Raw genomic sequence first — 230,686 nt, 5'->3', positions numbered from 1 at the left:
GATTGGTAAGCGTGATTGTATATGTCAGCTCATTTCCTGTCACAACAAGCGTCTTATCTACTTTTTTATTTAAGACTAGGGTCGCATCATTAATCGTTGTTTGCACCGAGTTTGAGGTGCTCGTTTTGGATATAGGTGGTTGTTGCGGATCGACTGTATAGTTGTATGTCGCATTCCCCATGTTCATCAGCGGATTCAGCGGTGGAATCGACGTTACCGTCACCTGAAACGTCACTGTCATATTTGTGCTTGACGGAACGGTCCCAATATCGATGCCAAGCGCTGGATCTGCTCCTGCTACCTGCGAGCCATTTATGAATACGCTATTTGGCACGAACGCGACTCCTACTGGAATACCATCCTGCAGTACGACATTGTTTGCTGCTGTGTTTCCGCTGTTTGTCACGTTCAACGTATACGTAATCACATCCCCTAGGGTAGCGAAAGCACGGTCTGTTGCTTTCGTGACTGTAATATTCGCATTGTTCACCTGTGTGCTGACTGTGTTAGATGTGGCATTTTTACTCAGTGGTGGTTGATTTGGATCAACTGTATATTGATACGTAGCGGATCCACTGTTTGTTGCGACGCCAGTAGACTGGACGGTGACTTGGAATCGTACCGTTTTTGTGCCATTATTTAATACACTACCAATATTAATCCCATTTGCTGGATTTACACCGAACTGTTGCACACCATCAACAAATACACTGTTTGGAACAAATGTTGTACCTGCTGGAGTCGCATCAGTCAAAATCACATTATTAGCCGGTACGTTTCCACTGTTTGTGAAAAGAAGCGTATAGGTTAACACATCTCCAATATCGGCAAAACTACGGTTGACTGTTTTATTAATGGTAACGGTAGCATCATTAATCTGTGTGGAAACATTATTTGTAGCTGTGCTTTCTGTAATCGCAGGTTCGCCTGTAATCGGCGTATATTGAAAAGAAGCATTTGCGGCGTTTACGACCGGGTTGATTGCAGGGACAGAGGGAATATTTACTTGAAACGTGACCGTGGCCACAGCACCGGCTGCAATCGACGGCACATTAATGCCCGTCGCAGGATTAGCAGCAGGTTGCGCTGCTCCATTAACCGTCACGCTGCCCGGTACAAAAACCGTTCCTGATGGAATGGCGTCAGTCAATACAATATTATTGGCGGTAATGTTTCCTGTATTTCTAAGTGTAATGGTATACGTCAAATTATTTCCGATGGTAGCGAACGTCCGATCAACCGACTTGCTTGCTTCAATGATTGCCTTGTTGACAGTTGTTGTCGCAGCATTGCTCGTACCTGTTCCATTTAAGGTTTGACCGGCTATCGGTGTATATTGATAATTAACGTTTGCCTGATTAGCGATAGGATTTGGCGTGGGATAGCTGACGACAGTTACTTGAAACACGATCGTTCGTGTTGCGCCGTTTGCAATCGTTCCTAAGTTAATTCCAGACACCGGATTGGCTGTAGGCTGAGCCGTACCATTGACGGTTACACTACCTGGCACGAACGCCAGACCATTCGGTAGTACATCCGTCAAAATCACATTGTTCGCCGGTAAATTACCTGTGTTAGGAACTGTAATGGTGTATGTCAGAACATCTCCGATTTTTGCGACAGATTTATTGACGCTTTTCGTTGGAAATATATTAGGAGCGTTAATATTGATTTGAATACCAACCGTATTGAGCGCATACGTATCTCCAGACGTACGGAGACGAATGGCGGCCGTTGTTTGGGAATTCGCCAAATATGGTGATACATCCACAGCCGTAATGTCCCAGCTCTGTCTGCCCGCTGAAATATTGGTGCCGCTCTGCGCATTTTGGTTGCGGCTTCCAAACGTACCCGTTGTATCAAGAGTTCCTGCTGAGTTATTAATTTGCGATGCAAAAAAGTTGTTAACAGGATTATTGGGTCCCGACAGAGCTGTTAACGAGCTTAAATTCGGACCGAATAAAGCCTGGTCACCGTTGATAACAGCATCACCCTCGCCCGCACTTAAAAACAGACGACCACTAACCGGCCCTGCTGTAGGAGTCAAAAATCCAGATACAACAATATCAGATGTGCCTGTACTTCCCGAAACAATATTACCTGCCACGTATATATTTAAATTCCGTGCGGGTTCCGCTCCATTTTGATAGGCAACAAGCAGTGTCCATCCAGAATGATTCACCACACCATTTGATGCTTCCAAAGGATCCACAAGTCCCGGTACAGATCCTGCTGTATACGTGCCGGTCCCGCCGTTTTGCACAATGGTTGTGACGTTCGCTGAACGAACATAAAAACCAATTTGTGGACTGCTACCCGTCACAAGGTTACTTGCGGTCGTGGAATCAGGGGTTATATTGAAAAATCCAGCGGGAGAGCGAAAAGTGATTGGATTGTTTAAAACAGCTGATATATTTTGATCGCGCGATAAATAATTCCCGCCCCATACCAGCTCCGCATATAACACCGTACTTCCTGCAGGGAGAGTTAAAATGGCCGACGAACTATTGCTTGTATAATTGAGCGTCGTACCGGCTGGAAACGTCGGTACTTGCTGGGCCGTATTGATTGTAGTAAAAGCACCGATTGCATGAACATCTCCGGCCTGGTTCGCGTTGGCAAGCTTACTAAGCCCCACTGTATTGCCGGTGATAGCGAGTCCACCATTTGTTGTGGTGGAATAGCGATTTACAATTGCCATAAATTCACCTCTATACTTGATATAATCAAAAATTTGGTACATATCTAATATTATTTTCATATAATATGAACCTGCCATATAAATGCATATTCACCTAATAGAGCAATTCACCTAATTCACATATAATAAGAGCTACATGTGATACGAAATGCATTTATATGAACCCATAGCTATAACATATTCAAGTGTCCCTGTCTTTGCTTGTATTTTCATAAAAAATAAGCTTATCCAAAGCTTAAAAATCGCAATATATAAATTAGAATTTTCTAAAAATTATACTATTCTATTACTTCTTCCTCTTGTATAATAGGTTCAACTAAATCAGCTGTTACGGACGTTGCACCTTTTCGTTCACGGTCCGTGCGCATATATCGTAATCATATTAAAGGGGGATCATGCATGAAACGCAACATTATTTCCATTGCCGCCTGCTTGGCATTATTAACGCCGCTTGGGGCGCCTGTCAAAGCCGAAAGCAATGACATTAAGGGAAGTCTCGTTATCGCCGGCGGTGCCGTGGGCGCAACGAACAAAGCAATCTATGAAGCTTTTATCAAGCGAGCCGGTGAAGGTAAAATCGGGATTATTCCGGCAGCCAGTGGTAAGCTTCGCTCTTCTAAAGACTTTAAAAAAGATTTGCAAAGCTACGGCATCAGTGAAAGCAAGATTGATATTTTACAAATTTCTGATCATGATTTTTCCGATACGCCAGAAGATGAATCCACTTGGGAAGCAAATGTGAACAACGCTGCATTTGTGGACAAGCTCAAGAATTATACGGCGATTTGGTTTGTTGGCGGCGATCAGCTTCGCATTACTTCTTCGCTTCGCAACGATGACGGCAGCAATTCTAAAGCACTTGACGCGATTTGGGATATTTACAAAGATGGCGCCGTGCTTGGTGGTACCAGTGCCGGAGCGGCCATCATGAGCGATGTGATGATTACAGGCGGTGACAGCCTTGGGGCATTGCGAGCGGGCTTTGTTACAGAAGAGACAACAACAGATAAGGAATATGCGCCGGTATACATTGAAAAAGGACTTGGCTTCTTTAAACACGGCATTGTCGATCAGCACGTGGACGAGCGTTCTCGCCTGCTGCGCCTTGCCATGACAGCACATGAATACGAAACAAACAAGGCGGCAAACTTTGCATACGGCGTTGATGAAGACACAGCAATGGTCGTTGATAATAAAACAAACACAATCGAAGTTGTCGGACGCAGCGGTTTGGCTGTTGTAGATGTTAGCAAAATGAAAACGAAAAAGTTCACAAAAGGTAAACTGCCTCGCAACGGTATTGCGGATATCGATGTTAGCTATCTAGCACCTGGTGATAAAGTGCACTACGATACAAAAACATTCGAGTTTCCAAACAAGGACGAAACAAAAGGCTATGAATACTATTCCTTCGCACCTCGTCCGGCTACAGGTGTCTTTACACCTTACGGCAAGCTGAAAAATTATCTGTCCTACTCACTTGTTGACAATTCTTCAGCCCAATCTGTAAGCAGCTATTTATATGACAGCAAAGGCATCGGCTATGAAGCCGTATTCCGCAAAACGGAGAAAACAAACGGCTATTGGGGCTACACAGACGGACAAAAAGATGATTATTCCGTTGCACATGTTTCGTTAGATCTCATTCCAACCATTATGGAATTTAAACCGGATGCTTCTGTAACGAAAAACTACAAGCCATCTGACTTTAAAGTACAATCAACAAACCGCACAGATATTAAAGGAAATCTCGTTATCGCAGGCGGCGCACTAGGCAGTACAAACCGGGCTGTGTACGATGCATTTACCTCCCTTGCGAAAGGAAAAATTGGGATTGTCCCAGCTGCAAGTAACCGTCTTTCTTCTTCTAATGCCTTTAAACAAGATTTGATTTCATATGGCTTTAAAGCGGAGGACATTGAAATTTTACCAATCTCCAATCATGACTTTAAAGGTACACCAGAAAATGAATCTGCATGGAAAAGCAATATGAACAGCGACGAGCTTGCAAATAAGATCAAAGGTCTTGGCGGCATCTGGTTCGTGGGTGGTGACCAAACGTTAATTACTGGATCTCTTCGCAACGACGACGGCTCCGACTCCAAAGTGTTAAACGCAATTTGGGATATGTATGCAAACGGCGGGGTGCTTGGCGGCACGAGCGCAGGAGCAGCCATCATGAGCGATGTCATGCTAGCAGGCGGCGACAGCTACGGCGCACTGATGAACGGCTTTACAAATCAATACGACGGCATGACGCAGCAAGAAGGCGGTCCTGCTTACTTAGAACGCGGTCTTGGCTTCTTCCGCTACGGCATTATTGACCAGCATTTTGACAACAAAGCAAGACTAGGCAGACTTATCGCAACAGCTTATGAAAAAGGTAACAAAGCACAGCTTTCTTACGGCGTAGACGAAGATACAGCGATGGTTGTTCGCAATGAAGCAAAAACAATTGAAGTAGTTGGTCGCGGCGGCGTTACACTCATAGATTTAGCAAATGTAAAAGCAAAAAAAGCGAGCAACTACCAAGATATTTCTCTATCTTTCATTAAACCGGGCGATACAGTAAATCCGGAGACAAAAGCAATTGCCATTAACCCGAAAAAATATGAAACAAAGGGCTACGAATACGCTGATACAAAAGTGGCACCAAATGGCGGCGTCTTCTCACCGCACAATACGTTGAAGCAATTCGTCTCCTATGACCTTGTAGACAATGCCGGCACTGACAAAATCACAAGCTACAGCTTTGAAAATGGTAAAGGCTTTGAGTTAACATTCCGCAAGGGCAAAGAAACAAACGGCTACTGGACAAACACAGACGGTCAGCGTGATGACTACTCCTTCACCAAGGTACTACTTGACATCACACCGATTCGTGTGGAAAGTAAATAACACATAGCTTTTCAAGCAATTGAAAACGTATAAAAAACGAGTATAGGATCTTTGCGATGCTGTACTCGTTTTTTATATGCAGGTACATCTTTTTTCATTGTACCCCCATGAAAAGGTAATTTATGTTAAAATATATTAAAAAAGCTTGGTATTGTGTCAAAATAAACCTATAAGGCTAACATAGGGAGGTAAGCGATGCATCCTGTTTTAAATCAAATCGGTACTGTGTTTATCCCGGTACGTAACATTAGAGACGCTCGTGATTGGTACTGTGATCTATTAGGTTTACCAGCAGACGGTGAAATATTATTCGGTCATTTGTACATAGTGCCTATGAAAGGAACAAGCATCGTGTTAGACAGCAAAATATATGCGGAGGAGCATGTTTTCAAAATCCCGCCTTTTCATCTGAACACAGATGATATAGAACAATCCTATACGTATATGAAAAGCAAAAACATTGAAATCACAACCAACATCGAGCATAACCATTGGTTTCAATTTAAAGACCCTGACGGCAACCATTTAATGATTTGCAAATGTTGATTCTGTTGTAATGTATTTCTACATCAACTCCACTATCCTTTTTCTGTCACCTTTGACTTCATAGAAAAAAACAATCTCCCGATTCAAAAGGAGATTGTTTTTACTTAGGCTGTTTTCGCAAACTTTGTTGCTATGTGCGAGTGGTTGATTTCCGCGGGGCATACGTTGAGCCTCCTCGCCTTACAGCCTGTGGACCTGCTGCTCCCGCGGGAGTCTCGCACCTTCCGCTCCAACCAATCTGAACCAAAGAAACCTATCTGAAAACAACAAGCTCTTAGAAAAGAGCCTTTACGTATCTAAAATTGCAAAACTTCCCCATCTTCCGGCACAACCACACGTTGTGACAGCACTTTTTCCGCCATAAAGCTCTTCAGCTCCGCCCTTGTTAACAAACAGTGATTCAGCGCCTCCATGTGCGATACAACAATTGTCGCCTGCGGAGCTGCTTCATATGTTTGATAGATATCTTCTTTTGTCATCGTAATCGGGTCACCTTGCAGGAACTGTGCAGCCCCGCCATTTACCACAATGACCCCAGGATTGTGCGCTTCTAGCGCTTCCTGTACGTCATCGCACCAAATCGTGTCACCTGCTATATATAAAGTTTGTTCATCGGGATGCTTATACACAATACCAGAAACATTACCCATCATCCTACCAATTTCGCCTGTGCCGTGCTGACCATCTGTTTTTGCAATGAGAACATCTCCGATTTGCACACCATGTTCAAAGGACTGTACATGAGCAAAACCATCTTTCCGAATTGCTTCCGCATCCTCTTCATTTTGCGTATAAATAGGCATATCCTTTGGCAATACTTGCTTCGCTACATCATCAAAATGATCAAGGTGCAAATGTGTCACAAACACCGCATCCACCTTCACTAGCTCTTCTGCAGCAACTGGCAGCCCCACCAGCGGATTTTGTTTATCTTGATTTGGCGTATTTGGAAATGCCGGTATGGTTCCCTGTCCCGCAAAAAATGGATCAACCAGAAACCTCTTACCACCGTATTCTAACACAAGCGTCGCATTGCGAATTTGTCGTATTTGCATAAGCACTTCCTCCTTTTCATTTGCTTCTTCTATAAGATAATATAAAGAAGAGGAACAGGTACATAGACAAAATCAAGAGTTTTCCTCCATCTACTTGAATGTTGAAAGGAGTTTCAAAATGCTCGATGCTACTGACAAAAAAATTATCGAAGAATTATCAAACAATGGACGTATAACGATGAAGGAGCTTGGCGCAAAGGTTCATCTTACTGGTCAAGCCGCTTCCACGCGCGTTTTGAAGCTAGAAGACGAAGGCATCATTGAGAACTATACCATTAAAGTGAACCACAAAAAGCTAGGTCTGCCTGTTCATACCTTTCTACATATATACACAAAAAATGTTCATCATCAGCCCTACCTTGCATTTCTTCAAACACAGCCCTACATCGTTAACAATTTTAAAATCAGCGGAGATGGGTGCTATTTGCTGGAATGCCGCTTTCCCTCTCACGAAGAGCTTGACCGTTTTTTAGTTGGGCTCAACGAACATGTAAACTATAAGCTTTCCATTGTTATTAATAGCTAAACAGAAAACAAAGCTAGGGTTACGACATGGACTTATGGTACCCTTGATCTGACTCCTTTGGCAGAACGGACGAAATAACGGCGGAGAAATCACGCCGCTTGGCGATACGTAAACTCATCAATCCCAATAGAAGCACTGGTACGAGTAAAGCGGCATATGAATACTGCACACCGTATCCGTCAGCAATTACACCTAAAACGGGCGCACCAATTGCCACCGAGGTTTGATTGATTGTTTGCCTTGTCGCAGCCATTCTGCCGTAAAAGGCTGGTTCTGTGGCAATCTGCTGGACAGACTGCATTAAAACGCGCAGCCAGGTCGTGCCAAGACCGATTATAAATATGCACCCAAACGCAATCACCGGTTCCTTGAAAATAGCCATCCCAAGCAAGCCCAGTGCTGTTATCAACAATGCGAAAAACGGAACATGATATTTTACTTTATATAAATAGAACGTAGCTGTCACCCCGGCGACAATTGCCCCTAACGAAGCAGCACTTTCCAAGATGCCATACAGTGCCGCATCTCCATGTAAACGAGCGCTAGTATATACGGACAGCATGCCCGCCGTTGTATGTACCACAAGCTGTCCGACAAACATAAGTCCTAGTAAACTGTACATAAGGGGCACGCGGTGAATATAGCGAAAGCCGTCAGTCAAATCACGAAATACCGATGCAGGCTGATAAGCCCGCTCCTTCAATTCATACGACACCATACCAAGACAAAGGAGCGTAATACAAAACGATCCCAATACAATACCAACTGCACCTTCTGCTGAAAACCAATGCAGCGCAAAGCCGCCAAAGCTTGTGCCGATTAAACCGCCCACCGAGACGGCTGAGCCCTGGTGGCTAAAGATTCTTGGAATCTCTTTTTTCTCATATACCTCCGTAATGAATGCCTGCTGTGCCGTCCGAAATAAGGAAGCGAAGGTTTGGACACTCATATGTACAGCAATCAGCATCCAGGGCTGTATTACATCAAGGAGCATCGCACCCCATAAGGCTGTAATAGACAGCAAAATAATACCGGTTGCCAAAATCGTTAACGTTTTCCGATTGGCGCGGTCCGCCCATACGCCAAACACGAGATTCATAAACACGCCTGGCAAAAATCCGAAACCTACCATCAATCCTGTGTAAGTTGCATCGGAGGTTAACTCATATAAAATCCAAGCGACAATGATAAAGTACATCGTGCTCCCGAAGGAAGAAAAAAATGCAGCCGTCAATATGCTTTTATCTTTCACCGCTGTTCACCACCAAATTCGCTCTCGTATGATTTCTTTTTCCTTCACTTTTTCCAATGTGCCGGCACTTGGACCGTGTGTGGCAGCTTCGTAGCTGTATCCCCTTTTGCCGCGTTCACCTGCGCCTGCGTCAGAAAGATGCTTCCGCGCAGATCCGCACCGCACAAGTCAGCATCTCTAAAGTCTGCGCCGATTACATCGGTTTGTCGCAAATCCGCGCCGCGCAGATCGGCTGCGATTAATAGTGCTCCTCGTAAGCTAACTCCTCTTAAGTTCGCACCTTGTAGCTTCGCACCCAGAAAATCTCTTCGTTTCGCAAGCTTCGCATTTGTAGGCTTAGGACGCAGCAGCTCACTCACCTTTAGCAGCAATGCATTGACATATGCGCGATGCCCTGGCACATCAATTTCCAAGATTTCCGCAGGCGCTTTTTTTGTCAGCTGCTCCGTACGTTCAAACGCAATTTGCAATTCATCATGAATCGCTTGCGCTACTTGTGCTTCTAACGCTTCCTTTATATACCAAAGCATCTCATGAAGCTGCTGCACAATAGGAAAGACTTGAAACATTTCGTTCGCAAGCTCGGGATGCTTCACCCAGTCTTTTCCTTCATAAATGTTTTGCGATACGTTTTGACCAGCACCAAAACATTCATACGCTACACAGCCTCGAAACCCCTTGCTTCGTAACTCGTCATGAATACCACATAAAAAATCGGACTGCAAATTCCGGCACGGTGTACCACTATCTTTGTTAAAAGCGAAATCGGCTGATTTTGCGTAGGGCAAAGCCACGCAGCACAAGCCAAAGCAGTTCATACAATCCGAGCGCAATTTTTGTTCTATACTTCGTTGATTAGACAATACAAACACTTCTTTCTATCAGATTCTTCAGAATGGCTTTTCCTTACCAAAGTCGTTTCCGCACACATCCTCACCATTTTCTTTGGTGGAATTTCTATTATTCTAGGCTCCATTCTCTCATTACCTTGGTAATCCATGTCTAACATGCATGTCAATTAACATATTTATAAAAAGATATCATGCATAAGGAGGCAACTATCATGCTTCAACGCCCGCAATCGAACGAATACAATCCATATTTCGCAGGATACCTCGCACACGTTCCCGATGGAGACTTGCTCGAAATTCTAAAGAAGCAACAAGAAGACACACATCGCTTGGTCGAAAACGTATCAAAAGCGCAAGAGGAATACCGATATGCTGTAGGAAAGTGGAGCCTAAAGGAGGCGCTCGGACATATCGCGGATACGGAGCGCGTGATGAGCTACCGTCTTCTTGTCGTGGCCCGTGGCGACCAAATGCCGCTGCCGTCGTTCGATGAGGACGCCTATATAGCGAACGCAGACTTCCACCGGCTCGAGTTGCATCATGTGCTTGCGGAGCTATCGGCGGTCCGTCAATGCACCTGTTCCTTACTGACGTGCCTACCCGATCACGCATGGAAGCGAACCGGCACGGTTTTGGAGTATCCAACTACCGTACGCGCAATCGCATATATCATCGCCGGTCATGCGCTCCATCATCAAAACATCATACAAGAAAGATATATACTGAAATAGTACCACGGACAAAGAGGGAAGAAAACACCGTCTTCCCTCACTTCAATATCTCAGATAGGCTCAGACCAGCTCACACAAGAATCCATATCAGAATAATGGCCTCCTGCGGTCCAATTTTAGGCCCCTTCAGGACTTCCTCACTTTTCATACCTCGTTGTACTGCCGTCTGGTCCTGTCACAGTAACCGCCCGCACGTGTCTCATCTCCAGCTCGAACACATACGTATCATGCACGAAATCGCTTTTGCACACAACCCTTTCTTCAGTGGCTTCAACAGGGAACAAACGGAATTTGTAAGGAACACCGTACATTTTTGGAATGATCGCGTACAACGTGTCATCAAAGCCGATGGACAGCGCCCCATACTCTCCTGTCAAATACAGCATCGGCAGATCGAGCGCGCGGAACGCCCGTAGCGGCCGCACCTCTTCCCCAAGCACAATTTTTTTCAAATCCCTGCCGATGCTGATTACGGGTGTAATGTTAATGTTGCTTAACACGATTACAGTCAACTCGTTTTCCAAATCCAGCAGAAAATAATTTACAAATCCGTTAATGTCACCAAAATGACTCGCTTGCCGCCCCTCGATGAACCAACCAAGCCCATAACCATGAGAAGCCTTGAACATTTCCTCCTGCAGTTCTTTACATAGCAGCTTGTTCGTTTGCAATGCCTCACTCCAAATATATAAATCTTCTATTGTGGAATATACACCATAGGCACCAAGCGGAAAGCTCATGTCGATGAATTCCGTGTGGATGACATCGCCCCATACCGTATGACCGGTCGCCAATGATGGTACAATCTGTCGCCCATTATCCACACCCGTGTTTTTCAGGCCTAATACATCGAAAATCTCTCTCCGCAAATAAGCTTCGTATGACATACCCGACACCCTTTCAATAATGGCTGTCAAAAGGAGGTAGCCGGAATTACTGTAGCTCATGCGGGTACCCGGATCAAACTCCAGCGGCATATGCCAAAACGAACTAAGCACCGCCTCCAAGGTCGTCCGCAATCGCATACTTTGCTCCCAATATGCCGGAAACGATGTAAAATTTGGGATGCCGGATGTGTTTTGAAGCAAATGCCGAATTGTGACAGGCTCATGCGGAAAATCTGGCAATACTGTCTCGACAGCACCATCGATATCAAGCCTTCCCATTTCATGCAGCTGCAAAACTGCCATCGCCGTGAACGCTTTTGTCAAAGACCCGATGCGAAATTTACTTTTCGTTGTATGCGCTACTTCATATTGAAAGGAAGACATGCCATAGCTCTCTTTTAGCAATACATCTTCTTTGTGTGCGACAAGCACAGCACCGTTAAAATAATTGCTCGTGGCAAGCATATCCATATAGGCTTGGACCTTTTTCTTCATATACTCCTCCTTATCAAGCAGTGTGTTCACTTTTTTCCTACATACAAGAGCACCATCTGTTCTGCTTGTATAAAATGACGGCGATACTCATATTCGTCACCAATAACCGAGTAATGCAGCGATAAACCATCAATTATGCCCCAAAACATGCTGGCGATTACAGTCGCATCAACATGCGCCTCGAATTCACCGCTTGCTTTTCCCTCTTCAATGATCTCTTTCAAAAAATCACGATATTGATACTTATAGCGCGACACCATAATGTCGCGGAGATTCTCATGACGAGCAGAATGAATCCAGAATTCCATATGCACCCGAATTAACCCTTGCCACTGCAGACCCACTTTCGCCTCTCGATACATACGAAACAGCTCTTTTATTTTTCCGGTCGCACCTTCAATCGTCGCAAAACGCTCACGAAGCGCAGTAAACGTTCGACTTGTTCTTTCTTCCATCAATGCAATATATAATTCTTCCTTGCTGCTGAAATAGTTGTAAATAAACCCTTTGCTCGTTTTAGAATACGCGGCAATATCATCAATTGTGGTAGCATCATATCCTTTTTCCGAAAAGCATTGCAATGCACTTTCTAGCAGCAACTCTCTCTTTCTTTCCTTATATTCCTCAGAAACCTTTGGCATACGACACATCCTCTTATATTCATTTCAATCTTATTTTTAGCATCATGGCGGCCTTGGAGCCCTTTTTTCTTCTAAACCCTGACCGTAGCCCGTTTCTCTCTTTTATTTAGGCTGTTTTCGCAAACTTTATTGCTATGTAACAAGTAGTGAGGAGTGGTTGATTTCTACTCCAGTTTGCTCGCTTCAACCAACCTAAAGCAAAGAAACCTATCTAAAAACCACAATCTTTTAGAAAAGAGCCTTTATTTAAAACACTTTTTTCTTGTAAGCTTCGTTATTGCTTTCCGTTACGGAGTGCGGGCAATCAGGGAGTTTTCTTATATAATAAACTGACTATTTAGTTTACCAAGATGATAGCATACAAACAAGTACCTCATGTGATATAATTTAAAACATTCTTTTTATTCAGATTTATATAAAATTGAGGTGAATATGATGCACATAGAAGAAGGTCACTTATCAGGGCAGCACCATTCTACTATCCCGTACACTTTTTTCCGTCACGACAATAGCCACAAGCTTTGCATTGTATTTCCTGGACTAGGCTATACGGCGCAAAGGCCGCTACTTCATTACCCGACCGGTTTATGTGCGGAAAACGGTCACGATATACTCCTAGTAAACTATACATATAAAGATAACGCTGCTTTTCGAGAGCTGGACGAAGTAAGTAGAAATGCTTGGTTACAAGCGGATGGGGAAGCTATCCTCTCCTTGCTGGGAGAAACATATACCCGTATCACCATGATCAGCAAATCTATCGGCTCTATTCCCATGGCGCACCTTGCCCTGCATCACTTGCCAGAAGCAACGCGGATTTGGCTGACGCCGCTACTTCCCCAAGACGATGTCCAGCAAGCGATTGCATCCAAGCAATCATTCGCCGTCATCAGTAAGGAAGACCCTTTTTTTCGCGAAGATATTTGGAAAGCAATTGAAAATAGCGCTGCCACAACGCTTTTGTTTGAAGGCGGCGATCACAGTCTCGAAACAGAAAATGTACTCGAAACCATGGATATACACCGCAGCATGATGGTGCATATGCAAGATTTCCTAAAGGAGCAAAACCTATGACTTCCTGGAACTGGTCCGGCAAAAATGGTCTATACTTAGATACCATATTACAAAAGCAAATTGGCGCTGTTTATGTAGGGGTGTGCGGCGGCTGCACGGAAAGTGGTGCTTACAAAAATGAAGACGCCGCCTTTGTTTTAGAAGGAGCAGATTGGGAGCTCGCATGCGTCATGGACGCGCACGCAAGCGCGGAAAGTGTAGAGGTGCTGCTGGATTTACTGCGCGCACACGAAGCACAATTTAACGAGATCCTGTCACAGCCTGTTTCCTTAGCTTTTTCACACATACAGACTGAAGTTGTATCTCTGCTTTCATCTCCTGCTTTTCGCAGCATCTGTAAGCAGACAACAGGAGAAACAGCCCTGCTGCTTGCCGTTCGCAAGGATCAATTTGTATGGTGGCTTTCCATCGGGGATTGTGTGCTGTATATTCTGCACCCAGACCTCGCTCGTCTTGGTCAATATGCGATGAATCAACGTCAATTTTTTGAATGGGTGGGACATGTTAACACGTTTGAGCTCGATATCCCTTGTTATACAACCGGTGTGCGCGAGCTGCGCGAAGGCCGCAACACCATTGTTTTATTAACTGATGGATTACTGGAGTTCGGCTCTCGCCCCTTCGAAAACGGAAAAGCCCTATACGACTTATTTACAAAGCCAGTTCCTGGGGCCGTCCAAGCTGCATTAGAGCAGTTTCTACAGGAAAAAGGAACGGACAGCGCCACCATCGTTGCTTGGAGTTATGAAAATGCAACGCAAGGGCAACTGCCAAGCTCTTTATAAATTATGGTTATAAAAAAGCAGGACGCAATGTCCTGCTTTTTACCAAGCGTCATAGCCGCGATTCGTATGAAAATGGATAAATCCATTTTGCTTCGCAAGCAATGTGCTTTTTTCCTTCTCCGCAGATGAAACCGTCAACACTTCTATTTCGTATTGCTTTCGCAGAGCGTGAAGGTCACGGATGCGGTTTAAAGACCATTCATCACGTGCGACACTCTTATAGTGAAACCCCTCCCACATAATAGCGTCTACATATGGTGCTGTTGTGCTTTTTAATGTGGCAAAGCCCCAGTTTTGAATCAAGGATAGGTTAGGATACTTTTTCTGGATTCCCTGCAAGAAGGTTTTCATCCCTTGTCGCTGCTGAAGCAGCACAGAGCCCGTATGCTCGTTGTCAATATCACCTACTGTATCCAGAAAAATACCGTCAAATCCCTTTTCTACAATGTGCTTTTTAATTTCCTCCATAAGGATACCGCGGTAATGTACAGAAGTGATATCCATCAGATAAGAATCCCATTCCGCATAATGTACTTTTTTGCCACCCCGATAAAAAAAATCCTTTGCGGCAAAACGCTTCATCAGCTCTTGATTCCAGCTTGCAGCCTCCATTGTACTTATGTATCCATACACCTTGGTACCCTTTGCTTGCAGTTGCTGAATTTTTGTAGCATTGTAATGATACGGCTCAATGATGACAAAATCATATGTCGCTAGCTGCGATAACATCCGTTTGTTTGGTGCATTATAAAAAATCTTATACGTCTTCGCGCCCTTCAGCGGATTCACCAAACTAGCTTGCACCTTTCCTATACTTGGCCAAAATGCAGCTAAAGCCACCACCACACAAAACAAAAACTTTACCACCTTCACTACAAATCCCTCCTCAATGGGGGGATGGGAGGTTTCGCAGACTGGCGATCGGTATACCTGAAAAGCGGAGCTGGCCGCTTTGGCACAGAATCTAAGGTTCTCGGCCCTAAAAAGCGCTTATATTGTTTCAGATATCGACGACCCATGTCTTTGCGTCCTTGCTTTTCAACAAGTTTGCCCATCACCATATTTTTATATTAAGTTTAATTTATAATAAGATAATAAACAATAAAATGAAAAATAATACTTTAATAAAAATATTATTTTTCTGTAAATTCATACATGTTTTTTATATTTCTTTATTTAAAGGCTATGTTACAGCCTAATGTTGATAATGGGTACTTGTTGACTGGAGTGAAGGGGGGAGACGCCTGCGGGACAAGCAGACCCCGCAGGCGCATAGCGCTGAGGAGGCTCCCTGACTGCCCGCGGAAAGCGAACCCCCGTAACGGAAATCAACAACGAACTTTAACAGAGCCTATTTAAAAAGCAAAATAATGCTGTTGCTTCTATAGTCCTAAGCGATTGAAGAACCTCCCTAATCTGTGAAAGTACGATGTTTTCCGTTCAGCTGCTCCTTTATCTCCCATAAATGTGTGAAAATCGATGTCTTTCACATACGCAGTCAGTCTAAAGGAGGTATATACAAATGTCAGAATAGAGCTAATAGCAAAGCTAAGGCCATATCCATCAAGACCTAGCGGCATACAAAGCAATGTGAGCAATATGTTGGAAGTAAAGAAAATGATGCTTGTATACATAGCTCCCTTTCGGTCTTCAAAATACAGCAGCAGCAAACTGATTACAAGCACCATAGCATTCGCAAATGCACCAACAATTGTGATACATAACATGCCAAAAAACGGCTGTTGAATCCCGAATCTTTCCGCAAAGTACACAATAGTGGCCATCACAAGAATTGAAAATAAGCCCTGATTTCGCAGCAAGCGCTCCAATTCTTGCCTCAGCACAATTTGCATCGTCTCCTTAGCTCTTTTAATCTGCTGCAAAGAGCCGCCTTCATTGATATAGCCGTAAAAAGTGCGATAGCGCTGATAAAAACGTGTTTCAATTGAAAGTACAAAGAGCATCATTGTTGGAATGATAGATAAATATGCCAAAAAAACGGCCGTATCATATAACGTATGATACCGAAACGAACCTTCTATATAGGACGCGCCTTCTCCAAACCAAATGATCCAGTTACATCCCCAAACACCGGCATTATATAGAAAGCCTGTCCAAAAGAGAGACGGATACCGATCAAAATAAGTAAGATACGTAAATGGATTTGTGGCACTTCGCTTTGGAAAGCTAATCAATAGCGAAAAATATAAAACGAACAACGTTACAACCATACCGAACGTGAATGCAGCCAAGAGAAGAAACGCATTCATTTGTACCGAATATTGACTGAACTCGACCAGATATATCAGAAGTGCCGTCGCACCGAGACTCGCAGCCCCGCCCAGAATAAAGCTGTAGGCGATTGGCTGATAGTATTTAGCAGCAGTCAAAAATAAAAATAATATCCAAATGACATTCATTACACTCAATAAAATCAGCAACAGCAGCTTATACAGAAACGGCAACGGTGAAAATATGGCAAACACGCACCAAAGAATGATTCCCAATCCGATTGCTGTTTGAGAAGCCCCCAGAAAGGTAGGGTATACTTCATCGGAACGCTTTTCATAAAACAAATCCGCAATATAACGTGTCACAATTAAATTTTGTACTCCAAAGATAACCTGAGAAAAAATAAAGCAATACGAGATAGATGCTAAAAACAATTCACGTACCTGCATGGTTACACCGGCCATACCAATTAGCCACTGCACCAAAGCAAGTGTGACTACAACGACAAGCCACGGTCCAGCGGTAATAAGCACCGCAAAGCCGTAAGCGCGAACACGCGCGGAAAAGTAGTCTTCCTTAAATAGCTTTTGCATCTTAAACCCAATTCCCGCCATTACGCTGCACCTCCGTTTCGTAAATCGTTATATATTGTCTAGCAACATCAGACCATTCATACTTAGCCTGCATGCGGCGCTTTCCATTTGCCCCGAGCTTTCTTGCTTCTTCTCGATTGTGATAGACCCATATACATTTCTCCGCAACTGCTTTAGGATTCACAGGAGGTACAATAAAACCGGCCGGCCCAAATCCATCATCTTCTAGAAGCAATTCTGCACAAGAACCAACGTCTGTTGCGATAAATGGAATACCCGCAGCTAACCCTTCCAATATCGCTAATGGCTGTCCCTCTGAGATGCTTGTCAAAAGCAGCACATCCAAATACGGCAGATGATCTACAACTTGCACCTGACCCAAAAACGTTACATGCGATAACACCTCCAGACGCGTAGCGAGTTCTACACATTCCCTCGCATATTCACGATCTTCATCCATGGGACCCATAATGGATAATGCAAAGTCAATTTCCTCATCTAACAAAATACGAGCAGCGTAAATCATCGCCTTAATATCCTTAATTGGCACAACACGGACGATTGCACCTATACAGAGCTTCTTACCAGTATATTTCTTCTTAATCGTGCTTAGCCTTTCACAGTCAATGCCATTGGGAATGATGCGCAGCTTTTTTACAGGTGCTCCAAGTTCTTTTTGATGTTCACTATTACGCCTAAAAAGCGTAATAATTTGATTAGCGCTTTCATAGGCTTGCGCTGATAAATGGGAAAAATAGCGAATCCAGCGATCCTTGTATACATTCGGGATCCAGGATGCTCGCAAAATCTCTTCTTGGCGCTCCCGCGTATAAATCCCATGTTCCGTTAAAATAAACGGAATGCCTTGTGTTTCTTTTATGTGCGCAGCAATCAAGCCAGCATAGCCAGTTGATACAGCATGAATTAAATCTACTTTTGGAAACTCTTGCTGCAGTAAGGAAATAAGACTTTCACACATGGCACGATATATCCAAAAATAATCTATAAAAGAACTGGATTGTTCTTCTGCCAGATAAGCCTGCTGGACAATATCCCAAAAATATGTACTTTGTAAAAAGGACTGCCCGTTGCCTACTCGGTTGGTATCAGAAAGAATCTGCAACGCTTGCGGCACAGCTGTATCAAAAGAAAGCCAATTTGAGACAGTCTCTACCTCACTGGCTAATAGCCTTGTTTCTCCGCCTTCCTTCACAGATTCTCCTAACCGATACAGCCATACCCTACGAACATTAGCTGACAATGAATATGTATAGCCCTGTTCCTGAAAATTGCTTGGCATAATGGAAATAATATCAAATTCTATATGAGAGAGACTTGTCACAAGCATATGCACCCAGCTCGCCACACCCCCTCGTACAAACGGATAGCTCCCCTCTGTTACAATGGCAATTCGCATATCACTTCACTTCCTTTACCTCAATCGTGACGAACGGCTTCGTCAACTGCACATCATATAGTCCTTCAGCCAGCTTTTTCACACGATAACCTGCAAATCTTCCTTCTGCTATCGCTCCGTTTTCCAACCGAATATAAGCATGAGAAGGATTTACAAGATTTCTTCCGGAAATGCTAATTTCCTTCTGTTTATAATGAACATACATCTGTGCCTGCTGATACTGCTGTAGTGTATTTGCAGCATCAAAAGCGCGATACGCGCGCAATGAGGGATATTTAGTGCGAATGCGCTTCATTAAGTCAGACAAGCCTGCCTGCATCTGCTTCCAGCCACCTTTATCGGCGCGGTCAACATCTAGGACATCATCGGGATGAATAAAATGATTAAACATACCGAAGTTTGCGATTGCATCTGTAATGGCCAGCATTTCAAATGCGCCTTGCTTGTATCCGCTGGAAATACGCGGTAAATAAAATACATCCTGATATTGCGCATCCGCCTCAAACTCCTGCTCAAACACCCCTACCCCTTCACCTGCATCATATAAAGATGCAATAACGCGCAGAGATGGCAGCGTATCTTTCAAAGCCTGCAAACCTGTTTGATTTACAATATTGGATGGCGGTACATAAGAATGCACTACTTGACGTGGAAAATAGTGAGAAAATGCCTCCTGCGCCTTGCGGATAGATTTTCTCATATGCTCACTCGATTGCCACGGTGTATATTGCAGGTTAGGATCCATTGGCTCATCAGCAGTTACGAGAGGCTGATGATTATAACCATGAAAGCCAAGCTCATCTCCGCGGCGCAAAGCATCTCTTCCAAAGAAAATCATCGGATGTCGCAGCTCTTGTATCAATTGAGATGCTGTTACACGATCATTATTTTGGTATGTACCGATAAACACATTCGTGTAATGCACCCGCTCTTGATCAGCAATTTTCTTTAAGTCTGGCCACCATATCTGTTCAAAGAATTCCTGTGTGGTTAGCTTATAATCCTTTGTAATCATATCTGTGAATCCTGCCGGAAACGGTGCGGGAAAATCATCAATAAACATTACTTTCATCGCTGCCTGCCCGCTTACAAATTGCGGAGGTGCCAGGCCTATAGATTGCGTAATCAGACCGCGCGTATATTTTGTGACCAAAAAGGTAGCGTTCCAATAAACCACTTTTCCTTTGCCATATTGATGTGTCCACAGCATCGGAATGCCTTCTGCACTTATATACACCTGTGCTTTTTCAGACAGTACTACATCAAGCATGCTGTTAGGGATTGCGCCGTTATCATCCGCAATTGTTTCATATCCGGGAAAAAGGGGCTTTTGCATCTGCAAACCATATGCATCATTTTCCAAATAACCTTGGTTTTCTTCGATACCAACCAACTCATTCCATTCCTCATCCAGAAAACGCTGCGCCACAAACAGACGGCCACCATTTGCAACAAACTGTTTTACTTGCTCATAAGGCAGCACGCGATCGGTTATAACCAAAATATGATAAGGCGATGGTATAAGATTGATTGTTTCTGCCGGCTTCTTATAAGAGAAGGGAATTTTCGCATATGTAAGCGTACGCGCAATATTATCCATAATCGGATCTTGAGCTATTTCCTGCACAAGTGTAACCTGTAGCTCTTCACCAGTGGGTTTGACTTGACTGCTCATTGTTTCTACTTTCCCCGTCTTAACTCCCTTTGCCGGGAATACTTTATAAAAACCATCTACCCTTATCATTTGTATAATGGCTACCAATAGAAGCAGTATGATTGCGGTAACCGCCCACACAATATACGAATGTCGACTCATTTATACACTCCTCACTACATCCAGTACTGGTTTTACAGATGCAGGGATATCCGCTTCTCTCACATTTCTTTGCAAATTTTGATATACGTATTTCATACTGCGAAAGTCATGCTGCTCAAAATACAAGGCAAGCAACCGAATATACCCTTCACTATTTGTAGGAAACTTCTTTACCATCTCTTCCGCCAACTCCAGTGCAGCGGTACGCTCTCCCATTGCTTGATAAACAAACACTAGATAATCTGCAAATACAAGATGATTTGGAAATAACGACAAAGCTTCTTCCAAGACATACTGAAATTCTGCATATAAACGCTTTTCCATAGCCTCATCCATAATTTTGCTGCGGATACACTGATTGTACGTATTACACAATGTCAAGTAACTATGTACATCATCTTCAGAAAGCTGCTTTTCTTGCTCATCAATCATTCTTTCATAGCTTTCTTTCACATGATTCATAGTCGTTGCAGCATAATGAACGGTTTCTGTATCCACACTGTGCAAGGCTTTTGCTAAATAAGCACCTCTGTTTTCAAATTCCATCTCCATCAATCGGACAATTAAATGTTTGCGCAGATTGGCATTTCCACCTTGTAGCCCCACTGAAAATGAAGTGAGTTCTAAGCCCTTTCTTGCTTCAATCGCAACTTCATCATAGTTTAAAAACGAAAAATCAATATAGGTATCGTAGGAATGGAGGGTATCATGCTGAATACGCTTCGCAGCCCTCCAGACAATATAGCCCAAAAGAGGGCTGATAATGGGCAGTATGATACTCATCGCAGCAACCCACTTCCATACACCAAGATCTTCTTGGTTTTTTTTCTTTACCAGCTTCATTAACACAAGGACAACCGCTGCATGAATGATATAAAAAAGGACGATAGGTACTGTATACACCTTAAGTTCCATGAATCGTTCCCACCTCATCCTGTAGCTTAGTAACAATACGCTCACGCAATTGTTCTACGTACGTTTGATTTGTACCCGGCAATAAAAAGAGGAGCTTGCCAGTATCAGCATCAAAACCTACTTTATCTACCTCACGCAGATGCTTATGGATAATATCACTCATCACAACAAGCTGCTCTGCGGTTGGACGTCCTATAAATATGTCAAAACAAGCATAGGGCTGCTTATACATATCAAAGCGTTGCTTTTCAATTTGCATATACTCATCAAAGAATTCTTTTTTATAAAGCAGCGTATGTGGATACACTTTGGCACGGTGCTTAATCAGCGCTTTTGCTGCAGCACGCTCAAGAGCATCTGAAATCATCCGCAACAGCCAGTGCAGCAACTGGATATTATGCTCAGTTAATTGATAGAAGTCCATGCTTTGGATAATCAGTACCTGACGTATTTCACCGTTCACGACAATCGGCCCAGCTATGACAGGTGCAGCAGCTTCATCACTTTCCCGTTTTACAACAAGCTTTTTTTCAGTAAATAAACGCTCGTAAAACCGCTCGGCTTCATCTAAGAAAATGGTTTGTGGGAGCGCTTCTTGAGAACCTTTTCGCACTTTTACTCGCAAAGCACGCCCTGATGTATCTGCATGATAAATACCAAAATCATTCGCTTTAAAATACGATGTTAAAATAGACATCGCTTTATTTGTAACAAATTCAATATTATCTTGATCAAGTGCGCGAATCATACCATACACAGATCCGATACTCATCTCGGATTGCAGCAGTCTCTGCTCTAATACTTCATTGGTCTTTTTCAGCTGTGCTACTGCCCGCTGTGCAGATTGAAGCTCCTTCTTCTGCTCATCATTTACAAAATACAAGTCGTCATATCGTTCCTTCCAGGCTGTTCTCGTTGCGCCCACAAAAATAGCAATAAACAAATATACAAACATCCATTGATTTGACAAAAGCTTATAAAGCATCACAACTACATCGCCTCTTGCCATAACCTCTAAAGCCGTGACATATGCAAGAATGAATCCAAAACTCACAATGCCTGCTCTCCAGCCATAACGAAGACTAAACAACAAAATCAGAAATAAAAATGGGCTCGGCTGCAAGGTAGTCAACTGTAACGAAAACAGCATATCTACCCAAAACACCGCAAGAAATAACAATATCATCTCTGCGTATATACGCATCTTATTACTTTGCTTATAATACATGAGGCGTCTCTCCTGCTGTTCATTTCCATACATATTACAATTATTTGATTTTGGTGTCCCGCTTATCCCTGCTAGTGCTCTAATAGCGTTAAAATAAATAAAAGACGCTGATTAGCGCCTTTTATCAAACCTTAGAAAGTGTAAAAAATGCTTCATATAATGCACATACTGCCTTTTTTTCTTCTTCTTCCTTCACGCCAAACATCATACTAACCTCTGACGAGCCTTGATTGATCATTTCAATATTCACACCGGCATTTGCAAGCGCAATTGCCGCTCGTGCCATCGTTCCAACGTTGCTGCGCATACCTTCGCCAACTAGCATAATCATCGCTAAATTCCGCTCAACTGCTACACTGTCAACCGCAAGCTCATCTGTAATACGCGCAACCACGCGCGCTTCTATTTCTTCATTCAATTGTTGCTGACGCACAATCACCGAAATATCATCAATGCCAGATGGTGTATGCTCATAAGAAATACCTTCATCCTCCAAAATATGAAGAAGTCGTCGTCCAAAACCAACCTCGCGATTCATGAGATATTTGCTAACATTTATACTGCAAAAACCAGTGTCACTTGCAATGCCGATAACAGGACCGTTCGTATGCTGACGTGTGTGCATAATTTTTGTCCCTGGGGCCTGCGGGTTATTTGTATTCTTAATATTAACAGGAATACCCGCACGAAATGCTGGAATTAATGCCTCATCATGAAATACTGCAAAGCCTGCATAGGATAACTCGCGCATTTCTTGGTATGTTAATTCTTTGATCTCAGCCGGTTTGTTAATGAAGTTTGGATTGACCGCATACACCGCATCCACGTCTGTAAAGTTTTCATACATCGTTGCTTTCATACCATTCGCTAAAATCGAACCTGTAATATCAGAACCACCTCTAGAAAACGTTACAACCCTGCCACTTTCCGAGTAGCCAAAAAAACCAGGAACAATTAATATCCCGTCTTCCTCACGAAGCTTATACAAATAATCATAGGATTGCGGCAGAACTTGTGCGTTGCCAGGGTCGTTCGTCACAATAAGACCTGCAACTCCAGGGTTTACGTATTGGGCCTGCACGCCTTGCTTTCTAAAGTACGCAGCCACAATTTTGGCACAGTTATCCTCACCACTTGCTTTTACCGCATCCATATAGGCAGCCGGGTCAGACTTATCTCCCTCCACAACCTCGTATAGGTCTGCACGAATTTGTTCCATCATATCTACATCAAGCTCTTTTGTAATTTCCACGTAGCGCTCCAAGATTTGATGCAAATACCGTTGTCCATCTCCTTGCATATAGCCATTTGCACATGCAATGAGTAAATCCGTCACCTTGCTGTCGTCCTTCGTTCGTTTTCCCGGCGCTGATACAACGACCACTTTTCGCATAGAGTCACTTGTTACAATTTGAAATACCTTTTTGATTTGTTCTGCAGAAGCAAGCGATGTGCCACCAAACTTTACTACCTTCATCATATCCCCACCTATAGAAATAGTCTGACAAATTATATAAATTCAATTATCTACCTACTTGCAAATTGGTGCAAACATTTTTTCCATTCGTGTCCTCTCTTTGTTGTAAAGCGCTTCCAATGGTATAGTAGAGGCAAAAGGAGGATTTTTATGCCCTATACTATAGAAGAATTTATTCATACATACGGACTAACACACCTGCAAAACGAGCTTTTAGCAAGTGTATTCCCTTGCATTAAGGTAACGCCGTCTCCTCGTGCAGATATAGCAATCGGCGCTTCTAAAATGGGAGGCCACCCCGACTTACCTGCAGGCTTTACTTATCCGGTTGTGAACGGAACACCTTTACGTTTCGTGGCACAAATTCGACTGGCCGACGTGCCCCAAACAGCATTCTCTGCCGCTTTTCCTAAAACAGGAAGACTCTATTTTTTTTATCACGAAGATTCCTTTGAGAAGCCTGGCTATGTAATGTTTAGTGAAAGTGATGGTATTACACCTTATGAAGTCGAAACACCTTATCCGCAAAGCGCATTATCCTTTAGCGTGACCTGCAAATTGCCAGAACTATTTATTGAAGATGAAGAAGATAGCGACCGCTTTCTGCAAATGCTAGAGCAGCTGCAGCCCGACCATTATAACAACCATCAGATGTTTGGAGAGCCGTTTTCCATTCATGAAGATGTATTTGAAATAGCCGCTCTTCACACGCGAAAACAAACCGATGACTTTACACTGCTGCTTCAAATTGATTCCGATCCGCAAACTGGTATGCAGTGGGGGGAAATGGGAATGCTGTACTTTGTTATTGCTAATGATGCATTAAACGAACGGCGCTTTAACGAAGCCATGTGCGTGATGCAATGTTTCTAACCATATGATTATTTTCATAGGGACAAGATTTCACTCTTTCATTCCTGTCATATAATACTTCGGAGATATTCTAGAAAGGAGTATTGGTATGGCTCTTCAACTTATGAAAATTTTAGTAAACGCTAGTTCCACAACGGAAACGACTCCGTCGCCATCACGCTTTTTTTATGTAACACCTTCCGGGACAGCTGCAGGTGCAACCTTGACGATTGACGCTGCTAGCTTTTTTAACGATGCAGGCACAGCTGTCACATCTTTACCAACGTTGCCTGCGGGAAATTCTTACTTTAATGTATTTATTAATGGGGTTTTGCAAATGGATGACATTTCAACATACACACCGGGTGCAACAGGTGTAGGTTCTCTTGCTATTAACGTCCCTGCGGGTGGAGATGGCATTTTAACAGGCACACCCGTTATTTTAGAAGTTGTTAGCTTCACGCCTTCTACCACCACAACAGTTGAAACATGATAAAAAAGGATTCCGCACCTGGCGGAATCCTTTTTTTAACCGATAATCACTTTTTCAACTGGATAATGATAAGCTTCTCTAAGTACCTTATTTCGTACTAAAAACAATAATGAGAAAATGCCGATGCGACCAATAAACATGAGAACTGTCAGCAAAAGTTTGCCTGCCGTTGAAAGCTCTCCGGTAATCCCTAATGACAACCCAGTTGTACCGAAAGCTGATGCTACTTCAAATAAAAGCTTTACAATATGAACAGAAGGCTCCAGATAGCTCATGACAAACACCGAACCTGAATAAATGAAGAACGCTGTCGTAATAACAATAAAAGCTCGATGTACATCTTTCGAGTCAATCTCACGCTTAAACACCTTAATCGTATCCCGGCCTTGTGCATAAAAGAAAATACTCAAAACAACAATCGCAAACGTCGTCGTTCGAATACCGCCCCCTACACTGCTCGGAGATGCCCCAAGAAACATTAAAAAAGACAAAAAAACCTGCGTCGATTCTGAAAATTCATTAAGGTCTACCGTAGCCAAGCCTGCACTTCGGGTAGATGTGGAATGAAATAAGGCGTAAAATAACGAAGCATGCCATGTTTTATCCGCTAAAAAGCGATTGTGCTCCAATATATAAATGCCGATGGTACCCGCAAGTGTAAGCAAAAAGTACGTTGCTGTCGTCAGCTTTGAAAATAAAGAAAAACGGTAAGGCTGTTTCCCTTTATGCGTTAGGTATGCTTTTACTTCAATCAACACGGGAAACCCAATTGCACCGGAAATAATTAAAAGAATGTGTACAAATTGAATGAAGTAATCGTATTGATACGGAATCAATGATTCTCCAGTGATATCGAAGCCTGCATTTGTTGTAGCGCTAATTGAGGAAAATATACCATGTAAAATCGCTTGTTTCCAGCTATAGTACTTTAAATAGTACAAGCTCAGCACAAGGGCGCCGACAGCTTGAATCGATAAAATCAACAATAAAATTTGGCGCATGAGTTGGACAAGCCCTGCTAGACCTGATTGGTTTTGATCTGCCCGAATGAGCTGTCTCTCTTTAAAGCCGATGCGCTTACCTAACATAAGCCAAATGGACGTGCCAAGCGTCATAATCCCAATGCCGCCAAGCTGAAACATAACGAGCAAAAAGAAATAGCCTGTATGACTAAACGTATCCACTGTCGATACAACCGTCAAACCCGTCACGCTAATCGCGCTCACCGCTGTAAACAGCGCATCAATTACAGACAATTCAACGCCCGGTTTTAACGAACCCGGCAAACAAAGCAGCAGCGTTCCAATTGCTACAGCAATTAAATAAAACAATACAATTAATTGAACCGCGGAAAGCTTTCTTCCGCGCAATTTATCCGCCATAGCCTAACCTCTTTTATATAAATTTCACACGCTTACTACCGCTGTAATCCCTTACGAATCAATTCATATACAGCGCCGGAAAAGCTGGAAATATAGTTTTCTTTTTGATATTTCTCAATTTCAAGAACAAGCTCAGCAGGAAATTTAATTAATTTAGAAATGCGCTCCATGTTTCTTAGCCTCCAAGTATATACTAAACATATCCTAAATTTTGTCTATTATTAGTATATATCAAAATAGGTGTTAAAACAAATGCCCGTTACCAAGTGGCAACGGGACATATATTAACTCACCCTTTGATCACGCGGCAACAGCCACGACAAAATACCAAGAAGCGGCAAAAAGCTGCAGCATAGCATAATAAATCGAAGACTATATACATCTGCCAATTTCCCGAGTGCCACTGCGCCGAGCGCACCCATCCCGAACGCAAGGCCGACAATCAAGCCGGACACCATTCCTACCTTACCGGGTAAAAGCTCTTGCGCATATACAACAGTTACACTAAAGCTGCTTGACATAATAAATCCGATCGCAATAAATAATGGAATCACCCACCCAAGCGACACATGCGGCAGCAATAGGGCAAGCGGTGCCGAACCAATCATAGAAAGCCAAATCACATTCTTCTTTCCAAATCGGTCAGCAAGTGGTCCGCCAAAAAACGTACCAAACACACCTGCGATCATAAATGAAAATACATAATACTGTGCCTGTTCAATCGTCAGCTTATAATGCTCAATCAAATAAAACTGATAAAAGTTACCAATCCCAGCACTGTACCACGAGCGCGCAAATACAAGAAAGATAAGTAGAATCATAGCAAACTTAACTTCTTTACTCACTTTTTCTGCGGTTTGGGATGCTTTCTTTTTGACACGTTTCGCTCCTGCCAAAAGCTCTCGCCTATACCACGTCGATACATACAAAAGAAGTACAATGCCAATCGCAGCGAGTGCCGTAAAAGAAATGGCACCGCGCTGTCCAAATGGGACAAACACAAGCACTGTAAAAATCGGCGCCAGAGCATTTCCGGTATTGCCGCCTACCTGATAAATCGCTTGTGCCAAACCGCGCTTCGCGCCCGCTGCCATATAAGCAACGCGTGCACCTTCAGGGTGAAAGACAGCCGAACCAAGTCCGACAAACAGCACCGAAAGCAAAACAAAGTAAAAATTCGGTGCAAAGGCCAAACCAATCATCCCGAGCATGCTGGCAAACATACCGAGCGGCAATAAATAAGGGGCTGGCTTTTTATCCGTGTAAAATCCAAAAACTGGCTGCATAATGGACGATGTCATATTGAGTGCAAACGCAATCCATCCCACCTGCATATACGATAAATTCATCTCTCGTTCCAAAATAGGAAAAATCGCTGGAACCACTGCCTGCATCGAATCGTTTAAAAAATGTCCACAGCTGATAGCAAATAAAATACGATACATCGTTGCAGCTGGCAGGACCTGTTGTTTTGCAGCCTCCATATCAAATTCCCCTCTCTCCTTACGTACATCATAACGAGTTTCATTGTATACCTTATTGCCATACTTTTCTATCCAAAATATAAAAAACATTCCTTTTCGCAAAGGAATGCTGAACTGTCAGAATAACTCCATACTCAAGTAACGCTCACCTGTATCAGGTGCCATACATAGTACGCGCTTTCCCTCTCCCAGACGCTTCGCTATCTCAACAGCCGCAAATACGGATGCACCTGACGAAGGCCCCACTAAAATCCCTTCTTCACGCGCAAGACGGCGCATCATGGTGAGCGCATCCTCATCCTCAATTCGCATAATTTCATCGTACACCTTTTGATTTAAAATCGCCGGAATAAAACCAGGACTCGTTCCAACAAGCTTATGCGGACCAGGCTGCCCCCCTGATAACACCGGTGAACCAGCCGGCTCGACAACAGCAATATGGAGGTTGGGTAAATGCGCACGAAGCACCTCTCCTGTACCCGTAATCGTCCCCCCTGTACCAGCCGTTGCTACAAACGCATCGAGATACCCATCCATTTGTTCTAAAATTTCAAGCGCTGTCGTATTGCGGTGCGCATCTGGGTTCGCTTTGTTTTCAAATTGCTGCGGAATAAAGCTGCCCGGCATTTCATCACGAAGTGCAAGCGCTTTTTTAATAGCCCCCGGCATCCGCTCTGCCGCTGGTGTTAAGACAACCTCCGCGCCGTATGCCTTCAGCAAGTTAATCCGCTCTTTTGACATATTATCCGGCATCACAAGAATGGCACGGTAGCCTTTAGCCGAAGCGGTCATCGCCAAACCGATCCCCGTATTACCGCTCGTCGGCTCAATAATCGTATCACCGGGACGAATTTTCCCTTCCTCCTCTGCCCTTGCCAGTAAGTTATACGCTGCACGATCCTTCACGCTGCGAGACGGATTGAACATTTCAAGCTTTACAAACACCTCTGCTGCTCCCTCTGGTACAACACGAGCAAGCTTAACCACAGGTGTGTTTCCAATTAGTTGTGTGATATTCTCATAAACAGACATTACTTTTCTCCCTTTCAACATACTAGAAAATTCTTGAAAATAACGTATCATTGATCGTATAGCACGTCAATTTTTAAGATAAGGGGGATACGCATGATTCAAATTTATAATACTCTTGAAAAGGCAGACTGGGAGCAACTGCAATCCATCTACCAACGAGTGGGCTGGACCAAACATACGCCTGCTATCATTCAACAAATTTTTGAAGCAAGTCACATTATAGCTATTGCGATGTCGGGAGACCGAATTGTAGGATTTGGACGCGCTCTTTCGGATGGTATTTTTAATGGAGCCATTTACGATGTTGTAGTGGACCCAGATTTTCAAGGAAACGGCATCGGTAAACAGATCATAGACAACCTATTATGGCATTTACGCGAAGTGTCATGTGTTCATTTAATTGCAACAACAGGGAATGAAGCGTTTTATCACAAGAGCGGCTTTAGACCAATGAAAACCGCAATGGGGCGCTATCGAAATCCAGCATTGAGTGAAGAATACTTAATATAACAGGAACATTCACGCTGTTTGTTAGATGAGAGACACAGACAACGTTGAGCTGTGTTAAAACCTGATGTGGCTAATTAGAAACAAGCTTCAACAAAATCCATAAAAAAAGCAAGCGCATCAAGCGCCTGCTTTTTTAAGTTGTTGCTGCTTTTGCCACATGATTGTAATCATCAATGTTGCTAACAACAAGACGAACCCAAGCATGAACGGAACCATTATATTTACATCATATAGTACACCTGCTAAGGTAGGACCGAGTACATTACCAATGCTCATATAGGCATTATTCATACCCATCGCAAAGCCTTGCTCGTTACCTGCAAGTTTAGAAATCAATGTATTTAAGACCGGACGAAGAATAGATGTTGCTAAGAAGATTAACAGCGTAATGCCAAAGAATGTCGCATAGCCCTTTGCAAATAGAGAAAGCAAGAAGCCAAGTGCCGCTACAGCAATGAACATATTCAGCACCATTGCCTCACCAAACTTGTTTACAACTCGCTCCACCACAAAAATTTGCACCACTACACTAATGATACCAGTGGCTGTAATCATCACTGCGATTTGCTGCGGCGTTGCACCAAACTGATTTGCAACAAACAAGCCTAAAACAGATTCATACGCCATCAGACCGAAGCTCATTACTAGCGTGATGACCAAAGGAATGAAAAACGGCATATGGACAGAACGAGCTAATTTTGTAAGCATTGGCTCATCTTTTGGCATTTCTGTCATATGCGGACGCTCGCTTTCTTTTAACCATACAACAGAAAAGATAACCGCAAGGAGCGAAACAAGCGCTGAAACTAGAAGCGGCATTTTCAAACCGTAATCAGCAAGAAATCCACCAATTCCCGGTCCTACTACAATGCCAAGCGACATCGCTGCCGACACATAACCGTTCCCTTTCGCACGTTGCTCTAATGTTGTAATATCTGCCACATAAGCAAAAATAGCTGGAATTAATAAAGCTGCTCCAATTCCGCCAATTACCCTTGATATATAGAGTACCCACACTGAGTTTGATAAATAAAAAATGAACATCGAAAGCGTTAAGCCTGCTAGTCCATAAATAATCATCTTTCTACGACCATACTGATCCGCCCATTTCCCTGCAAGCGGTGAAAATAAAAATTGCGCTCCTGCAAAAATGGCGATCATTAATCCTGCAGCCGTTCCCCCCTGCCCAATCGATTCCAAGTACGCAGGTAAAATGGGAATAATAATACCGAAACTCCCGATCGCGATAAACATATTAATCATTAATATGATCATCTTTTTTCTTTGTTCTGCCGCCATGTAATCGCCCCCGATCAAATTTTCTCTCAAAGATTTCATTATAGTAAGGTACCTACATGAAGTCAATGAATAAATCTTGGCATAACGATATAATCATGATATAAACATAAGAAAAGGTCGGCTTTATAAAAGAAACATGATACACTGAAAAAATACATAGTAGAAACTATATGGAGGGGGAAATTTTCGTGCGCAATAGAGGCGCGGTCGTGGTTATTCGCAATAAAGAAGTTGCCTTAATCAAAAGAAATCGAGGCGGCAAAGTTTATTATGTATTTCCGGGAGGAGGCATCGAGGAAGGTGAAACACCCAAGCAAGCTGCACAGCGCGAAGCTTATGAAGAACTCGGTGTGCACGTCATTGTTGGCGACTTGTTAACTGTACTGCACGCGAACGGAAAACATTATTATTTTTATGCCTATATTGTATCGGGAACGTTTGGCACGGGTACAGGAGAAGAATTCAATATGCCGGAACGCGGTACATACGAACCGCTCTGGGTTCCGCTTGCACAGTTATCTACTCTTGATGTAAGACCAAAGCGAGTAGCTGATATGCTTATACGTAAGAAGTGAAGTCGGTCATCTCGACTTCACTTCTCATAGTCCCCTTAATTGTTCATCATGCATATTAATACCATGTAATTGTCCCCATTCTTTACATGCAAACCATAGTTCTCCTGCCGCTTCTGCCGTTTCCTCACAAAGTAGCGTACGCAACAGCTCTTCATAACGTACTGGTACATCAGGCAAACGAAAGCTATCATGCAGCATCGTTTTATTAGAAGGATATTGATGACGATTGGCCAGACCTACACTCATCACTGCCCAGTGCGCAATAGCCACACTTTGCTGTCTTCGTGACAAATCATCCTCACATAAAAACATCTTATACACATGCTCGTACATATCCGCCAGCGCATCGCGCAGCAGCTCTTTAAAATCTGCCGCTGCCTCACCAATTTTCGCTTCCTTCCGCCAGAAATCATACAAATGGTGCGGGTCATACAGCACTTTAGCCGTATGTACCGTATCACCTTTAATCGGCCATTCATAATCAATAAAGCGACCTTTATTTTCAATACGATCTACAGAATTGTAGCTAATTCCAACAAACATCTCTTTATAAAAAAACGCGTGCCAGCGATGATAGTTTTGTCCCTTAAGGACTACACGGAATTCCAGATCTGACTGCGGCTTCGCCAGCCCCTTTGCAGTTGATCCTTCCACTGCAATACTAATCAATTCATCTTCATATGTATCTTTTAGTTTTTCTACAATCTCACTGATAATTTCCCAGCGCTCCTGTTCTGAAAAGCGCTTTGGCTCCCACAATTGCTTTTTCATGTCACTTCCTCCTCTGTCACCTTCATGATATGTTGTAGTAAGAAGTGCCGATCTTCCTCGAAGCACAGCGGCAACGCTTGGAGTTCATCTACGCTTTTCCAAGCAATAGCATATATTAAGCCGTCGGGATCCTGGATACACGCTATCCCCTCCAATACTTTTACATCAAAATAATGCACTTCATAAGGCTCTTTATAAAATCCCGGTTTGGTGCGAAGATGCCCCATTACTTCTACCTTATACCCTGTTTCCTCCCACACTTCTCGAGCGCAGCATACAGGTAACGTTTCTCCAATCTCACACTTTCCGCCCGGCACAGACCAACGCTTTTCTTCCTCTGGCTTTCCTTGTAATACCATAAGTAGCTTTCCTTCTTCGTTTACACATACTGCCGTTCCTATGTGAATCATCCTTCCACCTCCTTTACCTCACTTTTTATTTCGCTATTTGATTGGAAACCCCTTTTATAGCTTCAGCCAATGCGTCGTCTCTGGAAATTTTTCTGAAACTGAAAACCCAACGGAACGATACAACGCATCTGCTGCCGGGTTGTCCGTTCGAAGTGTCATATAAGTAAAATGTCCTTTGGCTGTTTTCATCACCTTATGTAGCAATATCCGCGCCGCACCTTGTTTTCTATAGGCACACATCACGTATAAGTGCCGGACTCGTCCTGCCTCTTCCTGAATATAAGGGTCTTGGTTTAATCCGCATACCCCAACGATATCTCCTTCATGAGAAACAGCGAACAGCGCCTCTCCTTTTTTAGAAAACCTGTTCCTTCCAGACACATACTCCTCAGCTAAACGCCGCACAAAACGGTATCCTTCCTGCTCACTTTCTGCTACTAATGCTTGTAAAGCATTTGTTTCTAATTCGTCTAGTTTGCATATTGAAAAAGTTACACCCAAACCAATTCCTCCCTTTTACTTCTATTATATATTGACGAACTCCTTCGAAAAAAGGTTTAATGGTGATAAAGAAAGGAGCTAAAACATGATAAACGTTACAAATCGCTCGCCGTTTTTCTACGCGCGAATCTTCTTCGGCGTACTTGCGGCACTTTTTATTATATTATTGGTGCTTGAGAAGATACCGGTTTCCTTTGCTTTATTCGCACTGGGACTGATGGACATCATGAACGCAATGGATGCTTGGAAGGAGCAAAATCACAACAAAGCAATGGGCACCGGTTTATTCGGAGCTGTATTTATCGGGCTAGGCTTTTATTTACTATAAGGGGGCTAAGAGATGGCATTCGATCGCCTTATGTCATACACCATGGATATCGGCCAAAAGAATGGAGCCTCTGGTAGCGCACTTGCCATCCTACACCGCGACCATTTCACCTCCTATTACAGCGGGCATCATACCCATGATGCCGGAGCTCCTCCCATTCGGGAAAACTCACAATTTCACATTGCTTCTGCCCGTAAAAGCTATATCGGCTTTGCAGCTGCTTTAGCATTATACGAACATAAAATCCAATCTATAGATGACCCGGTGTCTTTTTATCTACCCGATTGGGACAAAGATTTACTGTCACACACTACCATTCGGCACTTGTTAACACATACACATGGGTTAAGTGAACGTCCTGACGGCCATGTCTACCGCAAGTTTACGCCTGGTACACATTGGTCCTATGAAAACATCAATGTTGTCATGATAGCTGAGATTGTAAGGCGTACGATGGGACAAAGTGTCGGCGAATTGCTTCGTAAGCGCGTGTTTAAACAACTTCATTTCAAAGAAACGCATTGGCGGACAGAACCAAACAAATCTATGGTCTCCGTGATTACAGAAAACGGTTCAGACCTCCCGCTTGCTTTGGGCGATAATGGCGATGAAAAAAACTTATATGTTTCAGCTCGTGAGCTGGCCTATTGGGGATATCTTCATTTACGACGCGGTAATATAGCTGGCAATCAAGTCATTCCGGAAGCTGTTTTTAATTTAGCCACCTCTCTACAAAGTCCAGACCTATCTAACGCAGCATTACCTGAAAACGGCTTCTTCTGGTATGTAAAAACACGCGACACAGCCCTAAGTGAAATAGGCGCACTCGTACCACCGGGTTCCTATCAAATTTTAGGTGTAACAGGTCCCTTATTACTCGTGATCCCCGAGCATGATTTAGTGATCGCACGCATGTATAACAAACGCTACAACTACGGTGGCAATCACTATTTACATTATTTGCGCGAATTTGGCGATGAAGTGATGCGGTGCTTGCAAGCATAGTACGAAACAGTGCTTTGAAAATTTCCATCTGTACAACTTCTTACAAGCAGTAGTTTACTTAAATTGCTTGACGAAAAAAGCCTCGATTATAAATCGAGGCCCTCCATAATCCGCGGAAGAGACATCCCTCCCGCTCACGCTACGCGGAATCTTCCTCCACAAACCAGATCATTTCCTTTCTTCTCATCAACATATTCTTCCTCTCCCTTCCTTCATGATAAAACTGCTTTAGCAGTAGTACGTTTGACGTTCTTTCACTTCTTCCATCATACTTTGTACACGCTCATCGTGACACGCTTGCTTTAACGTTCTCTTTGATATGATCATAAACAACAACAGGTTGAGTGTCATACAGAACCCTCCCTTCTACAGGTAATACGCTTGACGCTCCTTGACTTGTGCCATTAATTCCTTCACACGAAGATCATGTTCCTTCGCCGCACTTGGCTTCACTGTAATCGTAAACAATAATAGGTTTAATGTCATACAAACCTTCTCCTTTTAGCGGTAATAGACTTGACGTTCTTTTAATTCGTTCATCATCTGTTTTACATGTATGTCGTGCTGTACTTGCGCTGGCGTTCGTTTCGGTCTTGTAATTGTCACTGTAATGAGTAAGAGATTAAGTGTCATACAAATCCCTCCTTTCTAGCAATAATAAGCTTGACGTTCCTTCATTTCCGTCATCTTGTGCTGTACCTCTGCATCATGTGCTGTTTTTTGTTCTCGTTTTAATGTAACTGTGAACAAAATGAAATGTAATACCATGTAAATCTCTCCTTTTCTCTTAAAAAATCGCGCAAAAAAGCCGCAGGCATACGCATCCTACGGCAGGGCATAACAAAGCCGCAGGAAACTACTCGCACCTGCGGCTGAACGGTCTACATAAAAACGCAATTTTTTAGCGTACCATCCATTCGGTCGAATAGTTGTTTTCATATGCAATTGTAAACATGATAGCTTTGTTCATAACTAATTTCATCATTTCATTCGACCTCCTTTTGGAATTTTTTTCTTACATTGCTAATTATATGCTCACTACCACACTTTGTAAACCTATTTTTCATAAAATAATGAAAAAATCACACTTCTTACACGGAAGTGTGATTTTTAATCGGTAGCAATACTTCAGCTACTGTACCTTCTCCGACTTCACTCGTAAAGGTAAGCTTGCCACCATGCGCTTCTACAATGCGATAGCTTACCGTTAATCCAAGCCCCGTCCCTTTTTCTTTCACTGAAAAGAATGGCTCCCCCAAATGAGTAAGACGTTCCGGTGGCATACCACAGCCGTTGTCTTGAACCCGAATAGAGATATAACCATCTCGCTCTTTTATCATCACTTTAACCATCGTCGCACTTGCCTCGAAGGCATTTTTAACAAGATTGATAAACAGCTGCTTCAGTTGGTTGCCTTCACAATCAATGGCGGGTAAATGTTCTTCCTGAAACACAAGTTCAATTCCATGAAAGTTTGCTTGCGGCTGTAACAAAGCCAATACATCTTTGACGATTTGCCCTACACGTTCCCGTTCAAATACAAGCTGCTGCGGTTTTGCCAGCACAAGTAGTTCTCCGACAATATTGTTAATACGATCCAATTCATCTAACATAATGGTATAATAATATGCTTGTTGTAAATCGCTCTTTTGTAGTAGCTGGACAAACCCTTTTAAGGAGGTAAGTGGATTGCGTATCTCATGGGCCACACCTGCAGCTAACTCACCAAGAGTAGATAGCAATTCTGATCGACGCAAACGCTCTTCTGTTTGTCGCATTTTTGTAATATCCTGACTGTATCCAATCATGCCGACCACATTTTGCTCAATCATCATCGGTACAAACGTACAGCTCAATGTTCGTGTTGTACCATCTTTATGATGAATATCAATCTCCTGCGTAACATATGCTTCGCCTTTAGCTAATACTTTACGAAATGCCTCCGAAATCGGTTTACGGTATGGTTCATCTATAATTTCAAGCAAATTGCCACCTATAAAGCTTTCACGCGCATAACCTGTTATCATCTCGAATTGCGCATTCAGATTCGTCACCTTACCGTCCACATCAATCATATATACTAAGTTGGGATTATATTCAAATAAGGACTTATAACGCTGTTCACTTTCTGCAAGACGCTTTTCCGCCGTTTTTCGCTCTGTAATATCACGACCGATGACAACGAGAGCTTTCCGTCTGCCATCTTCATGAAATAAAGGCATCTTGGTTGTGTCAAAGGTTCTAAATCCACCTTCAGGTAGAGGAACAATTTCCTCAACTCTGGTCAGTTTGCCGCTTTTCCAAGTTTCTTCATCAGATTGCTCGCAATAGATCAGCGCATCTTTGTAAAACTCCGTGTATGCGCTAAGCTCACGATCCGTTTTTCCTTTATAGTCTACATGTTCTAGTTGAAACAATCGCAAACCAAAATCATTTGTCTGAATCCAGCGACCCTCACCATCCTTAAAGCTAATGAAATCCGTCATGGAATTCATTAATGTGCTCAAGCGATGTTCTTCTTTATCTACTTCGTATGCCCTTTGGCGACGCATAAATATGTATATGAATGCACATGAAAAAACCGCATACAGCACATCAGTCAAACGGCTATTAATTAAAATATTGCGCAGCGTCGGGGGCGATACATTTCGCATTACTTCTGTCATTGCAAACCATACGATACTAAACCCCGCATAATAAGCTACTACTTTCCTTTTCCCCACGTTCCGTTCTCCTTTTATCTCTGACCTATCCCCATTTTAACCCCTTCGGCATAATTCGACAATAGTCTCATCGCATACAGGGTTAATTTTTTCGAAAATTTTGTATTTTTATATGACTATACCATAAATATCTTTACAGTCATTTTACATTTTCGCATCACTACGATAATGAAAATCTATTTAAAGCAGAAAGCTACTATAATAAAAGACGGTAAAAATCACCTATATACGTACAACTAGAAAGGATGAACCTAATGGAAGCATTAGAAATTACAGCATCTGACTATCAGCGTGCTCAAGCAGACTATGAAAACTTATTAAAAAAGCTGGACGCACAAGCTCCTGATATTGTGCGTATTTTATTTCAAGAGGAGCACGAGCAAAAGTTGCAGATTAAAAGAAAATTCAATACATTGTTTATTCATAGCGCCAATGTCGTGGTCTTACTAAGAGAAGGCATGGCAATTTATTTAGAACGAAATGAGGTTGTTGACATGATCCAAACAATTGACGAACTATATAAACACGTACAGCCACAAGAAAAGGAAGTTAACCGCTCATCATATACCAAATCCCTATCTCAATAACAACAAGAAGCACCGCACCGCTAATGAGAATGACTGTTTTTCGCAGCAATTCATTTTCACGATGGGGGATTGCGCAAATATGGGCACCAAGCGTACTCCGAGCAGGACAAGCAATCGTAGAAATGGAAGATGCTGTATTTTGACTGATCGCAACAGATTGCCATGAGACACCAATATGCTGTGCGGTTTGTACCTGTAATTTCATGAACATTGCATTACTGCCGGCATTACTTCCTGTCAAAAAACCGCCAATCGCCCCCACAAGCGGTGCAATAAAGATAAAAGAAACGTCTAACGCATCACCTGCCGTTTGCGCTAATAACGCATGCATCCCTGAGATTGCCATTATTTCCGATAATGAGATGAACATCGTCGTAGTGAGTGCAAATGGCAGCCATTGTTTACATGTATGACGCAATGATTGTTTTACAGAATGAAACGAGAGCCGGAACACAATAATGGTGAACATACAGGTGCAAAATAGCCAAAAACCAGGAGAATACAAGAAAGCCAGTTTATAAGAGTACCGTTCTACCTTCAGAACACCATGAGATTGCAGAAATTGCTGCATGGTTGGAATGACACGCGATAATAAAATACAAATCGTCAAAAACAAATACGGACTAAAAACTTTCAACATACTTTCCCCGGTTTGAAGAGCTGCCGCGTGCTCCGCATATGGTACAACGTTTTTTTCTTTTAATAGTAGCAACCCACAAGCAGTTGTTACAATAGATGCGAGCACGCCCGCAAGCTCCACACTGACATATAAGCTAAACAACACAATGGATCCGGAAAAGCTGCTCAGCATGACAAGGGCCTGTCGCCATAATACACCCCTTACTTTGCCTGCGACCATATACAAGGCAACCATCATGAAATACACAAAAATCGGCATGGACAGAAACGCCGTACCGCTCCCTATGTTCGCTAAAGACAGCCCCGTTAATTCTGATCCGATAATCGTTCCTGTTGCTAACGCCCCCCACGCGCTGGCCAGCAATCCAATAAACGATAAAAGCGCCGCTTGCATCGGCGGAAAACCGAGGGCTAAAAAAATAGGTGCGACAACCATAAAACCTATACCAAAGCCACTTACAGATTCAATGAGCGGACAGAGACCAAAGCATAGCAAAAGGGTTTGTGCGACGCGATTTGATGTAGCATGCGAAATAAAAGATGCGATGGAAGCAATGGCTCCCGCTTCATTCATCAGGTGAAATAAAAACATCCCAAAAAATAATACATAACCAACAATCAAGCAAATGAGTGCACCTTTTGCGGTCATATGTAAAATCGTGCTCGCCGGCAAAGCGAACGGAGCATAGAAATATACAAGACACACTATTACACCATAAGAAGCAACGGATGCCCGAAGCGCCGTTTGCTTCCAAACGAATAGGCATACAAAAATGCTAAGCAGCGGCAAAAGCGCTAATAAGGTTTGCACAGCACCCCTCCTGTTATACAACAGCTTTTCTATATCATAACAAAAAAGCATCGCCTAAGCGATGCTTTTTTACTATAATTACGCCTCTAACGCAGCTGTTAACACAGGCACGATTTGCTTCTTACGAGAAACAACACCTTTTAACAATGCTGTGTTGTTTTCAAGCGTAACATTATACGCCTTCTCAACAGCATGTGCAGCATTGCCTAGTGCTAACGCAACAGAATCGTTGTTTAAAATATCAGTAACAACAAGCAAGAACAAATCAAGCTCTTTTTTCGCAATTACATCTTGTAAAACTGCTTCTAATTCTGCTTGACGCTCCATTACTTGCGCTGTATCCACCGCGTTTACTTGTGCGATTTCTACTTTATGACCGCCCATTTGGAACTCTTTCGCATCAATAGAAATCAGCTGTGGCACTGTTTTATCGCTTAAATCTGCGCCAGCCTTCAGCATTTCCAGACCGTAGCTGTCTGCGTCAACACCTGCGATTTCCGCAAGTTCCTTTGCAGCTGCTACGTCTTGCTCTGTGCAAGTTGGAGATTTAAACAATAAGGAGTCGGAGATGATAGCAGAAAGCATTAAGCCCGCAATCTCCTTACGAATTGTCACACCGTTCTCTTTATACAATTTGTTTAAAATTGTTGCAGTGCAGCCTACAGGCTCCGCACGGTAGTATAACGGATCGCTTGTCTCAAAGTTCGCGATGCGGTGATGATCAATTACCTCAAGTACGCGTACTTGGTCGATATCATCAGCACTTTGTTGACGCTCATTGTGGTCAACCAAAATAACATTGCTTACTTCTGCCGCCACTTTTTCTACCAAACGAGGCGCATCTACGTTAAAGTAGTTCAACGCATATTGCGTTTCACCGTTCACTTCACCAAGACGAATCGGCTCAGCATCCATACCTAATTCTTGCTTTAATGCCGCATATGCGATTGCAGAGCAAATCGTATCTGTATCAGGGTTTTTATGTCCGAAAATAAGTACTTTTTCCATCATGACTCTCCTTACTAAATAAATTCAATCGTTCCTATTTTATCACACTTTATAGACGTGTACATACGGAGTTGCAAGGTTTATGCATAATGATTATGCTATAAGAAGGAGTTGATACATATGATAACGATTCGACAAGAAACATCCGCTGACCATCTACTTACTGAGCAGGTTATTCGTTCTGCTTTTGCAAATGCCCCTTATAGCGACCATAGCGAGCATGCTTTAGTAGCGCGACTCAGAAAATCTCATGCATTCGTACCCGAGCTGTCTCTGGTGGCAACTGATGATGAACAAATCATAGGCCATATTTTATTAACAAAAGCAGCAATTGTAGATGAAGAAAAGCAGACTAAGACATTGGCGCTCGCACCTGTTTCTGTATTGCCGGATTTTCAAGGGCAAGGCGTTGGCAAAAAGCTGATTGCCAAAGCTTTAGAGATTGCGGCTCAGCTCGGCTTCCGCTCCGTCATCGTCCTCGGCCACTCAGAATATTACCCAAAGTTTGGCTTTAGACGCGCCTCTACTTGGAATATCAAGGCCCCTTTTGACGTCCCTGATGAAGTGTTTATGGCACTTGAGCTTGAAAAAGGTGCACTATCAGGCGTTTCAGGAACTGTTTCATACGCATCGGCATTTTTTGAATAAAAAGACGTCCTTGGACGTCTTTTTATTTGATCCGGCTACTTGGGAATATATTTCGGTCACTTTCACCTGCATTCCGGTCACTTTTACATATATTCCGGTCACTTTTCACTTTATTTCAGCTACCAATCAGCTCGCGAATTTCTTCATAACGCTCTTGCTCAAGCAGCTCAATAATGCGGCTGCCGACTACAACACCGTCGCATACATCCCCCATTTCTCGTACCTGTTCCGGCGTAGAAATGCCAAACCCAGCCAACACGGGCAAGTGTGCTACTTCCTTGACGCGGCGCAAATAGTCGAATTGACTTTGTGCGAAATCGCGCCTTGCTCCTGTCACACCTGTTACCGTCACAGCGTAGATAAAGCCCTGTGCTTCTTCTGTGATTTTAGCGATGCGCTCAATCGGGCTCGTCAGCGTTACAAGCGGAATTAACGCAATCCCAACCCGCTCGAGCGCATCCGATACGATGTTCTTTTCCTCATACGGAAGATCCGGCACGATAATACCGCTCACCCCTGCTCCCTGGCAGCGCTCAACAAATCGCTCCACACCGAATGCCAAAACTGGATTCAAATACGTCATGAGTACGAACGGCACCTCCACCTGCGGACGTACCTCCGTCAACGCCTGGAAAATACTCTCAAGTGTCGTTCCGTTATCTAGCGCACGCTTGCCCGCACGCTGGATGGTCGGTCCATCCGCAACCGGATCGGAAAAGGGAATACCAATCTCAAGGATGCTTGCACCTACTTCATCCAAAAAGCGGATGTTTTCCTTCAGCTTTTCCATTCCGCCGTCACCAGCCATGATGTACGGCACAAACGCTTTTTCACCTGCTTCACGCAGCTTGTTCAATACGTCATTAATATTCATCTCATTTCCCCTCCAAATATGCTTTTACGCTTTCAACATCCTTATCACCGCGTCCTGATAAACAAATCACGATGCCTTCCTCTTCCTTCATCGTTGGCGCTAGTTTTAGTGCGTACGCAATCGCATGCGAGCTTTCGAGCGCCGGAATGATTCCCTCCTCACACGCCAGCAGCTTGAATGCTTGTAATGCTTCTTCATCTGTCACTGCATGGTACTCTGCACGCTGCAAATCCTTCAGCAAGCTATGTTCAGGCCCCACACCCGGATAATCTAATCCCGCCGAAATGGAATGCGCTTCTTGAATTTGTCCGTCCTCGTTCTGCAGCAAATACATCATGGACCCGTGCAGCACGCCGACCTTTCCCTTCGTCAAGGTTGCTGCGTGTTTATCTGTATCCACGCCGGCACCTGCCGCTTCTACACCGTACAGCTTTACTTCTTCATCCTTTACAAACGGATAAAACATACCCATCGCATTGCTACCGCCGCCTATGCAGGCGATAACTGCGTCTGGGAGTTTACCTTCTAAGGCTTTGTACTGTGCTTTCGTTTCGTTGCCAATTACACTTTGGAAATCACGCACCATTTGCGGAAACGGATGTGGCCCTAGTACAGAACCCATGATATAGTGCGTATCCCCTACATTTGTCACCCAGTAACGAAGCGCCTCGTTTACCGCATCCTTTAGCGTCGCACTGCCTGATGACACGCCCTCTACTCTCGCTCCGAGCAATTCCATTCGGAATACGTTCAATTTCTGGCGGCGAATGTCTTCCTCTCCCATGAAAATAACGCATTCCAAACCAAGAAGCGCGCATACTGTCGCCGTTGCCACACCATGCTGGCCGGCGCCCGTTTCCGCAACAACCTTCTTTTTCCCCATTCGCACTGCTAGAAGTGCTTGCCCAATTGTGTTGTTGATTTTATGGGCACCTGTATGATTTAAATCCTCGCGCTTCAAATAAATTTTCGGACCGCCGCACAAACGCGTTAAGTTTTCCGCAAAATAAAGTGGCGTCTCCCGTCCTACGTATGTTTTCAAATAATAATCCAGCTGCTTTTGAAACTCCTCATCAGCCATCGCTTCCTTATAAGCCGCCTCTAGCTCCAGTACCGATTGCATCAATGTTTCCGGCACGTAGCGGCCGCCGTATACACCGTAATGTCCTGTTTCATTTGGATATGTGTAATTCATGTTCAACACTCCTTCACCGTTTCAATAAATGTTTTAATTTTTTGTAGATCCTTCTTTCCCTCTGTTTCAAGGCTGCTGCTGGCATCGACCATGTACGGTCTGACGATACGAATGGCGTCTCTCACATTATGAGAACCCAGTCCACCCGCTAAAATGACGCGCCCTCTCTCCTCCTCACCAAGCTCCTGCAGCAACTCCCAAGGAAATGCTGTCCCGTTCCCGCCGCGATAAACGCCTTTCGGGCTGTCAAGCAGCACATATGCCGCCTTGCTGTTCATCGCACGGGTCACGTCCTCTCGAGAAGCGACGCCGAACGCCTTAATAAACGGAATATTCAGTCTCTCCATGTAACACGCATCCTCGTCACCATGAAGCTGGACGTAATTCAGACCACACATGGCCGCAATTTCCTCTACACGCTCAATTGTCTCATTCACAAACACACCAATCTTTTGCACATGCGCCGGCAGCTCCTTAATGATGTCGGCCGCTTCTTCCGGCGTGATTCTTCGCTTGCTCGGGGCGAATACAAACCCAAGCGCATCAGCGCCGTATTCACACGTTCGCTTTGCTGTTTCAACATCCGTAATGCCGCATACCTTTACCTTCATATGCGCAATGCTCCGAACAAGTCGGCTACTGAGTCAGCTCTCATGAACGCCTCACCAACCAAAATTCCTTGTGCCCCAACTCGCTGCACACGCACAACATCTTCTTTTGTAAAAATGCCACTTTCACTAATAAGCAATGCACCCGATGATACAACCCGCTTCGCCAATCGTTCTGTTGTTTCAAGATTTACCTCAAATGTTCTCAAGTTGCGGTTGTTCACACCGATGATCGCCGGCCCAATTGCCAAAGCCGCTTCCAATTCTTCTTCATCATGCACCTCTACGATAACTTCAAGGCCAAGTTCTGTTGCATAGCGATACAGTTCTTGCAAACGCTCGCCAGGTAACGCCGCCACAATCAATAAAATAATATCTGCTCCCGCCTCGTTTGCCTTTTGAATTTGCACTTCATCTATTATAAAGTCCTTACACAAAAGCGGCACTGACACAACACTGCGTGCATCTTTTAAATCTTGAAACGAGCCTTTAAAAAAGTTCGTATCCGTCAAAACGGAAATCGCGCCTGCACCAGATAATTCATATTGCTTTGCTTGTTCCTGCACATCAACCTCTAAATTCAGCGCTCCTTTAGAAGGAGAAGCACGCTTGATTTCAGCAATCACTGTCACACCTGGTTTCTTCAAATTCTCGACTAGAGATACATGCGGTCTTACTTCCTCATACCGAAACCCACTTCGCTGCAAGTCTGCCACTTCTAATTTCTTCTGCGCAATAATCTTATCTAAAATCGTTCCCATTCATCTCACCTCTTCGACAATTTGACTTTCCTGTACAAGAAGCGCAAGCTTTGCAAGCGCGCTGCCTGAATCAATGCTCTGCTTTGCCAGCTCAACACCTTCAGCGATTGTCTCGGCTTTGCCGTTCGCGAACAACGCCAAAGCTGCATTGAGCAATACCGTGTCACGATACACACCGTGTTCTCCTCGCAATACACTTCTCGTAATTTCTGCGTTTTCCTTTGGTTCACCACCCCGAATCGCTTCGTTTGATGCCACCTGTAAACCAAACTCTTCCGGATGCACCTTCATTTCTGTAATCATACCATCCTGTAAAACAGCAATATGATTTTCCCCTTGCAAAGAGGCTTCGTCCAAAAAGCCGTTTCCGTTCACGACAACCGCGCGCTTGCGACCAATTTTTTGCAGTACCTGCGCAATTGGTACAAGCATTTCCCGTTTATAAATACCGACCAGCTGCGTCTCCAGTTCAACCGGATTCGTAAGAGGGCCAATTAAATTGAAAATTGTCGGTACATTCAGCTCTTTTCGCACCTTCATGATTTTTTGCAAGTTTGGATGCACGGATGGCGCAAATAAAAACGCGATACCGACTGCTTCAAGCAGCCTCTCAATTTCATGCGGCGGGCAAGCGATGTTCACACCCAGCAATTCCAGCACATCCGCGCTGCCGGTTTTGCTGGAAACAGCGCGGTTGCCATGCTTCGCGACCTTCACACCCGCTCCGGCCAAAACGAACGCTGTTGTCGTACTGATATTGAACGTTTGCGCACCATCTCCACCCGTTCCACAGTTATCCATCGCACCCTTTACATCCCGAAAGCGCAGCGCCTTCTCTCGTAAGGCACGCACCAAGCCGTATATCTCATCAGGCGTTTCGCCCTTTGTTTTCAGTCCGACCAAAAACGCAGCGATTTCGCTTTCCGTGACCGTCCCGTCCAGCATACCGATTCCTGCCTCATATACCTCTGCCTCACTTAAATTCTTTCGTTCGATCAACTTACGCAGATACTGATTCATACGCCTTCGCCTCCATTATGAATTGTTGAATTAATTTACTTCCTTCTTCCGTCGCAATACTTTCCGGATGAAACTGCATGCCATACAAAGAATGGTAATGATGCTTAATCGCCATGACTTCACCGTCGTCCATCGATGTTGCCAATACTTCAAACATTGATGGCAGTGTATGCTTATCCGCCACAAGCGAGTGATAGCGCATCGCTTGAAACGGCTGCTTTACGTATTGAAAAATACCTGTACCGCTATGACGCAGCATCGATGTTTTACCGTGCTTCACCAGATTCGCACGAATGACATCACCGCCAAACGCGTGGACGATTGCCTGATGGCCGAGACAAATACCAAGGATCGGGATTTGCTTATAAAATCGTTTGATGACCGCCGTACACATACCGGCATCTTCCGGCCTTCCCGGTCCTGGCGACAGGACGATTGCCGTAGGTTTCAGCTCTTCAATTTCCTGCAACGTCAACTTATCGTTCCGCACAACCTCCACCTTTTCATATAAGCTTAATAGTTGATACAGGTTATAGGTAAAGGAATCGTAGTTATCAATTAGTAAAATCATGATAATACCTCCAGCAGCGCTTTCGCTTTATTAATCGTTTCCATATATTCCGCCTCGGGCTCGGAATCGTACACAATCCCTGCTCCTGCCTGAATGTAAGCTTTGTTATCCTTAACCACCATCGTCCGGATCGCGAGCGCCATATCCATATCGCCGTTGAACGAGATATAACCGACCGTACCCGCATACACACCGCGTTTTTTGTTTTCCAGCTCATCGATGATCGTCATCGCCCGAATTTTCGGTGCACCGGACACAGTACCGGCCGGCAAGCAATATTGCAAGGCATCTAAGCACGTCACATCCTCCCGCAATTGCCCGGACACTTCGGAAACAAGATGCATCACATGCGAATAGCGTTCAATCTCCATAAATTTTTCAGGCTTTACTGTACCAATTTCACTAACGAATCCCAAATCATTTCTTCCTAGATCCACCAGCATGAGGTGCTCTGCTTTTTCCTTTTCATTGCCGCGAAGCTCCTTCGCGATTTTTTCATCCTCTTCTTTATCTCTACCGCGTGGTCTTGTGCCGGCAATCGGATTTGTGATAACCTTATCCCCCTTCACCGACAGCAAGCTCTCCGGGGAGGAGCCAAGTACCGTATACGAACCGAAGTCCACATAAAACATGTACGGTGAAGGATTTGTGATACGCAAGCGGCGATACAACCCGAACGGATCGCCATCGAATGTCGTACGCAAGCGCTGTGAAAGTACTACTTGGAAAATATCACCTGCCTTGATATACTCCTTGGCTCGATTCACCATTTCATAAAACTCATCTTCCTTAATATTCGAATGAAACTTTGCCTTCAGCTTTGCTACCGGTGTTGCCGGTGCGCTTTGACGCTGCGCTTTTGTTTTCATATTCGTTAAAATCTCTTGCACTTGTTCATAAGAAGTCTCTTCCTCTGGGCGGTATACGTACACGAAAGATACCTTTTGCAATTTGTGATCGTACACCGTAAAGGTTTGGTAAAACAGAAGGTGTGTTTCTGGCATTTCCAGCTCATCGTTATTTTCCGCACCGATCTCCTCATACTGCCTGATTACATCATAGCCGACGTAGCCAACCGCACCTCCCGCGAATGGAAACGGACTGTCCGCTTTTTGAAAAGCAAGCAGCTCCCTAATTACATCAAGCACTTTTCCTTGCCGCTGCTTCACATCGGTTCCGGAGATTATGTTTATTTCCGTGCCATAGCTGGTGATTTCCATGTACGGATTGCTACCAATGAAGGAGTAGCGTCCTTTGTCTTCATGGGTGAGCGAGCTTTCTAGCAAAAACGTTTTATTTCCCGCAAGCCGCTGGTATAAAACAATCGGCGTTACCTCGTCTCCTTCCATTTCATCTGTTATGAAAAACAATTGCTTCTGTTTCCGCATCATGTCGAACGTTTCTTTTATCATCATTGTGTATTTCCTCCTTTTTTGGGTACAAAAAAATCCCCTGCATATACATGCAGAGGACGATATAGTTACCGCGGTGCCACCTCAGTTCGGGTTCCGCAAAGAACCCCTCTTTTTCGGGTACACATGATACCCTATCCTTGTAACGGAGGAATCCGTGTCTTCCTACTCCATATTTCAAAAGACCTCTCGTAAGCCCATTCGGTATACAATATCGTACCGGCTCTCACCTGCCCCGGCTCTCTGGAACGCTTCTCGTATACGTACTCTTCTTACTCAGCGATTTATACTTTATTTAATTAGGTGTTACATCCATTTTGGTCATACAGGTCGGCTCCACTTTTCTTCTGTCCAGCTACATCGGCTAGCTCCTCCAGTCTGAGAACCCCGTCCCATAAAGGTAAAACGCGCCTTTTTGAGCCCGGAACCTCAGCCCTATGGAGCTGAACGAGCCGATTCCGCTTTTCTATACAAAAAGGGCCCACTCATCCTATAGTAAAGGACGAGAGGACCCGTGGTGCCACCTTCATTGGCTGCAAATGCAACCCGCTTTAACGCATCAAGTTCAATGCGCGTCTCTTGTAACGATGAGACTGTTCGCCAAAGCCTACTGTTAGTTCGGTTTGGAAGCTCCGAAGCCCATTCCCTATTACGCCCATACTGATTCGCACCAACCATCAGCTCTCTGACATGTTTGTAATACGTACTCTTCTTCATCAACGCTTTTCGTTCAGTAAATTTGAACCTATTGTAGTATATGTTCATTTTATCCGTCAAGCACTTTTCGCAAAATTTTTTTCAAATCATACACCCTAAATGAATATTTATAATCATATTATTATACTAGAAAAAATGATATTGAATTTCGCAACATAACTATTTATCGCATATAAATGCAATCTATATAACGATTCTATTATCAATATAATTATTATAAAATAATAAAAAACCCATTTAAATCGCTTACATATTAGAAAATTCTTATTTGTTTGTTTATTTTTTATACAAAAAGTGCTACAGTATAGCAAGAGAGAAATACTTTAAAGGGGGAGTCACAGCATGAATACACAAATCTTAATTTCTATCAGCATTTATATGCTAGGTATGCTTTGCATTGGTTATTATGCGTACAAGCGTACCACAGACTTATCTGATTATATGCTAGGCGGTCGTAATGTAGGACCTGCAGTTACTGCACTGAGTGCCGGGGCTGCGGATATGAGCGGCTGGTTGATGCTCGGCTTACCTGGTGCCATGTATGCATCGGGATTAAGCAGCGGTTGGATCGTCATCGGTCTCACACTCGGCGCTTATGCAAACTGGTTATATGTAGCACCTCGCTTGCGCACATACTCTGAGATTGCAAACAACTCGATTACAATACCGCAATTTCTAGGCAATCGTTTTAACGACACTTCTAATCTCTTGCGTTTAACATCTGGTCTAGTTATTCTTATCTTTTTTACATTTTACGTTGCTTCCGGCTTCGTTTCAGGTGCTGTTTTGTTTGAAAACACCTTCAAACTTGACTATCACCTCGGGATTTGGATTGTAGCCTCTGTTGTTATTGCTTACACATTATTCGGCGGTTTTCTTGCCGTTAGCTTAACGGACTTTGTACAAGGTGTTATTATGGTCCTTGCCTTAATTCTTGTACCACTTGTGACAATTCTTCATGTGGGCGGTATCGGGCCAACATTTTCAGAAATCAAGTCTGTAAACCCAGCTTACTTGGATATTTTTAAAGGCACTTCTTTTATTGGCATTATTTCTTTATTTGCCTGGGGACTTGGTTATTTTGGTCAACCGCACATCATCGTTCGTTTTATGGCTATCACATCTACAAAAGAAATTAAAAGCGCACGCCGCATCGGAATGAGCTGGATGATTTTCTCAGTCGCAGGTGCGATGTTCACGGGCTTGGTTGGTATTGCTTATTTTTCTAAAACAGGAGCACAGCTTACCGACCCGGAAACAGTCTTTATCGAGCTTGGCACCATTTTGTTTCACCCGTTGATTACCGGCTTTTTATTAGCAGCCATCTTAGCGGCTGTGATGAGCACAATTTCTTCTCAGCTTCTTGTAACGTCAAGCGCGTTGACAGAAGACTTGTACCGTACGTACTTCCGTCGCTCCGCAACCGATCGTGAGCTTGTATTCGTGGGTAGAATGGCTGTGCTTCTCGTTGCGCTAATTGGCATCGGACTGGCTTACCAAAAGAATGGTACCATTCTTTCTCTTGTCGGCTACGCTTGGGCAGGATTCGGTTCTTCCTTCGGTCCTGTCATTCTACTGAGCTTATACTGGAAGCGCATGACGAAATGGGGTGCTTTAGCGGGTATGATTGCCGGCGCAACAACGGTTATCACATGGACAAACGTTAAAGTATTCAAGGAAACTGGCTTGTATGAAATGATTCCAGGCTTTGCAGCAAGCTTACTTATGATTGTACTTGTCAGCTTGTTAACAAAACCTTCTAAAACTGCACAAGAAACATTTGAGACATTTGAAAAAACAGCCTAACCAAAAGCGCGGGAGCAATCCCGCGCTTTTTCATGTCCAACTGTATACACATCACAACATTTTCAACTACATACACTCATCTGCTAAAAACTCAAGTTAGCTTTTCACCTTATGTTTCGGGGTCGTATTTTCACACCCCTACAAAAAACGTGTTTTTTCGCCATATTTCTCTATTAATCTTAATATTTTCTTTATTTTTCTTTAATTAAATCCTTACACTTCTTCTGTATGATGGGTATAAAAGAAAAAGGGGGCGGATTTACTTGATTAGAAGACATAAAGAATTAAATGAAGGCGGTCCGGCACCGGTGGTCGCCATGTTTGAAAAAAAAGAAGAACAGCCATATCTTTCTTTGGCCCCAATTAACATCATGAGTGTTCATTTAAACAAAGATAAATTAAAGCTCAAAACCGGACAAACAGAAAAGTTACAAGCTTCATTGCTACCTCATAATGCAACAGATAAAACAGTGACATGGCATATCATTGACCCAACTATTGCAGACATTATCATCCAAGACGATGCAGCTTGGATAAAAGGAAAACGCCCCGGAAGAACCGTTGTCATCGCTACTGCCGGCGCGTTTCGTGATTTATGCGTGGTCATGGTTCACGATTATTTAATTACGAATAAATAGCTACACCTCTACAACTTCCTTATGCACCTTTTGCTGTGATAAAAAGAAAAAGACACCGGCCAATACAAGGATGCCACCAGTTATTTGAATGCCTGTTAAACGCTCACCAAGAAGCAGCACCGCCAAAATGGTGGCTCCTACGGGCTCGCCGAGAATACTCATGGAAATTGTTGTGGCATTTACATATGCCAGTAGCCAGTTATTAATAAGGTGAGATACCGTAGGAACTGTTGCCAATAAGAAAAACATTGTCCAGTCTATCACTGAGTATCCACCAAGCGGCGTTGCTGTCGCCACATTATAGATAGTCAAAAAGAATGCTGCAAATACAAACACACAAAAACTATAAATCCAATGAGACAGCTTTTTAACAACACTTTGCCCAATCAATAGGTAGCCCACTACCGCAATTACACTTAAAAAAGATAAAATATCACCCAAAATAGCTTCCTGACTTAATCCAAAATCTCCCCACCCAATCATTGCTACACCAAATATCGCGATAACCATTGTCATAAGAGCGGATATTGTAGTACGTTCTTTAAACAGCAAAAAGCCACCAGCCAGTGATACAAGCGGCTGCAGCGCCAAAATGATCGTAGAACTAGCAACCGTCGTCAACTTTAATGATTGAAACCAAAGCAAAAAATGCAGTGCCAAAAAGAAGCCGGAAGCTGCTAAAAACAACCAATCTCCACGTGAAATACGACTAAATTCCTCTCGCTTGCTCCATACAACAGGAACAAGCAGCAGACTTGCCAACCAAAGTCGGTACATGCTCAGCACAGACGAAGGCGCATTGGATAGCTTGACAAAAATAGCTGAAAATGAAATGGCAATAATGGATATTGCCAGCGGTAGCGCAATGGATTTCTCTTCTCTCACGATTTTTCTCTCCTCTTTATACTTTTTATTCCTTATCTCACCTTTGTATGTAACACCTAGAAGCATTTGCACCTCATCTCATTATATGTGCATCCTTCCTCGCAATCTAGCAAAATTGACGCTACTGGCTCACAATATGATAAAATACGGGAGTAGCATGTTTGATGGGAGAGATAACGATGACAAAAGGAACATTACAGGAAATCACATTTTTCAGTGAAGCATTACAAGAAGACATGACCTTGCTAATTTATTTACCTTCCGGCTATACCCCCCTGCTCAAGCACACCGTTGTAATTGCGCAGGACGGTAGTGACTATATAAAATTTGGACGTGCCCCTCGCGTTCTGGAAGCACTACTGGAAGAAGGCGAGATTGACCGTACCATCTTTGTTGGCATTCCATATAAAGATGTACATGACCGTAAAGAAAAATATCACCCAAGCGGGGCACAAAATGCGGCTTACATCCGTTTTTTAGCACATGAGCTCGTTCCGTTCTTAGACAGGGAATATCCAACATATCAAGTGGGCAACGGACGTGTACTTGCTGGAGACTCACTTGGCGGTACAGTTTCATTCATGACAGCACTTATGTATCCGCATACATTCGGGAAAGTAATCATGCAATCTCCATTTGTTGATGAAGCCGTTATAAAGCAGGCGCAGCAAGCACTTGCGAGTGGCATTGAAGTGTATCATATCATTGGCACTGAAGAAACAGCTGTCAAAACAACCGATGGGCAAATTCGCGACTTTCTTGCACCAAACCGTGAGCTGCATAGCGTTCTCAAGCCACTCGGAACAGCTTACTATTATGAGGAATTTCAGGGCGATCACACTTGGAAGCACTGGCAAAAAAACCTGCCGCACGCCTTCAACCACACCCTCGCTCAAAAATAACAACTCCATATTTTCGGAATTGTTTGATATAATGTAGAAAAGCGAAGCCGACCGCTTAGGCACAGAATCTAAAGTTCTCGGCTCGAAAAGGCGCTTTTTGCCTTTTTGTGGCCGAGGTTCTTAGATGGTAGTGCCTGGGAAGCGTAGCTGGACACTCGAAAAGCGGAATCGGCTCGTTCAGCTCCATAGGGCTGAGGTTCCCGGCTCAAAAAGGCGCTTTTTTGCCTTTATGAGCTGGGGTTCTCAGACCGGAGGAGCTAGCCGATGCAGCTGGACACTCGAAAAGCGGAATCGGCTCGTTCAGCTCCATAGGGCTGAGGTTCCCGGCTCAAAAAGGCGCTTTTTTGCCTTTATGAGCTGGGGTTCTCAGACCAGAGGAGCTAGCCGATGCAGCTGGACACTCGAAAAGCGGAATCGGCTCGTTCAGCTCCATAGGGCTGAGGTTCCCGGCTCAAAAAGGCGCTTTTTTGCCTTTATGAGCTGGGGTTCTCAGACCGGAGGAGCTAGCCGATGCAGCTGGACACTCGAAAAGCGAAGCCGCTTGTTCCGCAACCACAATATCTTAAAAGGAGGCAACTACGATGAAATTTGGTATTGTCATTTTTCCATCAAAACACCTGCAAGACAGAGCGAACAACCTGCGCAAGCGATATGATACGCATTATGCGATGATCCCGCCCCACGTTACGCTGAAAGCAGCTTTTGAAGCACCTGAAGAAGATATTAAAGGTATTGTAGAAAATCTGCACAATGTGGCGTTTCAGGTACAGCCATTCACATTGAAAACAACAAAAGTCGGTTCGTTTGCACCGGTTAACAACGTGATTTATTTAAAAATCGAAAAAACACCGGAACTCGAAGCACTGAACAACTTATTGCACAGCGGCTATTTTGAGCAAGAGCGTGAGTATGCGTTCGTGCCTCATATTACAATTGGCCAACAGCTGTCAGACGATGAGCTTGCTGATGTATTGGGTCGATTGAAAATGATTGATTTCCAATATGAACAAACTATCGATCGCTTCCATCTTTTATATCAATTAGAAGACGGCCCTTGGACTGTCTACGAAACATTTCATCTTGGAAAGGAATAAACAATTTTGAACGTACAATTTGTTACAACAGAACAACAATTACAAGACGCTTTCACTGTTCGTAAACTCGTCTTCGTTGAGGAGCAAGGTGTTTCCGCCGAAGAAGAATACGATGTGTATGATGAAATAGCTAAGCATGTCGTGCTTTATGATGAAAACACACCTATTGGTGCTGGCCGCATGAGAGAAGTCGAAGATGTAGGGAAATTAGAGCGCATTTGCGTGCTTTCTTCATACCGCGGCAAAGGGGCTGGTCGCCTTATTATGGACGCTCTTGAAGAACTGGCAGCAGCACAGCAGCTTCACAAAGTAAAACTGCATGCACAGACACAGGCGGAAGCATTTTATCAACGGCTTGGCTATCAAACCATTTCGGATGTATTTATGGAAGCAGATATTCCACACGTTGTAATGGTAAAAAGCATATAAGTAACAAAAAGGACGGCTTCAAAACCGTCCTTTTATTCATGCTGAAGCTCATATAGACGCTTCTGTGCCAAAGCAAGCAAAACATCAAAATGATAGCCCTCTGTTGGATATGTGGCTGCTCCGAACTGTAAATCGACCTTAAACAACAGCTCTTCACACTCCTGGCGTACTTGTGCGACCACACGCTCTGCAAGTCGAGACTCTTCATGCCCCTTATCAGAGGCGATGACTACATATTGATTCTCCTCCCACAGCGTGACTACATCACTCTTTCGAATAGCACCTAAAATCCCTTTTTCAACGCTTTGTAATACTGTCTGTACTTGTTCCTCAGAGGCTTGCTCCTGTAGCTCACGCCAGTTTTCAATTGCAAATACATAAAGCGTGATTTGTCCGCCATTGCGCTGTGAAAGAGCCTTTAATTTATCAAAAAATACCAGCGCAAACTCGTTGCTCTTCCATTCCTGTGACGTATTTCGCTTTTTTTTCTTATCGTATTTGTGTCCGGCATATACACCGGCCAAAATTTGTATAAGATATAAACCCGTACCAATATACAAGGCCTGATTATCAAGCTTAGATAACAATTCCTGAAGAGTAATCCATTCCGTTAATGCAACGGTATTTAATAAAAAAAATCCTCCTATTTTCCCCTTATGCTCTTTCATACCAACACCTCCTTTCCCTTCAATATATGCGACAGAGTCAGAAAGGCTTGTACAAATACATAATTACTTAATATTAAGATTTTAGGAAATTAATTAATTCTTCTGGAGGAAGCGGAGGACTGAAAAAGTAGCCTTGTACATATGCACAATTAAGAGATTCCAAAAAAGAAAGCTGTTCTTTTGTTTCCACGCCTTCTGCAATCGTTTGAAGCTGAAGTTCTTCAGCAAGCGCTGTAATTAAGGAGATGATAGATTTATTAGGTTCTTCCTTGTCCATATTCATGACAAACTGCGGAGCAATTTTCACCGCATGCACGGGACATCGTTTTAAATATTGAAAGCTAGCATAGCCTGTACCAAAATCATCAATGGAAAGCTGCATCCCTAATTCTCTAAGCTGCTCTAGCTTGCTGTATACTTCTTCCTCTAAGTAAAGAGATTCCGTGATTTCCAGTTCTATATCGCTCGGATTAAGCTTGGTACGTGTTAGTACTTCTTTCACATACATGACGAAATCATCTTGCATGAACTGTTTGGGAGATATATTGATTGATATCTTCCCATTGTACGAGCCCTGTTCTCTCCACTCTTGATTTTGCCGACAAGCTTCATAGATGATCCACTTACCAATCGGTATAATTAAACCAGTTTCTTCAGCAATAGGAATAAACTCTCCTGGCAATATAAGACCTTTGTGCGGATGATGCCAGCGCACCAATGCCTCCACTCCCCCCACTTCTCCTGTTGCGATATTCACTTGTGGTTGATAGTAAAGAGCAAGCTCATGATTTGGCAACGCTTGCTGCAATTCAAATGCTATTTCTATTTTTGAGTGAAGTTCCTCTCTCATATGAGGACAAAAAAAACAGATATTCTTGCCCTTCTCTTTCGCACACAATAAAGCTGTTTCCCCATCCTTTAACATATCCTGCACTTCTGAACTCTTTCCGATCACCCCGCCAATATAACACTGCAAAGCAATCTTATAATTGCGGACAAAGAATGGATGCTGCAGTGTTCGCATTAATGATTCCACCAAATCTCGAATTTGCTTCTCACCCTTCATATCGGAGAACAAAACAGCAAATTCGTCTCCCCACTGACGAGAAACGATACCATTTGGTGTACTTTTTCTTAAGCGCTCTGCCACAGAACGTAATACTTCATCTCCCACATGATGTCCCATTGTTTTATTGATCCATGCGAAACGCTTTATATTTATCAAAAGGAGCAACACGCTTCTTGTATACCCGCATACTTCCTCCATCTTCCGCTTCATGCCATATCGACTATATACACCTGTTAATTCATCATATAAAAGCCGTTTTCCATTTTGCTTCATATGGATTAATCCTTTCTCCATAATTTACCTGTACACATATATAAAAACTTCATGCATATAGATACAGTCTCATTCTCTTACTATCATATGCAAATAGACTTAATCTGCTTATGCATACTACTAAAAAATAAGATTTTATAGTGAACATGCCTTATCAATCATTACACACTATAGCTTGGCAGACAAAAATAAAAAATGAAAGCGCCCACTTTCTAGTACGTAGCATCAAGTCTTGAGCAGTTACTGTCTGTATATCGAAGCAAAGAAGGATTAGGATTCATTCACACTCTCCGCTCTATCCCATCACAGTAATCTATTAATCTGAATATAATAAAAGGATTCATACAAATTATATTGCTTTGCTTCACTCCATACACGAAGAGGTGAATGAAATGGAAAAACGAAATACGCCTGTTGATTACGATTTATTTGTAAATGCTTTTCACTATGCACCTATTGGAAAAGCATTGGTCGGATTAGACGGCAAATGGCTAAAAGTGAATCCTGCACTTTGTAAGTTGTTAGGCTACAGTGAAACCGAATTATTAGCAGGTTCTTTTCAAGATATCACGCATCCTGACGATTTGGACTTAGATCTTCAATACGTTCAAAAAATGATTCGCGGAGAACTAGACACATATCGAATGGAGAAAAGATATATTCATAAAAATGGCATGTTAATTTGGGTGTTATTAAGTGTTTCTCTCGTATATGATAAAAATGGAACTCCTCTCCATTTCATCTCACAAATTGTTGATATTACCGAACAAAAAAATAGTGAGCGAAAAATGAAGGAAAATGAAGAATGGCTGCGCCTTTTAGCTGAGCACTCTACAGATTTTATTTCTAAACATACACCCAGTGGCCTGTACACATATGTTTCACCTGTATGTAAAAAATTACTAGGTTATGAAGCAGAAGAGATGAGAGGCTGCTCGATGTATTCATTTGTTCATACTGAAGATATAACAGCGCTGAAAAACATGCACAAGCACCTTACGATTCATAACGGTATTAGCAACTTACGATACCGCATGAAAAAACAAGACGGTACCTATATCTGGGTTCAATCAGCAAGCCGACCTATTTATACAGAAGAAGGTACAATGTTAGAGATTTTAGTTGCCTCCCATGACATTTCAGAAAAAATTGAAGCTGAAATGCAGCTCAAAAAAGCGAATGAATTGTCTTCCATAGATAGTCTCACGCAAATCCCCAATCGACGTATTTGTGATGAAACCTTTGCACAAGCTTGGCACCAGGCACTTTCTTTGTCTACCAAACTCGGAATTATTTTAATCGATATTGATTGTTTCAAGCTTTATAATGACACATACGGTCATGTGAAAGGTGATGCTTGTCTGCAAAAAGTCGCCTCGGCCTTACAGAACACCATAAAAAACCAAAATGACTTTATTGCTCGCTATGGCGGGGAAGAATTTCTCGTTATTTTATATGATACAAATGAAACACGTGCCCTTATCATCGCAGCACAACTCCGAGATACTGTTGAGTCTCTGAAAATCCCTCATAAAACATCCGCCACTAGCCCTTATTTGACAATTAGCCTCGGCGTGGCCCTCATGACTCCAACGCTGTCCAGCTCCCCAGAGTCCTTTTTAGATCAAGCAGATAAAGCCTTGTACGAAGCGAAGCGTTCCGGGCGTAATCAAGTCTCCATATATCAATAACTCTTTTTTCATTTTATCCAATGTATGATAAGATGAAAGGTATTGAAAAAAACAAAGGAGACAAGCATGATGAAAATCGCCTCCTATCAAAATAAAGATATCAATTTAACATATTACCCGCGGCAAAGTTTTCAAATGCTGTATGAAGCGAGTCTTCGAGACGAAGTAACATGCGTGTCCTGTCAAAAACCTGTTAAATTGTATTTAGGCATGCAAAAACAACCTCATTTCTACCATCCTGTACAAACCAATTTTTCTTGTGAAGCAGAAGTGCATAGTCGTTTACAAGTAGCTGCGACGATTGCTGAGCAGGACGGTTTTCGGCTGCCAAAAGGTCGAAGCATCGCGCCGCAGGCAGTTTCAGCCTGGAAAGAGGTACAAACTGCAAAAGGAATAACTACATTTATCAAACCGGAAGAATCAACGTCTTATGCAGTTGAAGAAAGCTCCTTGCAATTAGATGCTGCCCAATATGAAGCTGTAACAACAACGGAAGGGCCACTTCTCATCCTAGCGGGGGCAGGCAGCGGAAAAACAAGGGTGTTGACGGCACGAACTGCCTATATGGTGCAGGAAAAAGGAATTGATCCAAAATCCATTATGCTCGTCACCTTTACAGCAAAAGCGGCACGGGAAATGAAAGAGCGATTACAACGCTTTCAGCTGCCGCAAGCAGTATTACACTCCTTATTGGTAGGAACCTTCCATAGTATTTTTTATCGCATCCTGATGCATCATGAGCCGACGCGCTGGTCCTCAGAGTACTTACTGAAATACGATTGGCAAATAGATCGTATATTGAAGGAAGCTGGCGCAGAAATTGGGATTGATGAAAAAGAATTTCCGTATGATCAAGCTATGCAGCAAATCAGTTACTGGAAAAACACATTGACGCATTATGACACTGTACAGCCTGCCACTCCTTGGGAAGATAAGGCACAATACTTATATAAACGCTACGAGCAAATCAAGCAGGAGCGTTCTCTGTTTGATTTTGATGATATGCTATATGGATGTTACGAATTGCTGCGAACTAACGAAGACCTTCTCTCTCGTTATCACAATCGTTTTCGTTACTTTCTCATTGATGAATTTCAGGATGTTAATAAGGTTCAGTATAAAATCATGCAATTGCTTTCTGAGCATACGAACAATATTTGCGCGGTCGGTGATGATGATCAATCCATTTATGCGTTCCGAGGTAGCGATCCATCATTTATTCTACATTTTGATAAAGATTATCCGGACGCAAAAGTGGTGACACTAAGTCAAAACTATCGCTCTTCACATAGCATCGTCACCGTTGCCAACAAAGTCATTCGCTTCAATAAGAATAGACGTCAAAAAAAAATGCAAGCACAGTTTCAATCGCCTTTTGTTCCATCCTTCTTTTTTCCTTACGATGAAGAAGAAGAAGCAACCATGATTGTAACGGATATAAAAGAAAAGATACAAAAAGGTGCCAATCCATCTGACTTTGCCATTTTGTACCGAACCCATGTTGCGTCACGAGCTATTTTTGAACGTTTATCGCAATCAGCTTTACCTTTTATCATGGAGCACGATGCTGATTCCTTTTACCAGCGGCGCGTTACAAAAAGCCTGCTGGCCTATTTACGATTGGCTATGAACGAAGATGATGCCAGTGCGTTACGCGACTTAATGGGAGCGCTGTTCCTTAAGCAATCCACCCTGCAAGATGTAAAGGCCATCAGTATCCTTCAGGATTGCACACTTGTGCGCGCGCTCGGAAAGCTTACAAACATACAGTCGTTTCAGCAAAAAAAGCTCCAGAAAATTGCACCATTGTTCCGTACATTACAACATCTAGAACCGCTTGCCGCCATTGAAATGATTGAGCGTGAAATGGGTTTCTCTGACTATATTAAAAAACGCGGCAATGAAGGCAACGCAATGGAAAAAGGATCTGATGATGTACGTGACTTAAAAGTCGTTGCGCGTAAGTTTACAAGCATACGTGATTTCTTAGCACATGTCGATCATATGATTGCGATGAACAACGAAATGAAACAGCTTAGCAAAACCTATCAAGACGCCATACAGCTTCTTACCATCCATCGTTCTAAGGGATTAGAATATAAGCACGTGTATCTTCTTGGTGCCGTTGACGGATCCTTGCCGCACGATTTTGCGCTCGATGCGTTCCGAGAGGGTGACAGCACACCGCTTGAAGAAGAGCGCCGTCTGGCGTACGTCGCCATTACACGCGCACAAGAAACACTATATGTATCCGTTCCGAACATGCGCAGAGGGCGAACTGCATCCCCTTCGCGCTTCATCAAACACCTATTACAGTAAAAAGCAGAGCTTTTTTATGCTCTGCTTTTTATTGTTGTTCTTCTTGCTGCTGACTTTGTTCAGACAGCTTTTTTTTCTTTGCACAATTACAGCCCTTTTTCTTCGTGTAGCCCTTTTGTTCCATCGCTTGTTGCTGTTGCTGATAGTACTGCCACTGATTTAACGGCAAAGGACGATTTCTCATGAGGTACCTCTCCCTTGTTGTACTATTATTCTATTCACTATATGATTTTGACTGACCTTTCGTTCACCTATTTTATTCATCTGAAACTTTTCCTATTATCGTTTCAATAACTGCCGCCAATCCGGCAATTGCCAATAAAAACAGCAACGGCTCTGTCACTCTTGGTAACCAATAATAGCCTAAAAGCAACAAGGCAGTGACCCATACACCAGTACACCAGTAACAGCTTAACAATTCACCAAACCATCGCTGCATACCCTGTCCTTTTATTTTCGTATAGGTAACAAACGCTCCATCTTCTTGGACCTCAATTTCGTCAATAAAAGGAGCACGAATAAAACGCGTAATTTTATCAAACACAAGCAATCTGGTTAAACGAAACGCGGCAAAAGCAAAAATCACGAGCATAAACCAATTGTTCGGAAACATCTCCTGCCTCCTTTTATGCAAAACATATTCTGGTTAATATGCATTTAGATAAATTTTGATCTATATAAACCTACTTTATTTTTTCAATATATAACAGCAAAGAAAACAAAAGCATCAAACCACTTCGCCGGATGTATATGGTCTTATTCAGCACGGACACTTCTTGGGCACTGACGGCAACTACACATTTCCCATTCTTTTCTCCTATCAAAAAAGAATTTCGTTCTTTATTTCTATTTATATCTGTCTCATTTAATAAAACATCACCTTCTGGCCTCTGCCCATTTCTTTAAAATCAGTAAAAGTACAGTAACCGATTGTGTCCCAATTCAATATCTTATTAATGTAAAACCAAACTTAATGATAAGGAGTGAAATCAATGAGTTGCAACGATAAACACCACTACGATACAAATTGCGTATGCGACGTTGTAAATTTCATTAACGAGCTGCAAGATGTTGCACAAGACACTTGCCCAACAGGCTGCGACAACCCAATTTTGGGCGCAAACTGCGGCGGCACGTCTCCACTTGCCAACACGCGGCCGTTTGTACTTTATAACAAAAAAGGGGAATTGTTCATCCCAGCAAGCTGCTTCCGTATCGCTGGTATCTCTCTTCCACTTCCATCGCCGTTTTTACGTGTTGAAAGCGTAGACGAGTGCTGTGCAGTTCTTCGTGTACTTGTACCAACACTAGAGGGCTTAGATGATGAAATCCGTTCTGCACTTACAGAACAATTAGGATTAGGTGGCGGTGCTGATGTAAACATCAACTTCAACTTTGATGCATTTGATTTAATTGCACGCCTATTAATCTGTCTATATTCCGACGGTATTTCCATCCCTACTGCCGGCGGCCCTATGAACACATTCTTCTCACTAGCACCAACAAATTTCTGCATTACAGTGGACTTAAACTGCTTCTGCGCAATCCAATGCTTGCGCGACACGTTCGTAAGAGGCGTGTAATTGTACAACAAAAAACTATTGAGGTGGCAGAGTATCTGCCACCTTTACTTATAAGCCCACCATCTGGATCGCAATAATTTCATCAAATGAAATAACAATAGGTCTGGCCTTCCCTATAATCTTAATAGCCACTTCATCATGCTCATGCGATACAACATAACCCGTTAAAACAGTTTGGTTTGTTCGAATTTGACATTTAATTTTAGGAATATAATGTGGACGATGAATAACGAAATGCAGCTTTTCTTCGTTGCTCATTTCCTTAAACGGCTTACTTTTCCAAGATCCCGGTGGCGCAGTCGTCTCCTCTGTTATTTCTTCAACAACAGTTTCCGTTGCTGCAGCAACCTCTGTGGATTTATCTTCTAACTCTACGGCTTCAACTTCACTCACATCCCCTATAACTGTTTCAAAATCCTCTACTGCAGACTCTATAACCTCTTCTTGTATCACTTCTTGTTCTAATTCAACCTTTACGATTTCTTCATGAGATAGACTCTGCTCCTGTTGTGCATCCTTTAGTACCTTACTTTTAATAATAAATACATTTTGCATATTAGGTGCGCTCTTTTCAAATCCTGGTTGTGTAATATACATAAGCGGCTTCTCATCTTGATCGCGTTTATTTGTCAAGTTATTCTCCTCCCCTTACTCAACAGCATCAGTCATATAAAAATATATGCGGCGCACCTACTATTTTTTCCTGCAGTTTTTTATAGTGCCTACGTTGCCTTTCTTATTCACCTTACTGTTTTTAAATAATGCTTGAGTTTCTATAGCTGTTTTGACAGATGAACACGAAGAAACGACAGCTTAAAAACACTTCTCAAGTTTTAGTAGTATATTATACAGGCATTTCAACCAATTTTTTGAAAATAGGACCTTGTCTATAGCCAAACTCCCATATATCGCATTACATATTAATGTATTCTAATAAAAGAGGTGAAATTCATATGTGTAATTGTTTCGGAGGAAACGGCAATCTTCCCGTTAAAGCAGTAGCTTGTAACTTACCTACGTTTCCAGAAGGAGGAAGTGAGATTACACCTGTTACAGCATTACAGGATGGCTCATTTCCACAATTATTATCAGGGTTGGATTTAGCAGGCGGCGCAACTTCTTCGCCAGTTCTTTTCACTCGCTTATTGTCTTCTGGAGCAGGCGCAGCGCCAGCTTTTGAATTCGGTGCAGCACCGGCAACAACTTCAGATACAACACCGGCTGCGGCTTTAGGCACAGGCATGTTTGAAATACCAGCTGCAGCTCCTACCATCATTACCGCTCCAAATTCTATGTTAGGTGTACCGGCAGGTTCATTTACAGGACTTCGCATCAATAGATCTAAAACATACAATATCACTGCAGGTATTTCCCTATTAGGAGTAAGCGGCTTCTTTGGTGACCTGCCTACACCTGGAACTGGAGATACTTCATTTGATGCAGGCGATTTCAATGTTCAACTGCTCAGATTTCCAGGCGGTAACCCTGTCACAAGTACAGGACTTCCTGAGGTATTCGGTCTTGTGCCGCTTTCCACTCTGCTTGACACATCCAGTGTTCCTGGCTTATTCGCACCTATCCCAATGGTGCGCGGGACAGCGGTTGTAAGTAAACGTCTATTCGCTGGTGACATCATCGAACTACGTCTTGTTTTGTCTCCTACATCAGATCTTGTAAGCACAGACATGATTGCCGTTGCCTATGCTATGTTAAGATTGGAAGCATAATACCAAAAGCAGACCTTGTAGGGTCTGCTTTTCACATTACAATATTATGGATTTGAGCCAGACGGTGACTGAAGGTATGTTCCTGTATGGTTCGCTTATAGGCCCCTAATGCCATTGTTTCACACTTAGCTGGCTCACGCATGAACATTTCAATCTTTTCTAAACAATCCTGTTCGTTGTAGTAACTTACCATCTCGTTCACAGTAAAAAAAGAAGCTAAATCCATCTTTGCTTCTGTCAATGTAAATGCACGACAGGCAGCAATATCAAACGTACGATTATTAATACTTTCACTGATTACACCCAGACGGTTTTGATTATGAATACAATTATATTGACGATGAGGATTCAAAACAATTTGCGCCTCATTGTAACACTTCATTACTTCTTGCGGAGGTAACCATTGATTTTTTATTGTGAGTCGAGGATCATGCTGCCAGGCTTTCATATGATCATTCCATCCCCGTCCTACGATTGTCAAAGGAAAATTGCTTTTCTCCATTAAAAATTCGGTAAAACGCACACGTGATGGATAGGGAAACCCCAGTAATAATAAAGAATTACTTTTATTAGAATCAATAGGATGAAATACAGCAGGATTTGTTCCTAAAGGAACATGATGTACCTGCTTATGCATGGATTGATAATACTTACAAGCACCTAAATCTACACTACATATATAATCAAACGCCGCAATTTTCCTAACTGTTTTATCCATATAAAAAGGATCTTCTGTTAACCAACACACTGTTTTAATACTTTTTGTTTTTAGATACTGCAAGATAGATGGAGACAAATAATCGCCAAGTAACGTTAACATATATATCGGCTGTAGTGACGAAACAATGCGCTCAACACCTTCAATGGCTTCCTTTGGATGAACGGCTTGCCATACATAGTCATTTTCTTGTAAAGCCGTCATAATACTATCATCCAAGTACTTATAAATCCCTCGATATCCTGATTTGATATACAGTACTCTCAAACATATCACCTCAAGTGAGTATATGTATCTAATACCTTATAAAACACAAATAAAAATATTTGTATATGAAAATAATCAATTGGTACAGTCATTTTCTTTTTTCTTACATACATTATTGTGGACAGGAGGTGTTTTTATGACAGCAATTTTTAGTATTGGTACAAGTACACCCGCAACAGGTAGTAATTCTATCAATCGAACATTAAGTACTACTCCCATCTTACTAGCAGAATTCGGCATCGGTATCCCAAATGGTAGCAATCGCGTCATATTAAATGCAACAATCGGGATATCTGCTCTATTATTGAACCCTACCATTATTATTACAGTAGCGCGAGACCAACAGGTTATCTTCACATCACGGGAGGAGCTACAAATCTCTGTAGGAGAGAATCGAACTGTTTCTGTACAGGCTATTGATGTGAACGTACCAGCAACAGGCAATCAACGCTACGTGTTAACAGCTCAGTTGGCACCCGGCTTATTAAACGGAAGCTCTGTCACTGGACCTGTAACTTTCTCTGCTGTTTCTTACTCCGTTTAATTCCACTCGTAGGCTCGCCTTAGCGAGCTTTTTTTGTTGCAACCACCTATATATTATGTATCCTTCATTAAGCTTGTACATCCAAAAGTTAATATACTCGCCTATAGCAAGAATAGGATACAAGCATACAGTAATAAAGGAAGCGTGCATTTCGAGGATATGCATGAAATGTTAGTAACGTATAGATAGAGAGAACATCGAAAGATAAGGGGTTGAGACTATGAAGATTATGACCATTTTAGGAACGAGACCTGAAATCATCAGATTAAGCCTTATTATAGAGAAGTTAGATACTTATTCAGATCAACATATACTGGTTCACACCAACCAAAATTTCACAGCTTCACTTAGCGATATCTTCTTTACACAGCTAAAGATACGCAAGCCTGACTATATGCTTTTGAATCACCAGCAGTCCTTGGGCGGGCAACTATCCGCCATGTATACACAGCTTGAGAATATTTTTTCAAAAGAACAACCAGACAAAATACTAGTATTGGGAGATACCAACAGCGGACTGAGCGCCATTTTAGCTGAACGTATGGGGATACCTGTTTATCATATGGAAGCTGGAAACCGTTGCTTTGACTTGGAGGTGCCTGAAGAAAAAAATCGCCGCATTATTGATGCAGTAGCAAGCTTTAACCTCCCTTACACACCGCAAAGCCGGCGAAATTTAATTGCTGAAGGTATGCCGTCAAATCGCATTATTGTATCTGGAAATCCGATTTTCGAGGTACTTTCTCATTACAACGTTGAAATTGATAAAAATGATATTTTACAGCAGTTGGCCCTACAAGCCGAAGACTATTTTTTAGTAACAGCACATCGTGCGGAAAATGTAGATCACGAAGATCGACTGCTGGAAATTATAGAAGGCTTAAACCTAGTCGCCCATACCTATGGCAAACGTGTCATTTGCAGTATTCATCCACGTACACGCTCACGAATTACGAACAGCGCAAACATACATCTTCATCCGCTCGTAGAGCTTCATGAGCCTTTTGGCTTTTTTGAGTTTGTAAAGCTTGAAAAGCATGCGCTCTGTGTGTTGACTGACAGCGGAACGGTACAAGAGGAGTGCTGTTTGTTTCGGGTACCAACTGTCACAATCCGCAAGACGACAGAAAGACCTGAGACCATTGAATGTGGTAGCAATATGCTTTCCGGTCTGAACGCCAAACAGATTGCTGCATGCGTACGAATCATGCTGCACGAGCCAAAAACATGGAATTTTCCAGAGGGATACGATGATCGCAATGTATCAGATAAGATCATTAAAATTTTATTAGGAGGGCAACACATTGTTTTATAATCAAACCATTTTAGTCACAGGCGGCACAGGTTCATGGGGATATGAATTAGTTAGGCAGCTCTTAACATATCAGCCAAAGGAGATTCGTATTTTTTCACGAAATGAATCTAATCAATTCATTATGAAACAAGAATTTGATAATAATCCAAAGCTCCACTTTATCATCGGAGATATTAAAGAATCTGATGCATTGCAAGAAGCCTGCACAGGTGTAGATTATGTCTTTCATTTAGCTGCTTTAAAGCATGTTCCCGTATGCGAAGATCAGCCCTTAGAAGCATTGAAATCAAATGTAACAGGTACACAAAACGTTATTAATACTGCCATTCATTGCGGAGTAAAACGAGTGGTATACATTTCCACAGACAAAGCATCCAGCCCTTCCAACTTCTACGGTTTAACAAAAAACATGGGCGAACGTCTCATTATTCACGCTAATACCCTCAATACAAAAACCAAGTTTGTCTGCATTCGCGGCGGGAATGTACTCGGCACAAATGGTAGCGTTATTCATGTGTTTAAAAAGCAAATTCGCGAAAAAGGCAAAATTGGAATTACTGATTTAAATATGACCCGCTTTTTCTTGACGCTTGAAGATGCTATTAAGATGGTTTTTAAAGCTGCATTTGAAAGTATTGGCGGTGAGATTTTTGTCATGAAAATGCCGACCTGTAAAATTATTGATTTAGCGGAAGTACTGATTGAAGCTTCTGGTAGAACTGACGTTACAGTAGAAGAATTAGGAATACGTCCAGGGGAAAAAATTCATGAGCTGTTATTTTCAGAATATGAATCCCCAACCACTATCTCCTATGACGATGAATATTATGTGATTTTACCTTCTATCCACATCCCTGGTTTAAAAGAGCATTATGCGGACTATAAACTTGTTAATCTTGTAAGCTATAATTCTAGTCAAGGCTTAATGAACAAACAGCAAATCAAGGAAATGCTAGAAAAAGGCGGTTTTATTTGATGAGACTCCTTATTCTTGGCGGCAACGGGATGGCTGGCCACGTCATTACTTCCTATTTCCAAGCAAAACCACAATATGAAGTGTTCTATACATCCCGAGACCATAATGGTATTTTTCTAGATGCAACTGATTTTAAGGCATTAGAGAGTTTAATTGATCAATTAAAACCGGATATTGTCATCAATTGTATCGGCATTTTAAATGAAGCAGCCTCTACTAACCCCACACTTGCATTTCAAGTAAACAGCTTACTCCCCCATCAGCTCGCAAAGCTTACAGAGCGTTATGGCGGACGTGTGATTCAGATTAGCACAGATTGCGTTTTTTCTGGTATAAAAGGAGACTATACAGAGCAAGATCTGCCTGATGGCACTTCTGTGTATGCACAGTCTAAACAGCTTGGAGAATTGGTCAATGCGCCGCATGTTACAATTCGAACCTCTATCATCGGACCGGAACTAAAAGCAAACGGCATTGGTTTATTCCTCTGGTTTATGAAGCAAACAGGAACAATTAAAGGCTATCAAAAGGTGCTTTGGAACGGCATTACCACGCTGGAACTAGCTAAGGTCACTGAGCATGTGATTACTTCTCATACAACAGGCTTGTTGCACGTTTGTGCGCCTTATAAAATTACAAAGCATGATTTATTGCACCTCTTCCAATCTGTATTTCATAAACATGATGTTTCCATTGTACCGGACAACACAATTACGTTAGATCGGACTATCGTAAATACGCGATCTGATTTTTCTTACACAGTGCCAGGCTATCAAGACATGTTAGCAGAGCTTCGAGAATGGATGGAAAATCATGCGTAAGAGCATCCTCATTACAGGCGCAGGAGGCTTTACAGGACTGCACGCTTGCCGGTATTTCCGGCAAGCTGGATTTGAGGTTATTGCGGTAACGCGGTCAAAGCATCCAGATTCTTTTTATGTAAAGGAATACCCGTGCGACTTAACAGATGCTTCCGCAGTAGCAACTCTTATTCAAGCTGTTCAGCCTCAATACTTACTGCATTTAGCAGGTCAGAATCATGTAGGAAAATCTTGGGAAGAACCATTAACTTCTATGGAAAACAATGCATTTGCTACCCTTTATCTTTTAGAAGCATTGCGAAAGTTTTGTCCTGGCTGCAAAAGTATTATTGTAGGCTCCGCTTTGCAATTCGATCTTAACGATATGACAAGTTTAAAACACCCATACGCATTAAGTAAAACGTCACAGGTGCTGTTCGCGCAAGCTTGGGCACAATTATATCAATTACCTATTATCATTGCGTCTCCGTCCAATTTGATCGGTCCCGGGCACTCTACTGGCGTTTGCTCACTGTTAGCAGCACAAATTATTGCGTCTGAACATTGTGAACAAATTACCTTACATGTACCTAATAGCTTAGTGCGCCGTGACTTTCTTGATATACGAGATGCGGTACGTGCATATGCTATACTGCTAGAAAAAGGGGTATATGGAGAAAGTTATGAGGTTCGCTCTGGTCACAGTAAATCTCTTGAGGAAATCATCAACTGTTTTCAAACATTGGTAAAAACAAATATTGAGGTCGTTACCGATAAACAAGAAGAGAGCTTCATAGAGATCCTCCCTACAAAATTAAACCAATTGCTCTGGGAACCTACCATCCCCTTACAAGATTCCCTATCTGACATTTTATCCTATCATCGAAATCAAAACTTAAAAAAATGAGGTATTTACATGAGAGACGTGGGCATCGTGATGCCTGTATATAAACAAGATCCTGTTTACTTAGAGCTAGCACTCCGATCTATCTTAGAGCAAAGCTATCCAAACTTTTATTTCCTAATCGTGTCAGATGGTGCACCCTCTGACACAGTTGCTGTGATAGAACGAGTTACTGCTGGCGATCCGCGCGTACAAATCCTGCTAAAGAGCCAAAATGAAGGTGTCGCTCGTACACTAAACATTGGGTTTGAGCACATTATGAAACCCGGAGTTAAATACTTAACATGGGTGTCTAGCGACAATATCTACTATCCAGATTTTATAAAAAAACTTAGAGATGCACTGATACAGGCTCCCCCTCATGTTGGCCTTTCTTTCAGTAGTTTTATTCATGTAGACAACGAGGGAGTTCCTTTAAAGGGACAGCAATATCAGGATTTTTATAAATATCAAGATCAACCAAAAGACAATCTTCTTGATGCCTGCTTTATCGGTGTATCATTTATGTACACATCAGAAGCAGCCGCCAAAATTAACGGGTACAGATTAGAGCCGGTAGAAGATTATGACTATTGGCTACGTATTACCGAGCATTGTGATATCGTATATATACCCGATATATTGATGGAATACCGGACAAATGCACCAATGAGCATATCGGCACAGCTTCAAAATTCTATCGAGCAGCATCGCCGCTGGCGCTTTGCTTTTCAAACAGCAAAACACGAAGCGCGCATCCGAAGAAATATTCCGTTTCAACTTACAGTAATCTATCCGGTAACCACAGCCAGTGAACAAACACTTACTACACTAGAAGCTTTGTTTGAGCAATTTTACAGCAACTATAAAGTTATTATTGTAGACACAAGTACAGATGCCTCTGCTTCAGAAATCATACAGCGTATTTACGACCCTCGAGTCAAATGCTTGCACCTTCCAGATGTCAACAGAAATACAGCTGTTTATAAAGGGCTTTTGGAAGCTGATACACCCTATACACTGCTTTACAAAAGCAGTCCAGCAAATATAACTGAACTGCTTCAACTAATAGATGCTTTAGAGCACCCAGCACATCAAAACGATGTAGCAGCTTCATTTTCTAATCAAAGTATTGTCTTGCATAGAGAAATAAATGAATGTTTTTGCTTTCAGACATTGTACCGTACAAATGAACTTCTTCAGTTGGTAACTTTCTCACAAGAATAATAGCTTTATATACCGAGTTCTTTTAGCATCTCTGCAAAGCTAGTTGCATATTGACGCGGAGAAAAGTTTTCAGCAATATAAGCAGCACCGTTATTGCGAAGCGCTTCACGCAACGTTGTGTTTTCCATAAGTTCTCTTGCTTCCATTACTGCTTGCTCAATATCACCAAGTCTAAAAAACTTGCCTGTCTCATTATGAATAATAAAACTTTTGACCCCATCTGAATCTGTAGACAACACAGGACAGCGACATACCATCGCTTCCAGTACAGCATAACCAAATCCCTCCACCTTAGAGGTAGAGCATAAAAAGCCGCCTGAATCACCAATCATTGAAAAATGAGTGGCCATTCGTGCATGTGGTTGATTAGCATATACATGCAAATGATCCTTTAATTGCAACTCCTGCACCAAATCCCCAAAAGCAAGACGAGCTGCTTTTTCACCAATCGTATTGTCTTCAAACATCCACAGCTCAATATCTGGATTATACTGAATAAGTGCAGCGCCAATTCTCAAAAAATCCCGCCAATTCTTATTTTCTTCAATACGACCAACCCAACCAACAATAGGGCGTGCATGCTTTGGATGTACTTCATAATGAAACTCATTACTGTTGAAGCAATTATCGAAACTAAATTGACGTATATGAGGAAAGTATTTCGCAAATGCCGCTGCCAAGTGTGGCGTGCGAGGATATAGAATTGCATCACAACAATCTTTTAAAATAGGAAGTGCTTCCTGCTTGATAAAGTACTCTGCATATTCTTTGTTGAAGCCCAAACCTTGTACTTCATAAATGAGACGCCCTGTATAGCCACTTTTCTTTAGCTTCTGCAATAAATATACATCAGATCCGACAATGATGGCTTTATACTTCTCTCGTCTAATGATATCTATAATTTCCCTATCGTTATTTGTGACAAATACTTGTGTGTTCAGTTTGTTTTGTAATCCTGTACCAGCCTGTAAATATAAAAAGTGACAGCACAATCCACTCTCAGTAAGCGCATAAAAGCGCTGCCGGTTAAGCGTTTCTACACCACCGCTTGGAATATAAAACGTAAAAAGCACCTTCTCTGTTAGGCTCGGTTCTCCCCACCCACTCCCCTGAATAGTACCATGCCGCTGATACGGGCTACTGTCATACAGAATATCACCTTTTCCTTCGCTGCATTTCCAGTAGCCCACTAAATTCTCCTCTTGTCCTAACAGTTCTCTCTTCCTGTACGCTTCAATTTCACCTTGCGTACGCGCACATGACCAAATCCGAAGCTCTGCACAGGAACCTGTAAAAAAACCATAAGGACTTATTCCGCCAATTATGCCAGAAGGTGAAACAACTTTACCAGTGCGCACACCTGTTTTACTGTACTTTCCATTCACATATAAATGCGGTGTGCCATCTTGATATACAACGGCAATATGTGTCCACCCCTCTATAGATTGTAAGTATACCAAGGTTGCCGGCATATGATTAGCGGTATGTTCATAGACGGAAATGCAGTTTGTACCAACTGCAATACCGACCCCTGCCTTTTCTTCTATCCCATCTGCATATGCACCATACATAGGGGCCAGCACAAATTGTTTGTTACTCGTTCGAGATACCCCCCTTATCATCTCACGTTCCGGCTTATGCACAGCCGCAGGGCTTACCCAAAATTCGATAGTGAATGTTTGCTGGATATCTGCTAGTAATAATGGATCTATCTGTATGTTTGTATTTCCCTGCAAATCCAGATACACATTTCGAAGCATTATTCACTCCCCCATATCAGGTGATATGTGTAATCATGCGATATTTAAAATTAAGCGTTTATCTATAAAGATGAATGCGACAAAAATATTCCTTTATATGTATATCGTATATAGAGCTTGTTGCATACCTTAATAGCAACGATTATATATTTCACCGATATATTACTAACAAAAAAGGGTTGAAACTTACATGAAAAAAGTGTCTATCATTATACCATTTTATAATTGTCCGTATGTAGAGAAGGCCATTGAAAGCGCACTGGCGCAAACATATCCTGATATTGAAGTGATTGTTATCAGTGATGGATCTACAGCCTTTGTTGAAGAAGTAACAAAATTTGAAGGGAAAATTAAGTATGTCGAAAAGACAAATGGCGGTACAGCTACTGCTTTAAATGCTGGTATTCGTCTAGCGACAGGTGAATATATATCCTGGCTCAGTTCCGACGATATATATGAGCCGGACAAAATAAGTAAGCAAATGCAATATCTCCAAGACACAAATAGTAGCATTGTGTACTCACCCGTTATTTTTATTGATGGAGATGACTTACCTATTAGCGAATCCGTTGGTATGTTTCCTGCTAACCGCTTACTGTTTCTTCGCCACTTGATGCTTGGATGCTTTATTAATGGATGCTCTGTGCTCGTAAAAAAAGATATCCTAACAAACGTTGGTTTATTTAACGAGAACCTGCCCTATACACATGACTATGATTTATGGATACGTATTGCATTACAATATGAATTCTACTATTACGATGAACCTCTCGTACGTTACCGTATCCACGACAACATGGGTACCAAAAAGCATGCTCCTATCATCTTGCAGGAAACACGCATGCTACAGCGGCAACATCGGCCTGCCCTAACAAGAGCAATCCTGTTTGAACAACGCCAGATGAGAATGAACACCATGAGAGCAAAACAAGGAGGATAATGATGGAAAAGATATCTATTATTATTCCTTTTTATAATTGTCCCTACATTGCTGCTGCAATTGAAAGTGCGCTGATACAAACGTATTCACACATAGAAGTAATCGTTGTCAATGACGGTGCCTCTTCTCATATAGAAAAAATTACGCCTTATTTGCCATATATACGCTATTTTGAAAAATCCAATGGCGGTACAGCTAGCGCTTTAAATTTCGGTATTCAACAAGCCACCGGTTCCTATTTTACCTGGCTAAGCTCTGACGATATTTTTATGAAGCATAAAATTGACACACAGCTTACCTTTATGAAAGACCACCATGCTCATCTCAGTTATACAAACTATGATTTGATTGATAGCAATGGTCATGTATTTCAAAAGGATGCCGCCTTGTATTTTACACATAAACTTGATTTTTTAAAGCATTTGCAGCACGCCAATAACATCAACGGCTGCACAATTATGATGAAAACTGGAGTATTTCAAACACTAGGACTATTTAATGAGAATCTTAAATACACACAAGACTATGATTTTTGGCTACGAGCTGTACAGCATTATGAACTCCATTATTTAAACGAAAGTCTTACTCAATATCGCGTTCATGAAGCTATGGGATCTAACCGTTTTAAAGAGGACATCACTGCGGAAATTGCCCATGTAACGAACGTTTACAAACAAGTCTTAATAGAACTCATTCGCCGGGAAAGGGAGAGTATATGAAGATTACATTTGTTGCACTAACATTGTGTAAAGGAGGCGCTCAGCGTGTCCTTGTTGATATTGCCAATGGCTTATTTAATAGAGGACACGATGTTGTTATGGTTATGCCGCCATGGGGTGATGTTGAATATGATGTGAAGCCGCCTATCTCACGTAGCAGGGGGCCTGTACTGATGGAAAGTGACCTTCCCAAAAGCGATATTATTGTGTCTAACTTTTTTACGACGGTACCTGTTGTCGCTGAAGCCTGCAGTAAAGGAAAAGGTAAGCATCTTCGCTTCAGTCTATGTTATGAACCTATGTTTCTTCCTGAACAAGATGTTTCCTTTCAATCTTATAACCAGACACCCTATCTTGTCGTAATTTCCAATTACCAAAAGCAACTTATCTCACTTGTGCACGGTATTGAAGGAGAAATTATGCCGGTTTATGTAGAGGATACATTTCGAAATTTATCTATACGTAACCCAAATAGATTGAGTATCACTGCCATTGTCAGAAAACCAGAAGGAGGATTTTCTTGGCAGAGAGATCAAACCTATTTATTAGAACAGCTTGTAAAAGTACGTTCAGCATTTCCTGCCCTAAAATACAATCTAATCTGTCCACCAAATGAGCTTGCTTCCTCTCCATTTTTGCAGGAGTTACGTGCCAGCGGCAGCTACCACTTCTATACACCGGCAAATGATGAAGAGCTTTGTCACCATTATAATGAAGCGGACATATTTGTTACCTCCTCCATATTTGAAACAGCTGTACTACCTGGTCTTGAAGCAATGAAATGCGGAGCTGCGCTCGCTGCTGTATATGCCGGCGGCAATACAGAGTATTGTCGTCATGAAACAAATTGTCTGCTCTCTTATCGCTTTGAAGAGCGTTTAGCCTCTGATATTATACGTCTTATCACCAATCCATCTCTGCGCTTTAATTTAGCTCAAGCCGGACAAAAAGAAGCTTTATCTTGGTCTCTTGAGAGAAGCGTAGCAATATTTGAAGAAATTTGCTTACGTATACATGCAAAAAGCTAAAAGTCGATCCTATAAGATCGACTTTTAGCTTTTTTATATCATAAAACCCCTTAGATGTTAAATAGCTTATCCCAGAATATGATAGCCAGAATCTACATGAATATTTTCTCCTGTAATACCACGCGCCATATTACTGAAAAGAAATGCTGCGGCTTCTCCTACTTCTTCTTGTGTTACATTTTTACGAAGAGGAGCCTTCTCTTCAATATCTTTTAAGATGCTGTTAAAATCACCAACACCTTTTGCTGATAACGTACGAATTGGTCCAGCAGATATTGCGTTAACACGAATTCCATCTTTCCCAAGATCATTCGCCAGGTATTTTACACTAGCCTCTAACGCTGCCTTCGCAACTCCCATTAGATTGTAATTTTTCACAACACGCTCTCCGCCTAAATACGTTAGCGTTACAATACTGCCACCTTCTGTCATTAGTTTTTTCGCCTCTTTAGCAACTGCAGTTAAAGAGTATGCACTAATGTCTAATGAAAGTGCAAAACCATCACGTGATGTATCTGTAAATTCCCCTTTTAAATCTTCTTTATTTGCAAATGCAATGCAATGTGCAACCCCGTGAACCGTACCTACTTCTTCACCGATACGTGCAAAACAACGCGCAACATCTTCATCACTCGTTACATCACATGGAAGGATAAGAGATTGTTGTCCTTCTAATGTTTCTGCCAAATCACGCACGTTCTTTTCCAATCTTTCACCGGCGTAAGTAAAAATAAGATTTGCTCCTGCCGCATGTAACGCTCTTGCAATCCCCCAAGCAATACTACGCTGATTCGCCACACCCATGACGACAATATTTTTCCCCTGTAGCTGTAACAAATCCATTGTTTCGCCTCCTAAAATAACACTTGTTATTAGTACCTGATAATAACTTTAACATGATTTCGTATTCTTGCCAACAGAAAATATATGATCAACGCTTAATCACTGCTGCCACATCAATAATCTCCTGCCGATTCGTCAATAAATGCTTTAATAGCTGTAATAAGCTATTACTGTTCACATCATTGACAACCCATCCGCCGCCATGTCCGTAAATTCTTTCAGCCGGTGCACCTAGATTAAAAGCAATTACAGGATAACCAGATCCCAGCGCTTCGTGGGTTGTATAGGAAAATGTTTCTGGACAAATAGAAGCTGTGATCACAAGCGCACATCTGTATTGCTGCAATAAAGATGAAACATCTTCCTTTTTATATGGTCCAGTCGCCTCAATATCGCGATTTTTTTTATCTGTTGAGCCAATGATACATAATGAGATAGGAAGATTCTCAGCAAAAATCGCACGCTGCAATGCAAAAACGATATCGCTTCCTTTATGTCGCTGAATATTTCCAATGAAACCTATTTTTAAATTTCCCGCTGTAGCGAACTCTTCTTTATAAGTGTATTTCACGTAAGGGACTTGATGTGGTTTTACCTCGATTATTAGAGATGGAAAATACGATTGGATAATCTGTTTTGTACTTTCACTAGGCGCTATGATACGTACAGCACCTGCAAGGAAATCCTCAAACAGCCTTCGCCAATACACAATACTGATACGTCCCATCCCATGCAAACAAATTTGACATACAGACTCACTCTTTTCCGCATGACAATATACACTGTTTCTATTGAGCAAATACACACGAGGACACACACAAAAAAAATCATGGGCAACATACACATAAGGTATACCACTTTCCTGAATGCACTTCATCGTTAATCCCAAAGGAAATCTAATAAAATGGTTCACATAAATCTCTTCTATAGAAAGATTCTGCATCATCTCCGCAAAGTTGGTCTCCTTAGCTGGCACGATTTGCACATGTCCTGATGAATTGGTAACAACAAAATCTTTACCTCTAAACTGAAGATAATAAGCGTCAACAGCTTCACTTTCAACATGTAAGCGTTGATACTGTGCTGTTCCCCCACCAATATCATTCAATACAAATAATATCCGTTTCATCATAATCTCCCCCATCGAAAATAGTTGAACTTCTCGTGAAGAAAATAAAAGTCTATATAATCATTTGCAATCTCGTCAAAATTCGCTAAGATAGTACTATGGCTTTTTTTGTGTAGAATATAAATCACACTTCTTATTGTGTGCCGTACGCGAAAGGATTGAACTATGAATAAAGAAAGAGAATCACAATTTCAAATAGATTATGCATTGTTGTTTATATTGTTTATGATTGCCGCTGTAAGCTGCTTCTCGATTGCCGCAGCACAGGCGCATCCTTCATTTCCCGGGCATTTAAAAACTGTAAACTTTGTAGCTCAGCAAATTAAATGGTACGTAATTGGAACCATTGCCATCATCGGTGTCCTCATTATTGATTTTGATCGCTACAAACAAATTTCTTGGTATTTATATGCGTTTGCAATGGTGCTTCTGCTTGGGCTTGAAATTGGTGCGCCTGGCGCTGTCACGATTAAAGGTGCGACTGCCTGGTATCAGGTACCTGGTATTGGAAATTTCCAACCATCAGAAATTATGAAATTATTTATGATTTTAGTACTAAGCCGCATTGTCGTAAACCATAACGAAACGTATGTGTTCCGCTCACCCCGTGAAGACTTGCTTTTGCTTGGTAAAATATTTGCCGCCAGTCTGCCGCCGCTTCTTTTGATTGCAAAAGAACCCGATCTAGGAAATACAATGGTTATGACATCTATTATTGCTTCTATTATTATGGTGTCAGGCATCCGCTGGCGCTTTATTCTTGGCCTCGTCGGCGCCAGTGTAACAGTGGGCACTATTCTTGTGTACATTTACTTTGCACACACTGCTTTTTTTAAAGAACATATTTTAAAGGAATACCAGTTAAACCGCTTCTATGGCTGGCTTGCACCTTACGAGTATGAAACACAGGGCTATCAGCTGCGTCAAGCCATTTTGGCATCAGGATCTGGTGAATTATACGGCAAGGGATACGGAAATGGAGAAGTATACTTCCCTGAGCCTCATACTGACTTTATTTTTACAAATGTTGCCGAGCAGTTTGGCTTTTTAGGAGGCAGCATTGTTATTTCCTTGTTCTTTTTGCTCATTTATCGCATGATTCATATCGCATTAGAAAGCAATGAGCCGTTCGGTAGCTACATTTGTGCGGGAACCATTGGTATGTTTACCTTCCAGGTGTTTCAAAATATCGGTATGACTCTGGGCCTATTACCCATCACCGGTATTACATTACCCTTTATGAGCTACGGTGGTAGTTCTTTGTTAACCTATATGATTGCAATTGGATTTATTCTCAACGTACGCTCTAGAACAAAGAAATTTATGTTTGATTGAGGCTTTGCATATGCAAAGCCTTTTATATTTCTTTTCTATTTTAGGTACAATAAAAGCAAAATGAGGTGATATCATGGAATACGATATTATTGGAGATATTCACGGTTGTTTTGCAGAGCTACAAAGCCTGTTACAACGTCTTGGTTACAACGCAGATGGCTTACACCCAAAAGGACGACAGCTTGCGTTTGTTGGTGACTTAACGGACCGCGGTCCGCAATCTCTGCAAACCATTGCATTCGTGTGGGAACTAGTCATCCATAAAAAAAGAGCGCATTATGCGCCTGGAAATCACTGCAATAAACTATATCGCTTTTTTCTCGGTCGCAAGGTCCAGATTGCCCACGGTTTAGAAACGACTGTAGCTGAATACGAGGCATTGTCTTCTGCGCAGCAAGTCACCGTTCGCGATAAGTTTATACAGCTATATGAGCAATCACCTCTCTATCATCAGCTCGATACCAAACGTCTTATTGTTTCTCATGCCGGCATTCGAGAAGATTATATCGGCCGCTTTGATAAACGCGTAGAAACGTTTGTGCTATACGGCGATATCACAGGTGAAAAACACCCAGATGGCTCCCCTGTAAGGCGCGATTGGGCAAAGTATTATCAAGGTAAATCATACATCGTCTATGGTCACACACCTGTAAGGGCACCCCGCTTTTGTAACAATACGGTTAACATTGACACAGGCTGTGTATTTGGGGGCATGCTGACGGCACTTCGCTATCCTGAAATGGAAATTGTTTCTGTTCCCTCTTCTATGCCGCTTGTCGAAGAAAAATTTCGATCATTTGATTAAAAAAGAAGCCAATTTTTGAACTGACTCCACATAGATGTCAGGCAGTCTCTTGGGCATGAGTCTGGTATTGAACCAGACTCATGCCTTTTAATTTTGCCTTGATCCGTTTGTGATTGTAATAGTGAATATAGTTCTCTAGTTCCTATTTGAAATGCTCCATACTCTCAAATTCCTTCAGGTATAAAAGCTCACTGTTTAAAAATTCTCCATGACTGCATTGTCTAAGCAATTCCCTCTACGGGACATACTCTGTCTAATTCCTCTTTCTTTTTTGGGAGGGCGAAGAGGACTTGTTCCTGTTATGTATAGGGCTTTAGGCTGGTTTATAAGGGGGAGTGAACGGATATGCTAGTTAGTTTTGGTGTTTGTTTAGCAAGTGACTGAGAAGATATGGACAAGTCCAGTTTAATGAAACTGTCCAACTCAGTGTGGCCTATCCAACAATATTGTGGGGCACCTAATCTTAGATTTCCCCTCTCTCGTGGTTCCAGAGTCGTTCTTGCGGGGCACCTGGTATCAGGTTTTCTCTCGTGCTCCGCGAAACTCTCTCGCGGGACACCTAACCTCACATCCACTCCCTCTCGTGCTCCGCGAAACTCTCTCGCGGGGCACCTAACCTCACATCCACTCCCTCTCGTGCTCCGCGAAACTCTCTCGCGGGACACCTAACCTCACATCTACTCCCTCTCGTGCTCCGCGAAACTCTCTCGCGGGACACCTAACCTCACATCTACTCCCTCTCGTGCTCCGCGAAACTCTCTTGCGGGACACCTAACCTCACATCTACTCCCTCTCGTGCTCCGCGAAACTCTCTCGCGGGACACCTAACCTCACATCTACTCTCTCTAAATACGCAAGAACAACTTGTAATTTTAATTCCAATCAATATTTGGTCATAGAAAAACTGCCCCCAATTGTTAGACACAACTAACAATTGGGGGGCAGTTCATTTATTCGGCTTCTTTTATTACACGAATCATATCAGCTGGAAAAGGCGCCGTAAATGTGAGCTCCTGCCCGGAAATTGGATGAACGAAGGTAAGCTGTTTACTATGCAGCGCTTGCCTGCTGATTAACGTTCGCATGCCGCCGTACAAATCATCTCCAAGTAAAGGATGGCCAATATACGACATATGAACGCGAATTTGATGTGTACGTCCTGTCTCAAGCTCGAGCTCCACACGACTGCAGTGCACATATTCCTTTAATACACGATAATGCGTCACAGCATACTGTCCGTCTTCATGTACAGTCCGTTCAATAATGCTATCCGCTTTGCGCGCAATAGGTGCACAAATAGTTCCTTCTCCCTGCAATCTTCCATGCACCAACGCTTCATACGTGCGACGAATCGCTTTCACTTTTTGTTGCTCTGACAATATATGGTGCACAAAGCGGTTTTTTGCAATCAGCATAAGCCCTGATGTATCACGATCTAGACGCGTGACAATATGAACGGTATTGCCAGAGCCTTGCTTGTCATAGTGATATAGCAAGGCATTCGCTACACTTCCAGTCGGATGTTCGCGGGAAGGAATCGTGGACATGTAAGGGGCTTTATTTATAACAAGCACTGCTTCATCTTCATATCTCACATCCAACGCAATGTCTTCTGGTTCCATTCCCTCACTGCGCGTCTCAGGCGGAAAGGAGACAACAATCTCATCTCCTTGACACAGCTTATGACGCACGGTGACATGTTCTCCGTTCACAGTAATAGCGCCGCCTCTAAATTTAATATCAGTGAGTGCCGCCTTCGAAATACCTTTTTGACGTAAAAACTCGCGGACAAGCATTTCTTCTTCCGCACGCCAAGTTAACACACATACGCTCATTGATCGGCTACAAACGAATCGCGCACGCGTTTCCAAAATGGAAACGGACGGAAACGAACAAAACGCACTTTTTGATTAGCAACGCGGCATTGAATCGACTTCACATGTTCTTTCACGACCGTTAAATGGTCAATGGTAATCTGCAGACGTTTATCTTTAATCGGACGCAGCACACATGTATGGTGCTTTGGCAAAACAAGTGGAGAACCAACTGTCCGAAAAACACGATTATTAATTGAGGCCATCTCCGCTACTTGAATGGCTTCAATGGACGGATGGATAATGGCCCCCCCAAGCGCTTTATTATAGGCTGTGCTACCGGACGGAGTTGAAATACAAAGGCCATCTCCGCGAAACGTTTCAAAGTATTCACCACGAATTTCCACATCAATAACAAGCGTTCCATCCAAGCTTTTGACAGTCGCTTCATTCATCGCCAAATGTTGCGTTTCTCTTGTTCCATCTGAATAGCGAATAATCACTTCGAGCAATGGATATTCAACTACTTGAAACGGTGTCTTGGCAATCGCATTCACAAGCTTCTCCACTTCGCCGGGCAACCAATCGGCATAAAAGCCCAGATGCCCTGTATGCACACCGACAAATGCCGTTTTATCGAGACGATCGTAATAGCGATGAAACGCATGCAGCAGCGTTCCATCACCGCCTACTGAAATGACAATATCCGGCTCTTCTTCATCGCTGATGAACTTATAATCGAGCAAATACTTTTGCATCGTATCTGCAAGAGCATTTGATGCTTGATCTCCCTTTGACCTGATTGCAAACTTCATAAACTATGCACCCTTTAGTAGTTATTCTGATTCCTTGCGCGAGAAAATTTTTTGAGCCTCTTGAATTTCAAAGCGAATAGAAGACATTTCTTCATCTAAACGAAACGCCGCTTCTGCCGCGCGCTGCAGACGTTCTCGAATCTCTTTAGGAAAACGACCACTGTATTTATAGTTTAAGGAATGTTCAATTGTCGCCCAAAAATTCATCGCTAACGTGCGAATTTGAATTTCAACAAGTACCTTTTTTTCACCGTTAATCGTTTGAACAGGATACGCAATCACAACGTGATACGAGCGATAGCCGCTTTCTTTATTTTGCATAATATAATCCCGTTCTTCCACAATCACAAAATCCTTGCGCTTTCGTAACAATTCTAAGACAGCTTGAATATCATCGACAAATTGGCACATCATCCGTAAACCTGCGATGTCCTGCATCTCTTCTTCCAATTTATGTAGCGAAATATTTCGTTTCGCAGCCTTATCAATGATACTAGGCACAGATTTAACCCGTCCTGTAACAAATTCAATTGGAGAATGCTCTGCCGCTCGCTCAAATTGCGCTCGCATTCCTTTTAGTTTTACCTTTAATTCGGATACAGCCTGTTGGTAAGGAGCCAAAAATTCTTCCCAGTTACGATTCATATCCTTCACCGCCCATCATGCCAAAAAAATCTGTTCTACCTTGTTCACAAGTTCCTCTCCATAATTTGCATTTCCTTCTATGTTTGCTATTAAATACGCCAACTCTTCATGTAATCCTTCCAATTCGATTTCCACATTGTTGACCAAGGTAACAACTTTTATATGTTCGTTCAAATCTTTACAAGAAGACCACACTGTATGCGGAATGCTTACATATACATAGTCTTCACCTTCTAGAATATATAAAAACGCCAATTCATCAGAATCAACAAGCATATGCTGTTTTGCTTTTAACTCATCTACCTGTATATCTACAGGCTTTGCATAAAAAATAAGAGCACGCTCCGTTCGCTCTGCGCTCTCAATCATAATTTTCTTTCTCATCTCCAAACGCCTCCAATAACGCCATTCATAATCAATCTTATTGTAACACAACACATGGCAGAACAAGAAAACATTGAATCAAATTTTAGAAAAAGGGATAATAGCATCTAGATGAATGAAGGAGGCTTATCATGAGACAAGAAATTGAAATCGAGTTTAAAAATATGGTTACAAAAGAGGAATTTCAGACATTATGCGATGCATTCCATATCAAAACGTTTACCACACAAATCAATCATTATTTTGAAACCCCTGACTTTTCTTTACGCAATGAAGGCTCTGCGCTTCGTATTCGAGAGAAAAACAATACCTATACGCTTACGCTGAAGCAACCCGCCCAAATTGGGTTACTAGAAACACACCAATCCCTTACAAAAGCAGAAGCAAAACAAATTATTCAAACGGGTGTGATTCCAGACGGCCCCATTGCAATTCAGCTTGAAAATCTGGGTATCCCACGCACCCTCACATATTATGGATGCCTGTCCACAGAGCGTGCCGAAATACATTATCAAGACGGTCTGCTTGTCTTTGACCATAGCTTCTACTTTGACCACAATGATTATGAATTAGAATATGAAGTTACAGACGAAGAAAAAAAGAAGGATTTTCTTTCCTTACTTCGTTCATACAATATTCCGATGCGTTCTACACAAAATAAAGTGCAACGCTTTTTTCTTGCCAAACAACAAAATGCTGACTAAACTAACAGAAGCAAAACGGTTTATTTGCTCTATATAAAGCACACTTGCTACAATACACTTATATTTACGGTAAAAGGAGCAGGCAAAGTATGAATCAAAATCCACAATCACCATATGAAGCTCTTGGCGGCGCAAAAGAGATAGAAGCGCTCGTTGATACATTTTATTCGTACGTGAGTCAGCATCCTGATCTCATCCCCATTTTCCCGAGCGATCTAACAGAAACCGCTCGAAAGCAAAAGCAGTTTTTAACACAGTACTTTGGCGGTCCTCCGCTATATACAAGCGAACATGGACATCCGATGCTGCGTGCGCGTCACTTGCCTTTTACAATTACACCGAAACGAAGAGATGCATGGCTGTCTTGTATGCACCGTGCCTTGGATGATCGAGGTATTGAAGGACCACTCAGAGACTTTATATGGGATCGCTTACGGCTCACTGCAGAGCATATGACAAACTCTCCGGATGAAATGAGTGAGGACTATGATTAATTCGGATGCGATGCCGATTTTCTTTCATTCTCATAAACCGGTGGAAGTGTATCTGTTTACAGACCCACTCTGTCACGATTGTAGAATAATGGACCCTTTTTTAATTAGACTTATCCATGAATACGGTCATTATTTTACAGTTCGTCGTGTACTGACAGGAAAAGCGGCCGGAACAGCACATAGTGCAAATCGTTTAACAAATGCACGCTTTGTATGGGAAAAAACAACTAGCTTATACGCGTTTTCTTGCAACGGAAAAACTGACATGCATCGCGGAGACACCTCACCTTACATGCCTTCGCTGGCTATTAAGGCTGCGGAAATGCAAGGACGAAAAGCCGGGTTGCGATTTTTACGCAAGCTGCAGGAACGCCTCTTTTTACGCGAAGGTACCCCTGATTTTAATACCATGCTTGCATGCGCGGAGGACAGTGGAATTGATGTAGCTGAATTTGCAGAAGACCTCCATGCTGACCGTGTTCGCAAGGCCTTTCAATGCGATTTAAAGTTTGCAAACGAAATGCAAATCACAGAAGTTCCTTCGCTTGTTTTTCTCCATACGAATGCTCACGAAGATGGCATTAAAGTCTCAGGTCTGTACACGTATGATATTTATGTACAAGTTTTACAAGAAATTATAAACGAGCAACTAGTACCGCAAGCTTTACCCCCAATGGAAGATCTTATCGGAGAATACGAATTTTTATCTACAAAAGAGTTGGCTATTATTTATGACTTATCTTTAGCACAAACAGAATGTGAACTTAAAAAATTAATTTTAAAGAGAATCGTACGACAGATTCCGACAGAAAGAGGTATTTATTGGAAGCATGTATAATAACATGCTTTTTTCTCTATAAAACCATTTTTTTGCTGACTGAGAGAATCATTTAAATATTGTTGCAAGACAGGACATACAGCTTATACAGAAAAAGACCCGGTGCAAAGCACCGGGTCTTTTTCTTACGGCTTATAAAAATTTAAAGGGGATGGGAGAAATTTTCACGTTCAAACAAAGGGGTATATGTTTGTTTGTGAATTCGTTCACGCTTATTATATTACAAGATTCGACGTCAGATGACAACCTGTATTTTTGCTATTTCACAAAAATGTCACATTCTAAACGCTTTCATTTTTGAATACACTATTTCTAAGAAACGAACAGGGAGTGAAAGCGCTATGAAAATAAAAATCTTTACTAGTATAACAATCATTACCATCGTATTTATCATTTACATATTGTCTCTACTCGAAATTGTGCCTCTAATTTTGTCTGTCCCGCTTCTTTTTATAGCTATTGTAGCAGTAGTCAGTTTTTGGACTGACCGCAACCGATTTAAAGGATTTAGATAGAATAAGAAAAGCGGATGCGGCTCGCTCAGCTCCATAGGGCTGAGGTTCTCGACACAAAAAGGCGCTTTTTGCCTTTATGGGGCGAGGTTCTCAGACCGGCGGAGCTTGCCGCTGGAGCTGGACATCAAGAAAAGCGGATGCGGCTCGCTTAGCTCCATAGGGCTAAGGTTCTCGACACAAAAAGGCGCTTTTTGCCTTTATGGGGCGAGGTTCTCAGACCGGCGGAGCTTGCCGCTGGAGCTGGACATCAAGAAAAGCGGATGCGGCTCGCTTAGCTCCATAGGGCTAAGGTTCTCGACACAAAAAGGCGCTTTTTGCCTTTATGGGGCGAGGTTCTCAGACCGGCGGAGCTTGCCGCTGGAGCTGGACATCAAGAAAAGCGGATGCGGCTCGCTCAGCTCCATAGGGCTAAGGTTCTCGACACAAAAAGGCGCTTTTTGCCTTTATGGGGCGAGGTTCTCAGACCGGCGGAGCTTGCCGCTGGAGCTGGACATCAAGAAAAGCGGATGCGGCTCGCTCAGCTCCATAGGGCTGAGGTTCTCGGTACAAAAAAAACTTGCGCCGCAGCGCAAGTTTTTATTCTTCAAACAACAATCGCTCTAGCTCATCTAATTTTTCAGCGAACACTTGAAGTGCTTCTTCTATTGGCTTAGAAGATGTCATATCTACACCGGCTTTTTTCAACACTTCGATTGGGTAATCAGAGCTACCCGCTTTTAAGAAGTTATCAATGTAGCGTTTCACCGCAGGCTCGCCCTCTTCTAAAATCTGCTTAGATAGCGCAGTTGCCGCACTGAAGCCCGTTGCGTATTGATACACATAGTAATTGTAGTAGAAATGCGGAATACGCGACCACTCCAGACCGATTTCCTCATCAATGACAAGGTTGTTTCCAAAGTACTTCTTATTAAGATCGTAGTATAGTTCCGTTAATAAGTCAGGTGTTAACGCCTCGCCTTCTTGCGCCTTCATATGAATGAGGTGTTCAAACTCAGCAAACATTGTTTGACGGAACACTGTACCACGGAATCCTTCTAAATAATGATTTAACAAGTACAAACGTTTTTTCTTATCGTCTGTCGTCTTAAGCAAGTAATCGTTTAACAACGCTTCATTGCATGTAGATGCAACTTCTGCGACGAAAATAGAATAGTCTCCATACACATACGGTTGATGCTTTCTTGTGTAATAGCTGTGTACAGAATGACCGAACTCATGCGCTAATGTGAACAGGTTGTTTACATTGTCATGCCAGTTCATTAAAATGTACGGATTTGTACCATATGCACCTGAGGAATAGGCACCGCTGCGCTTGCCCTTGTTTTCATACACATCTACCCAGCCATCTGCGTATGCTTGCTTCAAAATTTCCACATACTCGTCTCCTAACACAGCAAGAGACTTCAATAATAATTCTTGTGCTTCTTCATATGACACTTCCATCTTGACTTCCTTAACAAGCGGCGTGTACAAATCATACATATGCAGCTCATCTACACCAAGCGCACGTTTACGAATGTCAATATAACGATGCAACAGGTGCAAATTATCATTTACTGTGCCGACTAATTGGTCGTACACACTTTCCGGAATACTATTGTTCGCAAGAGCTGCTTGTCTAGCAGAATCATACTTGCGGACACGCGCATAAAAGTTATTACGCTTCACAGCGCCACTCAGTGTGCTGGCCAATGTATTTCTATACTGACCATACGTATCGTATACGGCTTTAAACGCATCATGACGTACACGCTGGTCTTCGCTTTCTAAAAAGCGAATATAGCGCCCATGCGTCACCTCTACCTCTTCACCGTTTTCATCCGTAATTTCCGGAAACTTCAAGTCCGCATTGTTTAACATTCCAAACGTATTGCTCGCAGTGCGTAGCGCGTCAGATGCTTGCGCTAAAATTGCTTCCTCATTCTCAGACAATACATGTGGACGCTGACGGTTAATTTCTTCTAAAGAATGTGCATACAGAGCTAAGTCTTTATTCTCTGTTAAAAATGCCTGTAGCTTTTCCTCCGGTACAGCTAAAATCTCCGGCACAATGTATGCTGTGCTGCTAGAAAGCTCCGTATACAAATTTGTTGCCCGATCATTTAAAGCTTGGTAAAAAGAATTCGTTGTGTCTTGATCGTATCGCATATGTGCGTATGTATATAACTTACCGAGACGAAGCGATACCTCATCTTGATACTGAAGCATTTCAAGCAATTGCTGAGAGGATTCGCCAAGCTTTCCTTTAAAATCAACAAGCTTCGGCAGCAATCCTTTTACTTGTTCAAACTCTTTTTCCCATTCTTGATCAGATGCGAAAATATCTTCAAGCTTCCACATGTATGCCTTGTCCAGTTCCTCACGACGCGGCAATTTATTTACTGTTTTTTGCTCTGACATAATAAATCCCTCCTTTTTTCTTACCATTCGATTTTCTTCGTCTTATTCCTGCCAGACGCTTCTATTATATCCTATTTTCTTCTAGTGATGTTGTAGGAAACAAAGCAGCGGTATGTTGTATAACTTCTTTATCCATCACGTATGCTTCCGTTTCTCCAAAAGGGAGCAGCGGCTCTCTAAGCTTCTGGTACGTATAAATATCTTGCTGCGCCAACATACCAGTTCCACAAAGAAATTGAAAATACTCCAACAAAGCCTTCTTCGGCAAAGCAGGTGATAAATATGGCAACCGTCTTATCTTCACCATTTTCATCAGACGATTGTATATATAGGGTGCAGCAAACGTATCTCCTGTTGAGAAACATCCTAGCTCTTCTAATAAAATGTGCGTTTGCCACAATATGGGTGCTGTATGAAATGTAATAAGCGAAGGTAAAGGGATTAAAGCCTCAGGAGGAAAACAACCAGGAGAAATTCCTTTATTGTAGAGATATTTCAAAAAGGGTGATTGTGGATGCTTTAGGTAAAGACTATTCTGACGCCATATTGTCTTTTTACGATTCCATTCGTGTTGCAAAGTTTTTATACTTAAGCACTGCTGTGAAATAATATGCGAGAATTGGGCAGTTCGTAATGAATGGGGAATGATATGTGAGAAAGCTGTAGCGGATGAAAATGGGATAAGAGGGGTGCACTGCAGTATGATCATTGCTTCTGGACAGAAGTAGAGAAGACCAGTTTGTTGCACAGACAAAGCTTGCATATCTGATAGATATAACCAATGGGAGCCTCGGCGTTTCATTTGACTGCCGCCCCAAATCCATATGACTCGAATGCCTTGCCGCCAATACGACATTGTACGCTTTAACAGCAACTCACGAGATATCCTTGAACATTGATACTCAATTGCAATGCTAATATCTCGGTTGGAAGCTATTAAGTCCGGACGCTGCGCAATACTCGGTATATATCGTTCTATTTCCACATCAAATTTTTGCCTATGCAACCATTGATAGAGCTTTTCTTTTCCTTTCAAATGATAAGCTGACTCTCTCTCGAATTCTGGACAATTGCTTGTACGAATATGAGCAAAGTGGGGTTGATTTTGGCTACCTATCTTTAGATGTACAGGTTCATTGCATACTGGACAGAAAAAAGTCGTTTGCTTCCGTAAAATCCGGAGCTGCGCTTTACTAGTAGCGTGCAGCACGTTGTAGGTTCGTTTCTGCGCATCTATTGCGACAAACACGTTATCACACTCCTTTTTGCTTTCCTTTCGACACAATCTTTATTTATCCTCCTTGACAATAAAAAATATTCAGCCTGTCCGTACTAACAGGTTGAAGATGACGAGCATATACTAGTACATGCTTATGGAAAGGAGTGAATGACGTTGCTTCAAACCCCTCGACTCAAGGCAGCAAGCCACGTAGAAGGAACACTTCCCGCCACAACCTCCTCCGTACTTTCAATAACAGTACAGCGCTTCTTCGCAAATGTTCTTTTGAGTATCGGCACGACGAATATTAATGCTCCTAGCTTTCAAACAGATAGTGGCACCTCTCTCCCAAGTGGAGGCTTACCAAGCGTTCCGGCGAATGGATACATGAACGTGTTTGTAGGTGGCGAACTGCAGCCAGCTGGTCGTATATCATTAACATCGATTCGTCTGACGATAACAGGTACGTCCTTATCGTTAATTGCCGTGCCGGTTTCACTTATTGTTTACACATTTACAGGCGTGTCGTCTTCTTCCATACAAAATTCTTTATCCATACAAACAGATATTTACACGTAAGGAGTGAATATATGGGACTTAAAAAATTGAATGCTATCGCAACAAGTACAATTCAGGGGACTATTACAGTAGCGACAACAACAACGATTATCCCCAGCGTACAACGATTTTTTGCCTCTGTTACTCTATCGTTAGGCTCTTTTACAATCGGTGCCAGCAACTTCAGGAACGATAATGGCAATACTATTTCAACACTGCCATCTCCCCCTGTGTCTGGATACTATAATGTATATATAAACGGAAACCTTCAGCCTGCAGGAAGCGTCATTTTGGCAACAACAGGCCTAACGATAGCAAGCACATTATCAGCACTTTCCTCCATTGCTATTGAGGTTGTTGATCTTTCTAACGTTGCTTCCAATTCAACCGCCTCTAATAATTTCACTGTAACAACCGATATTACATCCTAGTTATGTTTCCACTGTGGTATCAATAACTAAGCTGCCCGTATTAATCGTAGATGTAGAAGTTGCTGTCGTTTGGACACTTTCAATGACAACAGGAACCCCAACCAAAACTTCAGCACCAATACGCACATTCGTCGTTGTAAGTACCGTTAAGCTGCCTTGCTGTAACACACCGTTCACATATACGTTAACAAATACATTTGTCCCAGGAACAGGCAATACGGTTGCTGGATTACCTGCGTCATCCTCAAAACTTGCAACCGGAATATTTGTTTCACCCGTTGTAATCATTCCTGCATCTACAATAGCAACATACCTTGCAGCAACAGGTGTTACAGTAGTGGTTGTGTTTGCTGTTGCATTTCCTTGAAACGTACTGTTCGCTTGCACAAATAACTTAACCAATCTAGGTGGCATGTCAATCCCCCTATTTTAAAATTTTCACAAACTGCAAAATAATTGGAACACCTCTAACTGGAATATCCTCTGTGCACAATAGTAATCTACCTTTTTCAACGCGATAATTACAAGCGGGCTGTAATACCCCGTTAATAAATACATTCAGATACGATACTTCTCTAGGATCATAAATACGTTGCTCTGTTACCCCATCACAATCTGTATATACCCTTTTTTGCCCATCTGAGTAGGTGTAATAACCCATGGTTTCCGCGCGAGCTGGAGATTTTACCTTAACTACACAATCAGCTACCGCACGTGCAGGTAAAAAAGGCGGAGGAGTGAAACAATTTCTATGTCGTTCCATTGTTATGCCTCCCTCTGCATTTTATCGTTACATGCAAACCAACAGATTATAACTATAAACAAAATACTCACTTTGGAGAAGATAGTGCCTGTTCACCTATAATAATGGAGAAAGCAAGCGGTATGCCGATTCAACAATGCGCATGACAAATCGCCTATTTTGAAAACGAGCGATATGAATATCCCGAGAAACCGTTAAATCTGTTTCAAAGTCTGTGACAAGTTTTTGAACACTATCTGTACCATACAAGAAAGCATTTACTTCAAAATTTAAGTGAAAACTGCGCATATCCATGTTTGCCGTGCCGATAGAAGCAATGCTTTTGTCCACAATCACAATTTTGCTATGCAAAAACCCTTGTTCATATTCATATATGCGTACACCTGCTTCAAGCAACTCGGGAAAGTAGGAACGAGAAGCATAAAATACAGTTCGCTTATCCGGCTTTGCAGGCATTAAAAGCCTAACATCTAGACCTGCTAATGCTGCAATTTTAAGCGCTGATAAAATATCATCATCAGGAATGAAATAAGGAGTGGCCAGCCAAATCGATTCTTTTGCTGACGTAATCATCGCAAAATACAAGTGTTTAATTGTTTCCCACTTATTATCCGGCCCGCCCGCGATTAACTGCACACCCCCATCCTTTCTTGGCAAACGCTCTGCTGCCATATAAATTGGATTTACTAATGTTTCTCCGGTCATATAAAACCAGTCCTGCAGAAAAATAAGCTGCAAGCTTTGCACCGCTTCTCCCTTCAGATACAGGTGCGTATCACGCCAAAAGCCAAAATACTCATCCTTGCCTAGATACTCATCACCTATGTTCAGTCCACCAATAAAACCTTCATTTCCATCTACAACAATGATTTTCCGGTGATTTCGGTAATTAATCTTATCGTTTAAAATAGGAACACGGACAGGAAAAAAGGGGACAATCTCAACACCTGCATCTGTCATATCCTTAATATATTTTTTAGAAAGCCGAAAACTTCCTACTGCATCATATAAAAATCGCACATGCACGCCTTGTTTTGCTTTTTTGATTAATAGCTCCTTAATTTGCGTACCAATTCCATCATGGCGTACAATATAGTACTCCATATGTATATGATGCTTTGCTTGTTCCAGCGTTTCTAAAATAGCCGCAAATGTTTCTCCACCATTTGTTAATACTTTTGTCTCTGTACGAAAGGATACATGCGAAGTTCCGATACGTTCCGCCAACTGCAACAATACACTTTGCTCTTCATGTAACTCAAGATACTCTTCTCTCTCTTGCATACTTTCCTTATAACGAGAAAACGCCTGTTCATCTAATAGCCCTTTACGTGCAAAAATCCGCTTTCTACGAAAGTTTTGCCCAAACAATAAGTACGCAAAAAAGCCAATAACCGGGAAAATCCCTAATACAATCAACCAAGTCAAGGTTTTTGACGGTTGTCTATTCTCAAGAAAAATAACAAAACCGATTAATACACCCGAGATTGTAAACAAAGTGCTAAATATTCCAAACAAAGAAACATTTTCAATATATATATCCAGCGCTTCGCCATATTGAACGACAATAAAAAGGACAAATAGTATAACAAACAAAAAAATTAACTTTACAATTTTTTTCACGAAACTCCCCCCTGTTTTTATTATGCCACAAAATGACATAAGTAAGAAAATCACAAACAAAAGTTGCTTTATAAAAAGAACACGTGTATTTTGACATAAAAAAACCGATTTCCAGAAATAGAAATCGGTTTAACTTAGCGGCGGAAAGTGCTGACGAATCGTATCTAGCGCTTGTTCCGCAACAATTTGTTTACCGTACTCTTGTACGCGATGAACGGTCATGGCAGACTCTTCTCCGTACTCCAAAATCATACTTAAAATCGTATCCATTTCCTCTTCATCATGTAACATTTCATCAAATTCTACATATAAATAGTATCGTTCGTCAAATACATACAGCTCATTTTTCACATCTACTAGTTCCATTCGATGACTTAGGGCAATAACGTCTTCAAAGCTTGCAAATTTAACAAGAAACTCTAAAATACCCTCTTTACTTACATAAGAAAAATCTTCTTCTTCAAGCTGCTGATCAAACAGGGCCTCTAAATTTTCATCCAATGGAATATCAATAATTTTATCTAAAAGCGGCAACTCAAGCTTTTGCCCGTCTTTAGAAAGCTGTGCTCTTGTTACAACGACCTCAATTCCTTTTTCGAGAGCCTGCACTTGAATCCACAACGGACCATCAGCAAAAAAGTCATCCTGGTCACGCGCTTCATCCATCATTTCCCAAAACAATTGCTCACTGCGCTCTCGATCTTGCCATATCTCATCCCGGCTAAAACCGCGCTCTTCAATATCTACATATGTTATATAAAATTTGACTGTATTTTCATTTACTCTTTCGATTTCCATTTCAGTCTCTCCCTTCTTATCTTATGTTGTTCTATGAAGGGACCCCTCCTAGAATGTGTCTCATAAATCATATCATGTTTAGGGAAAATCACCTAAAAATCTTGTACTCTCATTTTATGATAACAAGACGCAGAATGGAAATAAAATAACTGCTTTTATGAAAAACAATTATTTGCCTATTCGACAAACTTAGAACGATTCCGATTCTTGACAGGGTCAACCTATTATCTTATAGTGAGTAAAGTAATTGTAATCTTACAATGCTTGCACACGGACGCCTTTCATCCGTACGCATATAGAGGAATAAACGGGGGAAATTACTATGGAACTAGATTTTCTGATGTCCGTATTGGTCATTATCGGTATTGATATTGTCTTGGGCGGGGATAATGCCATTGTTATAGCTCTAGCTAGCCGTAACCTGCCAGCTCAACAGCGTAATAAAGCCATTTTTATTGGAACAGGATTAGCAATTCTAATTCGTATTTTACTTACCATTGTTGCTGTATACTTACTAAAAATTCCATTCCTGCAGCTTGTTGGAGGTATATTGCTGTTGTTTATTGCCTATAACTTGCTGACAGATGACGGTGATGATTTATCTAATATTAAAGCAGGGGCGACTCTTAGTGCTGCCATCCGTACAATCGTTTTCGCTGACATTGTCATGGGGTTTGATAATATTTTAGCGATTGCTGGCGCGGCTAATGGACACATTATACTAGTTGTACTTGGATTATTAGTCTCTGTACCTATTATTGTATGGGGCAGCAAAATTATTTTGACACTTATGGAAAGATTTCCTGCTTTAGTATATGTCGGTGCGGGCATTTTGGCATATACTGCCGGCACAATGATGCTACATGAACCAAGATTAGAAGGCTTTTTTGCAAAGTATCCAATCATAGACTACGCATTACCAATTGGTATGGTTCTTCTTGTACTATTAGTAGGTTACACAATGAATCAAATAAAAATGAAAAAGGCCCATCAATAAACATATTCGAAAAAAAAGGTTTTTTTCCTTTTAAAGAGAACTCATATCATATAAAAAATCGGACAAGATGATGTCCGATTTTTTTATATCTATTTAATTGACTAGCTTTTGTGCTTCACGTAATTGGAATGTACGAACAGTACGAGGTAAGAAACGACGAATTTCATCTTCGTTATATCCCACTTGCAGACGCTTTTCATCAATAATGATTGGACGGCGTAAAATGCCAGGGTGATCTTGAATTAGCTTATATAAATCTTGAAGCGGCATAGATTCCACTTGCACATCAAGCTCTTGAAAAATTTTAGAACGAGTTGAAATGATTTCATCAGTTCCGCTTTCTGTCATACGAAGAATTTCTTTAATTTCATCAACCTTTAATGGCTCCGAAAAAATATTTCTCTCTGTATAAGGAATATGGTTTTCCTCCAACCATGATTTTGCCTTCCTACAAGACGTACAACTTGGCGAACTATATAACGTTACCATCATGCACTCACTCTCCTTTGTCGAGTATAGAATTGCCATTCTAACGTAATGAACACCTAAGTGAAATTCATTTTCAAATTACAATTACTTTAAATAAGTAACTCAATACCCATTATACAACAAGTTATTCAAGAAATATATATTAATTTCTTTAAAAATACAGGAAAAAACTTATACAAAATGTGTACAAAACGTAAGATATTTAAAAACATTGTTGTGAAATGTCGATATTTTAAAAAAAATTAACCTTCTATTTACAAATTAACTCAATTACAATAATAAATAGACGTATATGAGACAGGAGGATAAAAATGATTGCCTATATGATAGACTTTATAGTAGTCGCAATTCTTGTAATTGGACTAACAGCAACGATTGGAATTTTAACGAACGGCATCGGCGAAGCAATTGGCAGTAAGAATAAAAAGAAATTTGTAAATAAAAGCACAGCGGTCCAAACGAATTGGAAGATGGTAGGTGGAAACGGCATTTACAAGAAAAAAACATATTAAAAAGCCACCAAAAATTGGTGGCTTTCTCTTATTGATACAACTCTTTATATCTCTTATATTCTGCTTCAGAGCACAATACAAAATGCCCAGGACGAACTTCACGCATCATCGGCTCTTCTCCGCCGTAGTTGTGCTGAGAAGGATCGTATACAATACGTTTACGATTGCGCTCATAATCTGGATCCGGAAGTGGAATCGCAGAAAGAAGCGATTTTGTATACGGGTGAATTGGGTGTTCATACAACTCTTCACTTGTCGCCAACTCAACGATCTTACCGTGATACATAACACCAATGCGATCACTAATATATTTAACCATAGACAAATCGTGGGCGATAAATAGATATGTTAGTCCCTTTTCTTTTTGCAATTTTTTCAATAGGTTAACAACCTGCGCTTGGATAGAAACGTCCAATGCGGAGATTGGCTCGTCAGCGATGATGAACTCAGGTTCAACAGCTAACGCACGCGCAATACCGATACGCTGTCTTTGACCACCGGAGAACTCATGCGGATAACGGCTCGCATGCTCACGGTTTAGACCTACTGTTTCCAATAGTTCGTAAACGCGGCGCATACGATCTTCTTTATTTTTCGCAAGACCGTGAATATCAATGCCTTCTGCAATAATATCAGCAACTGTCATACGTGGATTCAAAGATGCATATGGATCTTGGAAGATCATTTGCATTTTACGATTAAACTTCTTCAAAGCTGCTTTAGATTTTTTGCCATGAACATTTTCACCATCAAATAATACCTCACCAGCTGTTGCATCGTACAAACGAATGATTGTACGGCCTGTTGTAGATTTACCGGAGCCGGATTCCCCTACAAGACCAAACGTTTCACCTTTGTAGATATCAAACGTAACATCGTCAATTGCTTTGACAACGCCGCCGCCTACTTTAAAGTATTGCTTCACGTTCTTAACTTCAATCAATTTTTCGCGATTGTTAGACATTACGCTCCCCCTCCTTCATTTGACGAATACGGCTTTGTACAATTTCAGGAGGCGCAACATGCGGCGCATCTTCATGAAGCAACCAAGTTGCTGCATAATGCGTATCGCTCACTTTGAACATTGGCGGCTCCATTTCGAAATCAATCTTTAGTGCCTGTGGGTTACGTGCAGCAAATGCATCACCTTTTGGCGGCTTAATCAAGTCTGGCGGTGAACCAGGAATTGCATATAGTTCTTCGTCTTTACCATCAAGACTTGGCATAGAAGCTAATAGACCCCATGTATATGGATGCTTTGGATTGTAGAAAATCTCATCGACCGTACCGATTTCTACAATTTTTCCTGCATACATAACGGCAACACGGTCAGCAACGTTTGCTACTACACCAAGGTCATGCGTGATGAAAATGATAGCAGCTTCTGTTTTTTGCTGAATATCCTTCATGAGCTCCAGGATTTGCGCTTGGATTGTTACATCAAGTGCAGTAGTTGGCTCATCGGCAATTAACAGCTTTGGATTACATGCAAGTGCAATCGCAATTACAACACGCTGTCTCATACCGCCAGAGAATTGGTGCGGATATTGCTTCAAGCGGGCTTCAGGATTTGGAATACCTACCAAGTCAAGAAGCTCAAGTGCTACCTTACGAGCATCTGCTTTGCTCATGTTTTGATGCTTGATTAAACCTTCCATGATCTGGTTGCCAATTGTCATCGTTGGATTTAGGGATGTCATTGGGTCTTGGAAAATCATAGATACTTCTTTACCACGAATTTGTTGCATTTCTTTTTCACTTAGCTTAGCCAAATCACGACCGTCAAACAAAATCTCACCCTGCTTGATGCGTCCCGGCGGGTTAGGGATTAACCCCATTAACGCTTTAGATGTTACTGATTTACCTGAACCGGATTCTCCTACAATTGCCAGTGTTTCTCCTTTTTTCAGGTCAAAGCTGACACCGCGTACTGCGAATACTTCGCCGGCATGCGTATCAAAGGAGACATGCAGATCTTTTACTTCTAATAATTTTTCCATTCCACTCTCTCCTTTCTATTTTACTTACGCATTTTCGGATCTAGAGCATCGCGCAATCCGTCTGCCAACAAGTTTAAGCTCAAGATCAATAAGCTGATTACAATTGCCGGAACGAACATAACGTGTGGATATGTTTGAATGGATTTGTAACCATCATTTACAAGAGAACCAAGAGATGCGAACGGCGGACGAATACCAAGACCAATGAAGCTTAGGAACGCTTCTGCAAAAATTGCGCCTGGAATCGTGAACATCGCCATAACAATAATTGGCCCCATTACGTTTGGAATTAAGTGTTTTGCAATTAATTTACCGTTAGATGCACCCAATGTGCGGGAAGCCAACACGTATTCTTGCCCTTTTAGCTTCAATACTTGACCACGTACGATACGGGACATACTAATCCAGCCAGTAATAACAAGAGCAAGTGAAATAGAGATTACACCTGGCTCTAAAATGATAACGAACAAAATTACTATAATCAGGAACGGAATACCGTTTAAAATTTCAGCAAAACGCTGCATGATATTATCAACCCGACCGCCATAAAACCCGGATATACCACCGTAGGTGACACCGATAATCATATCAATGGCGGCAGCCAACAAACCAATATATAGAGAAACACGAGTTCCTTCCCAGGTTCTTGTCCATAAATCACGGCCAAGATCATCTGTTCCAAACCAGAAGTATTCTTTAATGCCGCGTTTTTCGTATTGATCCACACCGTATTGGTCTACACCGTCAAGTCCAAGAAACGCAACATGCTCAAGAACAGGTACTTTAGGAGGTAATTTAGCACGGTTCAAATCTTGATCTTTGTATGAATACTTGCTCATCATCGGACCGAATGCCGCGAAGAAAACAACAATCATGAATACGATCAAACCGGCAGTTGCACCTTTATTTTTAAATAAACGTCTTCTCACATCTTGCCAATAAGTTAAGCTTGGGCGAACAATCTTTTCATTCTCACCCGCTTCTCTGTTTGCGGGCTGAAACAAATCCGGAGACAGGTTTTGTAAATCTTTCATTATTTCTTACCTCCCGCTAAACGAATGCGTGGATCAACAATTCCATACAGCAAGTCCACGATGAAAATAACGATGATGAACAACGCACTATAGAAGATGGTCGTTCCCATGATAACTGAGTAGTCGTTCAATGTAATGGAGTTAACGAACTGCTCTCCAAGACCTGGTACCGAGAAGATACGCTCAATAACAAGCGTTCCTGTCATCAAGTTAACTGCCATTGGTCCTAAGATTGTGATAACTGGAATTAAAGCATTACGCAATGCATGCTTAATTACGATGCCTGTTTGACTTACACCCTTTGCTTTTGCCATTAAGATGTAGTCAGAGTTCATAACTTCAAGAAGCTCTGTACGCGCGAAGCGAGCAATATTCGCTGTTACCGCAACAGATAGTGCAATCGTCGGCAGGATTGTGTAAGAAAAACCTTTCCAGAATGCAACTGGTAGCCACCCAAGTTTTACCCCTACATAGTACTGCAATAATGCAGCAAATACGAAGGATGGAACTGAAATACCTAGTACCGATACAACTGTCGCACCATAGTCGGCCCATGTGTTGTTTCTTAATGCAGCAATGATACCAAGTAATAGTCCAAAGAATGTACCTAGAATCAACGCCTGCAGACCTAGCTGTGCAGAAGGCCCGATACGCGTGCTAATCATTTCTGTTACAGGACGATTGTCGTATTTAAAAGATATGCCTAAATCACCTTGCACCAAATTCGCCATATAACGTGCGTATTGCACAGGTACAGGGTCATTTAGTCCATATTTTTCCAAAATAATTGTTTTTTGCTCCGGTGTCAGCTTTTCTTGGTTTTGCAATGGAGAACCCGGAAGCAGCTTCATTAAGAAGAATGTGAATGTTGTAATCAAAAACAAAGTAATAATCATGTAAATAAAACGTTGTAAAGTATAACGTCCCACACCAGCACCCCCTCATATTTTACGAAATGTTCAAATAATTTACCTTTAGAAAATACCCTTCCCTATATGTAGGAAAAGAAGAGTACATGCCCTTGGCATATACTCTCTTGAACATACGTTCCGTATTTTCTTATTTTTCGATGTAAGCCCACTTAAAGCTGAACTCGCCGCCGAATTTATGATCAATAACGTTCTTTACATACTCTTTCTGAACGAACGCTTTACCGCGTTGGTATACAGGTGCGATAGCCGCGTCTTCAAATAAAATTTTCTCTGCTTTTACTAAGTTGTCCCAGCGTGCTTTCAAATCGGACATATCCGTTTTAGCCTTCTTGATCAACTCATCGTATTCTGCATTAGAGTAACCCATTTGGTTGTGAGCACCGTTTGTTACGAACATATCCATAAATGTCATTGGATCTGGATAATCCGGTCCCCAACCAGCAAAGGAAAGATCGTATTGACCTTCAGATTCAAGCTTTAGCTTTTGTGCAAAAGGTTGTTGCTTAATCGTTACTGTTAAACCAGGTAAATTCTTCTCAAGCTGCTCTTTTAGGTATTCGCCAATTTTTTTGGCATTCTCATTATCAAAGTTTAGCAATTCTAGTTGAACTGTGTCAACACCAACTTCTTTTTTACCATTTTCCCACAGTTTTTGCGCTTCTTTGACATCAGTTTTTGCAAACTTACCGCTTGTTGCTCGGAAATCTTTCTTGTCAGGACCAGAAACAAAATCCTTTGGTACCAATCCATACGCACCAATAGAACCATTATTTAGCAATACGTTTGCAATACCTTCTTTGTCGTATGCCATTGAAATTGCTTTACGAATATCTTTATTCGCAAGAGCTTTGTTCTTTTGATTCAAGCGCATGAAGAATAACGTTGGATCTTGCGTTGTTTTAAATTCTGGACTGCTCTTGTACTTATCCACAAATTCAGCTGACAAACGAGCACGATCAACTGCATTTGTCTCGTACAGGTTAACCTCTGTTGCCGTATCTTTTACAATGTTGAAGTTGATTTCCTCAAGCTTAACTGTTTTGTTATCCCAGTAAGTCGGATTCTTCTTCATTTGGAAGCTTTGCTCATGCTTCCAGTCGCTTAAAACAAACGGACCGTTGTAAAGTGTAGTGTTTGCTTCCAGACCAAATTTTGTGCCTTGCTCTTTTACGTACTTCTCATTTTGCGGATAGAACGTTGGGAACGCTGTTAAGCTTACGAAGTAAGGAATTGCAGTTTCTAATTCAACTTCTAACGTGTAATCATCAATAGCCTTTACACCCAGCTGATCTGCAGGTAATTCACCTTTGTTTACTTTCTCAGCATTCTTAATGTCAAACATAATGTAAGCGTATTCAGCTTTTGTTGCCGGATCTAGCGCACGCTTCCAAGCGAATACGAAATCCTTCGCTGTTACAGCATCACCGTTGGACCATTTTGCATCCTTACGTAATTTGAATACATATTTTTTGCCGTCATCTTTCTTTTCATAAGACTCGGCTACACCAGGTACTTCTTTGTCATCCTTACCAAGTGTATAAAGACCTTCCATTGTGTTGTTCATTACGTTAAAAGATACTGCATCTGTCGCCATTGCTGTATCCATAGAAGGAATTTCGGATGTTTCAACCAAGTTCAATACTTGCTTGTCGGTCCCTTTTTTTGTTTCTGTTGTTTTTGACTGTTTTTCTCCGCCGCATGCACCAAGCAACATACTTGCTGCTATTGTGGACGCAAGAACTGCTGTTTGTTTCTTTTTCATCTTGTTGTAACCTCCTCGCGTTGTTGCAGAAACACTCTCGCTGCCTTCGCAATCACTGTTACTCGTCGCTATAAATAAAAAAAGCGCGAACTTATCGGCAATAGTGATTACGAAAACAGCGCACAGATGTTTATTACTAATTTGTTTCATAAGGCTGACGAAATTTGTCGTCTGGTCTCTACATGTTCAATTATACATATAATCCGACAATTGTGAATATGCTTTTTATATTTTTTATTAAAATTTTTAAGATATAATGTATTTTTTAGATTCTTTGTAAATATTTGTGTGACTTTTCACATAAACCTTACACTTTCGCCCTTAAGTTTCGCTGTTGCGTCCATAAAATGATATAGTATAATGAACTACAACATATATTTTTCGGAGGTAAGCACTTTGAAACGCACCTATTCTCTGTTCGGCTGGCTAATGGGAAGCAGCCTACTTGTGGCATTTATACTTTCTTTTTTCGCAGGAAATCATAATCTCCTGTTGAAATTTGTCGATTTTTCTTTTCTTATTGCACTTCCTTTTTTGATTGTAGGCGGATTTATGTTTATTATTGAACGAGGCGCTTTTAACGTCACACGCTATGCGTTTCGAAAAGTATTTAAATCTACAAAAAAAGAAGCTGTCTTTATTGAGGACGAAGAAGGACCTCTTGATAATAAAGACATTTTATACAGAACTTACTCATTCAAGCCGACATATCCTATTCTGTTAACCGGTGTAGCCTTGGCACTGCTATCCACCATTCTTAGCTTCCTGTTTTTCGTGTAGACTCTGTTAAAGTTTGTTTTTGATTTCCGTTACGGTGATTCTCTTTCCGCATGCAGTCAGGGCGTTTCCTGCACGATGCGCCTGCGGACTCTCCCTTTGACTCGCTCTTCTTTATCAGTTGCATTGCTTTCTGTGAATTTGTTATAATGTAAGTTATACAATATATTGCGTTGATAAAGAGTAGTACATGTCGAGGCGGTTTCAGAGAGCTTGTGGTTGGTGAAAACAAGTACTTGCGCGATATGGAATGGACTTTGGAGCACCAAACCGAACAGTGCAGTAGGCCTTGGCGTTCTCCGGCGTTATCGGAGTAAGAGATTTCGCATATGCGAAATAATTAGGGTGGTACCGCGGTCCATTCGTCCCTAGATTGAGGGATGAATGGGCCTTTTTATTATGTTTAGGAGGGTTTTTTATGGCAGTTATTTTTTCAGGCATTCAGCCGAGCGGCACGATTACAATAGGCAATTATTTAGGAGCTATGAAACAATTTACAGAGCTACAACATGAACATGATTGTTATTTCTGTATTGTAAACCAGCATGCAATTACAGTAGCGCAAGATCCAGTAGCGCTACGCAAAAACATTCGCAGCCTTGCAGCGTTGTATCTAGCGTGCGGCATTGATCCGGATAAATCCACGCTATTTGTACAATCTGAAGTTCCTGCCCATGCGCAGCTTGGGTGGATTATGCAATGCGTATCCTATATAGGTGAGCTAGAGCGTATGACACAATTTAAGGATAAATCAAAAGGAAAAGACGCTGTATCCGCAGCTTTACTTACTTATCCGCCACTTATGGCAGCTGACATTTTATTGTATGGTACAGAAATCGTACCAGTTGGTGATGATCAAAAGCAGCACATTGAACTAACACGCGACTTAGCAGAGCGCTTTAATAATCGTTACCGCGAAGTGTTTACAATTCCTGAAATTCGAATTCCAAAGGTTGGCGCTCGTGTAATGTCATTAACAGAACCGACAAAGAAAATGAGCAAATCCGATCCAAATGTAAAATCTATGATTAGTTTGCTTGATGAGCCGAAGATGATTGAAAAGAAAATCAAAAGTGCAGTTACTGATTCAGACGGTATTGTGAAATACGATAAAGAAAATAAACCAGGTGTCTCAAACCTACTTACAATCTACTCATCTTTTGCAGAAAAAACGATTGAGGAATTAGAAGCGCAATACGAAGGCAAGGGCTATGGAGAATTTAAAGCGGATTTAGCACAAGTTGTTATTGACGCATTAAAACCAATTCAAGACCGTTACCATGAACTAATCAACTCCCCTGAATTGGATGATATTTTAGAGCAGGGTGCGGAAAAAGCGAACCGCGTTGCGATGAAGCAATTACGCAAAGTAGAAAATGCAATGGGACTCAGCAGAAAACGCAGGTAACAAGAAAAGCGGAAGCGCCCTGCTTAGGGGCAGAAGCGGAGGTTCCTTCTCCTGTAAAGGCGCTTTTTGCCTTGCAAGGGGGAGGGTTATCCGCTGGCAGCACCTGGGCGCTGGAGCTAGACACAAGAAAAGCGGAGCTGGCTCGTTTAGGCGCAAAAGCAGAGGTTCTCCGATCGAAAAGGCGCTTTTTGCCTTTATGGGCGGAGGTTCTCTGATGGCAGCGCCTAGCCAGCATAGCTAGACACAAGAAAAGCGGAAGCGCCCTCCTTAGGTGCAGAAGCAGAATAAAAAGCTGTTCCGGAAATGCCGGAACAGCTTTTTAGTTTACTTTTTGTTCTTTTTCAATTTCCCACAACTTCTCAAAAAATGGCTGTCCTTTAACAAGGCGTTCACATAGACTTTCATGCTTATCTGTCCAGCCGTACTTCGTTTCTTCGTACAAGCGCGTCCAGATGTCATCAAAGGCTAAGTTTTGTACATCGCTGTAAGCACTTGGCTCCCACTCTGTATACCAGTAGCGTATTTCCGATGTGTTCTTTGCTGTTCTCAATTGATCCAGCGCCATGAATAATAGCTGTTTAAGCTGTCTCTCTTTTCTTGTTAGTCCGTTCATTATGTAAGGAGAGGGTGATAAAATATGATGTTCCTTCTTGTCTGCTGTAGCTCGCAATTCATAGCTATGCGTTTGCGCATTTTCCATCATTTCATACACCATTTGTTCTTGGCGTGGAATGAGTCTACTTTTGCGAATCGGTACATTATAACCGATTGTATCGACTGCCAGAATACCTTTACCATCAGAAACAACAAAGCAATAATCCAATTGAATTCGCTCATGATTTTTACGGATATATGCCTTTTGGTGTATGTCCTCGAGCAAGCGCGGCGGAAGTTCTGAAAGCTCATTCTCAATGTAATGATACAAAACAGAGTCGACTTTCAAAAGTGGCACTTGATCCAGCAATTCAATGGTGTCATCTTTGCGCCACTCGTAGAAATGACATACATTATAACCGTTTTCTTCACCTTCAAACCAGTTTACCCATACATCATGCAGATACAACATGTCTTACCCCTCACTTCACAACTGTTTGTAGATATCAGTATGGTCACGCGCCGGTAAGTTTATTCCACGAATGGGAATATATTCTGATATTGTATAGATTCTGCATTACTTTTGATTTTCATTCTGAAATTCCTCATATTCGTATCAAATAATCTGACAGCAATTTAATCTTTGGTAGAAAACCCCTCCGCATATTGTAAAATTTTGCGCGAATCGATGCTAAGTAAACGCACCGTACTCAGCTTATGACGCGCAAGACAATCCTGTACAATATGATAACCTACACAATACCCTAGCAATCTTGGATAACGTCCAAGTCCGTTGACCAGTTCTTCATGTAACTTTGTACCTTTTTTTACTTCAATATGTCTCTTCACATAACGATGCCATAATTGAATAGCTTCTTCCTTCGTATAATATGAAACCCATACCGCATGCATTTCAGGTGTATGACGCGCAGCTACTGCCGCTTCTGCCAATCCTTCCAACACCATTGTATCTAACAGCGTATACTCTTCTTCTTCTTTATAGAATGCTGCCAACCGGCATACGTGGTGATATTCATGAGTCAACATTGCCCGAAGCTCATCTTCACTGTTATTATCGGAAACAAATAAAAAAATGCAAGTTCGAAATGCTAAACCTGATTTTCCATTATATTGCCTCTGTATATAACGGTTAAAGCGGTCCGCTGGTAAAATATATATCGGCACATCCGGTCCTTTCAGCCAGCGGCGCAGCGATGTAAATTCAGATTGAAGAATACCCCATATTTCTTTACGCTCATGAAGCTCATTTCTCCCGCCTCTGACCGGCCGGTACATACCTCGCGATTGTAGAAAACGATAAATGTCCATTGGTTTTAATGGCATATATTCTGTGAAATGGCGACAGATTTCCTCGGGCTTCTCATAATGTTCTTCCAGCCAGCTATACGTATCTATAATTCCCATAAAGTCCCCTCCTTTCTCTTTTATACATATGAGAGAGTGTGAGGGATTACTATATAAGTACAAGCAGAAAATTAATATTGTTTAATCCAGCTGCGGCCAGCTCTTAAAGCTGAGCAGTTCTTGCGCTTATATTCTGTTACTGATAAAACAAATAAGGATGTCCCGAGGACATCCTTATTTGTTTTATGCTTCGTATTTTTTGAATACTAGTGCGGCATTATGGCCACCAAAGCCTAAAGAGTTGCTAAGAACCGCTCGGACCTCTTGTCTTCTTGCTACATTTGGTACATAGTCCAAGTCACATTCCGGATCTGGTGTTTCATAGTTGATAGTAGGTGGTACAATGCCATCCTCAATGGCTTTAACGGAGAAGATAGCCTCAACAGCACCTGCTGCACCTAATAAGTGACCTGTCATGGACTTCGTTGAACTCACAGCTACCTTGTATGCATGTTCACCGAATACTTCTTTAATAGCCATTGTTTCGTATTTTTCGTTTGCTTCTGTACTTGTACCATGCGCATTGATATAATCCACGTCTTCCGGCTGCAAACCTGCATCCGCCAGAGCTTGGCGCATCGCGCGAACCCCGCCTTCTCCGCCCGGTGCTGGAAGTGTAATATGGAACGCATCTCCTGTTGCTCCGTAACCTGCGATTTCCGCGTAAATATGCGCGCCACGTGCAAGTGCATGCTCAAGCTCTTCTAATACTAAAATACCTGCACCTTCCCCCATAACAAAACCGCTGCGATTTTTATCAAATGGGCGACATGCTGTATTCGGATCATCATGAAACGTCAGCGCCTTCGCTGAGCTAAAGCCCGCAAATGCCATATGTGTAAGCGGCGCTTCTGTTCCCCCAGTTATCATTGCCACTGCATCACCGCGCTGGATTACTTTAAACGCATCTCCAATAGAGTTTGCGCCAGATGCACATGCAGTAACGGAGCAAGAGTTGATTCCTTTTGCACCTAAAGCGATGGACACTTGTCCTGCCGCCATATCCGGAATCATCATGGGCACAAAGAACGGACTAACGCGACGCGGTCCTTTTTCAAGCAAAATGCGATGCTGCTCTTCATATGTTTCCATACCCCCAATTCCGGAACCGATCCAAACTCCGATTTGAGGGGCATTTTCCTCTGTGATTTCCAGCTTTGCGTCCTGTACTGCCATTTTCGCCGCTGCAACCGCATATTGTGTAAAGCGATCCATACGGCGCGCTTCTTTTTTATCAATGTATTCTTCTGGATTAAAGTCATGAATTTCAGCCGCGACTTTAGCCGGATACATTTCTTTGTCCAGCCTTGTTAAATGGCCAATCCCCGACTTACCTTGTATAATACTTTCCCAAGATGTTTGCGCATCCTTACCAACTGGTGTAAGCGCACCTAATCCCGTTACTACAACTCGCTTCTTTTCCATGTTCAGCTCTCCTTTACTTTATTTACCCCATCGAAGAGCCACAGCTCCCCATGTTAAGCCGCCGCCAAAACCGACGAGCACAATCAAATCACCGTCTTTAATCTTACCGTTATTCAGCTCTTCCACGAGCGCAATTGGAATAGACGATGCTGACGTATTACCAAATTTCGCAATTGTTTTGCTCATTTTTTCATCAGGCAAGTCTAAACGTTGTCTCGCTGCCTCCATGATGCGAATATTAGCTTGATGTGGAATAAGGAAATCAACATCTTCTTTTGTTAGCCCTGCCTTTTCAAGAACGCGTACAGATGAATCACCCATCTGACGCACGGCAAATTTAAATACCTCTCTACCATTCATCATAACATATTCATCCTGATACAGGTGCATGCCGCCAGAGCCATCAGCACCAAGTTCGAATGATAAAATACCACGTCCTTCAGAGACAGGGCCCATTACCGTAGCTCCGGCACCATCTCCAAATAACACAGCGGTATTGCGATCCTTCCAATCTACTATTTTAGAAAGCTTATCGCTCCCTACAACCAATACATATTTATATGTGCCCGTTTGAATAAACTGCTGCGCAGTAATCATACCATACATAAAGCCTGCACATGCTGCGCTCACATCCATCGCAGCTGCATGTTTCGCACCTAACTCCTCTTGGATCATACATGCTACTGTAGGAAATGAATAATCGGGCGTTACCGTAGCCACTAAAATTAATTCAATTTGTTCTGGACTAATTCCTGCATCACGTATTGCTTCACGAGCTGCTTCTACTGCCATATGTGATGTATTTACTGTATCATCTGCGATACGACGTTCTTCAATGCCTGTGCGTGTGCGCACCCACTCATCTGAGGTATCAACGATTTTTTCCAGATCTGCATTGGTGACAATTCGTTCCGGTACATACCTTCCTACACCTAAAATACCTGCGTTCATCCGGGATCCCTCCGTTTTATATCAATTATTATGACTTGGTACTAATTTTAGCGTATGCTATACAATTTGTCTATATGTAAATAGAAAAGCGAAGCCGACCGTTCAGGCACAGAACCTAAGGTTCTCACCCCTAAAAGGTGCTTTTTGCCTTTTTGTGGGTGAGGTTCTTAGGTGGCAGGGCCTGGGAGGCGCAGCTGGACAATAGAAAAGCGAAGCCGACCGTTCAGGCACAGCTGCACACCCAGAAAAAGCGGGAACATCTCGTTTATGTACTAAAGGTCAACCGCACCTAAGAAGCTCATACTTTTTTAACTGCAAAAAAGTCGGCATATGCCGACTTAATTTTGTGCGTCCTGTTTTCCCAATTCGTACGCTTCATTCATTACTTTCATAAGCAGATCCATAACAGGCTGTGCCATAGACATATCAAGCTCTACTCCGCTTTTTTCCAATAAAGCTTTTGCTTCCGGCAGATATTGAAAGGCGATTTGCATAAGCTGCATGCTTCTTTGTTGATCCATATGTATGCTCCTTTTCCTTATAATGCACATTCATTATAGCAAATAGGAGCATAAAAAGAGAAGTGGCTTACACATCATACAAACTCTCATATATTTTCACATGCCGTTTTTGCAGTTCCAACCCTTCTTGCAGCGTCCTCTTTGCTCGAAGTGGATATGACGAACCTTTTTTTTTGACCGCACGCTTACTCATTGTCATAATGTTACGATCTCCGTTCAATAATTCTATCCCTCGATCCCAGGTGTTTGCCTCGCCGCTTTCCACATAGTACATACCGATAGCATTGTTTTTTCCAAGCTCATACAAGCACGTTACTACATCTTCCACGTATACCGCATCTGTGTTATTCTCAGAAACAGTTATAATAGGTTCGCGTTTTGAAATAGCAGCCACAATCAACTGCTGATACACCATGAAATGTGGTTGCCACGGTCCGTATACAGCTGGTACACGAAGCACCGCCGAACGCTCATATGATTGCACCTCTGTTTCAATCTGAATCATGGCATCACTTGGACTAATACTTGATACCAAAATAAGCGGTAGCCCATGTTTACGACAATTTACAATGGCGCGTTGTAAATGCGTGACCGCATTTGGAGAAAACCGTGCTTCATTTGGGTCACACAAACAAAAATATACCGTTTGCGTATGATTTACTTCTAGTTCTTCTCTCTCGCCCAAACTATGATAAGAAAATCCTGCATGTCGACCGATAAGCAATAGCTTTTCTTCACTAATAGGCGTTGCTGCCAGCAAGTCCTCTGTGTCAAATGCCAGGACTTCTATTCCTTCTTTTAACAATGTTTGCACAAGATGATAGCCGATAAATGATAACGCCCCGATGACAACTGCGCCTTTCATTATCATCCCTCCTCTGAACTACTGACTCTTTATAGGGTTTCATGCTTTTTGAAAAATTGAATGATAGACCGCGCCGTTTTATATTTATGCTCTTGCAGGTGAAACGATAAGGCAATTGAATTCCCGCTTTTAGCACGCATCTGCTCAAACTCTCTATATATTGCTTTTCGCTCTTTCTTTTCATGGATAGGAATGAACATTTTAACAGGCACTGATGAATGATAATTACGAAAGGAGTGCTTTTCAATATGAGTCAATATATTCTCTTCTTTCGTTTCATATGATTGCGTTAACTCCTTAACAAGTCGACCATAAAAAAATTTATGTTCCTTTTCCACATGAAGATGAGCAGGCAAATCTAGGCAAGGATTAAACATAACTGCTGAGCGCACCGGCATATTTTGCATCATGTCCAGCGCAATAAGAGCGCCCATCCCTTCTGCTATCATATGAATTTTATCGTTTAAAATTTCCTTTTTCATCACAACATGATACAAACGTTTTGCAAGTCGCATCGCTTTGTCTGCTCCCCAATGTCGACCATACAAATTAGAGGAGAAAATGGTATAGCCCATATTGCGTAGCTCTTCAAGAAGGCGTGAGCGGCCACTATGCTGCAGCCACAAACTTGTACCACTCTCAACAAAATGATGATAATCGCCCAATATCATAATTCCAAAACCGTTTGGCTTTTCGGGCAGATGAATAACACATGGCTCTTGTTCCAAATAAAAGAAGCGTTCTGTAACACACATATCTCCCCCGCCTTACTGTTAAAATACATTCTTCTATAATGTATGTAGCGAGGTTTCATTTGCCCTAACGTTGAAAATATTTTCTATGCTAACGGTTTCTTTGTGATACAATAAGAATGAATTGAACAATAGGAGTGTGAATCACATGCAATTTATCACGGCGTTCCTTTGGTCATTTTTCTTAATGCAAATGGCCAGCTACGTAATCTCCTCCATGACGGGCAGTACATATGACTTTGTACAAGCTACAATCTTGTCTGTTGTTGTGGGTGTAATTGTTGTTGCGATGACCGCTTTAATTCCAAATGAGCCGGTAGAGCATCACTAAGAGCGACCTTGCGCGGGATGCGCAAGGCGCTTTTTTATATTAAACTTCGTGATGGGAAGGTCAGAAACTCTACTTAGTGCTACTTCAATCTGCTTTCAGTTGCCTCACAAAACGTTAATTTCAAACTCAAGTTTTTAATAGCTACTTATTAGTAACAAGGTTTTGCATAGCTATTTTCAAGAACGCGATACTTCTATAAAATAAGGCTCTGTTAAAGCTCGTTGTTGAGTTCCGTTACGGGGGTTTGCTTTCCGGGGACGATTAGGGAGTCTTATCCCTTCACTCCAATCAACAAGTGCAAATAATTAACATTGGGCTTTAACACAGCCATAAATAAAAAAGCACGGGCAAAAACCCATGCTTTTTAATCATACTGTTTTTACAACTAATTCTCCGTTTTCCACCTCGATAGAAACAGTACTGTTGTCAGAAATAGTACCTGCAATAAGAGCGCGGGCCAATTTCGTTTCGATTTGACGCTGTATATAACGCTTCAACGGTCTTGCCCCGTATGCCGGATCAAATCCCGCAGCCGCCACAAATACTCTTGCCTCTTCACTCAAACGAAGTGCAATATTTCGTACATGCAAGCGCTCCTGCAATTCACTTGTAATTTTATCTACGATACGCGTGATTTCCTTTGTTGTTAAAGGCTTAAATAAAATAATTTCATCTACGCGATTTAAAAACTCCGGACGGAAGTGATTACGCAATTGTTCCATGACATTTTCACGTGCTTCTTCTCGAATGACACCTTTTTCATTCACTCCTTCAAGTAAATACTGCGAGCCGATATTAGATGTCATAATAATGACCGTATTTTTAAAGTCAACCGTTCGGCCTTGCGAGTCAGTTACCCTTCCGTCATCTAGCATCTGAAGTAAAATATTAAATACCTCCGGATGCGCCTTTTCAATTTCATCCAACAAAATAACCGAATACGGCTTGCGGCGTACGGCTTCAGTCAATTGACCACCTTCTTCATACCCAACATATCCTGGAGGAGCTCCGATAAGTCTTGATACCGCATGCTTTTCCATATACTCTGACATATCAATACGAATCATTTGTTCTTCGCTATCAAACAGCGATTGTGCAAGTGTTTTAGCAAGTTCCGTTTTACCGACGCCGGTAGGTCCAAGGAAAATAAAGGAGCCGATTGGACGATTTGGATCTTTTATACCGGCACGCGCGCGCAGTACTGCATCAGAAACAAGCGCAACAGCTTCTTCTTGTCCGACAACACGCTCAGATAAGATGTGCTCTAGGCGCAATAGTTTTTCTCGTTCACCTTCTACTAGCTTCGTTACTGGTATGCCCGTCCATCTTGATACAATGCTCGCAATTTCCTCTTCCGTTACCTCTTCCCGAAGCAGGCGATTTTCCGTTTGTTTTTGATTAGCCTCCTCTTCTGCTAAATGCAGTTCTTTCTCAAGGGCCGGAATACGTCCGTGGCGAAGCTCGGCCGCTTTATTTAAATCATAGTTGCTTTCTGCTTCTTCCAACTCGCGGCGTAACCTCTCTAACTGTTCACGCATATTGCGAACGGCTTGAATTCCTTCTTTTTCAAGCTGCCATTGCGCACGCATCGCATGTGCTTTTTCCTTTAGTTCTGCAAGCTCACGCTGCAACGTCTCCAGACGATTTTTGCTAGCGACATCTGTTTCCTTACCAAGTGCTGCTTCTTCAATTTCTAGCTGCATCATACGGCGTGTAACCTCGTCCAGCTCTGTTGGAAGTGAATCAATTTCAGTTCGAATAGTTGCACAAGCTTCATCTACTAAATCAATGGCCTTATCAGGCAAAAAGCGATCAGAAATATAACGGTCAGACAATGTCGCAGCCGCAACCAAAGCACGATCATGAATATTTACACCATGATGAATTTCAAATCGTTCCTTTAAACCGCGTAAGATGGAGATTGTGTCCTCTACAGTCGGTTCTTCGACCTGCACCTGTTGAAAGCGGCGTTCCAGTGCAGGATCTTTTTCGATATATTTACGGTACTCATCCAATGTTGTTGCACCGATACAATGCAATTCTCCGCGCGCTAGCATCGGCTTTAGCATGTTTCCGGCATCCATCGCTCCTTCCGTTTTACCGGCGCCAACAATGGTATGCAATTCATCAATGAACAGTAAAATGCGACCTTCACTTTTCTTCACTTCATGTAAAACGGCTTGCAATCGCTCTTCAAACTCTCCGCGAAACTTTGCGCCTGCGACAAGTGCGCTCATATCAAGTACGAACACTGTCTTATCCTTGAGTCCTTCGGGTACATCTTTCCGTACAATGCGCTGTGCTAATCCCTCTACAATAGCCGTTTTACCAACACCGGGCTCACCGATAAGAACAGGATTGTTTTTCGTTTTTCTTGATAAAATACGAATGACACGGCGGATTTCATGATCGCGTCCAATCACAGGATCAATTTTTCCTTGTCGTACTTCTTGTACGAGGTCACGCCCATATTTTTGCAGTACTTCATATGTTGCTTCCGGATTTTGGCTGGTCACGCGTTGATTCCCCCTTATTTCCATTAGTACATGTAGCAGTCGATCTTTTGTTAGGCCGTACTTTGTTAATAGCTCGCGCATACTACTATCTATACTTGCAAGCAGAACATGCTCTACTGACATATACTCATCATGCAGCTGCTTGCGTTCTTCTTCTGCTTTTGTAAACATCTGACCAAGAGCTGCTGAAACATATTTACCATGTTCTACACCTGTCACACGAGGCTTCTTATCGAGTTGCCTCTCCAAATCTTTTTTCATCTGTTCAGAATTGATCTGCAGCTTTTGCAGAATGCGCTGGGCTACACCATCTTTTTGCTCAACTAAAGCCAACAGCATATGAACGACATCAATTTCCTGATGCTGATAATTATTTGCAATCGTCTGCGCTTGCCCTACTGCTTCTTGGAGCTTTTCTGTCATTCGATTAACATCCATATCACCATCTCCTTTGACCTTTTTTGACCTTTATTTATTATTATATGTACCAAAAGAAATTAAGCAAGTGCTAGAATCTTTAGATTAGAAAAAGCTCACGCTTAAAAAATAGTAATTTGAGATGTGCTGTACTTGTCTACATACAAAAAGCGCAGGGAAATCCTGCGCTCGGGTAATTATGGTTTTCTTTTATATGTCCACTGACGATTATGGTTAGACGTTTCCGGAAATGCATCTCCGGCATTTAGCTTAACCATTTTCGGATGCTTCACCATGCTGCCCGTTTCGCCGATTTCCACGTATGTTCCGTCGTTGGGCGCCTTTTGTCCTGGACGGAATCGATGATTTTGACCCATGTGCATCTCTCCTTATGAGGAAATTGTTACGCATTTATTATGTCCTTGATGGACAGGTTTATGCTGTTTAAAAGCAGGCACAAAAGCGGATTTTACTACTGTCACAAAAAAAACTGGCCACTTCGGCCAGCTAACAAGGAGAGTCAAACAACTTATACGAGAAGATTACATATATTATTATAAGCGCTTTCTTTTCCTTATGAAACCCTTTTCACAAATTGTACATATTTTTCTGATTTTACAAAAATTCATCCATGTTTACCTTGACTTTTTCAATCATGAGTAGACAACCTTATGTAAAAGAGCGTAAGATGGAATTGTAAAAATATTTCAGATAAAAGGTGAAACTATGCGAAACCAACATCTTATTGCAGTAGATTTAGACGGTACTTTGCTGAAGGACAATAAAACCATTTCGGCTCGAACGAAAATCGCCCTACAAAAGGCGCGCGCTCAGGGACATTTGGTGGCAATTTCAACAGGCCGTCCCTACCGGGCAAGCAGTTTGTATTATCAAGAACTGCAGCTTGATACACCTATTGTCAACTTCAATGGTGCATATGTTCATCACCCGCTGGACACATCATGGGGCAGCTATCACACACCACTTGAACTACAAACCGCAAAAGCAATTGTAGAAGCTTGTGCATCGTTCGGCATTAAGAATATCTATGCTGAAGTTATTGATGATGTATACGTAAAACAAATTGATGAAGGCATGAAACATATTTTCCAATTTGGTTCTCCCAAAGTGTACACAGGCGACCTGTTACATATTTTAAACCATGACCCGACATGCTTGCTTATTGATGCAGATGAACATATGGTGGAAGAAATTCGAGCGCATCTAACAGACGTGCATGCAGAAGTCATTGACCACCGCCGCTGGGCTGCGCCATGGCATATTATTGAAATCGTAAAAACCGGCATGAATAAGGCTGTTGGTCTTAAAATGCTGACTGATTACTACAACATCTCCCCTGAACATGTTATTGCTTTTGGAGATGAAGACAACGATTTTGAAATGATTGAATTTGCCGGACGCGGCGTGGCTATGGGCAATGCCATTGATGAACTGAAAAGCTTGGCCAATGATGTGACGCTAACAAATGAAGAAGATGGCATTGCTTTGTATTTAGAGGATTTGTTTGGCTTATAATTTCCATTCATAGCTCTCTTGCTTTGACACATACTACAAAAGACACAAAAAGTGTCAGCCAATGTAGAGGGGGAGTATATGATGGGCAAAAAGAACAAATCAAAACGTTTCGTACAACAAGGATCTGATGCTGTTATGAAACATGATGAGAAAATCCCGTATCATTTAACCCTGGCCGAAGCCGAAGCACAAAAAGAACGCAATAACTCTTCTTTAGGAGGGATATAATGGGCAATATGCTATTTCAGCAAGCGAGGGATGCAGTGACCCAGGCCGTTCAGTGCATAGGGGCCGAACAACAGCAGATGGTGGAGAAGGCAAAAAATGCACTCTCATCCGCCTATGCAAATTCTTCTACAGCGGAAAAAACACAGCTGCGTGACATGCAACAGCAATTACAAGATTTGCAATAGTAAAAAGGAGAGTCGCTTGACTCTCCTTTATTCTTTTCGAAACAACCCTAACACAGTTTCCGTATGTACAACGTTTGTGAATGCCTTCGGGTCCACTTCATGGATAATGCGCTGTAAATCATACAACTCATAGCGCGTTATCACAATCATCAGCATTTCTTTATTTTCATTTGTAAATGCACCTGTTGCAGGAAGGCTTGTAATGCCGCGCACAAGGTGGGCATGAATAGCTTTGCGTAGCTCTGGCCCATGCTTCGTTACAATAAATGTTGTCAGCTTGACGTGCCGTGTGTGAATCGCATCGATTAAGCGCGTCGAAGCATATAAAGACACAAGGGTATACAATGCTTTTTCCCATCCATACAAATAACCTGCTGTTAAAATAATAAACGCATTAAATGTAAAAAAGTATGTACCCAATGGCTTATCTTTAATACGAGACAAAATCATCGCGATAATGTCCAGTCCTCCTGTTGAAGCGCCCCATTTTAATGTTAAACCAATACCAATTGCCGCAATTACACCACCAAATACCGCATTCAATATGATATCAGTCGATACAGTTTTAATTGGAATAATCTCTAAAAAAAGTGTGGTAAACGCAATGCTAATAAAGCTAAAGATTGTAAACGACCGCCCTACCTTCAGCCACGCTAATATAACAACAGGTATATTAAATGCAATATATAAAATACCGGTAGAAATACTAATTGGCGTAAAATCACCAAGCACGCGCGACAACAGCTGCGCCAATCCCGCAAAACCACTGGCATATACGTTTGCTGGAATTAAAAATAAATTCATGGCAACTGCATTTAAAACGCCGCCAAGCATCACAATAAACAGCTTCTTCACTAACTCTGTATAAGGTAACTTCAGCTCCAAAACACTCGCTCCTTCCTCATACATAGTCTGTACGGAAACGGGAAAGCTAAACCCATAACCTACAAGGAGGCATTTCTATGTCTAACACAAGCGACAACGATAAAAAAGCAAAAGACAACAACGCAAAGCGTCGCCAAAAAAACCTAGAGCGCGCTAAAAACGCCATGAACGGCAAGCACTCCTACTCAGAAAAAACAGATCATTTATAAGAAAAGCGGAAGCCGACCGCTTAGGCACAGAACCTAAGGTTCTCCACAAAAAAGCACGGGTGTACACCCGTGCTTTTTAGCGTTTAAAATATGTCCAACCTTCTTCTTGATAGATTTTTTCTTCCTTCATTAACTTACCAAGCGCGCGCTTAAACGCGGCCTTGCTAATCGAGAAGCGTTCCTGAATATCAACAGGGTCACTTTTATCCCAGAACGGCATGGCACCGCCGCGGCTTTCCATGTACTCATAAATCATCTGTGCATCTACGTCCATACCTTCCTGCTTACGAGGAAGCAGTGATACGTTAATCGTTCCATCTTCTTTTACATTAATAATACGGCCCGATACACGCTGTCCCATACGTGGCTCTTCCCTGCGTTCCGTGTGATGAATAAAGCCGATAAAGTGCTCGTCCGTAAAAATAGCAGATCCTTCATGCATTGTTTTATAAATACGACCACTCACATTTTTATTTTGCATAGACGGCGTTGCCTCCACCATCATATCTTCAATTTCCTCATCTGGGGCACGAAGGGCAATCAAATTTCCGCGCCCCGTCACTTTTAGACGGCAGTATACTTCATCGCCCTCATCTGGCCAAACACCACGATAGCCCGGCAATTCATCATGCGGCATTAAAATATCCTTAGACACGCCAATATCAACAAATACACCAGTGCGTGGCAACACCTTTACAACTGTTGCCCAGCTGTAATCCTCTGTTGTCACAAGCGGCGTTTTCATCGTTGCCGTTAAACGACCTTGGTGGTCAAAATATAAAAACACATCAATGGAATCGCCTTCTTCAATCTCTCCCGCTACTTCATTTCTATGTAAAAATACTTCTTCCGTATCATAACCAACCATATAACCGATTTCCGTTTCACGAAGAACCGTCACCATTTGTACATTTCCTGGTTGCAACATTTTCATTCCTCTTTTCTGTTTACAATATTGTATGAAACGCGCTTTGCCTCACAAAGAAGCTGCTTTTAACGTTATGTGCCAAACGACTTTCCATTATAACATGATTCTTCCTCCATTTGTCGAAATCCCCAAATTTCCTTATAATAAAGCTAGACAAGTTTTATGGAGGTGTCTTCATGTCAAAAGAAAGCTCATTTGATATTGTGTCCAAAATTGAAATGCCTGAAGTAACAAATGCGGTAAATCTTGCTTTAAAAGAGATTCAAACACGTTATGACTTTAAAGGAAGTAAAAGCAACATTACCGTTGAAAAAGATGGTCTTGTACTTGTATCGGACGATGATTACAAACTTAGTCAGCTAAAAGACGTCCTAATCAGCAAGCTAGTCAAACGTGGTATTCCCATTAAGAACCTGGATTACGGTAAGCTTGAAAATGCGTCAGGCGGAACTGTACGTCAACATGCATCTATCAAACAAGGCATTGACCGTGATGATGCAAAGAAAATTAATAACATCATCAAAGATTTGAAGCTAAAAGTAAAAAGTCAAATTCAAGAAGATCAAATTCGCGTAACAGGAAAAAATCGCGACGATTTGCAGGCTGTTATCGCCGCTGTACGTCAAGCTGACTTATCGGTAGACGTGCAGTTTATCAACTACCGCTGAAAAAACGCCGAGAAATCTCGGCGTTTTTTTATAATTCATCTACTAACTTCTCCGCTACTTTTCGGTATAGATTGCTCATATTGACAAGAGAAGCAATGAAGAGAATTCGTTCTTCCTGCGATTGCATTTTTTTATTTTCAGCAAGTACTTCTGTTTGAAATCGTTCTGCATTACCGATAAGAAGCTCTGAATATTGACTATAAAATTCAGCTAAATCAAGCGTACCGTCTACCATTTCTTGTTGCAAATAATCCAGCATTTTTTTTATATCTTGTATGGATAGTACACCTTTAAGCTGATAAATCAGACTCATCATCATTAAATGTTCGCGGCTGTATTTCTTATTTTTAATAGGAGGCAACAACTTTCCTTTTGCATAGTTATTAATCATCGTTTTTGTTAAAACCTTATCATCTTTATCCCGCGTTGTTTCTCCATACACATTCTCAAACAGTTGAATGACTTGATCCATGTATAAATCTATATTGGGCATATCTGAAAGCGTAAGCTGCTTCCCTAGCTGTAGCTCTGCTATGATTTGTTCTATATCCTTCACAATTTAAAACTCCTTTTTTACAACAATATGTATTTTCATTGTAGCACACAAATAACCGATATAAAACATTGACTACATAACGCATCGTATGTATTATAGTAAGTAGTATTAAAAACTACATAAAGTAGTTATAGGAGGTTTTGGTATGAAAACGTACATTCGCGAACCTATTAACGGCTTAACTCATCTAGCTGGAGCCATTTTGTCGTTTATTGCCCTTTTGGCGATGGTCATTAAAGCATCGGCAGAAAGTTCTCCGCTGGCAGTTGCTGCTGTCATCGTATTCGGCGTCAGCATGATTTTATTGTATGCCGCCTCAGCGACCTATCATATGGTGATTGCCAAAGACCATGTTATTTCTTTTTTAAGACGACTTGACCATTCTATGATTTTTATTTTAATTGCTGGTTCTTACACGCCCTTTTGCCTTGTAACCTTGCGCGGCATCACCGGCTGGACATTATTTGCAGCTGTTGTTGCGATAGCTGTATGTGGTATTGTATTTAAAATGATTTGGTTTCATTGCCCAAGATGGCTATCCACTTTTTTGTACATTGCCATGGGCTGGATGATTATATTCGCAGCTTCTCCACTGGCAAAATCACTTCATCCACAAGGACTATTTTGGCTCATTCTCGGTGGTATGCTTTATACAATCGGTGGTATCATTTACGGCATGAAGCCAAAGCTACTGGCTTTTAAATATATGGGCTATCACGAAATTTTCCATATTTTCATTATGCTCGGTAGCCTCGCTCATTTCTTATGCGTATTCCTATATGTTATTTAAACACAGGCTCTCACAAAAGGTGAGAGCTTCTTCTTTTCCGTTCACATGACAAACCTTGTAACAATAGAAAAAAGATCTTTTCTTTACTTATATGCTTTTCCCAAGCATAAGAGCTGTTCTTCCATCTGTACTTCGTATAGTATAATCTTGTATAAAAAAGAACGAATGATTCTATGTTTATCCCAAGGAGGAAGCATGCTTCAAAAATTTGGTTTTTCTCAATATGAAAGTCAAGTATACGAAACACTCAGCGCTGGAGATGAGCCTATGGATGCGACAACAATTGTTAAATATTCCGGTGTTCCAAAGGCAAAGATATATGAAGTTTTATCTCGTATGATCGATAAGGGGCTTATTATGGACACTGTATCAGAAAAGAAAAAGCTATATGCTGCTTTGCCAATACATATTGTCATTGAAAAACTGACACAGGATTTCCAAACAAACATTACTGAGCTTAAAAATCGTAAATCTCAAAAAAACTTTGGAGACGATCGAGTGTGGAGCTTAAAGGTTCGCTCTTCTATTGATGCAGGTTGTAAAATGCTGATTGAAGAAGCAAGTGAATCCATTTACATCTCGGCGTGGCATGATGATTTGGCTCCTTATATTCCCCTTCTTGAAGAAAAGGAACGACAAGGTGTAGCTATTGAGGGCTTAGTGATTGGCCGCATAGAAACAAACTTATCTCATCTGCATAGCCTGATTCCGTCTGAAGAACACAAGGTTTTAGAGAGATTTCAGCTTGTCGTAGCTGACCACAAGGAAGTTCTTTTCGCTGGCGTAGAGGGAGGAAATTGGCAAGCCATGCGAACAATGGCACAACCCTTCGTAAAATTTTTTATTGACTTCTTCTATCATGACGTCGCTTTAGTTCGTATTACTGACAAATATTTAGATCAACTCAATCATGATGAAGAAATTAGACGGTTGTTGTTGCGGTTAAAATACTAGTGTTGATAGGCTTTTTTAGATGAAAAAGCGGAACGGGTAGTGTGTGATTGCAGTTATCCCCCTCTGTTAGGATAGATGTCGTATAGAACTTTAGTGTTATACTTAAGTAAACACGGAGGTTGATCGACATGACAGGAAAATTAGGAAAAAGATATACGAAAGAAATGAAAGAAGCGGCTATAAAAAGAATGATGCCCCCAAACAATGAAGCCATTAGCCGACTTAGTGAGGAAACTGGTATCACAGAGGCTACGTTGTATAAGTGGCGGAAGGATGCACGTGTAGCTGGAACTGCTGCACCTGGAGATGGACAAGGAGCCGATAAGTGGAACAGCGCAGATAAGTTTTTGATTGTGATGGAAACATACGCAATGAACCAAGCAGAGCTCGCAGCATATTGCCGTAAGAAAGGCTTATATAAGGAACAAATTGAGGCATGGCGTGAGGCGTGCCTGAGTGCGAATGGAAATGAAACACCTCAAACGAAACAGTTACATCAAGACTTAAAAGAAGAAAAGCGCCGTGCAAAAACATTAGAAAAAGATTTGCGTAAAAAAGAGAAAGCTCTGGCAGAGGCGGCAGCTTTATTACTGTTACGAAAAAAGGCCCAAGCGATCTGGGGGGACCAAGAGGAAGAATGATTCGCTCGTCAGATCGCGTGCTTGCAGTAGAACTCATCCAAGAAGCAAACAAAAATGGTGCGCGGTTGGCACTGGCATGCCAGGAGCTACATATCAGTGTACGCACATATGAACGCTGGGTTTCAGAAGGTGGCGTCAAGGAAGATCAACGCCCCTTGGCCGTGCGGCCAATACCGAAAAATAAACTAACGCAAGAAGAAAAACAAGAAATGTTAGAAGTGGTAAAGAAAGAAGAGTTCGCGAATTTACCACCGACTCAAATCGTACCGAAACTAGCGGACCAAAAGATTTATATTGCCTCTGAATCTAGCTTCTATCGTGTACTTCGGGAGAATCAGATGCAGCACCACCGCGGGAGAAGTAAGCGCGCGGAGAGGAAATTACCTGAAAGTCATTTGGCTACTGCACCGAATCAGGTCTGGACATGGGATATTACGTGGCTCAAAGGGCCGGTGAAAGGCATATTTTACCGTCTTTATTTGATTATTGATATTTTTAGTAGAAAGATAGTCGGTTGGGAGATTTGGGAGACAGAAGAGGCAAGATATGCGGAAGAATTGATGAAGAGAGCTGTAATTAGCGAGAACATACAAGGGAAACCGCTCGTGCTGCACGCTGATAATGGAAGCCCGATGAAAGCCGCAACTTTTCAAGTGTTACTCGAAAAGTTAGGGATACAAAGCTCCTATTCAAGACCACGTGTAAGTAATGATAATCCATATTCGGAAGCGATATTCCGTACATTAAAATATCGGCCGGAGTATCCGTATAAAGGCTTTCAGACACTGATTGCGGCAAGAGAATGGGGCATGAAATTCGTAAACTGGTATAACTGCGTACATGTACACAGTGGAATCAATTTTGTGACACCGGAACAATGCCATAACGGTGCGCATATTGAGATACTTGAAAAGCGGAAAGAAGTATATGAACAAGCGAGATAAAAACATCCAGAGAGATGGTCAAGATCAACAAGGGACTGGAGTCCGCATCAATCAGTAGCTTTAAATCCAATGAAAGAAAAGAAAGAAGAAACGCAAATCACATAGTTGTTGGCACGTAACCTCAAGCATCCATTCTTCCTTACATACAAAATAGAAGTATGTAAGGACAGGGAAATGCCTTTCACTACAAAGTAAGGGATATGCGACAACTATCTTGACAAACACCGTTCTCCTAGTTGCTTATCATTTATATATCCATCTGCTTGTTGCGTTTCAGTCTGTTCAACAACTTGAGAACGAATGTTATCATACAGTTTATAGTATTTATTATTCTCCAACACTTCGTCCGGTAACTCAGTTCCATTTGTAGTTGGAACCGGATTTTGGAAGTTTTGATTTCCTGAACCACCATCGAATATGGTATTAAAAGATTGGCTCATTTTTTCGTATTTTTTAGCATCCATCGTACTCATTGCAAAAAGAACAATAAATAATGCCAATAACAATGTAAGGAGGTCTGCATAAGGAATTAACCACGATTCATCCATATGTTCATCATGTTGTTGTTTCTTTGCCATTCCTAACTCCCTCCTTTATCTCCTTTATCCCCTTTATCTTCTGAAACCTTTGCTCTTTCAGATTCAGGAAGATATGAAACCATTTTCGCTTCCAATATAGCGGGATGCAAACCACTTTGAATACACAAAATTCCCTCAATCATCATATATTTTAGTTTTGCCTCTGACTTCGATTTTCGTTTTAACTTATTACCGAATGGATGCCACAAAACATAACCTGTATAAATCCCTAACATGGTAGCAACGAAAGCTGCAGAAATCGCATGTCCTAATGCATCTGTGTCCCCCATATTACCAAGGGCAGCAATTAGGCCTATAACCGCCCCTAACACTCCAAGAGTCGGTGCATATGTCCCAGCTTGTGTAAACACTCCAGCGTAGCCGTGATGCCTCTCTTCCATTGCTTCAATTTCCTCTGTCAGTGTATTTCTCACAAACTCAGGTGTTTGACCATCTACAATGAAATTAATTCCTCGCTTCAGAAATGGATCTTCTAGTTCTGCAATTTTCGCTTCCAAAGATAAAATTCCATTTTTCCTAGATTCCTGTGCCATTTCAACAAACATCTTAATAATATCCGCGCCTTCCATTTGCTTTGCTTTTGTGAAAAGAATTTTGAATAATTTCGGAACCTTTTTTAACTCATTACCAGGAAATGCGGTTATAACGGCTGCTGCAGTTCCAATTATGATAATAAAAAATGCAGCAGGGTTTAGGAGAACTGAAAATGCTACATGTTTGAAGAACATTCCAAGCAATACGGCAACAATACCCATTATAAGACCGACAAGTGTTGCTATATCCATTTTTCTTCAACTCCTTCTTGCAAAAACGCATATGGTCTATTTACCTTAAGAATCTATACATCATTTTTGGAAAAATATCAATTTTTATATGTCTTTTTCTCCTCTATTACGGAATCGCCAACACAAATTAACAATTTGGAATGTCCACTTTTTGAAATCGTTTGAAGACCTGCTCTTTGAGATAGAGGCACAACTTCTTTAACATTACCATTTAGGTCCACTTCCCAAGCTCGTACTTCCGGAAGGTCATCATCATATTGCTCTTTGGCTTTCACCTTCTCTAAAACATGTTGCGGAATTGCTTGTTTGGACCCTTGGTTGCAGCGTATGTCGAAATCCCAGATGATAATGCCATTCCTAAACTCAAAGTAGCTACAGTTACTATCTTTGTTACTTTAGAAATATCCATGTATCAATCTCCTCCTAATAATATTCAGGGTTTTTCAACTCCTTACTAACAATATACTATTTTCCATATATTCAGAAAATAGGTTTTTTAGTTATTAGGGGGTTTTTTTAAATTTTTTATGACTTCTCGCAATGCGGATTGCGTAGCTACCATATCTGCTTTTTGAGTCGCAACTTGTTGCACCGAGATTAATATGTTCTTATAAGCTACCACAATTGAATCAGTCTTATCTGCCAACTCCCTATTCAACTCATCGTAACCTCTGTTTGTTGGATATATCAACAAATCTTCAGCTATATAATTATCCATATAACCAACAGTAATTGTAATTTGACTTGTACCACGTGCGTTCTCAAAAAAGAGCATTTCCTGCGTACTTTCTGGCTCTGTGTTATTCATCTTTCCATCAATTGTTATCCATTCACGTTTTCCAAAACTTAAATCCTTATCAATTGCAGTAACATCCGGTCCCAGACTACTTGCTTTTAGTGTGTATCCATCTACTTTAATCGAATCATTAAGTTGTTCAAAAAGCTTCCTATATTCCTCAAAACTTATTACTTCACCTTCATTTTTATTGACTGTTCCTTCTTTACATTCAACACCCTTTTGTTTTACTACGTTATCCTTACTCTCGTTTTTTTCTGCTCCAGCTGATATACAACTTGTGCTAACACTGCAGATCAAAATCAACATTATACCCTTTATCACCTGTTTTTTCATTCACTTTTTCCCTCCATTCGAAAAGTTGAGGCGTCTAAAACTAAAATACACCCATTCACCCCATTATCACATCAAACCATTGGAGACTAATACTTTTTAAAAAATACCACTTTATTACATTAACAATTCAACATAGGGTTAAAGTTTTCCTCTCAAACTGTGAAAATACACTTCAATAAAATAAGCCCTGTTTCACACAGTGGCTTATTTGCTGTTTTAAAAAAATCTCTTGCCGTTCCATACACAAAAGGTTACTATTTTAGTAGTAACTTTTATAAAAGGAGGACGTCTTCATGAACATGCGCGTATATATTCTGGCGGCGGCCGCCTTTATCGTCGGAACAGTTGAATTTATCATTGGCGGCATTTTAAACCTCGTTGCTGATGATTTAGGTGTTTCGATTGGAGCAGCCGGACAGCTGATTTCGGTGTTTTCATTGTTTTTCGCCCTTTCAGCCCCCGTTTTGCTGAACGCAACCGCAAAAATGGAGCGCAAACAACTCTATATATGGACGATGTTTGTATTCTTACTTGGCAACATTCTTGCGGCAATGAGTGCTGATTATACAATGCTCATGATTGCAAGAATTCTAACAGCCATTACCGGCTCATTGCTGATTGTACTTACCATCACAATCGCATCTGGCATTGTAGCACCTGCGTATCAAGGACGTGCAATTGGCACAGTCTTTATGGGCATTAGTGCATCGCTTGTGCTTGGGGTTCCGTTCGGTATGGTAATTGGCAATGCTTTTGGTTGGCGTACAACATTTATTGTCATGTCTGTTCTGACAGTTGTAGCTATGGTTTGTATTTATAAACTACTTGACCCAATTGAACCAAAGCCTGTCGTACCAATTCGAAAACAAATTCAAGCTTTACGCAGCAGTAAAATTCTGAGTGCGCAGTTCATCACATTTTTTATGCTGACAGGACATTTAACGCTATACGCGTACTTAACACCGTTCTTGCAGGATGCACTCGGACTTGCGCCAAGTATTGTCACTGCTGTATATTTTATATTTGGCACAGCAGCGGTCACAGGAGGCGGCTTAGGAGGGTGGTTATCAGATAAATGGGGGCCACAGCGCTCCATTCTAACCATCATCTCATTGTTCGCAATTGTCCTAGCCATTCTACCGCTTACGACAAAGCTGCCTTTGTATGTATTTTTAATTATTCTTGTAATCTGGAGCGCGCTAAGCTGGGCGATTGCACCTGCTCAGCAAACCTATCTCATTGAATGCGCCCCAGAAACAGCTGACATCCAGATGGGATTAAATACGTCCGCAAGTCATTTTGGCATTGCACTGGGTTCCCTTATTGGGGGCATTGTTATTGAAAAAAGCACTGTCTTATATAATGCCTGGGCCGGCGTTGTATTTATCCTACTGGCACTTGCATGTGCGATTTTCTCCGTCACTAGACGAAGTGAAATCATAGAAACAAATCTAACTAAATCGTAAAGAGAGGTGAATGCCGCTACGGCATGACCGTAGCGGCCCTACATGAGTGTACATATTGAAGCAAAACAAGGTGAAATTGCAGAACGCATCCTTCTTCCAGGAGACCCACTTCGTGCGAAATACATCGCAGAAACATTTTTAGAAGATGTAACTTGCTATAACAACGTGCGTGGTATGCTTGGCTTTACTGGCACATACAAAGGCGTGCGTGTATCTGTACAAGGAACAGGTATGGGTGTACCATCTATCTCCATCTATGTAAACGAATTAATGCGCGAATACGGCGTTAAAACATTGATTCGCGTTGGTACATGCGGTGGTATTCAAAAAGATGTTAACGTGCGCGACGTAATCATCGCAATGACGTCATGCACAGACTCTAACATGAACCGCCTGACATTCCCAGGCTTTGACTTTGCACCTTGTGCAAACTTCGACCTACTGAAAAAAGCTTACGAAGCCGGAGTAGAACAGAACCTAAAGGTACGCGTTGGGAACGTCTTAACAGCAGACGTATTCTACCGTGAAAGCATGGACATGGTGAAAAAACTAGGTGAATACGGCGTACTTGCAGTAGAAATGGAAACAACAGCACTTTACACACTTGCAGCTAAATATGATGCAAAGGCACTATCTATTCTAACAGTGAGCGATCACATCTTCACTGGTGAAGAAACAACAGCAGAAGAACGCCAAACAACATTTAATGATATGATTATCATGGCGTTGGAAGCAGCAATTAAAGAATAATAAGACAAGCATCCGTCCAGGCGGATGCTTCTTCTTTTACTCTCTCTCGGGGTCTGCAAGGCGTTCTTACGGGACACCTAACCTCTCTTTTCGCTTCTCTCGTGCTCCGCAAGACGCTCTTGCGGGACACCTAATCTCTGTTATTCCCTCTCTCGTGCTCCGCAAGACGTTCTTACGGGACACCTAACCTCTCTTTTCGCTTCTCTCGTGCTCCGCGAGACTCTCTTGCGGGACACCTAATCTCTGTTATTCCCTCTCTCGTGCTCCGCAAGACGTTCTTACGGGACACCTAACCTCTCTTTTCGCTTCTCTCGTGCTCCGCAAGACGCTCTTGCGGGACACCTAATCTCTATTATTCCTTCTCTCGTGCTCCGCGAGACTCTCTTACGGGACACCTAACCTCTCTTTTCGCTTCTCTCGTGCTCCGCGAGACTCTCTTGCGGGACACCTAATCTCTGTTATTCCCTCTCTCGTGCTCCGCAAGACGCTCTTGCGGGACACCTAACCTCTCTTTTCGCTTCTCTCGTGCTCCGCAAGACGCTCTTGCGGGACACCTAATCTCTGTTAGCACAGAAAGAAAGGCTTCTTATACTTTTGCGTGGCTCTATCGTACTGAATGGAGCTTGTAATACGATTCCCTTGACCATATTGGTTATCGGCCATTTGCATCTGTGACCGTATACGCAACTGTATTTCCGCTTACTGTAATGGCTGCTGTTCCTACGGGGCCATTACATGTCCACGTTTCAAATTTAACAAACAAAAAAACTCCTCATACAAGGAGTTTCTTCATTAAAACCTTATCTCTTTACCTTCACCGAAACCGTACCGCCTTCTGGCAATGTGATTTCTTCGTTATAGACGCGAATTTGTAGGTCTGCGCCTTCAAATTGTGTGAAGGTTACTTGTTCTTTTGTTACAGCCGCTTTAAAGTTGTGTCCTCTGTATACGATATTGAAGGAATAGCTGTCCCAAGCGCTCGGAATGAATGGGCTAAAGGAAAGCGCTTCGTTGCTTGTGCGCATGCCCGCAAAGCCTTGCACAATTGCCAGCCAAGAGCCAGTCATACTTGTAATATGAAGACCGTCTTCTGTATCGTTGTTGTAGTTATCCAAATCTAGGCGTGCTGTGCGATTGTACATTTCATACGCCTTTTCTTCCATTCCAAGCTCCGCTGCCAAAATAGAGTGGATACATGGGGATAGGCTGGACTCATGAACCGTCATTGGCTCATAAAACGCAAAGTTACGTTGCTTTTCTTCCATTGTAAAACGGTCGTTAAAGAAGTAAATCCCTTGCAGTACATCCGCTTGCTTAATAAAGCAGCTACGCAAAATTTTATCCCATGACCATTTTTGATTTAATGGACGATCTTCCGCTGCGAGCGTATCAACTGTGCGCAGATCCTTATCCAAAAATGTATCGTGCTGCACAAATACGCCCAGCTCCTCATCATACGGATAGTACATCTTTTCAATGATATCCTGCCATTTCGCTAGCTCTTCATCTGTAATCTGCAAACCAGAAACACGCTCAGCATGACCGTTTTCTTGCAGGTACTTCACTGTCTCCAATGTGTATTCGAGTGTCCAAGCCGCAATGGTGTTTGTATACCAGTTGTTGTTAACATTGTTTTCGTACTCGTTTGGACCTGTAACACCATGCATCATGTAGACGTTTTTTTTCGCATGATAATGGACACGATCTGCCCAGAAGCGAGAAATACCTGTTAACACATCAATGCCATACTCGTGTAAGTAAGCTTTATCGCCTGTGTAATTTACATAGTTATAAATGGCATAAGCAATGGCGCCATTACGGTGAATCTCTTCAAATGTAATTTCCCATTCGTTGTGGCACTCAATACCCGTGAATGTTACCATTGGATATAATGCTCCTGCAAGACCTTGCTTGCCTGCGTTCACATATGCTTCCGGCAATTGGTTGTGGCGATAAATGGCCAAATTGCGCGCCACTTCTGGCTTCGCTGTTGAAAGGTATAACGGAATTGCGTACGCTTCTGTATCCCAGTACGTAGCACCGCCATATTTTTCACCTGTAAAGCCTTTTGGTCCAATGTTTAATCTTGCATCTTCTCCGTAGTAAGTCGAGAATAGTTGGAACAGATTAAAGCGGATGCCTTGTTGTGCTTCGTTGTCACCGTTAATTTCTACGTCAGCAATTTCCCAGCGGCTTAGCCAGCCTTGTTGATGCGCAGCAAGAATGGTTTCGTAGCCCTTTTCTAGGTTACGTGCCAATACTTCTTTTCCTTTCCCCACAAGCTCGGCGCGGTCATAATCTCGATCTGTTGTGACGGCTACATATTTATAAAGCGTCACTTCCTCTCCTCGCTTCGCTGCTACTGCAATTGTGTTATCAATATATTCTTCTTTGCTTGCCTGTTGGACGCTGGTTACGTTTCCAACTACTTCTACCTTCATTGTCGCCGCAACTTCAAATGTTGGTGTGCCAAATGGGTTGTCTTTTGTGCGCATGACGATAGAGCCTTCATATTCTGTAACCTCTTGGCTCACATGTACCCAAAAATCTTCATCATAGTTGGAGTCTTCATTGCGTACATCGCCATCTAAATAAGGAACGAATGTAATGATACCATCGTAGTTTAATGGTTTTGCGGTATATTTTATAACGCCAAGTTCACTCTCTGCGACAGATAAGAAACGAACTGCTTCAAACGCTGTTTCTTTACCATCTTGCTCGATTGTGAAACGGCGTGTTAAGACACCATGCTGCATATCAAGTTCACGATAGAACTCTTTTACGTTTGCCGTATATAAATCAACTTCTTGTCCTTCAATCAATACGCGAATACCAATGAAGTTTACAGAGTTGATTACTTTTCCGAAGTAATCCGGGTAGCCATTTTTCCACCAGCCAACACGTGTTTTATCCGGAAACCAAACACCTGCGATATAAGAACCGCGATGAAAATCGCCGCTATATGTTTCTTCAAAGTTACCGCGCATTCCCATGTGACCGTTTCCAAGACTGTTCATACTCTCCGCCAAACGGAATTCTTCCTTATGTAGCTCTGTTTCAATGATTTTCCATGGATCTACTTGAAATAAACGCTTCATAGTTATCACCTTTTCCTTTTTTGTTAATGCAATCGTTTGCGCATTTTATATGAAGAACCAGCTATGTTATGGACATAGCTGACTCTCACTCATTTGTTTACAAGATTGTCTTTTAATAATCTTATACGGCACGACAATATTTCGCGATGATTGTTCCGGCATTTCAATTTTTTCAATTAAGCTTTTCACAGCCTCGTAACCAAGCTGGAAAATGCGAACATCCACAGAGGTCAACGGTGGACAAGCAATTTCGGAAAAGATTACATTGTTAAAACTCACGACAGAAACATCATCCGGTACGTGATATCCTTTTTCCGAAAGTGTGCTTAGTACACCCATTGCCATTAAATCATCAGTTACGACAATTGCCGTTGGAGGCTGTTCATAAGACATGAGCCTTTCGACGGCAAGCTGTCCTCCTTCACGAAGAAAATCCATATAAAATACATACTCGTCCGGCAGACGTAAATCCGCAAGCTTAATGGCTTCTTTAAAGCCGGCAAGACGCTCTTTCGTTACCATTAAATCGGGGCTTCCGCCAATGAAGGCGATATGTTCATGTCCAAGAGAAATCAAGTATTCTGTAACTTCTCGACCAGCCATATAGTTATCGTTATCAATGTACGTAATCTCTTCGCTAGCGTGATGAGGTTTCCCAATTAAGACAAATGGAAACTGCTGTTCAGTCAAGTATTGAATGACCAAGTCGTTCATACGAGAATAAAGTACAACAATTCCATCCACTCGCTTGCCCTGTACCATCTTCACCACACCTTCAAAGATTTCCTCTTCGGTCTCTCCCGTGTTCATGTACAGAGAATAATCCTTGATATGTGCGTAGGAACTAATGCCACGCATTACTTCCGGAAAAAACGGATTTTGAAACGATTTATTGGCCGAACTCGGCATGATTAGTCCGATTGCCTGCGTGGTTTGATTCGCCAAACTTCTGGCGTTGACGTTTGGATGGTAACCGAGCTCATCCATAATTTTACGAACGCGCTTTTTGGTTTTCTCGCTAATGCGAGGACTGTTGGCAATAACACGTGATACTGTGGAAGGTGCAACATTAGCTTTTTTTGCAACATCTTTAATGGTAACAGCCATTCACACCATCCTCCTTATGAACCGTTTTCATTATATCATCAAACAAATGAAAGCTGACGCTTTCTGAGTGAATTTTTTATGAAGCGCGCTTTATACCCCTTCTTTTTGCTAAAAACAAAAATGTAATAAATAAAATAATAACGGCAGCAATGGAACCAATAAACCATATATTTAAGCCGCTTTTTTCGGCAAGCGCATATACGTTTGCTTGCTCTCGATCAATTACAAGCTTATAACCGTTGTTATCTCGAACAAGATCATCCTGCAAAAGACCTCGAAGCTCCTTGTTTCCTTCTAACTGCTCATGTGTAAGCTCTACGGTTTGCGTTTTATCTGTATTATTGATGGCAGTAATAATGACTTCCTCTTTATATACCCGTTTAAATACGCTCATGCCATTTTCATCATACAGCATTTCAAATGTGCCGCGGCGTAGTGCTGGTAAGTCATTGCGTAGCTCGCCCAGCTTGCTAATGTATTGGAGAAAGTCCTCATCTGTTTTAAAATCCATCAGTCTTCGATTATCAGGATCTTCGCCGCCATCAAGCGCAATTTCTGTGCCATAATACATAATTGGAATACCCGGTGATGTAAATAGATACGTAAGCGCCAAGCGTAAACGTGTCGGCGGATGCTGTTTGTTCTCCTTCGCCACCCTTGTAAAGCGTTTTAAATCATGGTTATCAAGGTATGTGCCAAGCAAGTACGGATTTTGATAAAATCGTTCATCACGCTTCCACTGGTTAAACAATCGCTCTGCCGATACATTCGGCTTACTGAAGGCTGCTGTAATTTCCTTTTGATATGGGAAATTCAAAAAAGCGTCAATCCCAGTTGCTTCATACTCTGCGATATACGTAGGATCGTTATTATATACTTCTCCAATCAGGAAGAAGTCTTTTTTAACCGCTTTCACTTCTTTGCTAAAGTCACTCCAAAATGCTTTTGGTACGTGCTTAACTGCATCAAGACGAAATCCATCTACATCTGTTTGCTGAATCCACCATTTGGCATTATCAATTAGAAACTTTTTCACCTCAGGATTTTCTACATTTAAATCCGGCAAGCCTGCCAACCATCCGTTTTCTACTGAGGTTTGATCCTCACCTAAAATAGGCACATTTTCATGAAACCAATTTACCTTAGCCGGATCCTTTAACCACGGATGCTTATAGCCGGTATGGTTGCCGACAAAATCAAGAAGTACCTTCATATCCCGTTTGTGGGCCTCTTTGACGAGCCGTTTCATATCTTTCATAGAACCGAAATGCTCTTCTACCTTGAAATAATCGTTTGTCCAATAACCATGGTATCCACCTTGTTCATTATCGACAACAGGTGTTAGCCAAATCGCTGTAAACCCCATCTTTTGAATATAATCCAGACGCTTGATAATTCCCTCCAAATCGCCTCCGTTATATGCTTTTAAATTCTCTGGGTCTACGTTAAAATCATTTTTTTGATCCCCATTGTTGAACCGATCAACCATGATGAAATAAATCGATTCATCTTGCCAGTTTTTTTCTTCTTTTTCAGCAGCCAAAATTGGCTGAACATAAAAAAGAAGAAACGGGATTAGCAATAGTGATATCACTTTTTTGCACATCTCCGCTCCTCCTTCCCTTCCCATTCTTATCCTTTTGTACCTCCAGCAGTTAGACCGGAAATAAAGTACTTTTGAAGCGACAAGAATAGTATAGCAATTGGAATTGCGATTAGAACAGACCCTGCAGCGAATTTTGTAAATTCGTTACCGAATTGCTTCGCTACTAAATCATACAATCCAACAGCTAATGTATATTTTTCTTCAGATCGAATCAAGATTTTCGCGATAATAAAGTCGGTGAACGGTCCGATAAAGTTGAACAATGCTACAACCGCGATAATTGGTTTTGCAAGCGGCATGATAATTTGAATAAAAATACGGAAATGACCTGCACCGTCCATGCGTGCTGACTCATCCAGCTCCTTTGGAATTGTATCCAAGTAGCCCTTCATCAACCATGTATTCATTGGGATGGCACCGCCAACATAAATCAAAATCAATGAAAGATGCGTATCAATTAAACCTGTTAATTGCGCTAAAATGAACAACGCGATTAATGCTGAAAAGTTTGGAATCATTTGCAATACAAGGAATGTTACCAAACCATTTTTACGACCAACAAAACGATAGCGTGAGAACGCATAAGCCGTAAAACTAATCGCCAATACAGAAAAGAACATTGTTGCTAAACAAATCTTCAATGTATTCCAGTACCAAAGCAAATAATTGCTTTGGCTTGTATCAAATAGATCCTTATAATGAACCAAAGATGCGTTCTTCGGAATCATAGTCGAACCTGACAAGCTATCACCCGGGTTAAACGATGAACCGATAATCCATACAACCGGATACAAAACGATAGCAGACATAATCAAAACAACGATATACGATAAAGTGAGCCGAATCGCTCTTTCTGTTTTTAGATTCATATCACATCATATCCTCTTCTTGGAATGATTTTGTTCTCTTGAATTGCCATAATGCTACTGTAATAACAACTACGGATAGCAGCAATGTGATGGCAGCAGCTTTCCCGTACTGTGAAGATGTCATTGTCAAGCTGTAAATCCAAGAAATCAAAATGTCTGTTGAGCCGGCGTTTTGTCCAGGTACCGCAGGACCACCACCGTTAAACAAGTAAATTAAGTTAAAATTGTTAAAGTTAAACGTGTACTGCGTAATAAGAATTGGAGCTGTTGCGTATAACACAAGAGGCAACGTAATCTTCGTAAATTTTTGCCAGATTGTTGCGCCATCAATTGTTGCAGCTTCATATAAGTCAGCCGGAATAGACTGCAAAATACCAGTAACCATTGCGAAGATGAAAGGGAATCCAAGCCAAGTTTGCAATAAAATAATTGCTGTTCTTGTCCAGAATGGATCTGTCATCCATGGTTTGGGATCGATTCCAAACATCGCTAGGATTTGGTTGTTGATTGCACCAAAAGATTCATTAAACATCCCTGCAAACACAAGAATAGAAACGAATGCAGGCACGGCCCAAGGTAAAATGAAAATAGTACGGATAATTGCCTTTCCTTTTAGATCGGGTTGGTTTACTAAAATCGCAAGGAAAATACCTAGCCCAACTTGTAGTGTTGTTGCGGTAAATGTCCAAACAATTGTCCAGCCTAATACGCTAAGGAATGTATCGCGCCACATTGGTAATGTGAACAACTCAACGAAGTTTTGGAATCCTACCCAGTCCACAAGCTTCGCCGGTGGCGAGTGATACAAATCGTAGTTTGTAAAACCAAGCAAAATAACGAATAAAATTGGGAAGATAACAACGAATACAAGTAAAACAAAACCCGGCGTGATCATTAAGTATGGAAATCCATTGTCGATCAGGTTGCGATATTGCTCTTTTACCGAGTTAAGTGGAATACCCAAATCGCGTTTTTTACCGTTTACATATGCATCTCTCAAATTAAATCCATAAATTGCCAGACCAAATCCTACAACAATAATTGCCAAGATACCTTCTACCAATAAAAAGATGGAATGATCACGTGGCACTTCTTCGCCAAGTGTAACAAGTCCCCATAACCCCATGTTTAACAAATCTCTAAATGCAATGAAAAAAGCTCCCGTTAAAACAAATAAAAGAATACCCTTTAAAATTTGACGGTTATACATCTGTCCAATTCCTGGAATAATGGACAACAGCGTCGCTAGCTTTGCATGCTTTGTACTTTGTGCAGGTTGTACAATATGTTCCATATTTCTGGGTTCCCCCTTCTCTACTCATTACCCTTTATGAATAGGAGGTTGTGCCCCGGTTTGGGGCACAACCCTATTGAGTGTTATATTATTTCTTCTTGTGATTTGTTTTGATGTTTGTATCAATTTGCTTAACAGCTTCATCTAAAGCTTTCTTAGAATCAGACTTGCCAGTTACGATGTTTTGTAATGCACTTGCAGCTGGTGCCCATACTTCGCCCATTTCAGGAATGTTTGGCATTGGAATTGCAGATTGAGATTGCTCCGCAACTGCTTTTGCACCTTCGTCAGTGAATGTATCAATTAGAGACTTCACAGGTGGAATTTCTTTTGTTTGCTCATAACGTACTTTAGAGTTCTCTTCGTTCGTTACGAACTCAAGGAATTTTGTAGCCAATTCTTGTTTCTTAGAGTAAGAAGAAATGTGGTATCCTTTTACCCCCAAGAATGTTTTTACGCGCTCGCCGTTTGGAAGTGTTGGCATTGGAGCTACACCGTAGTCGATACCTGCTGTTTTATAACCTTGGAATGCCCATGGTCCGTTCATAACAGCTGCAGCTTTGCTTTCATTGAATAAAGCGTCCATTGCAGCGCCGCCGTTTTCACCGATAATACCTTTCGGGAATAGGTTTTCTTTGTACCATTTCGCAATGTAGTCAGCACCTTTTACAGCGCCATCATTGTTCAAGCCAAGTTTCGTTGGGTCAAGGTTACCCGCTTCACCGCCGAATACGAAGCCGCCCATACCGCTAAGTACGCCGTTCGCGAAGTAGAAGTTGTCCCAAAGAGCCAAGAAACCGTATTTGCCGTCTTTTGTAAAGCCTTTAGAGAATGTGTAAAGCTCTTCCATTGTCTTAGGAGCTTGTGGCATCAACTTTTTGTTATAAATGAATACAGGTGTTTCGATTGCTTTTGGTAAACCATATAATTTACCTTGGTAGCTTTCTGCATTGATTGCAACGTCTGTAAACGTGCTAGCTTTGTCAGTTTTAATCTCAGCAAGCAAGCCTTCTGTTACAGCGCCGCCAATTTGGTCATGCGGTAAAGTGATGATATCAGGACCTGTTCCAGCTGGTCCGTCAAGACGAAGCTGCTTTAATTGGTCTGTTGTGTTAAGCTCTTTAAGCTTAACTTTAACACCGTTTTCTTTTTCAAATTTTGCAACCGCATCTTTAATGCCGTTTAATTTGTCTTTGTCTTCCCAAACAACAAGTGTTTTGTCATCCACTTTCTTGTTGTCTGTTGTTTTTTTGCTGTCCTCTTTTGGTCCGCATGCTGCTAGCATACCAACAGCTAACGCAGGAACAGTCAATAAAGATAACGCTTTCGCTTTCTTCATCAGGAAAACCCCCTAAATAAATTTAAATGATTCAAACGTTTGCAGTAATTTTGCTAGCGTTTGCAAAACCAGTGAAAACGTTTGCACTTACCATGTCCTTATTATACAACTATGAATCTTTTTTATTCAATACATTTTTTTTAATTTTATACAAGAATTTTGTCGATATTTCGAATTTACTGCCAAAAGATGCGATTTTATTTGCTTTTCTAATATAAAAAATCTCATAATTGACTTTATGAACAGCAAATAATAATCTAAAAAACAAAAGGGCAATCGATTGCCTGAACCAACGAGGAGGAATTTATTTTGCTAAAAGAAGCCATTTTTCACAGCCCCAAAAGCAATTACGCATATGCTTACAATGAAAAAACATTGCACATTCGATTGCGCACCAAGAAGCAGGACGTAGCATCCGTTGATTTAATTCATGGCGATCCCTACAAATGGGACGGTGGTTCTTGGAATTATGAAACAAAGCCTATGAAGAAAATTGCTTCAACAGAATTATTTGATTATTGGTTCGCAAGTCTTGAGCCGGACTTCCGTCGTTTGCGCTATGGCTTTCATTTAACAGGCGATGAAACAATTGTATATACCGAAAAAGGATTTTACCCTGAAATCATCACACACGATACAGCAGATTACTTCTGTTTCCCATACCTAAATCCAGAAGATGTATTTACTCCTCCTGCTTGGGTACGCGATACAGTATGGTATCAAATTTTCCCAGAGCGCTTTGCAAACGGTAACAAAGCAAACGATCCTGAAGGTGCTCTGCCATGGGGCAGTGCTGAACCAACACCTACGAACTTTTTCGGCGGCGACTTTGAAGGCGTAATTGAGCATATTGATCATTTAGTAGAGCTTGGTATCACAGGCATCTACTTCACACCTATTTTTAAAGCAACAACAAATCATAAATACGATACAATTGACTACATGGAAATTGATCCGCAATTTGGCGATAAAGAAACGTTTAAGCGCCTCGTACAGGTTTTCCATGAAAACGGTATCAAGGTTATGTTGGACGCCGTATTTAATCATAGTGGCTTCTACTTCCCCCAGTTTCAAGACGTGCTTGAAAAAGGAGAGAAATCCAGGTACAAAGATTGGTTCTACATTTGGGATTATCCAGTACAAACCGAGCCAATGCCAAACTACGACACATTCGCCTTTACACATATGATGCCAAAGTTGAACACAGCTCATCCAGAAGTACGTGAGTATTTGTTGGAAGTTGGCCGCTATTGGATTCGAGAATTTGATATTGATGGCTGGCGCCTTGACGTTGCTAACGAGGTTGGTCATGATTTCTGGCGCGAGTTCCGTAAAGAAGTAAAAGCTATTAAACCAGACGTATATATTCTTGGAGAGATTTGGCATCAATCAATGGCCTGGCTACAAGGCGACCAATTTGATGCGGTTATGAATTATCCGTATTCACACGCAGCTATTCAATACTTCGCAAAAGAAGAAATCAGCACACGCGACTTTATGTATAAAACAGCTGAAGCGCTGATGATGTATCCGGAAAACGCTACAGAGGTAGCATTCAACCTGCTTGGTAGCCATGATACACCACGCATTTTAACCGTATGTAAAGATAACAAAGAAAAGCTGAAGCAGTTATTTACATTCTTACTATCTTCTCCTGGTACACCTTGTATTTACTATGGTGATGAGATCGGCATGAATGGCGAGCAAGACCCAGGCTGCCGCAAGTGCATGGAGTGGGATACAACAAAGCAAGATCGTGAGCTATTCGACTTCATCTCCACACTGATTCGCTTACGCAAAGAAATGCCAGCTTTCGGTAACCATGGTGCATTCGAGTTTATCAGTGATGAAAGCGATAAGCATGTTATGTATACAAAAACGTTTGAAAACGAGACATTGTTATTCGCTTTTAATAATTCTGCTGAGGTAATTACAGCTCCCATTCCATTTGATTTAAAAGGCAAAAAAGTCACACATCTGTTAACAGGAGATGAGTTTGCTTACGAAGCTGAAAAAGTGGAAGTAACATTGCCAGCACATGGCTATGTAGCATTAAAGTTATAGGATAAAAAGGCTTTGCGCGTGCGCAAAGCCTTTTTATACCCCTTCACGGCGTACCATCCTTCTGTACGTGAGTGGACTGACACCTTCTTTTTTGCGAAACAATCTCGAAAAATAGCCTTCATCCATAAAGCCAACATCCCTTGCGATAACTTTTATTTTATCGTTCGTTACAACCAAACGTTTTTTCGCTTCGCTCAGACGGATTTCATTTAAATACTGCAACGGGCTAATACCCATTTGCTTTTGCATACAACGGGTAATATAGTCCACATTATATAAAATATGTCGTGCCACATCTGTCATTTTTACATCCTCGCGATAATGCATGCGCAAATAAGCCGCAGCTTGCTCACTCACCTTTTCCGCAGCACTCGGAATACCAAGTGCCTCTTTCTGTAAAAACAATAAGAACTGATATAGACGTACTGGTTGTTGCAATTTACTTTCCACAGAGTCTCCCCCATTGACTAGGTCCTCCAATAAGCGCTCTGCCATTTCTTTGTTTTGTACACCGCCGTATCGCGGAATTTGCAGTGTGAATTTTGCAGGTTCTGTAAAAGTTTCTTCCCTATTCAGCAAATCTGACCACGATACATGCTCAGTTTCCTGACAAGCAAATAATCCTTCCAGGACAAAATGAAACCAATAAATGCTCGTATCCTCTGTACAATTTCGATAACCAGCATGTTCAAAACCCGGAATTAATAAAATATATTCCCCAGCCTTCACTTCATACTCTATATCTTCTTCACGCATATACAGCGTACCACTTTGCACATAAATACAATCAAACACTGTATACGTACGACGAAAATGCTTTCTCCCCTTCCGAAACACCCCTTTACCCGCTTTAATAAAGACTGGCAAAGGCGGAATTGCCATGCTTAATACTTTCATTTCACACCTCGTAAAAGTCGTTTTTATCCTATTTATCTCGTTTCATTCTCTTTTTATTATTATATTTGGGCTATAAACTTAGTAAAGTAAAATGTCGCTTTTTACAAAGGAGTTGTCCTATGACGAAGAAAAAACAGCTTTCATTATTCGTAATTACATGGCCTATTTTTATTGAAGTCTTATTATATATGCTTATGGGTAATGCAGATACATTAATGCTTAGCCAATACTCAGACGAATCAGTTGCAGCTGTCGGCGTTGCCAATCAAGTACTGAACATCGTAATTGTGATGTTCGGTTTTATTACAGCCGGCACTGCCGTGTTAATCGCACAGCATATCGGTGCTAAAGAAGAGATTACCGCAAAAGAAGTTGCCGTCATTTCCTTAGCAGCAAATGCTGTTTTTGGATTTCTTATCAGCCTTGTAGTATTTTTATTTACAACACCTATTCTGCAGGCAATGGGTCTTAATGCTGATCTCATGCCACGTGCAGAAGCATTTATGCAAATTGTTGGAGGCTTTAGCTTCGTGCAAGCACTGATTATGACAATCGGTGCAATCCTTCGCAGTAACGGTTATACACGTGATACGATGTTCGTAACTATCGCTATGAATATCTTAAATGTAATTGGTAATTATTTCGTTATTTTCGGTCCGTTTGGCTTCCCTATTCTTGGCGAAGCTGGCGTTGCGTGGTCTACAACAATCAGCCGTATCATCGGATTAGGCATTGTAGCGTATCTATTGTTTCTTCGCGCCGGCAATCTCTTTCGTGCCGTTTCGCTTTTTTCGTTGCCAACGCAGCACCTGCGTAATCTTTTAAAAATTGGTATACCTGCAGCAGGCGAACACGTTTCGTACAACACATCGCAAATTTTGATTACGTATTTTATTACGATGCTAGGTACACAAGCATTAACAACCAAGGTATATACTCAAAACATCACCATGTTTATTTTCTTATTTGGTGTGGCAATTGCACAAGGCTTACAAATTATCGTCGGACAGCATGTAGGTGCAAGACGCATGGAAGAAGCCTACAAAAGTTGTTTGCATGCGCTACGCATCACCCTCGTTATTGTAATGGGGACAGCTGCCTTATTCTCTGCTTTCCGTGAACAATTATTTTCACTCTTTACCCAAAACCAAAGCATTATCACAACAGGCAGTACGTTAATTTTACTTACTTTAATATTAGAACCAGGCCGCGCCTTTAACCTAATTATCATCAGCGCTCTTCGCGCTGCAGGTGACGTCAAGTTTCCTGTTTACATGGGTATTGCATCTATGTGGGGCATTAGCGTTCCGATTGCTTATATTTTGGGCATTCATTTTGAACTCGGCCTTGTTGGTGTCTGGATTGCATTTATTGCCGATGAATGGCTTCGCGGCATTTGTATGCTAATCCGTTGGCGTTCTCGCATCTGGCAAACAAAATCATTCGTAAATACCTCGCAAACTGCCTCCTAACAAACTTATATTTATATGGAGAAAGAGGGCGTCTTTTTTGACGCCCTCTTTCTTTATAGTTGAAGTCGTGTAACTCCGCCATACAACCTACAAAAGCAGATTAAACTACCCACTTCGGAACCCTTACATTTATGTTAGGTTTTTTTACATATGGCAACGTTTTCAGCAAAACTAATCTTAAATTATGTGTTTTTTTCAAAATTAATTGATAATTTTATCTTGCAAACTCAAATTCATTTGAATATGATACTAAATATAACATATAGTGTTAGAAAAACTAACACAAGAGATGCCAGTAACTTTGTATATGAGTTTAAATCTAACAGAAACGGGGGAATTTCAAATGGATGGTATTAATATGGGCGATACGGTGTTTCTCTTTTTAGCTACAGTTATGGTTATGTTAATGACACCGGGATTGGCGTTATTTTATGGCGGGATGGTAAAAAGTAAAAATGTTCTCAGTACGACAATGCACAGCTACACAGCCATGGCAATTGTATCTATACAATGGATTTTAATCGGCTACTCCCTTTCTTTTGGACCTGATTGGAACGGTTTTATCGGTAGTTTAGATTGGGCTTTGTTAAAAGATGTAACATTTACACCAAACGAGGATTACAGTGCAACCTTACCTCATAATCTGTTTATGATGTTTCAGTTGATGTTTGCGATTTTAACACCAGCACTTATTTCCGGTGCATTTGCAGAACGCATGAAGTTTTCCGCATTCATCGTTTTCATCTTAGCATGGACCACACTCGTCTACGATCCAGTGGCACACTGGGTATGGGGTGTTGGAGGATGGTTAAGAGAACTCGGTGCTCTTGATTTTGCAGGCGGCAACGTAGTGCATATCACATCAGGTGTATCCGGTCTTGTTCTTGCTATCTATTTAGGCAAGCGCAAGGATGCACACTCTTCCACACCTCATCATTTGCCCTTTACTGTACTCGGTGCAGGATTATTATGGTTTGGGTGGTTTGGCTTTAACGTCGGAAGCGCCTTAACCTTAAATGAAGTGGCTATAACTGCTTTTATCAATACAAACACAGCTGCTGCAATGGCGGCAATCGGTTGGGTCGTCTGTGAATGGATTTTCACTAAGAAGCCTACTGTACTCGGCGCAGTGAGCGGTGCTGTATCCGGTCTCGTCGCAATTACACCGGCATGCGGATTTGTTACACCACTTTCTTCTATTATTATCGGTTTACTAGGCGGTGGCATTTGCTACTTTGCAGTCTTTTATATGAAGAGAAAACTCGGCTATGACGATGCTCTAGATGCATTTGGTTGCCATGGCGTCGGCGGTACGTGGGGCGGCATTGCTACCGGTCTATTTGCAACAACAAGCGTAAATGAAGCTGGAGCAAACGGTTTGTTTTACGGAAATGCTGCTCTTCTTGGGAAGCAGGCAATTGCAATCGGCGCTACCTATGTCTTTGCCGCTGTTGCTACTTTCTTAATTATTAAAGGAATCAGCCTCTTTATGTCCGTTCGCGCAAACGAAGAAGAAGAAGCACTCGGTTTGGATATCACCTTACACGGTGAAAAAGCATACCACGAAAGCTTATAAAAGAGGGTGACGAGATGAGCGAAAAGTTGACGAAAATTGAGATTATTACACGCCCAACAAAGTTTGAGGAGTTTAAGCAAGAGCTTGCTAAAATTGGAGTAAGTGGCATTACTGTTTCCAACGTACTTGGCTGCGGTCTACAGAAGGGCTTTACCGAGGTGTATCGTGGTGTAACACGTCAAATCAGTATGCATGAGCGTATTAAAATTGAAATTGTTGTATGCAAGGTTCCGGTACAGGACGTTGTCGATACTGCAAAGCGCGTTTTAAAAACCGGCAAGCCCGGGGATGGAAAAATATTTATCTATGAAATTACAAATGCCATAAAAATCCGCACTGGAGAAGAAGGCTGTCAGGCGCTTCAAAACGATGAAGCTTGATAGAATAAGAAAAGTTAATTACATGAAAGCGAGCTCAGTATTCATAAGGGCTCGCTTTTTAACGTATATATCGGATAAGCTTGTTTATTTTTTTATTAAACTATATAAAATACTTATACAAAATTTGAAAAAAACCTATAAATACATTTATAATAAAATGGGTGATTTAAATATGTGGGAAAATATATTGTTTCGTTTTTTCTTAATATGGTACACTTGCGGCGTTATTTTATTAAGCTTTAATGTATTGCCACCTTGGCTCGAATGGGCAAATACCGTTTTTTTAATAACTGCCGGCACGCTTGGTATCATTTATTTTTGCAAATGCTATGGACACAAACAAGGCTTGTTTATTTCCATGGTTGTCTTTGTTGTTTCCATGACCAGTGAATACCTCGGAACGACATACGGTTGGATTTTTGGTAAATATATTTATAATGCAGATTTTGGCATTAAACTGTTTGATGTCCCAATTACAATTGGCTTTGCTTGGCTACTCGTAATGAGTTCATCACATGCATTTCTACAGACCTTTCAACTTCCACCTGTACTTTCGGTTATATACGGCGGACTCATTGCAGTTGTGATGGACCTTATTATTGATCCGGTTGCGTACGTTGTGAAATCATACTGGATTTGGCAAGAAAGTGGCCCTTATTATAACATTCCAACACAGAACTTTTTCGGTTGGTTTTTTGTTGCAGCTACTTTGCATATCTTTCTTTTATTCTATCAAAAGCCTAAGCAAAACCACACATGGGCAAAACGCATTATACTTGTGTATGTATTGATTATTTCTATGTTCTTGTTGCTTGCTTTATTGGCAAAGTTATATCTAGCTGTGTTTGTCACACTTATTAGCAGCGGCATAATTGTGTTTCACTATTACAAGAAACGGAGCGTGAGCGTATGATTCCCGCGGCGAAGCAGCCATGGTTTCAGTCTATCTTTCAGAGTATTACTCGCCGTTTATTAGAAAAACATTTTCATTCTATCTTTATTTCAAAACATTCCTTAAAAAGTCCTCCTTCCCACGCCTTGTTTATTCTAAATCATAGTTCGTGGTGGGATGGACTTGTATCTTTTTATTTAGATCGACTACTGTTTGGAAAAAGCGGATATTTTATGATGCATGAGAGCGGTATGAAGCGCTACCCGTATTTTCGCTACTTAGGCGCATTTTCTATTAATCGGGACAATCCAAAAGATATTCTGCGATCGCTTCAATACGGAGCCTCTTGTCTTTCAAAAGCTGAGAATGTCTGGATGTTTCCGCAAGGTGATGAGCGGCACTTAGAAATACGTCCACTAGGTTTTATGCCAGGGTTCCTGTATATCGCAGAAAAACAACCTCATGCTCCTATCGTACCAATTTGTTATTATTATTCGTTTGGACATCACCAAAAGCCAGAATTGTATATTTCATTAGGAGAGCCTCTCAACTATTCAAATATAATGGGTATAACCCGGGCGGAGAAAGCAGCGGAAATAGAAAAAATATGTACAAAGCAATTAGATGAACTCAAAAAACTCGTTGTCTCAGAAGCGTATGATTCATTTATACCGCTTGAGAAGTGGAGGTGGCCGGAATGAGCTTAACCTCCTTTTTTACCCTTACAAGTTTACTCTTTTTCGTATGGACTCTTATAAATGCCAGATTTTTACCTCGCTTACGAAACGGGTCATTGAGCAGAACACCACTTGTATCTATTTTGGTTCCGATGCGAAACGAAGAACAAAATGTGAGAGAATTGCTATTGTCCATCCAGTCCCTCTCCTATCCAAACTTTGAATGTGTCATTATTAATGACAAATCTACCGATCAAACTTGGGAGCTGCTACAGCAGTATACACAAGGTGACAATCGCTTTCGTATTCTACAAGGACGCACCCTCCCTGATCGTTGGGTAGGCAAAGTGCATGCTTGCCACCAATTAAGCGAAGTAGCAAAAGGAGATTACTTTCTTTTTCTAGATGCTGATGCTAGGCTTGCACCAGATACACTCGAAGCATCGTTATCCTTAATGAAGCAACACAAGGCAAAACTACTTACCGGCTTTCCAGCTTTTCCAGTAGAAACATTGCTTAGTAAGCTACTTGTTCCGCTGCAGCATTTTATCATTTATTTTCATTTGCCAATTGCATTGGCTAACTATACCTTGCGAAGAGACACAACAGCAGCTCACGGTGCATTTATGCTATTCGAGAGAAATGCTTATTTACACATCGGCGGGCATCGAGCTGTTCAATCTTCTCTTGTGGAGGACGTGCATATTGCTAGAAAGATGAAAGAAGCTGGGTTTCGCGTCACACTAGCAAACATTACATCGTACGTTTCCTGTTTTATGTATGATTCAAACCAAGCGACATGGGCGGGCTTCACAAAAAATATTTTTGTTGGACTGGGAAGATCTGTTCCACTTGTCCTGTTCCTATCTTTCTTTTATACAATATTTTATATCTTTCCATTTGCCTTATTAGGAAAAGGCATCTATATGCCCGCTCTCTTTTTATTATTACAGCGACTATATATTGATAGGAACACAAAGCAAAAAGCATATGTAAGTCTTCTGCAGCCGTTCGCTTTACTTACATTAATTATATTAATGTTTTATTCAATGAGTCTTTCACTGCGAAAGAAACGCTATGAGTGGAAAGGACGAACTTATTTATGACACGCGCAGTTATTATCGGCGGCGGACTGGGAGGATTGTCTGCCGCCATTACGCTAAGAAATAACGGTTATGATGTGACCGTACTGGAGAAAAACAACCACTTCGGTGGCAAGCTTATGCCGGTTCAGATTGGAAGTCATTACTTTGATTTTGGCCCAAATACAATTACAATGCCTCATATTTTTCAGAAAGTCATTGAACAAACCGGCGAAAAAGCGGCAGATTACTTTCAATATATAAAATTAGATACACACACGCGAAACTTTTTCTCAGACGGTACTACCTTTGATTTGTCTGGAGACAAGGACATTATGGTTAATCAATTTTCTAAATTTGATCCAAAGGCTCGCTATGAAGCATTTTTAACCGAAGTAGAGCGATTGTACGAGCTTTCTGCCATGCACTTTTTACCGCGGACATTCACGTCGTGGAAAGATTATTTATCACCCTCTTTAACAAAGGCGTTACTGCAGGTTCGTCCCTTGCAGTCGTTAGATCACTTTTTCCGCATGTATTTTCATCATCCAAATATCCTGCAGGCCTTTAATCGGTACGCCACATATATTGGGTCTTCTCCCTACGCGGCACCTGCTACGTTTGCGATGATTGCACACCTAGAGCTGACGCAAGGCGTCTATTATGTAAAGGGCGGCAACACAAAAATTGCAGAAGCCTTCGTTAAGATAGCAAAAAAATTAGGGATTACCTTGCATACAAATGCAGAAGTAACATCCGTACTTACTGAAAATAAACAAGTAAAAGGCGTTGTCGTAAACGGCGAGCATATAGATGCTGATGTTGTTATTATGAACGCCGACTTATTACAGGCATACCCGGCACTTGTCACAGAAGAGAAACGCCCAAGTTTTTCTAATAAAAAAGTGGCTTCGTATGAGCCCTCTATTTCTGCATTTGTTATTTTAGCAGGGCTGAATATGAGACACAAAGATTTATTACATCACAATGTGTTCTTTTCTTCCAATTATAAACAAGAGTTTACGCAATTGTTTATGAATAAACAATATGCGTCTGATCCGACGATTTATATTTGTAACTCTTCGCATACAGATCCTAATGTTTCACCTGAGGGTGATAACTTCTTTATCTTAGTTAACGCGCCATCTACAGAAAATAAAGAAAATCATCCACCTGCTCAGGAGTACAAAGAACATATTTACAATATACTAGAGCAAAAAGGGCTATCAATACGTTCTCATCTTATAAACGAACGTATTATTACGCCTACTGATATTGAAGAAACCTTCGGCGCGTACAAAGGAGCTTTATACGGTATCTCTGCCAACAAAAGACAAAATGCCTTTTTACGTCCTTTCAATCAATCAAAAGATATCCATAACCTTTATTTCGTCGGTGGTACAACTCACCCTGGAGGCGGTTCTCCTATGGTTACCATCAGCGGCATGAATGTCGCACGTGAGATCATAAAACAACAAAAAGCCCTATGACTCAGGGCTTTTTGTTGTTTATCTTTCATGTATATAAGTTCACGCTATATAATAAACAAAAGTGTTTGAACACTTTGTCAGTGTGCATGGTCCATTCTCAGTTTGTTTTAATTAAATGACCTCCTTCACTTCACTTTTTAACAAATGCATAATTTCCTGCTTATGTTCATCAGATACATAATGCTTTGCATCAAACACACGATAATTTTGTTTTCTAATTTCAAACAAGATGGCTCGGTATAAACGGGCAGCTCCTTCTACCGGTAAACGTGAAGATAATGGATACAGATGCATGGTGCTAAACGCTGTTTCATATAATAATTCTGCACGCTTTGCCAAGTCCTCCCACATAGCAATGAACCCTTCATTGACTATAGCATTAGATAAATCCTCTTTTGTATACTGATGTGTGTGCATTATCTCAGCCGGCAGGTAAACGCGACCGCGTTCGTAATCTTCCGCAATATCTCGTAAAATATTTGTGATTTGCATCGCTAATCCAAGAGCAATGCCACCTTCTTTTAGTTCATCAGCATTCTTCGGTGCCAAAATCGGAAGAAGCATTAACCCGACCGTGCTAGCAACATGATAGCTGTAATGCAGCAATTCATCGTATGTTTTATATTCCACCTGAATGAGATCCATGCGCTGCCCTTCAATCATCTCCCAAAATGGTTTTACTTCCATACGAAAGCGTTCAAACACATCCTCAAGCGCGACCCAAAGAAAATCTGTACGGTCAATATACCCTTGCAGAAAGCGCCTAAACGTTTCTTCAAATTTTGTTAGCTCCACCAGCACATTGCTTCCTTCATCTACGATATCATCCACACGGCGACAAAATGTATATACAGCCCATACCGCATTGCGTTTTTCACGCGGCAGGAACGAAAATGCTTTATAAAACGTTTGGGAATTTTTCACAATGACCTGCTGGCATTCGTTATACGCCTTTTCTAATGAAATCAATTTGCTCCACTCCTTTGTTTAATATCGCATCTGCTGCTAATTTTGCTCCCTGCATCACAATTGGAATTCCACCGCCAGGATGAACGGAGGCGCCAGCTGCATATAAGTTTTCAATATCCAACGGCTTTACTTGCGGACGAAACGCGCCAGATTGAAATAAAATGGGAGCAATCCCAAAGCTTCCGCCTGCGAATAATCCTTCCCGTTCTGCGTCGTTTGGTGTTTTCACATGCATCCATTCTATATGCTTACGCAAGCTTGGAAATCCGTTCTCTTCCATTCTAGTAATAATGTCTTCTACAAAAGCTTCTTCCTTACTCCAATCAATATCACCGGAAGGAACAGGTACCAATGTGTATAAAACACTTTTCCCCGCCGGCGCTAACGAATCATCAATAGCTGACGGGTAAAATGTGTAAAATGATGGGTCTTCAGGTACTTCTTTCGTTTGAAAGACCTGCTTCATATGCAAATCCATATCACCACTTAAGAAAAATTGATGAATTTGACTATCGTATTTTGTATCTAAACCAAAATATAGCAACACACAGCCTGAAGATGGTGTATAGTTCTTCATCTGTGCTTCTTTACCAAGAAGCGGAAGCATGGTTGGATAATCACCATTTACTAAAACTGCATCAAACGGATAATAACTTCCGTTGACATCAATTCCAGTTGCCGTATGATGTTCCACACGAATACGTGTGACTTCCGCTTCATAATGAATGTTTACATCACGTTTCTCTAGCTCTTCTTTTAGCACCTGTACAAGGCTGGCATAGCCTCCTTTTACATACCAAATGCCATATTCATGTTCACTGAATGATACAAGACTATAAATCGCCGGCGTAGCGGCGGGGTTTCCACCAATATATAGCGTTTGTAAGGAATATGCTTCTTGAAGCTTTTCACTTTGGAAGTAGTTTTCCATCATCTTTTTTGTATTTTGATATGCTTTTAGCTTCACTAACGTTTTCATATTTTCATAAGTGAAAAAGTTACGCTTTTGTACAAATGATCGCTCTAAAAATGCGGGCTTTCCGATAATAAAACGCATTCTCATATCATTTAGAAACCGCACAAATCCATCTTTATCCTCTGGAAACACCCGCTCTAGCTCTTGCAATTGCTTTTCTATATCCCGATACTTTGTATATGTCGTACCATCACGATAAAAAAGCGTATACAGCGGGTCACATGGAATGAGTTCGTATTGAGACGAGGACACACCCGCTTCCTCTAAAATCTCTCGAATCATATTCGGAAGCAGCACAATTGTGGGACCTTCATCAATTCGATAACCATCTCGTTCGACAAATGAGAGCCGACCACCTAACTTGTGACTTTTTTCAAAAATCTCAACTGATTTTCCTTGCTTTGTGAGAAGAAGCGCAGCTGTTAATGCACCTATCCCTCCTCCTACAATACCAATGCGCTTCATACAGAAACCACCTTTCCTGTCGTTTCCTCAATAAGGCGCGATGTAATCTTAGCCGATTCCAAAATGGTTGGTAAACCACTGCCTGGATGCGTACCACCGCCTACAAGCCAGCAGTTATCGAGCTCTTCAAAGCGGTTGTGCGGGCGTAAATACATCATTTGTGTAAGCTGATGTCCCAAGTTGAAAGTTGCCCCCTCATACACAAACAAGTCTTGCTCCCATTGCTGTGGTGTAAGAATGCGTTCTACCTCAATATGTTCTTCAATATCAGTAAATCCTGTTTTTTCCGCTAAGGTTTGCAAAATAACGTTTCGAAACGCTCGCTTGTTCTCTTCCCAATCAATTCCGCTCATATTATTAGGTACCGGCGCTAAAATGTACAGAGCTGATTTTCCTTCGGGAGCAAGCGTCGGATCCGTTACACATGCATTTTGCACATAAATGGAAGGGTCTTCGGAAAGCAATTGTGTTTTTGTAATCTCTTCTACATTTTTTTTGTAGTCACTCGCAAATATAATCGTATGATGTGGCAGATCATAGCGCTTTTTCACGCCTACATACATCATAAATGTAGAACAAGAATATTTCTTTTTCTCCAGCTTTTCCTCACTGTATTTTTTCAGCACACCAGGTTTTATAAGCTTTGTCATGGCATGTGCAAAATCTGCATTTATAATTACTTCATCAGCAAGAATCGTTTCCCCTGTTTCAAGCAGGATACCTGTTACTTTTTTTCCTTCTAAAAGCAACTCCTTGACACCCTTCCCAAGATGAATGCGCCCTCCATACTCCTCCGTAATTTTCGCCATTGCTTTTGGCAGCTGGTTAAGCCCGCCAATCGGATGAAAAATACCATGTGCATGCTCCATGTATGACAGAATAGAAAAAGCACCAGGACATTCCCACGGAGACATTCCCAGATATTTAGATTGAAACGTGAACGCAAGTTTCAAGCGCTCGTCTGTAAAATAACAAGACAGCACATCATACAAGCTTTTCGACAGAGATAAATGTGGCAGCGCCTTTAACACACGGAGACTCAAGTAGTCTCGCATTCTATCCATCGGATTTTGCAGAATCGGTGTCATTTTATTGAGCTTCGTTTTATTTTCTCTCATAAACCGTTCATAGCCGCGCTCATTACCTGGAAAATCCTTTGCGATGCGCGTCCGCATGACATCCTCATCACGGGTCATCATCAGCTTTTTATCATCAAATATTAGTTCGTACATATCCTTTAACTCTTTTAACTCTAAATAATCTTCTACATTTCTATGAACGAGCGCAAATAATTCTTCTACAAGTTGCGGCATACTTAAAAAAGTCGGTCCGATATCAAAGGTATAATCGCCCAATTGAAAAGAACCATTACGTCCTCCTATATATGTCTGCTTTTCAAACACCTCTACATCATACCCTTTTGCGGCAAGTAGCATAGAAGCTGCCAATCCCCCAGGTCCCGCTCCAATTACAACAATTTTCTTCACGTTATATTCCCCCGTCATATCGAAGTTTCTATATTTAAATTTGTTCAGCTTTCGGCTGTTTCTTTTTATCCTAAACCCGTTCACAAAACTTGCTTTTCTATAAAATTAAACTTCATATCTACATGTACATAATTTATACAAACATTATATACCACGTATAATTACAACTCAAATAAAACATCCCCTGTCCTTCTTACCAAAATATGTACTAGCCATGTTCTGCATACCATATATTCCTATAATAGAAAAAGACAGCCTTATTGGCTGTCTACTCTTTAATAGCTATATTGTAATGCTCAAACCATACATGCATCTGTGCTAAATGAGCAAGCAACTGCGGACCTGTCATAAGCTGCCCGAACCAAGGTACTGTAAATGCATTTCCGCCTGTCGCAATTAAATCATCAAGTTGTTCACGCTTGAAGAACTCATGCAAAACAGAGGATTTATTAGCCAGCAGCTCTGTCAGCCATGCTGTAACTGCTTTTGTATAATGAGGATTATGCGTTTTAGGGTACGGACTTTTCTTACGATATAGCACATCCTCTGGTAACACATCTTCAAGTGCTTTCCGAAGTAAACCTTTTTCACGATTATTGTACATTTTCATGTCCCATGGAATATTCCAAGCATACTCAACCAAGCGATGATCAGCAAAGGGAACACGAACCTCAAGGCTTGCCCCCATACTCATACGATCCTTTCGATCAAGTAGCGTTGTCATAAACCAAACCATGTTCAAATAAAATAATTGACGTCGCTTTGCTTCCAGCGGACTTTCTCCTTCTAAAGCAGGGGTTTCCTGAACCGTCTCTTCATAACGACGCTGCACATACTCACGCAAACGCAATTTTTGCTTCCACTCATCTCTAAGCAAATTCTCACGCGCTTGCGTGGAACGCATCCATGGAAAACTGCCGGACTGTAAGTCTTCTTCTCTATGAAACCATGGATAACCTCCAAAAATCTCGTCCGCACATTCTCCCGATAAACTTACAACAAAATCCTTTTTAATTTCGCGGCAAAACCATAATAATGAAGAATCCACATCGGCCATGCCTGGAAGATCACGTACAATTACCGCTTCTGTTAAATGCCGTGCCAAATCTTCATTTGTAATCACACAACGATGATGATTTGTCGCAAATGTTTTGCTCATTAACTCAATCCACGGACCATCTGAGTTCGGTTGAAAGGTGTTAGATTTAAAATACTTTTCATTGTCTTCATAATCAATAGAATACGTATGAAGAGAGCCCTTTCCCTCTTGCTCATATGCGCGAGCGGCAAAGGCTGTAATGGCACTAGAGTCAACACCGCCGGATAAAAACGTACATAACGGAACATCAGAAACAAGCTGACGTGTAATCGCATCTTCTAGCAAAAAACGGACCTTTGCCACTGTGTCATCAAAGCTATCTACGTGAGTAGTACTTTGCACATTCCAGTATCTCCATACTTTCAAACCGTCTTTAGAAAATATGAGTGCATGCCCGGGGCGCAATTCATTTATACCATGAAATACCCCATGCCCAGGAGAACGAGATGGTCCCAATCCGAGTACCTCTGATAACCCCTCATACGTTACCTCTGCTTTGACATCCGGGTGTGCCAAAATGGCTTTGAGCTCCGATCCGAATAAAAGTCTTTTAGGATCTTCTTTATAAAATAAGGGCTTTACACCTAAACGGTCACGCCCAATAAAAAGCTTTTCCTTTTTTGCATCCCATACAGCAAATGCAAAAATCCCATTCAGATGCACTAAGCAGTTTTCTTCCCATTCCATATACGCAGTTAACAAGACTTCAGTATCAGAATGCCCTTTAAACGTATAACCTCTTTTTAAAAGCTCTTCTCGTAAGTCTTCTGTATTATATAGCTCACCATTATAACAAATGGTATACTCCTGTTCTTTTTGCCGCGTCATCGGCTGTTTCCCGCCTTCTAAATCTACAACAGCAAGACGCTTATGACCAAACGCCGCATGTTGCGTTGTCCATACATTTGTATCATCCGGCCCGCGCTTTGAAAGCGTATGAGTCATTGCCGCAACAGCTTCCTTCTCGGATAATAACGAACGGCCGTAATCAACCCACCCTGTAATGCCGCACATATCCATCATCCTTTCCTTTAAACTTGCAATATGGTCTCATTGTATGCCTAAAACTCCATTTAGGTGCCTGGTTTAAAGGCTCTGGCAATTGTCTATAACAGGGATGAAAGCTATAGAAAGGAGAACAAATATGAAAAAACGCTATCATATTATGTATAATCAACCGCGTGCACACACAGTCGGTAATGTAGAATATATCAATGATGAATGGGTATTCTTTGATGAAGAAACAGATGAAGCTTTTGCGCTCGCCGAAGTCGTACATGACGATTTTGAAATCTTATATCATAATCACTGGTTACCTGCTCGCTTTTATGAAGAGCATATCGTAAAGATTGAAAATCAAATTCATCCGTTACAAGATGGGGAAATGATTCGTGTTCGCAAAAAGCTGCAATACGTCTATAATGAATGGTTGCAAGAGCTACGAGATGATGCTTTAGAAATGTTTGCAGAAACGCTTGCTAAATGGGATTACTCTCTATATGACAGTATTTACTGTCACAACTCTTTATTTTTTCAAGTTGGTCCAGGTCCGCGCCAAGGTGTCAATTTTATCATATATGACAATGGCGAGATGGTATGCGCTTTACAGCACCATTACATCCGAAGCGGAACAGAACAAAAGGATATATTCACATTGACCAAGGTCAATGGTATGACTGTTACTATGACAATATAAAAACGCCTCAAAATGAGGCGTTTTTACCTTAAGAGAAGGGTAAAACCGGCAATTTAAAGCCTAGGTATAGTACGATTGCCAGTGTAATTACAAACAAAATCCAAGTACCAGCTGTACTTTTTTGTTTTTTGGTACGAACGAGAACCATCTCCATGCTACCGATTACCAGAATACCAAGTAGCATTTTAATGCCATACCACATTGCATATGCACCCTTCAAATCGAAGCCTGTGTATAGTATTAATCCCGTTGCTACAATAAGTACATACAACAAACGAGAAACCATGTGCCATATTCTAGCCTTCCCGTTTCCACTGCGATACATTGCATACGTAACTAGAAATAAAATAATTCCAAGTGCCCATGCCGTAATATGCATATGAGTCATGTTTATTCCCCCTCTATTGTTTTACATCGTTCCTATCATATCATGCTAGAGAGAGAGAAAAAACCCTATATAGAAAAACATATTCTTTTAGATAGATGCTCTGTTGCTTTCCGCTCTAGAGGTTTGAATGGTCAGGGACCTTCTCAAGTCTATCAGCCTGTGTGTCTCTTTCCCAACAGTCTAAATGAAAGAAAATAGGGAATGGGTAGCTACAATCAAGGCTTGCCAGGGATGCGGGCTGGGTAAAACAACTAAACATCTAGTAAATACTTATATAGCCCATTACGATTTTACTGTATTTTGTAGTGTACCAATGCCTTCTACTGTCACTTCTATGATATCTCCTGCTTTTAAGAAACGAGGCGGTTGAAATCCTTTTCCAACACCAGCTGGTGTGCCAGTCGCAATAATATCACCTGGCTCAAGTGTCATCCCTTGACTAAGGGTTGCTATAATTTGCGGGATTGAAAATAACATTTCAGCAGTGCTTGCAGATTGTCTGAGCTCTCCATTTACTTTTGTTTCTATGCGTAAACTTTGTACTGCTAAAGCCGATCGATGCACCAGCACAGGCCCCATTGGGCAAAACGTGTCAAAGCTCTTGCCTAGAAAGAACTGTTTGTGACGACTTTGGACATCACGAGCGGTAATATCATTCACAATTGTATAGCCAAATACGTAAGAAAGCGCATCTGCTGCAGCAATACCCTTTCCTTTTTTTCCTATGATAACAGCCAGTTCTCCCTCGTAATCTAACTCCTCAGTCAAATGCGGGTAACTCTGAACATACTCATATTGTCCAACGACAGTAGTTGGAGCTTTCGTAAAAAATATAATATGCTCCGGCGGTGCTGCTCCCATTTCAGCCGCATGATCACTATAGTTTTTCCCTACACAAATCATGTTTTTGCGAGGCCTTGGAATAGGTGCCATTAAACGCACGTCGTCTATAGCGTAGCGACCAATCATTTCTTTCTCTTGTGCCCACGCTACGATTTCCTCTGCCTGTTTTAAAAATACGTCCCCTGCTTCAATACATTCAATCATTGTAATAGGTAGCGTGACTTTACCTGTCATGGCTTTTTGTACTTCACGTAAATGCAAAACGCTATCTCCTACTACTACTCCGACGAATACTTTTTCTTCTTTTTTTGCCGTTACGAATCGCATTATTTTCACACTCCATGTCACAACTTCTCAATACACATTCGCAATAACTTACAAAATTCCTGCTCTATTCGTCAAAATTTGCTACTGCTATTACACAGCAATTATTTTATAGGTTGTTTTTACAAAATTTGTTGTTATGTAACAAGTAGTGGGGAATGGTTGATTTCCGCTCGGGGTTGCTCGCTTTCCGCAGGGCGTGCGGTGAGCCTCCTCGGCTTATAGCCTGTGGGGTCTCACCTGACCCGATGCTCCCGCAGGAGTCTCGCACCTTCCGCTCCAACCAACCTGAAACAAAGAAACCTATCTAAAAACAACAATTTTTTAGAAAAGAGCCATTTTATATAATGGCTGTATTACATTCTGATGTTAATCATTGGCACTTGTTGATCTGTAAATCTTGATAACCCTCCTACACGTTGCACATTCTTCTCTTCTGTCTAGAAATATTGGTTTTCCAATTCTGATTCATCTGCGAATTTTGTAGAACACTCACTTCTTTTATCGAAACGGTTTGTATCCTCCAAAAACACTGTATAATATTGATTAGAAGAAGAGCTGGTGTTGGAGCACTCTGATATGAAGAAAAGGAGTGAATTTGAGTCAATGTTTGAACAAGTAATCGAAAAGAAGCGAGAAAGAATGGAATACTTAGCAGGACGTTACGGACTGACGGCAAAGAAAACAGTTTCCTGTAGTCAGGAATTAGACAAGCTACTCAACGTTGTTCTTGTTCTGCAACTCAATAGCAACACCAACGAGGATATCATTATAGACGCACTCAAATGAGTGTGTCTTTCTCTTTTTGCAAAATTTATACACATTTTTGGGCAAACGTCCATACAATAGTTATAAGAATCTTTCAAATGAAAGGTGTTTTTTATTATGCCTGCAATTGTCGGAAGTGTGAATATCGTCAACCTTGGTTCGAGTGGCGTATTTCATATCGGTGACGTATTTGCTATCCGCCCTATCAGCTACTCAAAAACCTTCGCCGGAGCAGGCTCGTTCAATGTAGGTGAGTCCGTTTCTGTTTACAATTATCAAAGTACAACAAATGTATCGGACAATGACAACATTGATCAACCAATTGCCTTCACCAATTAAGGAGGGATGAATTTGAACGTATATGTGCACCAAAGTATTATTATCAACAACTTACGTGTCGGCAGTGTTACGACTTCCTCTGTCTTTCAAATCGGCAGTGCCGGAACTATCAAATCTCTATCTAAATTTTCCAATACAGGAGAGTTTCTAGAACCGGCGCGCCCTCTGAAGGAGCCAGGACAATTTGTTGCAATTGTTCCTTCAGATGAGCCTACCGGAAATAGCTAGGTTGTATTCCGGGAGGGTTTTCTATGAATCAAGATTGGTTTCAGGTGGTACAACAGTTACAATATACAGTTCAATCGCAACAACAAAAACTAGAGGAACTAGAAAGAGAGTTATATGCCGTTCAAGCCGAGTTAGATAATATCAAAAGAAATCCCCCAACGACTGTAGGAAAGGTAGAATATAAGTTTGACCAATTAAAAGTTGAAAATTTAAACGGGACATTGAATATTGGTCTGAACCCATATGGAGGGGGAAGCGCTATTGAAGATTTCGATGTTGCGACCGAGACGCTCAAAGTAAACCCAGAAACTGAAGTAAATCCGGACTTTTATCAAGACATTATTCAACAAATGAACCGCTATTTGGATCAAGAGGCGTATCACCGCATTCTTCAATTTGAAGCAGATGAGCGCGTACCACTCGATGATATGTATCGAAATATGATGATTGACGACATCCGCAAGCAAATGGAACACCGTCTACCTTATTACTTATCCCAAGTACAAACTTATCCAGAAATTACATCAAACCCCGAATACATGAAAGACATCATTATCCATAATATGAAACAAGATATTGACAAAGCTTTTATGGCATTTATTCAGCATATCCCCCCTCATATGAGAAAGGAGTAAAGCATGCTACAATACACTGTTGTGAATCATGAGATAAAAGTAGGAAATATTCATAGTTCAGGCGTTTCTTCGTCTGGTTTATTTGTAGTAGGAGATATCGATTTCCTCATATTGTCATCTATTCTGGATACACCGCCGGAATCATTGGCTCAAGGACCATTTGTTCCTTCTGTCTTTGATGTTCCGTCAACACCGGCATAACCATGTTTAGACGTTTTTCTGTTGTGCAAGATATAACGGTTCTAACGATGGGGTTCAGCAGTGTTGTGCAAATTGGCGATACCAATACCTTGGAAGTTAAGGCTCGAGCCATTGCAGTGCAAGACGAAAAAGGAGAATTCATTGTGAAAGATCCTCCTTTTTCGTCCTACATTATTTTTCGAGATACAGAAATTACGATTCCCTTACGCGTAAAAGAAACGCGCATGCATGTTATCAATGCTTGTCCATTTATTCATGTCGGTTCAATCTTCCAAAGAAGTATGCTAACCTCAGCATGTTTGCATATCGGATCTTTAGATTATGGATTTGCTAACTCACGCATCTTGCAAATTCGAAAATATGCAGAAAGCTCACCTTCTGAAAAAGACAGCATATAGTAAAACAAAATACATTTACGGCAGGTGAAACTATGCCATCCTTAGTCGGTAACGTTGTGGTCCAAAACAGCAACGGTTCATTTAATTTAGGCGATTTCTACAACGTTTCTCCCAAAGAGAATACAAAAGCTTTTAATGGTTCAGGCGCCTCAAACGTCGGTTTTGTTGTCAACACCTTTAACGGCATTAGTGCCACCAACACATTCGACCCTGACGTAGCAGATCAAAACCAAACAGCCACTGCATAAGAAAAGCAGCGCCTAACCGGCGGAGCTGCACAATAAGAAATGCGGCGTCGGTTCGTTCAGGTGAGGAATCTCAGTTTCTCCACACAAAAAAGGAAGGTATTTCTACCTTCCTTTTTGTTTGCGTTCATTTGATTTTTTTGTTTTAACAAGTTTAGAAGACGGTTGCTTGCGAATCCATTTTAAAAATGACGAGATTTTTTCGTCAGCTTGTAATGCCTCAATCGTATGCAAACGAGCAGCAAGTTCTTCATTCGTGTACAAAGCATGAATTTGTTTATGACAAGCGATACATAAATCCGCAGTCGGTTCAAACGTACCGCCTAACTCCTTTGGTGTTAAATGGTGAACGGTTAATTCCAAGTCATCTCTTTTACAGAGCTCACAAGTGCCATACAATCGTTTTCCCATACTCTCACTCTTTCCTTAATCTAAGGCTAGTATGTGATGACCGTCAAAAAAGTATAAATATTTTTCTTTTACCTGTTTCTTTAAACTTGTTTCAATAGCAGTCGCATATAAATGCAACTGCTTCTCATAGCGTTTTTCCAGCTCCTTACGTGCCTGTTCGAATCCGCGCGGATATTTGCCCGTAATTTTATCCGTTTTAAAATCAATGAGAATAATTCCGTCTTCTTCCTCAATCATACAATCAATTACACCTTGTACAACAACTTTCTCTTCGTACATAGCGCTCCAATCTCGATACGTTTCACTAGCAGCTAGCAGAATAGAAAATGGCACTTCTCGTTCTACATGAGAAGCGACCTTTACACGTTGACCGAGATTCGTACGGAAAAACATCACAATTTCCTCTGGATCAACACTCTCCGCTTGCTCTTCTGTTAATAGCTCACGGTTTACCATGCTAGCTAACTGTTCAGCAACTCTTTCCTTGGTTATTTCTGCATGCAAGTTCACATGTTGCATCACAGTATGCATCGCCGTTCCGCGCTCTGCTCCGGTTAATCCCTTTTTCTCCATAAAACGCGGTCGTTTTTCAATAGAAGAGCGCGGCGCAGATAAGAGGACTTCGTCACTATCTTCATTAGATTCATACTGACGCTTTAAGTCAGAAACAGATTGTTTTGCTCGATATGTGGTAGCATCTCCAAAGGAATATGACCAGCACAAACGCTCTACTATATCAGAATCTTTCGCCGGAACTGGCTTATGCGCTCGCAAGGCAGCAAGAAGTCCTGCATCCTCTTCCGTTTCCGTTCCAAATGGTTGCAATGCATCGGTTGGAATAATCTCGACTTTCCACTTAGCTTCATGCTGATCGATAGCAGCCAGTACTCTATCTCTATCTCCGAATTCCGCCCCTGCTCTGTGTCGCATTAAAGCAGGGCCTAACCAATCAAGATAGGAGGAAGCCTGCGCTCTTACATAGTCAGGAAGAAGCCATTCTTTATGATCGTTCGTTTCAGTCCATTTAGACACAGCACCAGCAGCATCTTTAACTGAGCCTATTAAAATCAGCTTCTCCTTTGCGCGTGTCAGAGCTACATAAAGTACTCTCATTTCCTCCGCAATCAGTTCCATCTTCATCTTTTGTTTGATGGCTATATAAGGTAACGTTGTAAATTTAATTCGCTTTTGCGGGTCAATGAACTGCGAACCAAAACCAAAATCCTTGTGCAGAAGAAAACGATTTGTTAAATCTCTCGTATTAAAACGTCTTCCCATGCCTGCAACGAATACGACCGGAAACTCAAGACCTTTACTTTTATGAACCGTCATGATACGCACTACGTCTTCCTGCTCGTTCGCTACCCTTGCAGCTCCCATATCATCACCGCGCTCTTGCAGCCTTTCAATAAAGCGTAAAAACCGGAATAACCCACGGAAATCACCGGCTTCATATTGCCTTGCCTTGTCCTGTAGCATACGTAAATTTGCTTGTCTTTGCTTTCCTCCTGGTAGACCACCAACAAAGTCATAATAACCAGTTTGACGATATATACTAGCAATCAGTTCTGTGAGGGGGTGTTGACGTGCAAAATCGCGCCATCTCTGTAATGCTTGTAAAAATAAATCTGTTTTTTCGCGGAGCTCTCTTGGTTCACCCGAATACGCAAAGCTTTTCAGCACTTGGTAGAAGGAAGCTTTTTTACCGTGAATGCGTATGGTCGCCAATTCTTCATCCGTCATACCGACAATAGGAGAACGCAATACAGATGCTAGCGGAATATCTTGCTGCGGGTTATCAATTACGCGCAGTACATTTAGCATTACATTAACTTCCGTTGCTTCAAAGTAGCCTGTTGTCAGCTCAGCATATGCAGGAATACCCTGCAACTTAAACTCTTCCATCATTGCAGGTGCCCACGGCATGGAACGTAATAAAATTACAAAGTCGCGATAAGATACTGGACGCATAGAATTATGTTTGCGATCATATATCTCATAACCTGAGCTGATCATCTTTCGAATGCGCTGGGCAATCAAACGTGCTTCTAGTTGGGGATTTTCAAGCTCTTCTTCCTCTTGCGCTTCTACCTGAATGACTAACAGCTCGGCATCCACATCAGAACTATCTGGATATACAGCTCCCGGCTTTAATTCAGCATCCTCATCATATGCAATTTCCCCTACAGCCTCACCCATAATTTGCTTGAACACAAAGTTTGTACCATGTAAAACCTCGGGACGACTGCGAAAGTTTTGTGCAAGATCAATCTTCAGTCCCCCTTCACCCTCATGTGTAAAACGTTTATACTTTCCAAGAAACAGACCAGGTTCAGCTAGGCGAAAACGGTAAATAGATTGCTTAATATCACCAACCATAAATAGATTTCCAGCACTTTCCGTTTCTTTCGTTACAAGGCGCAAGATTGATTCCTGAACAAAGTTTACGTCCTGATACTCATCGACAAGCACCTCCGCAAACAACTCACGATAGTGCATTGCAACAGCAGAAGGAGCATCATTTTCTTGTAAAATCGCTAAGCAAAAGTGCTCCAAATCTGTAAAGTCGACCATGCTTTTAGCACGTTTGACTTGCTGAAACCGAGCAATGAATGTCTGTACCAAATCAGTCAATTTGGCGATAATAGGTGCCATTTCTTTTAAATCGCGCATATAGGCTTCTGGTGACCTGCTAAACCAGTCCTCCGCCATTTTTGCTATGTCGTCTTTTACTTTTTTTCGTAGCTGGTCCGTACGCTGTAGTAGCTCTTCTTCATAATCTGCACGCTTAATACGCGGCAACGTCTCCCACTTCACAGACTTGATTGCTTCATCCATCTCGGTCCACGACGATGCTGCTAGTAACATATCAATTTGCCTAATATCATTCCGAAATACTGCTTCACGCGGAAGTGGTCCACCCGGCCATTGCGTAAGTTCAATTGCCTTTTCCAGATGAGCGCGCAAGCCGCGTAGCTGCAATTGTATACACGCTAACAAATATGATGTATACGGTAATTCGTCTATATGATTGGCTTCTTTGTACAGATCCCTAATGTGTTGTAGCCAGCCCTTTGGGTTAGGATGAGAAGTCGCTTCTCTATGAAAAGCAAGGATCATATCCTGTAAGTCATGATCACTTCGATCACTTGTATAGCGTTCTACAAGATCGAAGAACGGCTCATTTCCTTCCAGACCATACTCCTCTTCGAGCAAGTCGTGTAAGACTTCCTCTTTTAATAATTCAATTTCGGCTTGACTGCCAATGCGAAACCCAGGGTCTACATCAATCATGTAATAATAGTTACGAATTACTTGCAAGCAAAAGGAGTGTAGGGTTGAGATAGAAGCACGTCCCAGCAGATTCAGCTGTTTGCGTAAATGCTGTGAATGCGGCTGCTTTGCAAGCTCTTTGTCCAACGCTTCTGCAATTCTCGTTTTCATCTCCTGTGCAGAAGCATTCGTAAAGGTAACAACAAGCAAACGATCTACATCAATTGGGTTCGGTCCAATTAACTTTTGAATAATGCGCTCAACCAGTACAGCAGTTTTACCGGAACCTGCTGCTGCAGCTACCAAAATATCACTGCCCTCTGCAACAATTGCTTTCCATTGATCATCTGTCCAATGCACATGAGCCGGCTTTATCATCGTTCTCCCTCCTCTCTCATTTTCATTAGCGCTTCCGCCTCTTTTAGAGGACGCAGTATGCGGTACTCATTTTCCTGCAATGATTCATCAAATTGACAAACTGATTTAAACTGACAAAAGCCGCAGGCCACTTTCGTCTTCAGCTTGTACGGTGCAATGTCAATGACTCCTTCTGTAATGCTTGTTCCAATATCTTGAAACGTGCGTCGTACATATTGTTTTAATGTATGAAACTCCTGCTCGCTTGCAACGGATGAATAAGCACTGAAGGTCCCATCCTTTTTTAATCCTGCAGATACAATATCCGAAGAACCTGACGTTAATGAGGCATCCATCAAACGAACAACCTCTGTATCCCCCAGTAATAAACCTTTCATCTTAAACTTGCGTAAAATTTCTCTGTCAATGTCTGCATCCGTTGCATCACCCTTAATCTCCACGACTGGATTATGCACATGAAAATACAGTACTCCCGCCGGTGTAGCCTGCTTATCCTTCACCCATTTCCCGGCATTTTCAATAACAACATCCAAATAGGTAAGCATTTGTAGCGCTAGTCCATAATACACCTCAGTCATGTCGAGTGATTTGGCGCTTGATTTATAATCAATAATGCGTAGGAACGTTCCTTGCTCTCCCTCTGCCATATCAACACGGTCAATGCGACCGACAACCTCCATTTTCGTACCGTTTGCCAGTTGAAAATGAAGCGGCGGCAATGCATCAGCTCCAATACCAAACGGCACCTCAAGATCCACCGGCACAAAGCCGCTCGACTTCGCATGCTCACTAAGTATAAGAGAAGCACGGAAAATAATTTGCTGCAGCTTGTGCTTTAAATAATGATGGCGATTCGAGCTTAATAAAATTTCCTTTTGCAAAAGTGGCGCCAGCACCTCCATGGCTTCCATCGCTAAATGTTCACATTCTGCCCGGCTCAAATCAGCCCAACTCCTGCTTTGCTGCGTTAAACGATCAGCAATACTTTTGAGCGCGGCATGAAAAAGCTCTCCAATATCAGGGGCATCAATTTTAAAAATGTCACGTTCTCGAAGCGCCAGCCCATGCTGTGCAAAGTGAGCATATGAACAACGCTGAAACAGCTCCATACGTGAAACACTGCCTTTAATCGTTTCTCCATAAAGAGCCGAGCTTACGGATTTATGAAGTGGCTTTGCTTCGTTCCGATAAAACAAACTGGAGAGCACACGTTTGCTATGCTCGTGCCACTGCGGCGATTGTACATAAAAATTATATACATCCCACCAAAAAGACAAGTCGGTCTTATAACCGCTTTGCTTCCAAAACTGCAACTGCTGTACCAAATGCGAAAGCGTCATCGCAGGGGTTGTAATATATTCTACTTTCCCCTCTTGTACCTCATTCGTTAGAAACTCTTGTTCAGCGCTTGGGACAAGTGCTTTTAGCTTTTTGAAAAGCCCCGATGGTAGCAATACTTTCCCTTCCTCATCCGCGAATGGACAGCTTATATATAAACGATGAGATGCTCGTGTTAACGCCTGATACACAATAAATTGTTCTTCTAACATCTTTTGCCGTGTTGTTGAAGCGAGCTCTATACCACTGCCCAGCAAGGTCTCTCGTTCCTCGTCAGATAACATTCCTTCATCTGCAGGCAAACCAGGGATTACACCTTCATTCGCGCCAATTAAAAATAGTGCACGCACATTTGCCAAGCGAGAACGGTCTATATTAGCAATTAATACTTGATCAAGAGAAGGAGGAATGTTGGCAAAGCGCAATGAAGCAAGACCTGTAGACATCACTTCAATGAAAAGCTGCAGTGACATATTCTCATCACCAAGCATTTCTACATATTTATCCAACAAGTCAATCACAGCATGCCATACTTGTTCATGGTCATTAGCAAACAGCAAGTTTCCTTCTTGTTCTGCTTTCTTTCGCATTGCCTCTAGCTTTCTTGGCACACGAAGCTCTTCCAAAAATAAATATATAGCTTCACACATCTTGCGTACAGATTTTGCACGCTTCAACCGCTTTTGCAGCGTAAAAATAGGTTTTACTACTATATCCCGTAAGTTATTCATACGCTCTTCTGTCTCGCGTTCATTATCGGTTTGCAATGTTGTCTCTAAAGAACGGTAGCGCCTATACACCCATCTCTCACCATTTGTCCACTTTTTACCTTGCATACCATAAGCAAGACAATAATTCTCAAACGCATCCATTTCTTCTCTAAGCTTTAACAAATGAGAGCGACGAGGAAACAACAGTTCGGTTTTGATACAGCGAAAGACCGCTTCATAGCGCCAATTCCCCTCGATCACCTCCAGTGCAGAACGAATTAGTTCTACTACGGGATGGTGTAACATCAAGCGTTTTTCATCAATGAAAAACGGGATTTCATTTGCTGTAAAAAGCGATTTTATGCTGTCATCATAACTTGCGCCGTTCCGCAACATCACGGCGATATCACGATAACGGTAATCTTCTTCTCTTACAAGTCTTCGGATTTCCCGCGCGACACCTTCAACCTCAGCTTGTCGGTTTGCAGCAGTATAAATTGTTAAATTACTGTTCCCAGCAAAATATTTCGGCGGAATAGATTCAAAATATTTCTCGATATGAGCAAGCGACGCACTTCCTTTGAAACGGTGTTGCTCCTCCAGCACAATGCTGTTGGCCTCAATTCGTAAATCGGCTGCTATTTTCATAAGCCGTTCATATGTGCGCGCTGTTGTGTAAAATAAGTCCAGCTCCTGCTTTTGCGGCGCATCAAGTACGAGTGTAACCGTAAGTTTGGCGCCATGTTGTAACATCCGCTTTAACACATTGAGCTCCTGTGGTAAGAATGTATGAAAGCCGTCCGCATATATAATTGCATCTTTCATGTAAGAAGATTGTGGAAGCTTTTCAGCAAGAAGCTTAATATAATCCTCAGAGTCTAAATATTTTCCGATAAGGGCACGTTCAAAATCTTCATATAACAGCTGTAGATCGTGTATTTTGCTGGCAAGAAGTGGAGCATGCTTAGCTTCAGCTTCTTGCCATACCCCATACATATCTGCCGGTGTTACATTATGGCGTTTCAATTCAGCAATCATGCCGCCAAGCTGTTCAAAAAAGCCATTTTGCTTTGCGGCTTTTTGAAAGACACGCAGCTCACCTTTACGGCCTTCCACAATTTTACGAAGAAGCATATTTACACCCGCTTCATCAATATGAAGCCTGCTTGCTCCACCGGTCTCCTGAAGCACCTTCCAAGCAAGTCGTGAAAAGCTGAATACCTGTGCTCGGATAGAACTCCCTAGTGCCTGCTGCGCCTGGAATGACATTTGTTCAGGTACTAAGTAAATAATACTTTCCCCTTTTGGTCTTTGATTGAGCTCCTCATGCATTTCTCGTAGGCATAGGGCACTTTTACCAGTTCCAGCTCGTCCCAATACAATACGCAATGACATATACAACCACCTTTCTGAACTTCTATATAAAAGAAGGATATTCGACATACTCGAACACCCCTGCAACCCAGTTTTTACATATTTAAGAAGAGATTCGTGCTACTCTTTTCCCAGCTCAAGTCTTATTTCGATTTTCTTACCTATATACCATAAAACAAACACAATACCAGCTACAATTAATGTTTTGATCGGCTTTTTGACAAAAGAGAATATATCGTAGCCAATATAACTCATACCTAAAATCATGACTACTTTCCCGAGTAACAGAGCAAGAACGAATTGTTTCTTGCTAATCCTTGAAAGGCCAGCAACCACATTGATGAGTGCCGATGGAGAAAAAGGTAAACAAAAAAGTAGAAAAATGGGTCCGAATCCCTTCCGCTCAATCCAGCTCATAGATTTACGAACCTTTGGATGACGATTGACAAATCCAAAAAACCGATGTCTTCCAAAGCTCCGAATTAGTAAAAATAGCAACAATGAGCCGATACAGGAACCGAGCCAAGAATAAAAAAAACCTCCCCAAAGGCCATATGCTGCAGCGTTTGCCATAATAAATGCAAACAGAGGTAAAAATGGTAAAAATGCTTCAAGCATCGGAAGCAAAATACCAGCCATCGGTCCAAAATTCCGATAGCTTTGTAGTAGCTGTTGCATATTTTCAATTGTGAAGTATTGCTGTATTGTTTGAAGCTCCATGTACAGTACTTGGCTCCTTTTCCTTAAATATACTCATTCACAAATAAATTAGTTCCTTCTATATACATTGTATCATTTTTTGTCCATTTTCTTAAGTAATAATACACCTGTACCTACATGAAAAAACTTTGCCCAGCCATAGAGCAAAGTTTTTTCATGCACTGACATTCCTATGTACAGAGCTATACACAACATTCGCAAATGAAAATCAATCTTTCCAATCCGATAAGTAAGTACTCTTTCCTTTCTGATTGCCTAAAAGCTCTTCTGCCTCTAAGACCACAAGATAAGGAAATTTACGACGCTCCCTGCTATTTTCGTATACAGAGCGGAGCTGTGCTGTTCGATTCAATTGATTGGTGAAGGATTGATGAGACATAGGTAATTTAATCGTCTGTCCATTAATAAATTTCAAAAGTAGGGTCTTAGGTGAGAGGGGTTTACTTTTTGCAGCATGTGAATGAGAGATCCAAGCACAATCTTCTCTTGTATAAGATGTTGTAGGAAAATAATATAACCGATCATGAATAACAATAGGAGCTTTATTGACGGTTCCGATTAACTCACGAGTTCCTTCAATTCTGCCCTCTAGGCTGGAGCCATAAGAGCGACAACTCGTCTTTATAATATCAACAGGTTCTTGTAAGATATAGATTACTTGTTCTTCTTCGATAACCATTGAAATAGTTGGTTTTCCCACCCTTGTTACTGGCAACACAGCTATCGTGTCTTTATTTATAATATAGCTGTCTGCACATCTCACAAGATCCTCATCTTCAAAACGTTCCTGTCTTGCCATGTTACTCACCTCATTAACAGTTTAGTAATCAATCATTTTATCAACCTCTTAATCATTAAATAAATATATTAGGAAATAAAAATTCGAAGGTTATTATCTAAACAAAAAAAGTGTATTTGTCTTTCGCAGTCATAAAAGCCCTAACTAATTATTCTACAAAACAGATACAAGTACAATGTTTTGTTGTATTTACCCTATAAATAATCCTTCGAATTTTAACCATTCTTCCTAAAGAGTTCCTCCTTTTTTATAGAATGGGCTTTACATAAAAAATCCTACCATACAAAACCCACTTTATGTAAAAGTTTTCAATATTTTAACATCTTTATAACGTTATATAAAAAATATAAAAACTAACATAACGTTTTAACATAAACTTAAAAAACGACAACATCCGAGCTTTTATGCTTTCTTTTTTATTTGGCTCTATTAAGAGGTGTTGCTGATTTCCTTTACAGGGATTCGCTTTCTGCGTGTTCTCCCTTACTCCCATCAACAAATGCTAATTAACACAGCCTATATAATAAAAGCAGCGCTCACGGCGCTGCTTCACATTACTTCGCAAATTGTTCTTCTTCTGTAGAACCTTTTAATGCAGTTGTAGATGATGTTCCTCCGGTTATTACCTGCGCCACTTGATCAAAGTAACCTGTTCCCACTTCACGCTGATGACGCGTTGCCGTATAGCCATGCTCCTCTGCAGCAAATTCTGCCTGTTGCAGTTCAGAGTATGCAGCCATCCCGCGCTCCTTGTATCCGCGTGCTAATTCAAACATACCGTAATTCAAGGAATGGAAGCCAGCTAGCGTAACAAATTGGAATTTATAGCCGTATGTTGCAATTTCTTTTTGGAAGTTCGCAATGGTTTCATCATCTAGCTTCTTCTTCCAATTGAAAGATGGAGAGCAGTTGTAAGCAAGCAGTTTTCCTGGGAATTTTTCATGAATAGCCTCAGCAAAACGCTTCGCATCCTCTAAGTTCGGTTCAGATGTTTCGCACCAAATTAAGTCTGCATATGGTGCATAAGCAAGACCTCGCGCAATCGCCTGGTCAAGGCCAGCTCTTGTACGGAAAAAGCCCTCCGGTGTTCTTTCACCTGTAATAAACTGCTGGTCAGCTGGATCAATGTCACTTGTAATCAAATCCGCTGCATCCGCATCTGTTCTCGCTACGATGATTGTCGGCACGTTCATCACGTCTGCCGCTAAGCGCGCTGCAATTAAGTTACGCACTGCCGTTTGTGTTGGTAATAATACCTTTCCGCCAAGATGTCCGCACTTTTTCTCGGAGGAAAGCTGGTCTTCAAAGTGAACGCCTGCAGCTCCCGCTTCAATCATTCCCTTCATTAATTCAAATACATTAAGCTGACCGCCAAAGCCTGCTTCTGCATCCGCAACAATTGGTACGAAATAATCTACATCGGCGCTGCCTTCCATATGTTGAATTTGATCCGCACGCTGCAGTGTTTGGTTAATACGCTTTACCACAGCTGGTACACTATTAGCAGGATATAGACTTTGATCCGGATACATATGACCGGACAAGTTCGCATCCGCAGCTACCTGCCAGCCACTCAAGTAAATTGCCTTTAAACCAGCCTTTACTTGCTGCATTGCTTGATTTCCTGTTAAGGCGCCTAATGCATGAATATAATCCTCCGTATGCAAGCTGTTCCATAGTTTTTGCGCACCGCGGCGTGCAAGTGTGTGCTCAATTTCAATTGAACCGCGCAGACGAAGCACATCCTGCGCTGTATACGGACGCTCAATGCCTTTCCATCGTGGATCTAGCTCCCAGCTTTCTTGTAATTGTTGTGCTTTTTGATTTATCATTCTCATCCATCTCCCTTTTATAATAGTTCGTATCCAGGCAACGTTAAAAATTCTACAAAGTTATCATCCTGTACCAAAGCTGTGAACAACCGAGATGCTTGTTGCAGTTTATCTGGTTCATACGCACCTTCTCGCTTAATCTTCTCTACTTCTTCCTCCTGATATTGCGCAACCAATTCCATTGTAATGTTGGTGCTATTTTCAAAGCGTCCTTCTGGATGACGTACCCATTGCCACACCTGGGCGCGAGAAATCTCGGCTGTTGCTGCATCCTCCATTAGGTTATGGATAGGTGCCGCTCCCCTGCCACTAAGCCATGACGCAATATACTGAATGCCGACATTAATATTCGTCCGCAGCCCTTGTTCCGTAATAGTACCAGTTGGCACTCGCAGTAACTCTTCCTCCGTTACATGTACATCTTCTCTTTTTCTATCAATCTGATTAGCGTTTGGCATAACCCGATTAAAAACTTCCAATGCCACAGACACAAGGCCTGGATGCGCTACCCATGTACCATCGTGGCCGTTGTTTGCTTCTCTCTCCTTGTCAGCCCGAACCTTTTGGAAGGCTTCTTCATTCGCTTGTGGATCATTTTTAATAGGAATTTGGGCTGCCATCCCACCCATTGCCGGGGCATTGCGGCGATGGCATGTTTGAATGACACGTAGACAATACGCCTCCATAAACGGTGCAGTCATCGTTACCTGCGCTCGATCAGGCAGCAGAAATGCTTCGTGCTTCGCAAATGTTTTTAAATAGCTAAAGATATAATCCCAGCGTCCGCAATTGAGCCCCGCTGAATGCTCGCGTAGCTCATATAAAATCTCATCCATTTCAAATGCGGCATGAATGGTTTCAAGCAGAACCGTGGCTTTAATAGACCCTTTAGGGATACCGATGTATTCCTGCGCATAGATGAACACGTCATTCCAAAGGCGCGCTTCTAGATAGCTTTGCAGCTTCGGCAAGTAAAAATAAGGTCCGCTTCCGCTTGCCAAAAGTGTTTTGGCGTTATGAAAGAAAAATAAACCGAAGTCAAACAAACTGCCAGATATTTCTTCACCTTCAATCAACACATGCTTTTCGTTTAAATGCCATCCGCGTGGTCTCACTAAAAGAACCGCTGTCTTTTCATTCAACTTGTACTCTTTTCCATTTGAACTGACAAATGAAATGGTACGATTCACTGCATCACGTAAATTTACTTGTCCATCTAGATTGTTTTCCCACATCGGTGCATTAGCATCTTCAAAGTCGGCCATAAACATACGAGCGCCAGAATTCAATGCATTAATAACCATCTTTCTGTCTACGGGCCCTGTTATTTCCACACGACGATCTTGCAAATCTGCAGGAAGAGGTGCAATCGTCCAATTGCTATTTCTAATATGGGCTGTTTCCGGCAAGAATGTCGGAAACACACCTCGGTCAATTGCTTCCTGCTTTTCCTTGCGCTTTTGAAGCAGCTCTTTTCGCCGGTCATTGAAGTTTTCATGAAGAGCCTTCAAAAATTTAAGTGCTTCTGGTGTCAAAATATCAGAATACCCAAGCGATAGTCGCCCTGTGATGGACACTCCCGATGTTTGTGTCGTCATCTCTGTTTCCCCTTTCTGTTTTATAACAGTTTTAATTTCTAATACATATTATATAACAAACTTTCTGAAAAGGAAGATATTTTTGAATTTTTTCAGTGAAAGTACAGAAAAAGCTACCAAAGTTTATTGAAAGCGTTTTCTTTAATAAATTCTGTATTACAACAGAAAAAGACGATCCTATAGGATCGTCGCCTGGAAACTACCTCAAACTGTCACTGGCAACTTATGTTAGTATGCTATTTCTTCTCATACTGCTCCAAATATTGAATGCGTTCTAAAATAGTCGGATGTGTATACAAGAAAAGTTTCACAAGTCCTGGTGGATTGACTTGACTTAAACTTGTTTTAGACAAATTTTGAAACGTCATGACCGCTGCTTCATTGTCGTTCGTTAGCTCCATCGCATATGTATCTGATGCGCGTTCCTCTGCACGCGATACATAATTCATCGCTGGGCTTGCAGCGAACGATAATACAGATGACAAGAGAAAAAACAGCGGCAGTACGGAAAAACTGCTGATAGATGGAATGTGAAAGATATGACCAAATCTCCGAATTGTACGATTGATTAAGCGGCTAATCAGATACAGACCAACAAATGATAATGCAATGGAACCTGCGAGCGCCCAATAAATATGTTTTTTTACGTAGTGCGCCATTTCATGCGCCATAATAAATAAAATCTCATTCTCGCTCAACTGTTTGAGTGTCGTATCCCACAAAACAATTCTTGAATTAGATCCAATTCCTGTTACATATGCATTTAACGCATTCGTCTTCTCTGACATGTTTACTTCATATACATGACTTGCAGGAATATCTGCTTGTTGTGCTAATTTCAAAATTTTAGTTTCTAACTGTTTATTCTGTAGCGGCTGAAAATCATTGTACAGCGGATCTATAAAAACCGGCTGAATAAAGGTCATGAAAATCGTGAATGGCACTGATAAGCACCATGCGTACAACCACCAGCGCTCGCTTCTTTTCATCAACCAAAGCAACACTGCCACAATAACAAACATAAAGACAAAATTCACCCAAAAATCAATAATATGGTCCTTCACCCAACTTGCAGTTGTTTGCGTTGAGATCTGGTAAAACTTCGATATCCGATAGCCTATCCACTGAAATGGAAGTGCTAGTGCTGTTGTTAACAGTGATAAGTAAAATAAATAAACACCAATTTGCAGAATCTTAGGCTTAGCACTTTGCTTTGCCCATTTTTCAAAGTTACGAGATATACCAAGGACTAAGATTAACAGCAGAACCAGCCACTCAAATGGGGTAGCAAGAAAGTACAGCAAATATTTAATACGCGAAAAATCCTGGCTTAAAACTAGCTCACGCTGACTCATAAATGTTGCCGGATCCGCACTAGATCCCTTATATATCTCAGGAATTGCTGTGCTCGTTCCATAAAACAAATACCAATATATGAACAAGCCAAAACCAACATACAGAAAAAGCGACCAACCGATAACTTTTTTCATTCTTCCCCTCCTTGATGTCCAAACTCTCTCTATTACTATTGTAGTTGTTGTCCACTAAATTAGAACAAGCTCGGGAAAGTTCATGAAATATTCACTCTCCTCCTGTTATCCTCATGCATGAGGACAACAGGAGGAGAGTTGGGATGAAAAAACTGTACATACTTCCAATACATATCTTCTGGATGATAATAATCGTTTAATTAAAATGTTTGGGCTGGGCGAGGAAAATTTTAATCAAAACAAAGTATTAAAAGCAACTCAAGCGCAACTATAAAGGCGACTGAAATAATCAGCCGCCTTTTCTTATACTCTAACTTCTTCTTTTAATGCTCGGCGCAAAATTTTGCCTGTTGTATTCTTTGGAAGCTCTTCTAAAAATTCAATTGAAGACGGAACCTTATACTTCGCAAGGTGCTGTGCGCAATATGTAAGCAATTCTACTTTACTGACTGAAGCATCATTCATTACTACGTATGCTTTTACAGCTTCTCCCAGATTATAATCAGGGATGCCCAGAACCACAGCCTCCATAACTGCCGGATGCTTATAAAGAACCTCCTCCACCTCGCGTGGATAGACGTTATAACCACCAACAATAATTAAATCCTTTTTGCGATCTACAATATAAAAGTAACCTTCTTTATCCATGCGAGCCAAATCTCCTGTATATAGCCAGCCGTCACGAATTGTTGCAGCTGTATCTTCAGGCATTTTGTAATATCCTTTCATGACGTTTGGGCCACGGACAATTAATTCACCAACCTGACCCGGCTTTACTTCATCACCCAGCTCATTGACAATTTTATTTTCAACATTTATGATGTTTGTTCCTATTGAGCCAGCTTTACGCGGGCGGTCTAACGGATTAAAACATGTAACCGGAGATGCCTCTGACAAACCATACCCTTCGGAAATCATCACATTAAATTTCTTTTCAAAGTTTTCAAGCAACGCGACTGGTAACGATGCTCCTCCTGAAATACATAGACGCAGCGTTTTCCAATCATCAGGATTTCCTTCTGGATACTGAAATAAGAAGTTGTACATAGTAGGTACTCCGGCGAATACAGTTGCCTCATAGCTGCTTACGACGCGAAATACTTCTTTTGGACTAAATTTCGGTATGATTAAAACCGTAGCACCATTTACGATTGGTGCATTTAAAGAAACAGTTAAACAGAATACATGGAACATAGGCAGTGCCGCTACTACTTTATCATGCTCCGTATACTGTAAATAAGAAGCTACATCACTGGCATTGCTGTACAAATTTCGGTGCGTTAGCATAGCTCCCTTCGGTTTTCCTGTCGTACCGGACGTATACAAAATGATTGCCGTATCATCATCTTTTAACTCCGGCATCGGAAGTGAAAAATCGCCTGCAGCAATTACACTTGTAAACGATTTCATTTTTTCTGTTTCCACAACTTCTGTTTCGGACGTTGGACATACAATAATATGCTCCACGCCCGGTAACGTCGGTGCAAGATGCTGCATCACCGATAACAATACATCAAGTCCAATAATCGTTTTCACATCACCATTTTGCAAAATATACTGAATTTCATCTGGTGCGTAAATTGGATTAATTGGAATGACAGTTGCACCAACACGCATTGCTCCGTAAAGACCGATAACAAAATACGGTGAATTTCCCAGCAGCAACGCCACGTGATCGCCCTGCTTTACCCCTAGCTTAGACAAACCGCTTGCAAATTTCGTAACAGCGCCACCTAACTCCGCGTACGATGTGGCTTTATCTCCAAAGATATAAGCCGGCTTTTCTCCCTTCTCCCTTGCCGTCTCTAACAGTGAGTGAACGAGATTCACAGAGAAGCCCCCTTTTTATAAAAATTATAAAAATTCAAATATATTATAATTGATTGAAAATTGATTAAGCAAGGGAAATTTGTTTTGCAGGAAAATAAAAGCAATAAAATGTAAGCTTTTTAAGCATTTTAGGTGGTATGGCCAATTTACTTGTCAATTCAATAAAAAGCAAACCGGTCATCGCAAATGACCGGTTTGCTTGGTTTAAAAGAATAAGGAAACAAACTCTTCTTTTGTTATATCACCAAAATAACGTTGTATATCTATGTTTGCTAAAGCTGCTTCAAAATCTTCTTTAGCAAACTTTCGTCCCTGTAAGGTTTGCTCTAAATCCTGTACATCCCCAACTCCAAAAAAGTCACCATAAATTTTACATGTTTTGACGATGCCTTTTTCTACTTCCAAACGCACATCAACCTGTCCAATTGGGAAGCGATGTGAGTGCTGCACATTACATCTTGGAGATTTACCATAATTCCAATCCCAGTTCCGATAGCGCTCCTCAGCCAGTTTATAAATCTCTTTCCAATCAGCATCTGTAAGCTCATAGGAGGGAATATTCTTCGTTTGAAAGATTGTCTCAAGTAATAGCTGCCTAAATTGTTCTATCGTCATATTCTCTTCTAAAAACTCGCTAATATTTGCAACACGACTGCGAATGGATTTAATTCCTTTTGATTGAATTTTATCCATTTTCACGTTCAATGCACCTACAACATCTTCAATATGAGAATCAAACAGTAAAGTACCATGGCTAAACATTCTTCCCTTAGTAGAGAATTGCGCATTACCGGAAATTTTTCTGCCCTCCGCCAAAATGTCATTGCGACCGCTCAATTCGGCATGTACACCAAGTGCTTGCAACGCTTCAATGACTGGCTCAGTGAACTTTCTAAAGTTATGAAAACTTTCCCCATCATCTTTCGTAATAAAGCTAAAATTGAGGTTACCTAAATCATGATACACCGCGCCGCCCCCAGACAGTCTGCGCACAACGTGAATACCTTTTTCTCTTACATAGTCCGCATTAATCTCTTCCGCCGTATTTTGGTTTTTGCCAATAATAATAGATGGTTCATTAATATAGAACAGCAAGTACGTTTCATTAATGTCTAAGCTTTTCAGACAGTACTCTTCGATTGCCAAGTTAATTGTGGGGTCTGTAATCCCTTTGTTGTCGATAAATAACATACGTTCACCTCATACATTCCAAATATAACCGCTTCGTGCCAGTTCAATAGGCCCATCATACACAACGCGTGCTTCCTGTACCAAATCAGCTACATTGCCAGCATGCGGCAAATGCGTCAGCAGCAGCTGCCCTACTTTTGCCTCCTGTGCAATCTGACCAGCTTCTGTACTATTTAAATGTCCTGCATCTTTCCCGTCCTGATGTGCATACATATTGCATTCGCAAATAAATAAGTCTGCTCCTTTTGTGAACGGCGCCAACTCAGGTAAGTAGCTTGTATCAGCTGTATATACAATCGTACTTGTTCCTGCTGTAATTCGCATCGCAAAGCATGGTACAGGATGCTTCGTTGGCAGAAATGTAATCGTAAACGGACCAATTTGTAGCTCTTCTTCTGGGTTGTACGCCATGCCTGCTGTATAAGGGGCATGTGTTAAAGACGCAAAACCTTGTTGATCCAATTGATGTCCGTAAATCGGTAAAGTAGGGAGCTTTTCCCCATTAAAAAATTGGATGAGGCGCGCATATTGTAAAACCCCAATATCTGCAATATGATCGTGATGATAATGCGATATCACCACAGCATCTAGCTCATCTACACCTATGTATGTTTGCAATTGTGACAGTACACCGCTGCCACAATCAATAAGCAATTGAAATCCCTCATACTCCAACAAATAACCTGATGTCGCTTCTCCAGCTTCTGGATAACCACCCCAAAAGCCCACAACTGTAAGTTTCATTTGCTCACATCCTCTCCTTTTCAGTTTTTACAATGCCCTTTAACTATAATCGTTTTACAGGACATTTTCATCATTTTTTAATTTGTTATAAAACAGATGTTGACTAAATATAATTGTATTAATACAATAGAAATAACAAAATGAATGGGGGAATCGTTCATGTTACAAAATCCAATGGAGTTTTTCAGAAATTTACCGCCAAAAAACTGTTGCAAGTGCGGTAAAGAGATTGATGAACAACACGAAGCGTACCACAATCAATGTGAAGACTGCATTCATACAGGAGAATGCTGATTATAGTAAATCTTTGCACCAAAAAAGCATCGCGGCATATACCGCGATGCTTTTTCATGCTAACATCATCATATTTTTTACAGTCGATCCTTTTACAACGAGCTCTAAATCAAATTCGTATATTTCTTTGTGACGGTATCGTTTTGTGACAATCTTGTCCATTATCACTTCGATCACTTTATAAGCCATTTTATCTACAGGTTGACACACTGTTGTAATAGCAGGCTCGGTAATCTCAGAAAGCAACTGATTATCAAACCCTACAACCGCAAGTTGTTCCGGTACATGCCATAGATTACGCTTTGCTTCGGATATGATGCCGGCCGCCACCTCATCACCGCCAGCGAAAATAGCGGTTGGAATTTTGTTCATGTGTGAAATTGCATGAAACACACGGCGTCCATCTTCAATATCATATGCGTTTTCAATAAATTCTACAGACTCTACCTGTAGCTTATGTTCTGCTACTGCTCGTAAAAATCCCATTTTACGATGCTGTACAACCATACTTTGCTCACTACCACTACAGAACAACAAACGGCGATGTCCTTGCTCCAATAAATGCTTTGTAGCTTCGTAAGCGCCTTCAATTTGGTTAAACTTAACTGTTGGTATTTTTGCTTCTTCTGCATACTCATTACAAAGTACGATTGGGCCATGTTCTAGATAGGGTTCAACGTGCTCCCATTTATTTTGAAGTGAGCACAAGATGATACCGTCTACTTGTTTCGTAGCTAATAGCTGTAAATATTCCAGCTCTTTTTCCGGCAAATAACGCGTTTGACAAATAATAAGTTTATATTTGTATTCCGAAGCCGCCATCTCGAGCGACTCTATTAACTTACTGAAAAAGGGGTTCGTTACACGAGGCACTAAAACAGCAATTGTCTCTGCCCTTTGCTTACGAAGCCTCCGCGCAGCAGAATTCGGCACAAAACCGAGCGTATGCATCGCAACTGCAACCCTTTTCTTTTTATCATCCGATACGTATGGATGGTTGTTGATTACGCGTGATACGGTTGTTCGAGATAACCCCGCCAGCTTTGCAACGTCCTCAATTGTTGACACAAATTTCTCCCCCTTAACAATGTAAGCGTTTCCGTTTTACATTATATAGGAACAACGCGAAACTTTCAATGCATAAAAAGAAAAACGCCTGCAGAAACTGCAGGCGTTCACTTATTCAGCATCAGTAAATCGGCCAAAATAACGTTTATGAATAACTGTAAGTGTAGCGATGGTTCCAAGTGCCATCACACCAATATAAGCAGCTAAAATAGCAGCATTTTCCCACATAAATCCAAAATCACCGCTTGAAATAACAGCTTTAAAGCCTGAAACAGAATACGTCATTGGCAGCCAAGTATTGAACACTTGAAGAGCCTTTGGTACCAGCTCAATCGGGAATGTACCCGCACTTGTTGTTAATTGCAAGATTAATACAATGATTGCCATGAAGCGTCCTGCATCACTAAATGCTGTAACAAGAAACTGTACAAGCGCAATGAATGTTAAACTTGTTAAAATACTAAATAGTATGAAGTATGGTACACTTTTCACTTCAATATCAAGTCCAACAAACAAAATGAGATCTGCAACAAGCGCTTGAATAACACCTACACCTAGTAAAATACCAAACTTGCTAATAAACCAGCTGAAGCCACTTTTTGGTTCTCCTACTGTTTCACGAAGCGGGAACACAATAGAAAGAAGCAATGCACCTACAAACAAACCTAATGATAGGAAGTATGGTGTAAAGCCTGTTCCATAGTTCGGTACTTCCGCTACTTTTTCTGTTTTCACTTTAACAGGATCAGCAAACATATCATACGTGTTTTCATTCGTTTTTACTTCACCTGTTTCTTTCGCTGCATCGCCAAGCTTAGAAGCTAGCTCGTATTGTCCGTCTAAAATTTGCTTAGATCCATCCGCAAGCAGCGGCGCTCCATCTTTTAATCCGCCGAGCTTTTCTGTTAACTGACCAGACCCTGCCGCTAGCTGACCAGATCCTAATACAAGCTTATCTAATCCATCAGACAATTTTACCGCTCCATCCGCAAGTAACGGCGCTCCATCTTTTAACCCACCCAATTTTTCTGCCAATTGACCAGATCCGGCTGCTAGCTGATTAGAACCTGCTGCTAGTTTACCTAATCCATCAGATAACTTCGCTGCACCTTCAGCCAGCTGCGGCGCACCTTGGCTTAACACACCTAGCTTCTCAGTCAACTGACCAGATCCGGCTGCTAATTGGTTTGCACCTTGACTAATTGCTGTTGTCTTTTCCGCTAATGTCGCATTGCCCTCAGAAACAGTTTGAGCACCACCAATTACTTGCTTATTACCTTCAATTAATTGTTGTACTGCTTTTTGCATTTCTTCTTTATAAGGCTCAGGAAGTGCATTCATTTTTTGATTTAAAGCCTCTAAACCGGCTCCCACACTCTTTGCACCTTCTGCTGTTGCGGCTGCACCTTTGTTCAATTTCTCAGCACCTGCTTGCAATGCAGGCATTCCAGCTGCTAAATCTGATGCACCCTTTGTAATTGCCTGAGAACCTGCATACAGTTGCGGTGCCCCTTGGCTTACTTCTCCTAATTTGCTTGCAAGTGTTTGTGAACCAGCATAAAGTTCTGTCGCACCACCTGTTAGCTCACCTAATTTGTTCGTAATCGTTTGCGCACCATCATATAGCTTTGGCGCACCATCTTTGACTTCATTTAATTTATCCGTCAATGTTTGTGAACCATTATATAGCTGTGTTGCACCGCCTGTTAGCTCACCTAATTTGTTCGTAATTGTTTCTGCACCATTGTATAGCTTTGGTGCACCATCTTTGACTTCATTTAGTTTATCCGTTAATGTTTGTGAACCGTCGCGGAGCTTATTAGCACCCTCAGCCGCTTGTGCTAAGCCATCAGACACCTTTGTAATATCAGCAAATACCTTTTCTGCATATGTTTTGCTAACTGTATGCGCAACTTCCTGCTTTAACTTGTCGATAGCTGTACCACCGATTTGCGATGAAAGAAAGTTCAAGCTTTCATTTGGGATATATTCAAGCTGCAACTTCTCAGGGTTTGCATCCAGTAATGTTGTTGCATTATGTGAGAAGTTTTCTGGAATGCGTACAGTCATATAGTATTTGCGATCGTCCATCCCTTTTTTTGCTTCTGCTTCACTTACAAATTCCCACTTAAAATTATCATTGTCTTTCAATTCCTTTACAAGGTCATTACCTACCTGCAAGTTTTCACCGTCTTTTACAGCTCCTTCGTCCATATTCACAACGGCTACAGGTAGATCATTTAGCTGCTCATATGGATCCCAAAAGGCCCACAAGAACATCCCTGCATACAATACAGGAATAAATAATACACCTAGTAAAGGAATCAACAGCTTTTTGTTTTTAACAATCGCTAAGAACTCTTTCTTTAGCAGCGTTAATCCTCTCATTATTGTTTCTCCTCCTAATTATACATTTGACCATTTTGTTCATTTAGTCATTTTTCTCGCAAGAAGAAGGACCATCATTTTGATAATCCTTTCAGTAAATACAGCTCGAACAACTGTGCAATTTCTTCTTTTTCAAGCGGCTGACGTGTTCTTTCCCAGTCAAAAATGAGCGATATATACAAGCGAAGCATAACAAACGCTGTAATTTCAGGATCGCATTTTCTTATTTCGCCCTTAGCAATCGCCTTTTCTAAATAGGTACTGATATATGAGATAATCGCACTATCCAGTTTCCGCATCATTTCTTGTACTTCCGGGGTACCAATTTCTCTTTCCTCTTGTACAAGCTTAATCGTTAACTGGTGTTCTTTTCGAAATTCCAATATACGATATAATGTACGGTGAACATTTTCAAAAAACGTTCCTTCAGAGTCTATACATTCGTCTGCTACTGCTTTCATCTCTAAAATTAAATGTGAAATGATTTCGCCAAACAACTCTTCTTTGTTTTTAAAGAATGTATAGATGGTTCCTTTTCCGACATTTGCTAAGCGGGCTACATGATCCATTGTCGTTGCTTTGTAACCAAATGATGCAAAGGATTGTGTTGCCGCCTCTATCACAGCTCGCCTTCGGTCTATCGCCATCTTCTCACCTCGGAATGACCAAATGAACATTTCGGTCAGTTAGTATGTGTGTATACTATCACAGTCTTCTCGAGATGTGAAGTAAAATTATTTTCAAAAGCTAATATAAGTATCTTTACTAGACGATAAAATGAACAAAATATATAATTATTTTATACAATACCTATACAATATAACTGGAGAGAAAGTACCATGAAGCAACGAATTATTGTTTGGTTTCGAAAAGATTTTCGTTTATATGATAATCCAGCTTTATATCAAGCTGCCGCAGTAGGTAAAGTTTTACCGGTATATATTTATGATGAAGAATATGAAGGGGGCTGGCGTGCAGGAGGTGCCAGCAAATGGTGGCTTCATTCTGCCTTATATGATATAAAGGAACGCTTGGCAAAACTAAATATTCCCTTCATTATACAAAAGGGGAATTCACTTACTATTTTACGTAAAATAATTCGTGATACAAATGCCGATGCACTTTATTTGAATACACGCCATGAACCACATGCCTATCAACAAGATCAAGAAATTCTAACACAACTGAAGCAAGAAGAGATTGCATGTCGTACCTTTGAATCTCACCTTTTGCTTCCACCTAATACAGTTAGAAAGACAAATGGAGAGCCTTATAAAGTTTTTACACCGTACTATAAAACATTTTTGACACAGAATGTACCTGAACCCTTCCCAATTCCAAAACTAACAGCTTTCTCTTATGATGACACTCTAGAGATTGAAGATTTGCAATTGTTGCCGAAAGTAAACTGGATAGATGATATCGCAAAAAATTGGGAGCCTACTGAACGTGCTGCTTACGCTAAATTGCGAACATTTGCATCACATAAAATTTCCGATTATGAAAATGGTCGTGATTTCCCTGCTCATGCACTTCATTCTGCCATTTCACCTTATTTGGCATTCGGCCAACTTTCCCCTCGAGCAGCCTATCATTATATTGCGTCAAAACAAGAAGGACATGCATTTATACGTCAGCTCATTTGGCGAGAATTCGCTTATCATTTGTTACATCATTTCCCGCATACTGTAACAGAGCCTCTTAACGGAAGCTTCCAATATTTCCCTTGGTGTGACGATGAAGATTCTTTCGAAGCTTGGTCAAAAGGACGAACGGGATATCCACTTGTTGACGCAGGGATGCGAGAACTCTGGGCCACTGGATTTATGCATAATCGCGTACGCATGGTCGTTTCTTCGTTTTTAGTTAAGCATCTTTTACTTCCGTGGCAGAAAGGTGCTGCTTGGTTTTGGGACACTCTGGTTGATGCTGACTTAGCTAATAATACAATGGGATGGCAATGGGTGGCAGGTAGCGGAGCTGATGCTGCACCGTATTTCCGCATTTTCAATCCTGTAACACAGGGTGAGAAATTTGATGGTACAGGGGAATACGTGCGAAGATGGGTTCCTGAACTTCGCTCTTTACCCAACAAATATATTCATAGGCCTTGGGTCGCACCAAAAACCGTTCTGCACGAAGCGAATGTAATCCTCGGTATAACATATCCTTACCCTATTGTAGACCATACTGCTGCTCGTGCACGTGCGCTGCATGCATATGAAACGATGAAAAAATCCCTGTCCTAGGACAGGGATTTACTTTAGGATGCCTTGCGTACCTTTTTCAAATCGATTTGCGCCACAACCGGATCATGATCGCTAACCTTACCATGCTCATGCATAAACTCAGCATTGATATGAACAGGCTGCACCTTTGTATATAACGCCGCATTGTTCGTTACTAAAATATGATCTAACACTTGAGCATTGCCGTCATGAATATACGTATAGCGATTTTCAAGCGGTAATGTTTCCATCATGTTCGTCATAATATCGCCTTTTAATGTTTGAAGCGGCTTAGAAAATTGAAAGTCGTTCATATCTCCTGCTGCGATTATAACTGCATTTTTCTTTGTGTCTACAATATTTTTCATAAAGCGATTTACTTCTGCAGCCAGCTCTATCCGCTTTGGCTCACTGCCAAGTACTATTGGTTGAATTTTCCCAAATGGCGTTGCATCGCCAATTTTAGAGTTTAAATGATTGGAAATCACTACAAAGTTTTGTCCTTTAAATTGAAATTCGGCAGCTAGAGGCTTTCTTGTATCATCAAATAAAGGATTGCTCGTCCCAATTCTCATAGGGTTTTGCGGCAATAAATTTTTATGGTCAGCGGACTGAACAAACTGAACACGTGTTGGGTTATACAAGAAACCTACACGGATATTCGCACCTGGTGCGCCTCCGTCTTGATTATTTTCAGGCGCAATATCAACATATTTATATCCTGGACCTTTATTAGCGCGAATTGCATCAATTAGGCGCTTTGCACTTAAAGAAGCATCCGTTGTACCGTCGTTTACCGTTCCATTATTATCCTGCATTTCTTGTACAGCAATTATGTCAGGCATATTCAAATTATGAATAATCGCTGCAGCTAAGCCTTGTACCTTTTCATCAGAAGTTTGTTCGGGATTTGCAGAGAAGTTTTCAATATTAAATGTTGCTACTGTTACTTTATCAATAGCAGGCTTAATCGCTGAGCGTTCACGTTGCAAACCGCCGTCCTGCAATTCAGGCAACTGTCCTGTAGGAATGATACGATAATTACCGTAATCATAACCAACTACCCCTGTAATACTTCCTTTAAAAAAGTCTCCAGCCTTTGTAACAAATGCTCTTCCTGTCTTAATGGATAGGCGTTCTGGATTGTAATCACCCGCCGCAAGTATTGGTGTGCCCCCGCGTGTGCGTAGCTCAGAAGTACCCTTATCCATAGTCACAAAAACATCACCATATTTTTGCGGACCAGCTACTACCGCATTGCGAACTTCCACTAGCATACCTTCTAGACTCTCATAAAAGTCAATGGCATCTTCACTAGGATCAAAAACAGAAAACGAATCATTGTCTACTATCTCACTAGGAATACGTAAGCCATCCTTACCTAGAACAATTGCGCTCGGCAAAGCTATATTTGACTCTTTAACTGTTAAACGGCTTGCCTTGATCTGCGTACCCGCTAGGTCAGTTTTCATTTTATCTGAATAACCCGCACCGACATATTCATCCACTTCTCCGTCAACTGCAACAAGGTCTCCAGGTTTCACACCGGGCTGACGCTTGAATATGTAAATAGCTTCAGAAGTGGCCATATCTTCATCAGGTTTTATATCTTGCATGTAAAAACCGTTATTATCAACTACTGTTACAACGCCTTCGACATCAAATACATTTTTGTTCTCATATGGTGAGACATGGCTTGTACCTTGAATGTCGTGTATACGCACAGGTTTTTCATTTTTAAGTAAGAATGAAGCTGTTGCTATGTTAGAGTTTGCTAAACCTTCTTTTACCGCCATAGCCTTTACAACAACATCGCTACTAATTGTGAAAGGTGCTGTATACACGAGGCTTTGCATCGTTGGTGTCATGCCATCAAGTGTATAATAAATAGTGGCTCCTTCCGTAGATGTAGAAAGTGTAACCGTTGTACCTTTCTCTACTGTACCGCCGTTTGGATTGATTTGAACATCTTGTACTTTTTCTTGTTGCCCGCTCTCAAATTGATACGCCGTAACCGATTTTAAACCAGGACTACTGAAATATAATTCAAGCGTGCCTGTTAAACGAACCTTTTTCCCCACATACTCAGGATGATCTTTTACATTTACCGCTTTTCGTACATCACCTGGTGGCAGCTGAACAGGCATAATCTTTGCAGGATCTATTTCCCCCGGGGCATCTGCAATTGCGATGTTTGTGTCTGCAAATTTTGCCGGGTCATTTGTATATTTAGAAGGGCTTGTAGTGTATCCAATAATATACCCTTCCACAACTGCATTTACTTTGCCTGTGTTTTTAAATGCCTCAATTGCTTCTTTAACCGTCAAAACTGTTTCCGCTTTAATACTTGGAACCATAAGCGGAAAAACTAAAAGCACTGCGAACAAGACTAAGAAAAACTTTTTCAAATCCGCTTCCTCCTCAAATTTACGTTCGCCGTTTTTTTCCGGCCTTTCTATCATACCATTCTTTTCTTATCTACAAAGTTATTTATTATAAATTTACGAAATTTTAAAAAATAAATATTATAGGTTGAGAGAGCTTGATTTTAATTACCGCAATAAGACTTTGTATTTCTATATAATATTTATTACAAAGGCATTATGTAGAGAAAAAACTGCCCCTGCAGTTTTTTCCTTTTTCTTATCGCCAAACAGCTGCTTCTCCCGGCGTCTTCAACACATTAGAATAACCGTTCTTGTCCAAGAAATTTTTACAGTCATTAAAGTTAGGTTGAAGTATGTCAAACGGCCCAATCAAGAAGATGATAGACCCATCACTCCCGCGCTTTACATCAAAGTTGTGCCCAGTTTGAAACAAGTAATCGTGTATTTGTCCTAAACCTGGCCCTGCATGTCCACCAGTATAAATATAGCGAATTTCTGAGACCTTCTTTTGCAAACCAAAATACGCTGCAATTCCTTCCGCATGCGCCCGGGCTACACCAATTAAAAAATTAATATCTTCAAATTTTAAGATTTCTATATTATCCACGAATAAGTTTTCTGTCAATAAAGCAATCATATTCGTCTCACGAAGTACTGCATAATTTGCAATTTTTTTACCGCGATCTACAACACTGTGCTGTCTATAAAACGCCATTACCGCATCGTGTACTGTATTTTGTAAAGATGTTGTTCGTGAATCAGAAGCACCAGTATAACGATATGATTCAAATCCCCTTCCACCACCGCTGTTACAGTGAATAGATATAAATGCATCTGCGCCCCAAGTATTTGCGCGATTCGCACGCTCGCTTAGTGACACAAATGTGTCATCCTGTCTCGTCATCCCTGTGTCTACGCCATATTCTAGAACAAGTATCTTATTCAACTGTCTAGCAATTTCCACAACAATTTCTTTTTCCTGTAATCCATTCCCGGTGGCACCGGAATCTTGTCCACCATGACCTGCGTCAATCCAAACTTTAACCATTAACGATCTCCTCCTACTTTCTGTTTGTGATATTATATGTTACTCCCTTAGAATTGGTTGCAAGCATTATCTCCTAATCTATATATGTATACAGACCACAAAAGAAGCAATGAAATATAAAAAGCCCCTCAAGAGGGGCTTTTTATATGACTTTTATTATCTGATGATTCAATACATGGTTTATGACATGTGCTGCAGCTTGTTCACCTTGATCAATACAATCAGGTAATCCTGCACCACCATAAGAGCTACCAGCTAAATATACACCTGGGAGTTCTTTGCTCATAAATTCCCTAACCTTTTGTAAACGTTGCTTATGTCCGACTGTGTATTGCGGCATTGCTTCCTGCCAACGACTTACAACAGCGAATTCCGGTTCCTGATCAATATCCATTGTTTTCTCTAAATCTTGTAGCACAATGTCGGTTAACTCTTTGTCCGATTTGGTCACAATATCTTCATCGCCCGGCTTCCCAACATAACAGCGCAGTAATACTTTCCCTTCTGGTGTTGTATGTGGCCACTTTTTATGGGTCCATGTACAAGCGGTAATGGAAAAGTCACTATTACGTGATACGACAAACCCCGTTCCGTTGATATCACGTTTAATCGCTGTAGCGGGGAAGGCAAGCGCTACGTTAGCAACGGTAGTCGAAGGAATCGCTTTAAATTGACGAAACTCATTATATTGTGGAAACAAATTTGGTAGCATTTTATGAGACGAAGCAACAACAATCGCACTCGCTTCTATCTCCTTGCCGTTACTTAGTAATACGCGGTACTGTTCCCCATTCTTCGTAATACGTTCTACACGCGTCCCTGTTAATACTGTCCCTGGCTGTAAACGAGATTCGAGTGCTTCAACTAAAGTACCTAGACCACCTGTTATTGTTTGAAAAATCCCTTTGGTACCTGGTGGTTTTTTGGGTGCAATTGTTTTCATACCAAGGACAATACTTCGATATTTTTGCTCAACTTGATAAAATTGAGGGAACGTAGACATAAGACTCATTTTATCGATATCTCCGGCATAAATACCAGATAAAAGTGGTTCAATTAAGTTTTCCACAACTTCATTGCCAAGACGACGGCGAAAAAAAGCACCTAGCGATTGATCTTCTGCCTGTTTGGAACGAGGCAATATAAAGTCAAAACCAGCTCTTAGTTTTCCAACAGGAGAAAATAGACCAGAAACAAGAAAAGGTGTAATTTGCGTAGGTATTCCCATCATAGAGCCTTCCGGAATACCGTGCAACTTGTTGTTAACAAGCACGTAGGATTTTCCTGCTGTATTGTTAACCAGATGCTCGCCAAGTCCCAATTCTTGTGCCAAACGTCCTGCGCTCACTTTCCTCTCTAAAAAGGAGTCCGGACCTCTTTCGATTGTGAACCCATCACGATATACGGTTTGAATTTTGCCACCCAGATGTCCTGCAGCTTCAATCAAGACTGTATCTATTGCCGATCCTTTTGCTTTCATTTCCTGCTGCAATCGATATATCGTCGTCAAACCGGTTATACCGCCGCCAATAATTACAACCTTTTCCACATGCAACGCCTCCTGCCCTGTACTACTCTGCAACGTGAATTGCTTTCTTTATCACTGTATCTGCTAAGCACGAAATGAATTCTGGCTTTGCGTTCGGCATTTCAGGTCGATAATAGCTAGCACCAATTCGATCTGTTACAACCTTACACTCAATATCGTTGTCATACAACACCTCTAAATGATCAGCTACAAAGCCGACAGGAATGTATACAAACGCTTTATAACCATATTTCTCATGTAAATCAGCTGTCAAGTCCTGCACATCAGGTCCAATCCACGGATCAGGTGTATTGCCGGCACTTTGCCAGCCAACTTCATATGCTGTAATCCCTGCAGCTTCTGCAATTAACTTTGCTGTTTCTGCAAGTTGCTCAGGATACGGATCGCCTTGTGCAATAATTTTTTCTGGCAAGCTATGTGCAGACACAATAAGTACCGCTTGTTCACGTTCTTCCGGAGGCATACTTGCATATGTGTCCTTTACTTGCTGTGCCCAATATGCGATAAATTTAGGCTCTTTATACCAGCTTTCAATATCATAAATAACTGGGCCATCGATTTTTTCTGATTCTTCTTTCGCTCGTCCATTGTAAGATTTTACACTAAATGTAGAATAATGAGGCGCTAACACGATACTTACAGCCTCTGTAATGCCATCTTCTTTCATTTGCTGTACCGCATCTTCAACAAACGGCTCAATATGCTTTAAACCAAGATACATTTTAAATTCAATATGATCTTGCATCTTATTCAATTGCTTTTCTAGCGCATGCGCTTGCTCCAGTGTGATTTTTGCAAGGGGTGAAATACCACCGATTGCACGATATCTTTCTGTTAATTCCTCTAACATCTCAGGGCTAGGCTTTCTGCCTCTGCGAATATGTGTGTAATAACGTTCAATATCTTCTTCTTTATAAGGTGTGCCATACGCCATGACAAGTAAGCCCATTTTCTTTTTCATGTTGTTCCTCCTTGCTTATCGCAATTGTCCCGCAGAATATTCATGAACAAATGCTGTTAACCTTCTCAGCGTGTCGGGGTTTACTTCTGGGAACACGCCATGTCCTAAATTGAACACGTAGCCAGGCTGCTTCATTCCCTGATCTAAAATGGCTTTCGCGCGCACTTCAATCTCTTCCCATGGACATAATAAAATAGCTGGATCCAGGTTTCCTTGCACTGCTTTATGAATACCTCTCGCTCTCGCTTCTTCAATTGGCAAACGCCAATCAAGCCCTACTACGTCAAGAGGCAAATCATGCCACTCATTTGCTAGATGGCTTGCACCAACACCAAACATAATAAGAGGCACATTAAGCTCACGAAGCTCTGTAAAAATGCGCTCCATTGTCGGCTTAATATATAAACGATAGTCCGTTACATTTAAAGCTCCTACCCATGAATCAAAAATTTGTACGGCTTTTGCCCCCGCTGCGACTTGTGCCTTCACATATGAAATTGTCATATCAGCAAGCTTTTCCATCAGGGCGTACCATGCTTTCGCCTCTGCATACATAAAGGATTTTGTTTTGTTATAGTTGCGCGACGGTCCGCCTTCAATCATATAGCTTGCTAATGTAAATGGCGCTCCTGCAAAACCGATAAGTGGTACAGACAGCATTTCTTTCGTTAATAGACGAATTGTCTCTAATACATAAGGTACATCTTGCTCGGGATAAATTTCTCCCAGTTTCTCTACATCCTGTAAGGATCTGATAGGATTTGCAATAACCGGACCAATGCCAGCTTTAATATCAACATCGACACCAATAGATGGAAGCGGTGACATAATATCTTTATACAAAATGGCCGCATCAACGTTATATTGCTCCACTGGCAACTTGGTCACATATGCACAAAGCTCCGGCTGATGCGTAATTTCAAACAACGAATATTTCTCTTTTATTTTACGGTACTCCGGCTGCGACCTTCCAGCCTGCCTCATATACCAAACCGGTACATAATCTGTTCGTTCTCCCCTACAAGCTCTTAAAAACGTATCATTAAATTGTACCAAAAACCCCAAACTCCCTTCCTGTGCAAATGTCTACATGGCTGTCACAGTAAATATCTTATTTTACTATACCTTCTTGCACTCTAAATTGCACAAACAAATATCCATGTTCATTAAATTGCCACTTTTTATGCTCAAATTTCGCCACAAAACGTATTTTGAACAAACATACACCCTATTTTCACAAAATTCATTATAACATAAATTTGTTATATTCAACGCTTCTTCACTTTTGTTTTTTCCCCTTCCTGCTTTGTTTGCGGATTGTACGGAACTACATAAAAAGTAGGGGGAGAAAACACATTAATACGTTTCACATCATAAAAGCCTTTTCCCGTAACAGTAGCAATTGGTTGCGAGCTCCCCTCTTTGTAAATGCGATATTGCACACGCTTATCCAAAAGGGGATTCCATGTGAGATTGGCTGTAAATAAGCCAAATGGTGTAAATATTACTCGCATTTGCACCTCTTTTAAAGGAGCCATTCGAATTGGATCTCCAATTTGCTTCACACCATCTGGCTTTTCAAATGAAGCGAAGGCTTCGGCTTCTGTATTCATTAAAATTTTTTTAAATAGTGATGTGGGATAGCTGCTGCCTCCTTTTATATAGTGGGAAGCATCGGTTCGATCATATCCCATCCAAACCGCACCAACAACGCTCGGGGTAAATCCGACAAACCAAGCATCTCTGGCCCCTTCTTCTTGCCCGGAAATGGAAGTTGTCCCTGTTTTTCCTGCCAATGCACCATCATAGCGACCAACTTTGGCGGTTCCTTCTTTTACTACTGCCTCCAGCATTCTTGTCATATACCATGCCGTTTGTTCAGAAAACAATTTCTTTTCTTCATAGTGCGCCTCTGCAATCGCTTCACCTTTTTGATTTAAAATTTTGCGAATGACGTGAGGCTGTACAATACGTCCTTTAGCCCCGAAAGCTCTATACATTTTCACCAAATCAATCGGTGAAACACCTTCCTTTAGGCCGCCAAGCGCAGCACTCAATCCGTCCACTTCTATTGAAACATCCGCAAGTTCTAAATATTTTTTCCCTGTACCAAGACCAATCTCATTTAATAGCCATACAGCAGGTACGTTTGCAGAATCTTTCACTGCATCATACATTGTAATTTCCTTTGAATAGCGATTATTATAATTGCGGGGCAGATATCCGTTAAAATTCTGTTTTTCATTAGTAAGTAAGGAATATGGCCTATATTTTTTTGTCTCCAGCGCAGGCCCGTAAACTAAAAGAGGCTTAATTGTTGAACCTGGTTGCCTTTTTTGATACACGCGATTCCAGCCGCGTGGCACATACTTCCTTCCCCCTAACGCTGCCTGGATGGCACCAGTTTTGCTGTCCATTAATACAAGAGCTCCCTCGACATCAGAACTTTGTTTTGGAAAATTATTTTTATCTTGGAATAAATCGTATGCTTTTTGTTGCAGGTCTTTATCCAAGCCCACAACAAACGTGTATCCACCTCTTAATACTTCTTCATACGATAGATGGTATACATCTGCAGCCTCTTGAAACACCATATCTATGTAAGGCAAAAAAGGTTGCTCATCTTTTTTATTAGCCAAACGAAGTGCTAATGTTCGCCCTTGATAGCGAATAACTTCTTCGGCTGATAACCATCCCGTTTTATTCATTTGTGCGAGCACTAAGTTACGACGATCCTTGCTTTCTTGTGGGTGCAAAATAGGAGAGTACATACCCGGTGCTTTCATAAGCCCTGCTAAAAGCGCTCCCTCTGCCACATCCAGTTCAGCCGGTTGCTTTTGAAAGTAAAATAGGGAAGCTGCCTTAATACCGTATACACCATGACCGAAATACACTTGATTCATGTATAGCTCTAAAATCTGCTTTTTTGTGTATCGTCTTTCTAAATTCATAGCAATTGCAAGTTCCTTAAGCTTACGAGACCATGTTTTTTCATTGGTTAGAAACACATTTTTGGCAACCTGTTGCGTAATTGTGCTTCCTCCTTCTACTTTTTCACCAGCACGTATATTTCGATAAAAAGCACGTATAAGAGCTGTTCCGTCCATTCCGTGATGCTGATAAAAGCGTTCATCTTCTATTGCTAGGAATGCATGCTGTACATGAACAGGTACATCTTCAAGCAAAATTGGTTCCCGATTTTGTGTATACATTTTTGTAATTTCATTTCCCTCTTCATCTACAATACGGGACGTGGATTGTAACACAAGTTTGCTTTCATCTATAGCATAATTACCGAATAAAATCATGACAAAGTATCCAATACATGCTGTAACAAACATGAATGCAGCAACACCGATTATCCTCCAGCCTTTTTTCAATGCAGTTACCTCATTTCCACAATATAATTACCCCTTAGTATTCATCATTTGTTTTCCTTTATGTACCAAAACGACAGAGTTAGACATTTCCTGAGAAATAAAATGAGCCTGCATCAGCAGACTCATCCTTTATGCTCATTCAGCCATCTCATTTGATAGCATTTTATCGTAATATCACCAAGGCGCTGTAGCAGATTGTAATTTGCATAAGCGCCCACCGGTGCACCAATAAACGGAACAAGCTGTAGCATTTTTACAAAATCGATATAATCACGATACTCCTGCTGAAACTTACGCCAATCCATGTGTCGCCCTTTTTCTTCTTCCCAATTCTCTACAATAGAAAAGATATCGCGGCGATGCTCATCACTTGAAAAGGCCAACTGAAAGATATGTAACAAAAATAACCGTTCCTCTTCTTTACTTGTATCATATCCGTACAGCGTTGCTGCATCAAACAGAAATTTAATTTTAATCGTGAGTAATAAAGGAAAATCAGCTAACCCAAGCAGAATGCCTCCCGCTCCGGTACCAGCTCCCTCTACTGCTGCGATTCTTTTATAATCTTCTATCTTCTTTTTAACGCGTTCGTCCCGCTCTTGTAAGGTCAAAGTTTTATTTTTAAGGACTGGCTGAATAAAATCAGTACCGACGACAATTCCTTGTACCATTTTCTTCATCGTTTCTGTAATAATGGCATGCGCTTTTTCTGGAATCAATTCCTGCACCTTTGTCTGTACCTTTTTAGAAAAACGATTTACAAGTGAAGACTCTTTCAGCATCGCTTTCTTCCAGGTAGCAAGGTCGTGCATAACTTGTTGTTCATATGCGTTCATTTTATCACCTCTGTATTTTGCGCTTACCATATATGTACGTAAACCAGAGAGCCACTGCAATATTGCCGATTGTCAGTGCTCCTGTCATAATCCAGTGCTTTGTGGAAATCGCAAAAACAATGATGAGTACGGTAGCGGCTACAAGTAACAGTATAAAGAGAACACGTAAAAAGGATTGCTTTTTCATTACTTCAGGTACAGGATATAGCCCCACCCATAGCTTTAAACTATGCTGTCTCCAAAGGCTTAATGCTTGATAACCTAACAAGTACAGAAATAAACCACTGAGCAGCATCCGCCCGTATAAAGACGGTACTATATATACAAGAATAGCTCCTAACGAAAGCAAGCGTACATATATACCTAGATAATTTCCTGACCGTAGAAAAGTTCGTGTGTACAAGAACGTGTATGTACTTCTTTGCTGAAATGGAACCATATTTGCAACAAAGTCCAACCAAGGACGGCGACGTACTTGCTCTTTTAACGCAGGAACATCTGTAAACATGTTGGCAATGCGATAAAATAAGAGCATACGTCGATTTTCCTCTTCAATTAAATACTCCCAGTGCAGTCCTTTGCCTTTTTGCTTTCTTTGCAGCAAAAGCAAATACAGTACCATTGTTGCTACAATCGCTCCCACGATAAAAATTGAATCATGCACAGCGGCAAAAAACATTAATAAAAAGTTGAAGAAAAATCGAATCACACGGTCAAAGCGTCTTACATTATGATTCATATCAAAGGAACTTTTCCAATACCCCATTAGGTTCCAAAGTTTCGCAAGAACTGCAAGCAATAACAATACAAGATAGCTTTGAACGTTTCCTAGCGTTTTCGTATATAACGGTGCAAATACGGCAAAAAACAAAGAAAGAACATATAGCTGCATCACATAAGAATAGCGAAAAGCTTTCTGTATATAGATACCAAGTTTCTCTTCAACCTGAAGTAAAAATACGAGATCGGCCGGCTTAAATAATGTTTGAACAGATCCTGCTGTCAGCACAAGAGAAAGTACAAGCGCTATGATAAATGCTGCAGGAAAGTCTGGAGATAAGGTATGTAACCATTCTCTGTAATAATACGTGCCAAGACCAAGGCCAAATACAAGAGCAATACTAATATGATCATTAAAAATGTAACGGCTATACGTTCGAATATTGGCAAGAAACAATGTGAACCTTTGCTTCCATAGCTCATTCGTGTTCATAGTCATCGTCCTTTGTGAGCGCAATATAGATATCATCCAATGTAGCACTTGGCATAGAGAATTGAAGACGCAGCTCTTCTAAGGTTCCTTTTGCTCGTACCTGCCCATGATGCAAAATAACAAACGAATCACAATAGCGCTCTGCGGTAGCTAAAATATGGGTACTCATTAAAATACCCGCACCACTTTTTTTCGCTTTATCCATCATTTGCAACAAAGATTGAATCCCAAGCGGATCTAGTCCCAAAAACGGCTCGTCCACAATGTATAAGGAAGGTTGCACCAAAAAAGCGCACATAATCATTACCTTTTGCTTCATCCCTTTGGAAAAGTGGGAAGGAAACCACTTTAAACGATTTGTCATGCGAAATTCTTTTAAAAGTGCTGGAACTCTTTCCTTATATATCTCCTCTGATAAACCGTAAGCCATAGCCGTTAGTTGTAAATGCTCCTCAAGTGTTAACTCTTCGTATAGAACGGGCGTTTCTGGTATATAGGTAAAACTGGCTCGATACGCGGTAGGATCTTCTGCAAATGTTTTTCCACCAATTGCAATCTTTCCCTTCCTTGGCTCCATCAGCCCAATGATATGCTTAATGGTTGTACTTTTTCCCGCTCCGTTTAATCCAATAAGTCCCACTAATTCACCAGAAGCGATGGAAAACGACACGTCCTGTAGCACCGGCCGCTTCGTATATCCTCCCGTAATACCTTCTATGCGTAATAATGTATCCATAAATCCCCCTCCTCTGAAGCAATATATGTCCATCTTACCAAAAAAACTAACTAGAATGCACATTTGAAAAAACGGTATTTTTTTTGCTGATAAAAGTTTTTATAAAACAGCTGCATACCCTTTGCAATTGTGGACATGATAATTAGTGAGGAAGGGCGATATTGAAAAACACAAGCCGAGCAAATGATCACATATAGGAATCATTTTGAAACGGGGTGTCGATTAAAGACCAAGTAAGAGAAACGTAGCATTTTGTTGAAAATGAGGTGTTTGTCGGAGAGTAGAGATATCTGTTTCTCTAACAGCAATTCATGATTGGAAAAGGCATATACTTCAACCGTAAATGGGGTGTCTCGAGCAGAGCAGAGAAGTGAAAATGCGCAAATTTTTCCTAACAAATGAGGTGTCTCCTAAAGGTATAATACGATAAGTTTTTCAATACACCTTTCTCATGGGACAGGAAGCGTTTCGCTTCCTGTTTTTCTGTTGTATATCACGTAAATATGATAAAATACGCCTAAGAATATGTAAGAAAGGGTGATTGACATGCATCATTCAGAAAATTGCTTGTTCTGCAAAATTACTACAGGTACCATTCCAAGCGCTAAAGTATATGAAGATGAACACGTGTATGCATTTTTAGACATTAGCCAAGTAACAAAGGGACACACCCTCGTTGTACCCAAAATACATAAAGAAAATATCTTTGAACTTACGTCAGACATAGCTGCCAACACTTTCGCTGCCGTTCCAAAAATTGCAGAAGCCATAAAAAAGGAGTTCAACCCAATTGGATTGAACTTATTGAACAACAACGGAGAAGATGCTGGGCAAACGATTTTTCACTTTCATATCCATATCATCCCGCGTTACAGCAAAAATGATGGATTTGATGCAACATGGAAATCAAATGCGGATGATTACACTTCAGCTGATTTACAACAAATCGCTGCTTCCATTGCACGCAACTTTTCATAATAAGAATGCAAGAATTAATAATACAAGCGCAAGACTAACATGAAACCTTGCTTTTCGTTTCCGTACAAGCGGTGGTGGATACATACTTTTTTCTGATAAAAGTAAGCCTGCGCGAATGAAACAATACGCACTCACTATAAGCAACAGGAACAACATGGATCATCCCTCCTACTCTACACATATGCATGTTGTCCCTTATTCATGAAAAAATTATCAGGAGGTATTATATGTCAAAAGCAACAGCATTTTTTACAGGTCTAATCGTTGGAGGTGCGGCAGCAGGAATCGCTGTTTTATGCGCTGCTCCTTCTTCTGGAAAAGATTTTCGTAAAAAAGTAAAACAAAAAAGCACTCTTGCCAAACAGTCTCTAGGTGACCTAAAGGGTCAATCATTGCTATTAAAAGATCAAATCATACAAGTTGCTTCTGAAAGTAAGGTTGTGTTTAATGACCTAAAAGAAGATATGCAACATGCATTTTCGACTTGGCAGCAGGAAATCAAGCCTAATAAAGAGAATATTGAACAAGAGTTGAAGGAAATTCAAATGTCATTGCAACAACTACAAAACGCAGTACCGCCTAAGGAATAGTAAAAAAGCCAGGATTTACAAATCCTGGCTTAAACAAAAAATTTTAACAATTCTAACAAAAGTTCTTTATTAATTTTTATTTTACTGGCATAATAGATAATAATGAAGTAGATTGAGAGAAAAGCAGGTGAGTTAATGAAAAACGGGGAGAAGAGTTACTCAGTAAAAGAAGCTATGATTTTTAGTCAGCGCATAGCACAATTATCAAAAGCTTTATGGAAATGCGTAGAAAAAGATTGGCAACAATGGATTAAGCCGTATGACCTGAATATTAATGAACACCACATTCTTTGGATTGCGTATCACCTCAAAGGAGCCTCTATTTCTGAGATTGCTAAGTTTGGTGTGATGCATGTTTCCACAGCATTCAACTTTTCTAAAAAACTAGAAGAGAGAGGTTTGCTAATTTTTTCAAAAAAAGAGGATGACAAGCGCAACACATACATTGAAATTACTGAAAGCGGCGAACAATTGTTACTAACGCTTATGGAGCAGTACGATCCTGAAAAGAATTCTGTTTTCAACGGGGCGCTCGCACTTCGTGATTTTTATGGTAAATTTCCAGAAAATATTGAATTAATGGCGATTCTGAGAAATATATATGGTCAAGATTTCATCGATATTTTTGAAAAGTCATTAGACAATATTGAAGATAACTTTACTGAACAAGACAAAAAGCTCATCAAAAAATAATATTATTGCACTTATAGTTTATTTACTCCTTTAATGGAAGCGCTTTTTTGTACTGTAAGAAGCGGTATTCTCCGCTTTTTACGATTCAAACACCTTTGTTCAGGCCTTCATAATATTAAACCTCCTATATACGACTCCCTTTCATGCTGACTAAAACCAAAGGAGGTGTTTTCTTGCTTATTTTATTTGCACTATTCGCATGCTTCATTCTGTTTTATATAAACGTATTGACGCATCATCTTTGTGTACGCAAAGCAATCACACCTACCCGCGCCATTCGTTTATTTCGTGTCATCAATATCTGTGTTACCATTTTACTAATATCCGCTTATGTAAGGGTGTTTGTAGCAATTCATCTTATCTAATGTAAACATACATAAAAAACATCGGCCGCATCTTGGCCGATGTTTTATGTTTTGTACATTTACAATTAGTACAACCAAGCAGCACCTACGATGATCAACAAAATGAACAATACAACCACCAATGCAAAACCGTTGTAGTATCCTCCGCTCATGCTTCACACCTCCTTGTTCATATAAATCCGCTACAGCGAATTCATATTGAAGTATGATATTGTATGCGCTTGTCGCTATAATGGATTAGGTATTTACCCAGAATTTCAATTAATACATATAAATACATCCAACAATAATCAAAAGAATAAATAAAATAAGCAATATAACAAAGCCGTTATTAAAATCCATAGATACCCCTCCTTTGTTTATCTGCGGTATCATATGAGAAGAAACACTCTTTTGCCCATAAAGATTAAAACTTTACATATATCCCCTAAATTTGCAAACAAAACTGACAAATGTTGCGCTTTTTCTTTTATTTATGCGATAATAGGCGAAGGAGGTCTACAACTCAGAGTCTCTTTTCTGATTGGACCATACTGTAAAAATACATAAAGTAGGAGTGTTAACATGAAGAAAGCAATAATTGCACTGGCAGCTTCGAGCGTATTTGCTCTTTCGGCTTGCGGCTCTTCCGATACAATCGTGAAGTCAAGCTCCGGAAACGTAACAAAGGAAGAGTTTTACGATGCAATGAAGGAGCGTGCTGGACAAGGTGTCCTGAAGCAATTAGTTATTGAGAAAGTGTTTACAAAGAAGTATAAAGTAAGTGAAAAAGATGTGGACAAAGAGTACGAAGATGCAAAGAAGCAATACGGAGATCAATTTAAAGAATTGCTAAAACAAAGCGGCATGACAGAGGATTCCTTTAAAAAGCAAATTCGCTCTAGTCTTGCTTTGAAAAAAGCAGTTGCTTCAAGCTTGACTGATAAAGAATTAAAAGAGCATTATAAGCCTGAAATTAAAGCAAGTCACATTCTTGTAAAAGATGAAGAAACAGCGAAAAAAGTAAAAGATCTTTTAGCACAAGGACAATCATTTGAAGAGTTAGCAAAGCAATATTCTGAAGATAAAGGTTCAGGTGAAAAAGGTGGGGACTTGGATTATTTCGGTCCTGGACAAATGGTTCCTGAATTTGAAGAAGCTGCTTATAAGCTGAAAAAAGGTGAAATCAGTGAGCCCGTAAAGTCACAATACGGCTACCATATCATCAAGGTAACTGATATTAAAGAACTAAAGTCATTTGAAGAAGAAAAGTCTAAGATTAAAGATAAGCTTGTCGAAGAAAAAATGCAGGATTCTGCATTCATGAATGAGCTTGTTGATAAAGAACTGAAAAAAGCAAACGTAAAAATTGAGGACAAAGACTTAAAAGACGCTTTAAAACCAGCCCCACAACCTGCTGGACAACAATAAAACGAAAAACAAGAGACGGCTAAAGCTGTCTCTTGTTTTTCGTTTAAGCCCCTACAGAATTCGTCTCATCTTGATCGACAGGTTGTATGGCAGCACGAAGCGCATACTCTACTTCTTTACTATAGGTGATTTTCTCTTGGGTACTCCAGCCTAAACGCTTACTCATATATTGAATAACACCGTCTTTACTGCGGTATGCGCGGTCGATGTTAAAGAACACATCGCCTGTACGTCGAACCAAGAAATCCGTAGGCTTTACTGCCATCTCATAATCGAGTGCATATACAAGTGGTATAAATACATCGACCGATAATTGATAGGTCTGCGCTTCTTTTCCATGCTTCTCATACAAATCAAATAATGTGTCTACATTAGAACCATAAAAACGAGCAAACTGCTCAGCAATTTGTTTGGTCAACCCTCTTTGTTGTCCTAATCTTGTTTTCTCGTCAACAAATGCATCAAACCCTTTAGAACCTCCGACATCTCCTCCTGAAATAGCCATTGGTTTCGTTTGGCAGGACTGATAGCGTACCCCTGTTTCTTTTCGTAATAAATCAGCCACAAGGTCTACTACCATCTCCGCCATTTTACGATATCCTGTAAGCTTACCGCCGGCAATTGTGATAAGACCACTTGGAGATTGCCAGATTTCATCTTTTCGTGAAATTTCCGAAGCATTCTTTCCTTCTTCATAAATTAGAGGACGTACCCCGGCCCAGCTAGATTCAATATCCTGTTCTGTAATCTTCACGCTTGGGAACATATAATTAATTGCATTGATAATATAGTCTCGATCCTCTGTCGTCATACGCGGATGCGCAGCATCTTCCTTATAAAACGTATCGGTTGTGCCAACATAGGCTTTTCCCCCTCTAGGGATCGCAAATACCATACGACCGTCTGGTGTATCAAAATAAATAGCTTGTTGCAACGGGAAACGCTTTTGATCAATTACAAGATGTACACCCTTAGATAATTGCAATTTCTTGCCGTTGCGTGATTTATCTTTTTCACGAAGGAAATCCACCCATGGACCAGTTGCGTTAATTATTTTTTTTGCGTACACATGATACGTAGTACCATCAATTTGATCAACAGCCTCTATACCAATCACTTTGCCATTTTCATATAAAAAAGAATCGACTTTTACATAGTTAAATGCTTTGGCACCTCTATTTACAGCCTCTTTTAACACTTCCATCGTTAACCGAGCATCATCTGTGCGATACTCTACATAATACCCGCCGCCTTTTAGTCCGGCTTGCTTGACAAGTGGTTCACGCTTTAATGTTTCCTCCTTACTTAACATCGTTCTGCGCTCATTACGTTTTACCCCTGCTAAGAAATCGTATACCCGTAGGCCAATTGATGTACTGAGCTTCCCAAATGTACCACCTTTATGAATCGGAAGTAGCATCCATTCTGGTGTTGTGACATGCGGTCCGTTTTCATATACGATTGCTCGTTCTTTGCCTACCTCTGCTACCATTTTCACTTCAAACTGCTTTAAATAGCGAAGACCGCCATGTACAAGCTTGGTAGAGCGGCTAGATGTGCCTGCAGCAAAGTCTTGCATTTCAAATAGCACGGCTGACATTCCCCGTGTCACTGCATCAAGTGCAATACCACACCCTGTAATTCCTCCACCAATAATTAATACATCCACATATTGTTTATTTATCGTTCTTAACTCTTGTTTGCGTATTCTGCTTGAAAATAAAGTTCCCATCACTTTTTCCTCCTTTTTTTATGCAAAGGCTCTGTTCAAGTTTGTTGTTGATTTCCGTTACGGCGGTTCGCTTTCCACGGGCGGTCAGGGAGTCTCCCCCTTCACTCCAATCAACAAGTGCAAATGATTAACATTAGACTTTAACACAGCCTATGCAAAAAAGAGACCACAAACTGCACTATAGAATATGCATCTATAGCGCATTGCGGTCTCTCTAAAACTCTTGACAATATATTAACTTATTTCTATTATACTACAATTTTACTTATTTGAAAACTTTTGTTGCTTCAATTGCTTTTTTCCAGCCTGTATATAGCTCTGTGCGACGTGCCTCTTCCATTTTCGGTTCAAAAGAACGATCCATATTCCATTGCTTTGCAATTTCCGCTTGGCTCTCCCAGTATCCTGTCGCAAGACCTGCCAAATATGCAGCACCTAATGCTGTTGTCTCATTTACAACCGGACGCTCTACAGGTACATGTAACAGATCGCTTTGGAATTGCATTAAGAAATTGTTTTTAACCGCACCACCGTCTACGCGTAGTGTTTGCAAATCGATGCCGGAATCTGCCTCCATCGCATCTAGTACATCTTTTGTTTGATATGCTAAGGATTCTAAAGTCGCACGGATAAAGTGCTCCTTGGTAGTACCTCTCGTTACACCAAATATAGCACCACGTACATCACTATCCCAGTACGGTGTTCCGAGACCGACGAAGGCAGGTACTACATACACACCATCGGTAGAATCTACACGTTCTGCATATAATTCGCTTTCCTTCGCATCTTTGATCATGCGCAGTCCATCTCGGAGCCATTGGATAGCTGATCCCGCCACAAAAATGCTCCCTTCAAGGGCATAAGTTACCTTTTCATCAAGCCCCCACGCAATAGTTGTTAATAACCCATGCTCAGAAGCCACTGCTTTTTCACCCGTGTTCATAAGCATAAAGCAACCTGTTCCATACGTATTCTTTGCCATACCTTCTGCAAAGCACGCTTGTCCAAACAATGCAGCCTGTTGGTCGCCTGCAACCCCGGCAATCGGGACAGACTGCCCAAAAAAGTGGTATGGTATCGTATGACCATATATCTCAGAAGAAGGACGAACTTCCGGTAGCATGCTTTTTGGTACGTTTAACATTGCAAGAAGTTCTTCATCCCATTTTAGTTCGTGAATATTATACATTAATGTTCTTGAAGCATTAGAATAATCCGTCACATGTACCGTACCACCAGACAGCTTCCATACGAGCCATGTATCAATCGTTCCAAATAAGAGCTCTCCATTTTCCGCTTTCTCACGCGCACCCTCTACCTGATCTAAAATCCATTTTACCTTTGTTCCGGAGAAATACGCATCAATCAATAGTCCCGTTTTGGCTCGTACCAGATCATTATAGCCTTCTTTTTTCAGTTCTTCACAAATATCTGCTGTTTGACGCGACTGCCATACAATCGCATTGTAAACAGGTCTGCCCGTTGCCTTTTCCCACACGACTGTCGTTTCACGCTGATTTGTAATCCCGATACCGGCAATTTGTTCCGGCTTTACATTTGCTTCACTTAAGCAGCTCGCAATAACAGCCAAAATAGAACCCCAGATTTCGTTTGGATTATGCTCCACCCAGCCTGGCTTCGGAAAATGCTGTGTAAACTCCTTTTGTGCAGAATGAACGATTTTACCTTCTTTGTTAAATAAAATAGCACGAGAACTTGTTGTTCCTTGATCCAGTGAAAGAATATATGTTTCCATTCATAAAGCCCCCTTAAGCTGCCAGTTTTTTATTAGGTGTTGTTTGCTCTTTCTTGCCCAAGACATAGGCCAACGCCAGTATTATAGCAGATGCGATTAATACATATAATAATGCTGGTGCTTCTTTTCCCACAAATACCGTGCGATAAAACATGCCTCCCAGTGAACCGCCAAGTATAGGTCCCACAATTGGAATCCAAGCATATCGCCAATTCGAAGCCCCTTTTCCCGGAATAGGGAGTAGAAAATGTGCCAAACGCGGACCTAAATCACGAGCAGGATTAATAGCATAGCCAGTTGTTCCTCCTAATGATAGCCCGATGCTTACAACTAAGAAGCCCACAATGAATGGATTCAAACCATCCGTAAATTTATTCGCACCAATTGCCAGTATTCCAAATACAAGTATAAACGTTCCAATAAGTTCACTAAGTAGGTTAGCAAATGGATGATAAATCGCTGGTCCGGTTGCAAATACTCCTAACTTCGCGCCCGCATCTTCAGTTTCCTTCCAATGAGGCAAATAGTGAAAGAACACCACTGTGGCACCTAAAAAAGCACCAATCATTTGTGCTGTTATATATAGTGGTACTTGTTCCCAAGGAAAGCTATCACTAAAGGCCAAAGCTAGTGTCAAAGCAGGATTTAAATGCGCACCACTGATACTTCCAACTGCATAAGCAGCTACAGCTACTGCAAGTCCCCATCCCATCGTTACTACCATCCAGCCTGCATTTTGTGCTAATGACTTTTTCAGAGTAACACCTGCACATACACCGCCTCCTAAAATAAGAAGCACCATTGTTCCAATCAATTCTCCTAAAAATGCTGACATAGAGCCACCCCGTTTCTCATAATCCTATAGATTGTCTTTTTCATTTCTTATCCACATTTACAAAGCTCTGCTGTATTTGCATATCCGCTGAGATTAACAGCTTCTACTCACAACCATGTCCTTCTTTTAAAAAAGTACTGGTCTTCATTTTTGTTTTAATAGTGTTGAATGGCCATTCATTTCAAAAAAAGAAAAGACCACACCCTTTTACTTCTGCCCAAAGGCAAAAGTATTTGAATGTGGATCTCTTTTTTCTCCGTCACTATTATTAACTTGCTTATAATACTAACTATCTTTGTAAGCGTTGTCAATAGAAACCAGTTATTTGTTTTCATAATGTTCCCACAGACTACGGTCAGAAGTTGTAATTGCCGTTGCCCCTGCGGCTAACGCCTTTTCTGCGTCTTCTACACTACGAAGAAAACCACCTGCTAGAATTGGGATTCCCGTTCGCTCTTTTACCTCAGCAATTACTTCCGTCAGTGCCCCAGGTAATACTTCAATATAATCCGGCCTTGTTTTTTCTAGCAAAGCATAGCTTTTCTCAAGTGAGCTCGAGTCAATTAAAAAGATACGCTGTATAGCTACAACACCCTTTTGCTTCGCTTTTATTATGACGTTTGCTTTTGTGGAAAGCAAGCCGTACGGTTCGAACTCTTGACACAAAAAATCAGTTGCATATGCATCACTTTGCAGACCACGAATTAAATCCACATGTAAAAACACCTTTTTCCCATGGCGTTTTGCCAAGGAAATCACACTTTTCATTTGCGCTACATGCAAATCTAAAAGCACGATGTAGGTATACTTGCTTCGCAATAGTTTTTCTAAATCTTTGATGTGCCGTACTGCCGGCAATACACGCTGTTCATGAAATTCCATCTGTTTTTCCTTTCCTAGGAAAGAGAATATTTATCATATCTTGTACATATTAGACAACAAAAAGCCGGGCACGCCGGCTTATAAAAGGAGAGTGTTTTCATCCTTCTTCGCACTGCGCCGCTCCTGTTCTGCACGCAAGCGCTTCATATACACTTCTCCTTCACGTTCAATAAACTCTCTATCCATCTCTTCTTCTTTTTTTGCTGTATGCAATACCATGTAGCCACTCACTACAATCCCAATCATCACAAGGTATACCCACCATGCCAATTCCATATTTTCACTCCTCAGACAAGCTGTTTTATTACAACTATATGAGGAAAGCCTATTGTTTATACCTTAACTATGAAATTTAGGTTTATAGAAGGAACGGTTTTCTAGCGCAAAGACACGCTCTGTATATTCTCCAGGCTTGACGCGGCTGAGCGCACGATCCATCATATTCATCTTCGCATCTAAATTATCAATATAATGCAAAATTTCTGCTTCCCGTACCATCGGTGGCTTTGGACTACCCCATTCTCCCTTACCGTGATGACTTAACACAATATGCTGTAAAATTAAAACTTCTTCACCGATAATTTGCAGCTCATCCGCTGCTTTAGAGATTTCGCCTACCATAATGGAAATATGGCCAAGCAAATTGCCTTCTACTGTATAGGTAGTAGAAATAGGACCAGACAATTCAATGACTTTGCCAAGATCATGTAAAATAACACCTGCATAGAGTAAATCGCGATCTAAGGTAGGATACAAATCTGCGATGGATTTTGCCAATTCTAGCATAGATACCACGTGATATGCTAGTCCTGAAACAAACTCATGATGGTTTTTCGTTGCAGCTGGATACTCTAAAAATTGCGTCTGGTATTTCTTTACTAGGTGCCTCGTTATACGCTGCAAATTTGGATTGCGCATTTCAAACACAAATTGTGTGACCTTCTCCATCATCGCTTCTTTTGTTAAAGGAGCACGCTCTAAAAATTCCGACACATCCGGTGCCTCATGTGGCTGTAAAATGCGGATTTGCTTCAATTTTAGTTGAATGCGGCCCTTATAGTTTTGGATGTCACCCGCAACTTTTACGATTCGCTCTGGCACATACTGTTGTTCATCTTCTTTTGATACGTCCCATAGCTTTGTTTCAATTTCACCGCTTTGGTCCTGAAGCATTAAGGTAAGAAATGGCTTGCCATTACTGGCAATTCCTCGTGCAGCTGACTTAATAAGCAGAAGCACCTCTACTGATTCACCGACCTCATATTGTAAAATTTTCTTTTTCATATTCGTTCCTCCAGCGTAAGTTATATTTATTATACCATGACAGGTCAGTCTGTATGAGTATTCAAACGAACTCCGCGCCTTTTAACTGTATGGTTTCAGCCGTATCAAAGAGAGAGAGCAAGTGGGTATGACAGGTGAAAAAGATAACTTGTCGCTTTTGCGCAATGTGATGAAGCAAAGAAATAGCTCTCTCCGTTCTTTCCTGGTCAAAGTGTACAAAGCTATCATCTATCACCAACGGAAGCTTCCGGTCTAGTGTATCCGCCAGTGCTAGTCGCAATGAAAGATATAGCTGCTCAGCAGTAGCTTGACTGAGTTCATGTGCCGCAAACCTCATACCATCCGTCCGCTCCACTATAAATACACTTTCATCCGTAGGTGCAAACACACGCTGATATCGACCGTTTGTTAGATGAAGAAAATATTGCTCTGCTGCTTCTAACGTACGGGGTAATTGCTCATCATGATAGCGTGCTTTTGTTTTTTCTAGTATAGCCTTTGCAATGTTATATGCTGCCCATTTCTTCATTTGTTCACGCAAGTTCTCTTTGCGCACTTCCCATTCATGTAAAAGCTCCGGATAAGCGCCTCCTTCTTCAAGTCCAGTTATTTCCGCCTGATACTGCACAATTTGCTCCTGTAGCTGCCGCTCTGCTTGCTGAATACGCTGCATTTCTTTTATATAGGTTTGATACAGCGCTTCATAGTTGTCTATCCAAACTGTTCGGTTGGTGATATCTACATAATGTAGCCGTTCTTGTAATATCTTGATTTGTGTATCGGCAAAAGACAACTGCTTTTTCATGCTCTCTGCCGCTTCATATTCTTTACCCCGCTGATAAAATGACTCCTCGCTGGAAACTGCTGCTTCTTGCCAAAGCTCATCTCGCTCCTTAACATATGCAGCATGCGCATGTTGCAGTTCTTCATATTCTGCCTGTTTTTCCGCAAGAAGTTCCATCCCTCGCTGTTTCTTTACTTGCTTTTCTTTTTCATCCTGCATGAGGGCATATATACTGTGGAGTATACCGGATACAGAACTGGAAGAAATTTTAAATTCTTGCTTTAATACTAAAACCTTTTGCTCAAATTGCTTTGTGCGCTTAAGTATATCTTCACACTGCTTTGTTTTCAGTATAATCTCGCGTTGTAATCGCTTCATCTTCTCCAGCTTCTCAAAAGCTAGCAGCAGTTGAGCGTGAGGGAGAGAATGTGGTAAGGCATACGCTTTTCTCATACGTTCTGTTTCTTGTTGTAATCCATACGAGGCTTGCTCCCATTCCTCATATTGCTGCAAAATCCGTTCATACGCCTTCTCTGCCTGCTGCAATTTAAAGACCTCTACTTCTTCTAATTGTTTCACAGCATCATTATGAGGTGTTCGATTCATCATCCAAAATACAATGATCCCTGCAAATAGTACCAAACTGAATATAGATAATCCTTTAATCCCAATAAGAAGACCCGCTGCAAATAAGAAAATACTAATCGCTAACCCTACGGCTAGCATTTTTATATTAGCAAAGGATATATTCTTCTTTTGATTGTGAGCACGCCCTTCTCTGTTTCCCTTAATATGCCGCACACGTTCTTCCTGTTCCTCAAGCTGCGCTTTCACTTCAGTAAAACGCTCATCAAGCTGATGCTTCTGCTCCGAGAGTCGCTGCGCTGTTTGTACAAGTTGTCTCATGGCTTCTTTTGCAGCGAGACTCGTATCTATTTCTTGTACATCATGTAGTACACCTGTACTTTCTTGTAACGTAAACAAGTCTTCCTTCATTTGTACAATAGAACGATTCATGAGCTCCAACTCTTGCTTTTCGCTTTCATAAGACATATGACCGAGGCGACATTCATCAACAAGAGCTTCTCGCTTCAATAGATTGGCCGATACACGCAACTCGTTGAGCATTCTTGTTTCATCTTGTATCTTTTGTTCAAGAGTCTCCATTCGTGCGCGGATTGGTTTCCACTCTGCCATCAAAGCTTCATATCTAGCAATTCCGTTTATGGGAAACGAAACTGCAGAAAAAGTATGTAGAAAATCCTCATCCTTTTGTCGTTGTAGCAGGAGTGGCTGCAATGTTCGCATGGTTTCGCAGTCCTGCATATGCAGTCGCAGTTGCTCCTGCTCCATACGGAGAGCCGCCACATGCTCCTCGCATTCTCGTTTTTTCCTCTGCCATTCTTCATATGCATCAAGTTTTGCATGCCATTTCTTTACCGAATCACCTAACTTTGCAAGCTCCTGTAATCCAGCATTAATGATGGGTTTTCTTCCATTCGGCTTAAAAAGAGCTTCTATCTCACTGCTGAGTTCTTTTTCCATCCTGACCAATATATCTGTTCCAACCGCACCTGCCGAGAATAAATAATTACCGAGATCCTCTCGACTTACCCGTCTGATATTTTGAAGTCCATGCATATCAAACGAAAATACCGATTCAAACAAGCCTATATCAATGCCTTTTAACAGCTGCTGCAGTACTTCTTCTCCGCCTTGCATTCCGTCTGAAAAGTAAACTATCACCTCGCCTACAGCTTGCTTAGGAAGACGCTCCACGCGAATACGCCCATATTCTTCTGTCATCATCGTAATGGCGCCTCCGTAAGCAGCGCCACTTTTCGGCTCATATCTGTATTGTCCTCTTATCGGAAACCCAAATAAAATACTTTTGATAAAGGAACGAATTGTTGATTTTCCGGCTTCATTTTCTCCGTATAGTACCGTGATATCCTTCAAAGACAGCTCCATCTTTTCTATGCTGCCATATCCGTATATATGAAGGATTTCTAATCTCATCTTTCCACCTCTCCAATCATTCGAAGTAAAATCCGTTCTGCTTCTCTTTGAATATCTTGTTTGTCCTCTTTGGAAAACACTTCAATCTGCCGAGCAGACGCAGAGGTTCTCAAGGGACGCAAGATACTATCCATATCATTAAACTGAGCACATTCCTCTAGCAACGAAGCAAAAAAAGGGTTGTCCAATTGTGCACGCAACGCCTCCTGCGATATCGTACGATTTTCATATTTTATAACATAAACAAAATCTTCACGCTCTTCTGTGCTTTGTAAAATATGGATGAATTCGTCTAATTCTCGCTTTAAATAAACAGATAAGTTACCACACCCTGAAAAAATTAAAAACACAAGCGCTCCGCCTTCCGGATCGCGAATTGTATCCAGCGCCTGATGGCACGCTTGTAAAAGTTCATCAACCTGCTCTAAGTTTTCAATTGAAACCTCAATTTCATGCCAAATTAAATCAGATGTTGGTATAAATGTGTGTGTAGCAAAGTCAGCTTCCAATCGTACCAAATAACACCCTTTTTCTCCCAGTTCTTTACGATGTCTACCTTGAATATTTCCTGGATACACAATCGGAGGCTGATGTCCTACAATATTCCGTTTATGGATATGACCAAGGGCCCAATAATCAAAATTCTTCTCCTGTAGTTCACAAATTGAAAACGGCGCATAACGACTATGATTTTCATCACTTTCTACACTACCGTGTAACAAGCCGATATGAAAAGGGGCATCCCCAATTTTTTTATATTGAGAGGTCATATTGTCTCGAACAGCCTTTTGATGATAGCTAAATCCATACAATGCAGCTAAAAGCAACCCATCTCGGTAATATAATTTTTGTTCCACATACGGCTGACTAAAAACATGAACATTACGTGAAAAAGAAATTCCTTCCCAGTTCCCGCCCAAATGATCATGATTTCCATGAATGATATATACCTGAATACCATATTCATCTAAACGCTTTAATTGGTCTCTGACAAATAACTGTGCACGTAAACTCCTTGTTTCCGCATCATACAAATCACCAGCTAATATGACAAAATCTACACGCTCTACAATTGCTTTATCAATTATACGCATGAATGACCGGAAGGTACTTTCTCTCATCTTCTCAAACAACCAAGGAGGTACTTGTCCTTGCATGCCCTTGAATGGACTATCAAGATGCAAATCCGCTGCATGAATAAACGTTAATGATGTCATCAACGAAACTCCTTTCCTATATAGAGTATATGATTACAAATTAAATAACGGATCTTCTTTTTAGATTAGGAAAGAGGAACGAAGGATGTATAAACACAGCTATAGCTTACGTATAGGCCGCATCACATCATTTATAAAAAGGCTATTCTCCTCTTTTAACCGGCAGAACAAAACATATGTACTACTATATCTTTTATTGTAGCATGCTCACAAACAAATTTCTTTTTGCATACTAATCATTTTTATGTCAAAATAGTAATAACATTCTGATTTCGATACAAAGGGGAGAAAAAAATGGGCGTTTACACAATCACAGCTTATGAAAAAGACGGGAAAAAGTTAATTGATAAAACCTTTGAGGCAGCTAGTGAGGCAGAAGCAAAACGAATTGGCGAGCAATTGCTTCGAGAGCATCATGCATACGAACATACACATCGCTGTACGAGCGCAAGCGGAAAGCTTATTCTATTTCAACGTTAAGAAGCACGGAATCACCGTGCTTCTTTTCTTTTTATTTCCCTTGAAACACTGGTATGCGTTTTTCCAAAAAGGCCGCAATACCTTCTTTATGATCTGCAGTAGCACGCATACGGAATTGTCCTTCTTTTTCAAGCTCAAGCACTTGAAGCAAGGATTGTTTATTTCCTTCACACAAAATTTGCTTTGTTTGCACCATTGCCTTAACCGGCTTTTGCAACCACGCTTCCGCTTTTTCTCTTACCGCTTTTGGAAAATCCTGAGCTACAACTTCATCTACAACCCCCGCTTTCAGCGCTTCATCTGCCGTCATACGCTTTCCTTCCCAAATAATCTGCTTCGCTACCGTGGTACCCACACGGTTTTGCAGGAAGAAGTGACCGCCTCCATCTGGGATAAGAGCAATACCGATAAAATTCATCGCAATGACAGATGAAGTGTCAGCAATAACATAGTCCGCAGCTAAAGCTAAACTTAATCCAAGACCAGCAGTAGGGCCGTGTATCGCACTAATAACCAATTTAGGCATTGTATACAAAGTAACAATAAGTTCAGAGATTGCGTCCATAATTGGCAAAAATTTACTTTCGTCAGTGCTTGCTAGCATGGATTTAATGTCGCCACCTGCTGAGAACCCTCTGCCGTTGCCGCACAATACAACCACATCAACTGCACTTTTGGCCACTTCCTTAAGCTTATCAAGCAATTCCTTTAACGTTGCCTCATCTAAAGCATTTAAAACAGTTGGACGGTTTAACATTACTGTTGCAATACGGCCTTCATATTTTACAATAACGCATTCAGTAGAACTTGATACAGTCATTTTCATATCCCCCTTTATTGTTCACACTATACAATTTGAGATGATATAGAAAAAATCCTTCTTTTTTGTAATTTTACAAAAATATCAGATTAAAAATTGACATGAGAAAAAGCTCAGACTACTAATCCGAGCTTTGATGTAGCATATGCGATTCGTACGTGTGAATACCATTTTTTTCAGTCAATGCAGCTTTATACATACTTCCCGCAACATCTTTTGCATGAACCGGTTTATATTTACGCAGTGGTCCCTTAAACAAAAAAGGAAGCGCGGTACTTATTTTCTCTGCTATTTTTTCGCCCAGACGAAATTCTTGTCTGTCCCCTAGTAAAAGTGATGGACGAAATATATGCAGGCTCGGTAAATGCAGCTTCTTTAAGTCTTCCTCCGTCTCTCCTTTAACGCGGCTATAAAAGACAGACGCACTAGCATCCGCATTAATAGAGGAGATGACAAGGAATTGCTTTGCCTTATACTGCTTGGCAAGATTTCCAGCGGCTAGTGTATAGCCATAATCAATCTTTTTAAAGTTTTCTTGTGTTTTAGCTTTTTTAATCGTGGTGCCAAGACAACTGAACACATCGTCCACTTCAAAATGCGCACCATACTCCTGCATGCGCTCAAAATCAATCTCAATCTGTACAAGCTTTGGATGATTGATATGGAGCTTACGGCGTACCAAAACTGTAATCTTTTGATAAAATTCAGAGGCTAATAATATTTGTAAAAGCTCCGATCCTACCAATCCTGATGCTCCTAAAAGCAGCGCTGTTCGTTTCAATCACATTCACTCCTTTTTCCTGATTTATAATCCTACTGCTCTCGCTCTTGAACACGACGAACGATTGCGGTTACCAGCTTTCTCGGCATAAAGCGAATACTGCCTGCCAGAATGCGATTTTTTAATCCTGGAATGACAATGGTTTTACCACTTTGGAATTCTTTATAGGCAATAGTGGCAACCTGTTTTACATCCATAACACCGCTCTTAAATAGTTTAGATGCACCAAGATCTGCACGACTTGAAAATTCTGTTTGTGTTGGACCCGGACAAAGTGCGGCTACTTTAATATTTGTATCTTTCAGTTCATTGTCAAGCGCTTCTGTAAAAGAAAGCACATATGCTTTCGTTGCATAATACACAGCCATCAATGGTCCCGGCTGGAATGCCGCAGTGGAAGCTACATTTAAAATACCGCCTTTGTTCCGCTCCATCATTCCTGTTAAAAATAACTTCGTCAAATGTGTTAACGTCTTTATATTTAAATCAATCATATTAAGCTCTTTATCCAAGTCAGTTTTTGCGAATTCTCCAAACAAGCCAAATCCAGCATTATTTACAAGATAGTCTACCTGCACACGCTTTTCCTGCAATTCTTTGTATACTTCACTTACAGCCTCTTGATTAGAAAGATCCTTCGCTATCATGGTAACCTGTGTGCCATATTTGTTCTGTAGTTCGTTTGCAATACTCTTTAAACGACTTCCATCACGCGCTATCAATACAAGATGATAGCCATCCTTCGCGAATAAATAAGCAAGTTCTTTCCCAATACCGCCTGATGCACCGGTAATTAATACTGTCTCATTTTTCATCTATATCAACCTTTCTTACACTCTTATGATTAAATGTTTAAAAACTTAAACCTTTAGTTGTACTGTAATACATATCTTTTCTTTCGTCAAGATGTTTTATAAGAAATTTTAATTGCAAGTCCATAACCTAAAAGCTGCCTGAATTCAGGCAGCTTTTAGGTTATTTTATTTAACCGTTGTTGTGAACATCTGGCGAAGGACAAATTTTTGCAGTTTGCCGCTGGCATTGCGTGGTAGCTCTTCCATAAAAATATACTGTCTTGGGCGCTTATAATCTGCAATTCCGTTTGCACCCTTGCAGTAGGCGTCAAGTTCTTCTGCTGTAAGGTTTGGATTCTTTTTCACAACCACTGCTACGACGCGCTCACCCCACAGTTTATCCGGCTCGCCTAGCACTGCTACATCGAGCACGTCTTCATGACTATGCAAGAAATCCTCTATTTCACGTGGATAGATGTTCACACCGCCGCTGATCACCATATCATCCACACGGTCAGCTACAAATAGATATCCATCACGGTCCATATAACCGAGGTCTCCGGAATGATACCAGCCTTTATAAGTCGCTTTTGTGGTTGCTTCCGCGCGATTATGATAGGCAGCCATCATACAAGGACCCCTCATAATAATTTCTCCAACCTCATAAGGTGCAAGTACGTCATCCGGCTCCGATATTCCTTCTTCATTCGGTTTGACAATACGAATTTCGTGATTAAAACATGCTTTTCCTGCCGAACCAGCTTTTGTAAGTTGGTCTTCCTCTACTAAAAAGGAGACAACTGGGCCCATTTCCGTCATACCGTAAATTTGTACCAAATCAATATGCAGACGTTCTTTACATTCCTTTACAAGAGAAGGTGCCATTGCCGCTCCTCCATAGATACCAATTTTCATAGTATCGAGTTTATACTGTGTTAGATCCTCCTGCAGTAGCATATTCCACATCGTAGGAGCAGCGAAGAATGTTGTAATGCCTTCCTCTTGAATCGTGTTTAATACTTGTTTTGTTTCGAATTGATGCAAAATCACATTCTTCGCGCCCACATGCACCCGAGGTAGAATGCCGGCATGAAGCTCGCCGCAATGATATAAAGGTGCTGTTACAAGCCCGACTGTATCACGTGAATACTTGAGATAATATGTACAAATTAAACTATGCTCTGCCATTTCACGGTGGCGATGCAATACTCCTTTTGGATGCCCCGTTGTGCCGCTTGTATACATAATAGAACAATAATCTGATTCTTCTACTGTTATGAAAGTAGGTTGATCTGTTGCCTTTGCCATATGTTCATGATAAGAGGTTGCATACGCAGGTGTTTCACCATCGATACACCAAAAGGAAATAGACGTAAATTCCTCTGCCAGTGTTTCTACAATTGCTGCTACAGCCTGTTCAAATAATACTACCTTTGGCGCTGCATCTTGTAAAATATAGGATACTTCTCTTCCTTTTAAACGGAAATTAATAGGATTAAAAATAGCACCAATTTTAGCACAAGCAAAGTAAGCGGTTGCAAATTCACTCGAATTATAAAGAAATGCAGATACACAATCCCCTTTTGTAACACCATTTGCAAGTAAAGCATTTGCCGTTTTATTCACTTGTTCTTCCCATTGTTTATACGTCCAACGTATCCCTTTGGCAGGTTCTACAAGTGCCTCTTGATTTGGATAGCTTTGCACGCTCAAATCAAAGATTCTTCCAATCGTCATAAACATCGCACATTCCTCCTTGAGTAAAGTTTACCTTTGTATAATTTCGCTGATTGGTCAAGCCCCTCCTTCTCTGATTGAAAAGAGACCTCAGATAAAATAAGTCATTTCTCGTCATTTCCCTCGGTTTTTCGTTGTATTTCTACACAAAAAAGCCATCCACTTTTGGATGACTTTTCATGTATCACGCGAATAGCTCACTTAAAATTTTCAGTTTGTCTTCTGTATATTTCATATAGTTATCGTTATAGGACTTTGGATCTTTCGGGTTCGAGAACTGCGTAATTACGCCTGTTTCTGGATGAATAAACTTACTAGATGCCCCGCATCCAAGACCAATAATGGTTTGTACCTCTTCCATAATAACAATGTTATAGATACTTTCTTGTCCTGGCATCGCATAGCCAACATTCTCAAGATTACCTAAGATGTTCTTTTGGCGATACAAGTAATATGGTACATAACCATGCTCTTTCGTCCAATCCTCCGCCGCGTACATCATTTCTGTAATTTCTTCACGACTTGCCACTTTATACTTGCGCTTGTTTTGTGTCATTTCAGAAGCGCGTTTAAAGGAAAGCGTATGAACCGTCAGCGATTCCGGCATCAGCTTCTCTGTTTCTGCCAACGTATGATGAAAAATGTCCAAACCTTCTCCTGGTAAACCGATAATTAAATCCATATTGATATTATTCATTCCCATTGAACGTGCCAAGTGGTACTTTTCAATCGTTTCTTCTACCGTATGATGACGACCAATCGCCTTTAGTGTTTCTTGATGATATGACTGCGGATTAATACTGATGCGGTCGATATTCCATTTATTAAGCACATCGAGCTTTGCCGGTGTAATGGTATCCGGTCGCCCCGCTTCTACAGTTACCTCACGAATGTTCTTCACATCTGGAAACGCCTCGTATACTTCCTCATACAGCATGTCCATTTCTTCTGCTGTAATACTCGTCGGCGTTCCACCGCCGTAATATACAGTTGTAATTTTAATGCCTTTGTCCTTTAGAAACTTACCAACTTCGCGAATCTCATAATGTAAGCCGCCTAAAAAAGAGTCAACAGAGCCTTGTCGCCCATTAATTGCATAAGCTGGGAATGTACAGTATGCGCACTTTGTCGGACAAAACGGGATACCAATATAAATACTCACTTCTTGCTTCAAATTATATAAATCCGGCACGACCGCAAGCTGCCGATCAATAATACGCTGCATCAACTCAATTTTTTCATCGTGAATTAAATACTCATCACGTAGCTGTCTGTGTGCCTCTTCTTGTGACAAACCACTTTGCAATTTCTTATGCAGCAACTTCGTTGGCCTTACCCCAGTCAAAATGCCCCATTTCTGTTCAATACCCGTAAACTGCTGTAAAACAGAAAGATACACATAGGAAACCACATGTTTTACCTGTTTAAAACGTTCTTTTTCCGTTTCAAAGCTTGTGACATCTTTAGAGAACGAAGCACTGTAAGTTTTACCTGTCGCCGCCTCCATTAACACAGCGGAAGCTGTCACTTCCTCTTCTCCTTCTATATGAATCGCAACAGTAAGCTCTCCGTCTTCTCCGAATACGATAGTACATTCTTCAAAAAACAAGCTGCCAATCAATTGCAGCGGACGCAAAAAACGCTCATCCTGTAATTGTTGAATAGTTATTTGCAATGCTTCTCACCTTTTCATTTCAGACTTTCTTTAGTGTACTTCAGGAGTAAGAAGCGGTCAACCAGGATGTATAATGGTAAGTTTAAGCAAAGAGGCTGTTCCACTTTTGGGACAGCCTCTGCTTGCAAGATTACCAACGCTTGATTCTAATATGATCTTTCAAGAAATCAAGCGGAAACTGTTTGCGGAAGTGTTCTTTAATCATATACGTAACACCATTTTCATTATTAGAGCGGGTAATCCAGTCAGCAGCACGTTTCACTTCAATGGGTGCGTTCCCCATTGCTACACCAAGTCCGGCGTGTTCAATTGCTTCTAAATCATCAATGCTGTCGCCAATAACGACCATCTCTGATGTGGAAATACCCAAATGCTGACCAACAATTTGTAGGCCGCGCAGCTTTGACACACCCGTAGGTAAAATTTCTATTTTATTACCACTGCATTCTATGATATTTACGTCCTCAAATGCATCGTGAACAGTCTGCAATGCTTTTTCTTTGTCTTGTTTACTAGCAAAAAATACGTCAATTCGTGCCGCTTCTACAGGCTGATCACGTAGTGTATCGCCTAATGATTCTACAAACTGGATAGGATAAAATACAGGGTCTGCATTTGAAAGTACGGCACGTGCAATGAGATTAGAGGATAACTTACGCCGATTCCCTAAAGAGAAACGCTCGTGTGAAATACGTATATTGCAATCAAAATGTTCAAGTACCTGTACTAAGTTAAATGTCTTCTCTTCTGATAGCTTGCGTTGTACAAATGGTTCATCTAAAGATGAAGCCACAAATGCGCCGCTATGGGTGACAAGCAATGAATCCAGCTTTAGCGCTTTAGCAACTTTATGCGCCGATTGGAAATTACGGCTCGTATAAAGCGTCACGTATACACCTTTTTCGCGCACGAAATCAATCGCTTCCTTTACGCCCTTTTGTAAACGGCCGTTGGAGCGAATGAGAGAACCATCTATATTAATAGCTAATAACCGATAAATCATAGAAGCCCCTCCTTTTCTAAGCTGTCGCGTCCTCATAAATAACGTATGAAACGATAGGCTTCCTTAGAACAAATCATACTTCAAGCGTCTGTAAATTGACAAAAATGAAAGTGAGTTTTTTAGAACGGGAGGGCAGAACGAGTATTATGTAGTTACATAGCGGAGCTCATGCTGGGGGGAAAATACAAGCCTATATGAAGCAGTTCTTGCCTTTGATTTTCTTACTATATCTATATACAAAAAAACTATTTGCACTTATAAAAGGAGTGTTCTGTATGAAATTACCTTTATCATTTTATGAATACGATACATTGACTGTAGCACGCTACTTACTTGGACAACGATTAGTACACGTTGTAAATGGAAAAAGAAGAAGTGGTATCATCATAGAAGTTGAGGCTTACCAAGGACCTGAAGATAAAGCGGCCCATAGCCATGGTAATCGTCGTACTGCTCGCACAGAAGTAATGTTCGGTGCGCCGGGGCATGCTTATGTCTATTTGATATACGGCATGTATGATTGCTTCAATATTATTACAGCACCAGAAGGCGTACCACATGGTATTTTGGTCCGTGCAATTATGCCTGACGAAGGGATAGAGGAGATGCTGTATGCACGATACGGCACAATAGATGTGAATAAAATGCAAATGCGTAACCTCACAAACGGGCCTGGTAAGCTATGCAAAGCGATGGGCATTACAAGAGTACACAATGGAGTATCATTGCTTAGTCATACTCTTTACATCGAAGCGTGTGACCCATTGCCCTATGAAATAACATCAGGACCACGCATTAATATTGATTATGCAGAAGAGGCCGTGCACTACCCATGGCGCTTTTATTATAAAGGTCATCCAGGAGTTTCAAAATAAAAATAGCTTGATGCGCAATGCATCAAGCTATTTTAGCTGAATGAGCCGCTTCCGCTTTTCTTATTGCGCAAGAGGTCCGTACAACTCTTCAAGCGGCTTTAAGATAATTTTATTTAAGTCACCAATCAGCATGTTCATACGTTGCTCTTGTTGCATTAGTTGCGCGATTTTTGGATTTTGCTGAACTAGCGCAACAACCTGTTGTGCTTTTGCATTGTCGGCTTCTGTAATTTGTTGTCCTTGCATCATCTTCTGTTGTAATTCCATTTGTACTGCACGAAATTGATCAAACAATTGCTTTGCTTGCGGATCTGCTTGCACATTCGCATAGCTCTGCTTTAAAGCGATGAAATCGGGATTTTCTGTAATTGCTTTTTGCAGCGCATATGCTGCATCATACATATTTGTAGCCATATATAATTCCTCCTTTTTATGTTCCTCACTAACTATAACAGACTCCCTATCATATGTATAATCCGGTCATGGGCGTTTCACCACTTTTTTTGTGTGTCATAAGCTGTAGAAAGATCGTTTAGGAAATGAGGCGTTTTCAATGTTTTCTTGTTCAACAGTCAAACTTATCACAGGTAATGTGAAGAGTTTACATGAAATTCACTTATCGAAGCGGCTCGCTATGCAATGGAAACTTCGCCCAGGTAACTCTTTTACTATTTTTTTTGGTCTAACAAGTGTGTTCGTGAATATTACTTCAATAGATGAGATTGGAAATCATATCGTTTGTCATCCAGAACTATTATCACAACTTCTTTTACCGGCAGAACGCGTCCTTAGATGCAGTTATTTACCGTCTCATCAAGAGCTGTTAATCGGTCCAGTTGTTGCAGTAATCACAGAAATACAAAGTGATTCATTCGGCAGTATTTCTGCATTTTGCGAAGAGCTGGCAATACTTTCTGAAAAACAGGGCTGCTTTTTCTATGTCACCTCTTTACCTTTGTGGGGCACAGGCTACACGTATGAAGATGGCTACTGGCTCTTAAAGAAAGTGCCCTTTCCGAGTGTTGTACATAATCGTATACACTCACGTAAAACAGAACAAGGTGATGATTTTGCCAATTGGAAAAACCTTATCACGCAGCATGGTATCCCTTATTTTAATGATCGTTTTTTAAACAAGTGGGAGGTTTATAATACATTAGAAAACTTTCCTTATTTACAGCCATATGTGCCACGAACATATTTATTTACTAGTTTTTCTGTTTTACAAGAGTCTCTCAATATGTTCCCTGTTTTATTTATAAAGCCGGCATACGGAAGTCAAGGACGCCATATCTTTAAAGTTACGAAGCAAAATGAGCAATATGTACTCGATTATACTACATTCCAAGGTGATATCAGTCGGTCGTATTCATCTGTAAAAGATTTGTTTCTAGCGCTCAAGCATTACGTTGGAAAGCGTCCATACATTATTCAACAAGGACTCAGTTTGTACACATACACCGAGCGTCCCGTTGACTTTAGATTGTTGTGTCACTTATCTGAAACAGGCTGGCGTGTTTCATCTTCGGTTGCTCGTGTTTCCTCCCCCCAGGAGTTTGTGTCCAATGTTGCGATGGGGGGAGAGATGTATAAGCTAGAAGAAGTGCTGTATTCAGGTTTTGAACAAAAGGAAGTAAAGCACCTAAAAAAGTTGCTTTACGAATTGGCTATCGAGATTGCAAAATGCATCAGCCAATCCTATGGGGGTCTGTACGGAGAATTTGGCATGGATTTGGCGATTGATACATCCGGCAACCCCTGGCTGTTGGAGGTAAATGTAAAACCGTCTAAAAATATGCCTGCATCCGATCGAATAAGACCTTCTGTACGCTCTATATTAGATTATTGTTGTTCAATTGCTCAACAACCGCTAAGGAGGAATTAAAATGATGCTTGGTTTGTTATCAATACGTGCAACTGAAATGGAATATTTCACTGAAATTGCGAAACGAGGACATTTATACAATATACAAGTTGTCCGCTTTACACCTACTGACATCAATCCGGCTACAGAACTCATATCCGGTTTTTTATTTCATAACGAAACGCAAACATGGAAAAAAGAAATCTTTCCAATTCCTTCTTATATCTATGACCGCTGTTTTTACAACGGCACAGATGCCTCTCGTAAAGCAAGACCGATTGTCGAATGGTTGAAAAAGCGCCCCAGTACAACTTTTTTAGGACACGGATTACCCGATAAAATGCAAACCTACGCAATCTTGCAGAAACATAAAACGGTTGCTCACTACCTTCCAGCTACTGAAACAGCTACAACGGAAAATGTATGGGATGATATCAGCAAGAAAGGTGAAGTTGTTCTAAAGCCGCTACAAGGCTCTCAAGGAAACGGTCTCTGTCATATTATCATGAGACGGAAGAGCTTTGAAGTATATATACAATCTGTCAAGGATGTGAAGCAAGAAGTTTTTCAGACAAAGGAGCAACTTATAAATTGGCTAAACACTACACTTCACCGTCCTTATGTAAAGCAACCTTATCTTTCTGTACAAGACCGTATGGGCAGACCTTTTGATATTCGCATTTTATTACAGAAGAACGAACAAGGTAAATGGCAGGAAGCTGGGCGCGGTGTAAGGATTGGCGATGAGCAAAGCTTAGTTTCTAACCTCAATGCCGGCAGTCATGCATTCTCCTACCCTACTTGGAAACAATCCTATCCGCGCCGTGATATAGCGTTATTCGAAAGCGATTTGCACACTCTAATCTCAGCCGTTCCTGCAGCCCTTGAGAAAGAGCTTCCTCCTTTATTTGAGATTGGAATTGATGTAGCTTTTGACAGAAATCGTGCGGTATGGTTACTTGATGTAAACTCCAAGCCTGGACGAAAGGTATTGCTTGAAAGCAACCCTTCCTGTGCCGAGGGCTTGTATCGCGCTCCGCTTTTGTATTGTCATTCTCTAGCTAAGGGAGCGGATGTGCTATGAACCGGAAACAATTCCAGCTTGCTGAAGGAACACGAGAGCCTAGTACTGTGTATGTGCCATATACTGTCTCGGAAACAAACGCACTGCGATATATCTCCTTTGGTACCTGTGTTGTACCCTGTGAAGTAAAAACAGACTACTTATCGGATTCTACCATTACAATTGGACATGAGGTATTACAAGAGCTACGTCTGCCTTTTTTATCTGATATACATGTCTTCCTGCATGATGCTACCATTATCATCGGTCCATTGATTGGCATTTTCACAGCAGGATTTACAGAATCTCAGCTAAGACCGATTGGAGAGCGCTCTTTATTTTTTGCCAATCTTTTAACCTCACAAACAGCGCAAAAGGCTTATTTATTCGTATTTGGTTCTCATAATATCAATTGGCAAGAAGGAATTATCACAGGCTATTTCTATAACCAAGAACGCTGGGTACAATATGACGTCCCTTTTCCAAATGTTGTATATGATCGCCTTCCCAATCGCAGGACAGAAAATCACCGTGCCATTGCACGTGTGAAAAATCGATTGCAACAGGAATATTTAATTCCTTGGTTCAATCCCGGCTTCTTTAATAAATGGGATATTTATCAGTTGCTGAAAAACGATAACGAAGTAGCCTCCTACCTGCCCGAAACAAGGTTGTTTTCCGGCTTTGAAGAAGTCGAGCTGCTTCTCTCCAAATACGGACATGTATATATAAAACCTATGAACGGGAGTCTCGGTAATGGTATTTATCAAGTCAGATACTCCTTTGAGCATAACGAATATTATTGCCGCTACCGTGATGAAGACGGCAATAAACTCCGAAAATATCATTCGTTGGAATTTTTAATGAACCACCTTCTTACGGACGCAGATTTGCATACATTTATTGTACAACAAGGCATCCCTCTCCTACGGGTAAACAGCAATCCTGTAGATTTCCGTATTCACACCAATAAAAATCGGAGCGGCAAATGGATTGTGAGCGCCATCGCTGCCAAAATAGCTGGTCAAGGTAGCATGACTACTCATATTAATAATGGCGGTGAAGTGAAAACATTGGAAGAAATCTTTCCAGATGATACAGAACGTCAAATAATGAAGGAACGTTTGACAACAGCCGCTTTGCTGCTAAGCCAGCAGATTGATGCTACCGTCACTGGTTACATCGGTGAAATTGGCTTTGATGTAGGTGTTGATAAAAACGGCCATGTTTGGCTTTTTGAAGCAAATTCAAAGCCAGGGCGCTCTATTTTTGATTACCCAAAACTCCGAGAAGGCGACCGTATTACCAAAGAGTTATTCCTCGATTATGCCTTGCATCTTACAGAAAAAGCTTTATTTGCACCAGAGGAACTGTTTCAATGATAATTGGTTATAAAAAAGGCGTATGGTACTCTGATACTCCAAAACAAAGATTGGGTCACATCGCTTTGACTGCTTCTATCCCTCTACAAGCTCAAACATTTAAAGTTCGTACACATGCCGGTCGGGTCGGTCCTTTAATAGGCGTTCTCATAGGAGGAAGTGCAGAAGGTAAAGGTTATGGAGATTGGAAAAGACTCAGTGCTTTGCTGCATACCATCCAGTCTAACAATGGAATCGGCTTTCTTTTTACATCTTATAATTTGAAAAGCGATTATATTGTGGGGTACATGCAACAAAAGCAATCTTGGATTGCCTATCAGATGCCTTATCCAGATGTCGTATATAACCGGATTTCTAATCGTACACAAGAACAAACTAAAGCAGCGCAATATACACTAAACACACTATCTAACAAAAATATTCCAATTTTCAATCCAGGATTTTTTTCAAAGTGGGATGTTTACAAAGCTCTTTCAACTGAAGAACAATTACAGCGCTATTTACCGGACACTATTCTAATTGAAACTGAAAAAGACCTCTATCAACAGCTTGCTATTCATTCCGTTTTATATATCAAGCAGACTCATAGTGCAAAAGGAAAAAAACTATTACGCATAACAAGTCAAGGTGATATGTTGCGTGTCGAAAGGCCCGTTACTTCTCCCTATATGTGCAGCCATGAGGCGCTGTGGGAAATGCTTCGTCATGAACACTCCTCATTCATTGCACAGCAAGCAATTGAACACGATGAACATGATGGTAAAAAATATGATTTGCGCCTTGTTTCTCATTATGTACACGGATCTTTTAGAATTAGCGGTATTGGCGTTCGTGTTGCAGGTATTGGAAATATTGTTACGCATATCCCAAACGGTGGACATATGATTGCGTTAGAAGAATTAAAAAGACCGGTGCGCTCCAAGGAGCTAGAACACCTCGTTGACCTCTGCGGGCAAAGCTTAATGGCATCTTTTGGACGTGTTCGTGAATTCTCACTAGATATCGGTGTCGATCCGAATGGACGGTATTATATCTTTGAAGCAAACGCAAAGCCGATGCGTTTTGATGAGGCTGCCATCGAAGCGCAGGTCATTCAAAATCTTGTCACCATATGTTTTCACGAAGCAGGATTTTTGTAGCACTGTGTCGTATTTTATACAGCATCATCATCAAAGGAGAGACACATATGTTTACACACTTTCAATACAAGCCTTTATTCACTTCATTACCAGGCTGGCGTATTTCCTTTTTCTTCCAAAAGATATATTACACAGCCACGTATCATAAAGATGGCCAAATTGAATGGGGAGATACTACCCCTGATGCTAGGCATGAAAAAGAAATAACTGCCCATATCCATGAGCTTATGCTATATCACATATATGAATAAGGAAAACCCTTCGTATGAAGGGTTTTTATGTTTAAAATTTCTGTGCTACACTTAATGTAATAAGGCTTACATGAGGAGATGTTACATGTTAGACAAACTGAAACAATACTACGGTACAGTGGTTACCGATACATCTGAAGATACCTATGCCCTATATAGATGGTATGCCGATACAAGCGGACAAAAATTTGGAATTTTAAAAGAAAATCTTACGAAAAAAGACGAAGCTCTTCTCTCTCTTTTTTTAACTCCTCTTCTCGAAGATGATTGGTCACCAGCGCAGAAAGCATGGAAGTCCTTCTTGTTTCAATCTGCCTCTTATCCTTTAACAGAAGCAAAGGCTGTTCGCTTTTTACACTTTTCCTTAAAACAGCCCTTTTTTGAAAAACAGGCATGGCAAGAAGCGCTGAGCGGACTATTGTCAACTGAATTCATCATTGTGTGGAAGGACGACAAAACGGGAGTCATTATTGAGCAGTACCTTGATACAAATGTGGATGTGTTTCTAGACAAAGATGCATTTCAAACATTAACATCAGATTTTTTTATTACCCTACATATACTGGTGGGCAAGCTAAGACCTGTAGATAATTCACTTCTTTTTTGGTTTCAATGGGAACATGATGGATTTCTTTGCACTCGTAAATCCCATCGCCACATCATGGATTTAGAAGATATTTTGCCTCATTTTGTGATAGAAAAACCAGATGCCTTGCTGCCGGTACTCCAAACAGTAAATGATGCAGATCTACTTCATACAGTAAAAATGTTTTTAGAAGCAAATATGAACGTATCGCTTGCAGCAAAACAGCAATATATGCATCGAAATAGCGTTCAATATCGCGTTGATAAATTTATCGAAAAAACAGGAATCGATATCAAAAACTTTAAAGGTGCAGTTGCCGTGTACCTTTCTCTATGCTTATACCAATGAAAGCTGCTGTAAGCCACGGCAGCTTTCATTCTATTCTACATTTGTACACATTGCACAAATGAAAGCGTTTTTTTTGGTCAGGTTATACATTTACGCACGTGTAGAATTGGGATACACTGACACTATAAGAAAACGATTTCAACAATGATCAGGAGGATGTTTTCATGGCTGAATTAAAATTAGAGCATATTTATAAAATTTATGATAACAACGTAACAGCAGTAACAGATTTTAACCTGCACATTGCAGATAAAGAATTTATTGTATTTGTAGGTCCTTCAGGTTGTGGTAAATCTACTACACTTCGTATGATTGCAGGTCTTGAAGAAATTTCAAAAGGTGACTTTTTCATTGATGGTAAGCGCGTGAACGACGTTGCACCAAAAGATCGCGACATTGCAATGGTATTCCAAAACTACGCGTTGTATCCACACATGAGCGTATATGATAATATGGCTTTCGGCTTAAAGCTTCGTAAATTCTCAAAAGAAGAAATTGATAAGCGTGTAAAAGAAGCAGCTCGTATCCTAGGCCTTGAGCAATACTTAGAGCGTAAACCTAAAGCGCTTTCCGGGGGGCAACGTCAACGTGTAGCATTAGGTCGCGCAATCGTTCGTGACGCAAAAGTGTTCTTGATGGACGAGCCTTTATCCAATCTTGATGCAAAACTTCGCGTATCAATGCGTGCTGAAATTTCTAAACTTCACCAACGTCTTGGTACAACAACGATTTATGTAACGCACGACCAAACAGAAGCAATGACAATGGCGACACGCCTTGTTGTTATGAAGGATGGTTTAATCCAACAAGTAGGTTCTCCGAAGGAAGTATATGAGCGTCCTGAGAATGTGTTCGTAGGCGGCTTTATCGGTTCTCCAGCGATGAACTTCTTCCGCGGTACACTTGAAAACGATTCTTTCGTAGCAGGTAACCTTCGCCTACAAGTGCCTGAAGGTAAACTGAAGTACCTTCGCGAACAAAACTACATCGGCAAAGAGATTATCATGGGTATCCGTCCAGAAGAAATTCATGACGAGCCTGTATTCATCTCTTCTGCAGTAGGCTCTACAGTAGAAGCAAAAATTGAAGTAGCTGAGCTATTAGGTGCAGAAACAATGCTTTACTCTCAAGTAGGCGGTCAAGACTTCGTAGCACGTGTTGACTCTCGTACTGAATACAAGCCAGGTCAATCCATCACATTAGGATTTGACATGAACAAAGTTCACTTCTTCGACGTAGACTCAGAAGTTCGCATTCGTCACGCAAACGAGAAGTAAATAAGAAAAGCGAAAGCGACTCGTTCAGAGCTAAATCAAATAAAAGGAAGCTGCATACAGTTGGTGCAGCTTCCTTTTATATTTCCTGAACCTGAATTTGATATTGATTTTCACAAGATGTGCAATAAAATAAATGGGTACAAATCGAGGTAGCCATATTTTCTTGCAGAATATTTTCATCCATGTAAGCACTGTAGTCATCAATGTAATCAACAGCTTTTCCCCGGTCTTCCACCTTTCCAGCACAATGAGGACAAGTGTATACACTACTTATAAAGCCATTACAAAGTGGACATACTCCCATCATGTTCCTCCACTATATTTATATTAAGAAACAGAAAAGGGCGGGAACTCCCCGCCCTTTATAGCCATTTTTATCGTTGTACGCCACCTAGGTGTTGTTCAGCATAAGCTACAAGACGCTTTGTGATTTCACCACCTACAGAGCCGTTTGCACGAGCTGTAGCTTCAGGTCCAAGGTTTACGCCAAACTCAGAAGCAATCTCGTATTTCATTTGATCCAATGCAGCTTGTGCACCAGGAACAGCCAATTTGTTTGTTCTTGTCATGTCGGTTCACCTCCTTTTGTTGGTGTAAGCATAGTATGCGAAATTAGCATTTTCCTATGTACAAAAACAAGGTGTAAATTTTGGAAATTATAGAAATGCTGTAGAGATATACAATTTTTTTAATACTATGTATGTTCTCTCACAGCAAGAAGAAGTGTTGAAACGTTATATAAGGATTAAGTAAAAAATTACCAATTTTTTAAGACGCATAGTTCGACTGTCTTGAAACATACTAGAGATACAGAAACACATTCACTGGGTTAGAGCCATAAAGGGCTACACTGGTGCAAATCCAGCTAATCCAACCAAACAAACTCTCTAAGGAGGAACTATCATGCCAAGTCAACAATCTTCTAACAAGTTAGCAGTACCAGGTGCACAAGCAGCTCTTGATTCAATGAAATATGAAATTGCTTCTGAGTTTGGTGTAAACTTAGGACCTGAAGCAACTGCACGTGCGAACGGTTCTGTAGGCGGAGAGATTACAAAGCGTTTAGTAGCAATGGCTGAGCAACAATTAGGCGGCTACCAAAAATAATTTTATACTATGGCTAGGATCTTGCGCCTTTGCGCAAGATCCTTTTTATATGCTTTACACTTTTTCTAAAAGGATGCATAAAAAAAAGCCTCAAATATCCGAGGCTTTACTGAATTAGACTTAAAAATCGCTTTGTTCGTTCTTCTTGTGGCGCTTCTAATACATTTCCCGGTGTTCCTTCTTCGACAATAACGCCTCCGTCCATGAAGATTACACGGCTCGCAATATCACGAGCAAACTTCATTTCATGCGTCACAACAACCATTGTCATGCCCTCATTAGCAAGCTCTCTCATCACCTTAAGAACCTCTTGTACAAGCTCAGGATCTAATGCCGAAGTGGGCTCATCAAACAGCATGACCTTTGGCTCTAATGCAAGAGCGCGTGCAATGCCAACGCGTTGCTGTTGCCCGCCGGAAAGCTGAAACGGATACAAAGTCATTTTATCACTAAGACCAACTTTATGCAGATAACTTTCCGCTTTACGTTTAGCTTCTTCCTTTTTTTGCTTTTGTACCGTGATGAGGCCCTCCATCACATTTTCCAGCGCTGTAAGATGCGGAAAAAGATTATGATGCTGAAACACCATACCAGTTTGCGTACGTAACCTTGCAATATCACGTTTCGTGACTTTTTGTGAAAAGTGTACTTCTTCCTCACCAATTCGAATACTTCCGCCATCAGGAGTTTCCAATACGTTGAGACATCGTAAGAGTGTTGTTTTTCCTGATCCAGATGGACCAATAATAACCACTACTTCTCCTTTTTCCACTGTTGCACTAATATCACGCAGAACTGTATTGTCCCCAAAGCTTTTTTGTAAATTATTAACATTAATCATACTTTTCCTCCTTTGCCTTGGTTAAGATACATATCGTTCCATTCGTTTTTCGAGTCGTTGCTGAACGATTGATAACACAAAGCAAATGATCCAATAAATAAGACCAGCCAAAGAGTATACAATTAAAAACTCGTAATTCATTGAGGCTATTTCTTGCGCTTTTCGAAACATTTCTGTTACTAAAATTAAGGATGCCAATGATGTATCTTTTACAAGACTAATAAATGTGTTAGAGAGCGGCGGCACTGACACTCTTCCAGCCTGTGGTAAGATAATACGCTGTAAAGCTTGACTGTACGTCATCCCAATTGTGTATGCCGCTTCCCACTGTCCCTTTGGTATAGACAAAATGGATGCACGTATAATTTCAGATGCATATGCACCTACACTTAATGAAAATCCAATGATAGCTGCGGGAAACGGATCAATTGTCACACCCACACTTGGAAGTCCATAAAAAATAATAAACAATTGCACTAGCAACGGCGTTCCTCGAATGATAGAAACATATGCCCGGGCAATCCATCTTAAAAGAGGTGAGCCAGACAAACGTGCCAGCGCAGTTCCAGTGGCAAGTATTAATCCAAAGACAAATGAAATAAGCGTTAAAGGAATCGTATGATAAAGAGCACCCTCCAGCATAGGCATGAAGGATGCTTTGGAAATTTCAACCCATAACGATAGCTTTTCAGGTGTAAAGATTGTATTACTTACCGCGTACATCTTCACCAAACCACTTTGTTGAAATTTTTTCGTAAGTACCGTCTTTCATCATATCATCAAGGTGCTTATTTACTTCTTTCACTAGTGTATCGCTGTCTTTACGGAACAACAAACCACTTTCTGCTGCATTGTCTTCTGTATCAGCAATTTTAATTTTTGCATCTTTTTTCGTCTGCAAGTAGTTTAGAACAGATAAACGATCATTAATTGTTAAATCTACGCGTCCAGAGCTTAAAAGCTCTACCGCTTGATTAAACCCTTCTACACCTACAATTTCAGCACCATTTTTCTTAGCCATTTCACCGTAGTTACTCGTTAAAGATTGCGCTGCTTTTAAGCCCTTAATTTCTTCAAACGTTGCCGGCTTGTCTTTATCAGCAGGAATCACCAATACTGCAGAAGAAGAAATATACGGCTTAGAGAAATCATATTTCTTTTGACGATCTTCACGAATACCTACTTGGTTTGCAACCATATCAAAACGCTTTGCATCCAAGCCTGCGAACATTGCATCCCATTGTGTTTCTTTAAACACAGCTTTTACTTTCATACGCTTTGCAATTTCCTCAGCAATTTCTACGTCAAAACCTGTTAATTTTCCTTTGTCATCGTGGAAAGTGAATGGTGGATACGTACCTTCCGTTCCAATTAAAAATTCACCATCTTTTTGTATTTTAGACAGTGTGTCGACAGCGGCTGTTTCTTTCTTTTCTTCTTTAGCGCAACCTGCTGCAAACGCCAACATTGCAACTAACAATATAGACAATAATTTCTTCATACTATAATCCTCCAGTATTCTTATAGGAATTTCAAACATAAAACATTGTATGTGATTCTTAAATATTTTTCAAATAAAATATTTCGGTAGTAGTGTAACCGTAAAACAAGTGTTTCATAATAGACAGTGAAAACCTTTTTATACAGGAGCTATGTATGAGGTTAAACATGCGTTCCTTACTGTTCTTTTCCCTAAACTTTTTCCTTTATGTTGTATACATTCGCCGTAGTACAGTTTTTAGTTCGGCATCATTTTAGCTAGCCGGTAATTGGATTGAAGGGATAAAAAGCAGACACCTTAGGGACATAGCGCTGAGGAGTCTCCCTGATTGCCTGCAGAACACGAAATCCATAACGGAAAACAACCACGAATTTGAACAGAGCTTAAGACTAAAAAAGAGCCTGCTTATGCAGACTCTTATAAATCCTATATACATACCCCTTTGACTACCCACCACTCAGTTGACGCTTGAAGGCATCATCCTGCTGCTTGCGTTTGATACATACGATAGTAACGACCTTGCTTCGCCATTAATTCGTCATGTGTTCCCTTTTCGACGATGTGACCACGATCCAATACTAAGATTTGATCTGCATTTTTAATGGTCGATAAACGATGCGCAATAATAAAGGTTGTTCTTCCTTTTTTCAAAACGTCTAAAGCATTTTGAATGATTGCTTCTGTTTCTGTATCTATACTGGACGTTGCTTCATCCAAAATGAGAATGGCAGGGTCAAATGCTAACGCTCTCGCAAACGAAATCAATTGTCGCTCGCCGCTAGAAAGTGTGCTTCCTTTTTCAATTACCGGCTCATCCAAACCATTCGGTAAATTTTTGATAAAACGTTCAGCACCAACATCACGAAGTGCCTTCTCTATTTTTTCTCTCGAGATGGCTTCATTTTCCAAGCTTACGTTTGTCGCAATTGTTCCGGTAAATAAGAACGGATCTTGGAGTACAATCCCCATATGTGAACGAATAGTTTGCTTTGGTAACTGTGTCACATCCTGTCCATCGATACGTACCTTCCCCTTTTGAAAGTCATAAAAGCGAAACAGCACGTTCATAATAGAACTCTTGCCTGAGCCCGTATGACCGACAAGTGCGACTGTTTCTCCCGATTTTGCTGTAAACGAAATATCTTTTAATACCACGTTCTCCTCATCATATGCAAATGAAACATTCTCAAATGCGATGTCACCTTTAAAACGCGATACTTTCTCATTGCTGACCTCTTCTCCTGGCTCATCTAATAATTCAAACACACGCTCAGAGGCGACACGAGCTTGTTCTAGATTACCGAGCTGATTTACAATGCCTGTAATTGGCGAGAACAAGCGTGTCAAGTAATCAACAAACGCATAAATAACACCGAGCGACAGCATACTTCCAGCAGCTAGAGAAGCACCACCGAAATACCAAATAACAAGAACAAATGCGATATTTCGAAGTACACCCACCAAATTGTGCGAGGTTGCAGCATTTAAGCTCAATAGTTTATTTTGATAGTCATAGTACTCTTTATTCAGCTGCTCAAAGTCCTTTTGCGTCTGTTTTTCTTGTCGAAATGCTTGAATAATCGTCATACCGTTGATGGACTCATTAATAGTTCCATTAATGTCCGAAAGACGTGAACGAATTGCGTGATTATAACCAGATGCGGCCTTGCGATACAACACTGCCCATACCACTAAAATAGGAACAATAAACATGCAAATGACTGCAAGTTTTGCATCCAGTAAAAACAATGCGATAAAGATACCGACAATATAAATAGAGCTCGAGAAAAACGTCGCTAATACTGTCACATATAATTCGCGAATTGCTTCTGTATCGTTTGTAACACGCGATACAATTTTTCCGGCTGGTAATTTATCAAAGTAGCGGATTGGTATTTCTTGAATATGTGCAAACACATCTTCACGCATCCGCTGAATAATACGATTTGATGCTTTTTGCAGGAAAAACTTTTGTCCGTAAGAAAAAAATGATGCAACGACAAGCAAAGCAAAATACGCAATGCTTAGGCGAAGTAAGTACGGAATTTCAGGCTGGTAAAAATCAAAAAGCTCTTGTCTGGTTAATTTTTGTCCTTTATACACTTGAACCGCGCTATCATTTTGGACGCTGATTTCATTTCCTTTAACCGACCTCTTTCCATCGATTGTGACTGCACTATTAATAAAGTAATAGTCGCGCCCAACCTGCATGATGCGCACTTCTTTTCCTTTGTTTTCTTCTTTAGTAAAGCGATCTGCCCTTTTGTACCAAGATCCCTTATAAAGGACCGCCTCATCATCCTTTACTGTTTCATACCACGGCACTTCAATACCAACAATATGTTTGTCAATCATTTGCTTTGCGACAAACGGCCCCGTGAGCTCTGCTGCCACAGCGACACTCAACATGAGAAGTGCCGCAATAATAATTCCTTTGACTGTCAAAGCGTATTGCACTAAGCGTCTTCCTGTGCTCATACGCTCACCCCTCTTTCTTCTCCTTCCACAAGCTGTTGTCTTTCATACTGTTCTTTATACCAACCCTCTTGTGCAAGCAATGTTTCATGTGTACCCGCTTCTACAATTTTTCCCTCATCCATTACAATGATCCAATCCGCATGTTGTACAGCAGAAAGTCTGTGCGTTGTAATGATTGTTGTTTTATTTTGACGTTCTGCACGAATTCCTTCAATAATCGTTGCTTCTGTTTTAGCATCTACAGCCGATAAAGAATCATCTAAAATTAAAATTTCAGGATCTTTTATCATTGCTCTTGCAATGGAAATACGCTGCTTTTGACCGCCGGAAAGAGAAACCCCTTTTTCTCCCACCAATGTTTCAAGTCCTTGCGGTAGGAATGTGATGTCTTTTTCAAAGGCTGCCCGCCCAATTGCATGATGCATATCTTCCTGTGTGCTTCCATGTGCACCAAACAAAATATTTTCTGCTACTGTTTTTGAAAATAATACGTGCTCCTGTGGCACATATCCAATCCAACTTAATACACGATCAACCGGTATACTTTGAAGCGGTACACCTGAAATAGAGATTTGTCCCTCTCCAATTGGATATTGGCGCAGCAACTGACGCACAACAGTCGTTTTACCGCTGCCTGTTTTCCCGACAATTCCTAAGGTTTGCCCGCGTTTTAGAGAAAATGATATTTGCTTTAAGCTTTGCGTATCGGCAGTAGGGTATCTGAAGGATACATTGTGGAATGTAATCGATTCAGGCTTCTCTACATCGACCGGATGCTCTACATCCTGTACATCTTGATCATAAGAAAGTGTTTCATTTACACGATCCAACGAAGCATTACCACGCTGCATGATATTGATAAGTTCACCAATAGCAAACATTGGCCAAATTAACATACCTAAATATACGTTGAACGACACAAGCTCTCCAAGAGTTACACGGTTTTGAAATACAAGATATGCTCCGTATACAAGGCCAATTAAATAACTCATTCCAACCAACAATTTAATGGTTGGGTCAAATAGTGCGTCAATCTTAGCAACGCGCATATTCTTCGCAAACACATCATCAGCCAATGTACGGAAGCGTCTTTGATCTTCCTTCTCTTGTACATACGCGCGGATAGTCCGAACCCCGCCAATCGACTCTAATACCTTATCATTCATATCACCGAATGCGTCTTGCGCGACAGTGAAACGTTCATGCAGTCGCTTGCCATATACGTTCATAGCAAGTGCCATGATAGGAAGCGGCAAGATAGCCGCTAGCGTCAACTCCCAGCTAATTGTCACGCCCATCATAAATAAGATTGTTAACATGAACATACTAGAATCCACCAATGTTAAAATACCAAAACCTGCCGTCATAGAGATTGCTTTTAAATCATTTGTGGCTCGCGCCATCAGATCACCAGTACGATTTTTTTGGTAAAAAGTAGGGGTCATTTTTAACAGGTGTCCCATCAATTTGCCGCGCATAATTTTCTCAAGTAAAAATGCGCCGCCGAATAGATTGTACTGCCAAAAGTAAGACATGATATATGATGACACAGTCACTCCCCCGAAAATACCAACATACCACCAAATATCCTTGCTCGTTAACGACCCTACCTTAATTTGGTCAATGACCATACCAATCACCTTTGGAGGCACCATCTCTACAATGTTCACCACGAACAACAAAGCAATCGCAATACCATAACGCCTCCAATTTTCTTTGAAAAACCACATTAATTTTTGTAAGACTGAAAACATACATATCTTCTCCTTTCATCTCAATGTTGAT

General features: G+C 41.3%; 223 protein-coding genes, 1 pseudogene, 1 riboswitch and 3 other annotated features (1 of these 228 cut by a window edge). Of the genes and pseudogenes, 88 read left to right on the top strand and 136 right to left on the bottom strand.

Annotated elements, in window-relative coordinates:
* Positions 1-2,761 carry the 5' portion of a DUF7507 domain-containing protein gene (locus MUG87_RS17635; RefSeq protein WP_247083923.1) on the bottom strand. The gene continues 8,234 nt to the left of window position 1, outside the view, so only the first 2,761 of its 10,995 coding nucleotides appear in the window; the start codon lies at positions 2,759-2,761; its stop codon lies off the left edge, out of view.
* A gap of 339 nt (positions 2,762-3,100) precedes the next feature.
* Between MUG87_RS17635 and MUG87_RS17630 the strand changes: the two genes are divergently transcribed.
* Together MUG87_RS17630 and MUG87_RS17625 are read left to right on the top strand one after the other, a co-directional pair.
* A complete protein-coding gene (locus tag MUG87_RS17630; RefSeq protein WP_247083921.1) occupies positions 3,101-5,599 on the top strand; it encodes a cyanophycinase in 2,499 nt (832 codons plus the stop codon).
* A 195-nt stretch (positions 5,600-5,794) separates the two neighbouring features.
* Positions 5,795-6,145, top strand: a complete 351-nt coding sequence (locus tag MUG87_RS17625) for a VOC family protein (RefSeq protein WP_247083919.1) — start codon at positions 5,795-5,797, stop codon at positions 6,143-6,145.
* Between the two features lie 296 nt (positions 6,146-6,441).
* Here the strand turns inward: MUG87_RS17625 and MUG87_RS17620 are convergent, their stop codons facing one another.
* Entirely contained in the window at positions 6,442-7,200 is a 759-nt protein-coding gene (locus MUG87_RS17620; RefSeq protein WP_247083917.1) for an MBL fold metallo-hydrolase, read from the bottom strand.
* Between the two features lie 118 nt (positions 7,201-7,318).
* Here MUG87_RS17620 and MUG87_RS17615 point away from each other — a divergent pair, with 118 nt between their 5' ends.
* Positions 7,319-7,726, top strand: a complete 408-nt coding sequence (locus MUG87_RS17615; RefSeq protein WP_247083915.1) for an Lrp/AsnC family transcriptional regulator — start codon at positions 7,319-7,321, stop codon at positions 7,724-7,726.
* A 19-nt stretch (positions 7,727-7,745) separates the two neighbouring features.
* Here the strand turns inward: MUG87_RS17615 and MUG87_RS17610 are convergent, their stop codons facing one another.
* Positions 7,746-8,978, bottom strand: a complete 1,233-nt coding sequence (locus MUG87_RS17610) for an MFS transporter (protein ID WP_247083913.1) — start codon at positions 8,976-8,978, stop codon at positions 7,746-7,748.
* Between the two features lie 44 nt (positions 8,979-9,022).
* The gene (locus MUG87_RS17605; protein ID WP_247087766.1) at positions 9,023-9,796 is read right to left on the bottom strand and encodes a pentapeptide repeat-containing protein; all 774 of its coding nucleotides are present in this window, start codon (positions 9,794-9,796) and stop codon (positions 9,023-9,025) included.
* Positions 9,797-10,116: 320 nt separating this feature from the next.
* Here MUG87_RS17605 and MUG87_RS17600 point away from each other — a divergent pair, with 320 nt between their 5' ends.
* Positions 10,117-10,560 carry a DinB family protein gene (locus MUG87_RS17600; RefSeq protein ID WP_368042546.1) on the top strand — a complete coding sequence of 148 codons (444 nt, stop codon included), beginning with the start codon at positions 10,117-10,119 and terminating at the stop codon, positions 10,558-10,560.
* A 137-nt stretch (positions 10,561-10,697) separates the two neighbouring features.
* Here MUG87_RS17600 and MUG87_RS17595 read toward each other — a convergent pair whose 3' ends face one another.
* Entirely contained in the window at positions 10,698-11,942 is a 1,245-nt protein-coding gene (locus MUG87_RS17595; RefSeq protein WP_247083909.1) for a serine hydrolase domain-containing protein, read from the bottom strand.
* Positions 11,943-11,968: 26 nt separating this feature from the next.
* The gene (locus MUG87_RS17590) at positions 11,969-12,583 is read right to left on the bottom strand and encodes a TetR/AcrR family transcriptional regulator (protein WP_247083907.1); all 615 of its coding nucleotides are present in this window, start codon (positions 12,581-12,583) and stop codon (positions 11,969-11,971) included.
* Between the two features lie 432 nt (positions 12,584-13,015).
* Between MUG87_RS17590 and MUG87_RS17585 the strand changes: the two genes are divergently transcribed.
* The gene (locus MUG87_RS17585) at positions 13,016-13,657 is read left to right on the top strand and encodes a hypothetical protein (RefSeq protein WP_247083905.1); all 642 of its coding nucleotides are present in this window, start codon (positions 13,016-13,018) and stop codon (positions 13,655-13,657) included.
* Positions 13,654-14,442 carry a PP2C family serine/threonine-protein phosphatase gene (locus tag MUG87_RS17580; RefSeq protein ID WP_247083903.1) on the top strand — a complete coding sequence of 263 codons (789 nt, stop codon included), beginning with the start codon at positions 13,654-13,656 and terminating at the stop codon, positions 14,440-14,442. The genes MUG87_RS17585 and MUG87_RS17580 overlap by 4 nt, the downstream gene beginning before the upstream one ends.
* A 39-nt stretch (positions 14,443-14,481) precedes the next feature.
* Here the strand turns inward: MUG87_RS17580 and MUG87_RS17575 are convergent, their stop codons facing one another.
* From MUG87_RS17575 to MUG87_RS17545, 7 genes are all read right to left on the bottom strand, one after another.
* The gene (locus MUG87_RS17575) at positions 14,482-15,315 is read right to left on the bottom strand and encodes a glycoside hydrolase family 191 protein (RefSeq protein ID WP_247083901.1); all 834 of its coding nucleotides are present in this window, start codon (positions 15,313-15,315) and stop codon (positions 14,482-14,484) included.
* A 32-nt stretch (positions 15,316-15,347) separates the two neighbouring features.
* A riboswitch (cyclic di-GMP riboswitch) is annotated at positions 15,348-15,504 on the bottom strand.
* A gap of 320 nt (positions 15,505-15,824) precedes the next feature.
* Positions 15,825-17,288, bottom strand: a complete 1,464-nt coding sequence (gene pelG, locus MUG87_RS17570; protein ID WP_247083898.1) for an exopolysaccharide Pel transporter PelG — start codon at positions 17,286-17,288, stop codon at positions 15,825-15,827.
* Entirely contained in the window at positions 17,269-18,684 is a 1,416-nt protein-coding gene (gene pelF / locus MUG87_RS17565) for a GT4 family glycosyltransferase PelF (RefSeq protein ID WP_247083896.1), read from the bottom strand. Before pelF ends, pelG begins: the two co-directional genes overlap by 20 nt.
* A 1-nt stretch (position 18,685) precedes the next feature.
* Positions 18,686-20,500 carry a DUF2194 domain-containing protein gene (locus MUG87_RS17560; protein ID WP_247083894.1) on the bottom strand — a complete coding sequence of 605 codons (1,815 nt, stop codon included), beginning with the start codon at positions 20,498-20,500 and terminating at the stop codon, positions 18,686-18,688.
* A complete protein-coding gene (locus tag MUG87_RS17555; RefSeq protein ID WP_247083892.1) occupies positions 20,501-21,415 on the bottom strand; it encodes a tetratricopeptide repeat protein in 915 nt (304 codons plus the stop codon).
* Positions 21,405-22,643: a GAF domain-containing protein gene (locus MUG87_RS17550; protein ID WP_247083891.1), complete on the bottom strand. Its 1,239-nt coding sequence runs from the start codon at positions 22,641-22,643 to the stop codon at positions 21,405-21,407. The genes MUG87_RS17555 and MUG87_RS17550 overlap by 11 nt, the downstream gene beginning before the upstream one ends.
* A gap of 124 nt (positions 22,644-22,767) precedes the next feature.
* Positions 22,768-24,120: an aspartate kinase gene (locus tag MUG87_RS17545; protein WP_247087764.1), complete on the bottom strand. Its 1,353-nt coding sequence runs from the start codon at positions 24,118-24,120 to the stop codon at positions 22,768-22,770.
* A gap of 150 nt (positions 24,121-24,270) precedes the next feature.
* Between MUG87_RS17545 and MUG87_RS17540 the strand changes: the two genes are divergently transcribed.
* Together MUG87_RS17540 and MUG87_RS17535 are read left to right on the top strand one after the other, a co-directional pair.
* Positions 24,271-24,993 (top strand): YwqG family protein, encoded by a 723-nt coding sequence (locus MUG87_RS17540; protein ID WP_247083890.1) that lies wholly within the window; start codon positions 24,271-24,273, stop codon positions 24,991-24,993.
* 88 nt (positions 24,994-25,081) lie between these two features.
* Positions 25,082-25,465, top strand: coding sequence for a DUF4183 domain-containing protein (locus tag MUG87_RS17535; protein ID WP_247083889.1), 384 nt, complete (start codon positions 25,082-25,084; stop codon positions 25,463-25,465).
* Positions 25,466-25,500: 35 nt separating this feature from the next.
* On the opposite strand, the gene MUG87_RS17530 is transcribed toward MUG87_RS17535, so the two are convergent.
* The 4 genes from MUG87_RS17530 to cysK all read right to left on the bottom strand — a co-directional run bounded on the left by MUG87_RS17530 (position 25,501) and on the right by cysK (position 29,363).
* Complete coding sequence (locus MUG87_RS17530) at positions 25,501-26,847, bottom strand: TrkH family potassium uptake protein (RefSeq protein ID WP_247083888.1); 1,347 nt, start codon at positions 26,845-26,847, stop codon at positions 25,501-25,503.
* Positions 26,848-26,882: 35 nt separating this feature from the next.
* Entirely contained in the window at positions 26,883-27,017 is a 135-nt protein-coding gene (locus MUG87_RS19615) for a hypothetical protein (protein WP_278018598.1), read from the bottom strand.
* 114 nt (positions 27,018-27,131) lie between these two features.
* A complete protein-coding gene (locus tag MUG87_RS17525; RefSeq protein WP_247083887.1) occupies positions 27,132-28,331 on the bottom strand; it encodes an MFS transporter in 1,200 nt (399 codons plus the stop codon).
* 117 nt (positions 28,332-28,448) lie between these two features.
* Positions 28,449-29,363: a cysteine synthase A gene (gene cysK / locus MUG87_RS17520; RefSeq protein ID WP_247083886.1), complete on the bottom strand. Its 915-nt coding sequence runs from the start codon at positions 29,361-29,363 to the stop codon at positions 28,449-28,451.
* A gap of 93 nt (positions 29,364-29,456) precedes the next feature.
* On the opposite strand from cysK, the gene MUG87_RS17515 reads away from it, so the two are divergent.
* The gene (locus MUG87_RS17515; protein WP_247083884.1) at positions 29,457-29,873 is read left to right on the top strand and encodes a GNAT family N-acetyltransferase; all 417 of its coding nucleotides are present in this window, start codon (positions 29,457-29,459) and stop codon (positions 29,871-29,873) included.
* Between the two features lie 117 nt (positions 29,874-29,990).
* Here MUG87_RS17515 and MUG87_RS17510 read toward each other — a convergent pair whose 3' ends face one another.
* Positions 29,991-31,172, bottom strand: coding sequence for an MFS transporter (locus MUG87_RS17510; RefSeq protein ID WP_247083883.1), 1,182 nt, complete (start codon positions 31,170-31,172; stop codon positions 29,991-29,993).
* A 188-nt stretch (positions 31,173-31,360) separates the two neighbouring features.
* Between MUG87_RS17510 and MUG87_RS17505 the strand changes: the two genes are divergently transcribed.
* The gene (locus MUG87_RS17505) at positions 31,361-31,747 is read left to right on the top strand and encodes an NUDIX hydrolase (RefSeq protein WP_247083882.1); all 387 of its coding nucleotides are present in this window, start codon (positions 31,361-31,363) and stop codon (positions 31,745-31,747) included.
* A 24-nt stretch (positions 31,748-31,771) separates the two neighbouring features.
* On the opposite strand, the gene MUG87_RS17500 is transcribed toward MUG87_RS17505, so the two are convergent.
* The 3 genes from MUG87_RS17500 to MUG87_RS17490 are packed head-to-tail and all read right to left on the bottom strand — an operon-like array spanning position 31,772 to position 33,429.
* Complete coding sequence (locus tag MUG87_RS17500) at positions 31,772-32,518, bottom strand: kanamycin nucleotidyltransferase C-terminal domain-containing protein (protein WP_247083881.1); 747 nt, start codon at positions 32,516-32,518, stop codon at positions 31,772-31,774.
* Complete coding sequence (locus tag MUG87_RS17495) at positions 32,515-32,928, bottom strand: NUDIX hydrolase (protein ID WP_247083880.1); 414 nt, start codon at positions 32,926-32,928, stop codon at positions 32,515-32,517. Before MUG87_RS17495 ends, MUG87_RS17500 begins: the two co-directional genes overlap by 4 nt.
* A gap of 54 nt (positions 32,929-32,982) precedes the next feature.
* On the bottom strand, positions 32,983-33,429 hold the full coding sequence (locus MUG87_RS17490) for a GNAT family N-acetyltransferase (RefSeq protein WP_247083879.1): 447 nt from the start codon (positions 33,427-33,429) through the stop codon (positions 32,983-32,985).
* A gap of 85 nt (positions 33,430-33,514) precedes the next feature.
* On the opposite strand from MUG87_RS17490, the gene MUG87_RS17485 reads away from it, so the two are divergent.
* Both MUG87_RS17485 and MUG87_RS17480 read left to right on the top strand, forming a co-directional pair.
* The gene (locus MUG87_RS17485) at positions 33,515-33,757 is read left to right on the top strand and encodes a hypothetical protein (protein ID WP_247083878.1); all 243 of its coding nucleotides are present in this window, start codon (positions 33,515-33,517) and stop codon (positions 33,755-33,757) included.
* 12 nt (positions 33,758-33,769) lie between these two features.
* Positions 33,770-34,762: a serine hydrolase domain-containing protein gene (locus tag MUG87_RS17480; protein ID WP_247083877.1), complete on the top strand. Its 993-nt coding sequence runs from the start codon at positions 33,770-33,772 to the stop codon at positions 34,760-34,762.
* A 228-nt stretch (positions 34,763-34,990) separates the two neighbouring features.
* Here the strand turns inward: MUG87_RS17480 and MUG87_RS17475 are convergent, their stop codons facing one another.
* The 4 genes from MUG87_RS17475 to MUG87_RS17460 all read right to left on the bottom strand — a co-directional run bounded on the left by MUG87_RS17475 (position 34,991) and on the right by MUG87_RS17460 (position 37,485).
* Entirely contained in the window at positions 34,991-35,113 is a 123-nt protein-coding gene (locus MUG87_RS17475; RefSeq protein WP_247083876.1) for a YrzI family small protein, read from the bottom strand.
* 150 nt (positions 35,114-35,263) lie between these two features.
* The gene (locus tag MUG87_RS17470) at positions 35,264-35,395 is read right to left on the bottom strand and encodes a YrzI family small protein (RefSeq protein ID WP_247083875.1); all 132 of its coding nucleotides are present in this window, start codon (positions 35,393-35,395) and stop codon (positions 35,264-35,266) included.
* Positions 35,396-35,410: 15 nt separating this feature from the next.
* Positions 35,411-35,530, bottom strand: a complete 120-nt coding sequence (locus tag MUG87_RS17465) for a YrzI family protein (protein WP_247083873.1) — start codon at positions 35,528-35,530, stop codon at positions 35,411-35,413.
* Between the two features lie 323 nt (positions 35,531-35,853).
* Positions 35,854-37,485 carry a PAS domain-containing sensor histidine kinase gene (locus MUG87_RS17460; RefSeq protein ID WP_247083871.1) on the bottom strand — a complete coding sequence of 544 codons (1,632 nt, stop codon included), beginning with the start codon at positions 37,483-37,485 and terminating at the stop codon, positions 35,854-35,856.
* A gap of 254 nt (positions 37,486-37,739) precedes the next feature.
* Here MUG87_RS17460 and MUG87_RS17455 point away from each other — a divergent pair, with 254 nt between their 5' ends.
* On the top strand, positions 37,740-38,072 hold the full coding sequence (locus MUG87_RS17455; protein WP_247083869.1) for a hypothetical protein: 333 nt from the start codon (positions 37,740-37,742) through the stop codon (positions 38,070-38,072).
* On the opposite strand, the gene MUG87_RS17450 is transcribed toward MUG87_RS17455, so the two are convergent.
* Together MUG87_RS17450 and MUG87_RS17445 are read right to left on the bottom strand one after the other, a co-directional pair.
* Positions 38,035-39,522, bottom strand: coding sequence for an L-lactate permease (locus MUG87_RS17450; protein ID WP_247083867.1), 1,488 nt, complete (start codon positions 39,520-39,522; stop codon positions 38,035-38,037). The two genes, MUG87_RS17455 and MUG87_RS17450, sit on opposite strands and share 38 nt — an antisense overlap.
* A 78-nt stretch (positions 39,523-39,600) precedes the next feature.
* Positions 39,601-40,530, bottom strand: coding sequence for a manganese-dependent inorganic pyrophosphatase (locus tag MUG87_RS17445; RefSeq protein WP_247083865.1), 930 nt, complete (start codon positions 40,528-40,530; stop codon positions 39,601-39,603).
* Between the two features lie 120 nt (positions 40,531-40,650).
* Between MUG87_RS17445 and MUG87_RS17440 the strand changes: the two genes are divergently transcribed.
* Positions 40,651-41,178 (top strand): GNAT family N-acetyltransferase, encoded by a 528-nt coding sequence (locus MUG87_RS17440; protein WP_247083863.1) that lies wholly within the window; start codon positions 40,651-40,653, stop codon positions 41,176-41,178.
* 115 nt (positions 41,179-41,293) lie between these two features.
* On the opposite strand, the gene trpA is transcribed toward MUG87_RS17440, so the two are convergent.
* Genes trpA through trpE form a run of 7 tightly spaced genes read right to left on the bottom strand, consistent with a single transcriptional unit; the run spans position 41,294 to position 47,622 of the window.
* Positions 41,294-42,052, bottom strand: coding sequence for a tryptophan synthase subunit alpha (gene trpA / locus MUG87_RS17435; RefSeq protein ID WP_247083861.1), 759 nt, complete (start codon positions 42,050-42,052; stop codon positions 41,294-41,296).
* A gap of 1 nt (position 42,053) precedes the next feature.
* Complete coding sequence (trpB, locus tag MUG87_RS17430) at positions 42,054-43,247, bottom strand: tryptophan synthase subunit beta (RefSeq protein WP_247083859.1); 1,194 nt, start codon at positions 43,245-43,247, stop codon at positions 42,054-42,056.
* A gap of 2 nt (positions 43,248-43,249) precedes the next feature.
* On the bottom strand, positions 43,250-43,858 hold the full coding sequence (locus MUG87_RS17425) for a phosphoribosylanthranilate isomerase (RefSeq protein ID WP_247083857.1): 609 nt from the start codon (positions 43,856-43,858) through the stop codon (positions 43,250-43,252).
* A complete protein-coding gene (gene trpC / locus MUG87_RS17420) occupies positions 43,855-44,616 on the bottom strand; it encodes an indole-3-glycerol phosphate synthase TrpC (protein ID WP_247083854.1) in 762 nt (253 codons plus the stop codon). Before trpC ends, MUG87_RS17425 begins: the two co-directional genes overlap by 4 nt.
* On the bottom strand, positions 44,617-45,636 hold the full coding sequence (gene trpD, locus MUG87_RS17415; protein WP_247083852.1) for an anthranilate phosphoribosyltransferase: 1,020 nt from the start codon (positions 45,634-45,636) through the stop codon (positions 44,617-44,619).
* Entirely contained in the window at positions 45,617-46,207 is a 591-nt protein-coding gene (locus MUG87_RS17410) for an anthranilate synthase component II (protein ID WP_247083850.1), read from the bottom strand. Before MUG87_RS17410 ends, trpD begins: the two co-directional genes overlap by 20 nt.
* Complete coding sequence (gene trpE / locus MUG87_RS17405; protein WP_247083848.1) at positions 46,204-47,622, bottom strand: anthranilate synthase component I; 1,419 nt, start codon at positions 47,620-47,622, stop codon at positions 46,204-46,206. Before trpE ends, MUG87_RS17410 begins: the two co-directional genes overlap by 4 nt.
* Positions 47,623-47,671: 49 nt before the next feature.
* Positions 47,672-47,908 (bottom strand) — a binding site (T-box leader).
* Between the two features lie 206 nt (positions 47,909-48,114).
* Positions 48,115-48,348: a binding site (T-box leader), on the bottom strand.
* A 330-nt stretch (positions 48,349-48,678) separates the two neighbouring features.
* On the opposite strand from trpE, the gene putP reads away from it, so the two are divergent.
* Together putP and MUG87_RS17395 are read left to right on the top strand one after the other, a co-directional pair.
* Positions 48,679-50,142 carry a sodium/proline symporter PutP gene (gene putP, locus MUG87_RS17400; RefSeq protein WP_247083845.1) on the top strand — a complete coding sequence of 488 codons (1,464 nt, stop codon included), beginning with the start codon at positions 48,679-48,681 and terminating at the stop codon, positions 50,140-50,142.
* Between the two features lie 263 nt (positions 50,143-50,405).
* A complete protein-coding gene (locus MUG87_RS17395) occupies positions 50,406-50,780 on the top strand; it encodes an Ig-like domain-containing protein (protein WP_247083843.1) in 375 nt (124 codons plus the stop codon).
* On the opposite strand, the gene MUG87_RS17390 is transcribed toward MUG87_RS17395, so the two are convergent.
* Entirely contained in the window at positions 50,781-51,665 is an 885-nt protein-coding gene (locus MUG87_RS17390; protein ID WP_247083842.1) for a DMT family transporter, read from the bottom strand.
* 173 nt (positions 51,666-51,838) lie between these two features.
* On the opposite strand from MUG87_RS17390, the gene MUG87_RS17385 reads away from it, so the two are divergent.
* The 3 genes from MUG87_RS17385 to MUG87_RS17375 all read left to right on the top strand — a co-directional run bounded on the left by MUG87_RS17385 (position 51,839) and on the right by MUG87_RS17375 (position 54,090).
* A complete protein-coding gene (locus MUG87_RS17385; RefSeq protein ID WP_247087762.1) occupies positions 51,839-52,567 on the top strand; it encodes an alpha/beta hydrolase in 729 nt (242 codons plus the stop codon).
* A 581-nt stretch (positions 52,568-53,148) separates the two neighbouring features.
* A complete protein-coding gene (locus tag MUG87_RS17380) occupies positions 53,149-53,661 on the top strand; it encodes a YjcG family protein (RefSeq protein ID WP_247083840.1) in 513 nt (170 codons plus the stop codon).
* 6 nt (positions 53,662-53,667) lie between these two features.
* Positions 53,668-54,090 (top strand): GNAT family N-acetyltransferase, encoded by a 423-nt coding sequence (locus tag MUG87_RS17375; protein ID WP_247083838.1) that lies wholly within the window; start codon positions 53,668-53,670, stop codon positions 54,088-54,090.
* 32 nt (positions 54,091-54,122) lie between these two features.
* On the opposite strand, the gene MUG87_RS17370 is transcribed toward MUG87_RS17375, so the two are convergent.
* Together MUG87_RS17370 and MUG87_RS17365 are read right to left on the bottom strand one after the other, a co-directional pair.
* The gene (locus MUG87_RS17370; RefSeq protein ID WP_247083837.1) at positions 54,123-54,758 is read right to left on the bottom strand and encodes a diguanylate cyclase domain-containing protein; all 636 of its coding nucleotides are present in this window, start codon (positions 54,756-54,758) and stop codon (positions 54,123-54,125) included.
* Positions 54,759-54,831: 73 nt separating this feature from the next.
* A complete protein-coding gene (locus MUG87_RS17365) occupies positions 54,832-56,100 on the bottom strand; it encodes a putative bifunctional diguanylate cyclase/phosphodiesterase (protein ID WP_247083836.1) in 1,269 nt (422 codons plus the stop codon).
* A gap of 392 nt (positions 56,101-56,492) precedes the next feature.
* Here MUG87_RS17365 and MUG87_RS17360 point away from each other — a divergent pair, with 392 nt between their 5' ends.
* Both MUG87_RS17360 and MUG87_RS17355 read left to right on the top strand, forming a co-directional pair.
* Complete coding sequence (locus tag MUG87_RS17360; protein ID WP_247083835.1) at positions 56,493-57,791, top strand: diguanylate cyclase domain-containing protein; 1,299 nt, start codon at positions 56,493-56,495, stop codon at positions 57,789-57,791.
* Between the two features lie 69 nt (positions 57,792-57,860).
* Entirely contained in the window at positions 57,861-60,110 is a 2,250-nt protein-coding gene (locus MUG87_RS17355) for an ATP-dependent helicase (protein ID WP_247087760.1), read from the top strand.
* A gap of 28 nt (positions 60,111-60,138) precedes the next feature.
* Here MUG87_RS17355 and MUG87_RS17350 read toward each other — a convergent pair whose 3' ends face one another.
* Positions 60,139-60,294 (bottom strand): cytochrome C oxidase subunit III, encoded by a 156-nt coding sequence (locus tag MUG87_RS17350; protein ID WP_124565828.1) that lies wholly within the window; start codon positions 60,292-60,294, stop codon positions 60,139-60,141.
* 72 nt (positions 60,295-60,366) lie between these two features.
* The gene (locus MUG87_RS17345) at positions 60,367-60,723 is read right to left on the bottom strand and encodes a DUF1360 domain-containing protein (protein ID WP_247083834.1); all 357 of its coding nucleotides are present in this window, start codon (positions 60,721-60,723) and stop codon (positions 60,367-60,369) included.
* Positions 60,724-61,102: 379 nt separating this feature from the next.
* Between MUG87_RS17345 and MUG87_RS17340 the strand changes: the two genes are divergently transcribed.
* Complete coding sequence (locus tag MUG87_RS17340; RefSeq protein WP_247083833.1) at positions 61,103-61,693, top strand: CotY/CotZ family spore coat protein; 591 nt, start codon at positions 61,103-61,105, stop codon at positions 61,691-61,693.
* Between the two features lie 48 nt (positions 61,694-61,741).
* On the opposite strand, the gene MUG87_RS17335 is transcribed toward MUG87_RS17340, so the two are convergent.
* Positions 61,742-62,326, bottom strand: a complete 585-nt coding sequence (locus tag MUG87_RS17335) for a CotO family spore coat protein (RefSeq protein ID WP_247083832.1) — start codon at positions 62,324-62,326, stop codon at positions 61,742-61,744.
* A gap of 320 nt (positions 62,327-62,646) precedes the next feature.
* Here MUG87_RS17335 and MUG87_RS17330 point away from each other — a divergent pair, with 320 nt between their 5' ends.
* Entirely contained in the window at positions 62,647-63,420 is a 774-nt protein-coding gene (locus MUG87_RS17330; RefSeq protein ID WP_247083830.1) for a hypothetical protein, read from the top strand.
* Between the two features lie 31 nt (positions 63,421-63,451).
* Here the strand turns inward: MUG87_RS17330 and MUG87_RS17325 are convergent, their stop codons facing one another.
* Complete coding sequence (locus tag MUG87_RS17325; protein WP_247083828.1) at positions 63,452-64,405, bottom strand: CgeB family protein; 954 nt, start codon at positions 64,403-64,405, stop codon at positions 63,452-63,454.
* A 136-nt stretch (positions 64,406-64,541) separates the two neighbouring features.
* Between MUG87_RS17325 and MUG87_RS17320 the strand changes: the two genes are divergently transcribed.
* The 6 genes from MUG87_RS17320 (at position 64,542) to MUG87_RS17295 (ending at position 70,150) form a co-directional block, all read left to right on the top strand.
* The gene (locus tag MUG87_RS17320) at positions 64,542-64,949 is read left to right on the top strand and encodes a hypothetical protein (RefSeq protein WP_247083826.1); all 408 of its coding nucleotides are present in this window, start codon (positions 64,542-64,544) and stop codon (positions 64,947-64,949) included.
* A gap of 220 nt (positions 64,950-65,169) precedes the next feature.
* Positions 65,170-66,264 carry a non-hydrolyzing UDP-N-acetylglucosamine 2-epimerase gene (gene wecB / locus MUG87_RS17315; RefSeq protein WP_247083824.1) on the top strand — a complete coding sequence of 365 codons (1,095 nt, stop codon included), beginning with the start codon at positions 65,170-65,172 and terminating at the stop codon, positions 66,262-66,264.
* Positions 66,254-67,240: a polysaccharide biosynthesis protein gene (locus MUG87_RS17310; RefSeq protein WP_247083823.1), complete on the top strand. Its 987-nt coding sequence runs from the start codon at positions 66,254-66,256 to the stop codon at positions 67,238-67,240. The genes wecB and MUG87_RS17310 overlap by 11 nt, the downstream gene beginning before the upstream one ends.
* Entirely contained in the window at positions 67,240-68,061 is an 822-nt protein-coding gene (locus MUG87_RS17305; protein ID WP_247083822.1) for a dTDP-4-dehydrorhamnose reductase family protein, read from the top strand. Before MUG87_RS17310 ends, MUG87_RS17305 begins: the two co-directional genes overlap by 1 nt.
* The gene (locus MUG87_RS17300; protein WP_247083821.1) at positions 68,054-68,947 is read left to right on the top strand and encodes an NAD-dependent epimerase/dehydratase family protein; all 894 of its coding nucleotides are present in this window, start codon (positions 68,054-68,056) and stop codon (positions 68,945-68,947) included. Before MUG87_RS17305 ends, MUG87_RS17300 begins: the two co-directional genes overlap by 8 nt.
* Positions 68,948-68,956: 9 nt before the next feature.
* On the top strand, positions 68,957-70,150 hold the full coding sequence (locus tag MUG87_RS17295) for a glycosyltransferase (protein WP_247083820.1): 1,194 nt from the start codon (positions 68,957-68,959) through the stop codon (positions 70,148-70,150).
* 5 nt (positions 70,151-70,155) lie between these two features.
* On the opposite strand, the gene MUG87_RS17290 is transcribed toward MUG87_RS17295, so the two are convergent.
* Positions 70,156-71,910, bottom strand: coding sequence for a glycosyltransferase (locus MUG87_RS17290; protein ID WP_247083819.1), 1,755 nt, complete (start codon positions 71,908-71,910; stop codon positions 70,156-70,158).
* A gap of 190 nt (positions 71,911-72,100) precedes the next feature.
* Here MUG87_RS17290 and MUG87_RS17285 point away from each other — a divergent pair, with 190 nt between their 5' ends.
* From MUG87_RS17285 to MUG87_RS17275, 3 genes are read left to right on the top strand one after another with little or no spacing between them, the layout of a single operon-like run.
* The gene (locus MUG87_RS17285; RefSeq protein ID WP_247083818.1) at positions 72,101-72,850 is read left to right on the top strand and encodes a glycosyltransferase; all 750 of its coding nucleotides are present in this window, start codon (positions 72,101-72,103) and stop codon (positions 72,848-72,850) included.
* 2 nt (positions 72,851-72,852) lie between these two features.
* The gene (locus MUG87_RS17280) at positions 72,853-73,569 is read left to right on the top strand and encodes a glycosyltransferase (RefSeq protein WP_247083817.1); all 717 of its coding nucleotides are present in this window, start codon (positions 72,853-72,855) and stop codon (positions 73,567-73,569) included.
* Positions 73,566-74,597 (top strand): glycosyltransferase family 4 protein, encoded by a 1,032-nt coding sequence (locus tag MUG87_RS17275; RefSeq protein ID WP_247083816.1) that lies wholly within the window; start codon positions 73,566-73,568, stop codon positions 74,595-74,597. The genes MUG87_RS17280 and MUG87_RS17275 overlap by 4 nt, the downstream gene beginning before the upstream one ends.
* Before the next feature lie 66 nt (positions 74,598-74,663).
* On the opposite strand, the gene fabI is transcribed toward MUG87_RS17275, so the two are convergent.
* Both fabI and MUG87_RS17265 read right to left on the bottom strand, forming a co-directional pair.
* The gene (gene fabI / locus MUG87_RS17270) at positions 74,664-75,440 is read right to left on the bottom strand and encodes an enoyl-ACP reductase FabI (protein ID WP_247083814.1); all 777 of its coding nucleotides are present in this window, start codon (positions 75,438-75,440) and stop codon (positions 74,664-74,666) included.
* An 88-nt stretch (positions 75,441-75,528) separates the two neighbouring features.
* Positions 75,529-76,572: a glycosyltransferase gene (locus MUG87_RS17265; RefSeq protein WP_247083812.1), complete on the bottom strand. Its 1,044-nt coding sequence runs from the start codon at positions 76,570-76,572 to the stop codon at positions 75,529-75,531.
* 162 nt (positions 76,573-76,734) lie between these two features.
* Between MUG87_RS17265 and MUG87_RS17260 the strand changes: the two genes are divergently transcribed.
* Both MUG87_RS17260 and prpE read left to right on the top strand, forming a co-directional pair.
* Positions 76,735-77,904: an FtsW/RodA/SpoVE family cell cycle protein gene (locus MUG87_RS17260; RefSeq protein ID WP_247083810.1), complete on the top strand. Its 1,170-nt coding sequence runs from the start codon at positions 76,735-76,737 to the stop codon at positions 77,902-77,904.
* Positions 77,905-77,977: 73 nt separating this feature from the next.
* Positions 77,978-78,709, top strand: coding sequence for a bis(5'-nucleosyl)-tetraphosphatase PrpE (gene prpE / locus MUG87_RS17255; protein WP_247083809.1), 732 nt, complete (start codon positions 77,978-77,980; stop codon positions 78,707-78,709).
* A gap of 37 nt (positions 78,710-78,746) precedes the next feature.
* On the opposite strand, the pseudogene MUG87_RS17250 reads toward prpE, so the two are convergent.
* From MUG87_RS17250 to MUG87_RS17230, 5 genes and pseudogenes are all read right to left on the bottom strand, one after another.
* Positions 78,747-78,979 (bottom strand): annotated as a pseudogene (locus tag MUG87_RS17250) (IS3 family transposase); the annotation flags it as partial.
* Between the two features lie 680 nt (positions 78,980-79,659).
* Positions 79,660-80,505, bottom strand: coding sequence for an RluA family pseudouridine synthase (locus MUG87_RS17245; protein WP_247087758.1), 846 nt, complete (start codon positions 80,503-80,505; stop codon positions 79,660-79,662).
* A 35-nt stretch (positions 80,506-80,540) separates the two neighbouring features.
* The gene (locus MUG87_RS17240) at positions 80,541-81,338 is read right to left on the bottom strand and encodes an NAD kinase (protein WP_247083808.1); all 798 of its coding nucleotides are present in this window, start codon (positions 81,336-81,338) and stop codon (positions 80,541-80,543) included.
* Positions 81,339-81,359: 21 nt separating this feature from the next.
* Positions 81,360-81,983, bottom strand: coding sequence for a GTP diphosphokinase (locus MUG87_RS17235; protein WP_247083807.1), 624 nt, complete (start codon positions 81,981-81,983; stop codon positions 81,360-81,362).
* Positions 81,984-81,998: 15 nt separating this feature from the next.
* Positions 81,999-82,367: a UPF0738 family protein gene (locus MUG87_RS17230; protein ID WP_247083806.1), complete on the bottom strand. Its 369-nt coding sequence runs from the start codon at positions 82,365-82,367 to the stop codon at positions 81,999-82,001.
* A 131-nt stretch (positions 82,368-82,498) separates the two neighbouring features.
* On the opposite strand from MUG87_RS17230, the gene MUG87_RS17225 reads away from it, so the two are divergent.
* The 3 genes from MUG87_RS17225 to MUG87_RS17215 all read left to right on the top strand — a co-directional run bounded on the left by MUG87_RS17225 (position 82,499) and on the right by MUG87_RS17215 (position 84,403).
* Positions 82,499-83,071 carry a CYTH domain-containing protein gene (locus MUG87_RS17225; protein WP_247083805.1) on the top strand — a complete coding sequence of 191 codons (573 nt, stop codon included), beginning with the start codon at positions 82,499-82,501 and terminating at the stop codon, positions 83,069-83,071.
* 89 nt (positions 83,072-83,160) lie between these two features.
* The gene (locus tag MUG87_RS17220) at positions 83,161-83,565 is read left to right on the top strand and encodes a globin domain-containing protein (protein ID WP_247083804.1); all 405 of its coding nucleotides are present in this window, start codon (positions 83,161-83,163) and stop codon (positions 83,563-83,565) included.
* Positions 83,558-84,403, top strand: a complete 846-nt coding sequence (locus tag MUG87_RS17215; protein ID WP_247083803.1) for a DsbA family protein — start codon at positions 83,558-83,560, stop codon at positions 84,401-84,403. Before MUG87_RS17220 ends, MUG87_RS17215 begins: the two co-directional genes overlap by 8 nt.
* Before the next feature lie 1,091 nt (positions 84,404-85,494).
* Here the strand turns inward: MUG87_RS17215 and pepF are convergent.
* Together pepF and MUG87_RS17205 are read right to left on the bottom strand one after the other, a co-directional pair.
* Entirely contained in the window at positions 85,495-87,318 is a 1,824-nt protein-coding gene (gene pepF, locus MUG87_RS17210; protein WP_247083801.1) for an oligoendopeptidase F, read from the bottom strand.
* 64 nt (positions 87,319-87,382) lie between these two features.
* Positions 87,383-88,567, bottom strand: a complete 1,185-nt coding sequence (locus MUG87_RS17205) for a competence protein CoiA (RefSeq protein WP_247083800.1) — start codon at positions 88,565-88,567, stop codon at positions 87,383-87,385.
* 144 nt (positions 88,568-88,711) lie between these two features.
* On the opposite strand from MUG87_RS17205, the gene MUG87_RS17200 reads away from it, so the two are divergent.
* Together MUG87_RS17200 and MUG87_RS17195 are read left to right on the top strand one after the other, a co-directional pair.
* On the top strand, positions 88,712-89,116 hold the full coding sequence (locus MUG87_RS17200) for a hypothetical protein (protein ID WP_247083799.1): 405 nt from the start codon (positions 88,712-88,714) through the stop codon (positions 89,114-89,116).
* A gap of 11 nt (positions 89,117-89,127) precedes the next feature.
* Positions 89,128-89,526, top strand: a complete 399-nt coding sequence (locus MUG87_RS17195) for a DUF4183 domain-containing protein (RefSeq protein ID WP_247083798.1) — start codon at positions 89,128-89,130, stop codon at positions 89,524-89,526.
* Here the strand turns inward: MUG87_RS17195 and MUG87_RS17190 are convergent, their stop codons facing one another.
* From MUG87_RS17190 to mecA, 4 genes are all read right to left on the bottom strand, one after another.
* A complete protein-coding gene (locus tag MUG87_RS17190) occupies positions 89,527-89,940 on the bottom strand; it encodes a DUF4183 domain-containing protein (RefSeq protein ID WP_247083797.1) in 414 nt (137 codons plus the stop codon).
* 10 nt (positions 89,941-89,950) lie between these two features.
* Entirely contained in the window at positions 89,951-90,289 is a 339-nt protein-coding gene (locus MUG87_RS17185) for a DUF4183 domain-containing protein (RefSeq protein ID WP_247083796.1), read from the bottom strand.
* A 96-nt stretch (positions 90,290-90,385) separates the two neighbouring features.
* Positions 90,386-91,912, bottom strand: coding sequence for a cardiolipin synthase (cls, locus tag MUG87_RS17180; RefSeq protein WP_247083795.1), 1,527 nt, complete (start codon positions 91,910-91,912; stop codon positions 90,386-90,388).
* 129 nt (positions 91,913-92,041) lie between these two features.
* Entirely contained in the window at positions 92,042-92,710 is a 669-nt protein-coding gene (mecA, locus tag MUG87_RS17175) for an adaptor protein MecA (RefSeq protein WP_247083794.1), read from the bottom strand.
* 322 nt (positions 92,711-93,032) lie between these two features.
* On the opposite strand from mecA, the gene MUG87_RS17170 reads away from it, so the two are divergent.
* Entirely contained in the window at positions 93,033-93,707 is a 675-nt protein-coding gene (locus tag MUG87_RS17170) for a TerC family protein (protein WP_247083793.1), read from the top strand.
* 93 nt (positions 93,708-93,800) lie between these two features.
* On the opposite strand, the gene spxA is transcribed toward MUG87_RS17170, so the two are convergent.
* Complete coding sequence (gene spxA / locus MUG87_RS17165) at positions 93,801-94,196, bottom strand: transcriptional regulator SpxA (RefSeq protein ID WP_124565400.1); 396 nt, start codon at positions 94,194-94,196, stop codon at positions 93,801-93,803.
* A gap of 311 nt (positions 94,197-94,507) precedes the next feature.
* Between spxA and MUG87_RS17160 the strand changes: the two genes are divergently transcribed.
* Positions 94,508-94,708: a hypothetical protein gene (locus tag MUG87_RS17160; protein WP_247083792.1), complete on the top strand. Its 201-nt coding sequence runs from the start codon at positions 94,508-94,510 to the stop codon at positions 94,706-94,708.
* A 28-nt stretch (positions 94,709-94,736) separates the two neighbouring features.
* On the opposite strand, the gene MUG87_RS17155 is transcribed toward MUG87_RS17160, so the two are convergent.
* From MUG87_RS17155 to MUG87_RS17135, 5 genes are all read right to left on the bottom strand, one after another.
* Positions 94,737-95,672 carry an ABC transporter ATP-binding protein gene (locus MUG87_RS17155; protein ID WP_247083791.1) on the bottom strand — a complete coding sequence of 312 codons (936 nt, stop codon included), beginning with the start codon at positions 95,670-95,672 and terminating at the stop codon, positions 94,737-94,739.
* The gene (locus tag MUG87_RS17150; RefSeq protein ID WP_247083790.1) at positions 95,665-96,708 is read right to left on the bottom strand and encodes an ABC transporter ATP-binding protein; all 1,044 of its coding nucleotides are present in this window, start codon (positions 96,706-96,708) and stop codon (positions 95,665-95,667) included. Before MUG87_RS17150 ends, MUG87_RS17155 begins: the two co-directional genes overlap by 8 nt.
* A gap of 20 nt (positions 96,709-96,728) precedes the next feature.
* Positions 96,729-97,745 carry an oligopeptide ABC transporter permease gene (opp3C, locus tag MUG87_RS17145; protein ID WP_247087756.1) on the bottom strand — a complete coding sequence of 339 codons (1,017 nt, stop codon included), beginning with the start codon at positions 97,743-97,745 and terminating at the stop codon, positions 96,729-96,731.
* On the bottom strand, positions 97,742-98,671 hold the full coding sequence (gene opp3b / locus MUG87_RS17140; protein WP_124565349.1) for an oligopeptide ABC transporter permease: 930 nt from the start codon (positions 98,669-98,671) through the stop codon (positions 97,742-97,744). The genes opp3C and opp3b overlap by 4 nt, the downstream gene beginning before the upstream one ends.
* A gap of 130 nt (positions 98,672-98,801) precedes the next feature.
* Positions 98,802-100,436 carry a peptide ABC transporter substrate-binding protein gene (locus tag MUG87_RS17135; protein WP_247083789.1) on the bottom strand — a complete coding sequence of 545 codons (1,635 nt, stop codon included), beginning with the start codon at positions 100,434-100,436 and terminating at the stop codon, positions 98,802-98,804.
* A 396-nt stretch (positions 100,437-100,832) separates the two neighbouring features.
* Between MUG87_RS17135 and MUG87_RS17130 the strand changes: the two genes are divergently transcribed.
* Positions 100,833-101,216, top strand: a complete 384-nt coding sequence (locus tag MUG87_RS17130) for a DUF3899 domain-containing protein (protein ID WP_247083787.1) — start codon at positions 100,833-100,835, stop codon at positions 101,214-101,216.
* Positions 101,217-101,377: 161 nt separating this feature from the next.
* Positions 101,378-101,586: a binding site (T-box leader), on the top strand.
* Between the two features lie 45 nt (positions 101,587-101,631).
* The gene (gene trpS, locus MUG87_RS17125; protein ID WP_247083784.1) at positions 101,632-102,621 is read left to right on the top strand and encodes a tryptophan--tRNA ligase; all 990 of its coding nucleotides are present in this window, start codon (positions 101,632-101,634) and stop codon (positions 102,619-102,621) included.
* Positions 102,622-102,940: 319 nt separating this feature from the next.
* On the opposite strand, the gene MUG87_RS17120 is transcribed toward trpS, so the two are convergent.
* The 7 genes from MUG87_RS17120 to MUG87_RS17090 all read right to left on the bottom strand — a co-directional run bounded on the left by MUG87_RS17120 (position 102,941) and on the right by MUG87_RS17090 (position 109,157).
* Positions 102,941-103,687, bottom strand: coding sequence for a YjbA family protein (locus MUG87_RS17120; RefSeq protein ID WP_247083782.1), 747 nt, complete (start codon positions 103,685-103,687; stop codon positions 102,941-102,943).
* A gap of 164 nt (positions 103,688-103,851) precedes the next feature.
* Positions 103,852-104,640: a DUF2268 domain-containing putative Zn-dependent protease gene (locus MUG87_RS17115; RefSeq protein ID WP_247083780.1), complete on the bottom strand. Its 789-nt coding sequence runs from the start codon at positions 104,638-104,640 to the stop codon at positions 103,852-103,854.
* A 183-nt stretch (positions 104,641-104,823) separates the two neighbouring features.
* On the bottom strand, positions 104,824-106,065 hold the full coding sequence (fabF, locus tag MUG87_RS17110) for a beta-ketoacyl-ACP synthase II (protein WP_247083778.1): 1,242 nt from the start codon (positions 106,063-106,065) through the stop codon (positions 104,824-104,826).
* An 18-nt stretch (positions 106,066-106,083) separates the two neighbouring features.
* The gene (locus MUG87_RS17105) at positions 106,084-107,016 is read right to left on the bottom strand and encodes a beta-ketoacyl-ACP synthase III (RefSeq protein ID WP_247083776.1); all 933 of its coding nucleotides are present in this window, start codon (positions 107,014-107,016) and stop codon (positions 106,084-106,086) included.
* A 338-nt stretch (positions 107,017-107,354) separates the two neighbouring features.
* Complete coding sequence (locus tag MUG87_RS17100) at positions 107,355-107,537, bottom strand: ComZ family protein (RefSeq protein WP_247083774.1); 183 nt, start codon at positions 107,535-107,537, stop codon at positions 107,355-107,357.
* A gap of 67 nt (positions 107,538-107,604) precedes the next feature.
* The gene (locus tag MUG87_RS17095; RefSeq protein ID WP_247083772.1) at positions 107,605-108,402 is read right to left on the bottom strand and encodes an NAD-dependent epimerase/dehydratase family protein; all 798 of its coding nucleotides are present in this window, start codon (positions 108,400-108,402) and stop codon (positions 107,605-107,607) included.
* A gap of 29 nt (positions 108,403-108,431) precedes the next feature.
* Positions 108,432-109,157, bottom strand: a complete 726-nt coding sequence (locus tag MUG87_RS17090; RefSeq protein WP_247083770.1) for an alpha/beta fold hydrolase — start codon at positions 109,155-109,157, stop codon at positions 108,432-108,434.
* A 145-nt stretch (positions 109,158-109,302) separates the two neighbouring features.
* Between MUG87_RS17090 and MUG87_RS17085 the strand changes: the two genes are divergently transcribed.
* Positions 109,303-109,485, top strand: a complete 183-nt coding sequence (locus MUG87_RS17085; RefSeq protein WP_247083768.1) for a YjzD family protein — start codon at positions 109,303-109,305, stop codon at positions 109,483-109,485.
* A 368-nt stretch (positions 109,486-109,853) separates the two neighbouring features.
* Here the strand turns inward: MUG87_RS17085 and clpB are convergent, their stop codons facing one another.
* Both clpB and MUG87_RS17075 read right to left on the bottom strand, forming a co-directional pair.
* Positions 109,854-112,439, bottom strand: a complete 2,586-nt coding sequence (clpB, locus tag MUG87_RS17080; protein WP_247083766.1) for an ATP-dependent chaperone ClpB — start codon at positions 112,437-112,439, stop codon at positions 109,854-109,856.
* Between the two features lie 176 nt (positions 112,440-112,615).
* Complete coding sequence (locus tag MUG87_RS17075) at positions 112,616-112,795, bottom strand: YjzC family protein (protein ID WP_247083764.1); 180 nt, start codon at positions 112,793-112,795, stop codon at positions 112,616-112,618.
* Positions 112,796-113,144: 349 nt separating this feature from the next.
* On the opposite strand from MUG87_RS17075, the gene MUG87_RS17070 reads away from it, so the two are divergent.
* The 3 genes from MUG87_RS17070 to MUG87_RS17060 all read left to right on the top strand — a co-directional run bounded on the left by MUG87_RS17070 (position 113,145) and on the right by MUG87_RS17060 (position 114,367).
* Entirely contained in the window at positions 113,145-113,954 is an 810-nt protein-coding gene (locus MUG87_RS17070) for a Cof-type HAD-IIB family hydrolase (RefSeq protein ID WP_247083762.1), read from the top strand.
* Positions 113,955-114,035: 81 nt separating this feature from the next.
* Positions 114,036-114,182, top strand: a complete 147-nt coding sequence (locus tag MUG87_RS17065; protein ID WP_124565401.1) for a competence protein — start codon at positions 114,036-114,038, stop codon at positions 114,180-114,182.
* Positions 114,182-114,367 (top strand): DUF3813 domain-containing protein, encoded by a 186-nt coding sequence (locus tag MUG87_RS17060; protein ID WP_247083760.1) that lies wholly within the window; start codon positions 114,182-114,184, stop codon positions 114,365-114,367. The genes MUG87_RS17065 and MUG87_RS17060 overlap by 1 nt, the downstream gene beginning before the upstream one ends.
* A gap of 27 nt (positions 114,368-114,394) precedes the next feature.
* On the opposite strand, the gene MUG87_RS17055 is transcribed toward MUG87_RS17060, so the two are convergent.
* The gene (locus tag MUG87_RS17055; protein WP_247083758.1) at positions 114,395-115,252 is read right to left on the bottom strand and encodes a YitT family protein; all 858 of its coding nucleotides are present in this window, start codon (positions 115,250-115,252) and stop codon (positions 114,395-114,397) included.
* A gap of 77 nt (positions 115,253-115,329) precedes the next feature.
* Between MUG87_RS17055 and MUG87_RS17050 the strand changes: the two genes are divergently transcribed.
* On the top strand, positions 115,330-115,461 hold the full coding sequence (locus MUG87_RS17050; protein ID WP_247083756.1) for a DUF3941 domain-containing protein: 132 nt from the start codon (positions 115,330-115,332) through the stop codon (positions 115,459-115,461).
* Positions 115,462-115,537: 76 nt separating this feature from the next.
* On the opposite strand, the gene MUG87_RS17045 is transcribed toward MUG87_RS17050, so the two are convergent.
* Positions 115,538-116,389, bottom strand: coding sequence for a CvfB family protein (locus MUG87_RS17045; protein WP_247083754.1), 852 nt, complete (start codon positions 116,387-116,389; stop codon positions 115,538-115,540).
* 176 nt (positions 116,390-116,565) lie between these two features.
* Here MUG87_RS17045 and MUG87_RS17040 point away from each other — a divergent pair, with 176 nt between their 5' ends.
* On the top strand, positions 116,566-117,057 hold the full coding sequence (locus tag MUG87_RS17040; RefSeq protein ID WP_247083752.1) for a YajQ family cyclic di-GMP-binding protein: 492 nt from the start codon (positions 116,566-116,568) through the stop codon (positions 117,055-117,057).
* A gap of 28 nt (positions 117,058-117,085) precedes the next feature.
* Here the strand turns inward: MUG87_RS17040 and MUG87_RS17035 are convergent, their stop codons facing one another.
* A complete protein-coding gene (locus MUG87_RS17035; protein ID WP_247083750.1) occupies positions 117,086-117,613 on the bottom strand; it encodes a DUF1836 domain-containing protein in 528 nt (175 codons plus the stop codon).
* Positions 117,614-117,758: 145 nt separating this feature from the next.
* On the opposite strand from MUG87_RS17035, the gene MUG87_RS17030 reads away from it, so the two are divergent.
* The 4 genes from MUG87_RS17030 to MUG87_RS17015 all read left to right on the top strand — a co-directional run bounded on the left by MUG87_RS17030 (position 117,759) and on the right by MUG87_RS17015 (position 120,942).
* Positions 117,759-118,403, top strand: coding sequence for a PAQR family membrane homeostasis protein TrhA (locus MUG87_RS17030; protein WP_247083748.1), 645 nt, complete (start codon positions 117,759-117,761; stop codon positions 118,401-118,403).
* Between the two features lie 195 nt (positions 118,404-118,598).
* Positions 118,599-119,357 (top strand): TrmB family transcriptional regulator, encoded by a 759-nt coding sequence (locus tag MUG87_RS17025; RefSeq protein ID WP_247083746.1) that lies wholly within the window; start codon positions 118,599-118,601, stop codon positions 119,355-119,357.
* Between the two features lie 128 nt (positions 119,358-119,485).
* Positions 119,486-119,998: a transposase gene (locus MUG87_RS17020; RefSeq protein WP_247083744.1), complete on the top strand. Its 513-nt coding sequence runs from the start codon at positions 119,486-119,488 to the stop codon at positions 119,996-119,998.
* Positions 119,995-120,942 (top strand): IS3 family transposase, encoded by a 948-nt coding sequence (locus tag MUG87_RS17015; RefSeq protein WP_247083742.1) that lies wholly within the window; start codon positions 119,995-119,997, stop codon positions 120,940-120,942. The genes MUG87_RS17020 and MUG87_RS17015 overlap by 4 nt, the downstream gene beginning before the upstream one ends.
* Positions 120,943-121,151: 209 nt before the next feature.
* On the opposite strand, the gene MUG87_RS17010 is transcribed toward MUG87_RS17015, so the two are convergent.
* The 3 genes from MUG87_RS17010 to MUG87_RS17000 all read right to left on the bottom strand — a co-directional run bounded on the left by MUG87_RS17010 (position 121,152) and on the right by MUG87_RS17000 (position 123,458).
* Positions 121,152-121,520 carry a flagellar motor protein MotB gene (locus MUG87_RS17010; protein WP_247083740.1) on the bottom strand — a complete coding sequence of 123 codons (369 nt, stop codon included), beginning with the start codon at positions 121,518-121,520 and terminating at the stop codon, positions 121,152-121,154.
* A 2-nt stretch (positions 121,521-121,522) separates the two neighbouring features.
* Complete coding sequence (gene motA, locus MUG87_RS17005; protein ID WP_247083738.1) at positions 121,523-122,326, bottom strand: flagellar motor stator protein MotA; 804 nt, start codon at positions 122,324-122,326, stop codon at positions 121,523-121,525.
* Between the two features lie 496 nt (positions 122,327-122,822).
* Positions 122,823-123,458, bottom strand: coding sequence for a hypothetical protein (locus tag MUG87_RS17000; protein WP_247083736.1), 636 nt, complete (start codon positions 123,456-123,458; stop codon positions 122,823-122,825).
* 293 nt (positions 123,459-123,751) lie between these two features.
* Here MUG87_RS17000 and MUG87_RS16995 point away from each other — a divergent pair, with 293 nt between their 5' ends.
* Together MUG87_RS16995 and deoD are read left to right on the top strand one after the other, a co-directional pair.
* A complete protein-coding gene (locus MUG87_RS16995; protein ID WP_247083734.1) occupies positions 123,752-124,924 on the top strand; it encodes an MFS transporter in 1,173 nt (390 codons plus the stop codon).
* Positions 124,925-124,966: 42 nt separating this feature from the next.
* Complete coding sequence (gene deoD, locus MUG87_RS16990) at positions 124,967-125,674, top strand: purine-nucleoside phosphorylase (RefSeq protein ID WP_247083732.1); 708 nt, start codon at positions 124,967-124,969, stop codon at positions 125,672-125,674.
* 800 nt (positions 125,675-126,474) lie between these two features.
* Here the strand turns inward: deoD and MUG87_RS16985 are convergent.
* From MUG87_RS16985 to MUG87_RS16960, 6 genes are all read right to left on the bottom strand, one after another.
* The gene (locus MUG87_RS16985) at positions 126,475-128,778 is read right to left on the bottom strand and encodes a glycoside hydrolase family 65 protein (protein WP_247087754.1); all 2,304 of its coding nucleotides are present in this window, start codon (positions 128,776-128,778) and stop codon (positions 126,475-126,477) included.
* A gap of 60 nt (positions 128,779-128,838) precedes the next feature.
* Entirely contained in the window at positions 128,839-129,879 is a 1,041-nt protein-coding gene (locus tag MUG87_RS16980; protein ID WP_247083730.1) for a LacI family DNA-binding transcriptional regulator, read from the bottom strand.
* A 76-nt stretch (positions 129,880-129,955) separates the two neighbouring features.
* On the bottom strand, positions 129,956-131,485 hold the full coding sequence (locus MUG87_RS16975) for an alpha-amylase family glycosyl hydrolase (RefSeq protein ID WP_247083728.1): 1,530 nt from the start codon (positions 131,483-131,485) through the stop codon (positions 129,956-129,958).
* A 26-nt stretch (positions 131,486-131,511) separates the two neighbouring features.
* Entirely contained in the window at positions 131,512-132,354 is an 843-nt protein-coding gene (locus MUG87_RS16970; RefSeq protein ID WP_247083726.1) for a sugar ABC transporter permease, read from the bottom strand.
* 1 nt (position 132,355) lies between these two features.
* Positions 132,356-133,648 carry a carbohydrate ABC transporter permease gene (locus MUG87_RS16965; RefSeq protein ID WP_247083724.1) on the bottom strand — a complete coding sequence of 431 codons (1,293 nt, stop codon included), beginning with the start codon at positions 133,646-133,648 and terminating at the stop codon, positions 132,356-132,358.
* A gap of 88 nt (positions 133,649-133,736) precedes the next feature.
* Positions 133,737-134,987: an extracellular solute-binding protein gene (locus tag MUG87_RS16960; RefSeq protein WP_247083722.1), complete on the bottom strand. Its 1,251-nt coding sequence runs from the start codon at positions 134,985-134,987 to the stop codon at positions 133,737-133,739.
* 309 nt (positions 134,988-135,296) lie between these two features.
* On the opposite strand from MUG87_RS16960, the gene MUG87_RS16955 reads away from it, so the two are divergent.
* Positions 135,297-137,051, top strand: a complete 1,755-nt coding sequence (locus tag MUG87_RS16955; RefSeq protein ID WP_247083720.1) for an alpha-glycosidase — start codon at positions 135,297-135,299, stop codon at positions 137,049-137,051.
* A 33-nt stretch (positions 137,052-137,084) separates the two neighbouring features.
* Here MUG87_RS16955 and MUG87_RS16950 read toward each other — a convergent pair whose 3' ends face one another.
* The gene (locus MUG87_RS16950; protein WP_247083718.1) at positions 137,085-137,948 is read right to left on the bottom strand and encodes an AraC family transcriptional regulator; all 864 of its coding nucleotides are present in this window, start codon (positions 137,946-137,948) and stop codon (positions 137,085-137,087) included.
* 119 nt (positions 137,949-138,067) lie between these two features.
* Here MUG87_RS16950 and MUG87_RS16945 point away from each other — a divergent pair, with 119 nt between their 5' ends.
* The 7 genes from MUG87_RS16945 (at position 138,068) to MUG87_RS16915 (ending at position 145,517) form a co-directional block, all read left to right on the top strand.
* The gene (locus MUG87_RS16945; protein WP_247083716.1) at positions 138,068-139,420 is read left to right on the top strand and encodes an MATE family efflux transporter; all 1,353 of its coding nucleotides are present in this window, start codon (positions 138,068-138,070) and stop codon (positions 139,418-139,420) included.
* Positions 139,421-139,772: 352 nt separating this feature from the next.
* Positions 139,773-140,996 carry an ammonium transporter gene (locus tag MUG87_RS16940; RefSeq protein WP_247087752.1) on the top strand — a complete coding sequence of 408 codons (1,224 nt, stop codon included), beginning with the start codon at positions 139,773-139,775 and terminating at the stop codon, positions 140,994-140,996.
* Positions 140,997-141,010: 14 nt separating this feature from the next.
* Complete coding sequence (locus MUG87_RS16935) at positions 141,011-141,376, top strand: P-II family nitrogen regulator (protein ID WP_247083715.1); 366 nt, start codon at positions 141,011-141,013, stop codon at positions 141,374-141,376.
* A gap of 172 nt (positions 141,377-141,548) precedes the next feature.
* On the top strand, positions 141,549-142,289 hold the full coding sequence (locus tag MUG87_RS16930; RefSeq protein ID WP_247083714.1) for a carotenoid biosynthesis protein: 741 nt from the start codon (positions 141,549-141,551) through the stop codon (positions 142,287-142,289).
* The gene (locus MUG87_RS16925) at positions 142,286-142,969 is read left to right on the top strand and encodes a lysophospholipid acyltransferase family protein (protein ID WP_247083713.1); all 684 of its coding nucleotides are present in this window, start codon (positions 142,286-142,288) and stop codon (positions 142,967-142,969) included. Before MUG87_RS16930 ends, MUG87_RS16925 begins: the two co-directional genes overlap by 4 nt.
* Positions 142,966-144,051 carry a glycosyltransferase family 2 protein gene (locus MUG87_RS16920; protein WP_247083712.1) on the top strand — a complete coding sequence of 362 codons (1,086 nt, stop codon included), beginning with the start codon at positions 142,966-142,968 and terminating at the stop codon, positions 144,049-144,051. Before MUG87_RS16925 ends, MUG87_RS16920 begins: the two co-directional genes overlap by 4 nt.
* Positions 144,048-145,517: a phytoene desaturase family protein gene (locus tag MUG87_RS16915; RefSeq protein ID WP_247083711.1), complete on the top strand. Its 1,470-nt coding sequence runs from the start codon at positions 144,048-144,050 to the stop codon at positions 145,515-145,517. Before MUG87_RS16920 ends, MUG87_RS16915 begins: the two co-directional genes overlap by 4 nt.
* A 111-nt stretch (positions 145,518-145,628) precedes the next feature.
* On the opposite strand, the gene MUG87_RS16910 is transcribed toward MUG87_RS16915, so the two are convergent.
* The 4 genes from MUG87_RS16910 to asnB all read right to left on the bottom strand — a co-directional run bounded on the left by MUG87_RS16910 (position 145,629) and on the right by asnB (position 151,527).
* A complete protein-coding gene (locus MUG87_RS16910) occupies positions 145,629-146,486 on the bottom strand; it encodes a phytoene/squalene synthase family protein (protein ID WP_247083710.1) in 858 nt (285 codons plus the stop codon).
* Positions 146,461-147,927: a phytoene desaturase family protein gene (locus tag MUG87_RS16905; protein ID WP_247083709.1), complete on the bottom strand. Its 1,467-nt coding sequence runs from the start codon at positions 147,925-147,927 to the stop codon at positions 146,461-146,463. The genes MUG87_RS16910 and MUG87_RS16905 overlap by 26 nt, the downstream gene beginning before the upstream one ends.
* Positions 147,924-149,432, bottom strand: a complete 1,509-nt coding sequence (locus tag MUG87_RS16900) for a phytoene desaturase family protein (RefSeq protein ID WP_247083707.1) — start codon at positions 149,430-149,432, stop codon at positions 147,924-147,926. The genes MUG87_RS16905 and MUG87_RS16900 overlap by 4 nt, the downstream gene beginning before the upstream one ends.
* A gap of 250 nt (positions 149,433-149,682) precedes the next feature.
* A complete protein-coding gene (asnB, locus tag MUG87_RS16895) occupies positions 149,683-151,527 on the bottom strand; it encodes an asparagine synthase (glutamine-hydrolyzing) (RefSeq protein ID WP_247083706.1) in 1,845 nt (614 codons plus the stop codon).
* A 130-nt stretch (positions 151,528-151,657) separates the two neighbouring features.
* Here asnB and MUG87_RS16890 point away from each other — a divergent pair, with 130 nt between their 5' ends.
* Entirely contained in the window at positions 151,658-152,209 is a 552-nt protein-coding gene (locus tag MUG87_RS16890) for a DUF2777 family protein (protein WP_247083705.1), read from the top strand.
* Between the two features lie 28 nt (positions 152,210-152,237).
* Here the strand turns inward: MUG87_RS16890 and MUG87_RS16885 are convergent, their stop codons facing one another.
* Together MUG87_RS16885 and MUG87_RS16880 are read right to left on the bottom strand one after the other, a co-directional pair.
* Positions 152,238-152,597 (bottom strand): YisL family protein, encoded by a 360-nt coding sequence (locus MUG87_RS16885; RefSeq protein ID WP_247083704.1) that lies wholly within the window; start codon positions 152,595-152,597, stop codon positions 152,238-152,240.
* Positions 152,598-152,879: 282 nt separating this feature from the next.
* Positions 152,880-153,776: a fumarylacetoacetate hydrolase family protein gene (locus MUG87_RS16880; protein WP_247083703.1), complete on the bottom strand. Its 897-nt coding sequence runs from the start codon at positions 153,774-153,776 to the stop codon at positions 152,880-152,882.
* Positions 153,777-154,370: 594 nt separating this feature from the next.
* Between MUG87_RS16880 and MUG87_RS16875 the strand changes: the two genes are divergently transcribed.
* The 7 genes from MUG87_RS16875 (at position 154,371) to MUG87_RS16845 (ending at position 156,581) form a co-directional block, all read left to right on the top strand.
* Positions 154,371-154,553: an aspartyl-phosphate phosphatase Spo0E family protein gene (locus tag MUG87_RS16875; protein WP_247087750.1), complete on the top strand. Its 183-nt coding sequence runs from the start codon at positions 154,371-154,373 to the stop codon at positions 154,551-154,553.
* Between the two features lie 96 nt (positions 154,554-154,649).
* Positions 154,650-154,871 carry a spore germination protein gene (locus tag MUG87_RS16870; RefSeq protein WP_124565393.1) on the top strand — a complete coding sequence of 74 codons (222 nt, stop codon included), beginning with the start codon at positions 154,650-154,652 and terminating at the stop codon, positions 154,869-154,871.
* A gap of 12 nt (positions 154,872-154,883) precedes the next feature.
* On the top strand, positions 154,884-155,099 hold the full coding sequence (locus MUG87_RS16865; protein ID WP_247083702.1) for a spore germination protein GerPB: 216 nt from the start codon (positions 154,884-154,886) through the stop codon (positions 155,097-155,099).
* A gap of 23 nt (positions 155,100-155,122) precedes the next feature.
* Entirely contained in the window at positions 155,123-155,734 is a 612-nt protein-coding gene (gene gerPC / locus MUG87_RS16860) for a spore germination protein GerPC (protein ID WP_247083701.1), read from the top strand.
* Between the two features lie 3 nt (positions 155,735-155,737).
* Positions 155,738-155,935 carry a spore gernimation protein GerPD gene (locus tag MUG87_RS16855; RefSeq protein WP_247083698.1) on the top strand — a complete coding sequence of 66 codons (198 nt, stop codon included), beginning with the start codon at positions 155,738-155,740 and terminating at the stop codon, positions 155,933-155,935.
* 2 nt (positions 155,936-155,937) lie between these two features.
* Positions 155,938-156,333 (top strand): spore germination protein GerPE, encoded by a 396-nt coding sequence (locus tag MUG87_RS16850; RefSeq protein WP_247083696.1) that lies wholly within the window; start codon positions 155,938-155,940, stop codon positions 156,331-156,333.
* 32 nt (positions 156,334-156,365) lie between these two features.
* The gene (locus tag MUG87_RS16845) at positions 156,366-156,581 is read left to right on the top strand and encodes a spore germination protein (RefSeq protein WP_124565398.1); all 216 of its coding nucleotides are present in this window, start codon (positions 156,366-156,368) and stop codon (positions 156,579-156,581) included.
* Positions 156,582-156,683: 102 nt separating this feature from the next.
* On the opposite strand, the gene MUG87_RS16840 is transcribed toward MUG87_RS16845, so the two are convergent.
* The 11 genes from MUG87_RS16840 to MUG87_RS16790 all read right to left on the bottom strand — a co-directional run bounded on the left by MUG87_RS16840 (position 156,684) and on the right by MUG87_RS16790 (position 174,266).
* Positions 156,684-156,989 carry an HNH endonuclease gene (locus MUG87_RS16840; RefSeq protein ID WP_247083694.1) on the bottom strand — a complete coding sequence of 102 codons (306 nt, stop codon included), beginning with the start codon at positions 156,987-156,989 and terminating at the stop codon, positions 156,684-156,686.
* Positions 156,990-157,004: 15 nt separating this feature from the next.
* Entirely contained in the window at positions 157,005-160,640 is a 3,636-nt protein-coding gene (gene addA, locus MUG87_RS16835; RefSeq protein WP_247083692.1) for a helicase-exonuclease AddAB subunit AddA, read from the bottom strand.
* The gene (gene addB, locus MUG87_RS16830) at positions 160,637-164,083 is read right to left on the bottom strand and encodes a helicase-exonuclease AddAB subunit AddB (protein ID WP_247083691.1); all 3,447 of its coding nucleotides are present in this window, start codon (positions 164,081-164,083) and stop codon (positions 160,637-160,639) included. The genes addA and addB overlap by 4 nt, the downstream gene beginning before the upstream one ends.
* Positions 164,084-164,182: 99 nt before the next feature.
* A complete protein-coding gene (locus tag MUG87_RS16825) occupies positions 164,183-164,782 on the bottom strand; it encodes a TVP38/TMEM64 family protein (RefSeq protein ID WP_247083690.1) in 600 nt (199 codons plus the stop codon).
* Between the two features lie 208 nt (positions 164,783-164,990).
* Positions 164,991-165,581, bottom strand: a complete 591-nt coding sequence (locus MUG87_RS16820) for a competence protein ComK (RefSeq protein WP_247083689.1) — start codon at positions 165,579-165,581, stop codon at positions 164,991-164,993.
* Between the two features lie 554 nt (positions 165,582-166,135).
* A complete protein-coding gene (gene aceA, locus MUG87_RS16815) occupies positions 166,136-167,413 on the bottom strand; it encodes an isocitrate lyase (protein WP_247083688.1) in 1,278 nt (425 codons plus the stop codon).
* 17 nt (positions 167,414-167,430) lie between these two features.
* On the bottom strand, positions 167,431-169,011 hold the full coding sequence (gene aceB / locus MUG87_RS16810) for a malate synthase A (protein ID WP_247083687.1): 1,581 nt from the start codon (positions 169,009-169,011) through the stop codon (positions 167,431-167,433).
* A 236-nt stretch (positions 169,012-169,247) separates the two neighbouring features.
* Positions 169,248-170,501 carry a M48 family metallopeptidase gene (locus tag MUG87_RS16805; protein WP_247083685.1) on the bottom strand — a complete coding sequence of 418 codons (1,254 nt, stop codon included), beginning with the start codon at positions 170,499-170,501 and terminating at the stop codon, positions 169,248-169,250.
* A 303-nt stretch (positions 170,502-170,804) separates the two neighbouring features.
* On the bottom strand, positions 170,805-172,331 hold the full coding sequence (locus tag MUG87_RS16800) for a fatty acid--CoA ligase family protein (RefSeq protein ID WP_247083683.1): 1,527 nt from the start codon (positions 172,329-172,331) through the stop codon (positions 170,805-170,807).
* A gap of 204 nt (positions 172,332-172,535) precedes the next feature.
* Entirely contained in the window at positions 172,536-173,522 is a 987-nt protein-coding gene (locus MUG87_RS16795; protein WP_247083682.1) for a lipoate--protein ligase, read from the bottom strand.
* A gap of 9 nt (positions 173,523-173,531) precedes the next feature.
* Complete coding sequence (locus MUG87_RS16790; protein ID WP_247083681.1) at positions 173,532-174,266, bottom strand: MBL fold metallo-hydrolase; 735 nt, start codon at positions 174,264-174,266, stop codon at positions 173,532-173,534.
* Positions 174,267-174,425: 159 nt separating this feature from the next.
* Here MUG87_RS16790 and yhfH point away from each other — a divergent pair, with 159 nt between their 5' ends.
* On the top strand, positions 174,426-174,560 hold the full coding sequence (gene yhfH, locus MUG87_RS16785; protein WP_247083679.1) for a protein YhfH: 135 nt from the start codon (positions 174,426-174,428) through the stop codon (positions 174,558-174,560).
* Between the two features lie 54 nt (positions 174,561-174,614).
* Here yhfH and MUG87_RS16780 read toward each other — a convergent pair whose 3' ends face one another.
* The 3 genes from MUG87_RS16780 to MUG87_RS16770 form a co-directional block, all read right to left on the bottom strand.
* Positions 174,615-175,628: a LacI family DNA-binding transcriptional regulator gene (locus MUG87_RS16780; protein WP_247083677.1), complete on the bottom strand. Its 1,014-nt coding sequence runs from the start codon at positions 175,626-175,628 to the stop codon at positions 174,615-174,617.
* A gap of 111 nt (positions 175,629-175,739) precedes the next feature.
* Positions 175,740-178,016 carry a YhgE/Pip domain-containing protein gene (locus tag MUG87_RS16775; protein ID WP_247083675.1) on the bottom strand — a complete coding sequence of 759 codons (2,277 nt, stop codon included), beginning with the start codon at positions 178,014-178,016 and terminating at the stop codon, positions 175,740-175,742.
* Between the two features lie 74 nt (positions 178,017-178,090).
* The gene (locus MUG87_RS16770; RefSeq protein ID WP_247083674.1) at positions 178,091-178,663 is read right to left on the bottom strand and encodes a TetR/AcrR family transcriptional regulator; all 573 of its coding nucleotides are present in this window, start codon (positions 178,661-178,663) and stop codon (positions 178,091-178,093) included.
* Between the two features lie 192 nt (positions 178,664-178,855).
* Between MUG87_RS16770 and MUG87_RS16765 the strand changes: the two genes are divergently transcribed.
* Positions 178,856-180,265, top strand: a complete 1,410-nt coding sequence (locus tag MUG87_RS16765; protein WP_247083671.1) for a cryptochrome/photolyase family protein — start codon at positions 178,856-178,858, stop codon at positions 180,263-180,265.
* Between the two features lie 14 nt (positions 180,266-180,279).
* On the opposite strand, the gene MUG87_RS16760 is transcribed toward MUG87_RS16765, so the two are convergent.
* From MUG87_RS16760 to MUG87_RS16720, 9 genes are all read right to left on the bottom strand, one after another.
* Complete coding sequence (locus tag MUG87_RS16760) at positions 180,280-182,601, bottom strand: DUF6359 domain-containing protein (RefSeq protein WP_247087748.1); 2,322 nt, start codon at positions 182,599-182,601, stop codon at positions 180,280-180,282.
* A 286-nt stretch (positions 182,602-182,887) separates the two neighbouring features.
* Complete coding sequence (locus MUG87_RS16755; RefSeq protein ID WP_247083668.1) at positions 182,888-183,679, bottom strand: N-acetylmuramoyl-L-alanine amidase family protein; 792 nt, start codon at positions 183,677-183,679, stop codon at positions 182,888-182,890.
* 142 nt (positions 183,680-183,821) lie between these two features.
* Entirely contained in the window at positions 183,822-185,228 is a 1,407-nt protein-coding gene (gene hemY / locus MUG87_RS16750; RefSeq protein WP_247083665.1) for a protoporphyrinogen oxidase, read from the bottom strand.
* 22 nt (positions 185,229-185,250) lie between these two features.
* Positions 185,251-186,189 carry a ferrochelatase gene (hemH, locus tag MUG87_RS16745; protein ID WP_247083662.1) on the bottom strand — a complete coding sequence of 313 codons (939 nt, stop codon included), beginning with the start codon at positions 186,187-186,189 and terminating at the stop codon, positions 185,251-185,253.
* Between the two features lie 15 nt (positions 186,190-186,204).
* Positions 186,205-187,245: a uroporphyrinogen decarboxylase gene (gene hemE / locus MUG87_RS16740; protein WP_290429018.1), complete on the bottom strand. Its 1,041-nt coding sequence runs from the start codon at positions 187,243-187,245 to the stop codon at positions 186,205-186,207.
* Between the two features lie 212 nt (positions 187,246-187,457).
* Positions 187,458-189,569, bottom strand: coding sequence for a transglycosylase domain-containing protein (locus tag MUG87_RS16735; protein ID WP_247083656.1), 2,112 nt, complete (start codon positions 189,567-189,569; stop codon positions 187,458-187,460).
* A gap of 122 nt (positions 189,570-189,691) precedes the next feature.
* Positions 189,692-190,405, bottom strand: a complete 714-nt coding sequence (locus MUG87_RS16730) for an EcsC family protein (RefSeq protein ID WP_247083654.1) — start codon at positions 190,403-190,405, stop codon at positions 189,692-189,694.
* Between the two features lie 4 nt (positions 190,406-190,409).
* Positions 190,410-191,618, bottom strand: coding sequence for an ABC transporter permease (locus tag MUG87_RS16725; protein WP_247083652.1), 1,209 nt, complete (start codon positions 191,616-191,618; stop codon positions 190,410-190,412).
* Positions 191,605-192,354 carry an ABC transporter ATP-binding protein gene (locus MUG87_RS16720; RefSeq protein ID WP_247083650.1) on the bottom strand — a complete coding sequence of 250 codons (750 nt, stop codon included), beginning with the start codon at positions 192,352-192,354 and terminating at the stop codon, positions 191,605-191,607. The genes MUG87_RS16725 and MUG87_RS16720 overlap by 14 nt, the downstream gene beginning before the upstream one ends.
* Before the next feature lie 546 nt (positions 192,355-192,900).
* Here MUG87_RS16720 and MUG87_RS16715 point away from each other — a divergent pair.
* Positions 192,901-193,332 (top strand): HIT family protein, encoded by a 432-nt coding sequence (locus MUG87_RS16715; protein ID WP_247083649.1) that lies wholly within the window; start codon positions 192,901-192,903, stop codon positions 193,330-193,332.
* Here the strand turns inward: MUG87_RS16715 and MUG87_RS16710 are convergent.
* Positions 193,327-193,488, bottom strand: coding sequence for a hypothetical protein (locus MUG87_RS16710; RefSeq protein WP_247083648.1), 162 nt, complete (start codon positions 193,486-193,488; stop codon positions 193,327-193,329). The genes MUG87_RS16715 and MUG87_RS16710 overlap by 6 nt on opposite strands.
* A gap of 71 nt (positions 193,489-193,559) precedes the next feature.
* Here MUG87_RS16710 and MUG87_RS16705 point away from each other — a divergent pair, with 71 nt between their 5' ends.
* The 3 genes from MUG87_RS16705 (at position 193,560) to MUG87_RS16695 (ending at position 194,980) form a co-directional block, all read left to right on the top strand.
* Positions 193,560-193,922, top strand: coding sequence for a YtxH domain-containing protein (locus MUG87_RS16705; protein WP_247083647.1), 363 nt, complete (start codon positions 193,560-193,562; stop codon positions 193,920-193,922).
* Positions 193,923-194,057: 135 nt separating this feature from the next.
* On the top strand, positions 194,058-194,615 hold the full coding sequence (locus MUG87_RS16700; protein ID WP_247083646.1) for an HTH-type transcriptional regulator Hpr: 558 nt from the start codon (positions 194,058-194,060) through the stop codon (positions 194,613-194,615).
* Positions 194,616-194,788: 173 nt separating this feature from the next.
* Positions 194,789-194,980, top strand: a complete 192-nt coding sequence (locus tag MUG87_RS16695; protein ID WP_247083644.1) for a hypothetical protein — start codon at positions 194,789-194,791, stop codon at positions 194,978-194,980.
* A gap of 65 nt (positions 194,981-195,045) precedes the next feature.
* Here the strand turns inward: MUG87_RS16695 and MUG87_RS16690 are convergent, their stop codons facing one another.
* Together MUG87_RS16690 and MUG87_RS16685 are read right to left on the bottom strand one after the other, a co-directional pair.
* Entirely contained in the window at positions 195,046-195,132 is an 87-nt protein-coding gene (locus MUG87_RS16690) for a YjcZ family sporulation protein (RefSeq protein WP_124565272.1), read from the bottom strand.
* A 109-nt stretch (positions 195,133-195,241) separates the two neighbouring features.
* Positions 195,242-195,343 carry a YjcZ family sporulation protein gene (locus tag MUG87_RS16685; protein ID WP_247087746.1) on the bottom strand — a complete coding sequence of 34 codons (102 nt, stop codon included), beginning with the start codon at positions 195,341-195,343 and terminating at the stop codon, positions 195,242-195,244.
* Positions 195,344-195,544: 201 nt separating this feature from the next.
* Here MUG87_RS16685 and prsA point away from each other — a divergent pair, with 201 nt between their 5' ends.
* Positions 195,545-196,390 (top strand): peptidylprolyl isomerase PrsA, encoded by an 846-nt coding sequence (prsA, locus tag MUG87_RS16680; RefSeq protein WP_247083642.1) that lies wholly within the window; start codon positions 195,545-195,547, stop codon positions 196,388-196,390.
* A gap of 43 nt (positions 196,391-196,433) precedes the next feature.
* Here prsA and MUG87_RS16675 read toward each other — a convergent pair whose 3' ends face one another.
* From MUG87_RS16675 to MUG87_RS16640, 8 genes are all read right to left on the bottom strand, one after another.
* On the bottom strand, positions 196,434-198,122 hold the full coding sequence (locus MUG87_RS16675) for a glycerol-3-phosphate dehydrogenase/oxidase (protein WP_247083640.1): 1,689 nt from the start codon (positions 198,120-198,122) through the stop codon (positions 196,434-196,436).
* Positions 198,123-198,387: 265 nt separating this feature from the next.
* Positions 198,388-199,878 (bottom strand): glycerol kinase GlpK, encoded by a 1,491-nt coding sequence (gene glpK / locus MUG87_RS16670; protein ID WP_247083637.1) that lies wholly within the window; start codon positions 199,876-199,878, stop codon positions 198,388-198,390.
* A 13-nt stretch (positions 199,879-199,891) separates the two neighbouring features.
* Complete coding sequence (locus tag MUG87_RS16665) at positions 199,892-200,713, bottom strand: MIP/aquaporin family protein (protein WP_247083635.1); 822 nt, start codon at positions 200,711-200,713, stop codon at positions 199,892-199,894.
* A gap of 321 nt (positions 200,714-201,034) precedes the next feature.
* A complete protein-coding gene (locus MUG87_RS16660; RefSeq protein WP_247083633.1) occupies positions 201,035-201,595 on the bottom strand; it encodes a glycerol-3-phosphate responsive antiterminator in 561 nt (186 codons plus the stop codon).
* A 78-nt stretch (positions 201,596-201,673) separates the two neighbouring features.
* Positions 201,674-201,871, bottom strand: coding sequence for a sporulation YhaL family protein (locus tag MUG87_RS16655; protein WP_247083630.1), 198 nt, complete (start codon positions 201,869-201,871; stop codon positions 201,674-201,676).
* 63 nt (positions 201,872-201,934) lie between these two features.
* Positions 201,935-202,879, bottom strand: a complete 945-nt coding sequence (gene yhaM / locus MUG87_RS16650) for a 3'-5' exoribonuclease YhaM (protein WP_247083628.1) — start codon at positions 202,877-202,879, stop codon at positions 201,935-201,937.
* Positions 202,880-202,940: 61 nt separating this feature from the next.
* Positions 202,941-205,682, bottom strand: a complete 2,742-nt coding sequence (locus MUG87_RS16645; protein ID WP_247083626.1) for an ATP-binding protein — start codon at positions 205,680-205,682, stop codon at positions 202,941-202,943.
* A complete protein-coding gene (locus MUG87_RS16640; protein WP_247083625.1) occupies positions 205,679-206,899 on the bottom strand; it encodes a metallophosphoesterase family protein in 1,221 nt (406 codons plus the stop codon). Before MUG87_RS16640 ends, MUG87_RS16645 begins: the two co-directional genes overlap by 4 nt.
* Before the next feature lie 294 nt (positions 206,900-207,193).
* Here MUG87_RS16640 and MUG87_RS16635 point away from each other — a divergent pair, with 294 nt between their 5' ends.
* A complete protein-coding gene (locus MUG87_RS16635) occupies positions 207,194-207,379 on the top strand; it encodes a YhzD family protein (RefSeq protein ID WP_247083624.1) in 186 nt (61 codons plus the stop codon).
* Between the two features lie 31 nt (positions 207,380-207,410).
* On the opposite strand, the gene MUG87_RS16630 is transcribed toward MUG87_RS16635, so the two are convergent.
* The 6 genes from MUG87_RS16630 to MUG87_RS16605 form a co-directional block, all read right to left on the bottom strand.
* The gene (locus MUG87_RS16630; RefSeq protein WP_247083623.1) at positions 207,411-208,199 is read right to left on the bottom strand and encodes an enoyl-CoA hydratase; all 789 of its coding nucleotides are present in this window, start codon (positions 208,197-208,199) and stop codon (positions 207,411-207,413) included.
* A gap of 121 nt (positions 208,200-208,320) precedes the next feature.
* The gene (locus tag MUG87_RS16625; protein ID WP_247083622.1) at positions 208,321-208,980 is read right to left on the bottom strand and encodes an oxidoreductase; all 660 of its coding nucleotides are present in this window, start codon (positions 208,978-208,980) and stop codon (positions 208,321-208,323) included.
* A 32-nt stretch (positions 208,981-209,012) separates the two neighbouring features.
* Entirely contained in the window at positions 209,013-209,795 is a 783-nt protein-coding gene (locus MUG87_RS16620) for an SDR family NAD(P)-dependent oxidoreductase (RefSeq protein ID WP_247083621.1), read from the bottom strand.
* Between the two features lie 165 nt (positions 209,796-209,960).
* Positions 209,961-211,517: a fatty acid--CoA ligase gene (locus tag MUG87_RS16615; RefSeq protein ID WP_247083619.1), complete on the bottom strand. Its 1,557-nt coding sequence runs from the start codon at positions 211,515-211,517 to the stop codon at positions 209,961-209,963.
* A 178-nt stretch (positions 211,518-211,695) separates the two neighbouring features.
* Complete coding sequence (locus MUG87_RS16610) at positions 211,696-213,186, bottom strand: coproporphyrinogen III oxidase (protein WP_247083617.1); 1,491 nt, start codon at positions 213,184-213,186, stop codon at positions 211,696-211,698.
* Positions 213,187-213,316: 130 nt separating this feature from the next.
* Positions 213,317-214,189 carry a Cof-type HAD-IIB family hydrolase gene (locus MUG87_RS16605; protein WP_247083615.1) on the bottom strand — a complete coding sequence of 291 codons (873 nt, stop codon included), beginning with the start codon at positions 214,187-214,189 and terminating at the stop codon, positions 213,317-213,319.
* Between the two features lie 275 nt (positions 214,190-214,464).
* Here MUG87_RS16605 and MUG87_RS16600 point away from each other — a divergent pair, with 275 nt between their 5' ends.
* The gene (locus MUG87_RS16600) at positions 214,465-215,064 is read left to right on the top strand and encodes a DNA-3-methyladenine glycosylase (protein WP_247083613.1); all 600 of its coding nucleotides are present in this window, start codon (positions 214,465-214,467) and stop codon (positions 215,062-215,064) included.
* Between the two features lie 60 nt (positions 215,065-215,124).
* Here MUG87_RS16600 and MUG87_RS16595 read toward each other — a convergent pair whose 3' ends face one another.
* Positions 215,125-215,478, bottom strand: coding sequence for a YlbF/YmcA family competence regulator (locus MUG87_RS16595; RefSeq protein ID WP_124565255.1), 354 nt, complete (start codon positions 215,476-215,478; stop codon positions 215,125-215,127).
* 139 nt (positions 215,479-215,617) lie between these two features.
* Here MUG87_RS16595 and MUG87_RS16590 point away from each other — a divergent pair, with 139 nt between their 5' ends.
* The 7 genes from MUG87_RS16590 to MUG87_RS16560 all read left to right on the top strand — a co-directional run bounded on the left by MUG87_RS16590 (position 215,618) and on the right by MUG87_RS16560 (position 222,974).
* A complete protein-coding gene (locus MUG87_RS16590; RefSeq protein ID WP_247083611.1) occupies positions 215,618-216,949 on the top strand; it encodes a YheC/YheD family endospore coat-associated protein in 1,332 nt (443 codons plus the stop codon).
* Position 216,950: 1 nt separating this feature from the next.
* Positions 216,951-218,012: a YheC/YheD family endospore coat-associated protein gene (locus tag MUG87_RS16585; protein ID WP_247083609.1), complete on the top strand. Its 1,062-nt coding sequence runs from the start codon at positions 216,951-216,953 to the stop codon at positions 218,010-218,012.
* Complete coding sequence (locus tag MUG87_RS16580) at positions 218,009-219,373, top strand: YheC/YheD family endospore coat-associated protein (protein WP_247083607.1); 1,365 nt, start codon at positions 218,009-218,011, stop codon at positions 219,371-219,373. Before MUG87_RS16585 ends, MUG87_RS16580 begins: the two co-directional genes overlap by 4 nt.
* Positions 219,370-220,512 carry a YheC/YheD family endospore coat-associated protein gene (locus MUG87_RS16575; protein ID WP_247083605.1) on the top strand — a complete coding sequence of 381 codons (1,143 nt, stop codon included), beginning with the start codon at positions 219,370-219,372 and terminating at the stop codon, positions 220,510-220,512. The genes MUG87_RS16580 and MUG87_RS16575 overlap by 4 nt, the downstream gene beginning before the upstream one ends.
* Positions 220,513-220,559: 47 nt before the next feature.
* Positions 220,560-220,763 (top strand): DUF5342 family protein, encoded by a 204-nt coding sequence (locus MUG87_RS16570; protein ID WP_247083603.1) that lies wholly within the window; start codon positions 220,560-220,562, stop codon positions 220,761-220,763.
* Positions 220,764-220,848: 85 nt separating this feature from the next.
* On the top strand, positions 220,849-221,697 hold the full coding sequence (locus tag MUG87_RS16565; RefSeq protein WP_247083600.1) for a helix-turn-helix domain-containing protein: 849 nt from the start codon (positions 220,849-220,851) through the stop codon (positions 221,695-221,697).
* A gap of 164 nt (positions 221,698-221,861) precedes the next feature.
* Positions 221,862-222,974, top strand: coding sequence for an ABC transporter ATP-binding protein (locus tag MUG87_RS16560; RefSeq protein ID WP_247083597.1), 1,113 nt, complete (start codon positions 221,862-221,864; stop codon positions 222,972-222,974).
* 374 nt (positions 222,975-223,348) lie between these two features.
* Here the strand turns inward: MUG87_RS16560 and MUG87_RS16555 are convergent, their stop codons facing one another.
* Positions 223,349-223,543 (bottom strand): alpha/beta-type small acid-soluble spore protein, encoded by a 195-nt coding sequence (locus tag MUG87_RS16555; protein ID WP_124565263.1) that lies wholly within the window; start codon positions 223,541-223,543, stop codon positions 223,349-223,351.
* A gap of 334 nt (positions 223,544-223,877) precedes the next feature.
* Between MUG87_RS16555 and MUG87_RS16550 the strand changes: the two genes are divergently transcribed.
* Positions 223,878-224,081, top strand: coding sequence for an alpha/beta-type small acid-soluble spore protein (locus MUG87_RS16550; protein WP_124565264.1), 204 nt, complete (start codon positions 223,878-223,880; stop codon positions 224,079-224,081).
* Positions 224,082-224,187: 106 nt separating this feature from the next.
* Here the strand turns inward: MUG87_RS16550 and MUG87_RS16545 are convergent, their stop codons facing one another.
* The 5 genes from MUG87_RS16545 to MUG87_RS16525 form a co-directional block, all read right to left on the bottom strand.
* On the bottom strand, positions 224,188-224,922 hold the full coding sequence (locus MUG87_RS16545) for an amino acid ABC transporter ATP-binding protein (protein ID WP_247083594.1): 735 nt from the start codon (positions 224,920-224,922) through the stop codon (positions 224,188-224,190).
* 21 nt (positions 224,923-224,943) lie between these two features.
* Positions 224,944-225,645: an amino acid ABC transporter permease gene (locus MUG87_RS16540; protein WP_247083592.1), complete on the bottom strand. Its 702-nt coding sequence runs from the start codon at positions 225,643-225,645 to the stop codon at positions 224,944-224,946.
* A complete protein-coding gene (locus tag MUG87_RS16535; RefSeq protein ID WP_247083590.1) occupies positions 225,629-226,423 on the bottom strand; it encodes an amino acid ABC transporter substrate-binding protein in 795 nt (264 codons plus the stop codon). Before MUG87_RS16535 ends, MUG87_RS16540 begins: the two co-directional genes overlap by 17 nt.
* A 477-nt stretch (positions 226,424-226,900) precedes the next feature.
* Positions 226,901-228,901, bottom strand: coding sequence for an ABC transporter ATP-binding protein (locus MUG87_RS16530; protein WP_247083588.1), 2,001 nt, complete (start codon positions 228,899-228,901; stop codon positions 226,901-226,903).
* On the bottom strand, positions 228,898-230,655 hold the full coding sequence (locus tag MUG87_RS16525; protein WP_247083586.1) for an ABC transporter ATP-binding protein: 1,758 nt from the start codon (positions 230,653-230,655) through the stop codon (positions 228,898-228,900). Before MUG87_RS16525 ends, MUG87_RS16530 begins: the two co-directional genes overlap by 4 nt.
* Positions 230,656-230,686 lie beyond the last annotated feature (31 nt).

The sequence above is a fragment of the Ectobacillus sp. JY-23 genome (assembly GCF_023022965.1).
Classification (GTDB): domain Bacteria; phylum Bacillota; class Bacilli; order Bacillales; family Bacillaceae_G; genus Ectobacillus.
This window is presented reverse-complemented; position numbering and strand designations above follow the sequence as displayed.

Bases quoted from the DNA above. Each gene is read 5' to 3' on its own strand.
- MUG87_RS16655 (WP_247083630.1), bottom strand. From the start codon at position 201,871: ATGGAATTGGCATGGTGGGTATACCTTGTGATGATTGGGATTGTAGTG.
- MUG87_RS16850 (WP_247083696.1), top strand. From the start codon at position 155,938: ATGTTTAGACGTTTTTCTGTTGTGCAAGATATAACGGTTCTAACGATG.
- MUG87_RS17290 (WP_247083819.1), bottom strand. From the start codon at position 71,910: ATGCTTCGAAATGTGTATCTGGATTTGCAGGGAAATACAAACATACAG.
- MUG87_RS16970 (WP_247083726.1), bottom strand. From the start codon at position 132,354: ATGAATCTAAAAACAGAAAGAGCGATTCGGCTCACTTTATCGTATATC.
- MUG87_RS16930 (WP_247083714.1), top strand. From the start codon at position 141,549: ATGTGGGAAAATATATTGTTTCGTTTTTTCTTAATATGGTACACTTGC.
- MUG87_RS17060 (WP_247083760.1), top strand. From the start codon at position 114,182: ATGGGCAATATGCTATTTCAGCAAGCGAGGGATGCAGTGACCCAGGCC.
- clpB (WP_247083766.1), bottom strand. From the start codon at position 112,439: ATGGATGTTAATCGAATGACAGAAAAGCTCCAAGAAGCAGTAGGGCAA.
- pelF (WP_247083896.1), bottom strand. From the start codon at position 18,684: ATGCGAATTGCCATTGTAACAGAGGGGAGCTATCCGTTTGTACGAGGG.
- fabI (WP_247083814.1), bottom strand. From the start codon at position 75,440: ATGGATTTGTTACAGCTACAGGGGAAAAATATTGTCGTCATGGGTGTG.
- MUG87_RS16600 (WP_247083613.1), top strand. From the start codon at position 214,465: ATGAAATTACCTTTATCATTTTATGAATACGATACATTGACTGTAGCA.
- MUG87_RS16615 (WP_247083619.1), bottom strand. From the start codon at position 211,517: ATGTTTATGACGATTGGAAGAATCTTTGATTTGAGCGTGCAAAGCTAT.
- MUG87_RS17615 (WP_247083915.1), top strand. From the start codon at position 7,319: ATGCTCGATGCTACTGACAAAAAAATTATCGAAGAATTATCAAACAAT.
- MUG87_RS16525 (WP_247083586.1), bottom strand. From the start codon at position 230,655: ATGTTTTCAGTCTTACAAAAATTAATGTGGTTTTTCAAAGAAAATTGG.
- MUG87_RS17525 (WP_247083887.1), bottom strand. From the start codon at position 28,331: ATGGAGGCTGCAAAACAACAGGTCCTGCCAGCTGCAACGATGTATCGT.
- MUG87_RS17225 (WP_247083805.1), top strand. From the start codon at position 82,499: ATGAGACAAGAAATTGAAATCGAGTTTAAAAATATGGTTACAAAAGAG.
- MUG87_RS17240 (WP_247083808.1), bottom strand. From the start codon at position 81,338: ATGAAGTTTGCAATCAGGTCAAAGGGAGATCAAGCATCAAATGCTCTT.
- MUG87_RS16535 (WP_247083590.1), bottom strand. From the start codon at position 226,423: ATGAAGAAATTATTGTCTATATTGTTAGTTGCAATGTTGGCGTTTGCA.
- pelG (WP_247083898.1), bottom strand. From the start codon at position 17,288: ATGGCGGGAATTGGGTTTAAGATGCAAAAGCTATTTAAGGAAGACTAC.
- MUG87_RS16575 (WP_247083605.1), top strand. From the start codon at position 219,370: ATGATAATTGGTTATAAAAAAGGCGTATGGTACTCTGATACTCCAAAA.
- MUG87_RS17345 (WP_247083834.1), bottom strand. From the start codon at position 60,723: ATGTTTCCGAACAATTGGTTTATGCTCGTGATTTTTGCTTTTGCCGCG.
- MUG87_RS16875 (WP_247087750.1), top strand. From the start codon at position 154,371: ATGTTTGAACAAGTAATCGAAAAGAAGCGAGAAAGAATGGAATACTTA.
- MUG87_RS16540 (WP_247083592.1), bottom strand. From the start codon at position 225,645: ATGTACGCGGTAAGTAATACAATCTTTACACCTGAAAAGCTATCGTTA.
- MUG87_RS16640 (WP_247083625.1), bottom strand. From the start codon at position 206,899: ATGACATCATTAACGTTTATTCATGCAGCGGATTTGCATCTTGATAGT.
- MUG87_RS17155 (WP_247083791.1), bottom strand. From the start codon at position 95,672: ATGTCTAACAATCGCGAAAAATTGATTGAAGTTAAGAACGTGAAGCAA.
- aceB (WP_247083687.1), bottom strand. From the start codon at position 169,011: ATGACGACACAAACATCGGGAGTGTCCATCACAGGGCGACTATCGCTT.
- MUG87_RS16700 (WP_247083646.1), top strand. From the start codon at position 194,058: ATGAAAAACGGGGAGAAGAGTTACTCAGTAAAAGAAGCTATGATTTTT.
- MUG87_RS17455 (WP_247083869.1), top strand. From the start codon at position 37,740: ATGGAAGCATTAGAAATTACAGCATCTGACTATCAGCGTGCTCAAGCA.
- MUG87_RS16605 (WP_247083615.1), bottom strand. From the start codon at position 214,189: ATGATTTATCGGTTATTAGCTATTAATATAGATGGTTCTCTCATTCGC.
- MUG87_RS17500 (WP_247083881.1), bottom strand. From the start codon at position 32,518: ATGAAAAAGCAATTGTGGGAGCCAAAGCGCTTTTCAGAACAGGAGCGC.
- MUG87_RS16550 (WP_124565264.1), top strand. From the start codon at position 223,878: ATGCCAAGTCAACAATCTTCTAACAAGTTAGCAGTACCAGGTGCACAA.
- MUG87_RS17625 (WP_247083919.1), top strand. From the start codon at position 5,795: ATGCATCCTGTTTTAAATCAAATCGGTACTGTGTTTATCCCGGTACGT.
- MUG87_RS17065 (WP_124565401.1), top strand. From the start codon at position 114,036: ATGGGCAAAAAGAACAAATCAAAACGTTTCGTACAACAAGGATCTGAT.
- MUG87_RS17480 (WP_247083877.1), top strand. From the start codon at position 33,770: ATGGCATTCGATCGCCTTATGTCATACACCATGGATATCGGCCAAAAG.
- MUG87_RS16675 (WP_247083640.1), bottom strand. From the start codon at position 198,122: ATGGGAACTTTATTTTCAAGCAGAATACGCAAACAAGAGTTAAGAACG.
- MUG87_RS17285 (WP_247083818.1), top strand. From the start codon at position 72,101: ATGAAAAAAGTGTCTATCATTATACCATTTTATAATTGTCCGTATGTA.
- MUG87_RS16620 (WP_247083621.1), bottom strand. From the start codon at position 209,795: ATGAAAAATGAGACAGTATTAATTACCGGTGCATCAGGCGGTATTGGG.
- MUG87_RS17020 (WP_247083744.1), top strand. From the start codon at position 119,486: ATGACAGGAAAATTAGGAAAAAGATATACGAAAGAAATGAAAGAAGCG.
- MUG87_RS17070 (WP_247083762.1), top strand. From the start codon at position 113,145: ATGCGAAACCAACATCTTATTGCAGTAGATTTAGACGGTACTTTGCTG.
- MUG87_RS16580 (WP_247083607.1), top strand. From the start codon at position 218,009: ATGAACCGGAAACAATTCCAGCTTGCTGAAGGAACACGAGAGCCTAGT.
- MUG87_RS17015 (WP_247083742.1), top strand. From the start codon at position 119,995: ATGATTCGCTCGTCAGATCGCGTGCTTGCAGTAGAACTCATCCAAGAA.
- MUG87_RS17350 (WP_124565828.1), bottom strand. From the start codon at position 60,294: ATGAGAAATCGTCCTTTGCCGTTAAATCAGTGGCAGTACTATCAGCAA.
- MUG87_RS16825 (WP_247083690.1), bottom strand. From the start codon at position 164,782: ATGGAGCTTCAAACAATACAGCAATACTTCACAATTGAAAATATGCAA.
- MUG87_RS17305 (WP_247083822.1), top strand. From the start codon at position 67,240: ATGAGACTCCTTATTCTTGGCGGCAACGGGATGGCTGGCCACGTCATT.
- MUG87_RS17590 (WP_247083907.1), bottom strand. From the start codon at position 12,583: ATGCCAAAGGTTTCTGAGGAATATAAGGAAAGAAAGAGAGAGTTGCTG.
- glpK (WP_247083637.1), bottom strand. From the start codon at position 199,878: ATGGAAACATATATTCTTTCACTGGATCAAGGAACAACAAGTTCTCGT.
- MUG87_RS17095 (WP_247083772.1), bottom strand. From the start codon at position 108,402: ATGAAAGGCGCAGTTGTCATCGGGGCGTTATCATTTATCGGCTATCAT.
- MUG87_RS16570 (WP_247083603.1), top strand. From the start codon at position 220,560: ATGTTTACACACTTTCAATACAAGCCTTTATTCACTTCATTACCAGGC.
- MUG87_RS16905 (WP_247083709.1), bottom strand. From the start codon at position 147,927: ATGAAGCGCATTGGTATTGTAGGAGGAGGGATAGGTGCATTAACAGCT.
- MUG87_RS16665 (WP_247083635.1), bottom strand. From the start codon at position 200,713: ATGTCAGCATTTTTAGGAGAATTGATTGGAACAATGGTGCTTCTTATT.
- MUG87_RS16960 (WP_247083722.1), bottom strand. From the start codon at position 134,987: ATGAAGAAAGCGAAAGCGTTATCTTTATTGACTGTTCCTGCGTTAGCT.
- gerPC (WP_247083701.1), top strand. From the start codon at position 155,123: ATGAATCAAGATTGGTTTCAGGTGGTACAACAGTTACAATATACAGTT.
- cysK (WP_247083886.1), bottom strand. From the start codon at position 29,363: ATGTCTGTTTATGAGAATATCACACAACTAATTGGAAACACACCTGTG.
- MUG87_RS17280 (WP_247083817.1), top strand. From the start codon at position 72,853: ATGGAAAAGATATCTATTATTATTCCTTTTTATAATTGTCCCTACATT.
- MUG87_RS17295 (WP_247083820.1), top strand. From the start codon at position 68,957: ATGAGAGACGTGGGCATCGTGATGCCTGTATATAAACAAGATCCTGTT.
- MUG87_RS17010 (WP_247083740.1), bottom strand. From the start codon at position 121,520: ATGGCAAAGAAACAACAACATGATGAACATATGGATGAATCGTGGTTA.
- MUG87_RS17470 (WP_247083875.1), bottom strand. From the start codon at position 35,395: ATGACACTTAATCTCTTACTCATTACAGTGACAATTACAAGACCGAAA.
- MUG87_RS17495 (WP_247083880.1), bottom strand. From the start codon at position 32,928: ATGATTCACATAGGAACGGCAGTATGTGTAAACGAAGAAGGAAAGCTA.
- MUG87_RS16725 (WP_247083652.1), bottom strand. From the start codon at position 191,618: ATGAACACGAATGAGCTATGGAAGCAAAGGTTCACATTGTTTCTTGCC.
- hemH (WP_247083662.1), bottom strand. From the start codon at position 186,189: ATGAAAAAGAAAATGGGCTTACTTGTCATGGCGTATGGCACACCTTAT.
- MUG87_RS16980 (WP_247083730.1), bottom strand. From the start codon at position 129,879: ATGGCTGTTACCATTAAAGATGTTGCAAAAAAAGCTAATGTTGCACCT.
- MUG87_RS16530 (WP_247083588.1), bottom strand. From the start codon at position 228,901: ATGAGCACAGGAAGACGCTTAGTGCAATACGCTTTGACAGTCAAAGGA.
- MUG87_RS16935 (WP_247083715.1), top strand. From the start codon at position 141,011: ATGAGCGAAAAGTTGACGAAAATTGAGATTATTACACGCCCAACAAAG.
- prsA (WP_247083642.1), top strand. From the start codon at position 195,545: ATGAAGAAAGCAATAATTGCACTGGCAGCTTCGAGCGTATTTGCTCTT.
- yhfH (WP_247083679.1), top strand. From the start codon at position 174,426: ATGTTACAAAATCCAATGGAGTTTTTCAGAAATTTACCGCCAAAAAAC.
- MUG87_RS16900 (WP_247083707.1), bottom strand. From the start codon at position 149,432: ATGACGGGGGAATATAACGTGAAGAAAATTGTTGTAATTGGAGCGGGA.
- MUG87_RS16805 (WP_247083685.1), bottom strand. From the start codon at position 170,501: ATGAAAAAAGTTATCGGTTGGTCGCTTTTTCTGTATGTTGGTTTTGGC.
- MUG87_RS16845 (WP_124565398.1), top strand. From the start codon at position 156,366: ATGCCATCCTTAGTCGGTAACGTTGTGGTCCAAAACAGCAACGGTTCA.
- MUG87_RS17340 (WP_247083833.1), top strand. From the start codon at position 61,103: ATGAGTTGCAACGATAAACACCACTACGATACAAATTGCGTATGCGAC.
- MUG87_RS16660 (WP_247083633.1), bottom strand. From the start codon at position 201,595: ATGGAATTTCATGAACAGCGTGTATTGCCGGCAGTACGGCACATCAAA.
- MUG87_RS17360 (WP_247083835.1), top strand. From the start codon at position 56,493: ATGGAAAAACGAAATACGCCTGTTGATTACGATTTATTTGTAAATGCT.
- MUG87_RS17000 (WP_247083736.1), bottom strand. From the start codon at position 123,458: ATGAAAAAACAGGTGATAAAGGGTATAATGTTGATTTTGATCTGCAGT.
- trpA (WP_247083861.1), bottom strand. From the start codon at position 42,052: ATGAATATTAATGACGTATTGAACAAGCTGCGTGAAGCAGGTGAAAAA.
- MUG87_RS17030 (WP_247083748.1), top strand. From the start codon at position 117,759: ATGAAAACGTACATTCGCGAACCTATTAACGGCTTAACTCATCTAGCT.
- MUG87_RS17115 (WP_247083780.1), bottom strand. From the start codon at position 104,640: ATGGGAATTATAGATACGTATAGCTGGCTGGAAGAACATTATGAGAAG.
- MUG87_RS17510 (WP_247083883.1), bottom strand. From the start codon at position 31,172: ATGGCGGCAGAACAAAGAAAAAAGATGATCATATTAATGATTAATATG.
- MUG87_RS17410 (WP_247083850.1), bottom strand. From the start codon at position 46,207: ATGATTTTACTAATTGATAACTACGATTCCTTTACCTATAACCTGTAT.
- trpD (WP_247083852.1), bottom strand. From the start codon at position 45,636: ATGAATCAGTATCTGCGTAAGTTGATCGAACGAAAGAATTTAAGTGAG.
- MUG87_RS17475 (WP_247083876.1), bottom strand. From the start codon at position 35,113: ATGACACTCAACCTGTTGTTGTTTATGATCATATCAAAGAGAACGTTA.
- MUG87_RS16995 (WP_247083734.1), top strand. From the start codon at position 123,752: ATGAACATGCGCGTATATATTCTGGCGGCGGCCGCCTTTATCGTCGGA.
- MUG87_RS17160 (WP_247083792.1), top strand. From the start codon at position 94,508: ATGATTGCCTATATGATAGACTTTATAGTAGTCGCAATTCTTGTAATT.
- MUG87_RS17050 (WP_247083756.1), top strand. From the start codon at position 115,330: ATGTCTAACACAAGCGACAACGATAAAAAAGCAAAAGACAACAACGCA.
- MUG87_RS17425 (WP_247083857.1), bottom strand. From the start codon at position 43,858: ATGAAGGTAAAGGTATGCGGCATTACGGATGTTGAAACAGCAAAGCGA.
- MUG87_RS17560 (WP_247083894.1), bottom strand. From the start codon at position 20,500: ATGAGTCGACATTCGTATATTGTGTGGGCGGTTACCGCAATCATACTG.
- MUG87_RS17445 (WP_247083865.1), bottom strand. From the start codon at position 40,530: ATGGAAAAAGTACTTATTTTCGGACATAAAAACCCTGATACAGATACG.
- MUG87_RS17605 (WP_247087766.1), bottom strand. From the start codon at position 9,796: ATGAACTGCTTTGGCTTGTGCTGCGTGGCTTTGCCCTACGCAAAATCA.
- MUG87_RS19615 (WP_278018598.1), bottom strand. From the start codon at position 27,017: ATGGAGCGCATTTCTAAATTAATTAAATTTCCTGCTGAGCTTGTTCTT.
- MUG87_RS17380 (WP_247083840.1), top strand. From the start codon at position 53,149: ATGAAATTTGGTATTGTCATTTTTCCATCAAAACACCTGCAAGACAGA.
- trpE (WP_247083848.1), bottom strand. From the start codon at position 47,622: ATGATGATAAAAGAAACGTTCGACATGATGCGGAAACAGAAGCAATTG.
- MUG87_RS16565 (WP_247083600.1), top strand. From the start codon at position 220,849: ATGTTAGACAAACTGAAACAATACTACGGTACAGTGGTTACCGATACA.
- MUG87_RS17595 (WP_247083909.1), bottom strand. From the start codon at position 11,942: ATGAAGAAAAAGGTCCAAGCCTATATGGATATGCTTGCCACGAGCAAT.
- pepF (WP_247083801.1), bottom strand. From the start codon at position 87,318: ATGTCAGAGCAAAAAACAGTAAATAAATTGCCGCGTCGTGAGGAACTG.
- MUG87_RS17365 (WP_247083836.1), bottom strand. From the start codon at position 56,100: ATGAAGCAAAATGGAAAACGGCTTTTATATGATGAATTAACAGGTGTA.
- MUG87_RS16855 (WP_247083698.1), top strand. From the start codon at position 155,738: ATGCTACAATACACTGTTGTGAATCATGAGATAAAAGTAGGAAATATT.
- MUG87_RS17515 (WP_247083884.1), top strand. From the start codon at position 29,457: ATGATTCAAATTTATAATACTCTTGAAAAGGCAGACTGGGAGCAACTG.
- MUG87_RS16630 (WP_247083623.1), bottom strand. From the start codon at position 208,199: ATGACTGTATCAAGTTCTACTGAATGCGTTATTGTAAAATATGAAGGC.
- MUG87_RS17265 (WP_247083812.1), bottom strand. From the start codon at position 76,572: ATGATGAAACGGATATTATTTGTATTGAATGATATTGGTGGGGGAACA.
- deoD (WP_247083732.1), top strand. From the start codon at position 124,967: ATGAGTGTACATATTGAAGCAAAACAAGGTGAAATTGCAGAACGCATC.
- trpS (WP_247083784.1), top strand. From the start codon at position 101,632: ATGGCAGTTATTTTTTCAGGCATTCAGCCGAGCGGCACGATTACAATA.
- yhaM (WP_247083628.1), bottom strand. From the start codon at position 202,879: ATGAAAAAGAAAATTTTACAATATGAGGTCGGTGAATCAGTAGAGGTG.
- MUG87_RS16705 (WP_247083647.1), top strand. From the start codon at position 193,560: ATGTCAAAAGCAACAGCATTTTTTACAGGTCTAATCGTTGGAGGTGCG.
- aceA (WP_247083688.1), bottom strand. From the start codon at position 167,413: ATGATAAATCAAAAAGCACAACAATTACAAGAAAGCTGGGAGCTAGAT.
- trpC (WP_247083854.1), bottom strand. From the start codon at position 44,616: ATGGGAACGATTTTAGATAAGATTATTGCGCAGAAGAAATTAGAAGTG.
- MUG87_RS16555 (WP_124565263.1), bottom strand. From the start codon at position 223,543: ATGACAAGAACAAACAAATTGGCTGTTCCTGGTGCACAAGCTGCATTG.
- MUG87_RS16925 (WP_247083713.1), top strand. From the start codon at position 142,286: ATGATTCCCGCGGCGAAGCAGCCATGGTTTCAGTCTATCTTTCAGAGT.
- MUG87_RS17135 (WP_247083789.1), bottom strand. From the start codon at position 100,436: ATGAAAAAGAAACAAACAGCAGTTCTTGCGTCCACAATAGCAGCAAGT.
- MUG87_RS16885 (WP_247083704.1), bottom strand. From the start codon at position 152,597: ATGACTCATATGCATATTACGGCATGGGCACTTGGAATTATTTTATTT.
- MUG87_RS17195 (WP_247083798.1), top strand. From the start codon at position 89,128: ATGGGACTTAAAAAATTGAATGCTATCGCAACAAGTACAATTCAGGGG.
- MUG87_RS17530 (WP_247083888.1), bottom strand. From the start codon at position 26,847: ATGGCGGATAAATTGCGCGGAAGAAAGCTTTCCGCGGTTCAATTAATT.
- MUG87_RS16765 (WP_247083671.1), top strand. From the start codon at position 178,856: ATGAAGCAACGAATTATTGTTTGGTTTCGAAAAGATTTTCGTTTATAT.
- MUG87_RS16890 (WP_247083705.1), top strand. From the start codon at position 151,658: ATGAAAAAACGCTATCATATTATGTATAATCAACCGCGTGCACACACA.
- MUG87_RS16690 (WP_124565272.1), bottom strand. From the start codon at position 195,132: ATGAGCGGAGGATACTACAACGGTTTTGCATTGGTGGTTGTATTGTTC.
- putP (WP_247083845.1), top strand. From the start codon at position 48,679: ATGAATACACAAATCTTAATTTCTATCAGCATTTATATGCTAGGTATG.
- MUG87_RS17105 (WP_247083776.1), bottom strand. From the start codon at position 107,016: ATGAACGCAGGTATTTTAGGTGTAGGAAGGTATGTACCGGAACGAATT.
- MUG87_RS17355 (WP_247087760.1), top strand. From the start codon at position 57,861: ATGAAAATCGCCTCCTATCAAAATAAAGATATCAATTTAACATATTAC.
- prpE (WP_247083809.1), top strand. From the start codon at position 77,978: ATGGAATACGATATTATTGGAGATATTCACGGTTGTTTTGCAGAGCTA.
- MUG87_RS16975 (WP_247083728.1), bottom strand. From the start codon at position 131,485: ATGTGCAAAAAAGTGATATCACTATTGCTAATCCCGTTTCTTCTTTTT.
- MUG87_RS16945 (WP_247083716.1), top strand. From the start codon at position 138,068: ATGACGAAGAAAAAACAGCTTTCATTATTCGTAATTACATGGCCTATT.
- MUG87_RS16710 (WP_247083648.1), bottom strand. From the start codon at position 193,488: ATGTTGTTCCTGTTGCTTATAGTGAGTGCGTATTGTTTCATTCGCGCA.
- MUG87_RS17300 (WP_247083821.1), top strand. From the start codon at position 68,054: ATGCGTAAGAGCATCCTCATTACAGGCGCAGGAGGCTTTACAGGACTG.
- MUG87_RS16755 (WP_247083668.1), bottom strand. From the start codon at position 183,679: ATGGTTAAAGTTTGGATTGACGCAGGTCATGGTGGACAAGATTCCGGT.
- MUG87_RS17550 (WP_247083891.1), bottom strand. From the start codon at position 22,643: ATGTATTATAAGCAAAGTAATAAGATGCGTATATACGCAGAGATGATA.
- MUG87_RS16715 (WP_247083649.1), top strand. From the start codon at position 192,901: ATGCATCATTCAGAAAATTGCTTGTTCTGCAAAATTACTACAGGTACC.
- MUG87_RS17120 (WP_247083782.1), bottom strand. From the start codon at position 103,687: ATGTTGTATCTGCATGATGTATGGGTAAACTGGTTTGAAGGTGAAGAA.
- MUG87_RS17185 (WP_247083796.1), bottom strand. From the start codon at position 90,289: ATGGAACGACATAGAAATTGTTTCACTCCTCCGCCTTTTTTACCTGCA.
- MUG87_RS17215 (WP_247083803.1), top strand. From the start codon at position 83,558: ATGATTAATTCGGATGCGATGCCGATTTTCTTTCATTCTCATAAACCG.
- MUG87_RS16645 (WP_247083626.1), bottom strand. From the start codon at position 205,682: ATGAGATTAGAAATCCTTCATATATACGGATATGGCAGCATAGAAAAG.
- MUG87_RS17045 (WP_247083754.1), bottom strand. From the start codon at position 116,389: ATGTTGCAACCAGGAAATGTACAAATGGTGACGGTTCTTCGTGAAACG.
- MUG87_RS17090 (WP_247083770.1), bottom strand. From the start codon at position 109,157: ATGTGTGTTACAGAACGCTTCTTTTATTTGGAACAAGAGCCATGTGTT.
- MUG87_RS17190 (WP_247083797.1), bottom strand. From the start codon at position 89,940: ATGCCACCTAGATTGGTTAAGTTATTTGTGCAAGCGAACAGTACGTTT.
- fabF (WP_247083778.1), bottom strand. From the start codon at position 106,065: ATGGAAAAGAAGCGAGTTGTAGTAACGGGATTAGGTGCGCTTACACCA.
- MUG87_RS16720 (WP_247083650.1), bottom strand. From the start codon at position 192,354: ATGGATACATTATTACGCATAGAAGGTATTACGGGAGGATATACGAAG.
- MUG87_RS16840 (WP_247083694.1), bottom strand. From the start codon at position 156,989: ATGGGAAAACGATTGTATGGCACTTGTGAGCTCTGTAAAAGAGATGAC.
- MUG87_RS17275 (WP_247083816.1), top strand. From the start codon at position 73,566: ATGAAGATTACATTTGTTGCACTAACATTGTGTAAAGGAGGCGCTCAG.
- MUG87_RS17440 (WP_247083863.1), top strand. From the start codon at position 40,651: ATGATAACGATTCGACAAGAAACATCCGCTGACCATCTACTTACTGAG.
- addB (WP_247083691.1), bottom strand. From the start codon at position 164,083: ATGTCATTGCGTATTGTATTGGGACGAGCTGGAACTGGTAAAAGTGCC.
- MUG87_RS16870 (WP_124565393.1), top strand. From the start codon at position 154,650: ATGCCTGCAATTGTCGGAAGTGTGAATATCGTCAACCTTGGTTCGAGT.
- MUG87_RS17540 (WP_247083890.1), top strand. From the start codon at position 24,271: ATGCCCTATACTATAGAAGAATTTATTCATACATACGGACTAACACAC.
- MUG87_RS16760 (WP_247087748.1), bottom strand. From the start codon at position 182,601: ATGGTTCCAAGTATTAAAGCGGAAACAGTTTTGACGGTTAAAGAAGCA.
- MUG87_RS17485 (WP_247083878.1), top strand. From the start codon at position 33,515: ATGATAAACGTTACAAATCGCTCGCCGTTTTTCTACGCGCGAATCTTC.
- MUG87_RS17235 (WP_247083807.1), bottom strand. From the start codon at position 81,983: ATGAATCGTAACTGGGAAGAATTTTTGGCTCCTTACCAACAGGCTGTA.
- MUG87_RS16920 (WP_247083712.1), top strand. From the start codon at position 142,966: ATGAGCTTAACCTCCTTTTTTACCCTTACAAGTTTACTCTTTTTCGTA.
- wecB (WP_247083824.1), top strand. From the start codon at position 65,170: ATGAAGATTATGACCATTTTAGGAACGAGACCTGAAATCATCAGATTA.
- MUG87_RS17245 (WP_247087758.1), bottom strand. From the start codon at position 80,505: ATGCTTGTCCGCGAGTTTTTACGTCAAAAAGGTATTTCGAAGGCGGCA.
- MUG87_RS16545 (WP_247083594.1), bottom strand. From the start codon at position 224,922: ATGATTAATGTTAATAATTTACAAAAAAGCTTTGGGGACAATACAGTT.
- MUG87_RS17100 (WP_247083774.1), bottom strand. From the start codon at position 107,537: ATGGATCAACAAAGAAGCATGCAGCTTATGCAAATCGCCTTTCAATAT.
- MUG87_RS17580 (WP_247083903.1), top strand. From the start codon at position 13,654: ATGACTTCCTGGAACTGGTCCGGCAAAAATGGTCTATACTTAGATACC.
- MUG87_RS17330 (WP_247083830.1), top strand. From the start codon at position 62,647: ATGTGTAATTGTTTCGGAGGAAACGGCAATCTTCCCGTTAAAGCAGTA.
- MUG87_RS17085 (WP_247083768.1), top strand. From the start codon at position 109,303: ATGCAATTTATCACGGCGTTCCTTTGGTCATTTTTCTTAATGCAAATG.
- MUG87_RS17630 (WP_247083921.1), top strand. From the start codon at position 3,101: ATGAAACGCAACATTATTTCCATTGCCGCCTGCTTGGCATTATTAACG.
- mecA (WP_247083794.1), bottom strand. From the start codon at position 92,710: ATGGAAATCGAAAGAGTAAATGAAAATACAGTCAAATTTTATATAACA.
- MUG87_RS16790 (WP_247083681.1), bottom strand. From the start codon at position 174,266: ATGAAACTTACAGTTGTGGGCTTTTGGGGTGGTTATCCAGAAGCTGGA.
- MUG87_RS17025 (WP_247083746.1), top strand. From the start codon at position 118,599: ATGCTTCAAAAATTTGGTTTTTCTCAATATGAAAGTCAAGTATACGAA.
- MUG87_RS16770 (WP_247083674.1), bottom strand. From the start codon at position 178,663: ATGGCGATAGACCGAAGGCGAGCTGTGATAGAGGCGGCAACACAATCC.
- addA (WP_247083692.1), bottom strand. From the start codon at position 160,640: ATGATAAAGCCGGCTCATGTGCATTGGACAGATGATCAATGGAAAGCA.
- motA (WP_247083738.1), bottom strand. From the start codon at position 122,326: ATGGATATAGCAACACTTGTCGGTCTTATAATGGGTATTGTTGCCGTA.
- MUG87_RS16595 (WP_124565255.1), bottom strand. From the start codon at position 215,478: ATGGCTACAAATATGTATGATGCAGCATATGCGCTGCAAAAAGCAATT.
- MUG87_RS16730 (WP_247083654.1), bottom strand. From the start codon at position 190,405: ATGAACGCATATGAACAACAAGTTATGCACGACCTTGCTACCTGGAAG.
- MUG87_RS16950 (WP_247083718.1), bottom strand. From the start codon at position 137,948: ATGAAAGTATTAAGCATGGCAATTCCGCCTTTGCCAGTCTTTATTAAA.
- MUG87_RS17150 (WP_247083790.1), bottom strand. From the start codon at position 96,708: ATGGAAAAATTATTAGAAGTAAAAGATCTGCATGTCTCCTTTGATACG.
- MUG87_RS17170 (WP_247083793.1), top strand. From the start codon at position 93,033: ATGGAACTAGATTTTCTGATGTCCGTATTGGTCATTATCGGTATTGAT.
- MUG87_RS17260 (WP_247083810.1), top strand. From the start codon at position 76,735: ATGAATAAAGAAAGAGAATCACAATTTCAAATAGATTATGCATTGTTG.
- MUG87_RS17370 (WP_247083837.1), bottom strand. From the start codon at position 54,758: ATGAAAGAGCATAAGGGGAAAATAGGAGGATTTTTTTTATTAAATACC.
- MUG87_RS16560 (WP_247083597.1), top strand. From the start codon at position 221,862: ATGGCTGAATTAAAATTAGAGCATATTTATAAAATTTATGATAACAAC.
- MUG87_RS17040 (WP_247083752.1), top strand. From the start codon at position 116,566: ATGTCAAAAGAAAGCTCATTTGATATTGTGTCCAAAATTGAAATGCCT.
- MUG87_RS17320 (WP_247083826.1), top strand. From the start codon at position 64,542: ATGACAGCAATTTTTAGTATTGGTACAAGTACACCCGCAACAGGTAGT.
- MUG87_RS16585 (WP_247083609.1), top strand. From the start codon at position 216,951: ATGATGCTTGGTTTGTTATCAATACGTGCAACTGAAATGGAATATTTC.
- asnB (WP_247083706.1), bottom strand. From the start codon at position 151,527: ATGTGCGGCATTACAGGGTGGGTTGATTACGGCCGTTCGTTATTATCC.
- MUG87_RS17545 (WP_247087764.1), bottom strand. From the start codon at position 24,120: ATGAAGGTAGTAAAGTTTGGTGGCACATCGCTTGCTTCTGCAGAACAA.
- MUG87_RS17465 (WP_247083873.1), bottom strand. From the start codon at position 35,530: ATGGTATTACATTTCATTTTGTTCACAGTTACATTAAAACGAGAACAA.
- spxA (WP_124565400.1), bottom strand. From the start codon at position 94,196: ATGGTAACGTTATATAGTTCGCCAAGTTGTACGTCTTGTAGGAAGGCA.
- MUG87_RS17555 (WP_247083892.1), bottom strand. From the start codon at position 21,415: ATGGAACTTAAGGTGTATACAGTACCTATCGTCCTTTTTTATATCATT.
- MUG87_RS17535 (WP_247083889.1), top strand. From the start codon at position 25,082: ATGGCTCTTCAACTTATGAAAATTTTAGTAAACGCTAGTTCCACAACG.
- MUG87_RS16820 (WP_247083689.1), bottom strand. From the start codon at position 165,581: ATGGCAAGACAGGAACGTTTTGAAGATGAGGATCTTGTGAGATGTGCA.
- MUG87_RS16965 (WP_247083724.1), bottom strand. From the start codon at position 133,648: ATGGAACATATTGTACAACCTGCACAAAGTACAAAGCATGCAAAGCTA.
- MUG87_RS17620 (WP_247083917.1), bottom strand. From the start codon at position 7,200: ATGCAAATACGACAAATTCGCAATGCGACGCTTGTGTTAGAATACGGT.
- MUG87_RS17230 (WP_247083806.1), bottom strand. From the start codon at position 82,367: ATGAGAAAGAAAATTATGATTGAGAGCGCAGAGCGAACGGAGCGTGCT.
- MUG87_RS16915 (WP_247083711.1), top strand. From the start codon at position 144,048: ATGACACGCGCAGTTATTATCGGCGGCGGACTGGGAGGATTGTCTGCC.
- MUG87_RS16775 (WP_247083675.1), bottom strand. From the start codon at position 178,016: ATGAGAGGATTAACGCTGCTAAAGAAAGAGTTCTTAGCGATTGTTAAA.
- MUG87_RS17075 (WP_247083764.1), bottom strand. From the start codon at position 112,795: ATGGGTCAAAATCATCGATTCCGTCCAGGACAAAAGGCGCCCAACGAC.
- MUG87_RS16795 (WP_247083682.1), bottom strand. From the start codon at position 173,522: ATGTTATTTATCGACAACAAAGGGATTACAGACCCCACAATTAACTTG.
- trpB (WP_247083859.1), bottom strand. From the start codon at position 43,247: ATGAATTACACATATCCAAATGAAACAGGACATTACGGTGTATACGGC.
- MUG87_RS17220 (WP_247083804.1), top strand. From the start codon at position 83,161: ATGAATCAAAATCCACAATCACCATATGAAGCTCTTGGCGGCGCAAAA.
- MUG87_RS17585 (WP_247083905.1), top strand. From the start codon at position 13,016: ATGATGCACATAGAAGAAGGTCACTTATCAGGGCAGCACCATTCTACT.
- MUG87_RS16590 (WP_247083611.1), top strand. From the start codon at position 215,618: ATGTTTTCTTGTTCAACAGTCAAACTTATCACAGGTAATGTGAAGAGT.
- MUG87_RS16635 (WP_247083624.1), top strand. From the start codon at position 207,194: ATGGGCGTTTACACAATCACAGCTTATGAAAAAGACGGGAAAAAGTTA.